The following is a 230,686-nucleotide window of genomic DNA, read 5'->3' on the forward strand; positions in this document are numbered from 1 at the left end:
CGGGTTGTTGTCGCGGATGGCGGCGATCATCAGCCCCTTGGCGTCGTAGGCGTTGGAGGGAGCCACCACCTTCATGCCCGGCAGGTGGGCGAAGGTGGCGTGCAGGCACTGGGAATGCTGGCCGGCGTCGCTGTAGCCGCCGCCGGTGGAGGCCATCAGCACCATGGGTACCGGGATCTTGCCGCCGGAGAAGTAGGTGTTCTTGGCCATCAGGTTGTAAATGGCGTCCATGCAGACCCCGAAGAAGTCGACGAACATCAGCTCGACGATGGGCCGCATGCCGTCGGAGGCCGCCCCCACGGCGGCGCCGATAAAGGCGGTTTCCGAAATGGGGGTGTCGCGCACCCGCTCCGGGCCGAATTCGTCGTAGAGGCCGCGGGTGTTGCCGAACACCCCGCCGAGCGGGCCGATGTCCTCGCCCATCACGAACACGGTGGGATCGGCGCGCATCTCCTGGGCGATGGCCTCGGCCATGGCCCGGGCGATGGTCAGTTTGCGTTCTTTGGTCTGGGTACTCATCAGGCTTTCCTCAATGTTGAATGTTTCAAACGAATACCTTTTCCAGGGCGGTTTCCGGCGCCGGGTAGGCACTGTCCCGGGCGAAGCGGATGGCGGCGTCCACCCGCTCGCGGGCGGCCTGCACCAGGTGCTGGTCTTCCGCCTCGGTCAGGGCACCTTCGCCGAGCAGCAGGGTGCGGAAGGCGGGAATGGGATCCCGGGCCTGCAGCGCTTCCTTCTCGCCCTCGGGCCGGTAACCCTCGGCATCGCCCATGAAATGGCCGGCCAGGCGGTAGGTTTCGATTTCGATAAGGCTGGGCCCCTCACCCCGGCGGGCCCGGTCGATGGCCTCGCCCGCCGCCGCGAAGATGGCGACGGGGTCGTTGCCGGGCACGAAGGTCCCGGGCATGCCGTAGGCGGCGGCGCGGCCGTCGTTACGGTCCACCGCGGTGGACTGGCGCTTGGCCACCGAGATGCCCCAGGCGTTGTCCTCGATCACGAACACCACCGGCAGCTGCCATACCGCCGCCAGATTCAGGGTTTCGTGGAAGGCGCCCTGGTTGGCCGCGCCTTCGCCGAGAAAGGCCACCGCCACCCCGGGTTTGCCCTGCAGCTTGCGCGACAGGGCCGCGCCCACCGCCGGGCCCATGCCCTGGGCGATGATGCCGGAGCAGGAAAAGTTCACCCGGCCGTCGAACAGGTGCATATGGCCGCCGCGGCCGCCGCTCAGCCCCGTTTCCTTGCCGAAGATCTCCGCCGCCATCTCGTTCAGGTTCACCCCCTTGGCGATGGCGATATGGTGGGGCCGGTGGGTGGCGGTGACGATGTCGCTGGCCGCCAGGTGGGCGCACACCCCCACGGCGCAGGGCTCCTGGCCGTTGGACAAGTGCATTTCGCCGGGGATGGGCCCCTTGGCCATGTTGAAGGCGGGGCTCTTGCCTTCCATGTAGATTTTCTCGATCGCTTCCTCGAAGAAGCGACTGACCAGCATCTGTTGATACATCCAGTGCAATTGAGTGCGTTCGGGTTTCATGTTCCCTCCTTGCGGTTGAGTCCTCGCCTGCGGCATCGCCTCGCAGAAGACGGGGCGATCGCATGGCCTGCCCATTAGTTATCGCAAAGGATGTGCCAAAAGTGATAAAACAGTGTTAACGGCTTGTTTTAGGGCGTGGCGTCGCCGGGCCGACCGGCGCCGGCGGCGCAAGGTGTAGCAGGGATGCAACAGCTGTCGCAGGAAGCGGTTACAGCTGTTGCAACATGGTCAATACTGAAGAAACCACTGGAAGGAGATGGGCTATGTCGTTGCAGGATGACACCATTGCCCGCCTGCTGGGCCGGCGTCTCGGCCCGGGCAACGGGATCGCGGATCCGCAGATTATCGGCTCCTGGCGCCGCTGCCTGGAGCAGTACCGGCTCGATCCGGAAGGTGCCCATCCACGCCCCCGGCTGAGCGCCGGCGAGCTGAACCAGTTGCGCGAACCCTTCGACGCCCTGCTCGGCGAGCCGGGTCCGGCCCTGACCCAGCTGCGCCGCGCCGCGCTCGAAGCGGGTTACCATCTGCTGCTGACCGACGCCCAGGGCGTGGTGGTGGCCAGCTATCAGGCGGCGGATTCCAGCCCCGAGCTGGCGCGCAAGGGCATGGCCCCGGGCTCGGTGTGGACCGAGGCCCTGGTGGGTACCAATGGTCTCGGCACCTGCCTGGCCACCGGCCAGCCCATCACCGTCTACGCGGGGGAGCACTTCGATGCAGGCCTCTATCCCTTCAGTTGCTCCACCGCCCCCCTGTTCGCCGGCGACGGCAGCCTGCTGGGGGCCATCGACATCTCCACCTACGCCCAGGGCAGCAAGGCCCGCCAGCAACTGGCCCTGGGGCTGGTGCAGCAGACCGCCGACGAGCTGGAGGCTCAGCTGTTTCGCCGGCACCACGCCGACCGCCTGCTGGTGGCGGTCAGCAACCAGCCGCTGGTGGCCGCCACCGGCCCGGCTCCCGCCCTGCTGGCGCTCGACGAGCTGGGCAAGGTGCGTGGCCTGACCACTTGCCTGCTGCGGCTGCTGTCCTTCGGCCAGCGCCAGTCGCTGCTCGGCCAGTCGGTGGACGACATGCTGGGCGTGGCGTTTGAACGCTTGCTCGCCGCCAGCCGGCTCCAGCCCTGCCGCCTGGGGCTGCTCAACTGGTTCGCCTGGCCGGAGACCGGTGCCCCGGCTCCCGGCGCCCGGGCCCGCCAGCCCCTGGTGGCCGACGGGCCGCTGGAGCGGGCGGCGGGCGAGGATCCCGGCCTGCTGCGCCAGGCCACCATCTGCCGGCGCATGGTGGATCGGGGTATCAGCATACTGGTGCAGGGCGAAACCGGCACCGGCAAGGAGGTCTGGGCCCGTGCCCTGCACGACACCAGTGCCCGCCGCCACCAGCCCTTTATCACCCTCAACTGTGCCGCCATTCCCGAAAGCCTGATAGAAAGCGAGTTGTTCGGCTACGGCGCCGGCAGCTTTACCGGGGCGCTCAAGGGCGGCAAGGTGGGCAAGATCGCCGCCAGCTCCGGCGGAACCCTGTTCCTGGACGAGATCGGCGACATGCCGCTGGCGCTGCAGTCGCGCCTGCTGCGGGTGCTGGCGGAGCAGGAAGTCACCCCCATCGGCCAGATCGAACCGGTCCGGGTCGAGCTCAACGTGATCTGCGCCACCCACCGGGAGCTGAGCGAGTTGGTGGAGAGCGGGCAGTTCCGCGAGGATCTCTACTACCGGATCAGCGCGCTCAAGGTGCTGCTGCCGCCCCTGCGCCAACGCCAGGACAAGGCGGGGCTGATCGACCGGCTGCTGCAGTCGCTGGCGCCCGCGCACCATCCGGGCTTGAGCCCGGCGGCGCTGTCCCGGCTGGCCGAGTACCCCTGGCCCGGCAATATCCGCCAGTTGAAAAGCGTGCTGCAATACGGCTTGGCGATGGCCGACGAAGCGCCGATCCTGCCCGAGCATCTGCCCGATGAACTCCATCATGGCATCGACCAGCCGGCGGACGTCAGCACGCCGGTGCCTTCCCGGCTGGCGGCGCAGCAGCAGTGGCAGGAGCGGGAGTTGCTGCAGCAGGTGCTGGAGCAGCATCGGTGGATCATTACCCAGGCCGCCCGGGCCCTGGGCATCAGCCGGGCGACCCTGCACCGCAAGATCAACAAACACCGGCTGCTGTCGCCGAACAAGGGCGGCGCCTGAGCCGGCCCGGTGGTGGGCGAGACTCAGGCAGATAGGCTAGTGTTGTAAGACCCCTTGCATGGAGACTTCATGATGAAGACAGCAGCGATTTCCCTGTTGCTGGCCGTCGGCTTCCCGGCCCAGGCGGCCCTGGTCACCGAGGAGCTGGATTACCAGGTCGACGGCCAGTCCTACAAAGGCTATCTCGCCTTCGACGACAGCATCGAACAGCCGGTGCCCGGCGTACTGGTGGTGCACGAATGGTGGGGCCACAACGACTATGTACGCCGCCGGGCCGAGATGCTGGCCGAGCTGGGTTACGTGGCCCTGGCGCTGGACATGTACGGCGACGGCAAGCAGGCGGCCCATCCCACCCAGGCCGGCGAATTCGCCCAGGCGTCCATGGCCTCCCTGCCCCAGGCGGAACGCCGCTTCAACGCTGCCCGGGATCTGCTGGCGGGCCATGAGCGGGTGGATGGCGGCAGGATCGCCGCCATCGGCTACTGCTACGGTGGCGGCGTGGTGTTGCACATGGCCAGGAGCGACGCGGCGCTGGCGGCGGTGGCCAGCTTCCACGGCACCCTGACCCCGCGCGCCAATCCGCTGCCGGCCGGCAGTCCCGTTCGTATCGCGGTGTTTAACGGCGCCGCCGATCCCATGGTGCCGTCCGAGCAGGTCGAGGCCTTCCGCCAGGAAATGGACACCGCCGGGGCCGACTACCTGCTGGTGGACTATCCCGGTGCCCTGCACGCCTTTACCAATCCGGATGCGGATCGCCTCGCCGCCGAGTTCAACATGCCCATCGGTTACGATCAGACGGCCGACCAGGACTCCTGGCAGCAACTGCAGACCTTTTTAAGCGACAGCTTCAAATGACAAGGAGCGGCTTCAGGCCGAGACTCAGCGGCTGACTTCGAAACGGAACTTCAGTTGCCGCGGAATGCCGTTGTGCTCGATATCCAGCACCCAGGCCCAAAGCATGCTGGCCTCGGTACAGGCTCCGACCAGGGCCTGGCCCTGCCAGCGTCCGGGCTCCTGCTCGCTCACCAGCGCCGGCAGGGTGCCCATATACATGCTCTCGCCTTCCAGCACGCTGCGCACCACCTTCACCTGCGAGTCGGAAAAGTCGACGGCCAGCTCAAAGGGCTGTTCCGGTGCCAGGGCATCCGTCTTCATCCGGGCCCTGGCGTGCAACCCGTCCTGCAGCAGCGCACATTCATTGTGAGATATATCACAAAAATCAACATTTTCTTTCTCTAATGCAGTGTTATCGTTGTCGTCGACGCAGGTACGCAGCCAAAAAGCCCCCGATAAAATTCCCAGCACCAACAAGATTTGCACCAGCTTGGGGCCGGTCAGACGGTCTCTCATACCAATTTACATCCTGAATTGCATACAATCTGCTGCCCGAGTTGATCTCGATCAAGGCAACCCCTCATGCCTTGTGGCGGGCTTAAGTGGTAATCATATTACTGTTTATACTGTTATTTTTGCAGCCACTCATTTATCATCTGCGCGGTATCTTCAGCGCCTGTCCGATTGCCTTTGTTAACAAACAGTTAACGAAGGCCTTCGAACGTCTGAAAATGCTGGTAAAACCGGTTGTCTTTAATCCTTCCGACGTGAGCACCCTGGGTGAGCACAAACCTGAATAACAGCAGTGGAAGCGGAACTATAACGATGAGTCAAACTAATAATCAACCAAACTACAACTACACAGTAGTTCGCCAGATGACGGTCATGACCGTCATCTGGGGCGTTGTAGGTATGTCGTTGGGCGTGCTTATCGCAGCACAACTTATCTGGCCTGCCCTCAACTTTGAAACTCCCTGGCTGACCTACAGCCGGTTACGTCCGTTGCACACCAATGCGGTTATTTTCGCCTTTGGTGTCAGCGCCCTGATGGCCACCTCTTTCTACGTGGTACAGCGCACCTGTCAGACCCGTCTGTTCGGCGGCTCGCTGGCATCCTTCGTGTTCTGGGGCTGGCAAGCCATCATCGTTTCGGCGGTGATCACCCTGCCGCTCGGCTACACCACCAGTAAGGAATACGCCGAGCTGGAGTGGCCGATCGACATCGCCATCGCCGTGGTGTGGGTCTCCTACGCCATCGTGTTCTTCGGCACCCTGGCCAAGAGAACCACCTCCCACATCTACGTGGCCAACTGGTTCTACGGCGGCTTCATCCTGACCGTGGCGGTGCTGCACATCGTCAACAGCATGGCCATTCCGCTGAACGGCATGAAGTCCTACTCCATGTACTCGGGCGCGGCGGATGCCATGATCCAGTGGTGGTATGGCCATAACGCCGTGGGCTTCCTGCTCACCGCCGGTTTCCTCGGCATGATGTACTACTTCGTACCCAAGCAGGCTGGCAGGCCGGTGTACTCCTACCGCCTGTCCATCGTGCACTTCTGGGCGCTGATCACCCTCTATATCTGGGCCGGTCCGCACCACCTGCACTATACCGCCCTGCCCGACTGGGCCCAGTCCCTCGGCATGGTGATGTCGCTGATCCTGTTCGTACCCTCCTGGGGCGGCATGATCAACGGCATCATGACCCTGTCCGGCGCCTGGCACAAGCTGCGCTATGACCCGGTGCTGCGCTTCCTGATCGTGTCCCTGTCGTTCTACGGCATGTCCACCTTCGAAGGTCCGATGATGGCGATCAAGACCGTCAACGCCCTGTCCCACTACACCGACTGGACCGTGGGCCACGTACACTCCGGTGCCCTGGGCTGGGTAGCCATGGTATCCATCGGCTCCGTCTACCACCTGATCCCCAACCTGTTCGGCCAGGATCGCATGTACAGCGTGCGCCTGATCAACGTGCACTTCTGGCTGGCGACCATCGGCACCGTGCTGTATATCGTGGCCATGTGGATCAGCGGCGTGATGCAGGGGCTGATGTGGCGGGCGGTGAACGAAGACGGCACCCTGACCTACAGCTTCGTGGAAAGCCTGCAAGCCTCCTATCCGTTCTACTTCGTCCGCTTTATCGGTGGCTGTTTCTTCGTGACCGGCATGTTGCTGATGCTGTACAACACCTACCGCACCATCAAGGCGCCGAAAGGCTCCCTGCAAGCCATTCCCCAACCGGCATAAGGAGACTCGTGAATGAAAAGCCGTCATGAACTGGTCGAAAAGAACGTAACCTGGTTGGCGTTGTTGACCGTGGTCGCCATCAGCTTCGGTGGTCTGGTGGAGATCGTGCCGCTGTTCTTCCAGCAGCAGACCAACGAGCCGGTGGAGGGCCTGCGCCCCTACACCGCGCTGGAAATGGAAGGCCGTGATATCTACATCCGTGAAGGGTGCCACGTCTGTCACAGCCAGATGATCCGTCCGTTCCGGGCCGAAACCGAACGCTATGGGCACTACTCGGTGGCCGGCGAAAGCGTATGGGAGCATCCCTTCCTGTGGGGCTCCAAGCGTACCGGTCCGGATCTGGCCCGGGTAGGCGGTCGCTACTCTGACGAGTGGCACCGGGTGCACCTGCTCGACCCGCGCGCCGTGGTGCCCGAGTCGAACATGCCGGCCTTCCCCTGGCTGGAAACCAACACCCTGGACGGCCAGGATTCAGCCAACAAGCTGCGCCTGTTCCGGGATCGTTTCGGCGTGCCTTATACCGATGCCGACATCGACGGTGCCGAAGCGGCTGTGAAGGGAAAAACCGAAATGGATGCCGTTATCGCCTATCTGCAGTCCCTGGGCCATGCCCTTAAATAACCGGAGTCGATGATGGATATCAGTACCTTGGAAGCCCTGAAGCCCATGTTGATAAGCTTTCAGACCCTGGCCTTGCTGGTGTTGTTTGTAGGCATCGTATGGTGGGCCTACAGCAAGCGCAGAAAGGGAAAATTCGATGATGCCGCCAACTCCATCTTCGATGAAGAGGAGAAGGCCCGCCATCGCCGGGGTACTGAGCAGGATCGCGCAGGAGCTAATAAAAAATGAGTACTTTTCTAAGTGTTTTTGTAACTGTGATTAGCCTGGGAACCATTTTCGGCTGTCTGGCACTGCTGATCTGGTGTACCAAGGATAAAATGGGCGTCGAAGAAGGCGCTCCCACCGGTCATACCTTCGACGGTATCTCGGAAATAAACAACCCTCTGCCCAAGTGGTGGAGCTACCTGTTTGTTTTCATGATCGTGTTTTCCCTGTTCTACCTGGCGCTGTACCCGGGCCTGGGCAACTTCAAAGGCCTGCTCGGCTGGCAGAGTTCTAACCAGGACATCCGTTCATTGGAAGAGTCCCGCGCCGCGGCGACCGAAGCCCGTGAACAGGGTAAGCTGGTGCAGTACGATCGGGAGATGGTCAAGGCCGACGAGGTGTTCGGTGCCCGGTTTCGTGAGCTGGCCTATGAGGCCGACGGCGAAACCTACCGTGCCATTGCCGACATCGCCCAGGATGAAAGCGCCACCAAGGTGGGCCAGCGTCTGTTCCTGCAGAACTGTGCCCAGTGCCACGGCTCCGATGCCCGCGGTGCCCGCGGCTTCCCCAACCTGGCCGATGCGGACTGGCTGTATGGCGGTAACCCCGAGCAGATCAAGACCACCATCATGCACGGCCGCAAGGGTGCCATGCCCGCCTGGGGCGACGGCCTGGGCGAGGACGGCGTGAAGGAAGTAACCTCCTATGTGCTGAGCCTGTCCGGTCGCCGGGTCGATGAAGTGGAGGCCCAGAAAGGACAGGCCCGCTTCGCGGTTTGTGCCGCCTGTCATGGCATGGACGGCACCGGCAATGTGGCCATGGGTGCGCCCAACCTGACCGACGGCATCTGGCTGTACGGCGGCTCCCGCGCGGCGGTGGAAGACTCCATCCGTCACGGCCGTGCCGGTGTCATGCCCGCCTGGGACAATATCCTGGGCGAGGACAAGGTACACCTGCTGGCGGCTTACGTTTACAGCCTGAACAACAACTGACGGGCCCGCCGGGCTTGAAGGAAAAAGCCCCGTTCGCCGGGGCTTTTTGTTATATTAATGCCGCCTTTTTCGCAGTAGGAATCATCTATGCAACGTCCCTGGTATCAGCAATTCTGGCCCTGGTTTTTAATCGTCCTGCCCCTGTGTGTCGTCGTTGCCAGCCTGTATACCTTTTATCTCGCCAGTTCCGGCGCCGACACCATGGTGGTCGACGATTACTACAAGAAAGGCCGGGCCATCAACCAGGATCTCAGTGAGCTTGAGAAGGCGGCCCAGTTGGGCCTGGTGGCCGAGCTGCGCTACCGGAACGGACAGTTTTCCCTGGTGATGCAGGGCGAACACAACAACGGCGAGGCCGTGCGCATGCGCTTCACCCACCCCACCCTGGCCGAGCAGGATCTGGAGCTGCTGCTCACCAGCGATGCCAACGGCATCTATCGCGATCGTCCCGAGCGGGAATTAATGAACGGTCAGTGGAACTTCCAGCTGGAAGCCTTTGACGGCCGCTGGCGCATGCAAAGACGCATTTCCCTGCCCATTCAGGATCGGCTGCTTATCCGTGCCGGAGGCTGACATGGGCGGATGTTTTCACTGCGGCGAGCCGGTGCCGGCCGGTACCGATTTCCGCTTCGAGTTCGACGGTGAACAGAAGGCGTGCTGCTGCCCGGGTTGTCAGGCGGTGGCCAGCACCATCATTGACTGCGGCCTCGGCGGTTATTACCAGCATCGCAGTGCACCGGCCCCCAGGGCCGATACGGTACCCGACGAGCTGAAGCAGTTGCAGCATTACGATCTGGCGGAGATACAGCAGGACTTCGTCAGTGAAAAAGACCGTCTGAAGGAAGTACAGCTGTCCATCGCCGGCCTCTCCTGCGCCGCCTGCGCCTGGTTGATCGAGCGGCATCTGTCCCAGGTCGCAGGCGTGGCACTGATTCAGGTGAACACCACGACCGAACGGGCCCGGCTACGCTGGGACGATGACCTGGCTCCCTTGAGCCGCCTGCTGGCCGCCTTTGCGGAGATCGGCTACCAGGCCCGTCCCTTCCTGCCCCATCAGCAGGAGCAGGCCTATAACCAGGAAGTCAAATCCTACCTGTTGCGCCTGGGCGTGGCCGGCATCGCCAGCATGCAGGTGATGATGGTCGGCTTCGCCCTCTACGAGGATCTCTTTCCCGACATCGATGCCGAACTGCTGGTATATTTCCGCTGGATAAGCCTGTGGCTGTCGGTGCCGGTCATGTTCTACTCCGCCCTGCCCTTCTACCGCAATGCCTGGCGCGGCATCCGGAACCGGGCGCTGAACATGGATCTGCCGGTATCGCTGGCGATGATCTTCGCCTTCCTCGCCTCGGTTTACGCCACCGTCACCAACACCGGCGAGGTCTATTACGAGTGCGTGTCCATGTTCGCCTTCCTGCTGCTCACCGGCCGCTTCCTGGAGATGCGGGCCAGGCGCAAGGCCTCGGAGAGCACCGCCAACCTGACCCTGCTGATCCCCATGCTGGCCCGGGTGGAAACCCCTGACGGCGAGCAGGAGCAGGCGGCCAAGACCCTGGTCGCGGACCAGGTGGTGCTGGTAGCCCCGGGCAGCGTGATTCCTGCCGATGCGGTCATCCTGGACGGCACCACCAGCGTCGACGAGTCCATGCTCACCGGCGAGCACCTGCCGGTAACCAGGGGCTCCGGCGAGCCGGTGTTCGCCGGCACCACCAATGTGGAAGCGCCGCTGCGGATCAGGGTGCTGCGGCCCCTCTCCGACGCCCGGGTCACCGAGATCCTGCGCGCCCAGGACGACGCCCTGGCCGAGAAACCCCGGGTGGCGGTGCTGGCGGATCGGCTGTCCCGCTATTTTGTGGCGCTGCTGCTGCTGGCCACCCTGGGCACCTACCTGGTGTGGCTGCAGCTCGACCCGGACAAGGCCTTCTGGGTTATGCTGTCGGTATTGGTGGCCACCTGTCCCTGTGCCCTGTCGCTGGCCACTCCCACGGCGCTGACCGTGGCCACCTCCCGGCTGACCCGCGCCGGTGTGCTGGTGCGTCGCGGCCATGTGCTCGATACCCTGCCCAAGGCCACCCGCATCGTGTTCGACAAGACCGGCACCCTGACCCGGGGCCGGGTCGCCCTGCAGCGGGTGGAAATACTGGCGGCGCTGGAGCAGGACCAGGTGCTGGCCATCGCCGCCGCCCTGGAGGCCCAGTCGGAACATCCCATCGCCCGGGCCTTCCTGCCGTACCGCAACGGGCTGCGGGTCGAACGGCGGCACAATCGGATCGGCCAGGGGGTCGAGGGCATTATCGACGACCGCCGCTGGCGGCTGGGCAGCGCCCGCTGGCTGAACCCCGGTGCGACAGACACCGAGCTGTGCGTGTACCTGGCCGATGAACAGGGCGTCGTGGCCCGCTTGGTGCTGGCCGACCCCCTGCGCGACGATGCCGCCACCCTGATTCACCAGTGCCGCGACAGCGGCCTTCAGACCACCATCCTCACCGGCGACGGCTCGGGCCAGGCGGACGCGGTGGCCCGGGCGCTGGCGGTGGACGAACTGATCAAGGGCGCCGGGCCGGACGACAAGCTGGCCTACCTGAAAACGCGGGCCGGGGCCGGCGATATCTGCCTGATGGTGGGCGACGGCATCAACGACGCGCCGGTGCTGTCCGGGGCCCATGCGTCCTTTGCCATGGCCGGCGGCACCGACATCGCCAAGAACAGCGCCGATGCCATACTGCTGGCCGACGATCTGCGGCGCATCCCGGTGGCCCGACGCATCGCCGCCAACTGCCGGCGGGTGATCAAGCAGAACTTTACCTGGGCACTGGGCTACAACCTGGTGATACTGCCGCTGGCGGCCACGGGACAGGTGTCGCCCTGGTTCGCCATGCTCGGCATGTCGGCCAGCTCGCTGGTCGTGATGTCCAACTCCCTGAGGTTATCCCGGTTATGAACGATAACGAAATCTGGTACCTGATCATCCCCATCGCCCTGATCTTCGTGACCATCGCCATCGCCCTGTTTTTCTGGTCGGTGAAAAGTGACCAGTTCGAGGATCTGGATCGGCAGGGCAACAATATCCTGTTCGACGACGACAAGGAATCCCACCGCCAGGCGCAGCACCAGAAGCTGGATGATCATGACCGGCCAGCTTGACGCCTGGGCGGCGTTACTGATCGGCCTGCTCGGCGCCGGCCACTGCATCGCCATGTGCGGCGGGGTGGCCGCCGCCTTTTCCATGGCCATCCCCCATGAGCAGCGCGGCCTGCAGTGGCTCTACCTGCTGAGCTACAACGGCGGCCGCATTATCAGCTACGCCCTGGCCGGCGCCTTGGTCGGTGGTGTGTTCGCCAGCCTGGCGGATCTCAGCCTGGGCAAACAGGGGCTGGGCCTGCTGCGCATCCTGGCCGGGGTGATGATGATACTGTTGGGGCTCTACCTGGCGCGCTGGTGGTTCGGACTGCTGCGCCTGGAGCGCCTCGGCAACCGTCTCTGGCGCCATATCAAACCCCTGGCCGGTCGCTTCGTGCCTTTTCGCCACCCGCTGGCCGCCCTGCCCTTCGGCATGGTGTGGGGCTGGCTGCCCTGCGGCCTGGTGTATTCGGCACTGACCTGGAGCGCGGTGTCCGGCGGCGCGGTGCAGGGGGCCCTGGTGATGGCGTTGTTCGGGCTCGGCACCCTGCCCACCCTGCTCGCGCTGGGCGGCCTGGCCGGCCCGCTGCGTCATTGGCTCAACCATGCAGGCTTTCGTCGACTCTCCGGCATCCTATTGATTTGTTACGGTTTGTTTACACTGCGCCAATGGTTCGCGCTGCTTTACTGAACTATTAAGTATATGGCTTTGGTGCTATGATTGGGCAGTGATATCAATAAAGTGCCGAGCCCATGGGAAATCAGTCGAAAAGCCTAAAACCTGCCACCGGCAGCCGTGCCATCCACTGCCAGGACTGCAGTATCAGCCAGTTGTGTATCCCTCTCGGCCTCAATTCCGATGAGCTGGATGAGCTGGACAACATTATTGAACGCAAGAAACCCATCCAGAAGGGCCAGGAACTGTTCAAGGCCGGCGAAGAGCTGAGGTCGCTCTATGCCATCCGGGCCGGCACCGTCAAATCCTACACCATCACCGAACAGGGCGACGAACAGATCACCGCCTTCCATCTGGCCGGCGATCTGGTGGGCTTCGACGCCATCAACAGCGGGCAGCATCCGTCTTTTGCCCAGGCGCTGGAAACCGCCATGGTCTGTGAAATCCCCTATGAAGTGCTGGACGAACTGTCGGGCAAGATGCCCCGGCTGCGGCAGCAAATCATGCGGCTGATGAGCAACGAGATCAACGGCGATCAGCAGATGATACTGCTGTTGTCCAAGAAAACCGCGGAAGAACGCCTGGCCGCCTTCCTCCATGGCTTGTCCAGCCGCTATTCCCAGCGCGGTTTTTCCGCCCGCGAGTTTCGCCTGACCATGACCCGGGGCGATATCGGCAACTACCTCGGCCTCACCGTCGAAACCGTCAGCCGCCTGCTCGGCCGGTTCCAGAAGAGCAACCTGATCGAAGTGGACGGCAAGTATATCCGAATCCTGAACTTGCCGGAGCTGGCTCGTCTGGCCGGGGTGCCGGCCGGCGCCTGAGTATCTCAGTTTCATTGAAGGGGTGTGTATGATCAAATACCAACGTATTCTGGTGGTGGTCGACCCGGTCGCCGAAGCGCAACCCGCCCTGCACCGGGCCGTGTCGGTGGCGGCGCTGGAAGAAAATGCCGCCATCACCCTGTTTCTGCCCATCTACGACTTTTCCTATGAAATGACCTCCATGCTCTCCAGCGAAGAGCGGGACGAAATGCGAGAAGGGGTTATACAGGGGCGCGCCGAATGGCTGCAGAGCCTGCTGACGCCCTACCAGGACAGCAATATCCGGTTCGACGTCAAGGCGGTGTGGCACAGCCGTCCGTTCGAGGCCATTATTCAGCAGGTGCAGGAGGGCAATCACGACTTGGTGGTGAAGAGCACCCACAAGCACGCCCTGATCCAGTCCTTTATCTTCACCCCCACCGACTGGCACCTGCTGCGCAAGTGCCCGTGCCCGGTGCTGCTGGTCAAGGAGCGGGACTGGCCGACGGGCGGCCATGTGCTGGCGGCAGTCAACTGCTGCAGTGACGATACCGCCCAGGAAGCCCTGAACAACAAGATCATCACCGAAAGTGCCGAGGTGGCTCGGTTGCTGTCTTCCAAGCTGCACCTGGTCAATGCCTATCCGATCACCCCGGTGAACATGGCGCTGGAGCTGCCCGACTTCGATCCCCACGCCTACAACGCGGCGGTGAAGAAGCACCACGAGCGGGCCCTTTACGAATACGCGGTGCGCTTCGAGCTGGAGTCGAAAGAGCTGCACCTGCAGGAAGGGCTGGCGGAAGAAGTCATCCCCCGCTGTGCCGATGAAATCGGTGCCAGCCTGGTGATCCTCGGCTCGATCGGGCGCACCGGTTTTTCCGCCGCCCTGCTGGGCAACACCGCCGAGCACGTGATCGACAAGCTCGACTGCGATGTGCTGGTGCTGCGCCCCGACGCAACGTAAGCGCCGTTAAGCCGGCACTCTTGACTGAGCCACGTTTTTGAAGCCGGCTCTACACTCCAAGGGCTGCAGACGTTCGAGTTTCTCCAGTGTATCCGCCAGGCCGACGGCGCCACTCCGTTTACCTTCGCGGGCATCAGCGTGTACTCGACAGCCGTGCAATTTCCTCCTCTGTTACCGTTTTACAGCTGGATTTAGGCCTTTCGCCACGTAGCCAGGATGTCCATTTTCGGCGTGGATTGAGGATGAAATGCATCTGACGACTCATGCCATTTTCAATCACCACATCGCTGCTGCTGTCGTCCTCCTTATCGGTCACGCGCAGCTTTTCGCTGGTCACCTGCTCTCCTTGCTTCAGCGTCGCAGAAATCCGATCACTGTAGATACGCAATGTCAAAGGCCCGGTTTCATGAATGCGGATCCCCCCCTCTTCAACGTTGCCCGCCACTATGTGCAGCGGCTTCACCATACAGAGCTCTCCCGCATCGTTGCGGCTGATGTAGACTCCTTCTCCGGCGATACCGTGCAGATAGAGCAAACGGCCTTCCGCAATGGTCGGAATCACCACCACCCCCTCGACATCGACGGACAAGAGGTTGGATAACGCCTCTTGCGCTATGGCCAAAGAGCTGTGCAGAGAAAGCAGGATCCCTGAAATGACACCGGCTGATTTCATCGTCTTTCCTCCTGTTATAAAGCCATGCCATATACGTTGGTTCGTGGATCACCTTGTTGCGCCAACATCAGCAGCAATGCGATGATGCCGATCACCGGGACAAAAAACATCGCCGCCCACCAGCCAGCGTCCGGTATCGTGCAGACGGCGCACCGTCACGGCTATAAGCGGGACAAAACTGGCGATGCTGTAGGCAATCTCCACCCAGGCCGGAGCGCCACTGCCAATCTCCAGCGCCACCAACGCCACGCTGATAAGCAGGTTAACCAGAAAGAACATCCAGAACGCCCGGCGTGATGCCCGGCCTGAAAAGACCAGGCTCAGTTGCCAGGCCTGCCAATACCACTTCATTAGTTATCTCCTCGCTGAAACTTCACGCTTCACGCCACGAACTTGGGAGGCGGACACGTTGACGATGGCGCAACCGCAGCGTTCCGGCGTCCTTGAGCCGGTTTCAGGACCTCCTAAAACAGGTTTCAGGACATTGAACACTTCTCGGAATACATTGAAATGGTTAGGCTTGATACAGCCCGGTTAAGGAACTTTGCCGATAAAATGGAAACGTCATGATCGCTATTCCCCTGCCTTTTGTTGTCTCACTGCTGCTGTTTTTACTGGCGATCATGTTGTGGATGAAACCGTCCCAGGAAGGAAAGTCGCCCAGTCTGTTCGCCGCACTGTGCGCCTTGACAACCGCCATCGTCGGACTTCGATGGACACTGGATATGGCGATATTCCGCATGTTGCAGCCGGTCTGTGCCGCCCTGGTACCCTTGGCGGCGTGGTACTGCTTCAGCCGGGCCCATCAACCGGGGCGACTGTCGCCACTGCACTGGTCGGGCCCGATCGTCGTGGCGGCCGGTTCGCTGGGTTATCCCTACTGGCATGCCCCTCTGGATCTGATACTGACGATGCTCTACGTCGGTTACGGTATTGCGCTGCTTCGCTCGTCAGGCACCATGGCATCGGAAGTGCGTTTGTCGGATGTAGAATGGGTGAAATATGCCGAGTGGGTAGCGGGCGGTATGTTGCTGTTCTCGGCCGGTATCGATGGCGCACTGACACTGGATTTTGCCCGCTATGACGGTGCTCATGCCATGTATATTCTCGCTGTCGGTTACACCTTGCTGTTACCGACCCTGGCCCTGGTGGTGGTGATGGTCAGCCAGAGTACTCAACCGAGCGGAGCGGCTGAAAGCGCACCATCCGAGCCTGAGCCACCCACACAAGCCGTACTCAGCGCTGGCGAAGCCAACGCGATCATCGCTAAACTGGATACGCTGCTGCGTGAAAAGCAGGCGTTTCTCGACCCGGATTTAACCCTGGGTCGCCTGTCACGAAAACTGACCATTCCGGCACGGCAGATTTCAATGGCCGTGAATCAAGTTCACGGCCGTAATCTTTCCAAGGTGCTCAACGAATACCGGATTGAACATGCCAAAGAACGCCTGCTGACCAGTGATGAAAGCATTACTCAGGTGTATCTCAATTCCGGCTTCCAGACGAAGTCCAATTTTAACCGCGAGTTCAGCCGGGTAACCGGACAGACGCCGAGCGCCTTTCGTCGTCAGGCTCCGGTATCTGAGCCTTGAGCAGGTCATAGACCCGCCACTGGCACCTTGCCCTCGGGGCGCCAGTCACTATAATAGCCCCAGTTTTTTTGGCCGGGGTTATCATGTCAGTTCAAACTGCCAAGCAAGTGTACAACTTCAACAAGCTGCAGAAGCGGCTGCGTCGCCACGTGGGCGAAGCCATCGCCGACTTCAACATGATTGAAGAGGGCGACAAAGTCATGGTCTGCCTGTCCGGTGGCAAGGACAGCTACGCCCTGCTCGACATACTGCGCAACCTGCAGGCCCATGCCCCCATCCGCTTCGACATCGTCGCGGTCAACCTGGATCAGAAACAGCCCGGCTTTCCCGCGCATGTACTACCGGCCTACCTGGACGAGCTGGGGGTGGACTACAAGATCGTCGAGGAAGACACCTATTCCATCGTCAAGGACAAGATCCCCGAAGGCAAGACCACCTGTTCCCTGTGCTCCCGCCTGCGCCGGGGCATCCTGTACCGCACAGCCACCGAACTGGGGGCGACCAAAATCGCCCTCGGCCACCACCGGGACGACATCCTGGAGACCCTGCTGCTCAACATGTTCTACGGCGGCACCCTGAAGTCGATGCCGCCCAAGCTGGTGAGCGACGACGGCAAGCATGTGGTGATCCGCCCCCTGGCCTACTGCAAGGAAAAGGATCTGGTGCGCTACGCCGAGGCCAGGGCCTTCCCCATTATTCCCTGCAACCTGTGCGGCTCCCAGGAGAACCTGCAACGCCAAGCGATCAAGACCATGCTGCAGGACTGGGACAAACGCTTTCCCGGCCGCATCGAGAGCATGTTCCGCTCGCTGCAGAACCTGGTGCCCTCGCACCTGCTGGATCACCGGCTGTTCGACTTCAAGGGCGTCGACCGGGATTCCGGGGTGATCGACGGTGGCGACATCGCCTTCGACAAACCCGAGGTGGCGCCGCGTTTTAGCGTGGAAGACGACGACGAGCCCGTCGCCGAGCCGGGAGAACGGCTGCAGATCATCGAACTGAAATGAAAAAGGCGCCGACGGCGCCTTTTTTTACAACCAGGGGGTGATCCTGACCGCCGGCAGCCGCAAACGCTGCTCGCGTGCCAGGGCCACCTCATCCAGCTCCAGCCGGTCGGCTCCATCCAGGGTGGCTCCCGGCTCCGCCGGATAGAGGTGCAGCCCTTTCAGCTCGGGCACGAAGTATTTTCCGGGCCAGCCGGCCATTTTCTGCAGCAGGGTATGCATTTCTTCCCGCACCTGGCGCAGCTGCGCCATGGGAATGTCCCCGCCCGCCAGGTCGGCCTGGATCTGGATGGATATATCGCACTGCTCGGGGCGGTCGAGCTCGAGTTGCACCACCGCCTTGTCCAGATCCAGCTGCTTGTCGAACGGCAGGGTGAACTGGCCATGGGGCAGTACCACCACGGTTCCCCGGCGCTCGCCGGCCACCCACACCCCGCCACCCTCGATGCGGCACAGGCCGTCGCCGTCGGTCCGGCTCAGGTAAAAGCCGAGCTCGGCTTCCTGCACCTCGGCCTTGGCCACCGTTTCCATGTGTTTGTAAAAGCCGCTGTAGCCCAGGGTCAGGGGGGCGGCCCGCAAAGGTGCTGCGGCCAGGGCCAGCGCCGCCAGTATCGGTAAATACGTCATGCTTCGAAATGATCTCCGGGCCGGGAAGAAGGACCGCCATGGCCGGCATCGTCGTCATGGGACCGAGCCTGGTCGGGGGCACCTTCGATGCCGCAGGCCTCCCGGTAGATGATACCCTTCACCACGATGTACAGCGGCGCCACCCAGATAAGGCCGATGCCGAAGCTCATCACCGCCGCCATGAAGAACAGCACCAGCAGCATGTGGATCAGCACCATCGCCAGCCACTGGCGGGCAAAGAGCCGCAACGAGGTCAGTATCGCCTGCAGCGGCGACAGCCTCTTTTCCAGGATCAGCGGAAAGGTGAACATCAGCGCCACGCTCAGGATCAGGGTCGGCAGCATTGCCAGCATGGGCGGCAGCCCCAGGCTCTGGCCCAGGGGCAGGAACAGGCTGGTAATGAGCCCCATGATCATGCTGGCCAGGGCCAACGGCAGCAGGTAACGGAAATAATCGAAGATCTGGTTGGGCCGGATCGGCCGGTCGGCGGCCCGGTGAATACCCATCATGTCCAGGCCGCCGCTCATCGGCGCCATGATCATGGAAATCAGCAACCCCAGCAGGCTGGAGCTCCACATGTTTTCGTCTCCTTTGCCGGTGACCATCACCAGCAGCTGGTTCAACAGCAACCAGCAGCCGACCACCCCGATGGCGGCCAGCAGTATCGGCATCTTGGCGCCATAGATGCGTTGCCAGGCTTCCTGGAATACCGCTTTCGGCGCCAGTGCAAACCCCTGCTCCAGCGAACGCTGCAGCCGGGTAAATCGTGGTTCATTCATAGTGCATTCTCTTTCCTAGGGTGGCGCCATTATAGCGGATGACGGCGCTCGGGACAGCATGCTAAGCCATTATAAAATTTGGGGATTTCTGCCGGCATAGAAACAGTAAATCAACATGTTCCGACGACAAAAATTCACTTTGATTTACCGGGGGCGAAGTCTAGAATGCGCGCTCATTTTATTGGCAGAACGCGGCGCGTTTTCATCGAGGTGAATAAGGGCAAATGGCCGAACACAACACACCCATCGTCTCCCTGACCGGCATCAGCAAACAATTCGACGGCAAAACTATCATAGAAAACCTGGATTTATCCATTTATGACGGCGAATTCCTCACCATCCTGGGCCCGTCCGGTTGTGGCAAGACCACGGTACTGCGCCTGATCGCCGGGCTGGAAGTGGTCGATGCGGGACGGATCATGCTGGCGGGTGAAGACGTCAGCCAGGTGCCAGCCGAGCAGCGTCATGTCAACACCGTGTTCCAGAGCTATGCCCTCTTTCCCCATATGTCCATTTTCGACAACGTGGCCTTCGGCCTGCGCATGCAGAAGGTACCGGCGGCACAGATCCGTCCCCGGGTAATGGAAGCGCTGAAGATGGTGCAGCTCGAACAGATGGCCAACCGCTATCCCCACCAGCTGTCCGGCGGCCAGCAACAGCGTATCGCCATCGCCCGGGCCGTGGTCAACCGGCCCAAGGTGCTGTTGCTCGACGAATCCCTGAGCGCCCTCGACTACAAGCTGCGCAAGCAGATGCAAACCGAGCTCAAACAGCTGCAACGCCGGCTCGGCATTACCTTCGTGTTCGTCACCCACGATCAGGAAGAGGCCCTGTCCATGTCCGATCGCATCGTGGTGATGCAGGGCGGCAAGGTGGTGCAGAACGGTGCCCCCAAGGAGATCTACGAGTCTCCTGCCAACCTGTTCGTGGCCAAGTTCATCGGTGAAATCAACATCATGGACGGCGAACTGCTGGCCCCCGCCGACGCGACCGGCGCCTGGCACGCCCGGGTGGAAGGGCGCCACTGCCTGGTGCACAGCCAGTACCCCTTTAACGCCGGCGACAAGGTGTGCGTGCTGCTGCGCCCCGAAGATCTGCGCATGAAGACACGCGGTGCCGAGGCGCCCTCCGAAGGGGTGCCCGGGCGCATTATCGATCGCCACTACAAGGGCGCCACCCTGGACTCCCTGGTGGCGCTGGCCTCCGGCCAGCAGGTGCTGATCTCCGAATTTTTCGACGAGGACGACCCCGACTTCGACTATTCCATCGGCCAGCAGGTGGACATCCACTGGGTCGACCGCTGGGAGGTGGTCCTGCCCTATGAACAGCACTAAGGGGGTTCACGCCAATCTGTTCCGCAACCTGGCGGTCAGCCTGATCGTGGGGTGGCTGCTGCTGTTCGTGTTCATGCCCAACCTGATGATCATCGGCACCAGCTTCCTGACCCGGGATCACGCCAGCCTGGTGAGCCTGGTGTTCAGCCTGGACAACTACGGCCGGCTGTTCGATCCCCTGTATTTCCAGGTACTGTGGCACTCGGTGTTGATGGCCGGCACCGCCACCCTGCTGTGTCTGCTGGTAGGCTACCCCTTCGCCTTTATCATCGCACAGCTGCCGGCGCGCTGGCGGCCCTTCCTGCTGTTTCTGGTGATAGTGCCGTTCTGGACCAATTCACTGATCCGCACCTATGCGCTCAAGGTGGTGCTGGGCACCAAGGGGCTGCTCAACCATGCCCTGCTCGGACTCGGCCTGATCGACCAGCCGCTGCGCATCATGTTCACCGAAGTGGCGGTGATCATCGGCCTGGTCTACCTGCTGCTGCCCTTTATGGTGCTGCCCCTGTACGCCGCCATCGACAAGCTGGACGGCCGGTTGCTGGAGGCGGCCCGGGATCTGGGCGCCGACGCCCTGGCGCGCTTCGTGCGGGTGATAGTGCCGCTCACCATGCCCGGCATCGTGGCCGGCTGCCTGCTGGTATTCCTGCCGGCCATGGGCATGTTCTATATCTCGGATCTGCTGGGCGGCGCCAAGAACCTGCTGATAGGCAACATCATCAAGACCCAGTTCCTCAACATCCGCGACTGGCCCTTCGGCTCGGCCACCAGCGTGACCCTGACGGTGCTGATGGCGGCCCTGATCTTCGTCTACTACCGGGCAAGCAAGCTGCTGAACAAGAAGGTATCCATCGATGACTAACTGGTTCAAGGGCGGCTTTTTGCTGCTGGTGTTCGCCTATCTGTACATCCCCATCGGGGTGCTGATCGCCAACTCCTTCAACCGCTCCCGCTTCGGCATCCGCTGGGACGGCTTCACCTTCGACTGGTATGTCCGTCTGGTCAACAACGCCGGCCTGATGGAGGCAGCCCGCCACTCGGTGACCGTCGCCCTGGTGTCGGCCACCTTCGCCGCCCTGATCGGCACCCTGGCGGCGGTGGCCCTGTACCGCTACCGCTTCCGCGGCAAGGGCTTCGTCGGCGGTATGCTGTTCGTGGTGATGATGTCACCGGACATCGTCATGGCCATCTCGCTGCTGGCCCTGTTCGTGGTGTTGGGCATTTCGCTCGGCTTCTGGTCGCTGTTGTTCGCCCACATCACCTTCTGTCTTCCCTTTGTGGTGATCACCGTCTATTCACGCCTCAAGGGGTTCGACCTGCGCATGCTGGAAGCCGCCAAGGATCTGGGTGCCAGTGAGTTAGTGACCTTCAGGAAGATTATTTTCCCGCTGGCCAGGCCCGCCATCGCCGCCGGTTGGCTGCTGAGCTTCACCTTGTCCCTGGACGATGTGATCGTCAGCTCCTTCGTGACCGGACCGGCCTACGAGATCCTGCCGCTGAAAATCTATTCCATGGTCAAGGTGGGCGTGTCCCCCGAGGTCAACGCCCTGGCCACCATCATGCTGGCGGTATCGCTGGTGCTGGTGGTGACGTCTCAACTTTTGTTAAGGGATAAACGCTGATATGCAATCCTGGTTCCGTCCTCTGGCCATCGCGGTGGCCGCCAGCCTGCCCCTGGTGGCGCAGGCCAATGATCGTCTGTCCGTCTACGCCTGGGCCGAATACCTGCCCGACAGCGTACTGACCGACTTCACCAAGGAAACCGGGGTCCGGGTGGATTACGCCACCTTCGACTCCAACGAGGCGCTCTATGCCAAGCTGAAGCTGCTGCAGACCAGCGGTGCCAGCGAAAGCTACGATCTGATCTTTCCTTCCAGTTACATGCTGAGCAAGATGGCCCGGGAAGGGATGCTCACCCCCCTCGACAAGAGCAAGCTTCCTCACCTGGAGCAACTGGAGCCGAGCCTGCTGGACCGGGAATTCGATCCGGGCAACCGCTTCAGCGTGCCCTACGCCTTCGGCAGCACCGCCATCGCCGTCAATCGGGACGAGCTGGCCGACGCCGAGATCACGTCCTGGCAGGATCTGTGGAGCGGCCAGTGGCAGGGCCAGCTGATGCTGACCGACGACATCCGCGAAAACTTCCAGATGGCGCTGCTGACCCTGGGCCATTCCGCCAACAGCCGCGAGCCGGCCGAGATCAAGGCCGCCTACGACAAGCTGGTGACATTGCAGGACAACGTGCTGTTGTACAACTCCGACAACCCGCGCATGCCCTACGTGGCCGGTGAGGTGTCGCTCGGCCTTATCTGGAGCGACCAGGCCTACAAGACCCAGCAGGACGGCATGCCACTGGAATACGTGTACCCGGAAGAAGGCGCCATCTTCTGGGTGGACAGCGCCGCCATCCCCGCCAACGCCAAGTCGGTGGACGCCGCGCACCAGTTCATCGATTTCCTGATGCGCCCGGAGATCGCCGCCCGGATCATCCAGGAACTGGGCATCGCCGTGCCCAACCAGGGTGCCAAGGCCCTGCTGCCCGCCGAGGTGGCCGACAACCAGGTGCTGTTCCCCTCCGGCGACATCGTGGCCAAGGGCCACTTCCAGGACGATCTGGGTGACGAGGTGCTCGCGGTCTACGAAGAGCACTGGGTACGACTGCGCTCCAACTGAGGACCGTCCCCTCCCCCATAACGATCAAAGCCCGCATGATGCGGGCTTTCAAGTGGATGACAACGTCGTCTGTTTTACCGGTATGAGTCGGCCAAAGGGCCAACTCCGCCGACACACTGCAAGCACATCCTTGTGACGCTCGGCACATGCCATCCCTGGCATGTGCCGGTCGGCGGAGCCGTTCCCTTTACCCGCCTGTTTTGGCATGGGTGTTGCCTGAAGTGCTGTCGGCAGTCTGAAATCCCGCATGATGCGGGATTTTTATTATTTTTTCCGGCCCGCCAGCAGCTCCTCCACATAGGCGGTCACCATCCGGGTGGCCGGGCCATAGCGGTGTTCGTCGAAGTGATTGTTGACCTGGCTCGGCTCCAGGTTGATTTCGATGGTATGGGCATTGTGCATCGCCGCTTCGTGTACGAAACCGGCGGCGGGGTAGACGTTGCCGGAAGTACCGATGGCGATGAACAGGCTGGCTTCGCTCAGAGCCTGATAGATGCGATCGAGCAGCAACGGCATCTCTCCAAACCACACCACATGCGGCCTGAGCGGCTCGGGAAACTGGCAGCAATGGCACAGATCCGTGTGGTGCAGCGGCCCTGTCCAGGTCACCGTCTGGTTGGAATGGGGGCAACGGGCCTTGAGCAGCTCGCCGTGCATGTGCAGCACGTTGCGGCTGCCGGCCCGCTCGTGCAGATCGTCGATATTCTGGGTAACCAGGGTTACTTCATCCGGCCACTCCGCCTCCAGCCGGGCCAAGGCGTGGTGGGCGGCGTTGGGTTCCACCGTCTGCAACAGCGCCCGGCGGGCATTGTAGAAACCGTGCACCAGCTCGGGATCCCGTTGATAACCTTCGGGAGTGGCCACATCCTCGATACGGTGCTCTTCCCACAGGCCATCGCTGGCCCGAAAGGTTTTGATACCGGATTCGGCTGAGACACCGGCACCGGTCAGGATAACAATATTGCCTTTGCGCACCTGTTGCACGCCTCTGCTGCTCTGTCTTGCTACTTAGGCTAACAGCATCCCGGACGCTGGCCAATGCTGCCTTGGTCTAAAAGCAAAAAGCCAGGCACTGTACCTGGCTTTGTCGCTTACTGCGGATCGTCGAACGATGCGGCGTTTTCCACCCTGGCCTTCAATTTCTGGCCGGGACGAAAGGTCACCACCCGCCTGGCCGAAATGGGAATATCCTCCCCGGTCTTGGGGTTGCGCCCGGGGCGCTCCCCCTTGTTACGCAATTCAAAATTGCCGAAACCGGAAATCTTGACCTGTTCACCCTGCTCCAGCGCGGTGCGAATTTCTTCGAAAAATGCCTCAACCATCTCCTTGGCATCACGTTTACTCATGCCAAGCTCAGTGAACAAATGTTCTGCTATGTCGGCCTTGGTTAACGCCATACGCTCAGTCCCTCAAGGAAGCATTAAACTCTACGGAAAGCGCGGACACGATACGGGCCACCGTGTCGGCAATTTCCTTCTCTTCCAAAGTCCGTTGGGTATCCTGCAACACCAAGCTGAGCGCCAGGCTCTTCTTGCCGTCGGCAATACCTTGTCCTTGGTATACATCGAACAAGTTTATGCCAACCAATTGATCTCCGCCAACTTTCCTAACTAAATCAAGGATATCGCCGGCAGCGACCGACAGCTCGACCACCAGTGCCAGATCGCGGCGGTTGGCCGGGAAGCGGGATATATCGCCCGCGTCTGGTACCGCCCGCTCGGTCAGGGCGGTCAGTTCGACTTCGAACACATAGGCCTGGGACTTGAGCCCCAGCTTGCGCAGCAGGCTGGGGTGCACGGCGCCGAGCAGACCGACCGGCTTGCCGTGACGCGAGAGAGTCGCGGATTGACCCGGGTGCAGGGCCACGACATCGGTACGGGAAAACGAGAAACTCAGCTCGTCCGCGGTCAGGGCCAGCAGGCTTTCCACATCGCCCTTGAGATCGAAGAAGTCCACGCCTCTGTCGGCCATGTCCCAGTGCTCGTCCACCACCGGGCCGAGCAGCAGGCCGGCCAGTACCGGCGTCTGGCGCACACCGTTCTCGGCGGCTTCATCGGGGATGAAGGTCAGCCCCTGCTCGAACAGGCGCAACCGCGACTGCTGGCGATTCTGGTTGTAAACGGCCGCCTGGATCAGGCCCGGCCACAGCGACACCCGCATGGCGGACATGTCGGCGGCGATGGGGTTGGGCAACACCAGCGGCTCGGCCTGGGGGAACAGCAAGCGCTGTTGCTCCGGGTCCACGAAGCTGTAGGTGATGGCCTCCTGATAGCCGAGATCCACCAAGGCGTCCTTCAGCCGGTTCAGCGGTAGCCTGCCCTCGCGGTGCGAGGACATGGTCAGGCCGGCCACTGGCGCCAGATCGGGAATCCGGTTGTAGCCGTAGATACGGGCCACCTCTTCCACCAGATCTTCCTCGATGCCGATGTCGAAGCGATAGCTCGGCACCACTACCTGCCAGCCTTCGCTGGTCGGGGTGACGTCCAGCCCCAGGCGGATCAGCATGTCGGTCACTTGGGCGGCGGGAATATCGATACCGATCAAGCGGTTGAGTTTTTCGTGGCGCAGGGTGACGGTGGCCGCCCCGGGCAGGTCCACCTCGGATACCGCCTCCACCACCGGGCCGGCTTCACCGCCGCAGATCTCCAGCAACAGGGCGGTGGCCCGCTCCATCACCTTGCGTTGCAGCCGGTAGTCCACGCCCCGCTCGAAGCGGTGGGAGGAGTCGGTATGCAGGCCGTAGCTGCGGGCCCGGCCGGTGATCGCCAGCGGGCTGAAGAAGGCGCATTCCAGCAGCACGTCGCGGGTATGCTCGTTCACCCCGGTGGCCTCGCCACCGAAGATGCCGGCCATGGCCACGGCCTTGGCGTTGTCGGCGATCACCAACGTATCGCCGTTCAGGCTGACTTCGTTGCCGTCGAGCAGGGTCAGCTTCTCGCCCTGATCCGCCTGGCGAACCACGATGCCGCCGTCGAGACGGGCCAGATCGAAGGCATGCATCGGCTGGCCCCATTCCAGCAACACGAAGTTGGTGATGTCTACCACCGGATCGATGCTGCGGATACCGCTGCGGCGCAGCTTTTCCTGCATCCAGGCCGGGGTCTCGGCGCCGACGTCGATGTTCTTCACCACCCGGCCCAGGTAACGCGGGCAAGCGGCGGTCGCCTCCAGCCGGATCTCGACCCGGTCATCGATGCTGGCGGGTACCGCCGGGATCTCGGGCCAGTTCACGTCCTGCCGGTTGAGCACGCCCACTTCCCGGGCCAGCCCCGCCATGCTCAGGCAGTCGGCGCGGTTGGGGGTCAAATCCACCTCGATGGTGACGTCATCAAGTTTGAGGTAGTCGCGCACCTCGGTGCCGATGGGGGCATCGGCGGGCAGCTCGATAATGCCATCCGAGTCCACATCGATACCCAGCTCGCCGTAGGAGCAGAGCATGCCGTGGGAAGGTTGGCCACGCAGCTTGGCTTTCTTGATGGTGAAATCGCCGGGCAACACGGCACCGACTACCGCCACCGCCACCTTCAGGCCCAGGCGGCAGTTGGGCGCGCCACAGACGATGTCGAGCAGCTCGTCACCGCCCACATTGACCTTGGTCACCCTCAGCTTGTCCGCATCCGGGTGCTGGCCGCACTCGACCACTTCGCCCACCAGCACCTGGTCGAAGGTGCCCGCCACCGGCTCGATGCCGTCGACCTCCAGGCCGGCCATGGTGATCTGCTCGGCAAGAGCCTCGGCGTCCAGGCCGGTATCGACCCACTCATCCAGCCATGATTTTGAAAATTTCATTATTGCTCCTGCCGCTTACCGGAATTGCTTGAGAAAACGCAGATCATTTTCGAAGAAGGCGCGCAAATCGTTGACGCCGTAACGCAGCATGGTCAGACGCTCGACCCCCATGCCGAAGGCGAAGCCGCTGTAACGCTCGGGATCAATGCCCACGGAGCGCAACACGTTGGGGTGCACCATGCCGCAGCCCAGTACTTCCAGCCATTTGCCGTTTTTGCCCATCACGTCCACTTCGGCGCTGGGCTCGGTAAAGGGGAAATAGGAGGGACGGAAGCGGATTTGCAAATCTTCCTCGAAGAAATTGTTGAGGAAATCGTGCAGCACGCCCTTCAGTTGGGTGAAGCTGACATTCTCGTCGACCAGCAGTCCTTCCACCTGGTGGAACATGGGGGTGTGGGTCTGATCGTAGTCGTTGCGGTAGACCCGACCCGGGGCGATAACGCGCAGCGGTGGCTGCTGCTGCTCCATCGTACGGATCTGCACGCCCGAGGTGTGGGTGCGCAGCATCAGTTCCGGATTGAAGTAGAAAGTATCGTGATCAGTGCGGGCCGGATGGTGCGCCGGAATGTTCAAGGCATCGAAGTTGTGGAAATCGTCCTCGATTTCGGGGCCTTCCGCCACCTGGAAGCCGAGCTCACCAAAGAAGGATTCGATGCGCTTGATGGTGCGGCTCACCGGATGCAGGCCACCGGCCGACTGACGGCGTCCGGGCAGGGTGATGTCCAGGGTCTCTGACGCCAGCTTCTGGTTCAGCTCTGCCAGTTGCAAGGCCTCGCGCTTGCTGTTGAGGGCATCGCTCACCGCCTGCTTGGCGTGATTGATGGCCTGGCCCGCGGCCGGGCGCTCTTCGGCGGACAACTTGCCCAGCGCCTTGGATTGCTCGGTAAAAATCCCCTTTTTGCCCAGATAGTGAACCCGGATTTCATCCAGTTCGACGGCGTTGGCGGCAGCCTGGATCTCCGCCTGTGCTTTGACGATCACGTCTTCCAGCTGATCCATGTATTCCTCGTTACTTGCCCGCGATAAACCGGACACTGAATAATTTGAAAGGCCTTGATAATAAAGGAAATGCCCCTTCCCTGCTACCATTGAGCCGGTCCGGGGCCAACAAAAAAGGAGGCCGGAGCCTCCTTCTTTATTTATTCGTCCGAGCGACTTAAACCAGGGCTTCTTTGGCTTTGGCAACCAAAGCGGCGAAGGTGGTCTTGTCGTGTACGGCGATGTCAGCCAGGATCTTGCGATCGATTTCAACGGAGGCTTTTTTCAGGCCATCGATGAAGCGGCTGTAGGACAGACCGTTCTGACGAGCCGCCGCGTTGATACGGGCGATCCACAGTTGACGGAACTGACGTTTTTTCTGACGGCGGTCACGGTAAGCATATTGACCGGCTTTGGTTACTGCCTGGACCGCGACGCGATAGACGCGTGAACGGGCACCGTAATAACCTTTGGCCTGCTTCAGTACTTTCTTGTGACGAGCGCGGGCAGTAACACCACGTTTAACTCTTGGCATTGTTCACTCTCCTCTTAAGCAGTCGGCAGCATGGATTTGATCTGGGCGACGTCAGACGCGGCCACCAGACACTTACCGCGCAGATGGCGCTTGCGCTTGGTGCTTTTCTTGGTGAGGATGTGACGCAGGTGGGACTGCTTGCGCTTGAAGCCACCGGAGCCGGTTTTCTTGAAGCGCTTGGCAGCGCCTTTGTTCGATTTCATTTTCGGCATAAAAACTCCGCATTGTTAATGACAACAAACAGCAAGGCGAGCCGGGCAACTCGGTTGCCCGACTACTTGCAAGGGCCTTACTGTTTTTTCTTCGGGGCAAGCACCATGACGGCCTGACGACCTTCCAGCTTGGGGAAGGCCTCGACCACGGCCAATTCGTCCAGATCCGCCTTGATACGGTTGAGCAAATCGAAACCGAGTTCCTGGTGCGCCATTTCACGACCGCGGAACCGCAGCGTGACCTTGGCTTTGTTACCCTCTTCCAAAAAGCGAACCAGGTTGCGTAGTTTTACCTGATAGTCGCCTTCATCGGTACCGGGCCGGAATTTGATTTCCTTGACCTGGATTTGTTTCTGCTTTTTCTTTTGTTCCTTGGTAGCCTTGCTCTTCTCGTAGAGGAACTTGCCGTAATCCATGATACGGCAAACGGGCGGCTCGGCATTGGGACTGATTTCCACCAGGTCTACACCTGCGCCGGCGGCGGCTTCGAGTGCCTCATTGATGGACACAATGCCTAATGCTTCGCCTTCCAGGCCGACCAGACGGACTTCTTTCAGTCGGATTTCTTCATTCAGTCGATTGCGGGGAGCCGGTTTGCCCCCTTTTTTAGCGCCTTTTATAACCTATCCTCCACTGTTTTCTTACCGCGAGTAAGGATCTCCTGCTGTATCAGCCGGGTCAGCTCTTCTACGTCGAAGGTGCCGAGATCCTGTCCTTTCCGGGTACGAACCGCTACTTGGCCGGCTTCGACTTCTTTATCGCCGCAAACCAGCATGAAAGGTACCCGCTTCAGAGTATGCTCGCGGATTTTAAAGCCAATCTTCTCATTTCTCAAGTCCGCTTTGGCCCGAATGCCAACATTATTCAAACTGTTAGCCAATTTCAGGGCGTAGTCGGCCTGATTGTCGGTAATGTTGAGCACCACCACCTGGGTGGGAGCCAGCCAGGCGGGGAACAGGCCGGCATATTCCTCGATAAGGATGCCGATAAACCGCTCGATGGAGCCCAGGATGGCGCGGTGGATCATCACCGGCACATGGCGCTCGTTGTCTTCGCCCACATAGCTGGCACCCAGGCGACCGGGCAGCGCGAAGTCGAGCTGGACGGTACCGCATTGCCAAGCCCGGTTCAGGCAGTCATGCAGGGTGAACTCGATCTTGGGACCGTAGAAAGCCCCTTCACCCGGCTGTAGTTCGAAGGCGATGTCATTGGCCTTGAGCGCCTCTTCCAGGGCCAGCTCCGCCTTGTCCCAGATCTCGTCGCTGCCGATGCGTTTTTCCGGCCGGGTCGACAGCTTGACCGCGATGTTGGTAAAGCCGAAGGTACCATAAGTGTCGTACACCATGCGGATACAGGCGGAGACTTCTTGCTGGATTTGCTCTTCGGTACAGAAGATATGGGCATCATCCTGGGTAAAGCCGCGCACCCGCATCAGGCCGTGCAGGGCACCACTCGGCTCGTTGCGGTGGCAACAGCCGAATTCCGCCATGCGCAACGGCAGATCCCGGTAGGACTTGAGGCCCTGGTTGAAGATTTGCACGTGCCCCGGGCAGTTCATCGGCTTGATGGCATATTCCCGGTTTTCGGAGCTGGTGGTGAACATGTTTTCGGCATATTTGTCCCAGTGCCCCGATTTTTCCCACAGCACCCTGTCCATCATAAAGGGGCCCTTGACCTCTTCGTACTGGTATTCGCGCAGTTTGTCACGCACGAAGTGCTCCAGTTCGCGGAAGATGGTCCAGCCATCGTGGTGCCAGAACACCATGCCCGGCGCTTCTTCCTGCATATGATAGAGGTCGAGCTGTTTGCCGATTTTGCGGTGATCACGCTTGGCGGCCTCTTCCAGCTGGGTCAGGTAACCCTTGAGCGCCTTCTTGTCAGCCCAGGCAGTACCGTAGATGCGCTGCAGCATCTTGTTCCTGGAATCGCCGCGCCAGTAGGCACCGGACACTTTCTGCAGCTTGAAGTGCTGGCAGAAACGCATGTTGGGCACGTGCGGCCCCCGGCACATGTCGATGTACTCTTCGTGATGATAGAGGCCGGGCTTGTCGTGCTGACTGACATTCTGATCCAGGATTTCGATCTTGTAGGGCTCGTGCCGCCGGGCGAAGGTGTCCCGCGCGTCCTGCCAGCTGACCTTCTTCTTGATCACCGGATACTCGGTCTTGGCCAGCTCCAGCATACGCGCTTCCAGCCTGGCGATGTCTTCTTCGGTCAGGGTGTGGTCGAGATCCACATCGTAATAGAAGCCGTTGTCGATCACCGGGCCGATGGCCATCTTGGTCTGGGGCCACAGTTGCTTGATGGCGTGACCCAGCAGGTGGGCACAGGAATGGCGGATGATCTCCAGCCCCTCCTGATCCTTGGCGGTGATGATGGCCAGCTCGGCATCCTGATTGATCGGCTCGCAGGCGTCCACCAGCTCGCCATCGACGCGCCCGGCGATACAGGCCTTGGCCAGACCGGCACCGATATCCTGCGCCACGTCCAGTACGGAAACGGCCTGTTCAAAATGGCGTTGGCTGCCATCGGGAAGAGTAATTGTCGGCATGAAGTGTCCTTAACAGTGGTGCACCCTACCAAAGTGCACATGTAGTGTATGAAAATGAAAAATTCACGACGGCTTCAACCATCTGGCTTTACCTTGCCAGTCTGGCACGCCTTACGGTGCTACCCGGCGGCACAGGTTGAAGGCGCCAGACTCTAGCAGAAATCGCGCTTTCCCGCCATGGCCGCGGGCCGATTATGACCCCTGGCCTTCGGCCCGGTGTTTCAGCTGGATAAAGCGACTGTGGGGAATGTAGAGCAGGTCGGCGGTCTGGCGAATCACCGCCTCTTCCAACGGGTCCAGTTGGTCGTCGGTAAAGGCGATCAGCCACAGCGCATGGAGGATGTTTTCGCGCTGTCCCATCGGCAGGGCCTTCAGGCGGGAGGTAAACTCATAGAGCGAAACCGACTCCTGCTGCTGGGCCCTCCCCTGTTCCAGCCAGTCGTGTACCACGTCCTGGGACTGACCAAACAGCCGGGCCAGCAGTTGCTCCATACGCTGCTGTTCTGCTCGGCTTGCCGCGCCATCCGCCAGCATGACTTCGGTAAGCAGGGCCGCCACGGCAATTTCTTCAGACAGCTCGATGGTTTCCGGTGGTTTGGCTCCATCAAGCCATTTTTTCAGTCGATCGATCATACCCGCTCCAATTTTGCTCGTTGGGCAACTTTGTCCGCGTAGACATGGCCTATACTGTTGACAAACCAAGCGTCAGCGGAGGCGTTATGTGGCAGATTATCGCCAGTCAGATCTCGGAAGCAACCGGTACCGATTTCAGTATCTTCGACAAAAAGCCGCTGGCCGGCGGCGATATCAACCAGGCATTCCGAATTACCGATGGCTATAAGAGCTACTTTGTTAAGTTAAATGACCGTGCCAAGCTGGATATGTTCCGCTGTGAATGGAACAGCCTGGAACACCTCTACCGTACCCAGACCCTGCAGATCCCCCAGCCGATCTGTTGCGGCACCACCCCCACCATCAGCTTCCTGGTACTGGAATACCTTGAGTTCGGCCCGGCGGATGAGCAGGACTGGCATATGCTCGGCCGCCAGCTGGCCCATCTGCACCTGAGCCACAACCAGCCGGTGTACGGCTGGGATGAGGATAATTTTCTCGGGACCTGCGTGCAACCCAATGCCTGGCACAAGAAGTGGTCGACCTTCTTCGCCGAACAACGCATCGGTTGGCAGCTGAAACTGCTGGAGGAGAAGGGCATCCGCTTCGGCGATATCGAGGAGATCATCGGCGCCATCAAGATGCGCCTGGCCAATCACCATCCGAGGGCAGCCTTGCTGCACGGGGACCTCTGGCGCGGCAACCTCGCCTTCTGTGACCATGCCGGCGTGCTGTTCGATCCCGCCAGCTATTTTGGCGATCGGGAGACGGATATCGCCATGAGCGAGTTGTTTGGCCAGTTTCCACAAGTATTCTATCGGGGCTACGAAGCGGTCTGGCCACTAGAAGAAGGCTATACCGAGCGGCGGGAAATCTATAATCTGTATCACTTGCTGAATCATGTTAATCACTTCGGTGAACCTTATGTTGAGCAGGCCAAGGACTGCCTGTACCACGTTATCGCCCATTAGGAGACATTATGCCCTCACCCGTGGTGTTTATTACCGGCGCGGCCAAGCGCATCGGCGCAGAACTCAGCCGCTTTCTTCATCGCAAAGGCTATCGCCTAATACTGCATTACCACCAGAGTGAACAGGCCGCCACGGTGCTGGCCAACGAGCTGAACGCCGAGCGGCCCGACAGCGTGCGCCTGCTTTGCCAGGATTTGACCCGGCTCGATGAACTGCCGGAGCTGGCTGATAAGGTGCTGTGCTGTTTCGGTCGTCTCGACGGCCTGATCAACAATGCTTCCAGCTTTTACGCCACACCGTTTGGCGAAGGCACCCCGGCCCAGTGGCAGGACCTGATGGCCGCCAACGCCGCCGCGCCCTACTTCCTGATCCAGTCACTGGCTCCGGCACTGAAGGCCAACAAGGGGGCCATCGTCAACTTGGTGGATATTCATGCGGAAAAAGGACTGCGCCATCACCTGATCTACAGCATGGCCAAGAATGCCCTCGCTACCCTGACCAGGGGGCTGGCGGAAGAGCTGGCACCGGAAGTCCGTATCAACGGCGTTGCCCCGGGTGCCATACTATGGCCGGCCCATGCACTGAGTGGAGAGCAGAAACAGGCGGTATTGGACTCCATTCCCATGGGACGACTGGGGCAGCCTCGGGAAATAGCCGAAACCGCCGCCTTCCTGCTCGACGGCCCCGGCTACCTGACCGGCCAGATCATCGCCCTCGATGGCGGGCGCTCGAGCCGGGGATTATGCGAGGCCTGACGGCCTCCTCTTAGTAAGGATCTGCCGATGCGTGACTATTTTGAGCAAAATATCGTGTGCCCCCATTGCGGTCACCATACCCGTATCGTGGTAGATGCCTCGGAAGGGGAGCAGGACTACTATGAAGACTGCATGGCCTGCTGTAACTCTATCCATCTCACAGTGCGACGTAACGAACTAACCGATGCGGTTGAAGTTGGCGTCGATGCCGATGACGAGCAGTATTTTTAAAATCAACCATTGTATGTTGGCATAATATCAGCGATTCGCCATCACCCGTTCCACCGTATCAACGATGGCCTGGGTTTGCGGGTCGATTTCGATATTGACCCTCAATCCCGGCGCCATCTCTCCCAGGTTGGTGCGAGCCAGGGTTTCCGGGATCAGATGAACCGCAAAACGATCCGGGCGAACCTCACCGATGGTCAGGCTGATGCCGTCGATGCCAATATAGCCCTTGCTGAACACATACTTGGCAAGATTGGTCGGCAACGCGAACCACAGCGTGGTGTTGGTGCCCGTTTCCAGCCGCTCGAGCAAGGCGCTTTGTGCCATGATATGGCCGGACATGGCGTGGCCGCCGATTTCGTCGCCAAAACGGGCCGCCCGTTCGAGGTTGACCTTGTCTCCGGGCAGCAACAGTCCCAAGTTGGTCACCCGCAGGGTTTCCACCATCAGATCGAAGCTGACCCTGTCTCCCTCGATACGGGTCACGGTCAGGCAGCAGCCATTGTGGGCTACCGAGGCGCCCAACGCCAATCCCGGTAACAGCGCCGACGGCATGCGGATGATGTGGGTGCGAAAGTCGGTTTTATCGGTGATCTCGAGCAGAGTCCCCTGGCCTTGTACAATTCCGGTGAACATCATTCTTATCCATGTTAAAAAGTCAGTTTAAGATACTGGGGAAATGCCATGAAGCGGATTATATTCCCAACATCTGCCGCATATTCGTGTGCCCTCCACCCGTTACCGGACGCCAGCTCCGGGATGCCGGCAACATGACTCCATATCCCAAGCGAGAATAACATGGCCCTGAAGCCTTACTTTGCCGAAACATTTCATTTATTGAGGTTGTGCGGCCCCATACTGGTGGCTCAGATCGCCCAAACCACCATGAGTTTTGTCGATACCGTCATGGCCGGCCAGGTCAGCGCCACCGATATGGCCGCGGTGGCGGTGGCCACCAGTTTCTGGCTGCCCATTATCCTGCTGGTGCAGGGGGTGGTGATGGCACTGACGCCTATCATATCGCAACTCAACGGGGCTCGTCGCCATGGCGAGGTCGCCGGTGCCGTACACCAGGGTTTCTGGCTGACCCTGCTGGTGACCCTGCCGGCCATGCTCGCCCTCTATTATTCGCCTCTGGCCCTGCACTGGATGGGGGTGGAGCCGGTGCTGGCCGAGAAAACCACCGGTTATCTGCACGGCATCCTTTGGGGTATGCCGGCCTATGCCTTTTACCAGGTGCTGCGCAACTTCAGCGAGGGACTGTCCCATACCCTGCCTACCATGGTGATCGGCTTTATCGGCCTGGGGGTCAACGTGCCGGCCAACTATGCCCTGATCCACGGCAAGCTCGGGTTACCGGCGCTCGGCGGCGTGGGGTGTGGTTATGCTTCTGCCCTGGTGTTCTGGGCCATGCTGCTGGCCATGATCGTCTATACCCGGCGCTCTCCCCTGCTGCACCGGTTCCGCCTGTTCGCCCGGCTTGCCGCACCCGACTGGCGCCAGATCGGCCGCATTTTCCGCCTGGGTTTTCCCATCGCCATGGCCATCTTCTGCGAAGTCACCCTTTTCACCGTGGTGGCGCTGTTACTGGCGCCGCTGGGATCCGAGGTGGTGGCGGGGCACCAGATCGCCATCAACTTCTCCAGCATGATCTTCATGCTGCCCCTGAGCCTGGGCATGGCGCTGACCATCCGGGTCGGCCATCGGCTGGGGGAAGGGCAACCGAAGCAAGCGAAGGAGGCCAGCATCGCCGGCATCGCCTTCGGCTGTATCCTGGCGGTGTTCACCGCCCTGGCCACCCTGCTCGGACGGGAATGGATAGGCGCCATTTATACCGACAACGCCGCCGTGCTGGAGCTCGCCGCCAGCCTGCTGTTGCTGGCGGCGCTGTATCAGATTTCCGACTCGGCCCAGGTCATCGCCGCCGCCGCGCTGCGCGGGTACAAGGATACCCAGATCATCTTCTATATCACCGTGGTGGCCTACTGGCTGTGCGGCCTGCCGATCGGCATCCTCCTCGGGCTGACCGACTGGCTGGTCCCGGCCATGGGCCCTCACGGTTTTTGGATAGGTTTTCTGGTAGGCTTGTCCATAGCGGCATTGATGTTGATATGGCGGTTACGCATTATTTATGAACGGGTGGAAAATCGCAGTCGGGCTGATCTCCCTCTGGTTGACGGCCTGTAGTCCACAGAGCGAGTTGGAACATCAGTTCCAGACCTACCTGGCCCGGGTGGCCAATGTACTGGAGGTGGCGCCTCCTACCCTCAGCAGCGCGCCCCCCCTACCCCCGCTGCCACCACAACGGGAGCTGCAACGGCAACACGACCGGGTTACCGCCGGCCTGCTCGATACCCTGAAGCTGGGCGAGTGCCGTTTGCTGGGGCTGGTCGGTGAACACAACAGCCCGGTCGGTAAAAGCCAGAGCGCCGCAGCCCTGTTGCTTTATCACCTGCAATTTCAACAGGGCGTGCAGCAGTGCCTTGCCACCACCCAGGATCCGGCCCTGCTCGACTGGCTCGAACAGATCCGGCGCCAGAAGGCCCGCCAGCTCCCGGGCCATCACTGGAACATGATGATCGCCGAGCCGGAAATCCGCTCGGCCCTGATGCCCCGGGCCCGTCCCCTCGGGCTGGATCAGCAACCGGGATACCATGAAACCCTGGCTGCCTTCGAGCTGTTTTACCGGCTGCAGCGCCTGGCGCAGGGTCGTCCGGAAGCCTCGCCGCTGCAGCCCAGGGAGTTGAACCAGGCCCTGAGCGGGCTCTATAACAATGATTACCTCGGCCGGCTGTTTTATTCCCTGCACGCCGCCGGCCATTACCTCAGCCAGAGTATCGGCTTCCTGCAACGACTCGAGCAGTTCGACTGCCACCCCAGACACAGGAGCAGTGCCGAGCGCCTGCGCAATGCCATGCAGCACTACTATATCGAGGCGATCCAGTCCTACTTCAGCCAGCTCGATCGCCAGTTCATCCGGCTGGCTCCCCTGCTGCAGCACACCCTGACACCCGGTTTCATCCAGCACCCTCCCCTCGCCGATTACCAGGCCCATTTTGCCCAGGGACTCGACAGCCGGGTTTATGCCCGCTATCGCTCGCTCACCCTCGAGCACGCCCGTTTGTGGCAGCAATTCCTGGCCCGGTGCGATATTTCGCCGACTTGAACAATACTTCTCCAGGTGTTTGCCCGGCAAGAAAAAACGCTTGCCCCTGCCCAAGGCCTTGGCTAGTATACGCAGCGCCTGACAGCAGCATGCGTTCTTAGCTCAGTTGGTTAGAGCACCACCTTGACATGGTGGGGGTCGGTGGTTCGAATCCACTAGAACGCACCAGATTTTGCGTCCTTAGCTCAGTTGGTTAGAGCACTACCTTGACATGGTAGGGGTCGGTGGTTCGAGTCCACTAGGACGCACCAGTTAGCGGTGATGGCAACACCTCAACATGCCAGATTTTGCGTCCTTAGCTCAGTTGGTTAGAGCACTACCTTGACATGGTAGGGGTCGGTGGTTCGAGTCCACTAGGACGCACCAAATCAGAAAAAGCGTACCCTCTGTGGTGCGCTTTTTTTTTGTTGGTGTCCCTGTGCGGCCGTTCTTCCTCCTCCCAATGGCTCATGCCCCGGCAGCGGATACACCATCGTCATGTCGAGCCATATCAAACTGAACATTGATGCATCGTGATTTTTAAACCTTAACACTTTAGCCACACTGTCTTCGCCACCGGCACTCTCCGATCACCCGGAATGAGTGCCTTACGACTGACGGAGAGAATGATGAATCATCAGAATTTGGCCGCGCACTGGATGCCTTTCACCCCGAACAAGGGCTTCAAGGCCCAGCCCCGCATGCTGACCGGCGCCAAAGGCATGTACTGGACCACCGACGACCGACGCCAGGTCCTGGACATGACCGCCGGCCTGTGGTGCTGTAACGCCGGCCATGGTCATCCTCATATTGCCGAAGCGATAGCGAAGCAGGCCCGCACCCTGGATTATGCTCCCTGTTTCGGCTTCGGCCACCCCCTGTCGTTCGAGCTGTCGGAACGACTGGCGGCACTGGCCCCGGGCAACCTGAACAAGGTGTTCTATACCAACTCAGGCTCGGAGTCCGTCGAAACGGCCCTGAAGATGGCCCTGGCATACCATCACGCCCGTGGGCAGGCCGGCAGGCAGCTGTTTATCGGCCGGGAACGCGGCTACCACGGGGTCAACTTCGGGGGCATCGCCGTCGGGGGGATTACCAACAACTACAAGGCATTCGGGCAGTGGCTGCCCACCGATCACCTGTCCCATACCCAGGATCTCGCGCACAACGCCTTCTCCTGCGGCCTGCCGTTACACTGCGGGGTGGAAAAGGCCAACGAGCTGGAGCGGCTGATCAAACTGCACGATGCCAGCCGGATTGCGGCGGTGATCATCGAACCCATCAGCGGGGCCGGCGGCGTGTTGCCACCACCGGTCGGCTATCTCAAGCGCATCCGGGAAATCTGTGACCAACACGATATCCTGCTGATCTTCGACGAAGTCATCTGCGGCTTTGGCCGTACCGGCAATGTCTTCGCCAGCCAGACCTTCGAGGTGCTCCCGGACATCATGACCACCGCCAAGGGCCTGACCAATGGTACCGCGCCGATGGGCGCCGTGTTTGCCGGCGATCATGTTTACGATGCGGTGGTAAACGAGGGCGGCGCGGGTGTCGAATTTTTCCATGGCTACACCTACTCGGCCCATCCGCTGGCCTGCGCCGCCGCCATGGCCACCCTGGATGTGTATGAACAGGGGGGACTGTTCCGCCGGGGTGAGGCGGGGTGCGACATCGCCGCCTATTTCGAACAGGGTCTGCACAGCCTGAAAGGGCTGCCCGGGGTGATCGACATTCGCAACTACTCGCTGATTGCCGCCGTCGAGTTCGAGCCCATCGCCGGCAAGCCGGGGGCCACCGGCGCCCAGATCCAGGGCAGTGCCTGGGATCAAGGCATGATGTTGCGTTCGCTGGGGGACGCTATCGCCATGTCGCCTCCCCTTATCATCGAAAAACACCATGTTGACCAAACGGTTGGCATACTTGAAAAGAGCATCAGGCAGCTGTTTGGCTAAAAAAAGGGTTCATCGCACTTTACCGGGGAACGCCGCCTTGATTTTCAGGAAGAAGTACTCGGTATCCTTGAACCCATAGGCCATGCGCTTGATGACTTTGATACGATTGTTCACGCCTTCCAGTTGACTGGTATGCATCGGGAAGCGTGAACTGGCCAGGATGCCCCGAAGGTAACGTTTGAGGTTTCTGGCAAAGCGTTGTAACGGGGCCAGACCGCTTTCACGGGCGAGACGCTGCCAGGCTCGCCAGCGTTTCCATCCCTCCCGGATACTGGGGGCATATCAGATGTCCTTCAGCGCATCTTTCAGTACATAAACGGTTGCCAGCGGCTGATTGGCATCAAGCAGTTCCTGCAGCCTGACCGCCTGCTCCTCTTTCAGATTGGCTTTATTACGCAGCAGTAACCAACGGCTCTGTTTGACTACCTTTCTGGCTGGCTTGTCGTGTTTCAATGCATTAGCCTGGTCGACCCGGATACGGTCGATAACGTCGCGCCCGAAGCGGGCAACCACATGGAACAGGTCATACACCACCTCGGCCTGCGGGCAGTGTTGCTTCACTTCGAGGTCGAAGGCCGTATTCATGTCCATGGCCACCGCCTCTATCTTCTTGCAGTGCTCACCCAGCAAGCTCAAAGAAGGGCCGGATCGACAGGCGACGATTAGAGACTTTTAGCAGTACTGTCGACAGTGCAACGCGAACTCATCCATGACCAGACGGCGCACATCACCTGGCTCAAAGGCACCGAACTGCTGCTGGAGACGCTGCTTATCAATCGTTTTAATCGTATGCCAGTGTAAGCCGGTCAGTCGGCTGACATGACTGATGGGCATCAGTGCCAGCAGGGCTTCGACCCAGGCCTGGAGCCGGTGAGTCATGCGAGAAGAGGTTGGCAGCCAGTCAATGGCTTCCGTCACGCAGCCACATCGCAAGCAATCGGCCCGTCGAACAGGAAGGCGCAGCAAAATACGCTTGTCCAATAGGTCACGATCACGAACCTGACGTATCCGACGATCGTGTATCAGGGGGGCATCTTGATGGCAGCGGCCGCATCGGGGTAGCAGATTGGGCTTGGGTGTCAGCTCGATAGTGAGCGTATCAGGAGTGGACTCGAGGCAGGAGATAACGTCATAGCCTCGCCAAAAAGAGTAAAAATCAATAATATCCATGGTGACAGCAGAGTGGCGGTGCGGGTTTGTTTGGCGACGACCAATGTACCGTTTCTCTGTCTGTCAATCTTCACTTCCCCACGACTCCGCGAAGAACCAAAAAAAGGGGCTACTAAGTAGCCCCTTTTTTTGTATGTTGGCATAAAATATTCAGGCAACCAGAGCATCAAGCGATGTGCGTGCTTTCCTGATCCCCGACTGCTGCGCCTCTTCCCCCATGTTCAGGGCCTCGGCATAGACGAACTCTACCTCGGTGATGCCGATAAAACCCAGCACGGTACGCAGGTAAGGGGTGATCAAATCGGTCGGGCTGTCTTTGTGCATGCCCCCGCGGGTGGTCACCACCACCGCTTTCTTGCCTTTTACCAGGCCTTCCGGCCCTTGCTCGGTATAGCGGAAGGTGACCCCGGCACGACACACCAGATCGATCCAAACCTTGAGTTGCACCGGAATATGAAAATTGTACATGGGGGCGGCGATCACCAGGGTGTCCGCCGCCTGCAGCTCGGCGACCAGTTGGTTGGACAGCGCCAGCATCGCCTGCTGCTGCGCATCCAGGTTGTCACCGCCACGCAGTGCGGTGGCTCCGGCCCCATCCAGCATCGGCAACGGTTCGGCGGCCAGATCACGGATCTGTACCTGACCGGTATCGACCTGTTCAATCATGTAATCAATCAGTTTTGCTGATTGCGAGTATTCACCCAAAATACTGGATTTCAGTACGAGTGTTGTTGCCATCGGTTTACTCCCATTTCTCAAAATTTAGCGCAGCACTTACATGTTGATGTCACAAAAGGCCGCTACCTTCAGCCTGTGAACTCACTCTAAGCCAAGGCAAATACAAGAGAAATCGGAAATTAAAGCATAATTTAGTCAAAAAATTTGAATGATGGATTGTACGAAATCTTACGTTTACGTAAATGAAATATCAGGGTTGTGGTTTTGTTACCAAAAAGAAAACCCTCGCAAGCGAGGGTCAAACAAACGGAAACGTGCTTAAACAGAGCTACGCATCATACCTAACAAGTTGCTTGATCAGGCTGGAGCAATTGGCTAGACCTTGATGCCCCTCCAATCTAACTGCGGCCATATGTGAAGTCAACGTAAAAAAATCACAAATCGTTTAACTGAACAGCAAACCATCACCATGTTTACGTTGACGTTAAGGATGGAAGCCATCGCTAGGTGTTCACCCTCCCCATCCCGGCACCAAGCTGAAGATTGTCGTTTGATACCGATGACGGATTCATCCCGAACAGAGACTCAAACGAGAAATAAGATAAATGCGAGCCTCCCCACAAAATCTTTGTCTTTTCCGAACCTTACACAAGCACAATGACAAAATCAGGACTAGTCTTATCGGTAAAGGACTGAAAGTTGTGTGCGCAAGGCTCTGTCTAACATGGTGTACGAGCCTGGATTTGATAGGGGACTGAACTATGGGAATTTTCGAGCATTACCAAACGCGCTATGAAAAGGCCAAGGAAGAAGAGTACAGCCTGCAGGAATTCCTAGACATGTGCCGGGAAGACAAAGCCTGCTACGCTTCTGCTTCAGAGCGTCTGCTGATGGCCATCGGCGAGCCGGAAATGATTGATACGGCTCAGGTACCCAGATACAGCCGGCTGTTTTCCAACCGGGTCATCGCCCGCTATCCGGCGTTTGCTGAATTTTACGGCATGGAAGAAAGCATCGAGCAGATAGTGTCCTATCTCAAGCATGCCGCCCAGGGCCTGGAAGAGAAGAAACAAATCCTTTATCTGCTCGGCCCCGTGGGTGGCGGTAAGTCGTCCCTGGCCGAGTGCCTCAAGTCACTGATGCAGAAGGTACCCATTTACCGGCTCAAGGGTTCACCGGTCAATGATCATCCTTTCTGCCTGTTTGAGATGGAAGAGGATGGTCCCATACTGGAGCAGGAATACGGTATTCCCCGTCGTTACCTGAGGCCCATCATGTCGCCCTGGGCGGTCAAACGTCTGCACGATTACGGTGGCGACATCACCCGTTTCCGGGTCGAAAAGGTCTTTCCCTCCGTTCTCGATCAAATTGCTATCGCCAAGACCGAACCCGGCGATGACAACAATCAGGACATCTCTTCCCTGGTCGGCAAGGTGGATATCCGCAAGCTCGAACACTATGCCCAGGACGATGCCGACGCCTATTCCTACTCCGGCGCCCTGTGCAAGGCTAATCAGGGCATGATGGAGTTCGTGGAAATGTTCAAGGCGCCCATCAAGGTGCTGCACCCCCTGCTCACCGCCACCCAGGAAGGCAACTACAACGGCACCGAAGGCCTGTCCGCCCTGCCCTTTGAAGGCATTATCCTGGCTCACTCCAACGAATCGGAATGGCAGCACTTCAAGCACAACAAGAACAACGAAGCCTTCCTCGATCGGGTCTATATCGTCAAGGTACCTTACTGCCTGCGGGTAAATGAGGAAGTGGAAATCTACAAGAAGCTGCTGACCAACAGTGAATTGTCCCAGGCCAAATGCGCCCCGGGCACCTTGGAAACCCTGGGCCAGTTCACCGTGCTTTCACGGCTGAAAGAGCCGGAAAACTCCAGTATCTATTCCAAGATGCGGGTCTACGACGGCGAAAGCCTGAAAGATACGGATCCCAAGGCCAAGTCCTACCAGGAATACCGGGATTACGCGGGAGTCGATGAAGGCATGAACGGTCTTTCCACCCGTTTCGCGTTCAAGATCCTGTCCCGGGTGTTCAACTTCGATCATGCCGAAGTCGCGGCCAATCCGGTACACCTATTCTACGTACTGGAGCAGCAGATCGAACGGGAGCAGTTCCCGCAGGATGTCCACGACCGCTACCTGGAATTCATCAAAGGTTACCTTATCCCCAAATACGTGGAATTCATCGGCAAGGAAATTCAGACCGCCTACCTGGAGTCCTACTCCGAATACGGTCAAAACATCTTCGACCGCTACGTCACCTATGCCGATTTCTGGATTCAGGATCAGGAATACCGGGATCCGGAAACCGGTCAGCTGTTTGACCGCTCGGCGCTGAACGCCGAACTGGAAAAAATCGAAAAACCGGCCGGGATCAGCAACCCGAAGGATTTCCGCAACGAAATCGTCAATTTCGTGCTGCGCGCCCGGGCCAACAATGCCGGTAAAAACCCCAACTGGACCAGCTACGAGAAGCTGCGCACCGTCATCGAGAAGAAAATGTTCTCGAATACCGAAGAGCTGTTGCCGGTTATCTCGTTCAACGCCAAGACCAGTGCCGACGAGCAGAAGAAACACGACGACTTTGTCGCCCGTATGATGGAAAAAGGCTACACCCGCAAACAGGTCCGGCTGCTGTCCGAGTGGTACCTGAGGGTGCGTAAGTCAACCTGATCCAGGAAGCTGGGGGAAGTTTATGGCGCATTTTATCGACAGAAGACTAAATGGCCGCAACAAAAGCGCTGTCAACCGACAGCGCTTCATCCGCCGCTATAAACAACAGCTCAAGAAAGCGGTGTCTGACGCGGTTCTCAAACGCAGTATTCAGGATATCGACAAGGGCGAGAGTGTTTCCATTCCCACCCGTGATATCTCCGAACCCTTCTTCCATCAGGGCAAGGGAGGAAAACGGGAGCAGGTACACCCGGGCAACGATCAGTTTATTACCGGGGATCGGGTCGAGCGCCCGCTCGGTGGCGGGGGCAAGGGCGGGGGTCAGGGAGAGGCCAGCAATCAGGGGGACGGCCAGGACGACTTTGTATTCGAAATCTCCAAGGACGAATACCTGGATCTGCTGTTCGACGGCCTGGAGCTGCCCAACCTCGAGAAAAACAAGCTCAATAAAATCAGTGAGATGAAGACCTTCCGTGCCGGTTATACCTCGGATGGCGTGCCCGCCAACATCAATGTGGTCCGCTCCCTGCGCCAGTCCCTGGCCCGGAGGATGGCGCTGCAGGCTGGCAAGAAGAAAACCGTTCTGGAGCTGGAGCAGGAACTGGCCGAGCTCGGCAAACGGCCGGCCGAGAATTACGCACGGATCCAGGACATAGAAGCGGAGCTCGTCGAGCTCAGGCGCCGTATTCAGGCAGTACCCTTTATCGACACCTTCGATCTGCGCTTCAACAACTTCGTCAAGCGTCCGATCCCCTCTACCCAGGCGGTGATGTTCTGCCTGATGGACGTCTCGGGTTCCATGGACCAGGCCACCAAGGACATGGCCAAGCGGTTTTACCTGCTGCTTTATCTGTTTCTCACCCGTACTTATAAAAACGTGGAGGTGGTGTTTATTCGCCACCATACCCAGGCCAAGGAGGTCGACGAACAGGAGTTCTTCTACTCCCAGGAAACCGGGGGCACCATCGTTTCCAGTGCCCTGCAGATGATGAAGGAGGTCATGCTGGAGCGTTATCCGGCGGATCAGTGGAACATCTATGCCGCCCAGGCCTCCGACGGCGACAACTGGGCCGATGATTCCCCCCTGTGCCGGCAGCTGCTGCACAACGACATCATGCCCCTGGTCCGTTATTACGCCTATATCGAGATCACCAACCGGGCCCATCAGACCCTGTGGCACGAATACGAAACCATAGCGCGCAGCTTTCCCAATTTCGCCATGGAGCATATTCGGTCGGTAGAGGATATTTACCCGGTGTTCAGGGAACTCTTCAAGAAACAAGCGGCGTGAGGTGACCATGGCAGAAGCAATAGCAAGAACCCGGCAGCTCAGCGACGGTCCCGACTGGACCTTCGCGCTGCTCGAAGACTATCACCGGGAAATCGCCCGCATTGCCGCCGGTTACGGCCTGAGCACCTATCCCAACCAGATAGAGATCATTACCGGCGAGCAGATGATGGATGCCTATTCCAGCATCGGCATGCCCATCGGCTACCACCACTGGTCCTATGGCAAGAAGTTCATCCAGACCGAACAGAACTACAAACGTGGCCAGATGGGGCTGGCCTATGAAATCGTGATCAACTCCGATCCCTGCATCGCCTACCTGATGGAAGAAAATACCATGCCGATGCAGGCGCTGGTGATCGCCCATGCCTGCTACGGCCACAATTCGTTTTTCAAGAACAACTACCTGTTCAAGACCTGGACCGATGCCGAGTCCATCATCGATTACCTGCTGTTTGCCAAGAACTACATCAACGAGTGTGAAGAGAAATATGGAGTTGCCGAGGTGGAGGCGATCCTCGACAGCTGCCATGCCCTGATGAACTATGGCGTGGATCGCTATAAGCGGCCGCAGAAGCTGTCACTCGCGGAAGAGCGGCGGCGGCAGAAGGCCCGGGAAGCCTATCTGCAAACCCAGGTCAACGAGCTGTGGCGAACCCTGCCCCGCATGGATGATGCCAAGCAGGTCAAGAAACAGCGCTATCCCAGGGAGCCGGAAGAAAACATCCTGTACTTTATCGAGAAGCACGCCCCGCTACTCGAGCCCTGGCAGCGGGAAATCGTGCGCATCGTGCGCAAGATCAGCCAGTACTTCTATCCGCAAAAGCAAACCCAGGTCATGAACGAAGGCTGGGCCACCTTCTGGCATTACACCATTACCCAGCACATGTACGACGAGGGCCTGGTCAGCGACCGCTTCATGATGGAAGTGCTGCACAGCCACACCAATGTGATCTTCCAGCCTTCCTATAACAGCCCCTATTATTCCGGCATCAATCCCTATGCCCTGGGATTCGCCATGTTCCAGGATCTGCGCCGCATCTGCGAGCATCCCACGGCGGAAGACCGGGCCTGGTTCCCGGATATTGCCGGCTCGGACTGGGTCAAGACCCTGCATTTCGCCATGGAGAATTTCAAGGACGAGAGCTTTGTCAGCCAGTTTCTGTCGCCCAAGGTGATGCGCGATTTCCACCTGTTTGCGGTGGCCGATGACGATACCCGCAACTACCTGGAAATTTCCGCCATCCATGACGAGCTGGGCTATCGCCAACTGCGCCAGACGCTGTCAAACCAGTACAACCTGTCCAACCTGGAGCCCAACATTCAGGTCTATAACGTGGAGGTCAAGGGCGACCGCTCCCTCACCCTACGGCATGTTCCGCACAACCGTATTCCGCTGGCAGACTCCCGCCATGAGGTGCTCAAGCATGTCCACCGGCTGTGGGGGTTCGATGTGGTGTTGGAGCAGGAGGAGGCCGACGGCAACGCCACCATAGTGGCGCGTTGCCCGGAGAAATCCCCTTCATCCATATAAGCAAAAACGCCTCCGAACGGAGGCGTTTGTTTTTTATCAGTTCTGTACCAAGCTGTCCGGCATCTGCTCGCGCATGTCGTGCCACAGCCTGCCGGAGGCCTTGCCGTACTCGCGCACGACTTCCGCCACCTCGCTGACCCTGCCTTCGGCGGCCAGACCGGCAAGCGCACGGTAATAGTCCCCCGCCAGCACCCGGGCACAGGGGCGGGAGAAATAGTAGCGGCCTACCCGGCAGTACAGCCCTTTGAAACCGTTCAGGATCAGGGCATAAATGGGATTGCCGGAGGCGAAGGCAAACTGGTGGTGCAGTTCATAATCAAAGGCGGCAAAGGCATGGGCGTCATCGGGCAACTGCTCCAGCTCAGCCACGGCGGCCATCACCTTCCCGGGCGAATTCTTCACCGCGCCCCGAATGAAGATGCTGCTGATATGGGTTCTCGCCGACAGCAGCTGCTCGATAAGCTCGGGAACCTTCTCTTCGTCCAGCCGGGCCAGGGTCTCCAGGATATTCAGCCCCGATGTTTCCCAGAAATTGTTGACCCGGGTCGGCTTGCCGTGCTGTATGGTCAGCCAGCCGTCGCGAGCCAGACGCTGCAGAACCTCACGCAGGGTGGTGCGGGTAACCCCTATCAATTCCGACAATTCCCGCTCGGCCGGCAGAATGGATCCCGGAGGGAACCGGCTGTTCCAAATAGATTCTATGATATATTCTTCTGCGAAACTGGCGGGGCTTTGTGCCTTTATGACCATGCAACCACTCTGTTAAATATGTTAAGGCAGGTGAAACTGAAGACGATCATAACAGAGCAGACCAGTTTCTCACAAGCGCAACCACGGCCCGATGCCATAAGCCATCCACACCCAATACGATGAGGACTTCATGCTGTACGCCTTCTCCCGCTCCCGTTTTGCCTGGGCCTTGCTGACCCTGGGAACGACCCTGCTGTTACTGATCGCCTTGTTTTTTCAATATGCGCTCGGCTATCAGCCCTGCGTGATGTGCGTATACCAGCGCGCGGCGCTGGTCGTGGTGATCGCCGCCGGCCTGCTGGGCTGGCTGGCGCCGCGCAGTCCGGTGCTGGCCTCGAGCGCCATGCTGATCTGGTTGGCCGCGTCGGCCGACGGTTTTCTGCTGGCCTGGGAGCATGTGGGCTACCAACTCAACCCCTCCCCTTTCAATCAGTGCTCCAGCTTTGCCGAATTTCCGGCCTGGCTGCCACTGGACAGCTGGCTACCGGCGCTGTTCTTTCCCACCGGCGACTGCGCCGACGTTGACTGGTCGTTGCTGGGCTGGAGCATGCCCCAGTGGCTGATGGGTATTTTTGCCGTGCTGGCCGCCCTCGCCGCCTTCTTTATGCTGGTTCGCCTGCTCGGCTGGAAACGCGCCCGGGCCTAACTGGCCCAGGTAATGATGTGGTCTTCCCAGTCGCCGGCCTTGGACTCCGGCACCACCTTGCCCCGGACCGACTGCCCGGCCTTGTGCATGGCGCTCTTGGAGCCGGTGCGCAGCGGGTGCCAGGAAGGCAGCGACTTGCCCTCGGCCAACAGCCGGTAGGCACAACTGGAGGGCAACCAGTAATAATCCGCCAGTTTATCCCGGGTGATCTTCAGGCAGTCCGGTACCCGGGCGAAACGGTTGGCGTAGTCGCTGCAGGCACAGCTGTGGGTATTGAGCAGTTCACAGGCCACGTTGGTATGGACCAGCTCGTCGGTCTCTTCGTCGATCAGCTTGTTCAGGCAACACTTGCCGCAGCCGTCACACAGCGCTTCCCACTCCCGATCGGTCATTTCATCCAGGGACTTGGTATACCAGAAATCAGCCTGCATGAGCCTCACCCGCCACCCTGGCCGAAAAGTGGAACTGGCCGTCCAGCTGCATATCGAGTTCGTCGCCGGCACCGAGCTCGGCCACGCCCTTGGGGGTACCGGTCAGCACCACGTCTCCCGGATTCAGGGTAAAACAGCGACTCATCTCCGCCAGCAGCTCGCCGATGCTCCACATCATCATGGCGGTATTGCCGGCCTGCCGTTGCTGGCCGTTGACCGACAAGGCGAAATCCAGCCGCTGCAGATCGTTCACCACTTCTGGCAGAGCGAAGGGCGTGACCGGGCAGCTGCCATCGAAGGCCTTGGCCCGCTCCCAGGGCTGCCCCTTGGCCTTGAGCTGCTCCTGCACTTCCCGCAGGGTCAGATCCAGCGCCAGCCCTACCCCCACCACCGCATCCAGGGCATGGCCGGGCTCGGCATGACACAGACGGCGTCCGATCAGCAAGGCCACCTCCAGCTCATGATGCACCGCCCCCAGCCCCTTGGGCAGCAGCAGGGGTGCATCCAGCCCGACCAGGCTGGCTGCCGGTTTGATAAACAACAGGGGTTGCTCCGGAACCGGGTTGTTCAGCTCCTGGGCATGCTCTTTATAGCTGCGGCCCACGCAAACGACCTTGCCCACGGCATAGGGCAAGGGGTGGCCCTGCAGATCCAGATGTTGGTACATTACGGCACTCCTGTTAGCGCTCGCCGAGGTGACGATATTAGTTTAGTCGGTGGTTTTGGAATGGGACGCCAGGTGGGCTTTCAATAAATTATCCGGCGGAGGCGGCAATTGCAGATAATACCCCTGGGTGAGCAATGCCTCTCTGACCTTGTCGATATCAGAGAGAGCCAACCGGGTCTTGGTGGCCAGATTGGCCATCATCACCAGTTGTGGCGTCCCGAAGGTAGCCATCAGGGGCTTGGGTACGCGCGAGAAGTCGTCGCGCCGCTCGACAAAAAGATACGTCTCTGCCTTTTTCGGGCTTTTATACACTACACACAACATGGAAATTGCTATAATCCATTGGGTTTATTGCCAGTGAGGATGGCAAACTATAACATCAGCACGACCAATAACAAAAAGGATTGGATCCTCGGGGGAAAGCCGCTTATGGCGGAGCGTGGCATCGAATTAAAAGGCAGTAGTTTTACCTTGTCGGTCGTTCACATTACCGACACCGACGTTGCGCGGGTAAAACAGCAACTGGCGGAAAAAATTGCGCAGGCACCGGAGTTCTTCCGCGCCGCACCTTTGGTAATCAATATCGAAAAACTGGCGGCGGCACCGGACTTTATCGCGCTGGCCGGCGCACTCAGAGAGCTGGAGCTGGTGCCGGTCGGCGTCTGTGGTATCAAGGACGATCACACCCGCTCCGCCGTACGGGCCGCCGGCTTTGCGGTCATGACCGCAGGCAAGGTTCCTGCCCAGGAGCCGCCCGCCTCCCTGCTCAACCAACCCGGAACCAAGGTCCATATGGGTCCTGTTCGTTCCGGCCAGCAAATCTATGCGCCCAGCGGCTCTCTGGTGATACTGGGCCCGGTCAGCAACGGCGCCGAAGTCCTCGCCGACGACAGCATTCACGTCTACGGCCAGCTCAGGGGCCGGGCCGTGGCCGGTGTCAAGGGCAACGAATCCGCTCGCATTTATTGTCAACAGCTTATGGCTGAACTGGTTTCCGTCGCCGGCCACTACCAGCTCAGCGATGGCCTGGAGGGCTCGAACTGGGAGCAGGCCGTCAGTATTTCCCTGGCGGGCGAACAGTTGAAATTCGACCGGCTCTAATTTTACGACTTTAGGAACACACTATGGCACGAATCATCGTCGTCACATCAGGCAAGGGAGGCGTGGGCAAAACCACCTCCAGCGCCGCCATCAGCACCGGTCTGGCCAAACTCGGCCACAAAACCGTGGTACTCGATTTCGATATCGGCTTGCGCAACCTGGATCTCATCATGGGTTGCGAACGCCGGGTGGTCTACGATTTTGTCAACGTCATCAACGGCGACGCCAATCTCAACCAGGCGTTGATCCGTGACAAACGGGTAGATCAGCTTTACATCCTCCCCGCCTCCCAGACCCGGGACAAAGACGCCCTCACCCGGGATGGGGTGGAAAAGGTACTCAACGACCTGGCCGCCATGGATTTTGAATACATCATCTGTGATTCCCCGGCCGGCATCGAAACCGGCGCCCTGATGGCGCTGTACTTCGCCGACGAAGCCATCGTCACCACCAACCCCGAAGTCTCTTCGGTACGCGACTCGGATCGTATCCTCGGCATCCTCTCCTCCAAATCGCGCCGTGCCGAGCAGGGCCTGGAGCCGATCAAGGAGCACCTGCTGCTTACCCGCTATTCTCCCGAGCGCGTCAGCCGCGGCGACATGCTGAGCGTGCAGGACGTGCAGGAGATCCTGGCCATCCCGCTGCTGGGTGTCATCCCAGAATCCCAGGCGGTGCTGAAAGCCTCCAACTCGGGCGAGCCGGTTATCCTGGATGAAGAGTCCGACGCCGGCCAGGCCTACGCCGACGCCGTATCCCGCCTGCTGGGCGAAGAGCGCTCCTTCCGTTTCCTTGAGGAAGAAAAGAAGGGATTTTTCAGCCGACTTTTTGGGAGTTAAACCATGTCTCTACTGGACTATTTTCGTTCAAAGAAGAACACCAACAGCGCCAAACTTGCGAAAGAGCGCCTGCAGATCATTGTTGCTCACGAACGTAGCCAGCGGGATACCCCGGATTATTTACCGCAAATGCAACAAGATATTCTGGAAGTGATCCGTAAGTACGTCGACATCGATCTCGAACAGATCTCGGTACAGCTGGATCAGAAAGGTGACAACCTGTCGGTGCTGGAGCTGAACATCATGCTGCCCGAGCACGACGACAAGGACAAGGACAAGGCCAAACCCTCGGTCTGACAACAGGGGCGCACTACGCCCCTTTTTTTACAGCCGGTCTTTCAGCAACTCGCCACGCCAGCCCTGCAGCAGTGCCGGGGTGAGCTGCTCGCTTTCCTCCAGCCGCCACTTCCAGCTCAGGTACTGGTGGATCAGCCGCTTGGAGGCAATCAGCTCCGCCGGCAGCCCGGCATCCGCCCCCGCCTGCTCGACTATCGTCCTGATGCGCTTGAGCTCGGCCTTGTAGCCGGGATAGTCCACCAGCCGCCTGACCGGCTCGGGCCAGCTGTCCGGACTGGCCAGCGCCTCCTGCACCAGCGCCAGCAGGGTGTCGCCGTGGCGCTTGATCTCCATCGGCTCAAGCCCCAGGCGGTTCAGGTCACTCAGGCTGCGCGGAGCGCCATTGGCCACCTCGAACAGGTGCGCTTCCTTGACCACGAAGTTCAACGCCAGATCGCGCCGCCTGGCCTCGGCCAGCCGCCACTGGCACAACCGCTGCAGGATGCCCAGGGCCTGGGGCTTGAGCAGCCAGGCGTTCTTGACATCCAGGTAGGCCAGCTCCGGCTCGGTGCTGATGCCGCGCCGTTTCACCGCCCACTCGCACTCCTGCTCGAACCAGCCGGTGAGGCCGCGCAGCTCCAGCCGCTGCCACAGCTGCTGGTACAGGGGATAGAGGTAGATGACGTCATCGGCCGCGTAGCGCAACTGATCGGCGGACAGGGGCCGCGCCAGCCAGTCGGTGCGGGCATGGGCCTTGTCCAGGCTGACCCCGAGGATCTGCTCCACCAGGGCGGCAAACCCGAGCTGGGTGCCCAACCCGAGGAAAGAAGCCGCCAGTTGGGTGTCGTGTACCCGGGCCGGCTGGGCACCGCTCTGGTGCTGGAACAGCTCCAGATCTTCACCACCCGCATGCAGCAGGCAGAGCCGGGCGGGATCGTGCAGCAGCCGCCACAGCGGAGATAAATCGGTCACCGCCAGCGGATCGATAAGGGCAGTCTGGTGGCCGTCGTGCAATTGATAGAGGCCGGGCTTGGCGTAAAAGGTACGGGTGCGGACGAATTCGGTGTCCACCGCCAGGATGGTGGCGGGGGTCTGGCAAAACGCGGCCAGCATCTGGCTATCGGTGATCTGTATATAAGTCATGGGTGCTCTGGGTTCTGGCAAAAAGCCCCGGCTTTCCGGGGCTTGGCGATTCAGGCGGCCTTGTCTCTCAATTCCCGCCGCAAAATTTTGCCAACGTTGGTCTTGGGCAGCTCGTCCCGAAATTCTATCACCTTAGGCACCTTATAGGCAGTGAGATGTTGCCGGCAGTGCCGGATCAGGCCGAGCTCGTCCAGCTCAGCCCCCGGTTTCTTCACCACCACCAGCTTGACGGCCTCCCCGGATTCCCGGTGCGCCACCCCCACGGCCGCCGCTTCCAGCACGCCCTTGTGCAGCATGGCCACCGCTTCGATTTCGTTGGGGAATACGTTAAAACCCGAGACCAGGATCATGTCTTTCTTGCGGTCCACTATCCGGAGGAAGCCCTGCTCGTCCATGGTGGCGATATCGCCGGTTCGCAGCCAGCCGTCGTGGAAGCTGTCGTCATCCGGCCCCCGCTGGCCCCAGTAGCCGCTCATCACCTGGGGTCCGCGCACCTCCATCTCTCCGGGGGTGTGGGTCAGAGTGATCACCGCCCCCTGCTCATCCACCAGCCGGACCTCGGTGGAGCACACCGGCAGCCCGATGGCGCCGTTATAGCCTTCCATGTCGTAGGGGCACACCGTCACCAGCGGCGAGCATTCGGTCAGGCCGTAGCCCTCCAGCAGCTTGCTGCCGGTGATCGCCTGCCATTGCTCGGCCACCGCCCGCTGCACCGACATGCCGCCGCCGATGGTCAGCTTCAGACTCTTGAAATCGCCGCCCTGGAAGTCGGCATTGTTAACCAGCGCGTTGAACAGGGTATTCACCCCGGTCAGACAGGTAAAATCGAAGCCCTTGAGCGCCTTGACGAAACCGGGAATGTCCCGCGGGTTGGTGATCAGCAGGTTCTCGGCGCCCAGGCGCAGAAACAGCAGACCGTTCACCGTGAGCGCGAACACATGGTAAAGCGGCAAGGCGGTCACCACCTTCTCCCCGCCCCTGGCCAGCACCGGGCCGTACACCCCCAGGCACTGCTCCACGTTGGCCAGCATGTTGCGATGGCTGAGCATGGCGCCCTTGGACACACCGGTGGTGCCGCCGGTGTACTGCAAAAAGGCCAGGTTGTCGCCGCCGAGTTCCGGCCGACGGTAGGCCATGCCCTTCCCTTTGGCCATGGCTTCCTGGTAGCTGACACAGGAAGGCAGATTGTGGTTGGGCACCATCTTCTTGATATGTCTGACCACGAGATTGAGCAGGGTTCCTTTCAGCCATCCCAGGTGATCCCCCATCCGGGTCAGGATCACGTGTTTCACCCCGGTCTGGCGAATCGCCTTGTCCAGGGTATGGGCAAAATTTTCCACGATAACGATGGTCTCGGCACCGGAGTCCCTGAGCTGGTGCTCCAGCTCCCGGGCGGTATAGAGCGGATTGACGTTGACCACCACCAGGCCGGCGCGCAGCGCTCCGAACAGGCAGACCGGATATTGCAGCAGGTTGGGCATCATCAGCGCGATCCGCTCCCCCTGCCGCAACTTGAGCCCCTGCTGCAGATAGGCGGCGAAATCCCGCGACAGCCGATCCAGCTCCCGGTAGCTGATGGTCTTGCCGAAATTGGTGTAGGCCGGCCGGTCGGCAAAATCGGCCACGCTCTGCTCGAACATCGCCATCAGGGAGGGAAACCGATCGGCATCGATTTCGGCGGGCACATCGGCCGGGTAACGGTGAAGCCAGGGCCGGGCTGGCATCGGCGCCGGCTGCTGGCCGGACTGAAGGTGTTCCATATGGGCGTCTCCTGCAACAAGACTGGTATACATTCAATCATCGAATTGAAGTATTTACTCTAAAAAACAAGTTACCTGTACCGCCCATGAATAGCAACAAGGTATTAACAATATTGTGATGAAGTCGTCGTCAGCGCCGCCGGTAGTGCCAGTTCCGGATCCGGCGCAAGCTGTTGCGCTTACGCCGGCGCCGATAGTGAAGCACTCTGTGGTAGGGCCGTTGGGGATAAAGCAGCTCCGGTGATTCGGGCTCCGTCTGCACCAACGGTTCGGGGGATGTGGCCACCGATGCTCCTATTGCCGACCCGGGAGTTTCTGCCAGGTCACCTTGTCACGTAAATAGACCGGCCGCGCCTCGGCCGCCGTCACCGTCCTGCCCGCCGCCAGCTCCCGCAAGGCGGCGGGCAACATGTCGCGGGCCTCGGGAAAGGGCACCGGCCGGCATAACTGCTCGACCCGGTCGGCTAATTCAGGATAGGTGACAAAGCCGCTGCCGGCACCCTGCTGCCAGCGGTCGTCGCCGGGCTGCGCCAGGAAATCGGCCGGCGGCGTCACCTGCTCTTCGCCGGTCGCCAGCATGACGCCGTCTTCCAGGGCGAAACCGCCCACGTAGATTTCCCCCATGCGGGCGTCGATGGCCGCCAGCACCCGCGTGCAGCCGGTCACCCGGTGGGCGCCCTGGGCCAGGGCCTGCAGGTTGGAGATGCCCAGCAGCGGCACCCCGGCGCCGAAGGCCAGGCCCTGGGCGATGCCCAAGGTGATGCGTACCCCGGTAAAGGAGCCCGGCCCCCGGCCGAAGGCCAGGCCGTCCAACTGGTCGAGGCCGAGGCCGCCCTCGGCCAGCAGCTCGCTCACCATCGGCAGGATCAGGTCGGTATGGCCCCGGGGGGCGACCTGGTAGCGGCAGAGCACCTCGCCGTTCTGCCAGAGCGCGGCCGAGCAGGCTTCGGTGGCGGTGTCGATGGCCAATAGTCGGGTCATGGGTCTTGTCACTCCAAGGTTGATAGAAATTCGGCCACCCTGGCCAGGCTGCGCGTGCGGGGCATGGCCGGCAGGCTGGCGATAAAGTCGGCACCGTAGGCCCGGTTGACCAGACGACCGTCGGTGATCACCAGCACCCCCCGGTCCTGCACGTCGCGGATGAGGCGCCCCACCCCCTGCTTGAGGGTGATGATGGCTTTGGGCAACTGCACCCGGGCGAAACCGTCCTCGCCCCGGCGGCGGCAATCCTCCAGCCGGGCGCTGAGCAGGGGATCGTCCGGGGCGCTGAACGGCAGCTTGTCGATCACCACGCACTGCAGGGCGTTGCCACGCACGTCGATGCCTTCCCAGAAGCTGCTGGTGGCCACCAGCACCGCCCGGCCGTCGTCACTGAACTGTTCGAGCAGGCGCACCTTGTTGTCTTCTCCCTGCACCAGCACGGTCCGGTCGAGCCGGGCCCTGAGCACCTCGGCCACCTCGTTCATCACCTGGTAGCTGGTGCAGAGGAAGAAGCTGCCACCGGGCACCCTGCCCAGGGTGTCGACCAGGGTATTGGCCAGGATCCGCCCGCGGCCGGGGCCATTGGTTTCCGGCAGATAACGGGGCACGCACAAACGGGACTGGCGAGAGTAATCAAAAGGGCTGTCCAATTGCAAGGTGCGGCATCGGGCGAGGCCGAGATCGGCGCAAAAGTGGGCAAAACTGTCCCCCACCGCCAGGGTGGCGGAGGTGAAAATCCAGCTGACCTCGTCCTTGGCCAGCTCGGCGGCGAAGCGTTCCGCCACCGACAACGGGGTCTTGTGCAGGGTAATGTGCAGGCGACCGGTGTCGTACCAGTAGGAATAGCCGGTTTCCTCCACCCGGGTCACCGACTCCAGCTGGGTGCGCAGGCCGATCAGCCGCTCGAAGCACTGGCTGAGCTGCTCCCCTCGCCCCAGGCAGAGTTTGAGCACCTCGTAGGTAAACTCGAGGCTTTCCTGCAGCCGGGTCAGTGCCTGGGCCACGTCAGGCCGGGCCAGCATGAGCCTGAGCTGGCCCCGGCTGCTGTCCAGCCCGAACGCCAGGCGCAGATCCTGGGTGCAGCGCTCCAGCTGATCCGCCGCCTTGCCCAGCTGCGCCATGTCCTTGGCCTCCACCTTGTAGGCCAGGCGCAGATCCCGGGCCAGCTCCATAAACTGGCGGCTGGACTGGCTCTGGCCGAAATACTGGCCGGCGATCTCCGGCAACTGGTGGGCCTCGTCCAGGATATAGGCCTCGGCGTCGGGGATCAGCTGGCCGAAGCCGGTGTCGCGCACCGCCATGTCGGCGAAAAACAGATGGTGATTGACCACCACCACCTGGGCTTCCATCGCTTTGGCGCGGGCCTTCACCAGGTAGCAGTCCTGATAATGGCCGCAATCGCGCCCCAGGCAGTTGTCGTTGGTGCTGGTGACCAGCGGCAGCACTTCGCTGCGCTCGGGCAGGCCGGGAATATCGCCGATATCGCCGCCGCGGGTCAGGGGCACGAAGCGCCTGACCTTCTGCAGATCCGCCAGCCCCTCGGGCGAGAGCGGCGGCACCGCGTCGTTGAGCAGGCCCAGGCGTTCCAGGCAAACGTAGTTGGCACGCCCCTTGAGCAGGGCCACCGGATGGTGGTAGTCCATGGCCTCGACCAGGGTCGGCAAATCCCGGTGGAACAGCTGCTCCTGCAGGTTGCGCGAGCCGGTGCTGAGCACCACCTTCTTGCCGGTTTTCAGCACCGGTGCCAGATAGGCAAAGGTCTTGCCGGTGCCGGTGCCGGCTTCCACCACCAGCGGGGTCCTGTCGTCGAGCGCCTGCTCCACCGCCGCCGCCATGGCCACCTGGGCCGCGCGCGGGGTGAAGCCGTCGATGGCCCGGGCCAGGGGGCCCTGCTCGGCAAAAAGCGTTGAACTGTTCTGATCTTCCACTGGCGAGGGGTGTCCGCTGATAAAAAACCAATGATATCAAAATAGCGCAACGACGGGCAGGTGCCGCCGCCCTGCCCCGACGCGGTCGGGAACAGCTGGCCATGGTATGCTCGGTCAGGCCCCGTGCCAGAGTACCGCGAAATAATGGCAACCGGTGCCGGCCATCACGAAAAGATGCCAGATCAGGTGGCCATAGCGCCAGCGGGCGTCGAGGGTAAAGAACACCACGCCGGCGGTGTAGGCCATGCCGCCGGCCACCAGCAGCGCCAGCCCGGCAGCCGGCATGCGTTCATAGAGCGGCAGGGTGGCGGCCACGATCAGCCAGCCCATGATCAGGTACAGGCCGGTGGAGATCAGTGGGCTGGTCATGCGCCGCCCCAGCTTCAGGATGATCCCGAACAGCGCCAGCCCCCAGATAATGACCAACAGGCTCCAGCCCCAGGGGCCGTCCAGTATGCCCAGGGCGAAGGGCGAATAGGTACCGGCGATCAGCACGAAAATGGCGGCGTGCTCAAACATCCGCAGCATGCGCTTGGCCCTGCCCGGCGGCAGGGCATGATAGAGGGTCGAGGCCAGATAAAGCAGTATCATGGACATGGCGAACAGGGCGACGCCAATCGTGAACCCGATGTCACCGTGGCGAGCGGCCCGCTCCAGCAGCACCGGTGTGCCGGCCAGGGCCGCCACCAGCCCGATACCGTGGCTGATGCTGTTGGCCATCTCCTCTCCCCAGGATTGCTCCCGCCGGGGCGTCACCACACCGTTATTCAACACACCTCCGTACCGCGCCCGGGTATCAGCCGGCGTCAATGCCATCGCCGGCCAGCGGGCGCCCCCATCTCAACAGGATAACACCCGCCAGGGCGGCGACCACCGATGCCAGGAAAATGCCCAGCTTGGCGCTGTCGAGCAGACTGCCGCTGAGCGCCAGGTTGGCGATGAACAACGCCATGGTAAAGCCAATGCCGGCCAGCAGGGCCCCCCCCGTCAGCAGCCGCCAGCTCAGTTCCGGGGGGCGCAGCGCCAACCCCGAACGCACGGCCAACCAGCTGAACAACAGGATTCCCGTTGGCTTGCCGCCGACGAAGCCGGCCACAATCGCCAGGGTGACGCTGTCGCTCAGGGCCGTCAGCGAGAAGCTGACGCCGGCGTTGGCGAGGGCGAACAGCGGCATGATCACAAACCCCACCCAGGGGTGGAGCGCCATCCCCAGCCGTTCGACCGGTGACAGGCTTTCCCGCACGGCCACCTCCGCCAGTTGCAGGGTGTGTCTGTCCTTGGTGTCACCGCTGCCGTGGTCGCCGGCCGGGTGGGCTACCACCCGGTTCAATATCGCATACAACCGTTCGTCTCCGACCCAGCGCCGGGCCGGGGTCAACAGGCCGAGGACTACCCCGGTGATGGTCGGGTGGATACCGGATGCATCCACGGCCAGCCAGATACCGCCGCCGACCAGGAAATAGCCCGACAGATGGCGCACCCCTCCCAGCGCCATGACGCGCACCAGGACCAACCCCAGTCCCCCCAGGGCCAGCATGGTCCCGTCGAGGCCCTGGCTGTAGCCGATGGCGACCACCAGGATGGCACCGATGTCATCCACTATCGCCAGTGCCAACATAAAGATGCGCAGGCTCTGGGGTATACGCGGCCCCAGCAGCGCCAGGCAACCAATCACGAAGGCGGTGTCGGTTGCCATGACGATACCCCAGCCCGACTGCCCCGGTTGCCCCGCCTGCAACGCGAGATAGAACACGGCCGGCACCAGCATGCCACCGACGGCGCCGGCAATCGACAGGGCGGCCATGCGCGGGCTGCGCAGCTCTCCCAGCACCAGCTCCCGCTTGAGCTCCAGCGCGACCGTGAAAAAAAACAGGGTCATCAGCGCATCGTTGATCCAATCGCGCAACGAGCGGGAAAACTCCAGCGAGCCGACACCGAGGCCGACTCGGGTTTCCCAGAGATCCAGAAACCACGGTGCCCAGGGGGAGTTCGACAACACCAGCGCCACCAGGGTGGCGAGCAACAGCGCACCGCCCCCGGCCGCTTCGATCCGCAGGAAGCGGGCAAAAGGCTGCCGCCAGCGATCGAAAACGGCGGCCGGCAGTCGCGTGCTCTCTTCGCCGGCCGGGCGCTTCCTGTTCACGGGCAATTTCATGATATTTATCCTGAATGAACGACGTTCGTCCCGGCCCTGCCACAACCAATGCCTGGCGTGGGCTGAACCCCAGCCGACTGCCACCAGCTTACGCCGCCCGGGCCGTCTGTTCTGTACGACAGCACACGCAAGCCGGCCATCGCCGCCGGGAGCCTTATCGACAGGCCTCAATTTACCCCGTCGGCGGGCGAAACTGCACTATCATCTATTTGAACGAATGATCAGTAGGCTGTCGATCTCATGGAGGCTGAGATGTCCAACCTGCCCACCCCCGCACAGAATCACCTGCTGGCCGCCTTGCCGCCCGAGGTGAAGCAGCGCCTGTTTCCCTTGCTCGAACTGGTGTCGCTGCCATTGGGAAAGGTGTTGTATGAATCCGGAGGTCAGTTGCGTTACGTCTATTTTCCCATCGATGCCATCGTTTCGCTGCTCTATGTGATGCAGGACGGCGCCTCGGCGGAGATCTCGGTGGTCGGCAACGAGGGGATCATCGGTATCGCCGTGTTCATGGGGGGCGAAAGCACCCCCAGCCGGGCGATAGTGCAAAGCGCCGGCCACGCCTACCGGCTGCCCAGCGCGCGACTCAAGGAAGAGTTCAATCGCGATGCGACCATGCGGTTGCTGATGCTGCGCTACACCCAGGCGCTGATCACCCAGATGGCCCAGACGGCGGTGTGCAATCGCCATCATTCGGTCGACCAGCAACTGTGCCGCTGGCTGCTGCTGTCCCTGGACCGGTTGCCGGACAACCGCCTGACCATGACCCAGGAGCTGATAGCCAACATGCTCGGGGTACGCCGGGAAGGGGTCACCCTCGCCGCCGGCAAGCTGCAGCAGCTTGGCGTCATCCAGTACCAGCGAGGTCACATCACGGTGCTGGATCGCGCCAAGCTGGAACGGCTCAGTTGCGAATGCTACGCCGTGGTCAAGAAGGAAACCGACCGGCTGCTGGCCATGTCGCCGGGCAGCGCATAAAAAAACCGTCGTGCCCCCGAACCGGATCACACGACGGTACCCTCACTCCCCTACCAGGGGGTTAAAAACAAGGGGTTAAAAAGTAAGCTCCCTGGCCTCGATGCTCTTGACCCCACGTATATTCTGGGCGTGCTCGATGGCCAGCGCCCGTTCCACGCCACTGCGGACCTTGCCACTGAGATTGACGATGCCATCTTCCGTGGTGACCGAAATATCGGAGCCACTCACATTGCTGGAGTACATGTAGGTCGCCTTCACCTTCATGGTGATCCAGTTATCGCTCATCCCACTGTTATCGCTTTTTCCCGCTTCCTCTGGCTTGCTTTCCGGCTCGTTTTTGGTGATGTCCGGGTCCACTCGCAGTTGATTGTCTACGCCCATCACGCCGCGTGTACTCGCGGCCTGCCGGCCGGCAAATTCCCTGGCTTCATCACTGCCGGCGGTTCCCTTCAGCGTGACCCTGCCTCTTTCGGTTGTCACTTCCGTCGCCAGACCATCGGCATGCTTGCTCCACAACAGCTTCGACTTAACCGCCGCGGTAATGGAGACATCATCCACCAGTTCGCCATAGCCGCGGGCGCCCATCGGTACCGGCGGCACATAATCCGCCTTCACCTTAATATTGTTATTGACGGCAGTGATCCCCTCTGCCCCCAGGGCAATTTCCTCTGCCAGCTCTTTATTGACCGACTCGTCCACCATACCGGTGAGCGTGGCCTCGCCGTCTTGCACCGCCACCTGCAGATCGTTGGCCCGTAAGTAGGGGCTCAGGGTGTAGGTAGTCCAAATCTGGGTTTCCAGCCTGATATCCGTCATTTCATCGGGCCTCGATTGTGCGTTGAGCGATGCGCTGAAGGCGGCGAGCAGCACCACGCCCAGCGTCATCATTAATTTCAACTGTTGGTACTGTATATGGATGCTATACATGGCTTTTCTCCGGGAAGAACCGAAACGGGAGCCTACAGAGCCGGTCACACCGCCGTAGCGCCATGACCGGGGTTAGCGGCAACGATAAGCAGTCATCGGGCGTTGTCATCCGGTCCGTCCATGGACCGGTACCGCCCTAAGACCTCGAGCCCCTTTCATCGGCCTCTATTTCTTGGCTTCGGGACGATGCGGTTGCTGGGGCTCTTGTTGCTGGCCCTGCGCTTTACGGGGCTCTTGTTGTTCTTCGCCCAGCTTGCGCTGTTGCTGGGGATCCTGCGGAGCCGTTTTTTTACCGGGCTGTTCGGGTTGGTTCGGTTTACGTGGTGACTTGTCCATAATAACCTCGGGATGTTCGCCATCCGCGGTATTGCGAGCTGGCTACAGGCTAACAATGGCAGGGAATCGGTGTGACGTCGGTACGCTGGCGCACCTAGCAGGAAATGATGCTCGATCATAGAGTGAATGGCTGTCCCTTGGTGACAAGATGTTGTTGACTGTTGACAAGGTGTAGAACATTGGCCAAAGGGCACGACTCCGCTACACGACCGAGAAATGCCAGGGGACGTGTTTGCAGCGTGTAGAAATGAGGCGGCCATAAAGATAAATGGTCGGCGGGACGAAGGCAGAGAGCATGCCCCCTCAAGGTCTCGGCTCAGGGGGCGTAGTTAAATGTTCTCCCCCCTCAGCCGACACGTATGCCGCTCAGAGCACCCAGGACGCCAAACGCCTGCAATAGCCAGATGACCACGGCAATAACGACAACGACATTCAGGATATTCTTGATCTTGCGGTCCATGGGGATGTAGGTATTGACCAGCCAGAGCAGGACACCGACCACGATCAGGACGATAACCAGGTTAATAAGTGGCATGGGGATTCTCCTGTGAGACTATTCCGGCGCAGCCTGTTGGTTGACACGGGACGGACAGGGCCGCCTCCGCCCCGGCCAGTCTACCGATTGATACGGGAAATCTTGGTGCCTTCTATGCTGAGTCCCGCCATCAGCCCCTGCTGGCTGAAAATAAACGCATAGGCATCATGTTGCAGCGACGAGGTCGACAGGTTCTTGGCGATCCCTTCGTCCACCACCACCACGGTAGGGCCGACGCCCAGCTCCCAGCCCTGGGTGTCTTCAACATAACGCACGGCCTCATCGGTCATCAGAAACACCGCATAGCCATAGGACTGGGCGCCAATCTGCAGCCCCCAGGATCCCGAGACCGAGTTGTAGTAATCAACAGTGGTCGCGCCTTTTATCAGCACGCCCTCACCATAGCTGCCGCCGAACACCAGCCCCGCCTTCACCATGTTCGGGAATACCAGTACCCCCTTGGCCGTGCGCGAAAGACTCTCGGCGATGGGCTCGGTTCGATACAGGGTCTGCAGCGCCTGACGGGAATCCCGGTCCAAGTCCTCGGCCGTGGCCGCGACGGCCAGACCGTTCGTCCCCGGCAGGACGAAGAAAGCCGCCGCCAGGATGAGCGCGAACACATTGCGTTGTAAGCTGTACATATCACTGCTCCTTCAAGTCAGGTATTTCCAAACGGGAAACAACTTATCTGTTATTGATACACCGCACCGGCGAGCCATTCCGTGCGTTACCATACATAAGTATCGTCATTAAGGAGTGACTCCCCCCTGCTCGACCAAGGCAGCCAGCTCACGCAGCAGGGCCAGCTCCTGGGGCGGTATCGGTACCGCTTCGGCTCTGGCCAATACCTGGCGGGAATGATGTATCGCGGCCTCACGCAGGCTGGCATCCCCCATGGACGCCAGGGTTGCCAGGGCTTTTTGCAGTCGCCCCACAACTTCAATGGTCCCCGCTCCGTCACGAGCCATGGCGGTAAACGCGTCATCCATCATGGCCCGCAAGGACAGCTCGGGCACCGCCACCCGGTCATATTCGACGCCATGGAGGCCATCCACCTCCGCAGGATCAACCCAGAGGGCGAACAAGCGCACCAGGCTACCGATAATGCCAATAGCCGTGCCCGGATCATTCACCGCTGGGGACAATGCCCGACCGGCAATCTCGGCCAGCACAATCAAACCGAACCGGGGATCCTCGTCAAACTCTCGATGAATACCGATCAGAAAAGCCCGCGCTATCGGGCCCTCATCGATATCGGCAACCTCGCCCGTGTCGGTGGTCACATAAGCCAGAGGCCGCCCCGGCGCGGCAAAAGTGCCGGGCAAAGCGGCCACCCGAATGCGCAGCTGGACTGTTTCGGCACAGGCCTGCAGGGCAGCGATGTCAATGCGCTGGACATAGCCTATCCATTCGCTGTAGATGGCCCGTCCCTCCGGATCGCTTTCCACCACAGACGCACCGCGCAGGGTCGGATGGGCCTGCCGGCGCCGCAGAGCCGCCGCCGTTACCGCCTCCACCTTCTCGATGGTATTGCCGAGTCGACCCAGGCGGGCGATGCGGTCAACCCAACTGACAAAGGTCACGATGACCATGGCCAGGATCAACACCGTGATGGCGAAGAGTGTGAAACGCCCGGCCCGGTCGTAATAGCCGTTCTGCAAGGCGATCAGCGCGACCACACTGAAGATAAAGGCACCGATAAAAGTCGACAGTGCATTCTGGGAAACATCATCAGATATGACCAGGGAAAAACAGCGCGGGGTGGCGGTGTTACTGGCCGAAGCATAGGCGGCAACCATGGACGCGACGGCAAAGGTGGCTATCACCAGCATGCTGGCGGAAATAATGGCCAATAGAGTCTCGATCGAGACTTGAGAAAGCTCCGGTACCCGCCGGCCCAAGTCGTACTCATCCACCGTTTTCACCAGAAACACGATACTCACCGACAACAGACTCATCACCAAGGGCCTGACCCAGAGCCGCTCTCCGATGCGATGCAGCAAAAATCTTAAACGATCACCCATCAGCTCATTCCCTGACCACTCGGGGCCTCAGTATTAGGACATCACCCGAGCCAGGTCGGAAGGGTAGCCGGGGCCCACTAACCAGCATGAGCCTCCGTGTCTACGGTGGTATGAACTATCCCGGTCAGATCCGGCCCAGCAACAGCAATACCACCACAATAACCAGCACAACCCCCAGCACCCCGCTCGGAGCGAAGCCCCAGCTACGGCTGTAAGGCCAGCTTGGAATGGCGCCAATCAGCAGCAAGATCAGCAGGATTAACAGAATGGTACCCATGATATCCGATGCCTCCCGGCAGGTGACCAACAAGAATATCGGCAGGTGCCGATACCCGCTTGCGGGCGCATAAACGATTGCCAGCCGCGCCGCCCAGGCGCTGCTGGACAGTGGAGCGACCTGTATGGTACTCGGTCGTCATCATCACCCGACTCCCACTCTACCCCCACGGGCAACCCCGTCTGTACGTTAGCGCACGCAGGCCCGACCAGACCTGGTCATCGGCTATGTACGCCAACGTACAGACACCCCCCGCCCGGATGGATAGCCTGTACTCGGCGTCGCCCATGACGATGCTATCCGTGCGATATCACCGTGACGACCACGGGCCGCGCACCAGGAACTTAAACCGGCCGCGCCGCCACAGGAGGCTGACATGAACCGGAACGACATCCCCCCCCACCGCACGGGGGTAACACACGACGCAGACGCCAAGGCTCAGGGCGCCGAAGACCCGGGCCGCAGGAGAGTATTGCGTGGCGCCCTGGCCGTGGGCTGCACCCTGCTGATCCCCGTTACCCTGGTGGGGTGTGATCCCAAAATGAAGGTTCTGTCTGGGGACGACAGCCCCGCCACGCCTCAGGCGACCAAGGTCTCGCAGGCCAGTGTGCAGTACCAGACTAATCCCAACGGGGGGGAGCAATGCGGCCAGTGCCAGCACTTTATCGCCGAGTCGAACAACTGCCAGATGGTGGCGGGTAACATCAGCAATACCGGTTGGTGTAGCCTGTGGGCCGCGGCTTGAACCGGCATAGCTATACACCCTGCCTGGCCGGCCATGGTGCCGGCGGGCTCATCCATGTACACAGGAGTGGCATATGAACTGGGATATCGCGGAAGGCAACTGGAAACAGTTCAAGGGCAAGGTCAAGACGCAATGGGGCAAACTGACCGACGATCAACTCGACATCATTGCCGGCAAACGCCAGGAGCTGGCGGGCAAGATCCAGGAAACCTACGGCATCAGCAGGGATGAGGCCGAACAACAGATCAAGGACTTCGAAGAACACAATAAAGACTGAGCACCACCGTCCCGGGTAGCCCCGGGACAACCAGCCCCGCCACTTTTCGAACAGCTATCTACCGTCACCCGGTGCATCCGACAAGGTGAACACAATTCAATATTCAACGCTGCCCCCATTTATCAACACCGAGCAAAATCACTATAAATAACAAAAATATGGAATATATATCCAAAACCTTGCCACTACGTCCCTGTCGCGCCATCGGCCCACCGCCTTCCTCCGCCAAGTTTCTCCCGATCCGGGGTTGGCAAAGGCGGTCCGGCTTGCTAAGGTGAGCCCAGACCGTTTAGAGAGACACAGGTTACACCTTTATATGAACACCCTGCCGAACGCCAAGCACCATCATCATCCCGACTAGTCTTTCAGGATATTTATTCTGGAAGACCTTGTGCTTGGCGGCTTCCAGCAGGACAGAAATACCAAACCCTCGGAAGCTACCCTTCCGGGGGTTTTTCGTTTTACGACTTTTACGTTTACCAACAAGGAACACAGCATCATGACTTTGGATCAAAACCGCCTTCGTATCGCCATCCAGAAATCCGGTCGCCTGAGCAGCGACTGCCAGCTGATGCTGAAAGGCTGCGGCGTCAAGCTCAACCTGCGCGAGCAGCGGCTGATCGCCCATGCGGAAAACATGCCCATCGATCTGCTGCGGGTGCGGGACGACGACATCCCCGGCCTGGTGATGGACGGCGTGGTCGATCTGGGCATCGTCGGCGAAAACGTGCTGGAAGAGGCGGTGATGGAGCGCCAGGCCACCGGCGAGGCCGCCGAATACTCGGTGCTCAAGCGCCTCGACTTCGGCGGCTGCCGGCTGTCGCTGGCGGTGTCCGAAGAGTTCGACTACCAGGGCCCCAAGAGCCTGGAAGGCAAGCGTATCGCCACCTCCTACCCCTGGCTGCTGAAGCGCTACATGGACGGCCAGGGCGTCAAGTTCAAGAGCGTGATGCTGAACGGCTCGGTCGAGGTGGCGCCCCGCGCCAGCCTGGCCGACGCCATCTGCGACCTGGTCTCCACCGGTGCCACCCTGGAGGCCAACGGCCTGGAGGAAACCGATGTCATCTTCCGCTCCAAGGCGGTGCTGATCCAGAGCGCCAGCACCCTGGCCACCACCAAGCAGAAGATCATCGACAAGCTGCTGCCCCGTATCCAGGGCCTGCAACAGGCGCGCGAGAGCAAATACATCATGCTGCACGCCCCCAAGGCCCGGCTGGAAGAGGTCATCGACCTGCTGCCCGGCGCCGAGCGCCCCACCATCATGTCGCTGGCCGGTGAAAGCAACCAGGTGGCCATCCACATGGTGAGCAGCGAAGACATGTTCTGGGAAACCATGGAAGGCCTCAAGGCCCTGGGCGCCTCCTCCATCCTGGTGCTGCCCATCGAGAAGATGATGGAGTAAGCCATGAAGACCCTCGACTGGAATCAACTGAGCGACGCGGAGCAGGCCCTGGCCCTGCGCCGCCCCGCCCTGGCCCAGGGCGGGCGAGACGCCCAGGTGGCGGACATCATCAACAAGGTGCGCGCCGGTGGCGATGCCACCCTGCTGCAACTGACCCGGGACCTGGACAAGGCCGAGCGCCGCTCGCTGCGGCTCTCCGAGCAGGAGATCGACGCCGCCGCCGGCCGGGTGAGCGAGGAGCTGAAAGCCGCCATCGAACTGGCCATCGGCAATATCAGCGCCTTCCACCGGGCCCAGGTGCCGGCCCCCATCAGCCTGGACACCCAACCGGGGGTGCGCTGCGAGCTGCACTTCCAGCCCATCGAAAAGGTCGGCCTCTACGTGCCCGGCGGCAGCGCGCCTTTGGTGTCCACCGTGATGATGCTGGCGATACCGGCCCGCCTGGCCGGTTGCGAGCGGGTGGTGCTGTGCTCGCCGCCGCCGGTCAACGACGCCATCGTCTATACCGCCAAGCGCTGCGGCGTGGACGCCATCTATACCCTGGGCGGCGCCCAGGCGGTGGCGGCCATGGCCTACGGCTCGGAAACCGTGACCAAGGTGGACAAGATCTTCGGCCCGGGCAACACCTGGGTGACCGAGGCCAAGCGCCAGGTGGCCGCCGACGTGGAGGGGGCGGCCATCGACATGCCCGCCGGCCCCTCGGAAGTGCTGGTGATCGCCGACGAGTCCGCCGACGCCGCCTTTATCGCCTCGGATCTGCTGTCCCAGGCCGAGCACGGTCCGGATTCCCAGGTGGTGCTGGTCACCCCCAGCCAGGATCTGGCCGCCCGGGTGTACCAGGCACTGGCCGAACAGCTGGCGCAGCTGTCGCGCCGGGACATCGCCGCCCAGGCCATCGACAACAGCCTGACCCTGCTGTGCCGGGATCTGGAGCAGGCCGCCGCCATCTCCAACGCCTATGCCCCCGAGCACCTCATCGTGCAAACCGAGGATCCGCGCGCCCTGCTGCCCAAACTCAAAAACGCCGGCTCCATCTTCCTCGGCGCCTGGACCCCGGAGTCGGTGGGCGATTACGCCAGCGGCACCAACCACACCCTGCCCACCTACGGCTATGCCCGCACCTATTCGAGCCTGGGCCTGGCCGACTACCAGCGCCGCTACACGGTGCAGGAGCTGAGCCCGGCGGGACTGCAAGCCATAGGCCCGGCGGTCGAGCTGCTCGCCGCCACCGAAACCCTGGATGCCCACAAGAACGCGGTCAGCCTGCGGCTGGCCAAACTGGAGAAGCAACAATGAGCCTCACCCAACTGGCCCGCGCCCAGGTTCAGGCGCTCACCCCCTACCAGTCCGCCCGCCGCATCGGCGGCCAGGGTCATATCTGGCTGAACGCCAACGAAGCGGCCGACAGCGGCAGCTTCAGCCTGGACTGCTCGCGCCTGAACCGCTACCCCGAGTGCCAGCCGCCGGCGGTGATCAACGGCTACGCCGCCTACGCCGGCGTGGCCCCCGAACAGGTGCTGGTCAGCCGCGGCGGCGACGAGGGCATCGAGCTGCTGATCCGCACCTTCTGCGAGCCGGGCCGGGACAGCATTATCATCTGCACCCCCACCTACGGCATGTACGCCATCAGCGCCGAGACCAACGGCGTCGGCATCATCGACGTGCCGCTCAAGGCGAGCCGCCAGCCCGACTTCGACGGCATCATCGATCGCCTGGGCGAAGCCAAGCTGGTGTTCCTGTGCTCGCCCAACAACCCGACCGGCGATCTGGTGGAACAAAGCAGCCTTATCCGCCTGCTCGAGGCCGCCCGCGGTCGTGCCCTGGTGGTGGTGGACGAGGCCTACATCGAGTTCTGCCCCGAGCACAGCCAGGCCGGCCTGCTGGCCGACTACCCGGAGCTGGTGCTTATCCGCACCCTGTCCAAGGCCTTTGGCCTGGCCGGCATCCGCTGCGGCTTCACCCTGGCCAACCCGGAGGTGGTGCAACTGCTGCTGAAAGTCATCGCCCCCTACCCCATCCCCGAGCCGGTGGCCCAGATTGCCGCCCAGGCCCTGAGCGAGGACGGGCTGGCGCGGATGCGCGCGCGGGTGGCGGAGATCAACCGGCTCAAGGCGGAATTGGCCGGGCAGCTGGCCGGCCACGCCCAGGTCAAGGACGTGTTCGCCCCCAACGGCAACTACCTGCTGGTGCGCTTCACCCCCGGCAGCGCCGTCTTTGACCGCATGAGCAGGGCGGGTATCATACTGCGTGATTTTTCCGGCAAGCCCGGACTTGCCGACTGTATTCGCATCACCATCGGCCAGCAGGCCGAAATGGACGCGGTACTGGCCGTACTGCAACAGGAGCAATAAGTGACTAAGGAACGTATTTTATTCATCGACCGCGACGGCACCATGGTGGAAGAGCCGCCGGTCGACAAGCAACTGGACCGGCTCGACAAACTGGCCTTCCTGCCCGGCATGATCCCCGCCCTGCTCAAGCTGCAGGACGCGGGCTACCGGCTGGTGATGGTCACCAATCAGGACGGACTGGGTACCGACAGCTTCCCGCAAGCCGACTTCGACGCCCCCCACAACCTGATGATGCAGATCCTGACCTCCCAGGGCGTCAAATTCGATGACATCCTGATCTGCCCCCACTTCCAGCACGACGACTGCGCCTGCCGCAAGCCGCGCCTGGGGCTGGTCAAGGACTACCTGCAAGCCGGCCGCATCGACTTCACCGACTCCTGGGTGATCGGCGATCGCCAGACCGACATGCAGCTGGCCGAGAACATGGGCCTGCCCGGCCTGCACTACGGCCATAACGGCCTGGGTTGGCCCGAGATAGTGGCGCGCCTGCTGAGCCGCGGCCGCACCGCCGAGGTGACCCGCACCACCAAGGAAACCGACATCCGCATCAAGCTGGATCTGGACCAGAGCGGTGGCAACAAGATCCACACCGGGCTCGGCTTCTTCGACCACATGCTGGATCAGATCGCCACCCACGCCGGTTTCCAGCTGGAAGTGGCGGTCGAGGGCGACCTGCACATCGACGATCACCACACGGTGGAAGACACCGCCCTGGCCCTGGGCGAGGCGCTGCGCCGCGCGCTCGGCAACAAGCGCGGCATCGGCCGCTTCGGCTTCGTGCTGCCGATGGACGAGTGCGAGGCCGCCATCACCCTGGATCTGTCCGGCCGTCCCTACCTGGTGTTCGAGGCCGAATTCCACCGGGACAGCGTGGGCGACATGGCGGTGGAGATGGTGCCCCATTTCTTCCGCTCCCTGAGCGACAGCCTGGCCGCCAACATCCACCTGCGGGTGACCGGCCACAACACCCACCACATGGTGGAGAGCCTGTTCAAGGGCTTCGGCCGGGCCCTGCGCCAGGCCATCCGGGTGGAAGGCGATGATCTGCCGTCGAGCAAGGGGGTATTGTGAAGGTTGTTATCATAGATACCGGCTGCGCCAACCTGTCCTCCGTGCGCTACGCCATCGAACGGCTGGGCTACCAGGTGCAGGTGAGCAAGGATCCGCAGGTGGTGCTGGCCGCCGACAAGCTGTTCCTGCCCGGCGTGGGCACCGCCCGCGAGGCGATGAAAAACCTGAAAGAGCGCAACCTGATCGAACTTGTCAACCGGCTGCAGCAGCCGGTGCTGGGCATCTGCCTGGGCATGCAGATGCTGGTCAACCGTTCCGAAGAGGGCGAGGTGGACTGCCTCGGCAAGATCAACGCCGACTGCACCAGGATGGTGGGCGGCGACGGCATCCGCCTGCCGCACATGGGCTGGAATCAAATCACTCCCATGCCCGGCCACCCGCTGTTCAGGGACATTCCCGACGGCAGTTTCTTCTACTTCGTGCACTCCTACGCGGTACCGGTGGGCGAATACACCCTGGCCTCCTGCCAGTATGGCCAGGCGTTCAGCGCCGCCATCGGCCAGGAGAACTTCTTCGGCGTGCAATTCCACCCGGAGCGCTCCGGTGCAGCCGGCGCCCAGTTGCTGAAAAACTTCCTGGAGCTGTAAACCCATGATTATCCCTGCAATAGACCTGATCGGTGGCAAGGTGGTGCGCCTGTACCAGGGCGACTACCAGCAGAAGACCGAATACACCGCCTCGCCCCAGGAGCGCTTCGACCTCTATGTGGCCGAAGGCGCCAGCCAGCTGCACCTGGTGGATCTGGACGGCGCCAAGGACAGCGCCCGCCGCCAGCTGGACGTGATCCGCGCCCTGATTGAAAACACCGCCGTGCCGGTGCAGATCGGCGGCGGCATCCGCACCGAGCAGGACGTGAAGGACCTGCTCGACATCGGCGCCCAGCGGGTGGTGATCGGCTCCACCGCGGTGAAAAATCCCGAAATGGTGGCCGGCTGGATCAAGCAGTACGGCCCCGAGCGCATCGTGCTGGCGCTGGACATCAACATCACCCCCGAGGGTGAGAAGAAGATCGCCATCGCCGGCTGGCAGCAGGACAGCGGCATCACCATCGAGGCGCTGCTCGAGCACTACCTGCCCGCGGGCCTGTGCCATGTGCTGTGCACCGACATCTCCAGGGACGGCACCCTGTCCGGCTCCAACGTGGCCCTGTACCGGGAGCTGGCCGCCCGCTACCCCACCATCCTCTGGCAGGCTTCCGGCGGCATCGGCAACATCGATGATATCGAGGCGCTCAAGGGCACCGGCGTGGCCGGGGTGATCCTGGGCCGCTCCCTGCTCGAAGGCAAGTTCACCGTCAAGGAGGCCATTTCATGCTGGCAAGACGCATAATCCCCTGCCTGGACGTCAAGGACGGCCAGGTGGTCAAGGGCGTGAAGTTCCGCAACCACGAAATCATCGGCGACATCGTGCCGCTGGCCGAGCGCTACGCCGCCGAGGGCGCCGACGAGCTGGTGTTCTACGACATCACCGCCTCCAGCCAGGAGCGGGTGGTGGACAAGAGCTGGGTCAGCCGGGTGGCGGAGGTGATCGACATCCCCTTCTGCGTGGCCGGTGGCATCAAGTCCATCGAGGACGCGGCCCGCATCCTGGAATTCGGCGCCGACAAGATCTCCATCAACTCCCCGGCCCTGGCCAATCCGGCACTCATCACCGAACTGGCCGATACCTTCGGCGTGCAGTGCATAGTAGTAGGCATCGACTCCTACTATGACGAGGCCACCGGCCAGTATCAGGTGCACCAGTTCACCGGCGACGAGAGCCGCACCCAGGTGACCAAATGGAGCACCTTCGACTGGGTGGAAGAGGTGCAGCGGCGCGGCGCGGGCGAAATCGTGCTCAACGTGATGAACCAGGACGGGGTGCGCCAGGGTTACGACATCGAGCAACTGCTGCGGGTGCGCGCCCTGTGCCAGGTGCCGCTCATCGCCTCCGGCGGCGCCGGCGAGATGGTGCACTTTCGCGACGCCTTCCTCGAGGCGGACGTGGACGGGGCCCTGGCGGCGTCGGTGTTCCACAAGGGCATCATCGATATCGGTGAGCTCAAGCAGTATCTGAGAAAGGAAGGAGTGGTGATCCGTGATTGATGCCAAGCAACTGGATTGGGACAAGGTCGACGGCATGATGCCGGCCATCGTGCAGGACAGCCGCAGCGGCCGGGTGCTGATGCTCGGCTACATGAACCGGGAAGCGCTGGAAAAAACCCTGGCCACCAAGGAAGTCACCTTTTTCAGCCGTACCAAGAACCGGCTGTGGACCAAGGGCGAAACCTCCGGCCACGTGCTGCAGCTGCGCGACCTCAGCACCGACTGCGATCAGGATACCCTGCTGGCGCTGGTGGAGCCCATCGGCCCCACCTGCCACCTGGGCAACGTGTCCTGCTTCAACGACCAGCAGTTGCCGAGCTTGAGCTTCCTCGCCGAGCTGGAGCAGGTGCTGGCCAGCCGCAAGGGCGCGGATCCGGCCACCAGCTACACCGCCAGCCTCTACGCCAAGGGCACCAAGCGCATCGCCCAGAAGGTGGGCGAGGAAGGGGTGGAAACCGCCCTCGCCGCCACGGTGCACGACCACGAGGAGCTGGTCAGCGAATCCGCCGATCTGCTCTATCACCTCACCGTGCTGCTGCAGCAGGAAGGCCTGCAACTGAGTGATGTGGTGGACAAGCTGAAAGCCCGGCACAAGTAAACACCCCCTGCCGGCCTGCCGCCGGCGGTCGAAACCGGGACGGCCACGGCGCCGCCCCGGTTTTGCTTCTTCCCCTCCTTTTAAAAACCCGATCCAGCTCACAAAAATTGTGCTTTCCGGCCGCATTGTGGCATTATTTCGCCAATCGGTGTCGAGAGCGGTCATTCCCGACCCGTTCCCGTTTTTTCGCGGTCCTTCACTACATTTTCACAACATTAAAGCTAACAAAGAACAACAGATGAACAGAGCCTTACTCGCACTGGCCTTCGGTGGTTTCGGTCTGGGACTGACCGAATTCGTGATGATGGGCATACTGCCCGAGGTGGCCAACAACCTGGGGCTGTCCATCGCCCGGGCCGGCCACTTTATCTCCGCCTATGCCTTGGGCGTGGGGGTGGGTGCGCCCCTGCTGATCCTCTCCCTGCGCCGACGGCCGCCCAGGCAGATCCTGCTGGGGCTGATGACCCTCTTTACCCTGGCCAACCTGCTCACCGCCTTCGCCGACGGCTACGCCGCCATGGTACTGAGCCGTTTCATCGCCGGTCTGCCCCACGGCGCCTTTTTCGGGGTCGGCGCCGTGGTGGCCTCCCGCCTGGCCGAGCCGGGCAAGGGCGCCCAGGCGGTGGCCATGATACTGGGCGGGCTGGCAGCCGCCAACCTGATCGGGGTGCCGCTCGGCACCTGGCTCAGCCAGCTGTTGTCCTGGCACTATACCTTTATGCTGGTCGGCGGCTGGGGGCTGTTCACCCTGGCCATGACGAGCCTCTGGCTGCCCCGGCTGGCCGCTCAGCCGGACAGCGGCCTGCGCGCCCAGCTCGCCTTTCTGCAAAGCCCCATTCCCTGGTTGCTGCTGCTGGTGACCATTCTCGGCAACAGCGGCCTGTTCGCCTGGTTCAGCTATGTATCGCCGCTGCTGGTGGAGTTTTCCGGTTTCAGCAGCCACAGCCTGAGCGGGCTCATGGTGATCGCGGGGCTCGGCATGTGCGTGGGCAACCTGCTGAGCGGACGGCTGGCGGATCAGTTCGGCCCCGAGCGCACCGCCACCCTGCTGCTGGTGGGCCTGACCCTGTCGCTGCTGCTGGTGTTCGCCCTATCCCAGTACAAGCCACTGGCGGTGCTGCTGGCCTTCACCACCCCGGCCCTGGCCTTTGCCCTCTCCACCCCCATGCAGGTGCTGCTGATCAAGCACGCGCCCAACGGCCAGATGCTGGGCGCGGCCGCCAGCCAGGTGGCCTTCAACCTGGGCAACGCCATGGGCGCCTACGTGGGCGGCATGCCGGTGGCCCACGGCCTGGCCTTCGTCTACCCGTCGCTGATCGGCGCCGGCTTCGCCATCGGCGGCTTCCTGGTGATGAGCTATTGCAACCGCAGGGTGCGCCACTGGCCGGCGGCCGCCTGCTAGACCGCCATAGTAGTCGGTCAGGCCTTTGCAGGTGTGCGCCTTGCTGGCGGAGCGCAGGCGACCCGCCTGCCTTCACGCTTGGCGCGAACCCTCGGACCGGCATAGCACACTACAGGTTAAAAAGGCGCGAGGCAGAACAGGCATCGCGGCTTGGCTTTCACCCACCTCGGTGCCCCCTCATGCGGGCGGGCCGCCCGCGCCCCAAGAAACATCATGCGGTCAACGTTTAAACTGTTCGGTGCGCTAGAGCCTGTTTGCGATCAGGTGTACTCGGCCAAAGCGTACCACTTCGCCACCAACCACATTATGTTCAATAAAAAATGCGAATCCCCATGCCGGCTGGCGGGGACCTTGTTGTCTGTTTCCTGCCGCTTGCTTGCAGAGTGTCGGCGGGCCTGCTAGATTCAAAAGCATCTTCAGTATGTTGGCATAAGCTATGTTTACCCTCGCCGCGCGACTGCGCCATACCTTTTCCGAGCTCGACGCCGCCATGACGGCGCTGGCCGGGATCATCCACGAGGCGGCGCCCGGCACGCCGCTCACGGCCTGCTGCTTTCCCCTGCCCAACGTGGCCACCGGCCAGGAGCACGAGCCGGTCACCCGCATCCCGGTGGCCCGGCTCGACGGCGGGGCCGCCGTGGCCGCCAGCCTCGACGGCTATCGCCAGTGGTATATTCGCCCGGAGTGCTCGGCCAAGGCCAGCTTTCGCCTGCCCGGCTACCTGCTGCTGCCCGCCGCCGCCCGGCCGCTGCTGCAGCCGCAGGTAGAGCAGATCAACCGGCTCAAGCAGCAGTTTCGTGCTCAGGTGCAGGAGGCCGAGGGCCGCGACAAAAAGTTCGCCCTGGTGCACGACACCCTGCCCGGCCTCATCACCCTGCAGGTCTACCGCCAACTGGTGCTGCTGCCCCGGGCGGCCTCGCGCCTGGGCTTTACCTGGGCCAACAAGCAGATCATCCAGAAGGTGGATAAAGACAGGCTGGTGCAGCAGCTCACCGAATCCCGGCTGTCTCCCCCGCCGCTCACCGACGCCCAGACCTGGCTGCAGTGCGTGGACCGGGAAATCTACGACGTGAAACGGCTGCCGCCGGGGGTGGAGCTGCGCCTGCGCCGGCCGGTCAAGACCCACCCCATGGTCAATGTACGCTGGTGCGAGGAGATCAAGCCCCGCCAGCAACAGGTCAAGGCGCATCTGCCGTTGCTGCTGTGCCAGGACAAGCCGCCGGCGCTGACCCCGCTCGGCGACTATCCCCCGGCCAAAAGCCGCAAGCGCCGGGAGGCCAGCATCAAGGACGAGCCGCTGATCCCGCGGCTGCATATCTATCCCTACCGGCCCTGAGCGCCGATGTGTTTTGCATGATAATGATTATCATGATTAAATTGGTTACACTTGTTACCTTTGGAATCGCCTCATGGGCCTGCCCCTTTCCCTGCTCCTGCTGCTGGCCAGTCTCGCCGGCCTGACCCCCCTCGCCATCGACATGTACCTGCCGAGCCTGCCCACCATAGCGCGGGATCTGGGGGTACCGGTGGCCCAGGCCCAGCTCACCATCAGCGTGTTCCTGGCCGGCTTCGCCCTCGGCCAGCTGTTCTACGGACCACTGGCGGACGCGGTGGGCCGCAAGCCGGTGATGCTCGGCGGCCTGGCGCTGTTCACCCTGGCCAGCATCGGCTGCGCCTTCGCCAACAGCATAGAAACGCTGATGGCCTTTCGCCTGCTGCAGGCCATCGGCGGGGCGGCGGGCTCGGTGGTGCTCAACGCCCTGCTGCGCGACCTGTTCGAGCGCGACATGTTCGCCCGGGTGATGTCCATGGTGATCCTGGTAATGACCCTGGCTCCCCTGCTCGCCCCCATCATCGGCGGCTACCTGCTGCTGATCGGCCACTGGCACAGCATCTTTATCCTGCTGGCGGTCATCGGTGCCCTGGTCGCCATCACCCTGGCCATCAAGATCCCGGAAACCCTCAAGCCCGAGCGGCGCCAGCCGTTCCGCCTGCTGCCGGTACTGCACAACTACGGCAAGGTGCTGCGCCACCGGGCAGCGCTGGGCTACATCCTGTGCGGGGCGCTCACCACCGCCTCCATGTTCGCCTTTATCTCCGGCTCGCCGCTGGTTTATATCGAACTGTTCGGGGTGCCCGCCGAGCATTACGGCCTGCTGTTCGGCATGAACATCCTGCTGATGATGGTGCTCACCTTCGGCAACAGCCGGCTGGTGAAACGCCTCGGCAGCAACCGGCTGCTCAAGGTGGGGCTGGTCAACGCCAGCCTCGGCGCCCTGCTGCTGTTCGCCGCCGCCGCCACCGGCCTGGGGGGCCTCTGGGGCATAGTGCTGCCGGTGATGGTGGTGATCTCCCAGATAAGCCTTATCGGCGCCAACGCCATGGCCGGCCTGCTCGGCCACTTTCCGGAAACCGCCGGCACCGCCTCGGCCCTGGCCGGCACCACCCGTTTCGGGCTGGGCGCCCTGGCCGCCTTTGCCGTGAACACCAGCCACGAACTCTCGGCCCTGCCCATGGCCACGGTCATGGCCGGCTGCACCGCGCTGGCCCTGCTCAGCTACTGGCTGCTGGTGCGCCCGGCGCTGGCCGACGCGGCCCAAATTCAGCCGTGAAAGCCGTTTTTTAATGGCGGCGCAAATGTTATAACTAGGAGCTGTCGCAGCCTGCGACCCGGACAACATCCATCATCACAAGGAATTAACACTACTATGTTTGAGAAGGTCACCGCCGCACCGGCCGACCCCATCCTGGGCCTGACCGATGCCTTCCGCAAGGATCCCCGTACCGACAAGATCAACCTGGGCGTGGGTATCTACAAAGACGAAGCCGGCCAGACCCCGGTGCTGCGCTGCGTGAAAAAAGCCGAAGCCCGCCTGGTGCAAGAGCAGACCACCAAGAACTATCTCAGCATAGAAGGCACCGAGGCCTACGGCCGCGTGGTGCAGAAACTGCTGTTCGGTGCCGACTCCGCCGTGACCGGCGCCGGTCGCGCCCGCACCGCCCAGGCGCCGGGTGGCACCGGTGCCCTGCGCATCGCCGGTGAATTCATCGCCCGCCAGCTCGACAGCAACACCGTGTGGATCTCCAACCCCACCTGGGCCAACCACCGCGCCGTGTTCACCGCCGCCGGCCTGGAGGTGAAGGAATACGGCTACTACAACGCCGACACCAAGGATCTGGACTTTGACGCCATGCTGGCGGACCTGGCCCAGGCCAGGGCCGGCGACGTGGTGCTGCTGCACGGCTGCTGCCACAACCCCACCGGCATCGACCCCACCGCCGAACAGTGGCGGCAACTGGCCAAACTGTCCGCCGAGAAAGGCTGGCTGCCGCTGTTCGACTTCGCCTACCAGGGCTTTGCCAGGGGCATCGAGGAAGACGCCTACGGCCTGCGGGTATTCGCCGAGCACAACAAGGAGCTGCTGATCGCCAGCTCCTTCTCCAAGAACTTCGGCCTGTACAACGAGCGCGTGGGTGCCTTCACCCTGGTGGCGACCGACGCCGCCGTGGCCGACACCGCCTTCAGCCAGGTGAAAACCATCATCCGCGCCAACTACTCCAACCCGCCCTCCCACGGTGCCGCCGTGGTCGCCCTGGTGGCCGACGATGCCGCGCTGTACCAGGACTGGCTGAACGAGCTGGCCGAGATGCGTGACCGCATCCAGGAAATGCGCACCCTGCTGGTGGAAAAACTCTCCGGCCGCGGCGTGGATCAGGACTTCAGCTTTATCGCCCGCCAGAACGGCATGTTCTCCTTCTCCGGCCTGAACAAGGATCAGGTGGAGCGGCTGAAGAACGAGTTCGGCATCTACATCGTCGGCTCCGGCCGCATCAGCGTGGCCGGCATCACCAAGTCGAACATCGACGCCCTCTGCGACGCCATCGCCGCCGTGATCTGAGCCTCCCGGCACTAGCCTGCCCGGTATAAAAAAACGCCCCGCTTTCGTCGGGGCGTTTTGTTTATTGGCAAAAGCCAGCGCTCGCCGGCCCATGACAAATAAATAGCCCAGCCCAAGGCCGATGCAAGGCGATACCGGCCAAGGGCAAGCAATAAAGACGGGAGCCGCCCGCTCACACCCGGATCCGGTAGCTCAGATCGCGCACCTCGTCCCGGTCATGCCCCGGAAGCCCCAGCAATGGGCCGGTTGCTCCTTCACCACGATTTCGATGTCCACCGACGCGATGCCGAGCCCGGCCTCGATATCCCGGAACAGGGCCTTGATCAGCCGCTTGATGGTGTCCGGCTGCCGGCCGGCCATCATGTTGATTTCAATCACCGTGTAAGCCGGGCTCCGGCCGCCCGGGTAATGGAAGTCGTCCGCGGCCATGGGCATGAAACGGTGGGCCCGCTTGTCTTCCGGCAGCCCCAGCACCGACATCATGCTGCCGTGAATAATATCGGACAGCCGGGCCTTGATGGGGTCGAGTTGCTCTTTTATTCCGTAGATCACTATCATCCCGAACTCCTTGTTTGTTGTTAGTCGTTGTGTTCTGGTTGCGGCGTCATATGGCCCCGGCCCAGGGCCGAGCCGCGCAGCCAGTAGCCCAGCTCGAAAAAGGGCACGGACTTGTCGCGGATCATCAGGCCGATGGCGCCCAGCAGCCGCTCGTCGCGCTTGTCGACGATAAAAAAGCGCAGCTCGCTCCGGAAGCCCTCGAAATTGGCGATGGCCTCCCGCATGTTCTCCCGGCAGTCTTCCTCCGTGAGGGCGTATTTCACCCAAGGCAGGAATTGTGCCAGCGCCCGCTCGCTTTCCTGTATCGCCTCGCTGACCCGGGGCACCAGCTCAAGGGCCGGCGGCAACAGTCTGATATGGTTATTTTCCATGATGATCATTGGTTTGATGAGGGGACGACGGCCTTTATCCCGTCTCGCGGAGCAAAAGCCGCCCTGTTGACGGGCCTGGTTCTTAATTCAGTTGTGCCATCTCGGGGTAAAACCGGGTGCGCCTCCTTTGCCCGCCCGAAACCGGGAACCACCGCCAGGTATACCCAAACACAATCCTGAGCTTGCCAGCCAAAACCTCGGGCTACTTCCAGGGGCCTGGTCAAAACCCCGGCAAAAGCCTGTTTTTTTCTGGGAGCACGATAACGTTTCTAATTCCAGCTCAGCATGCCATCGCTGATGGTACAGTCGGTTGCCGCGTTCGAGGCATCGACCAGGAAGATTTGCTGTGTTTCAGACACCGGGTAGGTTAAATACTCCGAACACTGTGCGCTTTGCCCGGTGCCGACCACCACCCTGGTCCCGGCTTTCAGGTTGCAGCTGGCCAGCTTGTCCAACGGAGACCACTGGTAGCAGATCTCGTAATCGGCCCGGTACTGCGCGACCGGGCCGCTGGGTTTATTGAAAGCCCACCATTGCCCGTATTGGCTGTTGGGGTTGGTACTGTTCCAGGCGCGGAATATTTTCACTTGCGTATCGGCCTTGCTCCGGTAAACCTGCCCCTGGCAAAGCTTGCCCTGCTCGGGCTCGCCCAATGCCTGCCGGAGCAACGCGGGATCGTCGATGGGTTCAAATTGGTCGGCCATCGCCGCCGGCAGTGCCGCGTTGCCAACACAGGCGGCGGGAGTGTAAGTCGTTTCTTGCGGGGAGTAATTGGCACAGCCTGCCAGTACCACCAGGGCGAGGTATGATCCTGTTCTTGTCATCTTTTATCCCTTTTTGTTTATGGTTATTCGACAGTAATTTGGCAGCCTTCACTAAACGTAAGCTTTACCCTGCATATATAAAACACCAAAGCCAGAAACTAAAACGCGATCACCAGCTATCCTGCAATACAGGACACCACCACGTCTGGAAGCCTGGTACGCAACCAAATTGGATCTGGACAACCGCTCGGCCCAATACGGAGCAAGACCCGAATGTATTGAGCCGGTGACAGGATCCTCGTCTCCTCCATTGGCTGGCCAAAAGTAACGAGAAATAAAATCGTATCCACTGGCCTGCGATGTCACGACGACATCGAATGGCGCCAACGACTTAAGGGGTTCAGATCGATAGTCAATGGTTCTGACTTCTTCTTCCGATGACATGATGGCAAAGTAGGCTTGCCGGTTCTTCAATACTTGCACCGGCTTATAAGACAACCCTTCGAACAATGCTTGCGGAATGTCAGCAACAGGCTCAGGACATTGATTAGGGAAACTCATTTCGATTCTTCCATCGCCGAGCCGATTCACTAACAATAATCCGACGTTCAACGTCAAGAATTCGATCTCATCATGACTCCCAAAATGATTGAATATCACATATGAAGATGCCAGGGTTGCATGACCGCAAAAACCGATTTCCGTGATGGGAGAAAACCAACGGATCTCATATCGATTCGGGGCTAACGCCTTGATGAAAGCCGTTTCCGAAAGGTTGTTTTCTGCCGCAATCTTCTGCATCAATTCCGGCGCCAGCCAATCCGCTAACGGGACAACAGCCGCAGCATTACCTTTAAACTGTTGTTCTGTAAAGGCATCAACAATAAAAATATCCAGCTCCAACGGGTAAACTCCTTTTGTCTTTTAATGAAAAATCAGCCGCTTGTTGCGTGTACCGCCTTGTCCGCCTCCGTTATTTCATACTGGTTAAAAACCCGGACACCATGCCGGTGCAGCAATGCCGCCGTAACCCCCATGCCGGCAATCTTTTTACCCGAGAAGCTCCCGTCATAGATGGATGAAGTTCCACACGAAGGGCTGAATTCGGCCAGCACGGCAACGTTGATGTTGAACCTGTTGCATAAGTCCAAAGCAACACAGGCACCGGCCAAAAATGCAGGAGTTACCTTTTCGCCACCTTTTTCAACAACATCGGCTTCGCCGCTTAATACATCATCGCCATTGCCTTCAAGAATTTCTGCCGGCGCCCTGGGAATGCTCATCCCCGCCTCGACTTCGGGGCAGACAGAAATGACCCGTCCCTCAGACAGCCAGCGTTCGACAATCCGATCCGTCACGGCAAGGCTTCCCCCATCATATCGGACCCTTTTCCCCAGGAGGCAGGCACTCATCAATATTTTTCTCATCTTACTGGCCTCCAGTGAGTTGCCAACACCCTGAACCTAATCAATAACCGGGAAGACAACGCTGCTGGCATTTCCCCTTCCCCTCTTCATCCATAGCGGCCGTTTTATCGCCGAGGCGGGCGAGCAGAACGCTCGCCCGGAAGACGCTAACCTCAGCCGCGGCGTGCCGCCTCAATGGCGGCGATATCGATCTTCGTCATCTGCATCATCGCGTCGAAGGTACGCTTGGCGACAGCGGGATCGGGATCGGTGATCGCCTCCGTCAGGGCGATCGGGGTTATCTGCCAGGACAATCCCCATTTGTCCTTGCACCAGCCGCACGCGCTCTCCTGGCCGCCGTTGCCGACAATCGCGTTCCAGTAGCGATCCGTTTCGGCCTGGTCGGCGGTCGCCACCTGAAACGAGAACGCTTCGTTGTGCTGAAATGCAGGTCCACCGTTGAGCCCGAGGCATGGAATGCCCATCAGGGTAAACTCGACGGTCAGCACGTCCCCTTGCTTCCCGGACGGAAAGTCTCCCGGTGCGCGGAGCACCGCGCCGACGGACGAATCGGGAAAGGTCTGGGCATAAAACCGGGCCGCGTCTTCGGCGTTGCCATCGTACCAAAGGCAAATCGTGTTCTTCGCTTGCTTGACCATGTCACTTCTCCCTCGTGATAAGCCTGAGGCTGCAGAAAACCAATACGCTCACAGTCTTGGCCGATGTTCGCGACCGGTCAAGCCAGCGCATCGCCGGAATCTCGGGCAACGCCCGTGTGAAGCTGCTCCCACCCGCAACAAGCAGACACTGGGTGAGCGGGTAACCCGGGCGTATAACGCCACCAACACGTGCAACGTTGGAATGGAGGCAAAGCTGCAATGGAAAAGCCGCCGCCGTGTCTGCATTATTATATTTTTATTGCCTCACTAAAGCAGACTTCACTATGTTAAAACCAATAACCCCTAATATTGCGCCCGTGACCTTGTCGACATAATATGCCACCTTAGTGAACTGACTTCTTACCTTGCGCTTTGAAAGAAAAAATATAATTGCAACATCCCAGAAAAAAACAACAGCCGTCATCCAAACAGCCAACGTCAGCTTGAAAACAAACCCAACTTCATTTGTGAGCACGACAGTAAACAGGCTCAGGTAAAATAACAAATTTTTAGGGTTTAATATGCCCGACATAAAACCAACAAAAAATTCTTTATAAAATGCTGTTTTATTAGACATTGAGGCATAAGGATCGTCGACCTCAAGGCTGTCGTATGCACTTTTGCGTGCCCTAAAAGCCTGAACAGCAAGATACATTAGAAAAAGTCCGCCGATCACTTTCAGTGCTATCATCACTGGAACGGAAGCCGCCAAAATCGCTCCCATACCAACCAGACACAAACCAATATATACAGCGTTGGCCGAAGCTATACCTAGTGCGATGCCCACAGCATTTTTACCATTGTTCTTGATGGCACTTTTTACGACCAGGACAAAGTCTGGCCCCGGGCTTAGCAGTGCAAGAAAATGTGCTAATGCCACCGTTACAAAAATACCTAATAAACCAAGATCCATATATCCTCCTTTTATCTCACCTGAGTTCACCAAACCACTTAAAAATATAACGCCCGCTTCAGGGGTTGACAACGTATACAACCTCCCTCAAACTAACCAACCATAATTCGAAATGCCACTAAAATAAAAAATGGCACCCGTTGGCAATCCCTATTGAGCCGTTTATTATGTACATTCCTGCCAATTGTACTCCATTTGATAAGCCACTGATTTAGCAAGATGTTGACTATGTAGTTGTGACACCAAATATAAACTCATGTCTATACCTGCGGATATACCACCAGAAGTCGTGTATTTTCCGGAAGTAACCCAACGCTGGTTATCAACTACAGCTAACTCAGGAAAACGTCGCTTCAAATCCGGAATATCTTCCCAATGGGTCGTAACTGGCAAACCTTTCAGTAATCCAGCATTAGCCAATAAAAAGGCACCTGTGCAAACTGATGCCACATGACTGGTGTTTTTGTCCACCGAGATTATCCAATCAAGCACATTTAGTTTATTCATTTCCTCAGTGTGCACACCGCCAACAACAACTAATAAGTCAACATTGGGGTGATTCAGAAATGAATAATGTGGTAACACGCTGAAACCACCACGAGCCTTCACTGGCTCCAAGACTTCAGCAACTAAAAACACATTCCAGCTATCTGCGCCCAACCGCTTTGCTGTACTAAAAACTTCAAAAGGCCCTGAGAAATCAAGAACCTCTGCTTCATCATAAATATAGATACCAATATTCATAGCGCCTCCATAGGCCTAACGTTTGGTTAAGGGGCGGGTGTCCCTCTTGAAGCGTTGGTGTATGTCTGCTTTACCCTTTGTGTGTAATATTCAAAAGCCACAACCTTATCATAACCTTCAGATTCATATAGTGATTTCGCTTTATCGTTAGTTACTTCTGTCGTTAACTTAACGGCTAACGCGTTCGTTTCTTTTGCAAAAGATTTCACTTTTGGAGCAATGCTCTCGCAACTCCTTGTATCCGGCAAGAGCCGCGGCCGGGATGGGCGCGACCGGGGCATAAGGCACGCTACCGCCCGGATCTTGCGGGCGACCTTGCCCCTCTCCTTCCCTGTGGTCCTAGGTTATTTTGCCGCTCCCGGGATGGAATTCAAATGAAACTTTAGCATGAGCGGCATTTTGGTTTGCGCAATGGGAGATGGGTGGGGTTTGTGCTGGATGCCCGCCTTCGCGGGCAGGACGGTAAACAGCCGCCGGTGCGGGCGCTGGTGATGGCAGGTCCACTGAGGGGTATTAGTCGGCTGAAGCCGAACCTACGGAGGCCGAGGCGCCGCTGGTGGTTATTGGTCGACTGAAGTCGACCCTACGGAAGGCGGGCGTGGTTTGCATTGGATGCCCGTTTTCGGGGGGGGGTGGCGAGGGATCCTTGGCAGGGCGGCTGCCCCGCCAAGGAATCCGGATCAGAAATTGATGCCCATGCCCAGCACATAGGCCCAGGCGCCGTTGTCGAAGTTGTCGCTGGCGCTGTCGCCGCTGTCGAACAGGAACTGGTATTCGGCCCTGGCCTGCACGAAGGTGGAAGGCAGCATATAGTATTTAAGGCCGACTTCCAGGCCGGCCGTGCCGGTGTCCTTCACGCCGTCGCCGTAGATGCCGCCCAAGGTGGCGCCCACAAAGGGACGCGCCGCCCCCCGGCCGAAGTGGTAATCCACAAAGCCGCGGGTACTGCCGTTCCAAAAATCACCCGACAGATCCTCGCCTGCAACGTCGGCGTAGCTGATGCTCTGGCGAATGCCCGCCAGCATTCTATCCGACAGGTACCAGCCGTAATCAACCGATACGCCAAAACTGCTGTTGTCGAAGTCCTTGTTGCTGGAGCCGGTTCCCGAAAGGGAAAACTCCCTGTCGCCCGCGCTGGGGCCCACTGTGCCCGGTCCTCCCATCTGCGACTGGGCCATGGCATAAGCGGGCAGCAGGGTTGAACCAATGAGAATGGCTAGCGGAACTTTCTTGAAGATGTTCATGATAATTCCTCGGATTAATCATCACGTTTGATTAAGCACTTTGATGTTTCCGCATTCCCGCATGGTCAACTTCCTGTTCTACATGGACAATAAGCCCAAAACGGCCACTCTTTGCCGTCACTCCTTGTTGCTTGTAGGCCGCGGTTAGCAGGGTTGTCAGCCACCGTTAAGTATATGAAGGGGTGAAAAAGGCGTGAGCGGATCATGACACTCTCGTGACAGCTATTGTCAGGCGGCCGGCAACGGCCCAGGCAGCGGCGGTGCCGGCGCCCCGGTGACGAAGAGGGAGAACAACGCCCGCGGGGGCGGGCGCTTGGGGTTTATTGGTCGACTGAAGTCGACCCTACGGCTCGCCTCATGCGCACCCTGGGCGTTTTGGCTCAGGCGGCGGCGAAGCCGCGCAGGCCCACCACGTGCACATGCTCCTGCTTGCCGTGCACCTTGCGGATCAGCTTGTAGGTGGTGCCTTTTTCCGGGCTGATGTTCTCGGGCGCGGCAATCAGCAGCTGCATGTCCTGGCGTTCGCACAGTTCGAACAGGGTGGCGATGGAGCGGGCGTCCAGGCGCGCGGCTTCGTCCAGGAACAGCAGGCGGCAGGGCAGCACTTCGCGGGCGCGCAGGTGGCGGGATTCTTCCTCCCAGCTCTGCAGCACCATCAACAGAATGGCCTGGCCGGTGCCGATGGCCTCGCCGGTGGACAGCGCCCCGCTCTCGGCCCGCAGCCAGCCGTCGGCGCCGCGCTGCACTTCGATGTCCAGATCCAGGTAGTTGCGGTAGTCCAGCAGCGCCTGGCCCAGCACCTGCGGGCTGCGATCGCCCTGCTCCAGCTGCGGGTTGAGCCGCTGGAACAGCTTGCCCATGGCCTCGGAGAAGCTGAGCTCCTTGCTGTTGAACAGGTCCTGGTGGCGCCCCTCCGGGTCGCTCAGGGCCTCCAGCAGGCGCTGGTAGGTGTCGCGGATGTTCACGTTGAGCCGCACCCCGGCCACCAGGCCGAAGCTGATGTTCTGCAGCCCTTGGTTGAGCAGGCGGATGCGGTTCTGCTCCCGGCGGATGATGGTGGTGATCTTGGCCGCCACCTCGTGGGAGGAGAGCGACAGCTGGCCTTCGCGCAGGCTCAGCTCGTCGGCCAGCCGGCCCAGCTCCACTTCCATCTCTTCCAGCGCCTCCACCGGATCGTCGGCGCGGATGATGTCGTGGCGGATGCGCGCCTTGAGGTAGCTGAACACCAGTATGTAGAACTGCACCTTCTGCAGGGTGTTGCGGTTGCCCTCGCTAAGGCGCAGGGCGTCGCGCAGCTCCTCGTCGTGGTTCACCGCCATGCGCAGGGCGCCCAGCGCCTTGTCGGAGATGGATCTCAGCTCCTCGGCGTCCAGGTAGGCCAGCTCCGGCCGGCTCAGGCTGCGCTCCACCCCGTGCTCCCGGGCCAGCCGCTCCACTTTCGCCCAGTTGGCCTTGTGGGCCACCAGCGCCTTGCGGGCGGCAAAGTAGCCCTGGCCGTCCTTGCCCAGGCGCTGGCTCAAGGATTCTATCTCGCGCTTGGTCACCTGCCGCTGGGCCTCGGTCTGGCTGCGCCGGTTGCGGGTCTGCACCAGGTCGTTTTCCAGTTCGCGCTTGGCCTCCCGGGCCTTGTCCTCCATGTCGGCGGAAAGCACGATGCCCAGTGCCGCCAGCTCTTCGCGGAACTCGTTCAGGGTCTGGCTTCGGGCGTCGCGGCCGGTCACCAGCGCGGTGCGCGCCTGCAGGGCGTCGCTCACCCGCCCGGCCAGCTGCTCGGCGCGCAGGCCGGCCTTGCGCCGGGCCTCCTCCGCCTGCACCAGCTTGGCCTTGAGGCTGTCGTTCATGGCCGAGCTCTGGTTCAGCAGCTGTTCGGCGTCCGCGTAGGCGAAGTGCGGCAACCGCGCCACCAGTTGGTTGAGGGCATAGGTGCGGGCGCGGGCCTCAGTGAGTTCCGCTTCCGCCTGCTCCACCCGGGCCCTGAGGGCGTCGTAACCGGCGGGATCCTGGCGCAGCACCTGCACCTGCTCGGCCAGCCGGCCCAGGCGCTGGCCGTGGGCGGCCATAAAGTCGCGCGCCGTCTTGAGCCGGTCGGCCTCGGCGCGGGCGGCGATCAGGCGCTCCTCCAGCCCCTCGGCGTCCAGCCAGGCGGCCAGCGGCAGCAGCTTGTGCAGCAGCCCCTGCTGCTCGCGCAGCACGGCCAGCTTCTGCTGCCACTGGGCCTGCTGCTCCGCCAGCCGGGCCTGCTCCTGCTCCAGCTCCTGCTGCTGCCCGGCCAGCTCGGCCAGGGCGGCTTCCGGGCTGGGGCCAAAGGCCAGCTGCAGGCCCTCGTTCACGAACTCACTCAGCTGGTGGTAGAGCCGGCTGTGCTTTTGCTGGGCGAAGGCGGACTCGGCGTAGCGGGCGCTCACCGCCTCCAGCTCGGCACTCAGGGATTTGATGCGTGACTCGCGGGCGGCGCGGCCGAACAGCGGCTCGGCGGGAAAGCGGGAATAGCGCAGCTGGCGCTCGCCATTCTGCACCCAGATGGCGCCGTCCAGCTCGGTGGCCTGCAGCAAATCTTCGTCGAAGGCGTCCGGATTGCCCTGGATCAGGTACACATCGGTTGGGCATTCTTCCAGCGCCTGCAGCTGCGCCAGCGCCGCCTGCGGGTCGGCCACCACAATGGCGTGGCGGGCCGGGCCGTACAGGGCCTCGTAATAGGGGGCGTCGTCCACGTTGATGTCGTCGTACACGTCCGCCAGCAGGGTGCCGCCCAACTGCTCGCACAGGGCGAGCAGCCGCGGATCCGCATCAATGCCGCTGCCGAGGCGGCGGATCTGCTGCTCCAGCTGCTGCTTGGCGGCGAGCGACTGCTGCTTGCTCTGCTCGGCCTGGTGCTCGTCGCGCAGGGCCTGCTGCATGGCGGCGGTGACTTCGGCGCTGTCGGTTAACGGCTGGTCACTCAGCTCGCGCAGCCGTTCCAGTTTGGCCTGGGCCTTGTGCCAGGCGGGCGCCTCGGTACGCAGCCGGGCCACCTGGGGGGCGATCTGCGCCAATTGCGATTGCAGCTGACGCTTGTCCTCGGCGCCGTCGGCCAGTTGTTCTTCCACCTCGGCCTTTTGTTCCTCCAGCTCCGCCAGTTGCAGCTCCAGCTCGGCCTCCTCGTGCACGGCGCGGCCGTGACGGGCCAGCTCCGCCTGCAGCGCCTGCACCTTCTGCCGGCGCTCGGCGGCCTGCTCGGCATCCTGCAGGGCGCGGCGAATGCCCTCTTCCCGTCCCAGCAGGCCCTGGTAGTCGCGGCCCTGCTCGATAAGCTGATTGGCACGGCCAAAGGCGGCGGCCCGCTCCACCGGGCCGGCCACGGCCTCGAGCAGCCCCAGGGCCTGGTCGTACTGGGCCCTGGCGGCTTCGGCCAGGGAAAGCTGCTGGCGCTGCTCCAGCACCACGGCGGTCAGTTCCTGCTCGCGGCCCTGGTGGCGCTGCTCTTCTTCCCTGGCCTGCTCCGGGCTCAGTTCGGGCAGGCCGCAGCGCACCTTGGCCTCCCCCAGCGCCTGCTGGGCCTGGCGATACTGGATGGCGCGGGTCTGCTGGGTATCCAGCGCCTGCTGGTAGTCGGCCAGCTGGCTCTTGAGGCTGTCCACCTCTTCCTCGGCGCAGGCCTTGGCGGCGGCGGCCTCTTCATGCTCGTCCCGCAGCTCGGCCAGCATTTCCTCCTGGATGGCGAGCTTTTCTTCCAGCTCGTCCAGCTCCTGTTGGTAGGACTCGATCTTCTCGTTGAGCTTGACCCCGCTCAGCACCCGGGCCAGGTGCTCGGAGGCGATGTCCAGCTCCTCGGTGAGCATCCGCTCCCGGGCGGAGAGGTTGTCCAGCTCGTCGGCGAGATAAATCAGCCGGGCCTTTTCCTCGGCCAGGATGCGCCGCTCCTCGGCCAAGGCCTTGCGCGCGGCCAGAGCCTGCCCGGACAGCCGCTTTTTCTCGGCGCTGTTACGCACATAGTCGGCGGCCACGTAGTGGGTGGTTTCGGTGATCAGCTGGCGGAACAGGTCCCGCTGGCGCTGGGTTTCGCGGATAGCCTCCAGGGTGCGGCGGTTCTCGAAGATGGCCGCCTCCATGTCGTTGAAGGCCTTGCGGATGCCGGCGTTTTCCGGCAGCAGGTAATCCTTGAGGCTGCGGCTGATGGTGCTGGAAATGCCGCCGTACAGGGACGCCTCGATCAGCCGGTAAAACTTCACCCGGTCGCGCTGATCCTTCAGCTTGCGCGGGGTCACGCCGATGTCGAACAAAAAGTTGTGATACTCGCTCACCGTATTGAAGCGGGCAAAACGCAGGCCCGCCTCCACCGCGGCGGCCTTCAGCTCGTTCAGCGAGCGCACCTGGCCGCGGCCGTCGTCGAGGCGGTTCAGCAGCAGCTCGGTGGGGGACCTGCCCTCGCTCACACCGTCGGACAAGCCCTGCACCGCAAAGGGCACCATGTTGACCTTGTTGTCCCGGTTGGCCACCTGCTCCAGGTGCACGCCAAACCAGACCCGCTCGGCCTGGGAGGTGTCCACCTCAATCAGCGAATAGCAGTGGCCCCGCTGCAGCTTGCCATACAGGCCCTTGTCGCGGCTGCCGGACTGGCTGCCCGCCTCGGTGGTGTTGCGAAAGTGCAGCAGGCTGAGATCGGGAATGAGCGCGGCGATAAAGGCCGCCATGGTGGTGGACTTGCCGGCGCCGTTGCCGCCCGAAAGCGTGGTGACCAGGGCGTCCAGCTCGAAGGTACGGGCAAAAAAGCCGTTCCAGTTGACCATGGTCAGGGAGTGAAACTTGCCTCTGTTAACGCTGCTCACTGGTCGTTCTCCTGCTCTTCTTCGTTGTCGGTGCCGGCCACGGCCTCGCCGTCTTTTATCATGCGCAATTGCAGCGCGCGCGGATCTTCATCGCTGCGCACGTCGGCGGCAAAGCGGAACACCGCCTCGGTAATGCGGAACTTGTCCTGGCTGCCCACGGCGCTGACCATGCCCAGGCGCTTGAGCCTTCTGATGGCGCTTTTCAGCTTGTCGGCCAGCTTGCGCTTGTCGAGATCGGAGCCGCCGGCGCGCTGGTTCACCATGCGCAGCAGCGCCTGCTCGTTGGACAGGGTCAGGATTTCTTCCTGCAGATCGGCCAGCGAAAACACCCCTTCGTTGATCAGCCGGTCCGGGCTCAGGTAGAGGTAGCACAGCACCTTGCCCACCAGCATCTCCAGTTCGGAGAGGATGGAGGTGCCCAGCTCGCTGGTGGAGCGGGGCCGCAGGTAATAAAAGCCCTCGGGCGCGCGCACCAGCTCCACCTGGTAGCGCTGGTAAAAGGCCTCCAGCTCGGTGAAGTATTCCTGCAGCAGCGAGTGCTGCTCCAGCTCGTCGGCGGTCACGTGGCGGCCGGCGCGCAGCTGGTTGTCCAGCGCCGGAAACAGCGGGTTGGCAATGGCCTGGGCCAGGCGGGGGTCCAGGGCGAGTTCAGTATTGGTCGATAACATGTGCTTGTACCTTGGCCCCGTGGGCATTGATGGTCTGCCAGTCCGGCATGGCCGCGCCCTGGCGTTCGGCGTCGGCATGGCCCAGCTTGACCGCTTCGTCGATCAGCAGGCGGGCGAGATCAAAATGTTGGTAATGGGGGAAATCGTTGAGGTAGTCCCTGAGCACCTGGGCCATGTCCAGCGGCCGGCCGGTAAGGGGAAAGTCCTGCAAATGGCCGCGGATGCGCTCCGACAGCTCGGCGGCCAGGTCCACCATCTCCTGGTATTCCAGCTCCTCGGGCAGCTCGCCGGTCACTTCCTCGGCGTAGGCGGCCATGGTCTCGTCGCGCAGCTCCAGCAAAGGCTGCGCCTGGGCCAGGCGCAGCCGCCAGTTGTGGTTGTCGAAATGGCGGATGGACTCGCGCAGCCGCTGGCTGAAGGCGCGGTTCTTGTCCATGTCGATGGCGGTGCGGATAAAGCGGTGCACGTGGCGGTCGTAGCGGGACCACAGCTCGATGCACTGGCTGCCCCAGTGGATGATGGCGTCCAGCCGCGCCTGCAGCTGCTGGCACAGGGGCGCCACCGTAATGCCGCGCACGCTTTGCTGCAGCCGCTCCTCGATATTGAGCAGGCTCTGCTGCAGGCCGTGTCCGGCCTTGTCCAGGGTGTCCTGCAGTTCACGCAGGGTGTGGCCGGTTTCCCGCAGCAGCTGTTCGCAGGCGGAAATGGCCTCGTGCCAGTTTTTGTTGAGCAGGGCGGCGATATTGGCCTTGACCGCGCTCTGCTGCTCGTCCATGGCGCGCTGAGTGTCGTCGATGCGCGCCAGCTGCTCGGCCACCGAGTACTTGAGCCGGCCTTCCACCTCCTGGGCCCAGCGCTGCTCATCCGGCTCGGCGGCGATGGCCTCGGCCACCTTGTCCAGATCGTGGGCGATCTGCGCCAGCAGCAGCGAGAGCTTGATCTGGCTCACTTCCCGCTGGGCGGCGAAGAATTCGACGATGGCCAACCCCAGGCGGGTCAGGCGGTAGAGGCTTTCACCCTCCCCCGGCTCGCCCTGGAAGCGGCTCAGCAGGCGCTGGCGCACCAGATCGTTGATGGCGTTGTTGGCACGGCTGGCCAGGGTGTCGTCGGCCTGGGCGAAGCCCTTGCTGACGTAGCCGAAGGCGTGGTGCAGTTCGGCCTCGCTCAGCTGCGGCTGCTCGCCGCCCCGGCCGACGACATGCACCGCCAGCAGGAAGGCCAGCCGCTCGGGGGGCAGGTTGAGCCCCAAATTTTCCTCTTTGACCCAGCCGATCCAGTCCGGCAGGGTGCGGGACATTTCCGTCATCGTTCTGCTCTCTTCACCGTTGGCGCCACCTGGCCCTTGCCGGCCCGGCGGCTTTTATACTGTTCCCGTTAGTGTCGCGCCTGCTCGTGGCTCCGTGCTTAACCGTCACCCCTGCGTTTTCTCGTCACCCCGCGAAGGCGGGGGTCCATTCAACCGGGGGCCGGCCCGGCGCCTTTACGCGCCAGCACATGGATATAGCGGCCCAGGTGCACGAAGGGCTCCCGGCGGGCGTGGGCCAGCTCCATCGCTATCACTTCCTCCGGGCGTTCGGCTTTCACCTGGCGATCCACCATGTAGTCGTGGAGCACCCGCACGCCACTGCGCCCGGTTATAGCAAAGCCCAGCTCCGCCAGCCACCGGTAAACCTGCTCCGGCCGGCAGGGCCAGCCCGGCGTCAGTTTCTGGCGTCGTTTCTTGACCAGGTCGGCGTGAATGTAATCGAAGTTGCCCATCACCAGGCTGTGGAACAAGAGGCCGTCACGGTTGTAGAACATCAGCGACAGGTGGCCGTCGTCCGCCAGCAGCTCGTGCAGGGTGGCGAGCAGCCCGGCCTGATCCTCCACCCATTCCAGCACCGCATGGCACAGGATAAGATCGAACCGGCCCAGATCCTCCGCCGACAACGACTGGATGGGGCCCTGAATAAAGTCGAAACGATCATTCAGCCCCTTTTCTTCCACCTGGGCCCGGGCCAGGGCCAGCATTTCGCCGGACAGGTCGCACAGCACCACCCGGTGGCCGAGCGCCGCCAGCGGTTGCGACAGGGGGCCGAACCCGCCGCCCGCGTCCAGGATGCGCAAGGGGCGCGGCGGCAGCGTCTGCAGCAGCTCGTCCAGATCCCGGCCCAGCACCGCCAGCCGGATGCGGCCCTTGGTGGTGCCGTAGATATTGCGGGAAAAGGTATGGCTCTTGCCATCGAAGCTGGTATTTGGCTGCACCTGGGTGTTTCTTCGTAACTCGGGGAAGGCTATTCTGGCACAACCCTCACGGTTAACAAACGCGTGCGTGCATGGAGACGATGTTTTTGGCGAAAAAGTGGCTGGGCAGCCTGTTATTGCCGCTGCCCCTGCTGCTGTTTCTGGGCTTTTTGGGGTTGTTTCTGCTGCTGTTGCGGCAAAAGCGCAGCGGGATCGTCTTGCTGTTGCTCTCGCTGTCAACATTGCTGCTGCTCGCCACCCGGCCGGTGGCCAACGCCCTGATCGCGCCGCTGGAATCTCGCTATCCCCCCCATCTCATCGGCGCCGAGCCGGTGCAGGACATCCTGGTGCTGGGGGCCGCCCAGGTGGCGGACCCGCGCCTGCCGCTGCTGAGCCAGCTCGGCCAGGCCGGGATTTACCGCATCGCCGAGGGGGTGCGCCTGGCCCACGCCTACCCGCAAGCCCGGCTGATCCTCGGCGGCTACGCCGGCGGCGAAGGCCGTTCCAGCGCCGAGCTGTACGGCGAGGTGGCGGTGGCGCTCGGCATCGCGCCCGGCCGCCTGCTACTGCTGTCCGAGCCGAAAGACACGGCGGAAGAGGCCCGGGCCATGGCGCCGCTGATAGCGGGCCGCCGGGCACTGCTGATCACCTCCGCCGGCCATATGCCCCGGGCCATGACGCTGTTTGCCGCCGCCGGCGCCGCGCCCCTCGCCGCCCCGGTCGATCACCAGGCCAAGGAGAGCAACGCCGCCCTGCCGCTTTATACTTATCTGCCCCAGGCGCGCTATCTGTGGCGCAGCGAACTGGCCTGGCACGAGTACCTGGGCCTGGGCTGGCACTGGCTCAATGGCCGCCTTCTTGACCGGGCGCAACAATTAAGATGAAAAATTACATCAAATTGTGCCCTGGTTCCTAGTTTCACCGGATCTATGTCCCTATAATGATCACATTTAACTGAAAGGAAACAACTCATGAGACAAACACTGGTAATGGGCAACTGGAAACTCAACGGCAGCAAGACCATGGTCGAGGAGCTGATAGGCGCCCTCAAGGCGCCGGCCGCCGACACCGCCGGCGTGGCCGTGGCCGTGTGCCCGCCCGTGCTGTTCCTGGGCCAGGCCCAGGCGCTGCTGGCCGACAGCGCCATCGCCCTCGGCGCCCAGGACGCGGACGTGCACACCCAGGGTGCCTTTACCGGCGAAAACTCCCCGGCCATGTACGGTGAGTTCGGCGTGCAGTATGTGCTGGCGGGCCACAGCGAACGCCGCACCCTGCACGAGGAAAGCGACGCCGTGGTGGCCGCCAAGTTCGCCGCCATCCAGCAGGCCGGCCTGGTGCCGGTGCTGTGCATCGGCGAAACCCTGGAGCAGTTCGAGGCCAACGAAACCCAGGCCGTGGTGGAGCGCCAGCTGCAGGCGGTGATCGACCACAGCGGCATCCAGGCCCTGGCCAGCGCCGTGATCGCCTACGAGCCGGTATGGGCCATCGGCACCGGCAAAACCGCCACCCCCGAGATCGCCCAGAGCGTGCATGCCGCCATCCGCGCCTTCCTGGCCAAGCAGGACGCCAACGTGGCCGCCGGCGTGCAGATCCTCTACGGCGGTTCGGTCAAGGGCGCCAGCGCCGCCGGCCTGTTCGCGATGGAAGACATCGACGGCGCCCTGGTGGGCGGTGCCGCCCTGCAGGCGGACGAATTTGCTGCCATTATCAAGGCAGGCGCCTAATAATCACGGGCATATTGGTAATTTTACTACATATGCCCGCTGTTCCGGGTTTCAACCACGATTTTGAATTGAGGCCAAGATGATTAAACGAATTGGGGTACTGACCAGCGGCGGCGACGCCCCGGGTATGAATGCCGCCATCCGCGCCGTGGTGCGGGCCGGCCTGCACCACAACCTGGAAGTATTCGGTATCTACAGCGGCTACCTGGGCCTGCACCAGGACAACATCCAGCCGCTCGAGCGGCACAGCGTGTCCGACGTGATCACCCGTGGCGGCACCTTCCTCGGCTCGGCCCGCTTTCCCGAGTTCAAGGAAGAGAAGGTGCGCGAGGAAGCGGTCGAAAACCTGAAGAAGCACGGCATCGACGCCCTGGTGGTGATCGGCGGTGACGGCTCCTACATGGGCGCCATGCGCCTGACCGAGATGGGCTTTCCCTGCATCGGCATTCCCGGCACCATCGACAACGACATCGCCGGCACCGAGTTCACCATCGGCTTCGACACCGCGCTGAACGTGGCGGTGGAGGCCATCGACCGGCTGCGCGACACCTGCAGCTCCCACAACCGGATTTCGGTGGTGGAGATCATGGGCCGCCACTGCGGCGACCTCACCTCCTCCGCCGCCGTGGCCGGTGGCGCCGAGTACGTCATCGTGCCGGAGATCGCCTTCGACAAGCACGAGCTGATCAAGCAGATCCACGAAGGGGTGGCCAAGGGCAAGAAACACGCCATCGTCGCCATCTGCGAGAACGTGTGCGACGTGAACGCCCTGGCCAGGGAAATCCAGGAGGCTACCGGCCGGGATACCCGCGCCACCATCCTCGGCCATATCCAGCGCGGCGGCACCCCCACCGCCCAGGACAGGATCATGGCCAGTCGCATGGGCGCGCGGGCGGTGGAGCTGCTGCTGGAAGGTTACGGCGGTCGCTGCGTGGGCCTGCAGAACAACCAGATAGTGCACCACGACATCATCGACTGCATCAAGCACCTCAAGCGTCCCTTCAACGAAGAGATGTACCAGTTGTCCAACACCCTGTTCTGAGGGTGTCCAAGGCAGGCGGCCCCGCCTGCCTTTATCCTGACGACGAGTCCCCCGCCGGTTTTTCCGCCCGATATTTCGCCGGCACGCCTGCAATTGATTACCCATCACCCCCGCGAAATATCCGTCATCTCGAAGGCGGAGATCCATGACCGTTTCACCGGACTCCCGCCTTCGCGAGAGCGACGAAAAAGGGAGCGGGGGTGACCATAAAGTCATGCGACGGTTTGTCAGTAGTCCGAGGCAGGCCTTGCTTTACTTCTTCGATTTTTAACTGTCATCCTGAATGCACCTTTATTGTTCCCGATCAAAGCGCCCTCGCCCTCCCGGGGTTATGCTCGATACCGTCATCAACCAAGAGGAGAATACCATGAGCGGATGTTGCGGCGCCTGCGGCGGCCAGGACAAAGAGCAGGAGAAGAAACAGGCCGAGCAGGAACAGGTGCAGGCCCGGGAGCGGCAGGCGGACTAACCCGGATCAGGAGTCGAGCTGCGGCGGGGCATCCAGCCCGGCCACCGCCGGCGCCGGCCCGCACTGGTCGCACACCCGGTTGCGGCCGGTGCGCTTGGCTTCATAGAGGGCGTCGTCCGCCTTCTTCAGCAACAGATCCACGTCTTCCCCCTCATTTTCCCAGGCGGATACCCCCATCGATACCGTCAGCGGGATCGGCTGCCCCGAGGCAAGCCGTGGCGGCGTGGCGACGATGGCCTCGCACAGGTGCCAGGCCGCCGTGCGCGCCTCCCTCATGCCGGTTTCCGGCAGCAGGATCAGAAACTCCTCCCCGCCGATCCGGGCGATCACATCCAGGCTGCGCAGCTGCTGTCGGCACAGCTGGGCCAGGTGCACCAGCACCTGGTCGCCGACACCGTGGCCATGGCGGTCGTTGATCTGCTTGAAGTAGTCGATGTCCATCATGATCAGCGCAAACGGCGACTGGTAGCGCCGGGCCCGGGTCAGCTCTTGCTGCAACCGCATCATCATGTGGCGGCGGTTGTACAGCCGGGTCAGGAAGTCGGTATGCACCTGGCGCTCCAGCTCCCGGTTGAGCCGGCGCACCGTCTGCTCGCTGGCGGCACGCCGTACGTTCTGCCCCAGCAACAGCGTCAGCAGGCCCAGCAGCAGCAGCAGGGCCACACCCCCCGCCACCACCGAGCTGCGGTGATCCTGCCACAGACTGGCTGGCCGGTTGACAATGCGGCTGCCGGCGGGCAATGCCGCGCGCTCCAGCCGCCAGCGGCGCAGCTGCTGCCAGTTGTACTGGCGCTCGATGGGCAACAGCCCCTGCGCCATACCGGACAGAAACGGCAGCTCGCCGCGCAGCAACCGGCTGGCCAGCAGGCCGGTACGGCTGCCGATCTCTCCGGTGCGCAGCACGGAGCCGCCCAGCACCCCGGGCTGCATGTAGGTCTCCAGGGTCACGAACAGCGGCCGCCGGGCCCGGGCCGCCACCAGGCCGGCCACCTCGGCGGGAACGAAGGCGCGCCCGGTGGCGTCGGTGAAATAGGGGGAATACAGCAGGGCGGCGTCGTCCGGCAGGGTCGCCACCCGCTCCATCATCTGTTCGAAGTCGAGGTGATGGGTGAACTCCAGCTCCACCTGCGGCGCCAGGGCGGAAAACTGCCGCTGCGCCGCCAGGATATAGGAGGCGAATTCGCCGTCGGCGCCGCTGATCACCAGCACCCGGCGCAATTCCGGAAAGAGCCCGACCATGTCCTGCAGGGTGCCGGCCACATCCAGCCGCCAGGGCACCGCGATGGAAGGATGGCGCCCCCGGGCCAGGCCGTCCGGATGGTGCGGGGCTATGGTGGCGAGCAGCGGGGTGCCGGCGGGGAAGATGCCGTGCTGCTGGACAAAATCGTAGGCAGGCTGGGTGATGGTGATGATGAGGCCGATGGGGTGCCCCGCGAACTTTTGCCGCAGCAGCTGCACCAGCGCCGCCCGGTACTGTTCGCTGTTGCCGCGCAGCAGATCCAGGTGCTCCACGTGGATCTGCTCCATCGGCAGCCCGTTGCGCACCAGCGCCTCGACCACGCCGGCAGTGACACTCTCGGGGATCGGCAGGCCGTACTGGTGGCTGTTGAGGATCAGCACCCGGGGATCGTCTTGTCCGTCGGCGGCCACCGCCTCGAGGGGGCCGCCCAGCCAGCAGCCGAACAACAGCAGCAGTGCCCGATATACAACGGTGACCTGAACCATGGTGCCATACCCAGCAATCGTCATCCCTGACTGTCTCTCAATGCTAGCCCAGTGCCGCCGGACCCGCTAAGGAATGAGTTCCATGCCGCCCCGTGGGGCCAGTTCGCTTCCGCCTATGATGCCAAACGGAGACTATCCCTTTTCCCCGCCGCCCCCTTCCGCCATAATGCGGGTCAGTCCCCCGTTTTCAGGCCATCCGTTGTTTATGCAGACTGTCACCCTGGATCCGAGTATCCTGATTCTGGCCGCCCTGGCCTGCTTTACCGGCGCCTACGTTCAAACCGCCATCGGCTTCGGCATGGCGGTGATCGCCGCCCCGCTGATGTTCTACCTGGATCCGGCGCTGGTGCCGGGCCCGCTGGCCTTCGTGATCCTGGCCATGTGCACCATCAACGGCTGGCGCTTTCGCCAGGGGCTGGAGCTCAAACTGCTGGCGCCGGCGCTGCTGGCACGCATTCCCGGCAGCGTGGTGGGGGTAATACTGCTGGGGCTGATGTCGCAGCAACTGCTGGCCATCCTGATCGCCCTGGTGATCATGCTGGGGGTACTGGTGCGGCTGGTGGACATCGCCCTGCCGATGACCCGTACCAACCTGGCCATCGGCGGTTTCCTGTCCGGGGTCATGGGCACCAGCACCACCATCGGCGGGCCGCCCATGGTGCTGGTGATGCACGGCGCCGACATGCACCGCATCCGCGCCAACCTGGCAGGATTCTTCGTGGTATCGAGCCTGATGTCGATGATCGCGCTGGTGGGCGGCGGCTATTTCGGCCAGGCCCAGTTGCTGCAGGCCGCCCCCCTGGTGCCGGCGGCCCTGCTCGGCAACTGGCTGGCGGTGCGCACCCTGCACCGGGTGTCGAAGCCGGTGATGCACTACGGTTCGCTCTCGCTCTGCACCCTGGCGGTTATCGGCATGTTAATCAATACCTTGTCCTAAAGCCCTTGCATTTGTGGCATTGTTAAACGCGGCATAAAGTCCGATAATACCGGCCGCCATTTACCATTGCCGAGTGATCATGTCTGAATATCTCCTGCTGTTTGTCGGCACCGTGCTGGTCAATAATTTTGTGCTGGTCAAGTTTCTCGGCCTTTGTCCCTTTATGGGCGTCTCCGGCAAGCTGGAAACCGCTGTCGGCATGGGGCTGGCCACCACCTTCGTGCTGACCCTGGCGGCGGCCTGCTCCTACCTGGTCAACCAGTATATTTTGCTGCCCCTCGACCTGCTCTACCTGCGCACCCTTTCCTTTATCCTGGTGATCGCCGTCGTGGTACAATTCACCGAGATGGTGGTGCACAAGACCAGCCCCACCCTGTACCGGCTGCTGGGGATCTTCCTGCCGCTGATCACCACCAACTGCGCGGTACTGGGGGTGGCCCTGCTCAATATCAATGAGCAGCACAACTTCATGCAGAGCCTGGTGTACGGCTTCGGCGCCGCCCTGGGCTTCTCGCTGGTGCTGGTGTTGTTCGCCGCCATGCGCGAACGGCTGGCCGGTGCCGACATCCCGGCCCCGTTCCGGGGGGCGGCCCTGGCGATGATCACCGCCGGGCTGATGTCGCTGGCCTTTATGGGGTTTACCGGACTGGTAAAGTTTTAACATGACGCATATTTTAATCGCCATCGCGGTACTGGCCCTGCTGGCGCTGATTTTCGGCCTGGTACTGGGCTTTGCCGCCATCAAGTTCAGGGTCGAATCCGATCCCATAGTGGATCAGCTCGACGCCCTGCTGCCCCAGACCCAGTGCGGCCAGTGCGGCTACCCGGGTTGCCGGCCCTATGCGGACGCCGTGGCCAACGGCGACGACATCAACAAGTGCGTGCCCGGCGGCGACGCCACCATGCGCAAGATCGCCGATCTGATGGGGGTCGAGCCCCAGCCCATGGGCGAGGCCGCGGCCGCCGAGCCGGAAAAGCGGGTCGCCTTCATCCACGAGGACATGTGTATCGGCTGCACCAAGTGCATCCAGGCCTGTCCGGTGGATGCCATCGTCGGCGCCACCAAGGCGCTGCACACGGTGATCCGGGACGAATGCACCGGTTGCGATCTGTGCGTGGATCCCTGCCCCACCGACTGCATCGAAATGATCCCGGTTCCGGTCACCCCCGACAACTGGAAGTGGCAGCTAACCCCCATCGCCATCAAGCAGGTAGAGTAAGATGTCGCTGTTGCACGATCTGAACGCAGGGAAACTGCACACCTTTCACGGCGGTATTCATCCGCCCGAGCGCAAGGCGCCGGCCAATGTCTCCCAAATCAGCGACGCCGGCCTGCCCGACGAGCTGGTGCTGCCGGTTCGCCAGCATATCGGCCAGCCGGCCCGGTTGCGGGTCCGGGTGGGCGAGCGGGTTCTGAAGGGCGCGCCGCTGACCGAGCCGCTCAACCCCATGATGATACCGGTGCACGCCCCCACCTCCGGCGAGATCGTCGCCATCGAGGATCGGCCCCTGTGCCATCCATCCGGCCTGGACGGCCTGTGCGTCGTGCTCCGCCCCGACGGCGAAGACCGGTGGCGGCCGCGCTTTCCCATTGCCGATTACCACGCGCTGGCGGCCGACGTGCTGCTGGAGCGCATCCACGAGGCGGGCATTACCGGCCTGGGCGGCGCGGGCTTTCCAGCCCACGTGAAGCTGATGCCGCGCAGGAAGGCGATAGACACCCTGATCATCAACGGCGTGGAATGCGAGCCCTATATCAGCGCCGACGACCGGCTGATGCGCGAGCACCCGCAAGAGGTGCTGCAGGGCGTGGCCATATTGCGCCATATCGTCCGGCCCGGGCTCACGGTGCTGGCGGTGGAAGACAACAAGCCCGAGGCCCTGGCCGCCCTGCGCGCGGCCAACGACGACGAGCAATTGCTGATCGTGGCGGTGCCCACCAAGTACCCTTCCGGCGGTGAAAAGCAGCTGATCGAGATCATCACCGGCAAGCAGGTGCCCCACAACGGCCTGCCCGCCGACATCGGCGTGGTGGTGCAGAACGTGGGCACCGCCTTCGCCGTGAAGCGCGCGGTGGTGGACGACGAGCCCCTGACTCGCCGGGTGGTCACCCTGGCCGGCGAGAACTTCGGCGAGCCCGGCAACGCCTGGGTGCACATCGGTACCCCGGTGCGGTACCTGCTCAAGCGCTATGGCCTGACCCCGGCGCCGGCGCAGCGCATCATCATGGGCGGCCCCATGATGGGCTTTACCCTGCATACCGCCGCCGCGCCCATCATCAAGGGCAGCAACTGCCTGCTGGCCCCGAGCGACACCGAACTGCCGCCGCCGGGCGAGGAACTGGCCTGTATCCGTTGCAGCCAGTGCGCCGACGCCTGCCCGGCCAGCCTGCTGCCCCAGCAGTTGTACTGGTACGCCCGGGGCAAGGAGCACGACAAGCTGAACAGTCACAACCTGTTCGACTGCATCGAATGTGGCGCCTGTGCCTATGTCTGCCCCAGCCAGATCCCGCTGGTGCAGTATTACCGGGTGGCCAAGGCCGACATTCGCCAGGCCCAGCGGGAGGCGGAGCTGGCCGAACACGCCAAGACCCGGTTCGAGGCCCGCCAGGCCCGGCTGGAGCGGGAGAAGGCCGAACGCCAGGCACGCCACGAGAAGGCCGCCGCCGAACGCAAGGCGCGCATGGCCGAGCAGGTCGCCGCCGGGGGCGAGGATCCGGTGGCCGCCGCCCTGGCCCGGGTCAAGGCCCGCCAGCAGCAACAGGACCCGCAGGATATGGCCGCCGCCCGCGCCGCCCGCAAGGAAGAAGCCCGCCGCAACCGGGAGCAGAAGCAGCCGCCATCCGCGCCGCCGGCCGAGAGCGACAAATCCGCCGCCGTGGCCGCCGCCATCGCCCGCGCCAAGGCACGCCAGGCCGAACAGCAAGCCGAAGCCGGCCCGGCGACGGACCAGTCCGACGACGACAAAAAGGCCGCCGTGGCCGCCGCCATCGCCCGCGCCAAGGCGCGCAAGGCCGAACAGCAAGCCGAAGCCAGCCCGGTGGCGGACCAGTCCGACGACGACAAAAAGGCCGCCGTGGCCGCCGCCATCGCCCGCGCCAAGGCGCGCAAGGCCGAGCAGCAAGCCGCAGCCGCCCCGGTGGCGGAAAAGTCCGACGACGACAAAAAGGCCGCCGTGGCCGCCGCCATCGCCCGCGCCAAGGCACGCAAGGCCGCGCAGCAGGCCGAAGCCGGCCCGGCCGGAGCAGACGTCGCCCCCCCTGCGGCTGAAGCGCAGGATGCCGACGCCGCCAAAAAGGCGGCGATCAAGGCCGCCGTGGCCCGGGCCAAGGCCCGCCAGGCCGAGCGTGCCGCCCCCTCATCATCAGATCGGGAAGACGAGTCCTAATGAGTTTTCTTATCAGCAGCTCACCCCATGACCATAGCCGCCTGGATACCGCCACCCTGATGCGGCGGGTCTGCTACTGCCTGTTGCCGGGCATCGCCATGCAGTGGTGGTTCTTCGGCTGGGGCACCCTGATCCAGATTGCGCTGGCGGTGGTCACCGCCTACGGCGCCGAAGCCCTGGTGCTGCGCCTGCGCCGGCGCCGGCTGACCACACTGCGGGACAACTCCGCCCTGCTCACCGCCCTGCTGATCGGCATCGCCCTGCCGCCGCTGGCGCCCTGGTGGCTGGTGGTGATCGGCACCGCCTTCGCCATCATCGTCGCCAAGCAGCTCTACGGCGGCCTGGGCCAGAACCTGTTCAACCCGGCCATGGTAGCCTATGTGCTGCTGCTGGTGTCCTTTCCGCTGCCCATGACCAGCTGGCTGCCGCCGCTTGAGCTGCAGCCCTATCCGCTGACCCTGGCCGACAGCCTGTCCGCCGTCTTCACCGGCTTCACCCTGGACGGCTTCAGCCCGCACCAGCTGCGCGAACTGGCCGACGGCACCACCATGGCCACCCCGCTGGATACCCTGAAGACCGGCCTGACCCAGGGCCTGACCAGCGGCGAGATCCTGTCCAGCCCGGTGTTCGGCGGCCTGGCCGGCGTGGGTTGGCAGTGGGTCAACCTGGCCTACCTGGCCGGCGGCCTGGGCCTGCTCCGGCTGCGCCTCATCAGCTGGCCGATACCGGTGGCCATGCTCGCCGGCCTCTTCCTGTTCAGCCTGGTCGGCTTCCTGATCTCCCCCGACGGCACCGCCGGCCCCCTGATGCACCTGTTCTCCGGCGCCACCATGCTGGGTGCCTTCTTTATCGCCACCGATCCGGTATCGGCCGCCACTACCTTCCGGGGCCGGCTGATCTACGGCCTGCTGATCGGCTTGCTGGTGTACCTGATCCGCACCTTCGGCGGCTTCCCGGATGCCATCGCCTTCGCGGTGCTGCTGGCCAACATGACGGTGCCCATGATAGACAGCCTGACCAAACCCCAAACCTACGGAGCCTCCCGCTGATGCTGGACATGATGCGCAAGAACGGGCTCACGCTGGCCGTATTCGCACTGGCCTGTACCGCCCTGGTGGCCTTCACCCACAGCCTGACCCGCCAGACCATAGTGGAGCAGGAGCAGGCCCAGCTGCTGCTGGTGCTGAACGAGCTGCTGCCCCCGGAAAGCCACGACGAGCCGCTGTTCGACCACTGCGTGCTGCTCGGCAACGAGCAGTACCTGGGCAGCCCGGATCCCCTGCCGGTGTTTACCGCGGTGAAAAACGGCGAGGTGCAGGGCCATGCCATCGAGGCCATCGCCCCCGACGGCTACAGCGGCGCCATCAAGCTGGTGGTGGGGGTGCGGGCCGACGGCAGCCTGTCCGGAGTACGGGTGCTCAACCATAACGAAACCCCGGGCCTGGGCGACAAGATAGAGCTGAAAAAATCCCCCTGGGTACGGGGTTTCGACGGCAAGTCGCTGCTGGGCGAGGAAGATCCCCGCTGGGCAGTGCGCAACGACGGCGGCCAGTTCGATGCCTTTACCGGCGCCACCATCACCCCCAGGGCCGTGGTCAAGGCGGTGCGCAACGTGCTGCTGCTGGTCGACCAGCAGCCGCAACTGCTGACCCGTTCCCCCCGCTGTGGAGACACCTTATGACCGGACAACACAAGGACATCATCCGCCAGGGCCTGTGGGCCAACAACCCGGCGCTGGTCCAGATCCTCGGGCTCTGCCCGGTGCTGGCGGTGACCAGCACCCTGACCAACGCCATGGGGCTGGGGCTGGCCACCATGCTGGTGCTGATTGGCTCCAACCTGAGCGTGTCCCTGGTGCGCCAGTGGGTGCCGAACGAGGTACGTATTCCCATCTATGTGATGATCATCGCCAGCCTGGTCACTTGTGTGCAGCTGTTGATGAACGCCTATACCTACGGGCTGTACCAGTCGCTGGGCATCTTCATCCCGCTGATAGTGACCAACTGCGTGATCATCGGCCGGGCCGAGGCCTTCGCCTCCAAGAACAGCGCCCCGCTGGCCGCCCTCGACGGCCTGATGATGGGCCTGGGCTTTACCGCCGTGCTGCTGGTGCTGGGCGGGTTGCGCGAGCTGCTCGGCCAGGGCACCCTGTTCGACGGCGCCGAGCTGCTGTTGGGCGACTGGGCGGCAGGGCTGCGTATCGACGTGCTGCACCTGGACAACGGCTTCCTGCTGGCGATACTGCCCCCCGGCGCCTTTATCGGCCTGGGGCTGCTGATCGCCGCCAAGAACTGGCTGGATGCGCGGCTGGCAGCCCGCCGGGCCCCGGTACCCAAGGCCGAAGTCACCAGAGCAAGGGTTACCTCGTTATGAACATGGAGAAACGCCGCCAGATCCTGGAGCGGCTGCGGGCGGAAAACCCGCATCCCACTACCGAGCTGAACTACAGCAGTCCCTTCGAACTGCTGATCGCCGTGCTGCTCTCGGCCCAGGCCACCGACGTCAGCGTCAACAAGGCCACCAGGGGGCTGTTCGCCGCCGCCAATACCCCGGCCGCCATGCTGGCCCTGGGGGTGGACGGGGTCAGGGAGCACATCAAGACCATCGGCCTGTTCAATGCCAAGGCCGAAAACGTGATCAAGACCTGCGCCATCCTGCAGCAGCGCCACGGCGGCGAGGTGCCGGAAAACCGGGAAGCGCTCGAAGCCCTGCCCGGGGTGGGCCGCAAGACCGCCAACGTGGTGCTCAACACCGCCTTCGGCTGGCCGACCATCGCGGTGGACACTCATATCTTCCGCCTGGCCAACCGCACCCGCTTCGCCCCGGGCAAGAACGTAGAGGAAGTCGAGCAGAAGCTGCTGAAATGGGTGCCGGCCGAATTCAAGCTCGACGTGCACCACTGGTTTATCCTGCACGGCCGTTACGTATGCGTGGCGCGCAAGCCCCGCTGCGGCGCCTGCGTGATCGAAGACTTGTGCGAATTCAAGGACAAGCAATACCCGGATTCCTGATCCGGGCCCATCTGCGCGGCCGATAACGGACTAGACTTGGGGTCAACCGTCTTGGGTCGAGGAATACCCGGTGCTCACGCTCAGGCTGTTTGCCGCTGCCTTTCTGCATGCCCTGAATAACCTGCTGCCCATTATCCTGGTGGTGCTGCTGTTCCAGCTGCTGCTCGGCCAGTGGCCGGAGAACGCCGCCACCATGGCGCTGGGCCTGCTGGTGGTGGCCGTCGGCGTCGCCCTCTTCCTGCAGGGGCTGGAGCTCAGTATCTTTCCGGTCGGCAAGAGCCTGGCCAATCAGTTCGCCCGCAAGGGCTCCATGCCGGTGCTGCTCGGTTTCGGCTTCGCCATGGGGTTTTCGGCGGTGATCGCCGAGCCGGCGCTGATCGCCGTGGCCGATCAGGCGCAGCTGATCAGCGGGGGCCGTATCCGGGCCCTGACCCTGCGGCTGATCGTGGCCCTGTCGGTGGGCCTGGTGATGGCTCTGGGGGTGTTTCGCATCATTCTCGGCCAGGGCCTGCACTGGTACATGATCGGCGGCTACAGCCTGGTGGTGCTGATCACCTTCTTCGCTCCGCCCGAAATCGTCGGCCTGGCCTACGACTCCGGCGGGGTCACCACCAACATCGTCACGGTGCCGCTGATCGCCGCCATGGGCATCGGCCTGGCCGCCTCCATCCGGGGGCGCAATCCGCTGACGGACGGCTTCGGACTGGTGGCGCTGGCAGTGATGGTACCGATGATCAGCGTGCAGCTGTACGGCATCGTCACCTACAGCCTGTCGCCGCCCCTTCCCGCCCCACTGGTGCCCGGCGACGCCGGCAGCACCGTGGCGCCGGCCTGGCTGCAGGTGCTGAGCCTGCTGCGCGACGTGCTGCCCATCCTGGTGGTGGTGCTGTTTTTCCAGCACCTGGTACTCAGACGCGCCCTGTCCAACCCCAGCCGGGTGTTCTTCGGCTTTGTCATGGTGCTGGTGGGACTATACGCCTTCATCATCGGGCTCAAACTCGGCCTTTTTCCCATCGGCGCCAGCATGGCCGAGCAGCTGATCGCCCAGGACAAGAGCCGCTACCTGTACCTGTTCGCCTTTGCCATCGGTTTCGCCACCACCCTGGCGGAGCCGGCGCTGATGGCCGTGGGCCAGCAGGCCGAGCAGGCGGCGCCCGGCGAGCTCAACGCCCGGGTCATCCGGGTGGTGGTGGCGCTGGGGGTGGCCCTGGGCATTACCCTGGGGGTGCACCGCATCATCAGCGGCGGCTCTATCCACCACTTCATCATCGGCAGCTACCTGCTGGTATTGCTGCTGATCGGGTTCTGCCCGCGCCATATCCTGGCGCTGGCCTTCGATCTGGGCGGCGTGACCACCTCGGAGGTGACGGTGCCGCTGATCACCGCTTTGGGGATCGGCCTGGCCGGTCATATCGACGGCCGCAACGTACTGATCGACGGTTTTGGCCTGATCGCCTTCGCCTCCATTTATCCCATTGTTACCGTTATGATTTACGCCATCATCGTCAGCGTTGCGATGCGTTATCGGAGAACCACACCATGAAATTTTCACTGCTTATCGCCATCGTGCCGGAAGAGCTGGAGCAACGCTGTATCGACGCGGCCAAGGAGGCCGGCGCCGGCGGCGTGACCATCATGGGCGGCCGGGGTATCGGCAGCAGCAGCAAGAAGACCTTCTTCGGCCTGACCTACGAGGGGACCCAGAGTATCCTGTTGATGGTGCTTGAGAAAAACCTGTCCCTCCATGTGTTGAAAGCGATTCAGACCGAGCTTATAGTCCCCCCTTCGGAGAAAGATCAGGGCCAGTCGAAAGGGGTGGTGCTGACGCTGCCCCTGGAGCACCTCGGCGGCATCGAAGCGGCCCAGCTGGAGCAGTTTGAGCGCTATATTAAAGATGAGTTTTAAGGAGCGAGCCGATGCTGGTCAAAGACATCATGGTAAAGGACGTGGTTACGGTGTCGCCCTTCGCCAAGGTCCGGGAGGCCCTGAGCCTGATGAAGCGCCACAAGGTCAAGTGCCTGGTGGTCGAGAAGGCCAACGAGCACGACGCCTATGGCCTTATCACCTACTCCACCGTGATCAAGACCATAGTGGCGGAGAGCGGTGATATCGATCTCATCAGCGTGTACGACATCTGCGCCAAGCCGGCCATCGCCGTGGGCCAGGATCTGGCCATCAAGCACGTGGCGGGCCTGATGACCAATTACGGATTCAACCGCATACTGGTGCTCGACAACAACAGCCTGGTGGGCCTTATCACCATCACCGATATCATCGACACCATACTGGACATGGTGGAATAATTATAACGGACTGATTTTCAATCTTTATTTCAACACTGGGAGTCTTAATATGCGTATTCTGCACACCATGCTGCGGGTCGGCGATCTGGACAAGTCCGTCGCCTTCTACACCAGGGTCATGGGCATGAAATTGCTGCGGACCAGCGAAAATACCGAATACCAGTACACCCTGGCCTTTGTCGGTTACGGCGAGGAAAAGGACGAAGCCGTGCTCGAGCTGACCTACAACTGGGGTACCGACCGCTACGATCTGGGCAGCGCCTACGGCCATATCGCCATCGAAGCCGATGATATATACGGCATGTGCGAGCAGATCCGCGCCGCCGGCGGCAAGGTCACCCGCGAGCCGGGCCCGGTCAAGGGCGGCACCACCGTGATCGCCTTTGTCGAGGATCCCGACGGCTACAAGATAGAGCTGATCGCCAGGAAGGACGCCGGCAAGGGGCTGGGGGAATAAAGCCGGAAGCCGGAAGCCAGAAGCCAGAAGCCAGAAGCCAGGCAGGCTCTCACTTCTAGCTTCCAGCTACCGACAAGGCAGCTCTATCCCTTCGAACAGCTTGTCGATATCTTCCGGCGCCTTCAGCGCTATCGCCTTGTCCACCCGCTCCCGGGTGAGGTGCGGGGCAAAACGTTCCATGAAGTCGTACATGTAGCTGCGCAGGAAGGTGCCCTTGCGAAAACCTATCGTGGTGGTGCTGGCAGCGAACAGGTGGCTGGCGTCGATGGCCACCAGATCCGCGTCCTGCACCGGATCCACCGCCATGGTCGCCACCACGCCGATGCCGATGCCCAACCGCACATAGGTCTTGATCACGTCCGCATCGGTGGCGGTAAACACCACCTTGGGCTCGAAGCCGGCCCGGTTGAAGGCGATGTCGAGCTCGGAGCGGCCGGTAAACCCGAACACATAGGTCACCAGTGAGTAGCGGGCGATGTCGGCGATGGTGGGCCTGGTGACCGCCGCGAGCGGATGGGACTTGGGCACCAGGATGCAACGGTTCCAGTGATAGCAGGGCAGCATGATCAGATCCTGATACAGGTGCAGCGCCTCGGTGGCGATGGCGAAATCCGAGGCGCCCTTGGCCACCGACTCGCTGATCTGTACCGGCGTGCCCTGATGCATGTGCAGCGACACCTTGGGGTAGCGGGCGATAAAGCCCTTGATCACGTCGGGCAAGGCATAGCGGGCCTGAGTGTGGGTGGTGGAAATGTTCAGCGAGCCCTGATCCGGATGGGTATGCTGGCTGGCCACCGCCTTGATGCTTTCCACCTTGCCGAGGATCTCGCTGGCGATACGGATGATGTCCTGCCCTGCCGGTGTGACCTGGGTGAGATGCTTGCCGCTGCGCTCAAACACCTGGATCCCCAACTCGTCCTCCAGCATGCGGACCTGCTTGCTGATCCCCGGCTGCGAGGTATACAGGCTTTCGGCGGTGGCGGAGACATTAAGGTTGTGATTGGCAACTTCGACGATGTAGCGCAACTGCTGCAGTTTCATGACATCTCGGGGTTAAGGTGACTTAGCTAAATACTATCAGACCTTTTAGAAAGATCCTCAGGGCCCGGCCGGCGTAATGACATAATTCACTGCTAAAAGTCTGAAAAGTCGCCTGTTCCTGAACAGTATCCGCGCGGGAAGTTAGCCAAAGCCCCCCGACTGGGTTAACATTTCGTTTCGTGCACTTATTTGATAACCAATGCGAGCCGCTGACTGATGACGCTGACCCTGGTACTTATCGCGATAGGCGCCCTGCTGTTTCTGGTCATTATTTACAATATTATCCAGCAATACAGGCAAAAGCAGGAAGCCGAGAAGCGTGCCCTGCTGCTCAAGCAGAAGAACATCATCAGTGAAACCGATGAACTGCTGCTCAATGCCAGCCAGTTGCCCTACAGCAAGGCGCTGATGCTGATCCTGCACAACCGCATCCATGCCTGCCTGCAGATCATGCAGCAGAACGATCCCCGCAACAGCCAGGTCGAAACCCGCATCGGCAACATCCGCGAGCAGCTGACCCAACTGAAGGATCACTATCAGATGGAATCCGAGGGGCTCAAGCCGCCCGAGTCGGACCAGCACGCCATCCACCTGCTGCAGGTGGTCAAGCGCCTGCGCGCCGTGCTGCGGGCCGAGCACAACAAGCGCAAGGTGGGCACCCAGACCTTTATCCACGAAGACCGGCGGCTCGAACTTATTCAGCTCAAGATCAACCTCTCCAACCTGATCAAGCGGGCGCGCATGGCGTTCGAAAACCGGGAAAACGCCCTGGCCCGGCAGATGCTCGAGAAGGGCCTGAAAGTGCTGGAACCCCTGCCCGACAAGGACGAACAGCTCAAGCGCATCGAGGAAACCCTGCAGGCACGGCTGGACGAACTCACCAACAAGCAGAGCAAGGTGCAGCAGGAACAGCAGGAGCGGGAAGAGCAGCAGGAAAGCTCCGAGCTCGACATGCTGTTCCAGCCCAAGCGCAAGTGGTGACCGCCGTGCCTTCGATAACGTCCCTGCTCGGTGATACCGGGCGCTTCTTCGACGCCCTGGCCGACGGCATGGCCCGGTACGGCCTGCCCTTGGACCTGGGCCCCATGGATCACATCTGCTACCGGGCCGCCGACAAGCGCGAATACCTGGATCTGCGCGAGTGTCTGCATGCCCACGGCGACAACCTGATGGAAGGCATGATAGGTGGCAGGCCCATCATGACCTTCCGCCTCGGCGCGCCGCTGACCAGCCCGTTCGGGCCTATCGACTGCCTGGAGCTGGCCGCTCCCAAACCCGGAAAACGGCATCATCCGGGCCTGGAGCACGGGGAGATAGTGGTGCCCGACCTGCACCGGTTGCAGTCGGCCCACCCCCGGGTGCCCTTCGACGACCGGGCCCTGGCGCAGAGCCCGCCGGAGCTGAGCCTGTCGCTGCCCCCCTACCAGATAAAATTCCACCCGCGCAGCCTGGCGGACACCATCGCGGAGGAAATCGCCCTCGGCCTGGTGCTACCGGTGCCGGCGGTGTATTTCAGGACGCCATAGCCAGACACCGCCGTTCGGCGCGGCGCAAGCGCAGGCTGAGGCCGGCGGTAACCAGCAGGACCAGTATCATGCCCACCGCAATGCCCGGCAGCCCGGCCCGCTCCCAGTAGGGATACAAATAGAGACCGCCCAGGCTCGCCCCCAGGTAGTAAAACACCAGGTACAGCGACGAGGCCAGCGCCCGGTGCCGGCGCACGCTGCGCCCCACCCAGCTGCTGGCGCAGGCATGGGCCAGGAAGAAGGCGAAGCTGTCGATCAGCAGCGCCAGCAGGATCACCGGCAGCCGCTCGCTGAACAGCCCCAGGCTGCCCACCGCCATAATACCGATGGCCCCCAGCAGGGTGTTGCAGACGCCGAACCGGTTGATCAGCAGCCCGCTGATGCCGGAGGCGAAGGTGCCGGTAAGATAGGTCAGGAACAGCAGGCCGATGGCGGCGGGTGCCAGGGCAGTCGGCGGCGCGGACAGGTAAAACGCCACATAGGTGTACTGGTTGAGAAACACCATGAAATTGAGCCCGCCAACCAGATAGACGGGCCAGAGCAGCGGATTGCGCAGATGCGCCAGTAAGGCGCTGGCCCCCTCTCCCCGGCGGGCCGGCACAAAATGCCGTGAACGGGGCAACAGCCTGAGCAGCGGCAGCCACAGCAGCAGGCTGATGCCGCCCAGCACCAGGAAGCTGGCCTGCCAGCCCTGGGCCCATTCGGCTATCAGCCCGCCAAACACCCGTCCGGCGATGCCACCGACCGAATTGGCGGCGATATAGATGCCGATGCTGGTCACCAGCGCCTTGGGCGTGAACTCCTCGCCCATGTAGGCCACGGCGGTCGCTGGCAGGCCGGCCAGGAAGAACCCCTGGATGCCCCGCAGCATCACCAGGGTGCCGAAGCCCGGCACCCACGCCATCAGCAGGCCGAGCAGGATGGCGGCCAGCAGGCAGCCCAGCATCACCGGCTTGCGCCCCGTCATGTCCGCCACCCGCGCCCAGAACAACAGGCCGATGGCCAGCCCCAGGGTCGACACCGACAGCACCCAGCCGGCGCTGAGCGCCGACAGCCCGAAGTCGCTCGCCAGCAGCGGCAGCAGCGGCTGGGTCAGGTAGAGGTTGATAAACACCAGCATGGAACCCAGCCCCAGGGCCAGGGTCGCGCGCCACCAGGGCGGGGTTTTCAGGTCAATCATGGTCGTCTCCCGGATCACTGGCTTGACCTTACGCCCCGGATGATCATAAATGAAATATATTAAAATTATGGAATTAATAATAAAACGTTATGCTTGATACCAAATGGCTGCGCCAGTTCTACGCGGTGGCCCAGGCCGGCGGCATTACCCGCGCCGCCGAACAACTGCACCTGGCCCAGCCCGCCGTGACCATGACCATCAAGAAGCTGGAGCAGCAGCTGGGCGTGATGCTGTTCGAGCGCCACCAGGGCCGCATGCGGCTCACCACCGAGGGTGAACGGCTGTACCAGCATGCCGAGCGCATCCTCGGTGCCCTGCGGCTGGCGGAGCAGGACATGGCGGCGCTGCACGATCTCAACGCCGGCGAGGTCTGCATCGGCATCCCCAGCATGCTCGGCTCCTTCTATTTTCCGCCGCTGCTGATGGCGTTCAAGCACCGCTACCCGGGGTTGTCGATCCGGGTGGAGGAAGCGGGTACCCAGGACGTGCTGGAGCGCCTGTGCCGGGGGCAGCTGGGGCTCGGCATCGTGCTGACCTCCTCGCTGCCGCCGGCGCTGACCGGCCTGCCGCTGCTGCGGGAGGAAATGGTCGCCGTGGTGCACGCGGATCATCCGGCCCGGCACCGGCCCCACATCGAGATCCGGGACTTCCTCGCCCAGGAGCTGGCGGTGTTCCGCCACGGCTTCTTCCACCGGGAATACATCGACGAGGTGGCCCGCCAGGCCGGCGTCACCCCCAGGATCGGCTTCGAGAGCAACCTGATCCCCCTGCTCAAGGCGGTGGTCCGCCACGGCTTTGCCATCACCACCTTTCTGCGCATGGTGATCGCGGACGACCCGGATCTCTTCCCCGTGTCCTTCGCCGAGCCATTCTTTCTCGACCTCTGCCTGGCCTGGCCCCGGGATCGGCGCCTGTCCCGCGCCGAGCAGGCGTTCATCCACTTTCTCGACGCGCAGCACGACAAGGCTTTACAGCCACCGGGAAAAGATGTTATAACATAACAAATAAATTCAATGGAGCCTCGTATGACACTTAAACTGCTCGCCCTGACCACCGCCATGCTGCCCGTGCTGACCAGCGCCCAGACCCAGCTGGGCATGCACGAACACGGCTTCGGCATGCTCAACCTGGTGCTGGAGCAGAACGAGCTGCTGCTCGAGCTGACCGCCCCGGCCGCCGATATCGTCGGCTTCGAGCACCGGGCCGGTACCGAGGCGGAACAGGCACAGCGAGAGGCGGCGCTGGAGCAACTCCGCCAGGCCAACGCCTTGTTCACCCTGACCCCGGCGGCGGCCTGCCGGCTGGAAAAGGTTGATCTGGCCGGGGACGGGCACGACCATCACGACGACCACAACCATCATGATGACCATGATCACCGGCATGACGACGAGCCCCAAGGCCATGAGCATGAGCATGAGCACGATGACCATGATCACAGCGATATCCTGGTACACTACTTCTACCACTGCGACCGGCCGGACGCGCTGAGCCGCATCGAGGTGGCCCTGTTCGAACGGTTCCCGAGCTTTCACCGCATCGAGGTGCAGGGTATCCTGCCTTCCGGCCAACTGGCGGACACCCTGACGCCGGAACAACCCCAAATCGACTGGTAAGCCATGACCGCACTTATCGCCATAGAGGATCTGCGTTTCGCCTGGCCGGGCCAGCCCGAGCTGCTGCATATCGAGCGGCTGACCCTGGCCCCGGGCGAGCGGGTATTTATCAAGGGACCGAGCGGCAGCGGCAAGAGCACCCTGCTCGGCCTGCTGGCCGGCATCCACCGGGCCCGGGGCGGGCTGGTGGTACTGGGCCAGGATCTGTCGCGACTCTCCAACCGGGCCCGGGATCGCTTCCGGGCCGATCACCTGGGCTATATCTTCCAGCAGTTCAACCTGCTGCCCTTCCTGTCCGTGCTGGAAAACGTCACCTCGGCGCTGATCTTCTCACCCCGCAAGCGGGCCCGGCTGCCGGCCCTGGCCCACCAGGAGGCCGAGCGCCTGCTGGCCGAACTGCAGCTGCCCACCAGCCTCTGGCACCAGCCAGTCCATCGGCTGAGCATCGGCCAGCAGCAACGGGTGGCGGCGGCCCGGGCGCTGATCGGCCGCCCCGAGCTGGTGATCGCCGATGAACCCACCTCGGCGCTGGACACCGACAACAGGGCCGCCTTTATCGAACTGCTGTTCGGCGAATGCGCCCAGCAAGGCAGCACCCTGGTGTTTGTGAGCCACGATCCCGGACTGGAGTCGTTGTTTTCCCGGGTGGTATCCCTGCCCGAACTGAATAAGGTACCGCCATGTTAATGCTGGCGTTAAAAAGCCTGTGGGCACGCCGGCTCACGGCGGGACTGACCCTGGCGGCCATCGCCATCAGCGTGCTGCTGCTGGTGGGGGTGGAAAAGGTGCGCGTTGAGCTGAAGGACGGCTTCGCCCGTACCATTTCCGGCACCGATCTGATCGTGGGCGCCCGCTCGGGCCAGATCAACCTGCTGCTCTATTCGGTGTTCCGCCTCGGCAACCCCACCAACAACATCAGTTGGGAGTCCTACCAGCGCATCAGGGAGCAGAGCGGGGTGGCCTGGACCATTCCCCTCTCCCTCGGCGACTCCCACCAGGGGTTCCGGGTGCTGGGCACCAGCGAAGAGTATTTCACCCATTACGCCTACGGCCGGCAGCAGCCGCTCGCGCTGGCCGAGGGCCGTCCCTTCGCGGACACCTTCGAGGCGGTAATCGGCGCCGAGGTGGCCCGCCGGCTGGGCTACCGGCTGGACGACAAGCTGGTGATCGCCCACGGCGCCGGCAATACCTCCTTCAGCCTGCATGAAGACCTGCCCTTTACCCTGGTGGGCATACTGGCACCCACCGGCACCCCGGTGGACAGGACGGTGCACGTGCGGCTGGACGGGCTGGAGGCCATTCACCTGGGCTGGCAGAGCGGGCGCCAGACCCGGACGCTGTCGGCCGAGGACACGCGGACGGCGGATCTCACCCCCGCGGCCATCACCGCCTTCCTGGTGGGGCTGGAGAACAAGGTGATGACCTTCCAGCTGCAACGGGCCATCAACAACTACCGGGCCGAGCCGCTGTCGGCCATCCTGCCCGGTACCGCCCTGCATGAGCTGTGGAGCATGATGGGGATGGCGGAAAAGGCCATCGCCTTTATCGCCCTGTTCGTGGTGGTGGCCGGCCTGCTCGGCATGCTGACCACCCTGCTGGCGGGGCTGTCGGCACGGCGGCGCGAGCTGGCCATACTGCGCTCGCTCGGTGCCGGACCGCGTCACCTGTTTGCGCTGCTGGCGCTGGAAGCCGCCATTCTGACCGGCCTGGGTATGTTACTCGGGCTGCTGGTGTTGTATCTTTCCCTGACCCTGGCCGCTCCCCTGGTCCAGGCCCAATATGGCCTGCTGCTGTATCCAGGCCTGCCCACGCCGGCGGAATGGCGCCTGCTGGGACTGGTCTGGCTGGCGGGGGTGATCATCGGCCTGTTGCCCGCAGCCCAGGCCTATCGCTATTCGGTGAACGACGGAATGAGTATCAAACAGTGAACACAGCACGCATCTGCCTGGCCGCACTGGCCCTGATCATGTCCCCCGCCTGGGCCGACGAATTCACCCTGCTGGAGTGGGACGAACTGATCCCGCTGGAAGAGCGGCTCAACCCGCCCCCCTTCCCCGAGGTGGATCACGAGGACGAATTCGCCATTCCCTCCCAGCCGGTGGGCAAGGTGGTGGATTCGCTCAACGGCAAGAAGGTCCGTCTGCCGGGCTTCGTGGTGCCGCTGGAAGGCGACAGCAAGGAGATCACCACCTTCTTCCTGGTGCCCTACTTCGGCGCCTGCATCCATGTACCGCCGCCGCCCACCAACCAGATAGTGTACGTGGACTATCCCAAGGGCGCCCGGGTCGACGATCTGTGGGACGCGGTCTGGGTCACCGGCACCCTGCGTACCGTCAGCGCCAGTCACGAAGTGGCCAACGCCTCCTACTCCCTCGAAGGGGTCAGCGTCGAGCCCTACGATCTCTGAGCCCTGAAACGGCAACGGCATCCCATTGGGATGCCGTTGCCTGATAATACTTTCGCCGGGTGGTTCTCTTTATCCCGGCGGTTTAACCCTCGTCATCTCCGCGCAGGCGGAGATCCAGGATCGTCTGCAACGCCCTCTCAGCCGGCGAAGGCCTTGCGCCCCATCAGCGAGTGGCTGAGGGTATTGCCGTCCACCAGCTCCAGTTCGCCGCCGATGGGCACCCCGTGGGCGATACGGCTGACCCTGACCCCGTGGCTGCGGGCGATATCGGCGATAAAATAGGCGGTTGCTTCTCCTTCCACCGTGGGATTGGTGGCCAGGATCAACTCTTCGAACTGCTCTGCCGCCAGCCAGTCGGCCAGGCTGTCCAGCCCCAGTTCTTCCGGGCCGACTCCGTCGAGCGGCGACAGATGCCCCATCAGCACGAAATAGCGGCCCTGATACTGGCCGGTCTGCTCGATCGCCACCACATCGGCCGGGCTTTCCACGATGCACAGCTGACCGCCCATGGCCCGCTTGGGATTGGCGCAGATCGGACAGGTGTCCTCTTCGGTAAAGGTGCGGCACTGGCGGCAGTGGCCGATGCGATCCAGTGCCTGCTCCAGTACATGGGCCAGCTTGCGGCCGCCGGCGCGTTGGCGCTCCAGCAGGGCAAAGGCCATGCGCTGGGCCGACTTGGGGCCGACGCCAGGCAGGACTTGCAGGCTTTTAATCAATTCATCCAACAGGGGACTAAAACGCATGGCAGGACTCTTGGAAAAGGAGCTGGAAGCTGGAAGCTGGAAGCTGGAAGCTGGAAGCTGGAAGCTGGAAGCTGGAACATAAACGGCCTTGAGCAGGCGTCAATCTTAATTCTTCCAGCTTCCAGCCTGCGGCTTCAAGCTTCAGAACGGCATCTTGAAGCCTGGCGGTAATTGCATGCCGCCGGTCAGTTCGCCCATGCGGGATTTGTTCTGCTCTTCCACCCGGCGTACCGCATCGTTGACGGCGGCGGCCAGCAGATCCTCGAGCAGCTCCTTGTCGTCTTGCAGCAGGCTGTCGTCGAGTTCAACCCGGCGTACCGAATGGCTGCCGGTCATGGTCACCTTGACCAGGCCGGCGCCGGCCTCGCCCACCACTTCCATCTGGGCCAGCTCTTCCTGCAGCTTCTGCATTTTTTCCTGCATCTGCTGAGCCTGTTTCATGATATTGCCAAGTCCACCTTTACCAAACATAGGGTTGTCACTCTTGTTAATGGATTAATAATGACGGCGCGATTCAGTCCGCCATGGGTTCGATACTGTCCGTGTCCAGCACGGCGGCGAAACGCGAGATAAAAAATTGTACCGCATCATCGGCCTCGATTTCATCCCTGGCGCGCGCCTTCGCCGCCTGATACAGCAATTGCTCTATCTCAAAGGGCGTCTGCCCTTCGCCCTCACCGATGGCTACCTGCAAGTTTAGCGTGTCCGGATGGTGCTGGCGCAACACCGCTTCCAGCTCCTGCCGGGTCTTGTCGGTCAGCAGGTGACGGTGCTCGGGCCGCAGCCGGAGCTGCCAGTCATCGCCGTTGTGGCTCAGGGTGCTGTGCATGGCCAGTTGCCGGAGCAGGCCTCCCAGGGGCAACACCGCTACCAGCCGGGTCCAGTCGTCTTCCGCCTGGGGCAGCAGGCTGGCCGCCCTGAGCGGTGCCGGCCCCGGGGACGACACCTTGCGAGCCGGGGTCGGCGGCGGTGGCGCTGCTGCGGGAGCCGGCGCGGAGGCCGGCCGGCGCGGCGCCGATGGCGATGGCGATGGCGATGGCGATGGCGATGGCGATGGCGATGGCGATGGAATTATCCGCGGAGCCTCGTCCTGCTGCCAAGGGGCCTCGTCGTTGTCCCAGGGCAGATCGTCGTAGGCATCCAGCGGCGGCAACTCATCGGCAGCCGGCCGGGCCGCCGCCGGGACCCTGACCGGTGCCAGCTCGGCACTCACCACCCCGGCTGCCGGCCTGCTGCTGGCGGAAACGGTGCCGGCCGGGGCCGCCGTTTTCTCCGGCTCCTGGCTGCGCAGCCGGTTGCGCGTCTGTAACAAGCGCCGGATGCGCGCCACCTCGGCGGCCGCGTCATCGACCATCGGCCCCGTCGCCGGCTCGGGCGCCATCGTATCCGGCTGTGGCTGTGGCTGTGGCTGTGGCTGTGGCTGTGGCTGTGGCTGTGGCTGTGGCTGTGGCTGTGGCTGTGGCTGTGGCTGTGGCTGTGGCTGTGGCTGTGCAGCAGTTTCCACCGGGGGCGCGTCGTCGGCAACCGTGGTGCCATGCCCGAGCCGTGCGGCCTCGGTCAGGATCTCGGCCTGCTCCTGCTGCAGTTTCGCCGCCATGTCGTCGTCCTCGTCCACGCCCCCGGGAGCGGACGAGACGGCTGGCGGCTCAGGCTTTTTTACCGGGGCATTCCCGGGCAGGATCGACACCGCCTGGGGGCGGAAAGCCAGGCTGCGCAACAAGGTCATTTCCAGTGCGGAACGGCCATCGGGCGCAAAGGGCAGGTCCTTTCGGCCCTGCACACAAATCTGGTAATAGAGCTGGATCTGCTCGGGCGAGACCAACGGCGCCAGCCGGTTCAGCTCCGCCGCATGGGGCAGCCCCTGGGCCGGGATCACCTGGGCCAGGGCCAGCTGATGCCAGAAGCCGATCAGCTCCCTGTGCACCTGATCGTAGTCCGGCCCCATGGCGGCCAGCTCGGCTACCCGGGCCAGCAGCGCTTCGCCATCACCGGCGAGCACCGCCTCCACCAGCCCCAGCAGCTGCTGCCGGTTCAGGTTACCGAGCATCGTCTCCACCTGCGCCAGGTGCACCTCGCCATTGCCGAAGGCCAGGGCCTGATCGGTCAGGCTCAGGGCATCGCGCAGGCTGCCGTCGGCGGCCCGGGCCAGGGCCGCCGTGGCCTGCTCCTCGAACGGCAGCTGTTCCTGCCGCAGGATATGCCGCAACTGGCCATCGATCTGCCCCGGTTCCAGGCTTTTCAGATGGAACTGCAGGCAACGGGACAAAATGGTGATCGGCAGCTTTTGCGGATCCGTGGTGGCCAGCAAAAATTTCACATGGGGCGGCGGCTCTTCCAGGGTTTTCAGCAGCGCGTTGAAGCTGTGGCGGGACAGCATGTGCACTTCGTCGATCAGGTAAACCTTGAAGCGACCGCGGGCGGGCTGGTATTGCACATTGTCGAGCAGCTCTCGGGTGTCTTCCACCTTGGTGCGGCTGGCGGCGTCGATTTCCAGCAGATCGACGAAGCGCCCCTGCTCTATCTCCAGGCAACTGGTGCACTGCCCGCACGGCTCGGCGGTAACACCGGTATCACAGTTGAGCGCCTTGGCCAGCAGGCGGGCGATGGAAGTCTTGCCCACGCCCCGGGTACCGCTGAACAGGTAAGCATGGTGCAGCCGCCCCTGGGCCAGGGCGTTGACCAGGGCGGTCAGCACATGCTGCTGCCCGACCACGTCGGCAAAGCGCCGGGGTCGCCATTTCCTGGCGAGAACCTGATAGCTCATAAGGGATTAATGCCCGTCGAACTCGACCAGACTGGTCACCTTGACCCCCAGCTTGTTCAGTCGCTGCATGCCGCCCAGGGCCGGCAGGCCGATGACGAAGGCTGCGTCCTGCACTTCGCCGCCGCAGCGGCGCACCAGTTTGACCGCCGCTTCCACCGTGCCGCCGGTGGCCAGCAGATCATCCACGATCAACACCTTCTCGCCCGGGGCGATGGCGTCCACGTGGATCTGCAGCTTGTCCTGGCCGTATTCCAGATCGTAGCCGACCTCGATGACCTCGCGCGGCAGCTTGCCGGGCTTGCGCGCCGGCACAAAACCCACCCCCAGCGCCGCCGCCACCGGGGCCCCGAAGATAAAGCCCCGGGCCTCGGTGCCCAGTACCTTGGTGATGCCGGAGTGGCGATACAGTTCCACCAGGGCCTCGATGGTCAGGCGAAACGCCTCGGCGTTTTCCACCAGGCTGGTGATATCACGGAACACGATGCCCGGCTTGGGATAATCGGCAATGGAGACGATACTGTCGGCAATCAGCTTAAGGGTTTCTTGTTTCATAGTGGATAAGGCAGCCTCGTTGGGCCCGGCTCGGTGCCGGGCAGGCAGGGATATGGGACTGCGGCTAGCTTAGGGCCTAGTTTGTTTCATTGCAACCGCGGGCCGGTCGGGGACCAGGGGTAAGCGCAAAAACCAGACCAACAATGCCAAAAATGTGAACACCAGTGCGATTTTAACCCACCACAGCGGCACCATGTAGATGGAAAACGCGAAGCTGGCCGCCATCATCCACAGCGCCCGGCGCCGCACATGCGGGCGCAGGCCGCGGTGCTGTTGCCAGTCGCGGATCATGCCGCCGAACCAGGGGTGGCTGAGCAACCAACGGTGGACCCGGGGGGAAGACTTGCCGAAAAAAAACGCCGACAGCAACACGAAAGGCGTGGTGGGCAACACCGGCAAGAAGGCCCCGAGCAACCCCAGCCCCAGCGACACGCCGCCAAGCAGGGCAAACAATATGCGCATCCGGCCCTCCTTTGTTAACAGCCCGAGCATAGCAGGAAGCGCCGCCAGCGGGAAGCCGCTTCCCGCCCGTCCGCTTAGGCTTTACAATCCCGCTTTTGCATCATGTAGAACCCTTATGCGCCTGATACTGGCCCCGATGGAAGGGGTACTGGACCACCTGATGCGGGATCTGCTGACCCGCCTCAATCCGTTCGACCTCTGCCTGACCGAGTTTATCCGGGTGGTGGACATGCGCCTGCCGCCGCGGGTGTTCTACCGGCTGTGCCCGGAGCTGCGCCAGGGGTGCAGAACCCCCGCCGGCACCCCGGTGCGCATCCAGCTGCTGGGCCAGGATCCGGACTGGCTGGCGGAAAATGCCGCCCAGGCCTGTGCCCTGGGTGCCGGCGGCATCGATCTCAACTTCGGCTGCCCGGCCAAGACCGTCAACAAGCACAAGGGCGGCGCGGCCCTGCTCGACAACAGCGAACTGCTGTATCGGATCGCCCGGGCGGTCCGGGCCGCCGTGCCCGCCGCCCTGCCGGTCAGTGCCAAGATCCGGCTGGGCGTGGACGAGCGCGACAGCTACCTGACCAACAGCCTGGCCCTGGCCGAGGGTGGCATCAGCGAGCTGGCGGTGCATGCGCGCAGCAAGCGCGACGGCTACCGCCCCCCCGCCCACTGGCCGCTGGTGGCGGAGATCCGGCAGGCGCTGCAGATCCCGGTGGTGGTCAACGGGGAAATATGGAATGCCGACCAGGCCGCGGCGGCCAGGGCGCAGAGCCGGTGCCAGGACATCATGCTGGGCCGCGGCGCCCTGGCCTTGCCCAACCTGGCCGCCACCATCAAGTCCGGGGTCGCGCCCATGAGCTGGCCGGCGGTGGTGCAACTGTTGCTGGACTATTCCGGACTGGAGATCGGCGGTGACAAGGGGGTCTATTACCCCAATCGCATCAAGCAGTGGCTGAGCTATCTCAAGCTGTACTATCCGCAGGCGCAGGCGTTGTTCGGCCAAATTCGTACCCTGAAGCAGACCCGCGATATCAGACAGACTCTCGCGCTCCTTTGATTTGCGTCATACCGACCCGGGCGGGCCCTCCCTATACTGGCTGCCGGTATCACGGTTTTGGATCAAGGTATGAGCAGCACCATTTCAGAATCCCAGCTGGAGGCCAGGCTGCTGGCAGAGGCCCGGGCGCGGCGCCAGGCCTTCTGGCACAGCCTGCTGGCCCTCGATGCACGGCTGGCGGCCGAACTGCACCGGCTACCGCCGGACGAATGGGCCGATGTCGCCGCGCTGGCCGCCTACCCCCAGTTGCACACTCATCTCAAGGCACTCAGGCAGGTCGATGCCGCCCTGTGCCAGTGGCAGCTGGGGTTGTACGGCCTGTGCAGCGATTGCGAAGCCGAGCTGACCCCGGAGCAGTTATGGCAAGATCCCTGCCGCCAGCGCTGCGCCCCGTGCGAAGAAAAATACCGGAAGGCCCAGCACGGCGCCTGGGAGCTGTAACGGAACGGGGATTAGGGATTAGGGATTAGGGATTAGGGATTAGGGATTAGGGATTAGGGATTAGAAAAAAGGATATAAAAAAGCCGGCTGACGCCGGCTTTTTTGAACTTCGGTATTCAGCTAAAAGCAGAATTAGAAGTTGTACTGGATACCAACGCCGTAACGGTCGTTCGCATTAACGGTTTCGTCGATGTAGTACTCACCGTACAGCTTGGTCTTGGCGTTCAGGGCATACTTGGCAGCCAGGATATAGTCTTCAACCAGTACACGCGGGCCCACGATATCGCTGTCGGCTTTCTTGAAGTTGAAGCCCAGGCCCAGGGTCCAGGCGTCGACGGTGTAGGTACCAACGGCTTCCCACTGGTCGGCATCGAGAGTGGTGGTCTGGTCAGACTGACCGTAGGTCACACCGAAGTAGAAACCATCGATGGCGTAGTTTACGCCCAGGCCCCACTTGTCCAGGTCGCCACCATTGAAGTTGATTTGCTCGTAAGCGGCAGCCAGACCCAGATCACCCGGGCCGGCAGCCAGAGCATAGCCGGCAGACAGGCTGTACTGGTTCTCAGGAGTACCAACGGCATCGCTCAGACGGTTTTCGTCGGCGAAGGCATAGGCAGCGCGCAGATCGAAGCCCTGGTCGGCGTAGCTTACGCGCACCTGGTCGTCGATACGGAAGCCGTGATCGTAGGCAGCGGCGCCGCCCAGTTCAAAGATATCGGTGAAGTCGGACAGCTGAACGTAGGGGTTCTCGCTCTTGCCGAAGGTCAGGTCGGTGGTGTCCATGAAACGGAAACCGGCCCAGGCGTAACGGGAGTTAATGTCCTGGGTGTTGGCGTCGTTAGCGGTTTCGGCAGTGACCTGCCATTCCAGCTTACCGATCAGGTCCACGTCCTGGTTCAGGTTGTACTTGACGTTCACGCCCAGACGAGCGGAGCCGTCGCCGCCGATGTCTTCGTTGTCGGCGCCGTTCAGTTCGCCGATGTCGTACTGGATACGGCCGTATACGTCTACCTGGGTGCCGTCTTCAGCGGAATATACGGTAGCGGCATTTGCAGAAGTTGCAAACAGCGCAGGGATGGTCAGTGCAAGAATTGTCTTTTTCATAATTTTAGATGCCTACTGTAATTAAACACTAAGTCCTTGTTATTCCCTGTGTTAGCAACGATTGACGTTACTATGAACGGCAGCCTATCACCGGTTTTTTGGGCTTGCAACAAAATCCCGGGAACTTTTTGTGACAATAGTGCTCTCACGGCACGTAAATGTGAGTTTCGCCTCCTTTCCCACAGTCCTTGCTTGCGTCTGGCATAAAATCGACTAGCGGTTATACTTGGCGCCGGATTTTATACCAGAACATGCCCATGCCCAGCACCGACTACCGCACCCTGGTGCGCGCCAACTACCGCCGACTAAGCCTTGGAATTCAAGGCTTTAAACCTCGCCGGGAGCAGAATTACCTGGTCGCGGAAATGGGCAGGGTGCTGCTGGGCCAGTACGACCGGGCCAGGCGCATCCTGGTGGCCGAAGCCGGTACCGGTATCGGCAAATCCCTCGCCTATCTGCAGGCCGGCATCCCCTGGGCCCGGCTCAATCAAAAAAAAGTGATTATTTCCACCGCCACCCTGGCATTGCAGGAACAACTGGTCGGCAAGGACCTGCCGCTGTTTCACCCCCATTGCCAGCCGGGCTTTCGCTTCGCCCTCGCCAAGGGCCGGGCCCGCTACTGCTGTGCGCGGCGGCTGGAGGCGCTGGCCCGGGGCGAGCAGCAACTGGGCATGTTCGAGCCGGCCGAGGCGCTGAGCCCGGCGCAGCAACAGCAACTGGCGGCGTTGTGGCAGGCCTGGGCCAAGCGGCGCTGGGCCGGAGACCGGGACAGCTGGCCCCAGCCCGTCGACGATGCGCTCTGGCAACAGCTGCAGGCCGAGCGCCACAGCTGCCAGCCCCAGCTCGGCCACGCGCATTGTCCCTTTCACCTGGCCCGGGCCGAGCTCGAGCAGGTCGACGTCATCGTGGTGAACCATGCGCTGCTGCTGGCGGATTTGAAGATGGGCGGCGGCATCGTGCTGCCCGAGCCGGAACAGTGCCTCTATATACTGGACGAAGCCCATCATATCGCCGCCGTGGCCCGAGACCAGGGCTCGGCGCGGCTGCCCCTGCGCCAGAGCCGCCGAGCCTTCGAACAGTTCAACAAGTCGCTGGGGGCCATCGCCGAACAGCTCGGGCAGGATGAACAGAAAGGTCTCAACCGGGTACAGCAGGGGTTGCAGCAGTTGATCCCATCACTCAACCAGCTCTATCAGGCACTGCACGGCGCCCTGCAGCGGGGTGAGCTGAAGGCGGACGAACAGGGCTGCCTGCGCTTTGTCGCCGGCGAACTGCCGGCCTTCATGGACGCGGCCCTGACCGCGCTCAAGGATGACAACCAGCAACTGAGCCGGGGCCTGGAACGCACCCAGGCACAACTCGGCGAGCAACTGAAGCGCTCTCCCGCCAAGGCGGCCGCCATCGAAAGTAGCCTCGCCGCCCTCAGCCAGCAGCAGCTGCGTTGCGAGCAGGTACGCGACCTGTGCGAGCTGCTGCTGCGCCCCGTCGCGGCCAGGCATACCCCACCGGCCCGCTGGCTGGAGCAGACGCCGCAGGACATCAGCCTCTGTGCCACGCCACTGGCGGTAGGCCACCTGCTGGAGCAATGGTGCTGGTCGCGGGCGGCGGCGGTGATGCTGGTGTCCGCCACCCTGACCGCGCTCAACGATTTCGGCTATTTCCGCCGGGCCGTCGGCCTGCGCGCGGATGACGGCAGCCACTACCTCCGGCTGAACTCGCCGTTCGACTACCAGGGCGCCCGCCTGATCGTGCCCGAGCTGGCCTGTGAACCCACCTCGCCGGCATTCGACCAGTTGCTGACGGAGCAGATCCCCCTGTGGTTGAAGGATCAGGGCGGCAGCCTGGTGCTGTTTTCCTCCTACCGGCAGATGAACACGGTGGCCGAGGCATTGCGGGCCCGGGGGCTTAGCCTGCTGGTGCAGGGCGAAGCCAGCCGCCAGGCCTTGCTACAGCTGCATAAACTGAAATGCGACGGCAACCAGCCCAGCGTGCTGTTCGGCACCGGCAGCTTTGCCGAAGGGCTGGACCTGCCCGGCCATTACCTGACCAACCTGATCATCACCAAGCTGCCCTTCGCCGTGCCCACCTCGCCGGTGGAAGAAGCCATGGCCGAGTGGGTCAGCCTCTGCGGCGGCAATCCCTTTATGCAACTGGCCATGCCCGAGGCATCGCGCAAACTGATCCAGGCCTGCGGCCGCTTGCTGCGCACCGAGACCGACGGCGGACGCATCGTGCTGCTCGACAAACGGCTGATCAGCCGGCGCTATGGCGCCGCCCTGCTCGATGCCCTCCCCCCTTTCTCCCGGGAGCTAGGATGACGCTCGATATCTCGGTATACCTGCTGCTGGCCGCCACCGGGTTGTTCGCCGGCTTTCTCGACGCGGTCGCCGGCGGTGGCGGCCTGATCACCATTCCCGCCCTGCTCAGTGCCGGCCTGCCGCCGCACCTGGCGCTGGGCACCAACAAGGTGGCGGCCAGCCTGAGTTCGCTCACCTCGGCCATGACCTTCTACCGGCAACGGCTGTTTACCCCCGCCTTCTGGTGGCGCGCCTGCCTGGCCGCCGCCCTGGGCGCCGTCACCGGCACCCTGCTGATCAACCTGGTCAGCGCCGGCTGGCTGGAAAAGGCCCTGCCGCTGCTGATCTTTATGGTGGCCATCTATACCATAGTGAATCGCCGGCGCGAACCCCAGGGCAACCAGCTGCCGGCCGCCGGCAAGCCTCTGTTTCGTCGCCAGTGGGGCCAGGGCATGGTGCTGGGTGCCTACGACGGTGCCTTCGGCCCGGGCACCGGGGCCTTTCTCATCGTCTCCTCCATGGCCCTGTACCGGCTGAATATCCTGCTGGCGTCGGGGCTGGCCAAATCCATGAACTTTATCAGCAACCTGGTGTCCCTGCTGACCTTCGTGGCGCTGGGGCAGGTGGACTGGGCACTGGGACTCACTTTAAGCCTTGGCATCATGGCGGGATCCTTTATCGGCGCCCGCTCCGCCATCCGTTTCGGGGGGAATTTTATCCGCCCGATTTTCGTGCTGATGGTGTTGGCCATGTCCATCAAACTGGCCTGGCAGGCCTGGTTTTGACCGTTGCGCTCGGGGCCATTACTTGCCACAATCCTGCGGTTAACTTAAGTTCAGGTTCAATTACTTAGCAGCCCGTTCCGGGATAAATAATGGCTCAGGAGCCCCAGATGAAAATGCGTTTAACCTTTGCTGCCCTGGCAGTGGCCGGCTTGTCTTTCGGCGCCAGCGCCGCCACCTTCGACGCCCCCCTGCCCTACCACATCCTGCTGGTTGACGGCAAAAAAACCGATCACAGCATCATGCGCGCCGTGCATTCCGTCGAGGTCGCCGGCGGCAAGCACCAGTTCGCCGTCACCTATATCAAGGACTTCTCCACCCGCAGCGACATCCGGGTGATGAACGGCGATCCGGTGATCATCGAGGCCGATGTGCCGGCCGATGCCCAGCTGACCCTGAGCTACAAGGAGCCGCTGAACTACCAGGGCGCCCGCCAGTTCCTGCAGCAGCAGGAAGCCGAACTCACCCTGGTGGACAAACGCACCGGCCAGCCCCTGGATGCCGAGATTTACACCATACTCCGTCCCGCCGGCATGGACACCGCCCGGGGTATCCAGGATTATCTGGAAGAGAATGGCAAGGCGTTCGGAGGCCGCACCGAAGCCGCCGTGGCCGCCGCCCAGGAAAAATTTGGCGACGCGGCGGTCGACGCCGATGCGCTGGAGATGCTGAAGCACTGGTGGGGAGCCGCCGACAAGGACACCCGCCGGGCCTTCCAGATCTGGATGATCCAGCAACAGTAACCGGCAGGCTTTGTGTAAAAAAGGCACCCTCGGGTGCCTTTTTTGCCAGGTTAAAAGCTGGATCCAGGCTGTTGCAGGAACTGCTCTTCCTCTTCCGTGGACTCCCGCCCCAGGATGGCGTTGCGATGGGGATAACGCCCGAAACGGGCGATGATGTCCCGGTGGCGCACCTCGTACTCCAGGTTATCGCGCAGGCCGTTCTTCTCGAACAGCGCCAGGGCCACGTCGTGCACCTTCAGCGATTCGCTGTGCATGAAAGGCATGTAGAGAAACAGCCGCTGCTGCTGGGTCAGGCCGCGCTCGGCGCCCTGGCTTATCGCTTCCTGGGCCAGCACCAGGGCCATGCCGTCGGCGGCGAAGGCCTGGGGCCGGTCCCGGTAAATATTGCGGGAAAACTGATCGAGCACGATGATCTCGGCCAGCCGCCCCTGTACCCGGCTGCGCCACTCGAACAACTCGCCCCGGCAGGCCTGGTGGTGCAGCTTGCCGAAACGGCGACGGATATCCAAATCCAGGGACGCGCTCTTCTGCCACCATTGGGCCGGCGCCAGCTCTTCAAACCAGAAATGCAGTACGGACTGATACATGAAATTCCCCTATACGATGGCTTCGTGGCCACAGTATAGGGGATGGGCAGGCAATGACGGGGTCAGAACACCAGATGGGCGATGAGGGCGATCACCGGCAGGGTGACCAGGGTGCGCAGCAGGAAGATCACGAACAGCTCGACGATGTTCACCGGGATCTTGCTGCCCAGCAGCAGGGCACCCACTTCAGACATGTAAATCAGCTGGGTCACCGACAGGGCGGCAATCACGAAACGGGTCATGTCGCTCTCGATGGAGGTGGCGAGAATGGCCGGGATAAACATGTCGGCAAAACCCACCACTATGGTCTCGGAGGCGGCGGCGGCGTCGGGGATCTGCAACAGCTCCAGCAACGGCACGAACGGCAGGCCCAGCCAGGTGAACAGCGGCGTGGTCTCGGCAACGACCAGCGCCAGGGTACCGAAGGCCATCACCACCGGCAACACGCCGAACAGCATGTCCAGCGCGTTGTGGACGCCGGTGCGGGCGACCTGGCCCAGTCCCTGCACCTTGCCGGCCCGGGCCAGCGCCAACGCATAGCCATGCCCCAGGCGGGAATAGCCGGCGGGGGTGCTTTCATCATTGGCCGGCCGGGGCTCGCCATTGATGAAAGTGTCTTTTTTCCAGCACAGGGGCGGCAGCCGCGGTACGACGATGGCCGCCACTATGCCGGCCACGCACACCGCCAGGTAAAACTGCACGAACATGTGCTCCAGCTTCACCTGGGCCAGTACCACCAGGCTGAAAGTGATGGACACCGCGGAAAAGGTGGTACCGATCACCGCCGCTTCCCGCTGGGTATAATGATGGCCTTCGTACTGCTTGCTGGTCAGCAGGATGCCGACGCTGCCGTCGCCCAGCCAGGAGGCCATGCAGTCCACCGCCGAACGACCGGGCAGGCGGAACACCGGGCGCATCAGGCCGGTGAGCAGGGTGCCCACGAACTCCAGCAGCCCGAAGTCCAGCAGCAGCGGCAGCAGCAGGCCGGCAAAGATAAACACCGCGAACAGCACCGGCAGCAGATCGTTCAGTACCAGGCCGCCGGTATCACCGCTGTAGAGCATCTCGGGGCCGGACTGGGTGAACACCATCAGCACGAAGGTCGCGCCCAGCAAGCGGCTCAGCAGCCATACCGGACGGACGTTGAACAGGGTATTGAGAAACCGGCTGTTGGTGATGAAAGCCGGTCTGAGCAGGCTGGCCAGCAACGAAATCGCGGCCGACAGGGTGATCAGCACGGTGACAATGGTGGTCAGCCAGCCGGCCAACAGCGCCTGCAGTCCCTTGGCCAGTACCGCTATCATGATGGTGAGATCGCCGTTGTAGCTGACCGGGGTCATAAACAGCAGGATCCCCGCCAATGAGGGCAGCAAAAACATCAGCAGGTTCCTTCTGCTTGCCGCAGCCTGCCCCGTCAAGGTCTTTTCCATGGTTACTCCTTCCTTATCAGGCACCACACCCAACTCGGCTAAAAAAGGGTATAAACTGCACTTTCATGCAGCCCGGCAAACCGACCCAGAATAAAAACAACCATTCAGTGAATAAATTGTCGATAACGAGAAAGTTTGCTGAATACTTATTTTATAGCCAAATATATTTAATCAAAAGAATTAATCAAAACATAAACCCATAAACAAACATGTTGTTAGATATTTGTTCTGATTTGTTAATATCAGGCGAGGAGTATAAGGATTTTGTATCCTCATGCCAACAGATCCGGCGCACAAAATAGAAAAGGCTGCCAATGCAGCCTCATTCAGAGCCAGTCTTGACCCTGTTCACGTCTTGCGGCGCAGGGCGAAACAGAGCTCATCGAAAAACGCGCGCTCGCCGCTGGCCACCAGGGGATGGCTGTCGCCCTCTTCCAGCCGACCCAGCAGCTCGATGTCGAAATCGTCACCAAACAGGCGGTACACCTCGGCTTCGTTCACGGCAAAAGGCGGGGCCTCATGCTGCACCGGGGCATAATCCAGTGTGACCAGCAGCATGGCGGCCCCGGGACGCAACAACCGGGCCAGCAGCCCGGCGTAGGAGCGGCGCCAGGCTTCGGGCAAGGCGATCAGCGCGGCCCTGTCGTAGGCGGCATCGAAACATCGCGCCAGGCTCTCGGCCTGGAAGAAATCGCCCTGATACAGACTGATCCCCCGGGCCTGCCAGCACTGGAAGTGATGCAACGACTGCTGCAGGGGAGCCACCCCGGCTTCGCGAAAAAAGTCGTGTACCGCCAGCGGCGACAGCTCGAAACCGGCCACCGGGTGCCCCCGCTCCGCCAGCCAGTGCATGTCCAGGCTTTTGCCGCAGAGGGGGACCAGCACCTCGCTCTGCGCAGCAACGCCCAGTTGCTGCCAGCAGCGGCGCAGATGGTCATTCACCTGTTGTTGATGAAAACCGATACGGGATGACTGCCAGCGGTCATGCCAGAATTGTGCGTCCATATGATGCTTCCTGTTACTCGGGAAGGAACACTATCGCAGGACGGTGCGGCCGGCATCAAGTATTGGGCTTGAACTGGTTGCTGCTGGCATCGTAGTGGTAGCCTATCTGGGACATGCGCGCGTTCAGGCGCCCCCCGTCCAGATCATAGAGTGCCAGCAGCGACGCCAGGCTGTCGCATTCCAGCCGCAATTTCTCGTTGATGATACTGAGCGCCATATGGCTGTCCATGTGTTCGAGCTGCACTGCATCCATTGCGGTTCTCCCCTCTTGCTTTTCGCTCAGTATAGCCCGCCGGATCCGCCCCGCCCCACACCAACAACTGTAAATTTAAACAGTGTTTTTCTTGACCTGCGACAACCATGAATAATACTGTATATATAGACAGTGTATGAACAACAAGGATTGCACATGGCTACCATCTTGTTATCTCGCAAACGGGCTTTCCATTCTTTGTCCCGCCAGTGGGCTTCCGCTCCCTGCATCGAGGGCGCCGGTGCGGCTGGCAACGTGGGACTTGAGCTTATAGAGGGCTGGAATTCAGCGGCACAGGGCCGGTTGCTGGCGGTGCTGGCCGAGATCAGCCGGCACCGGCGGGGATGGATACTGGTGGTCAATGCGCCGGCGCCACTGTCCCGGCAGGCCTGGGCGGCGGCGGGTATCGATCCGGCTCACGTCATCAGCACCGGTGGCAAGGTACCAAACCCGCTGGGGTTGCTACAGCGGGCACGGGAGCAACCCGGCATCGCCGCTGTGCTTTGCTGGCAGTGGCAGGACGGGTTGACGGCCGAGCGGCAGGCACAGCTGGCACAGCCGGCCAGACACGGCCACCAGCGGCTGTTTCTGGTGACCAGCGGTGCTGGTGCTGCCGCGAGCTTGCCAGCCCTGCACTGACAGCGGGGCCGGTCAATGGAGCTCAGGCGAGCTCGCGGCAGACCAGGTCCATCAGCAGCTGGATATGGCCGGGGCTGTCATTCAGGGCTGCAATGTAGTGGTAGGACTCGCCACCCGCCGCCAGAAACAGCGACCGGTTCTGCTCGGCGATCTCTTCCAGCGTTTCCAGGCAGTCGGCGGAAAACGCCGGGCAGATCACGTCCAGCCGCTTGATGCCTTCTCCCGGCAGCGCCTGCATGGTGCCGTCGGTATAGGGCTGCAGCCAGGGTTCGCGACCAAAGCGGGACTGAAAGGTGGTGCGCCATTGGTGCCGCTCCAGTCCCAGCTGGGCCGCCACCAGCTCGGAAGTGCGGTGACACTGCAGCCCATAGGGGTCTCCCTCGTCCTGATAGCGTTGGGGAATACCGTGGTAGGACAGCAACAGCAGCTCGCCCCGCCCATGCAGCTCCCAGTGGGCACGCACCGAATCGGCCAGGGCCTGGATGTAGCCACTGTGATCGTGATAGTCGTGAATAAAGCGGAACGCCGGCACCAGGCGCTCTTTCTTCATCAGCCTGGCCCAGCTGTCAAACACCGAGGCGGTGGTACTGACCGAATACTGCGGATACAGCGGCAGAATAATGACTCTGCCCACCCCCGCCGCTTTCAGCTCTTCCCAGGCGGTGGCCATGGAGGGCTCGCCGTAACTCATGCCCAGCGCCACCGGCATCCTGATGCCGGCCCTGTCCAGGGCCTCGCTCAAGGCAGCCTGCTGGCGACGGCTGATCACCATCAGCGGCGAGCCTTCCGGCCACCAGACGGACTGATACAGCCTGGCGACCTTGGGGGAGCGGAACGGTAAAATCACCCCGTGCAACAGCGGGCACCACAACATCCTAGGAACATCCACCACGCGGTGATCGTGCAAAAACTGACTGAGAAAGCTCTTTACCGCCTTGGCGGTGGGGGCGGTGGGGGTACCCAGGTTAACCAGTAAAACGCCTGTTTTCACTTGTTACCATATCCTGAATAAAACGGCCGGGTGCAGAACGCCCCGGCCGAGAGACGGGTTGTGTTAGGACAGAATGTCGGTCAGTTCACGGCTAACCTGTTCGACCGACTGGGTGCCATCTACCTTGTAGTGACGGGTCTGGCCAGCATCGGCTGCTTGCTTGTAGTAGTCGATCAGCGGTGCGGTTTGCTCGTGGTACACCGCCAGGCGCTTGCGCACCGTGCTTTCTTCATCGTCGGCGCGGATCACCAGCTCTTCGCCGGTGACATCGTCCTTGCCTTCCACCTTGGGCGGGTTGTACACCAGGTGGTAGACTCGGCCCGAGCCCGGATGCACCCGGCGGCCACTCATGCGCTTGACGATTTCTTCGTCCGGCACGGCGAATTCCAGTACGTAGTCGACGGGAACACCGGCTTCCTTCATGGCGTCGGCCTGAGGAATGGTGCGTGGGAAACCGTCGAGCAGGAAGCCCTTGGCACAGTCGTCTTGGCTGATGCGTTCTTTAACCAGACCGATGATGATATCGTCGGAGACCAGCTGTCCTTGATCCATGACTTCCTTGGCTTTCAGCCCCAGCGGGGTACCGGCCTTGATAGCGGCTCGCAGCATGTCACCGGTGGAGATTTGCGGAATGCCAAACTTCTCCATGATGAATTGAGCCTGCGTTCCCTTACCCGCGCCCGGAGCACCCAGCAAAACGATGCGCATAACAGCGTCCTCTTCTGATTAGTTATTACATAATTTGGGGCATGATTGTGTCATGACACCAGCATGGGGACAAGGGAGAGGAAGGCCCGGTTAGACCTATTGATGATATTGACGACACCGGTGGGCCGGCCGGGCCGGTTTCGAGCGGCCGAGCCGGGCGCTACACTGACAACAGGGCATGCATCATCTGGGCGTCCAGCGGGAGGGCCGTATGTCCATACAACTGCGTACCTTTGGCCGCAACCGACGGGGCCGCGATTTCGCCATCGGCGATCTGCACGGTTGCTATCAACAGCTGGCCGAACGACTGGCCGAAGTGCAATTCGACCCCGGTTGCGACCGCCTGTTCAGCGTCGGCGATCTGATCGATCGGGGCCCGGACTCGCTCCGGTGCCTGCAACTGGTGTTTGAACCCTGGTTTTTCGCGGTACAGGGCAACCATGAGCAGATGATGCTCGCCGCCTTCAATCACGCCAGCCCGGGTGCCCTGCCGCTGTGGTGCATCAATGGCGGCCACTGGATCCTCGAGCAGGATTGGATGCAGGTGGAAAGCTTCGCCCGGGCGGCGCTAGAACATATGTCCCGTGCCATGGAAATCGAGCTGGCGGCGGACGTTCGCCTGGGACTGGTCCATGCCGAGGTGCCCGCCGGCGACTGGCACTGTCTGCACCGCCCGCTGTCCGAACACCAGCTCGCCCAGCTGTGGTGGGCCCGGGAGCGGCTGGCCCGCCGCGATACCAGCCCGGTCGCCCATATCGATCTGGTGCTGGTGGGACACAGCATCGTTGCCACCCCGACCCGGCTCGGCAATACCCTGTTTATCGACACCGGCGCCTTCACCCCCCAGGGCCGGCTGACCCTGTTGCCCATTTCCCCGACGTTGCCATAGCTTCCCCCGCTGGCGCCATGGATCCCTCTTCACTGGCTCTAACCCCAGATTGCTTCATGGTTTGTGATTGCCACTGTTAGCAATAAATAAATTTATGGCTAACAAGACAGAGGCAACGGCTCCGGCCGCCATCAACCCCGTGCAAACGGATCTGACGAGGGAAAGCAATGGACAAACTGCTCTGCAAAGCCACCCGGGTAGCCCTGGCCCTGACGCCTTTCATGCTGTTCGGCGCCACGGCCGCGCCCCCTGAAAGCACGGCCGATACGCTCTACCACAATGCCCGGGTGATCACCGTCAATGACCAATTCGATATCACCGACACCGTGGCCATCAAGGACGGGCGCATCATGGCGGTCGGCCGCTATGATCAGCTGCGGGAACTGGCCGGTGATGACACCCGGCAGATCGACCTGCAGGGCAAGTCCCTGCTGCCCGGCTTCTATGACGGCCATATTCACGTGGGGACCGGCCCCCGCCCCTTCGGCGCCACCTTCAATGTTCCCACCCCGGATCAGTTAACGGAAATACTGGCCCAGGAGGCCGCCCAGGTGCCGGCCGGCGACTGGCTGGTCGGGATGATGAACCGCCCCCATTGCCATATGCAGATGCCCAACCGCCGGGAGCTGGACGCCATCGTGCCCGACCACCCGGTGATGCTGGCCTGCGGCGTACTCAAGCTCACCCTCAACTCCAGGGCCATCGAGCTGGCCGGCTTGAACAAGGACACACCGGACCCCGAGGACGGCTTGATCGTGCGGGACGAACAGGGCGAGCCGCAGGGCGTGCTGACCATGGGCGCACGACGCTACGCCACCCGGGTCATCCCCAAGCCGGCGCTGAGTGACGACAGCGCCCGGGAAAACCTGCGCGCCCAGTTGGCAAAATTCCTGCCCATGGGGGTCACCAGCGTGAATATTGCCGGCGTGCGCCCGAGCGAGTTGCGCCTGATCCAGGATGTCTACCAGCGCTGGGGCGACGAGCTGCCCCGTGCCACCCTGCAGATTTTCCTGTTTCCGGGTTACGACGAGGTCGACACCAGCCTCGCCGAGCTGGAAGGACTCGGTTTTCGTACCGGTATCGGCGATGACCGGCTGAAACTCGGCGCCATCAAGATGAGCATGGACGGCGCCATCGCCGTACCGGACTTCAGGACCCTCAAACCCTATGACGGCCAGGTGCGCTTCGATGAACGCGGCCCCTGGGAAAACCGGAAGGGCGATTTCGACGGCGTGACGGTGATCCCCAAGGACAGCCTGTACCGGGTGGCCAGCCGGGCCCATGAGCTGGGCTGGCAGCTCGGTATCCACACCATAGGGGATGCCGCCGTGGTCGAGGCGGTCGAGGTGCTGGAGCGGGTGCTGCGGGAGCGGCCCCGGGAGGATCACCGCCACCATCTGCATCACCTGACCATCAGGCCGCCGGAGGAGACCCTCGCCAAGATCGCCGAGCTGGATCTGATCGTCGATACCCAGCCCAACTATACCTACTACAACAACGCCTTTATGCTGGCGGCGGTGAGCGGCAACCGGCTGGAGCGGCAAAATCCACAACGCTCCCTGCTGGAGCGCGGCATCCGCATCGCCTACGGCTCGGACGGCCTGCCGCATGGCCCCCTGCTCGGGATCTGGGCGGCGGTGAACCGTCTCGGCCATGACGGCAAGGTGTATGGTGCCGAAGAGGCGATTTCCGTGGAAGAGGCGATCCGGGCCTACACCCGGGGACCGGCCTACCTGACCTTCGACGAGCAGGAGCGTGGCAGCATCGAGGTGGGCAAGGTGGCGGATCTGGTGGTGCTGGCGGAAGATCCCCTGAGCGTCGATCCGCTGCGACTGCGGGATCTGGCGGTGGAAAGGACCATTATCGCCGGCCGTGAGCTGTTCCAGGGCTCGCATGTCGAACCCTACCATCAACGGCCGCTGGCGCCCTGAACCAACGACGCCCTGCCGAGGCAGGGCGTTTCAGACGGCTGACAAACTGTCGGATATTCCTGTGCGCGCCCCGTGCACTCCCGCGAAGGCGGGAGTCCAGTACAAACTGTCATGGATCTCCGCGCAGGCGGAGATGACGATGGTTGAACAGCGATGACAAAGGGAAATATCTGGCGACAAGCAGGTGCTGGGTTTTGTCACCCGGCTGAAACCGCCCCGGTGCGCCGGGGCGGTTTTCTGCTTAGTCCAGCAGCAGGCGGTTGACCCGGGCCACGAAGGCGGCGGGATCCTTCAGGCCGCCCTGCTCGGCCAATTGCGCCTGCTCCAGCAGCAGGTGCGACCATTCGGTAAACTGGTCGCCTTCGGCCAGGCTTTCCAGCTTTTTCACCAGTACGTGGTCGGGGTTGAGCTCCAGGATATACTTCTGCTCCGGCACCGGCTGGCCGGCGGCGCGCATCAGTTTGATCATTTGGGTGCTCATGTCGTGCTCACCGGCCACCACGCAGGACGGGGTGCTGGTCAGGCGGTGGGTCAGGCGCACTTCCTTCACCTCCTCACCCAGGGCGGTCTTCACCCGCTCCAGCAAGGGCGCCAGGGCTTCCTTGGCTTCTTCCTGGGCCTTTTTAGTTTCTTCATCGTCCAGCTCGCCCAGATCCAGCTCGCCCTTGGTCACCGACACGAACTGCTTCTCTTTATAGTCGCTGAGGTGGTTCATCAGCCACTCGTCCACCCGCTCCCACATCAGCAGTACTTCGATGCCCTTCTTGCGGAAGATTTCCAGGTGCGGGCTGTGACTGGCGGCGGCGTAGCTGTCGGCGGTGATGTAATAGATCTTGTCCTGGCCTTCCTTCATGCGCTCGATGTAGTCGTCGAGCGACACGCTCTGGGCGTCGGAGTCGCTATGGGTGCTGGCAAAGCGCAGCAAGCCGGCGATTTGCTCGCGGTTGCCGTAATCCTCGGCCGGACCTTCCTTCAGCACGTTGCCGAATTCCTTCCAGAAGCCCTGGTATTTTTCCGGCTCGTTTTTCGCCATCTGCTCCAGCAGGGACAGTACCCGCTTGCTGCAGGCCTTGCGCAGCTGGGCGGTGACCTTGTTGTCCTGCAGGATCTCGCGGGACACGTTGAGCGGCAGATCGTTGGAGTCGAGCACCCCCTTCACGAACCGCAGGTAGGTGGGCATAAACTGTTCGGCGTCATCCATGATGAACACCCGCTGCACATACAGCTTGAGGCCGTGGCTCTGATCCCGGTTCCACATGTCCCAGGGCGCCTTGGCGGGCACGTATAGCAGGCTGGTGTATTCCTGGTTGCCTTCCACCTTGTTGTGGCTCCAGGCCAGGGCGTCCTGCCAGTCGTGGGAGATGTGCTTGTAGAACTCCTGATATTCCTCGTCGCTCACCTCGCCCTTGGCGCGGGTCCACAGGGCGGTGGCCTTGTTCACCTGCTCCCATTCGCCCTCGGTGGCGAGAACTTTTTCGCCGTCTTCTTCGCGCTCGGGCTCGCCGTCTTTCCACATTTCCACCGCGATGCTGATATGGTCAGAGTATTTGCCGATGATGCTGCGCAGGCGCCAGTCGTCGAGGAACTCCTGCTCGGCGTCGCGCAGGTGCAGGATGACGTCGGTACCACGGCCGGGTTTGTCGATATCGGCCACGGTGAAGCTGCCGTCGCCGTCGGACTCCCAGCGCACACCGCGGTCGGCCGGCTGGCCGGCGGCCCGGCTCAGCACCGTCACCTTGTCGGCCACGATAAAGGCGGAATAGAAACCCACCCCGAACTGGCCAATCAGCTGGGAATCCTTGGCCTGGTCGCCGGACAGCTGGCTGAAAAACGCCTTGGTGCCGGACTTGGCGATGGTGCCCAGGTGCTCGATCACCTCGTCCCGGCTCATGCCGATGCCGTTGTCGGAAATGGTCAGGGTCTTGTTGTCTTTATCCAGGATCAGACGAACCCGCAGGTTGCCGTCATTTTCATAGAGTTCGCTGTCAGACAGGGCCCTGAAGCGCAGCTTGTCGGCGGCGTCGGCGGCGTTGGACACCAGTTCGCGCAAAAATACCTCTTTATTGGAATAGAGGCTGTGCGCCATCAGGTTGAGCAGTTGTTTGACTTCGGTTTGAAAACCATGAGTTTCGGTATGCACGGCTTCTGACATGATGAGTTCCTTGCTTGGGTTAACCTACAGCCAGAGAGATGGGGTTGGATGCGGGGATTTCAAGAGCGAGGGGAAACAAAGCCGGAAGCCGGCGAAAAAAAGGGGTCGGAGTCATTTATTTGCAATGTGCAAAAATGACTCCGACCCCTTTTTACAGGGCTGCGTCAGTAGTAGCTGCGGCCTTCTTCCACCAGTCGGCGCAGGGCGTCACAGGGGGCGAAACGCTCGCCGTATTTGCGGGCGTACTCTTCCATTTTGGCGACCAGGGTGCCGATGCCCTGCTGGTGCATGTAATGGAAGGGGCCGCCGGCAAAGGGCGGGAAACCGATGCCAAAGATGGCGCCGATATCCCCGTCCCGGGCCGAGGCTATCACCCCTTCGTCCAGGGTCAGCGCCGCCTCGTTCAGCATCAGCAGCACGCAGCGTTCGGCCATCTCCCCGGCCGGCAGTCGGCCCTGGGGCTTGACGCCGAGAAGCTTGTATACGCTCTCGTCCGCCGGCTTGCCCTTCTTGTCGAACAGGTAGAAGCCGCGGCCGTTTTTCTTGCCGTAACGCTTGTCATCCAGCAACTTGCCGAAGGCCTCGGGGGCCTTGAAGCGGCTGCCCAATTCCCGCTCCAGTATGGGAGAGATCTTGGACGCCACGTCGATGCCCACCTCATCCAGCAGGGTGATGGGCCCCACCGGGAAGCCGTAGTCCACCAGGGCGCGATCGATGGCCTCGACAGGCTCCCCTTCCAGCAGCAGCCGCGCCGCCTCGTTAAGGTAGGGAGCGAGGATGCGGTTAACGTAAAAACCGGCCTTGTCCCGCACCACTATGGGGGTCTTGCCCTGGGCCCGGGCCAGCTTGATGGCGGTGGCCACCGTCTCGGCGCTGGTGCCCGCATGGGGGATGATCTCCGCCAGCGGCATCTTGTCCACCGGGCTGAAGTAGTGCAGGCCCACCACCCGCTCCGGCCGTGTCGCCCCTTCTGCTATCTGGTGGATGGGCAGGGAGGAGGTGTTGGAGGCGAACACGACGTGGGCCGGGCACTGGACTTCCACCTCCGCCACCATCTTGCGCTTGACCTCCAGATCCTCGAACACCGCTTCCACCACCATGTCGACCCGGTTGAAACCGCTGTAATCCAGGCTGCCGGTCATGCGCGCCAGTTGTCGCTGCATCTCGGTGGCGCGCAGCTGCTGCTTCTTGACTCTGGGCGCGAGCAGTTGGTGACCGGTGGCCATGGCCTGGTTGATGCCGTTATGAGAAATGTCCTTGATGCGCACCGGCAACCCCGCCCGGGTGGCGGTGACGAAGGCGATGCCACCGCCCATCAGGCCGCCGCCCAGCACCCCGATGCGCGTGAGCGCCATGGGCTCGGCGCCCTGGAAGGTCTTTTCCTTTTTCATCTCGGTGGTGGCGAAAAACAGGTGGCGCAGGGCCGCCGATTCCGGCGTCATCACCAGCTCGCCGAAGGCCCTGGCTTCGGCGGCCAGGCCCTTGCTCATGCCCTCGTCCAGCCCGGTGCGCACCACCTCCAACAACTTTTCCGGCGCCGGGTAGTTGCCCCGGGTCTTGTGGCGCAGGGTGCTCAACGCCTTGTCGAACACCAGCTTGCGGCCGAAGGGATTGGCCTCGAGCGCCAGGGCCTTGAGATCCTGCTTGCGCTTGTGCTTCGGCTTGCCCTTGCGGGCCAGGGCGATCGCCGTTTCCAACAGGATGCTCCTCGGCACCATATCGTCCACCAGGCCGGCTTTCAGCGCCTGCTTGGGCCGCAGCTGCTTGCCGGTGAGCATCATGTCCAGCGCCTTGGTCAGCCCCACCAGCCGGGGCAGGCGCTGGGTGCCGCCGGAGCCGGGCAGCAGGCCGAGCTGCACTTCCGGCAGCCCCAGGCGGGTGATGTCGTCGTCGCTGCACACCCGGCCATGGCAGGCCAGGGCCAGTTCCAGGCCGCCGCCCAGGCAGGGCCCGTGAATGGCGGCAATCAAGGGTATCTTGAGCGCGTCGAGTGCATTGAAGATCTCCTGCCCGGACCGGGCCAGGGCTTCCGCTTCCTCGGCGCTCTGGCAGGCGGCCAGCATATGGACGTCGGCGCCGGCCACGAAGGAGTCGGGCTTGCCCGAGCAGAGCACCAGCCCCTTGAGGCTGGTATCGGCCTGGATGTCGTCCAGCAGGGCGCGGATCTCGGTGGCGAAGCTCGCCCGCAGGGTGTTCATGCGCTCGCCCGGCACATCCATGGTGATGATGCCGATGCCGTCGTCCTTGCGCAGGGTGAAAGTCGTTTGGGTCATGGTGTCGCTCATTGTGCTGCCTCCAGTACCATGGCCGCGCCCAGGCCGCCGGCGGCGCAGGCGGTGGTCAGGGCCAGGCCGCCGCCTCGGCGGTTAAGCTCTCTCAGGGTTTGGGTGATCATGCGCGCGCCGGTGGCGGCGAAGGGATGGCCATAGGCCAGGGAACCGCCCAGCACATTGAATCTGGCCATGTCTACTGCTCCTATGGCCTGGCCGCGGCCCAGTTCGCGCTCGGCGAAGGTCTTGCTCTCGAACATCTTGAGGTTGGCCAGGGTCTGGGCGGCGAAGGCCTCGTGCATATCGACAAGATCCATGTCCGCCAGGGTACAGCCGGCCCGCTCCAGCGCCAGCGGCGTGGCGTAACTCGGCCCCAGCAGCATGTCCTGCCGAACGTCGATGGCGGCGTAGGCGTAGCTGCGCAGGTAACCGAGCGGCTTCAGCCCCAGCTCCCGGGCCCGGCTTTCGGTCATCATCAGCACGCAGGCGGCACCGTCGGTAAGCGGGGTGCTGTTGGCGGCGGTCACTGTGCCGTGGCGCCTGTCGAAGGCGGGCCTGAGTTTGGCGTAGTCGGCCAGGCTGGATTCGGTGCGGATGTTGTTGTCCTGCACGAAAGGAGACTTGAACGGCGGTACATAGGCGGCCATCACCTCGTCGGCAAGCAGTCCTTGTTGCCAGGCCCGAGTGGCCAGTTGGTGCGAGCGGTGGGCCAGTTCGTCTTGGGCCAGGCGGTCGATGCCGTGGCTCTTGGCCATCTGTTCGGCGGTCTGGCCCATGGACAAGCCGGTGGAATATTCCGCCACCGCCGGCGGCACCGGCGCCAGATCCTTGAGCCTGAGCCGGCGCAGGATGGCGAATTTGGTGCCCAGGGTTTTCGCCTTGCTCAGATCGAGCAGGGCATCGGCCAGCCGGGTGGATACTCCTATCGGCAGCACCGAGGAAGAATCGGCACCACCGGCGATGCCCACCTGGATGTGGCCGGCCATCATCGCCTCGGCGATGTTGGACACCGCCTGGAAGCTGGTGGCGCAGGCGCGGGTCACGCTGTAGGCGTCGGTGCCCACCGGCAACTCGGTGCCGAGCACGATCTCCCGGGCGATATTGGGCGCCTTGGGCATCTGCACCACCTGGCCGAACACCAGTTGCTGCACCTCATTGGCGTCCATGGCGGTGCGCGCCAGCAGCTCGGCCACCACCATCTTGCCCAGGTCCAGGGCGGGAATGCCGCGATAGGCGGTGGACTGGCGGGCGAAGGGAGTTCTCAGCCCGGAGACGATGGCGATGCGATCGCCGGTTCTGGTGGTTAAGGGGTTAGTCAGCGTCATGTCTGCTCCTTGTTGGCAAGAGGTCTGACCTCGCGGCCATATTAACAACGCCCCTACAAATTTTAAACAGGTGATTGAATTTTTTGGTTGGTGCCATACAAGTCTGTTTGAGCCCTGTTCAGCCGGCATATTACGGTCGCACGGGGCCGGAAGAGTGAGTAGACTGAAATAAGCCACCCCACACCGACGGTGAACGATGATTTCTGTACTCAAGCGAAAGAAGCCAAAGTCAGATGCGGTCTCTAAAGACATGATGATAAAACAAAAGCGTTATGAGGCTTTGGTATATGCCCTGCACGGCGATCTGTTTCGTTACGCCTACTGGCTATGCCATGATCGACAAGTGGCCGAAGACTTGGTGCAAGAAACCTTTTTGCGCGCCTGGAAGGCGCTCGACAGTCTGAAAGACGAAAAAGCCGCCAAGGCCTGGCTCATCACCATACTGCGGCGGGAAAATGCCCGCCGGTTCGAACGCAAGCAGTTCGATCTGGTGGACCTGGACAGCACCCCGGTTGCCGACAAGCAGAGTCCGGGGCTGGAGCAGGACATGGAAAACGAATGGCTGCGCCGGCATATTGCCGAATTGGCCGTTGAATATCGGGAACCACTATTGCTGCAGGTAATCGGCGGTTTTAGTGGTGAAGAAATAGCCGAGATACTGGACTTGAACAAGAATACCGTGATGACGCGCCTCTTTCGCGCTCGCAACCAGCTGAAAGAGGCTCTGGAACTGGACAAAACTACACGAGGTCGGTGCAATGGATGAGCTGGAATTTCGCCGTCGGGCCTATGCCGATCCCAACGACAGACACCCGGAATTTCTCTCTGCTGCCACCGCCACTGCCGCCAACCGGCAGTTTATGGACGAGATGAAAGACTTCAACCGCAAACTCGAGCGGGCACTGGACGAACCGGTGCCCGCCGCCCTCCCCGACAAGCTGATGCTGTCGCACCTGCTGCGCCAGCCGGATCATAAAGAGGGTCTGGGCTGGAAACACGTCGCCATGGCCGCCTCGGTGGCCTTTGCGCTGGGTTTTTCCACCCGTTTTATGCATTTGTCTGCCGAGTCCGGCAGCCAGCCGCCGTCGGTGGCCAGGGTAGCCATCGAGCATGTACAGATGGAAATGCCCTTTACCCACTATGTCGACGAGGAAGTGACCCTGACCGCCGTCAACGCCAAGCTGAAACCCTACGGCGCCCAGCTCAGGGACATGGCCTCGGTGGGCAAGGTGTACTACGCCAACCACTGCATGTTTGGCGGCGGCCCGGCGGCGCACCTGGTGATCCAGGGCGAGCGCGATCGGGTGCATGTGTTTGTGGTACCGATGGACAGGGCCCTGCGGATCGAGCAGGAATTTGCCGATGCCAACCTACACGGCGAAGTGATCCCCATGACCTATAACCGCCTGGTGGTGGTCAGCGACAAGCAGGAAGATATCAAGCTGATGGCCGACAAGGTCAAGGCGTCGCTCGAACGAGCGATTTAACCCTGAGGCGGCCCTGGTGGCCGCCTCGGCTTGATGACAAAGTCCACCGTCAGTTTTTCGCCAGATATTTCTCTGATGACTCTTCGGTTTAATACCTGCCATCTCCGCGAAGGCGGAGGCCCATGTTTGCACCGGATCCACCTTCGCGGAAATGACCACAGCGTAATACGAAGGCTTGTCAGCAGCCTGAGGCGGCCCTAATGGCCGCCTTCGTCCTTGTCATAGGGATAGTGGATATGGCCGAAACGGATCACCAGGATGGCCAGCGCCAGCACCAGGGCGGAGCCGGCCACGGTGATCAGCCGCCAGTTATCCATCCCTTTCATGTCCAGAATCAGGTAACGGGCCAGGGCGACGATGGCGATATAGAGCGGTATGCGGATGGGCAGCTTGCCTGAACGCAGGTAAATCGCCACCATGGCCAGCACTTCGAGGTAGATGAACATCAGCAGCAGATCGGCCAGGGTCACTATTCTGGCCTGCCACATGGTGTTGACCTCGATGCCCACCGCCACCACGGTCGCCAGCGCGACGATAATCAGACCCAGATGCTGCAGCTTATCCAGTACCCTGCTGCCCAGCATGCGTTTGTCACTCATAGTCACCTCATTGGTTTTTTATTGTTGCCATCCCAAACAACGCAAAATTTATGCCAGCTGCACTATTTCTCGACGTGAACGACCGGCGGCGGCCATTACGTCGTCGCCGTGAAAATAACGCCGGATACATCCTTGTTACCGGACGGCCGGACACCTATAATACCCCCTGCCTAACGGACAGAGCTTATAAAAAATTAAAATTTTATGAAATTTTTGAATAAAGCGATTACGCCACCCTAGCCTTAACGTCCTGCTTCAGCCGCATTCCGCGGTGCCTGTTCTCGCCCCTGCGCGAGTGTTTTGCCTTATCCATGTAAAAATTGAACTCCGTACTGTTGCGCCTGCCCTCTGCGCCGGTTGGCTACGGACTGCGTTTACCCACAACCCTGGAACCAACAAGAATGATCCCGAACATCAAGCAAACCTGGTTTTCGAACATGCGAGGCGACGTGCTCGCCGGCATCGTCGTCGCCCTCGCCCTGATCCCGGAAGCCGTGGCCTTCTCCATTATCGCCGGGGTCGACCCCAAGGTCGGTCTCTACGCCTCCTTCTGTATCGCCGTGATCATCGCCTTTGTCGGCGGCCGACCGGGCATGATCTCCGCCGCCACCGGCGCCATGGCGCTGCTGATGGTCACCCTGGTGCGCGACCACGGCCTGGAATACCTGCTGGCCGCCACCCTGCTGTGCGGCGTGCTGCAAATCATCGCCGGCTACCTGCGCCTGGGCGAGCTGATGCGCTTCGTGTCCCGCTCCGTGGTCACCGGCTTCGTCAACGCCCTGGCCATCCTGATCTTCATGGCCCAGCTGCCGGAGCTGACCGACGTCACCTGGCACGTCTACGCCATGACCGCCGCCGGCCTCGGCATCATCTACCTGTTGCCGCTGGTGCCGGTGGTGGGCAAGCTGCTGCCTTCCCCCTTGGTGTGCATCATCAGCCTGACCATAGTGGCCATCGCCTTCGGCATCGATGTGCGCACCGTGGGCGACATGGGCGAGCTGCCCGACACCCTGCCGGTGTTCCTGTGGCCGGCGGTACCGCTCAACCTCGAGACCCTGGCCATCATCTTCCCCTACTCCCTGTCCCTGGCGGTGGTCGGTCTGCTGGAGTCGATGATGACCGCCACCATCGTGGACGACCTCACCGACACCAAGAGCGACAAGAACCGCGAGTGCAAGGGCCAGGGTATCGCCAACATCGGCGCCGGCCTGCTCGGCGGCATGGCCGGTTGCGCCATGATCGGCCAATCGATCATCAACGTGAAGTCCGGCGGCCGCGGTCGGCTGTCCACCCTGGTGGCCGGTGTGGTGCTGCTGATCCTGGTGGTATTCCTCGGCCCCTGGGTGTCGCAGATCCCCATGGCCGCCCTGGTGGCGGTGATGATCATGGTGTCGATCGGTACCTTCAGTTGGGGTTCCATCCGGGATCTGAAAACCCATCCCAAGAGCACCAGCCTGGTGATGATCGCCACCGTGGTAGTGGTAGTCTACAGCCACAACCTGGCCTACGGCGTGCTGGTCGGCGTGCTGCTCAGCGCCCTGTTTTTCGCCAACAAGGTCGGTCAGATCCTCTATGTGGGCTCCGACAAGCTCGACGACAACAGTCGCGAATACAAGGTGGTGGGCCAGGTGTTCTTCAGCTCCGCCGAGCAGTTTATCGCCGCTTTCGACTTCAAGGAGGTGATAGGCCATGTGCGTATCGATCTCAGCCGTGCTCATTTCTGGGACATCACCGCCATCAGCGCGCTCGACAAGGTGGTGATCAAGTTCCGCCGGGAAGGCGCCGAAGTGGAAATGATTGGCCTGAATGAGGCCAGCGCCACACTTGTGGACCGTTTTGCTGTTCATAACGATCCCAAAGCGGTAGAAAAGCTGATGGGCCACTAACAGAGGAATGACTATGACCACCAACGTATTGGCATGTATCGACGGCTCCAGCCACGCCACCGCCGTGTGCGACTGGGCCAGTTGGGCCAGCCTGCGTCTCGACGCTCCGCTGAGCTTTATTCATGTGCTGGATAAAGCACCGCAGCCGGGCCTGGCCGACCTGAGCGGTACCATCGGCCTGGGTACCCAGGAGCACCTGCTGGAAGAACTGGCCGAGCTCGATGAGAAGCGGGGGAAACTGGCCAAGGAACAGGGCAGGATCATGCTCGAGGCCGCCAAGCGCCGCGCCATCGACGACGGGGTGAGTGAACCCGCCACCCTGCAGCGCCACGGCGAACTGGTGGAGACCCTGGTGGAATTCGAGCCCCAGACCCGGCTGCTGGTGCTGGGCCGCCATGGGGAAGATTCCGCGTCGGCCTACGCCCACCTCGGCGGCCATGTGGAGCAGGTGATCCGTGCCCTGCATCGCCCCATTCTGGTGACCCAGGGCGAATTCAGTGCCCCACAAAAGATCATGCTGGCCTTCGACGGCAGCGCCACCACCCGCAAGGGCGTGGAAATGCTGGCCAAGAGCCCGCTGTTCAACGGCCTCGAGCTGCACGTGGTGCTGGTGGCCGCCGACACCGACGACAACCGGGAACAGATCAACTGGGCCAGTACCACCCTGGCCCAGTCCGGGATCAAGGCGCACGCCGCCATCGTCGCCGGCGAGGCCGACAAGGCCCTGCCCCGGTATCAGCAGGACAACGGCATCGACATGATGGTGATGGGTGCCTACGGCCATTCCCGCATTCGCCAGCTGCTGGTGGGCAGCACCACCACCGCCATGATCCGCTCGGCCCGGGTGCCGCTGCTGGTACTGCGCTGAGTCATACCAAATGGCCGGGCGACCAAGGGTCGCCCGGCACTACTTCCCTGCTCCCTTCTCCGTCACCCCGCAAAATCGTTAATTAAAAGTTAAAAAAAGCAACCAAAACAATATGATAAAAACGTGACCTAACCTACAAAAAATAAAAAAACTGTTCTTTAATAAAAGACAGAACACCAAATAAAGCCGGCCCGTTGCAGCTGGGAGTTTGACGCAACCATAAACCGGCTCCGCTTGAACCACGCGAAGAGGCAGTTTCTATGGGTAGCGCTGAATACACGACGGAACGAACCCCTTATATCTACCATCACTCCAGCCTGCACCGGCTGCTGCTGGACCTGCTCGCCAGCGCCGGTATCGAAGTCAACGGCAGCCATCCCTGGGACATCCAGCTGCATGCATCCGGCGTGCCGGAGCGCATTTTTGCCGAAGGCAGCCTGGGCCTGGGAGAAAGCTATGTGGCAGGCGCCTGGGACGCGGAGCGGCCCGATGAGCTGATCTGCCGGCTGCTGCAGGCCCGGCTGCACGAGAAGGTACGGCCCTCCCGGCTGATTTTCCATGCCCTCAAGGCACGCTGGCTCAATCGTCAGACCAGCAAACGCGCCTGGCAGGTGGGCGAAGTGCACTACGATCTGGGCAACGACTTTTATGCCGCCATGCTCGACCCGCGCATGACCTACACCTGCGGCTACTGGCACAACGCCACCACCCTGGAGCAGGCCCAGGAGGCCAAGCTGGATCTGGTGTGCCGCAAGCTGGGGCTGAAGCCCGGCATGCGGGTGCTGGATATCGGCTGCGGCTGGGGCAGCTTCATGAGCTACGCCGCAGAACACTACGGGGTGGAATGTGTGGGGGTGACCATTTCCCGGGAGCAGGCGGAATGGGCCAGACAACGCTACCCCGGGTTGCCGCTGGAATTCCGCCTGCAGGATTACCGGGATCTGAACGAACCCTTCGATCGTATCGTCAGCATTGGCATGTTCGAACATGTGGGGCACAAGAACTACCGCACCTATATGGAAGTGGCCCACCGTTGCCTGAAGGAACAGGGGCTGTTTCTGCTGCATACCATCGGCAAGAACCTGCGCCGGCCGCACACGGATCCCTGGATAGACAAATATATCTTCCCCAACGGCGAGTTGCCGTCCATCGGCCAGATCGGCGACGCGGTCGACAACCTGTTCGTGGTGGAAGATCTGCATAACTTCGGTGCCGACTACGACCAGACCCTGATGGCCTGGCATGCCAACTTCGAGCAGGCCTGGCCAGGTTTCAGGGATGAACTGGGTGAGCGTTTCTACCGCATGTGGCGCTATTACCTGCTGGCCTGCGCCGGCGCCTTCCGCGCCCGGGAGATCCAGCTATGGCAATGGGTGCTGGCCAAGGGCGGGGTGGACCAGGGTTATCGGCGGGTGAGCTGACCATGCAGGGTCCATTTCAATGGGCCTTTCCACCGACGGCGCCGTCGTTTGGTCGAATAAATTCGACCCTACAGAACCGCTCCACCACGGCGCCGTACCCGGTCGAATAAATTCGACCCTACCATTCCGGGATCGTAGGCCGATTTACACCACGCCCTGCTCGCGCAGGTAATCCTCGTAGCTACCGCTGAAGTTGCGGATGCCGTTCTCGCTCAGCTCCAGGATGCGGGTGGCCAGCGAGGAAACGAATTCCCGGTCGTGAGACACGAAGATCAGGGTGCCCTGGTACAGCTCCAGCGCCATGTTCAGCGACTCGATAGACTCCATATCCAGGTGGTTGGTGGGTTCATCCATCACCAGGATATTGGGCTTTTGCAGCATCAGCTTGCCGAACAGCATGCGGCCCTGCTCGCCCCCGGACAGGACGCCCACCTTTTTCTTGATGTCGTCCTGGCTGAACAACAGCCGTCCGAGCACGCCGCGAATGGTCTGCTCGTCGTCCCCTTCCTGTTGCCACTGGCTCATCCAGTCGAATACCGTGATATCCATGTCGAAATCGGCGGCATGATCCTGGGCGTAATAGCCGATGGTGGCATTTTCCGACCACTTGTAATGGCCACTGGCGGGGGACAGTTCACCAACCAAGGTCTTGACCAGGGTCGACTTGCCGATGCCGTTGGTACCCAGAATGGCGATGCGCTCCCCCACTTCCACCAGCATGTCCAGGTTCTTGAACAGCCGCGTTTCGCCATAGCCCTGGGCCAGTTGCTCCACTTCCAGCACGTTGCGGTACAGCTTTTTGTCCTGCTCGAAGCGGATGAAGGGGTTCTGCCGGCTGGAGGCCTTCACCTCTTCCAGCTTTATTTTCTCGATCTGCTTGGCGCGGGAAGTGGCCTGACGGGCCTTGGAGGCGTTGGCGCTGAAACGGGCGACGAACGACTGCAGATCGGCAATCTGGGCCTTTTTCTTGGCGTTGTCGGACAGCAGCCGCTCGCGCGCCTGGGTGGACGCCAGCATGTAGTCGTCGTAGTTGCCCGGGTAGACCCGCAGCTCGCCGTAGTCCAGATCCGCCATATGGGTACAGACGCTGTTGAGAAAGTGGCGGTCGTGGGAAATGATGATCATGGTGCTGTTGCGCTCGTTCAGCGCCCCTTCCAGCCAGCGGATGGTATCGATGTCCAGGTTGTTGGTCGGTTCGTCGAGCAGCAGCACGTCCGGATTGGAAAACAGCGCCTGGGCCAGCAGCACCCGCAGTTTCCAGCCTGGCGCCACTTCGCTCATCGGGCCAAAGTGCTGCTCGACCGGAATGCCCACCCCCAGCAACAGCTCGCCGGCACGCGACTCGGCGGTGTAACCGTCGTACTCCGCTACCTTGCCCTCCAGTTCCGCCGCCCTCATGTAGTCGTCGTCGCTGGCTTCCAGGTTGGCGTAAATGGCATCGCGCTCGGCAATGGCGGCCCACAGCTCACTGTGCCCCATCATCACCACGTCCAGCACGCGCGCTTCTTCGTAGGCGAACTGATCCTGACGCAGTTTACCGAGGCGCTCGTTGACATCCAGACTGACATTGCCGGCGCTCGGCTCCAGATCCCCCCCCAGGATTTTCATAAAGGTGGATTTGCCGCAGCCGTTGGCGCCGATCAGGCCATAGCGGTTGCCGTCACCGAATTTGACGGAAATATTTTCGAACAGCGGCTTGGCACCGAACTGCATGGTAATGTTGTTGGTAGATATCAAGGAACAGACTCACTATTGACGGTACAAATGAAGGCGGCAGGGCCGCAGGCGCACAGCATACCCATGCCGGTGGCAAAGTTCAAAGTTCACGCACCGGCGGCGGGCATAAAGTCGTGGAACGGCGGTCTCAGTGGTTGGCCAGCACCGGCACCGACAGCAGCGCCGGCGAGGTGCTGAGGATCACGCACCAGAACGGTTGCTGCGGGCCCCAGTAATCGGCGGTTTCCTCCATGATATCCAGCAGGGTCAGCCAGCTCGGGTGCTCCCGGCAGGCAAAGGGCTCCACCTGTTGCAGGCACAGCACCATGCCCCGGCCACCGGGCCGCCCCAGCTCGGTGAGCGCATCGCTCAGCGCATCCCAGTTGTGCCCGAACCAGTCCGGCAGCCCCAGGGCAGCGGCCAGCTGCGTCAGGCACGCGGCCTTGGAGTCCACCTCGCCGAAATCCACCGGATAAAAGTCGAGCCTGAGCCGGGTGGCGGCCAGCTCCAGCGCCAGCTGGGCATCCGGCGCCAGGCAACAGAGACGGGCCGGTCCCGTTTTCAGCAACAGTGTCAGTTCAGTGTCGGTCATGGTTCACCCTGAGCTCGGTAAAACTGTGATAGTGGTCTTCGGTATAATAGTAGACTTCGGGCGGGTTGCCGCCGGTCACCACCCGCCGGGGTCCCCGGTGGCTCAACCCGGGAGTGTCTACCGTGTATTCCCGGTAATAGCCCCGGGAGCGGGGCGGCAACAATCCTTCCCGGTTGTGGAAAACGGTGCCGTCCTGACGGTAGGGAAAGGGTCCGCCCCGTTCGATCAGGGCCAGGGTCTGTGCCAGTTGCGGGTTGCTATGGGACCCGCCGCCGTCCGACCACAGGCCCTGGAGCAGCAGCGCCAGCCCGAGCAGCAGGGCGCCGCCCAGCAGGCGGAGGTTGAAGCTCCGCCGTCGCCCCCGCCTAGTCATGCAGCACCTCGGGGTTGGCGATGTTCACCGGCCGGCCCCCGGCGAAGGCCAGGATGTTGTCGAAGGCGGCGCCGAAGTACAGCTCGTAGCCCCCCTGCTCCACGTACCCCAGATGCGGCGAGCACAGCACCTTGGGCAGGGCCAGCAACCGGCGCAGCTGCTCGCCGTCCGGCTCCTGCTCGTAGACGTCCACCGCCGCAAAGCCGGGCCGGCCCCGCTCGAGCGCGGCCACCAGGGCACCGGGCTCGATCAGCTCGGCCCGGCTGGTGTTCACCAGCAGCGCATCCGTTTTCATCAGCGCCAGATCGGCGGCGGTCACCCGATGGCGGGTCGCGTCGTTCAGCCGCAGGTGCAGGCTCAGCACATCGCTGCCCGCGAAAAACGCGGCCTGGTCGGGGGCGGCCAGCAGCCCGTCCTCGCTCGCCTGCTGCCGCGAGGCCTCGCTGCCCCACACCTGTACCCGCATGTCGAACGCCTGGCCGAAGCGGGCGATGCGCCGGCCTATCTTACCGTAGCCCCAGATGCCCAGGGTCCGGCCCGATAACGCCCGGCCCAGGCCCAGGCCGCCATTCTGCTGCCAATGGCCCGCCTTGAGCGCATCGCAGTAAGGCAGCAGCTGCCGGCTGGCCGCCATGATCAACGCCCAGGTCAGCTCCGCCGGCGCCACCGGCGAGCCCACCCCTTCGGCCAGGGCCACCCCGGCGCGGGTACAGTCCGCAAGGCGGAGATGGCTGCTTATCTTGCCGGTCTGGCTGATCAGCCTGAGCCGGGGCAAGGCGGCCAGCAATGAGGGGGTTATCTCGGTTCGCTCGCGGATCAGCACCAGGGCATCGAAGGGTTGCAACCGCTCGGCCAGCGCTTTGGGGTCCTGGCAGTTGTCGGTGAAGACGGTGACCTCGTGTCCGGCCAGGCGGGCAAAACAGTCCAGCTTGCGGACCTGATCCTGATAATCGTCCAGTATGGCTATTTTCATGACGTGTCCTTGTTATTGGGCATCAGCCGCGTTTTTTTATATCATGGGCCCCGTTTTGATCTCACCTCATGGAGCACAATGGTGAACTCTGATTATATTACGGCCGATCTGCTCGGCGAAGTGGAAGCCATCGCCCGGGAAGCCGGCGCCGCCATCATGACCATCTACGGCCGCGAATTCTCGGTGGAAGAAAAGGCCGACAAATCTCCCCTGACCGAGGCCGATGCCGCCGCCCACCGCCTGATCGCCGACCGCCTGGGCGCCCTCAGCCTGGCGTTGCCTGTCCTGTCGGAAGAAGACACCGAGCAGTTCGCCGGGCCGGACGGCGCCGGACGCTACTGGCTGGTGGATCCGCTCGACGGCACCAAGGAATTCATCAAGCGCAATGGCGAGTTCACCGTCAATATCGCCTTGATCGAACAGGGTAAAGCGGTACTGGGCGTGGTCTATGCCCCGGCCCTCGACGTAACCTACAGCGCGGCCGCCGGCCTCGGCGCCTTCAAGGTCGACACCCAGGGCAACCGCGCACCCATCCGCGTCGCCGAGCACCGGCCGGGCACCCCCTGGCGCGTGGTCGGCAGCCGTTCCCACGCCGGCGAGGAGATGCCGCGACTGCTGGCCAAGCTGGGCGACCATGAACTGGTGCCCATGGGCAGCTCGCTGAAACTGTGCCTGGTAGCGGAAGGCGCCGCCGATGCCTACCCCCGCCTGGGACCCACCTCGCTGTGGGACACCGCCGCCGCCCATTGCGTGGCGGAGCAGGCCGGTGGCGCCGTAGTGCAACTGGACGGCCAACCGCTCAGCTACGCCAACCCCGGCGCCGTGCTCAACCCCTACTTCCTGGTCCTGGGCAAGAGCGAGCTGGACTGGCCTTCATTGTTTGCCTGAGCCCGCATTACCGCCGAATGCCGACCGCCGTGACACTCTGCGTCACGGCGTTTTTGTTTCAGCGGGCCACCAGCACATCGCAGGGCGGGGTGCTCAGAAAGCTCATGGCCACACTGCCGATCAGCAGGCGGCTGATGCCCTGGCGCCCGTGGGTGCCCAGCACCAGCAGTTGCGGCCGATACTTGTCCACCGCCTGGTTCAGGCATGCCTGGATGTCGCCGGCCATCAGCTCGGTGGTAATGCGGCTCTGGTCGTCCTGGGCCAGAAAATGCGCCATCTCGTCTTTCACCTCCCGCTCGATACGCGCTTTCTGGTGATCCATCAGGGTATCGATATCAACCTGGCTGTAGCGCACAAATCCCATGAACGGCGGATCGAAGACGTGCACCAGCCGGATCGGCGCCGTGGGTACCAGCGCCAGGGCGGCCTGCAAGGCGTGATGGGAACTGCGGGAGAAGTCCGTGGCCGCCACCAGTTGCCGGTAGGGCCCGGCGGACTCGCCACTCACCATCAGCAGGGGCAGAGCGCAATGGCGCAGCAAACGCTCCGCCGTGGTGCCCATGAAGAAGTCCTGTACCGGATCCTGATGGTGCCGGCCGACGATGACAAGATCCGCCCCTATCTCTCCGGCTTTCTTGATCACCGCCTTGTCGGGCTTGCCGAGCATTACATGGCAGGTGCTGGTCGGCTTGAGCCCCCCGGGCAGGCCGTCGAACAGCTTGTTCAAGGCCATGTCGGCCGCCTGCTTGAGCCGGTGGCGCACCGAAATCTCCACCAGTGGCTCATAGAGGGTAAGGGCATCATTGATTACATGTACCAGGTGCAGGCTGGCCTTGAGCCGAACGGCAAGCTCGGCCGCCCGTTTGACCACGAATACGGAGTCCGGCTCCAGATCGACAGCGACAAGCAGCGTTTTCATCTCGGGTTTCCTTGTGGCGGTTCGGCGCGGCAGCGCCCTTGGCATACCAAGAGCATTCCCGCTTTCGGCTGTAAAATCAAATGAAAGACACCGCCTTCGGCGCGCTTTCCCGGCGTTGCCGGCTTTTGATTCTCCTCGCCTGCCCTTTGGTTTACACTAGCGGCCTTTCAGGCTCAACTTTTCAGGAAATACCGTGTTAACAGCAGAAATCGCCATGCGCTGGCTCACTACCGGCCACATTGACCACTACATCTGTGAACATTGCCATGGCATTCACCTGTCCGACGTCCAGGGCCTGGACGGGGTGCTGGAAAGCCGGCTGTTTGTTGAGCATGAAGACGCCATCGTCACCACCGAAGTCGAAATCCGCCCCACCGCCCTGCTGCCGCTGGTGGCCGATCTGACCCGGCTGAACATGAACTACCCCAGCCTCAAGGTGTTTGTCGATATCGTGGACGACAACCTGCCCCGGCTGATCGTGGCCAATTACCTGCATACCCAGGCCGGCATCGAGCAGCATCAGTTCCTGTGGATCATGCAGCAGACCATGATGGCGACCCAGCAACTGGTGCAGGAAATCGGCGAACTCGGCTTTCTCGCCCTCGACGAACCGCAGAAACAGCCGTCGGCTGTGCATTAACTCCGCAAACTGCACAGAGATAAGCCAGTCGCACCCGGCCTGGCTAAAAAGCCTTGAACATCACCGGCCGAGCCGTTAAATTACGCCCCGTTCCCAGGCGGGGACGGCCGGTGAAGCAGACACCGTTGATAAAAAACGCGAAAATTTGGTGAGGTGTCCGAGTGGCTGCCAAGAGGCGAAGCCGGGGCAAATAAGCACGCAGCGTGCTGCGCCAGCCCGAGGACAGTAATCCGAAGACGAAAGACCGGTGAAGCGGACACCGTTGATAAAAAACGCAAAAAAATTTGGTGAGGTGTCCGAGTGGCTGAAGGAGCACGCCTGGAAAGTGTGTATACGGCAACGTATCGAGGGTTCGAATCCCTCCCTCACCGCCAAACAGCAAGCAAAAAGCCCGCAGCAATGCGGGCTTTTTGCTTTTGCTCCATGGCCACTCCGCGCAGGCAAAAGTCCGGTGCAAAGGGTCCATGGCTCTCCGCCCGCGCGGAGGCGAGAAACGGGTCAGCCCCTTGAGCTACCGGTCCGCTCGAGGGGCGGTTCCGTACGCCGCCAGCAGTGCCCTCAAGGCATTGCCATCGGCACAGGTTTCGGCCCCCAGGATCAGCTCCCTCCCCAGTCTCAGGGCGTTCTGCTGGCAGTCCAGCCGGAGCCCTGCATCGTCAATGCCGTCCAGATCCGTCACATGGGCGATGCCGATGGTGCGCCGGATAAGCTCGGTACCGGCGTAGCCCAGGCTGTCCCGCCAAACCTGTACCAGAAACTCCTCCACATAACTCGGCTCGGCCAGCGCCGGATCCGCGCAGCCCGTCGCCAGGGCGGTGAATTCGTCGTGGAACACCCGCCACAGGGTCAACACCTCCTCCAGCCGCCGCCACTGTTCTGCCCGCCCCTTCTCCCCCGGGTTCAGGCCAGGCTGACCACAGAGGTTGAGCAACAGGTTGCCGATGGCCGAGCCCAGATCGAATCCCATGGGACCATAGAATCCGAATTCGGCATCAAACACCTTGAGTTCGTCTTCGGTTATAAATACCGAGCCGGTGTGCAGGTCGCCGTGCAGCAGCGCCTGGGCATCACAGAGAAAACGGTGTTTGAGCGCCGCCACCCGACGTTTGAGGGCGCCGTCCCGCCACAGCTGCCCGGCCAGGGGGCGAAGACCGGGCGCGATATTATTGCGTTGATGATCCCGGTAGGGATCGTCGAAAAACACCGCCTCGGTAGTGGCGCACAGCTCGGGGTTGCTGAAACGGGCGACTTCGGCCCGTTTGGCGGTGGAAGCCAGACCGAAATCGGAGCCGTGATACAGCACCCGGGCCAGGTAATGCCCCAGCCGGGCCGCCGCGCCGGCAGGGGCATTCCCTTCGAGCAGGGCCTGGCGCCAGAGCCGCCACGCCGACAGATCCTCCAGCAGCAATACCGACAGCCCGGCGTCCTGGTGCAGCAACGCCACCGTATGTTCCGGGCAGCACCGGCCATGCTGCAGCAACACCCCGGCTTCAATCCTGGCCCGCTCCCGGGTCAGGGGCCAGGACTCGCCCACACAGCGGATATAGGGCAGCGCCTGCTTGACGATGACACTGCGCCCACTCTCTTCATCCACCACCCGGAACACCTGGTTGAGGTTGCCATCGCCGACTTCCTCCGCCGACAGCTCGGTACCCAGGCCGGGGCCATGCCGGCGGGCGTAATCGATGGCATCACTGGGGCTGAAAATATGATATCGGCTCATGGGTAAGACCTCGGTAGCTCGGGGGTTAGGCAGTAAATAACTGATCCTAATGGTGCTACATCGACCGGGCACCGCACACAGACACGCCGTAAACCCATCCCTGGGGGCTCCGCCGCGCCGATGTCGCGGAAACAGCTCTTGGCGCCGCGCTGCGACTTGCCACTGGCAACTCGGTCGCGGCGCCAAGAAGCTGTGCTAGGCGCTTCGCGCCCCCTGGCGCAGAGGGTCTGCTTAGCAGTACCCGCCCGCTGTCTTGATTGATCTACTATTCGGAACAGCCATTTACACGGGCGGCAATGCCCATATCTCATTACAGTCGGCGGGAAGCCGCTTTCATTACAAACGATAGTTGATGAATTTTTTCGGTTCACTGTAAGAATGGCCCCGGCAAAGCGACTCACCAACAGCAGAGTCGACAACGCTGGCCGCTCAAGCCGTTGAAGACTAGAGTCTTTCCGTATCAACAGTAGCCGACATAAAGAGGCCGCATGCCCCAACGACACGAGCTGACTCGGGATGGACACCATGACGCCCGTCCCGAGTTGTTATCCGGGGAGCTCCGCCGGCAGATGCTCAGGTTTGCCACGCTGCAGCTCAAGGATCCCCATCTGGCGGAAGACGCGGTACAGGAGGCCCTGCTCGGCGCCTTCAAGTATGCCGACTCCTTTACCGGCAAGGCCGCCTACAAGAGCTGGGTATTCGCCATACTGCGCAACAAGATTGCCGACATCATTCGCAAAAACCGGCGGCTGATCACGGCCTCCAGCCTGAGCAGCGATGAGGAGCAGGATCTGGAAGCGCAGTTGTTCAATCAGCATGGCAGGTGGCTCCGGGAAGAACACCCCGTCCGCTGGAGCTCCCCCGAAGCCAGCTACGAGGACGAGCAGTTCTGGGCGATTTTCGAGTTTTGCCTGGATCACCTGCCCGCCAATCAGGGACGGGTGTTTATGATGCGGGAGTTTATCAATCTGGACAGCAATGAAATCTGCCAGGAGCTCGAGCTTACGGTCAGCAATCTCAATGTGCTGCTGTACCGGGCCCGCCTGCGCCTGCGCGAATGCCTGGAAAACAAATGGCAACGACAAGGAGACTGCTCATGCTGAATTGTCGACAAGCCACCCAACTGATGTCGGAGAGCCAGGAGCGCGCCCTGACCACCGGCGAAAAACTGGCGTTGAAACTGCATACCCTGATGTGCAGGGGCTGCCGCAACTTCGAACGGCAGTTGCCGGTGATCCGCCGGATAGCCAGACGCTACGCCGACCGTCCCGACAACGGCAACCTGCAGAAGGAGGATCCCGAGGAATAGGGCCTGTCGCTCACTCAGCCTGAAAGATCTTTGCCGCTGGCAGGGTTTAAACTTTAAACAGGGCGGCCGCGAACACAAGGTTGCGCCGCCGACGGCCCCCGCATTGAATGGGAGATCCCATGAGAGACACACTGCCACTGCTGGATCTGACCGACTTTCCGGCCATCCGCCGCCACCGGCTCGATACCCTGCAGGTGAACCTGGGCTACAAGTGCAACATGAAGTGCGTGCACTGCCATGTGGCCGCGGGCCCCCACCGCACCGAGATGATGGACGAGGACAACCTGGCGCTGATCCCCGAGGTGTTGCGGGCCCGCCAGCTGTCGACCCTGGATCTCACCGGCGGTGCCCCCGAGCTGCATCCGGGCTTCCGGGCGCTGGTGGCCGCCGCCCGCGCCCTGGGAGTGAAGGTGATCGACCGCTGCAACCTCACCATACTGTTCGAGCCGGGGCAGGACGACCTGGCCGAGTTCCTCGCCGGACAGGGGGTGGAGGTGGTGGCCTCCCTGCCCTGTTATTCCATGGAGAATGTCGACAGGCAGCGGGGCAAGGGCACCTTCGACAAGAGCGTGCTCGCCCTGCAGCGGCTCAACCGGCTGGGCTACGGCCAGCCCGGTTCGGGACTGGAACTGAACCTTGTCTACAATCCCCAGGGCCCCAGCCTGCCGCCGCCCCAGGCGGCGCTGGAGGCCGACTACCGGCGCGAGCTGTGGGCGCACTTCGGCATCCGCTTCAACCGGCTGTTCGCGCTGGCCAACATGCCAGTCAAGCGCTTCGGCGACTACCTGCTCTGCAAGCGCCAGTTCCACGACTACCTGCGTCTGCTGAAGGACAACTTCTCCGCCGCCAACCTGCCGGGGCTGATGTGCCGCAACCTGGTCAGTGTGGACTGGCAGGGCCATCTGTACGACTGCGACTTCAACCAGCAACTGGGGCTGCGCCTGCCCGGGGAAGGCCGCCCGCACCTGCGCGATCTGTTGCACCGGGAGCTCGAAGGCCAGCCCATCCGGGTGGCCGAGCACTGCTACGGCTGTACCGCCGGCCAGGGCAGCAGCTGCGGCGGTGCCCTGCACAAGGAGCCAGCATGACCCTCTCCATCATCATGCCGGTGTTGAACGAGGCCGGGATCCTGCCCCGGACCCTGGCCGCGCTGCCGCTGCGGGACTGCCGGACCGAGGTGATCCTGGTGGACGGCGGCAGTTCGGACGATTCCGTCGCCCTGGCCCGCCGGGCCGGGGTCAGGGTGGTCACCAGCGCCCCCGGACGCGCCCGGCAGATGAATGCCGGCGCCGCCGAGGCCGGGGGCGACCTGCTGCTGTTCCTGCATGCGGACACCCGGCTTCCCCCCCTGGCCCGGCAGGCAGTAGCGCAGGCCCTGACTTGCCGGCACTGGGGCCGTTTCGATATTGCCATTTCCGGCTGCCACCCCCTGCTCGGGCTGGTGGCCCGACTCGTCAACCTGCGCTCACGGCTGACCGGCATCGCCACCGGTGATCAGGCCATCTTCGTGCGCCGGAGCACCTTTGAAGCCATCGGCGGTTTTCCCGAGCAGCCGCTGATGGAGGACATCGAGCTCAGCAAGCGGCTCAAGCGGCTGGGGCCGCCGGCCAGCCTCGGGCTGAAAGCGAGCACCTCGGGCCGGCGCTGGGAAAGCCGGGGGGTATTTCGCACCATCTGGCTGATGTGGCGGTTGCGCTTCGCCTACTGGCGGGGCGCCGATCCGGCCTTGCTGGCGAGGGCCTACCGATGAGCACCCGCATCATCGTGTTCGCCAAGGCGCCGCTGGCCGGCCAGGCCAAGACCCGGCTGATCCCGGCATTGGGGCCCGAGGGCGCGGCGCGCCTGGCCCGGCGCATGCTGATGTCGACCCTGACCCATTGCCGGGCCGCCGAGCTGGGCCCGGTGGAGCTGTGCGCCAGCCCCGCGCCGGGGCAACCGCCCTGGGCCGGCACAGCCCTGCCCGCCCATATCGAACTCAGCGCTCAGGGCGAGGGCGACCTGGGTGCGCGCATGGCCCGGGCGGCCCGGCGTGGCCTGCAACAGGATGAACAGATCCTGCTGATCGGCACCGACTGCACGCACCTCAACCCCGCCCTGTTGCGCCAGGCCGCCCACCGCCTCGGTCGGTGCGAGGTGATGCTCCACCCCACCTGCGATGGCGGCTACGCCCTGCTCGGCCTGCGTCGTTTCTCCCCCCGGTTGTTCGAAGACATCCCCTGGAGCACCGACAAGGTTGCCGCGCTCACCCGCCAACGCATCCGCGAACTCGGCTGGTGCTTTTACCAGGGCGAGTGCCTGCGCGACATCGACGAACCCGACGATCTGTTCTGGCTGCCCTCCCAGTGGGTGGGCGCCGCTATGTTCGCACACTGACATCCCGGACGAGGCTGACCGTTGGACATTCCGCTCACTCATGAACCCCTGCTCCGGCTGGCCGCCTTTGCCGGCATACTGCTGGTGATGATGCTGTGGGAGCTGATCACCCCGCGCCGCCAGCGGCGTTATCCGCGCCGGCGCCGCTGGCCGGCCAACCTGCTGCTGGTGGCCATCAATACCCTGCTGCTGCGGTGGCTGTTTCCGCTCGCCGCCGTGGGAGCCGCCCTGGTGGCGGAGCAGCACGGCTGGGGGCTGCTGTGGCTGTGGCCGCTGCCGCTCTGGCTCAGCCTGCCGCTCTCCCTGTTGGTGCTGGACTTCATCATCTACCTGCAGCACCGGCTGTTCCACGCCCTGCCCTGGCTGTGGCGGCTGCATCGCATGCATCACAGCGATCCGGACATCGACGTCACCACCGGATTGCGCTTCCACCCGCTGGAGATACTGCTGTCGATGGGGATCAAGCTGGGCACCGTCATCCTGCTGGGCGCGCCGCCGCTGGCGGTGCTGTTGTTCGAAGTGCTGCTCAACGCCACCTCCATGTTCAACCACGGCAATGTCCGGCTGCCGCCCCGGCTCGATGCCGGGTTGCGCCTGCTGCTGGTCACCCCGGACATGCACCGGGTGCACCATTCGGTGATCCCGCGTGAAACCAACAGCAACTTCGGCTTCAACCTGCCCTGGTGGGATCGCCTGCTGGGTACCTATAAGGCCCAGCCCGAGGCGGGACACCGGCGCATGACCATCGGGCTGAACGACTTCCAGGATCCGGCCGAACTGCGGCTGACCCGCCTGCTGACCCAGCCCTGGCGCCGGGAGCCCAAATGAAAAAGCTCATCCTGTTGCTGGTGTTACTGACGATCGTCTTGCTCTTCTTCGCCCTGGGCGGCCACGAGTGGCTGACCCTGGAGGCGCTCAGGCGGCACCAGGCGGAATTCGCCGCCCTGCGCACCCGGTCGCCCTGGCTCACCGCCGCCGGTTTCTTCCTGCTCTATGTGCTGGTGGCGGCCCTGTCCCTGCCCGGCGCCGCCGTCATGACCCTGGCCGCCGGCGCCCTGTTCGGCCTCTGGCAGGGGCTGGTGCTGGTGTCCTTCGCCTCCAGCCTGGGCGCCACCCTGGCCTTGCTGGTGGCCCGCTTCCTGCTGCGCGACCAGGTGCAGCACCGTTTCGGCAGCCGGCTCAAGGCGGTCAACGCCGGTATTCAGCGGGACGGCGCCTTCTACCTGTTCACCCTGCGGCTGGTGCCGGTGTTCCCCTTTTTCCTGATCAACCTGCTGATGGGGCTGACTCCCTTTCCCGCCCGCCGCTTCTACTGGGTGAGCCAGCTCGGCATGCTGCCCGGCACCCTGGTGTATGTAAACGCCGGTACCCAACTCGCCGCCCTCGACTCCCTCGGCGGCATCCTCTCCCCCGCCCTGTGGCTCTCCTTCGCCCTGCTCGGCATCTTTCCGCTGCTGGCCCGCCACCTGGTCCGCCTGATGCAGCGCCGCCGGGTCTATAAGGGCTGGCACAAACCCCACCGCTTCGATCGCAACCTCATCGTGATCGGCGCCGGCGCCGCCGGCCTGGTCAGCGCCTATATCGCCGCCGCCGTCAAGGCCAGGGTCACCCTGATCGAGGCGGGCCAAATGGGCGGCGACTGCCTCAATACCGGCTGTGTGCCGAGCAAGGCGCTGATCCGCAGCGCCAGGCTGGCCCACCAGATGCGCCACGCCGACCGCTACGGCCTCCACGCCACCCAACCCGCGTTCAGTTTCCGGCGGGTGATGCAACGGGTGCAGGAGGTAATCCAGAAGGTGGAGCCCCACGACAGCGTGGAGCGATATACCGCCCTGGGGGTGGAGGTGCTGCAGGGCCACGGCCGCCTGCTCGATCCCTGGACGGTGGAGGTGAACCTCAACGACGGCGGCTGCCGCCGGCTGACCGCCCGCGCCGTTATCATCGCCGCCGGCGCCGAGCCCCTGGTGCCCGAGCTGCCGGGGCTGGAAACGGTGGACTATCTCACCAGCGACACCCTGTGGCAGGCCCTGGCACAGCGGGACAGCCCGCCCCGCCGGCTGCTGGTGCTGGGCGGCGGCCCCGTCGGCTGCGAGCTGGCCCAGGCCCTGGCCCGGCTGGGATCGGAGGTGACCCTGGTGCAGCGCAACCCCCGGCTGATGCCGAAGGAAGACGAGGAGGTGAGCGAGCTGCTCAAGGCGGCGCTCACCCAGGACGGCATCGCCGTGCTGACCGGCCATCAGCCGCTGCGGCTGGAGCAGGATGACAACGGCAAGCGGCTGATCGTCCGCCATCACGACCGGGAAGTGGCGCTGGCCTTCGACGATCTGCTGGTCGCCCTGGGCCGCCGCCCCCGGTTGACCGGCTACGGCCTGGAGCAACTGGGCATCGACACCGACAAACGCCTCGAGACCAACGACTACCTGGAAACCCTCTACCCCCACATCTACGCCGCCGGCGACGTGGCCGGCGGTTACCAGTTCACCCACATCGCCGCCCACATGGCCTGGTATGCCAGCGTCAACGCCCTGTTCGGCCAGTTCAGGCGGTTTCGGGTGGACTACTCGGTGATCCCCTGGTGCACCTTCGTGGATCCGGAGGTGGCCCGGGTCGGCCTGTCCGAGGCCGAGGCCAGGGACAGGGGCATCGCCTGTGAGGTGACCCGCTTCGGGCTGGACGATCTGGACAGGGCCATCACCGACGGCGCCGATCACGGCTTTATCAAGGTGCTGACGGTGCCGGGCAAGGACAGGATACTGGGGGTGACCATAGTGGGCGAGCACGCCGGCGAGCTGCTGGCGGAATATGTGCTGGCCATGCGCCACGGGCTCGGGCTCAACAAGCTGCTGGCCACCATCCACATCTACCCCACCCTGAGCGAAGCCAACAAGTACGCCGCCGGCGAGTGGAAGAAGGCCCATGCCCCGCAGCGGCTGCTGGCCTGGCTGGCCCGCTACCACCGCTGGCGGCTGGGCAAGAAGCAACCGCGGGGCCCGCTGTAGGGTCCGTTTCAACGGACCACTCACCATCGGTGCCGTGGTTTGGTCGACCGACGTCGACCCTACAAGTTGGCGCGTTGCGCCGGTCTGCCGTAGGGTCCACTTCAGTGGACCTGTCCGATAACGGCGTTGGGGTTCGGTCGAATAAATTCGACCCTACAAGTTGGCGCGTTGCGCCGGTCTGCCGTAGGGTCCACTTCAGTGGACCTGTCCGATAACGGCGTTGGGGTTCGGTCGAATAAATTCGACCCTACAAGTTGGCGCGTTGCACCGGGTCTGCCGTAGGGTCCACTTCAGTGGACCTGTCCGATAACGGCGTCGGGGTTCGGTCGAATAAATTCGATCCTACAATGACCACCCCGACCACGGCGTTGGAGTTCGGTCGACCGACGTCGACCCTACAACCGAACCTCCAGCATCGTCGAAAACCCCACCGTAGGTTCCACTTCAGTGGACCACCCATCCCCCGGCGCCACACCCGGCGGCCGCGTGACCCTCAGATCACGAAACGGGTGACCAGGGTGTTCAGCTCACCGGCCAGGCGGGCCAGCTCCTGGCTGGAGGAGCTGGTCTGGTTGGCGCCGGCCGAGGTCTGCACCGACAGATCGCGGATATTGACCAGGTTGCCGTCCACTTCCCGGGCCACCTGGGCCTGCTCTTCCGCCGCGCCGGCGATGGCGATGTTGCGGTCGTTGATCTGGGAAATGGAGGTGGCGATCTGCACCAGGGCCTCGCCGGCTTCCCGGGCGATCTGCAGGGTTTCGCCGGTACGGGTGTTGCTGCTCTGCATGGCGCTCACCGCCCCCCGGGAGCCCTGCTGTACCGCCTGGATCATCTGCTCGATCTCCTTGGTCGACTCCTGGGTCCGGTGGGCCAGGGCGCGGACCTCGTCGGCCACCACCGCAAAGCCGCGCCCGGACTCGCCGGCCCGGGCCGCCTCGATGGCGGCGTTGAGCGCCAGCAGGTTGGTCTGATCGGCGATGGCGCGGATCACATCCAGCACCGAGGTGATGTCGTTGACCTTCACCGCCAGGGTTTCGATCTCCTGCATGGTTTCGCCGATCTCGCCGGCCAGCCCCTCGATGGAGGTGACCGTCTGGCCGACCCGCTCCCGGCCGAACTGGGCGCGTTCATCCGCCAGCTCCGACTCCTGGGAGGTGGTGGCCGCATTGCGCGCCACCTCTTCCACCGCCGTGGTCATTTCGGTCACGGCGGTCGCCGCCTGCTCCAGCTCCTGGCTTTGCTGATGCAGGCCGCGGGTGGCGTCTTCGGTCACCGAACTCAGCTCTTCGGAGGTGGACGCCAATTGGGTGGAAGAGCCGGCGATCAGTTTAACGGTGTCCTGCAGGCTGTGCTGCATCGCCTGCAGGGCCTGCAGCAGCCGGGCCGGCTCGTCCTTGCCGCTCACCCTGACCGGCCGGGTCAGATCGCCCCTGGCGATGGTTTCCGCTACCGCCACCGCCTCGTCGATGGGCTGCACTATGCTGCGGGTCAGCAGCCAGGCCAGGGCCGCCATCCCCGCCAGGGCCACCACCAGGATGGCGATGACCATGTTGAGGGAAAACGCATAGACCGTATCGGTCGCATCGTTGGCGTCGACGATCCGTTGCTGTTGCACCTCGGTCAGCGAGCGCAGGGTGCCGGCCATGCCGTCCGCCAGCGGGACGAGTTCGTCGCGGGACACCACCGAGGCCCGCCAGGTGTCGCCGGCGGCGGCCAGATCCACCACCTGGCGCTGTATCTCCCAGTACCTGGCCTCGTCGGCCAAAAAGGTCTCGAACAGCGCCCTCGCCTCATCGGCGCGGATCAACTGGTCGTAGGCGGTCTTGATATCGTCGATATGCTGCCGGGCGTTGGCCAGCCGGCTGCGAGAGGCCTGCTGCTCGTCCCGGTTGACCGCATGGATCAGCGCCAGGGTGTGCAGGCGAACGCGCAAAAACTCCTTGTTGAGGTTTTCCACCGCGTTCAGGCTGGGCACCCGGTGATCGGCGATCAGGGTGATCTGGGTATCCAGGTTTTTCAGCTGCACCATGCTCAGTATGCCCAGCACCAGCATCAGCAGGCCGATCACCCCGAAAGCCAGGGCCGATCTGAGCCCGATATTAATATGACGAAACATTGCCCACCTCGGAAAATCAATAGCATCGGATGAGGATATCGGCGGCTTGCGTCAAAACATGAAATGTTTCGCCTTCAAAAATGACCCGGCGATAACACCCCGGCCCGGTGCCGCCGGCCTGGATTCCCGCCTTCGCGGGAAGAACGAAGGAGGACGCGGGAAAGACGAGAGGCACGAGCCCTAGAACACCATATAGTTTAAAAATCAAGCTGTCAGGCGTGTGCGCCTTGCTGGTAGAGCGCGGGCGGGCCGTCCGACGTCAGTCCGTCAGCCGGGTGATGCAGGCCTTGCCCCGGGCCTTGGCACAGTACATGGCGTTATCGGCGCGGGTCAGCAGGGTGTCGGCGGAGTTGCCGTCTTCCGGGTACAGGGCCAGGCCGATGGACGCCGATACCTGCAACACTCCCTCACCCCAGGCGACGGGCTCGCACACCAGGGCCTGCACCTGCTCCGCCACCTGCCGCGCGGCGGCTTCATCGGTAACGGTTTCCAGCAGCACCACAAACTCGTCGCCGCCGATGCGGGCGCCGGTATCGGTGGCGCGCAGCCGGGCCTGGAGCCGCTGGCCGATGGTCGACAACAGCGCGTCCCCGGCATCGTGGCCATGGCTGTCGTTGACCTGCTTGAAACCGTCCAGATCGAAAAACAGCAGGGCAAAGCGATGCCGCTCACGCCGGGCCCGGTTGATGTTGCGCAACAGCTGCTCGCTCAGCAGGCTGCGGTTGGCCAGCCCGGTCAGGGGGTCGTACAACGCCAGGTAACGGATGCGCTCCTGCTGCTGATGGCGTTCCAGGATCAGCGCGGTCAGGTGGGCGATGCGCTGTATCACCATCTGCTCATGGGCCGAGGGATGGCGGTGCTGGCCCGGGAAGATGGCAAACAGGCTCTGGGGCATGTGCTGCGCGGTCTGGATCGGCATCAGCCAGCAGGCGGCCATCCGGTAATCCCGGGCCAGGGCCAGCCAGGGCTGCCAGCGTGTGCCGTCGCCCTCGGCGGAAAAGATCTGCAGCTGGCCGTTCTGCAGCCCCGGCATCACCAGGCGGGCGATCGGCTCGGTCTGCAAGGCCTCGAGCCGCCGGCAGAAGGCCTCCGGCAGACCCGGCGCATTCATCACCGCCAGGCGTTCCTCGGCGGTCAGCTGCAACACCGCCACCCGGGCCTGCTCCAGCTGGCGTTCCAGCGCCAGGCAGATATGGTCCAGGGTCTGGGCCGGCGATTCACCGGCGGTGGCCATTTCCAGGATCTCCCGCTCCAGGCGCAGCAGGGCGTCGGCCCGCTCCCGCTCGGTAATGTCCTGCCCGGTATAGATCAGATAACGCGGCGGCTGCCCGGCCTCGCCGACGGATTTCACCGTCCAGCGCAGGTGCATCACCTCGCCCGCCGCATTGTGCATGCGGCAGGTAAAGGGCCTGGGCTCGTGATGCTGCCAGGGGCTGTCGATCTGGCTGTTGAAGGTGTCGATGCTGAACAGCACCTTCAGCGGCTGCGCCACCACCTCCGCCTGCCCGAGCCCGGTCAGTTGCTCGCAGCTGCGGTTGATGCTGACGATACGGCCGAACCGGTCCGTCACTACCACCAGGGCACTGATGGTCTTCAGCACCGTGTCGATAAACTGTTTTTCTTCCGACAACACCTGATGCAGCTTGCGCACCGCCTGCTCCTTGTCGCGCAGGTGACGCTCGCGCCGCACCGCATTGGTGGTGTCGTGCAGCTGCACCAGGGTCAGGCCATCGCTGTCCGCCAGCGGCCGCAGCAGCATGGAATGAAAGAGCGGGCTGCCGACGCCCGAGGCCGACAGCCGCCGCAGCGGCAACAGTTGCGGGTGCAGCTGGTGGGACAGCAGGCGCGACAACCGGTGCCGGCAGGCATCGCCGATGGCGTCCTGCAGCACCGCCGGCAGGTCGTCGGGAAACAGCTCGTCGAGCCGCCGCCCCTCGGCGGCGACGCCCTCGATGCCGCTGTGCATCTCGAGCCAGCGGTTCCAGAACCGCACCCGCTGCTCATCGTCGAGCACCATGATGCCGCACTCGATATGATGCAGGGTATCGGTGCCGTCCATCCGGGTCGTCATTCCAGCTCGGTGAGATAGCGGCGCAGGGCGGCGAGGAAGGTATCCGCCGAATGCAGATCGATGAGAAAGGCCAGATAGCCCTGCAGGGCATTTTCCCGCAGGCTGAAATCGATCTGCACCAGCATGATCATGGCACCCTCGTCCCCGTCGCCGGACAGGGACAGCCGGTTGAGCAGGTGCGGGGTATCCACGTTGAAGGCCTCGGGCAGATCGGTCTGGATCTGCTGGTTCAGGATATTGGCCAGGGTGGCCAGGCAGTTGTTGAGCAGTATGTTGCCGAGCTCGGCCAGGGTCTCCTGCTCCAGCTCGGAAATTTCATCGGCGGACATATCCACGCCGAGCATGGCCCGCACCAGCTCCAGGCTGCGCTCTTCGGGAAACAGCAGCGCGGCCCGGCCGCTCATGAAGCCCCTGAAGCCCTGCATCACTCCGGCCAGCAGGCCGGGCATCGATTCGGAAAAGGTCGCCCTGGCTTCGGCAGGATACATGAAGCGCAGCTGCGGTACCGACAGCAGCACTTCATCCTGCACCAGTTGCGAGAGAGCATTGGCCGCACGTCCGACCCCGATGTTCATCAGTTCCACGATCACGTCGTGTTCATCGGGGGTCAGTGTCATGCGTCTGCTCCGAGAAAACGGGCCAGGCCATCCAGGCTGGCGGGTTTGGGCAAAAAGGTCATGTCCAGTTCCTGCGCCCGCTTCATCAGGGCATCCTGGATATTGGCGGTCACCAGCGCCAGCGTCATCTGCGGGTGACTCTGGCGGAATTCGGCGGCCAGCTCGATGCCATCGCGACCGGGCATGTTGAAGTCGATGAGTGCCGCGTCCGCCCGCTGCCCCTGCATCAGCGCTACCGCCTCATCCGCCGAGGCCGCCTGCAGTATGTTCAGTTCCAGCGGCAGGCTTTGCAGTTGCCGCACCAGGGTCAGCCGGGCCACCCGGCTGTCGTCGACCAGCAGCAGGGTCATCGCTTTTGCTTGTGTCATTATCACTTCCGCACTGTTCTAAAATTGCAATTCAGCCACGCATTATAGAGAAAAAACCTGCATTTAAAATGGATATAAATGAATCTTTCCATGAAAAAAAGAGCCCGGTCACACCGCTTCCTCGCCTGAGCAAACCGGTTCATCGAGCAGGTAGACCTGCCGTTTTCCCGCCTGCTTGGCCCGGTACATGGCCTCGTCGGCCCGCTGGATCAGCCCGGTGCCGTCCCGCTCGCCGTCGCGAGACAGGATCAGGCCGATGCTCAGGCTCACCGGGCAGAACACCCCTTCCCGGTTAATCGGCTGGCACAATACCTCCAGCAGTTTCTGCGCCACCCTCTGCGCCGTGCCGGCCGAGGTATCCGGCAACACCACCACGAACTCGTCTCCCCCCAGCCGGGCGATGATATCGGTTTTGCGCAGGGTCTCGCTCATCCGCTCGGCCAGGCAGGTGAGCACCTTGTCGCCGGCATGGTGGCCATGGGTGTCGTTGACCTGCTTGAAATCATCCAGATCGATAAACAGCAGGGCCACCCGCTGCCGGTGCCCGGCGGCGTGTGCCAGCGCCCGGGCCAGCTGTTCGCCGAGCAGGGTCCGGTTGGCCAGCCCGGTGAGGGCATCGTATTCGGCCCGCTCCCGCAGCGCCTCGAGCTGATCCTGGCGTTCCATGGCAAAGCCCGCCACCCGGGCCAGTCCGTCCAGGAAGCTGCTTTCCGAGGTGCCGGGCCGGCCGGCACGGGCCGGCATCACCCACAGGTCGCCCAGCCATTGGCAGCCTTCGCTCAGCAGCGGAAAGCGCCAGGCCGCCGACGCCGGCGACAGGGCCTCGAACGGGGTGTGGCCGGGGGCGTAGAACACCGGCCGGGTCGCGGCCCTGGCCGGGGCCGCCAGCCCGGCCAGGGTATCGTGGGACAGGTACGCTACATCCAGGCGGTCGTGGTTGAGGTGGCTGATCAATACCCGGGCCCCGGGCCGGTGATAGAGAATGGCGTTACCGATGGAAGAAAGCACATCGGTCAGGGAGTTTTCCAGGGCCACTTCCCGCAGGGTGCGGGCCTGGGTGTCGCGCAGGGTTTCCTCCAGCCGCTGCTGGGTCTTGTCGGTTACCACACAGAACAGGTAGGGCTGGTCGTCGAGCCACAGCCGCTCGACGTTGACCCCGGCCACGCGCAAGGCGCCGTCCCGGGCCAGCAGCGGCCAGTCGCCCGTGACCCTGACGCCCCGGGCCAGGCAGCTGCGGATCATGGTGCCCACCCTGGCCCTGGCGGCGGGCAGGGTCAGCGCCAGCGGATCCGACCCCTTGAGATCTTCGACCCGCTGCTCCAGGATGCTGGACACCTTTTCATTGAGATCGGCGATGAGGCCCTCGCCATCGAGCAGCGCGAAGCCGATGCCCGACGCCCGCTTGATCGCCTCCAGCAGCTGCGACTGGCGAGTGCGGGCGCGCTCCGACTCGCGCAGGCGGCGGATGCTCAGGCGGCTGCGCAGCCGTTCGCACACCAGTTCGGCCAGGGTGGACAGCTGCAGCAGCTGCAACTCGCCCAGCCCCCCGGGCCGGGGAGCCGGATCAGCCACGCACAGGGCCCCCACCGCGCTGATCCCGGGCTGGATCCGCAGCGGCACCCCGGCATAGAAGCGAATACGCTGTTCCCTCACCAGGGGATTATGTGCAAAACGCGGATCCCGGCTCGCATCGGCCACCACCATGGGCTGCGTCAGCAGCACCGCATGGCCGCAAAAACTGATGTCACGCGGGGTTTCCGCCAACTCGAAACCGTGCCGGGACTTGAACCACTGGCGGTGGTCATCCACCAGGGTCACCAGGGCGATACGGCAGCCGGTGATCTCCGCCGCCAGCCGGGTCAGGGCGTCGAATCCCTCTTCCGGTCCGGTGTCGAGAATGGCCAGCTCGCCGAGCAGCTGCAGTCTCCTGATTTCATCATCGGGGATCCGGGGAAGCTGCAAGGTGGTTACTCCAGTAGTGAAACCAGTCGGGAAAATCCCATTACCGGCAGATTGTTCCTGTTCGAGTCCTTTTGGTGGGGCCATCTTCCACCATGCTGTGCCGTTCGGTGTAGACCCGACATCGGACGAGCGGCGTTATTTTCATCATTTGTTAACAGCCGTCAATAGCCGCTGCCGGTTTTCCGATAAAAAGCTCGACAATGCCGGCAGGGTCATGGGGCGGGCCAGCAGGAACCCCTGGTAATAGTCACAGCCATAGCCGTTCAGCAGTTCGAACTGATGCCGGGTCTCGACCCCTTCCGCCACCACTTCCAGCGCCAGCTGGTGCGCCATCACCATGATGCCGCGGGTAATGGCGGCGTCGTGGGAGCCCTCGGCCAGATCCTGGATAAAACTGCGGTCTATCTTGACCTTGTCGACCGGCAGATGCTTGAGGTAACTGAGGCTGGAAAAACCGGTGCCGAAATCGTCGATGGCCACCCGGATGCCGAGACGGCGGATCTGCCGCAGCAACTCGATGGCAAACTGGGTGTCGTTCATCAGTATGCCCTCGGTGAGTTCCAGCTCCAGGGCCGTCCCCGGCAGGCCGGTGCGCGCCAGGGTAGCCTCGAGGGTGTGCAGGAAGTTGGAGCGGTAGAACTGCAGCGGCGACAGGTTGACCGCTACCCGGCAGTCACCTTGCCGGTTGAGCCGCAGCGCATCGCGGCAGGCCTGCTCGAGCACCCACTCGCTGATAGCGATAATCTGGCCGGTTTCCTCAGCCAGGGGAATGAACTCGGCCGGTGAAATCAGCCCCTTGTGCGGATGGGGCCAGCGCAGCAGCGCCTCCACGCTTACCACCTTCCCCTGCCGGTCGAACAGGGGCTGGTAGTACAACTCGAGCTGGTGGTGATCGATGGCATCCTGCAGCTCGTTGCGCAACAGCACCCGCCGCTGCATCAGGATATTGAGCGCATCGTTGTACCACTGGTAATGATTGCGCCCCTGCCGCTTGGCCTCATACATCGCCATGTCGGCCTGCTGCACCAGTCGGGTGAGCACCGGCTCCTCCCGGTCGCCGAGCGCCAGGCCGATACTGGCGGTAAGGAACAGCTCGTTCTGATCGACAAGATATGGCTGCGCCAGCGCCGCCAACAGCCGTTCCGCCATGGCCGGCGCCATGGCCATCGCCTCGCTACCGTGCAGCACCATGACAAATTCGTCACCGCCGAAGCGGGCCGCCATGAACTCCCCCCGGGCCAGTTCGCCCAGGCGCCGGGCCGCTTCCACCAGCAGCCGATCCCCCACCTCGTGACCCAGGCTATCGTTGATCGGCTTGAAACCGTCCAAATCGATGAACAGCACCACCGTCTGTCCGCCTGCCTGCCCCAGCTCCCGCAGCCGCTGATCCAGCAGATGGCGGTTGGGCAGGCCGGTCAGGGCATCGTGGCTGGCGTTATAGGCCAGCCGCCGCTCATCCTCCCGCTGGCGGGTGATGTCCTTGCCGATGCCATAGACACCGATGATCCGGCCATTGACCACGATGGGCAGGTTGGTCAGGTCGAGCACCCGTTTACGGCCCTTGGTATTGTGGGCGGTCAGTTGATAGCGGCGCGCCTCGCCGGTTACCACCTCACGAAACAACGCATCGGTACCGGGCAGATCATCCGGCTCCACCAGCCGGGCATAAGGCTGCCCCAGCACCTCCTCCGGCGTCAGCTCCAACTGCTGGCAGAAGGCATGGTTGATACTGGTGAAATACCCGTCGAGATCGAGCGCAAACACCATGTCGGGGTTATGGTCGAACAGCGACCGATAACGCTGCTCGCTTTCCACCAACTGCGCCTTGTCGTGATCCCGCTCGAGCGCCAGCGCCATCAGCCCCACCGCATTGTCGATCAAGGGCCGGGCGGATTCATCCGCCGCGAAGGCCGTCCGGTGGCACAGCAGCAGGCCGCCCAGCACCCGGCCATCGGCCGCCCGCACCGGATAGGCCCGGCCGCCGCCGAAGCCGGCCTGCTGCAGCGACGCCGGGCAGTCCGGCCCGAGCGCTACTTCCCGCCCCCGGAGCAAGGGGCCGCTCAGTTGTGCAACCAGTTGCCGCAGCGGCTCGGCGGGCAGCGGGGCATCGCCGACCATCCACAGGCAGTCGTCCCGGGCCAGCAGCACCACATTGCGGCTATGGGGCAGTTGCTCCCCGAGCAACCGGCTGATCACCGCCAGTATGTGCGTCAGTGGCTGCTGGCGGATAATCATCTCTTCAATCTGGTGCTGATTTTCCAGATGGCGCTTGGCCTGCTCCAGGTCCCGGCTCTTTATCAGCCCCAGCCGCATCAGCTCGATGCTCATGGCCGCGAGAAAGCTCAGGAAAAAGCCGCTCAGGGCCATCAGCAGCCGCAGCAGGGCCGCGCGGCCCAGGGAGTGCATGTCGCCCAGGTAGCTGATCAGCTCTGTTTCGGGGCCATACGGCAGCAGGGACACCCGCCGGTTCATGAACAAGCTGTGGCCATGGTCTTCGGCCCGGTCGGCCAGCTCGAACAGTTCGACGTCGCCGACGTTCACATGCAGCACAAAGGGGAGTAACTCCATGTGAATCTCATTCTGCATCATCCTGGCCAGGTCCACCCTGGCCAGGAGCTGCATGCCCGCATGGCGGGTCTGGATGATGGGCAGGGCAATGACGGCCTGCGCCTTGTTGGCCACCGGATAGAGGCCGCCCAGCACCACCATCCGCGGCTGTAATGCCGGGCGGGCCAGCCAGGCCGAGAGGGCGGGATGATCCAGCTGCAGCGGGCTTTCTCCGTTGTGGCGCAACTGACGCCAGACGGGCCGGCGGCCGGGCTGCACCAGGGCGATTTCATCGATGCTGGGCACGTCGCGCAGGTAACTCTGGGCATCGCGCAGGTGCGGATACGGCCGGTCGCTCTCGACCGACAGCGCGATGCGCTCGGCCAACCGCTGCAACAGCAGGACATGGGTATTGATCACGTCAGTCATGGCGTTTTCGGCGTTGTCGACCATGGTATCGCTGGCCCGGCGGATATCGAGGTGATGCTGAAAGCTCATCAGGTACCACAACAGGCAGGTGATGCCGATACCGAACATCCCCACCGCCTGCGCCGGCCGGCTGAGCCGGTAAGGCCGCTGCACACCGCCGGCCAGTATCAACGCCAGCCCGAACACCAGCATAAAGAGGCTGGCGATACAGGCAGAGGCCGGATGCGGTCCCATCACCTCGCTCATATCCAGCAACCACTGCCCGAGCAAGACCGCCACCCCGGCCAGGACACCGAGCAGGCCGACGGCCCGCCACAGCAGGCGGCAACGGCGATGCTCCGGGCCGCCGAGCAGGCACAGGCCGATCAGCAACAAGGCCCAGACCACCGGCAGGTAGGGAACGCCGAGACCCGCCCCCGGGGTTGTCGTGCTCCCGTGCCGCCACAAGCTGTACAGGCCCAACAGCAACAGCGCCAGGGCAAACAGCCGGCGGCCATGCCGGTGCTCGCGGATGGCACAGCCCAGCCCCAAACCGGCCAACATGACGCCGAGCGCCCCGCCGGGCGTGATCACCATGCTCAGTGCATCGTCGGCGGAAAGAAGGAAACTGGCCACTACCCCCAGGGCCCCCATCAGGGTGCAAGCCATGATGGTCAGCAACAGATAGGTATACTGGGCAATCCGTTTGGCGTCTGTCGGCATGAGGACTCCGGATGGCGATGATAACAGCAAGGGTCGGGGACAAGGCGAGGCGACAGGATACATGCCTCTTTCGGAATATCTTCCACCTTTGGCACACAAGACTCAATAGAAGATGATGCCAAGGCAGCCCGCCCCGGCCGATTCGACTTTATTCTTCGCGCTCAACTGTCGTAGTATCGGGCCCCTGATATTCATTGTTTCAAGGCCAGGCTTCATTGACCGACCAGCGCATCCAAGACGGCCCCCCCGTCCATCCCGCCCCGCACCGGCGCCGGGCGGTATCGCGCCGCCGGTTGCGGGCCTGCCACGAGTGCGATCTGCTGGTGGCGCTGCCGCCGCTGCACCCCGGTGAAAAAGCCGAATGCCCGCGCTGCGGCAATACCCTGACCCGGCGCCATGCCAACCCGGCGGAGCGCAGCCTGGCGCTGGCCATCGCTACCCTGATCACCCTGGGCCTGTCGGTGACCTTTCCCTTTATCAGTTTCGAGATAAGCGGCATCGGCAACCGCATCGAGCTGACCGAAACCGCCTCCACCCTGATCGGCCTGCACCAGCCGCTGGTGGCCCTGTGCGTGTTGCTGACGGTAATCGTGCTGCCGGCGGTTTACCTGTGCTGCGTGGCCTGGCTGTGCCTGGGGGTGCTGCTGCGCCGGCCCCTGCCGCGCAGCCGGCAGATTGCCCGCACCCTGCGCCACGTGACCCCCTGGATGATGGCGGACGTGTTCGTCATCGGCACCCTGGTCAGCCTGATCAAGGTGATGGGCATGGCCCACATCGAGCTGGGGCTGTCGTTCTGGACCTTCTGCGCCTACGCCCTGCTGCTGCTGTTTACCACCCAGTCGGTGGATACCGACTGGCTGTGGTTCTCCCTCGAGCGGGAGCCGATGGCGCCGGAAGGGGTCAGAACCGGCCGCACGGCGGCCTCCCAGGGGCTGGTGGGGTGCCATACCTGCGGCCTGGTCAACCCGCTGCCGACCGGCGCCGGGGAGCGCTGCCGGCGCTGCCACGAGCCGTTGCACGCCGCGTCCGGCTTCAGCAGCCAGGCCACCCTGGCCCTGCTCGCCGCCGCGCTGCTGATGTATATCCCGGCCAACTTCTACCCCATCATGATCACCACCTCGCTCGGCAGCAGCGTGCCCTCCACCATCATGGAAGGGGTGCTGCTGTTCATCCACCACGGTGACTGGCCCATCGCCTTCATCATTTTCACCGCCAGCGTGGTGGTGCCGGTCAGCAAGATGCTGGCCCTGCTGTGGCTGTGCCACGTGGTCGGGCACGACCGCCAGGCGCTCAGCCGCAACGCCCGGATCCGGCTGTACCGGATCACCGAATTCGTGGGCCGCTGGTCGATGGTGGACGTGTTCGTGGTCGCCATCCTGGTCGCCCTGATCCGCAACGGCTCGCTGCTGTCGATCGAGCCCGGTGCCGGCGCCCTGGCGTTTGCCGCCGTGGTGGTGCTGACCATGCTGGCGGCCATGCTGTTCGATCCGCGCAGCATCTGGGCCGGCGCCGAACCCGACTTTGACCCTGACGCGCGGCCGCAAACCGGCCGCGATACCGATGCCAAGGAATCCGACTATGCCTGACACCCAGCGCGCCACGCGCCGGACACAACGCTCCCTTTCCCCCATCTGGATAGTGCCCCTGGTGGCCGTGCTGATCGGCGCCTGGATGATTTACGACAACCTCAGCCGGCTGGGCCCCTCCATCACCCTGATCATGGACAACGCGGAAGGCATCGAGGCCGGCAAGACGCTGATCAAGACCCGCAACGTGGAAGTGGGCCGGGTGGAGATGGTGAACCTGTCGGACGATCTCGGCCATGCCCTGATCACCGCGCGGATGAGCCCCGAGGCCGAGCGCATGCTCAACGACGAAACCCGCTTCTGGGTGGTCAAGCCGCGCATCGGGCGGGAAGGCGTAAGCGGCCTCGGCACCGTGCTCTCCGGCGCCTATATCCAGCTGCTGCCGGGCAGCGGAGAGACCCGGCAAGACGAGTTCACCGTGCTCGAGCAGCCGCCGGTCGCCCCGCCCGACGCCCCCGGGCTCAGGGTCAACCTGGTCAGCCAGGTCGGCAACGCCATCACCACCGGCGATCCCGTCACCTACCAGGGCTACACCGTGGGCCGGGTGGAAGACAGCCGCTTCGATCCGGAAAAACGGGAAATGCGCCACCTGCTCTACATCCAGGCGCCCTACGACGTGCTGGTGACCAGCACCACCCGCTTCTGGACCGCCTCCGGGGTCGACATCCGCCTCGACTCCCAGGGCTTTCGGGTCAATGTGGGCTCGCTGGAATCGCTGGTGGGCGGCGGCGTCACCTTCGGCGTGCCCGAAAACGCCGCCATGGGCCACCCGGCCAAGGCGGGGTCGACCTTCCTGCTGTTTGCCGACGAAGACAGCGCCAACGAGGGCAGTTACGACGACTACCTGGAGTTCGTGCTGCTGGTGGATGACACCATCCGCGGCCTGGCCCCGGGCGCCCCGGTGGAATACCGGGGCGTGCGCGTGGGCACCGTGATCAGCGCGCCCTGGAACTTCAGCGCGCCCCAGCCCGACTCGCTCAGCCGCTTCGCCATTCCGGTGCTGATCCGCATCGAGCCCCAGCGCTTCGACGACAGCCTGGAAGAGATCGACACCCAAGAGTGGTACCAGCGCCTGGATCGGATGTTCAACAACGGCCTGCGCGCCTCGCTCAAGGCCGGCAACCTGCTGACCGGGGCACTGTTCGTGGATCTCAACTTCCATCAGGACGTGGTGCCCTTCCAGCGCATGAACTTCGTCGAGCGGCCGGTGTTCCCCACCACCTCCGGCAGCTTCGCCCAAATCGAGCAGAAGGTGTCCAACCTGCTGGACAAGTTCAACAACCTGGAAGTCGAGCCGATCCTGAGCACCCTCAACGAGACCCTGGCCACCACCCGGCAGAGCATGGAGAAGGTGAACAGCATCGCCGCCTCGGTGGATGCGCTGCTGGCCGATCCCGCCACCGGCCGGATGCCGGAAAACGTCAACGGCACCCTGCGCCAGTTGCGCGACACCCTGCAGGGCTTCGCCCCCGACTCCCAGGGCTATAACGAGCTGACCCAGACCCTGGCCCGGCTGGAACAACTGATGCGCGATCTGCAGCCGGTGATCCGCACCCTGAATGATCAGCCCAACGCGCTGATCTTCGACAAGAAACTGTCCGAAGACCCACAACCGAGGGCCCCGCATTGATGAACAAGACTCTCCGCACCGCGCGGCGCCTCGGCGCCGTTTCCCTGACGTTGCTGGCCGCGCTGGGGCTGGCCGGCTGTGCCGCCGACGGCCCCGCCGGCAGCCCCGGTTACCTGCTGCCGGCCACGGCCGCCGGCCAGCAATACCCGCACCAATTGGCGGTAACGGTGGCCGCGCCCCGGCTGGCCGGCCACCTGGACGGCGAAGGCATCGTGATGCAGCTGAGCGATATCGAGGTGTACCAGGCGCGCCAGCACCTGTGGGCCGAGGAACTGGGTGGCCAGTTGCAGCAGTTGCTGATCCGGCGGCTGAGTTCGGCCCTGCCCGAATCCCAGGTCGTCGGCCGGGGCCAGCCGCTGCTGGCCGGGCGCGAAGTGCGGGAAATCCGGGTCCGGCTCGGCCGCTTCCAGGGCCGGTACGACGGGGTGGCCCTGGCCGAGGGTCAGTGGCAGCTGCTGGCCGGCGACGGCACCCTGCTGGCCCAGGCCGATTTCAGCGCCGAGCAGCCCCTGGCCGACGACGGCTACCCCGCCCTGGTGCGCGCCCTGGCCGCCGCCTGGGAGCAGGTGGCGGATCAGCTGGCGGCCCGACTGGCTCAAAATGCCTCCTAGAATGCAGCACAAACGGCACAATTGAGCGCCTTGGCGGCGTGCTGCCGGAGCGCTCCCGTCCCCTTGTTCCGTTGAGAGCCGGGAACAACAGGAAACAAGGGGAGAACGCATGAATTGTACACAAAGGGCAGGCACCGGATCGGCGTTGAAAAAACCATCACTATTAACAAAAAACCGCCTTCTTTAGAGTAAAAAACCTTCTTTTCTCAACAGCATTCTGTCCCGTCATGTTCTTCCGCCAACCGTCATCCCAGTGAAACATTCCTTTCATAATCTGATGCGACGGATAAACACGCAAACTCCCTTTCCAGTGTCGAATTCGGCGTTTTCTGATGTTATTATCCACCGGTTTTAGATAACGGCGCCTTGCAATTTGCAACCGCGTTTTACATGGAGCGAGTGAAACCAGCAGATTAGGGGCTGTAACCTAAGGGCGGTAGCGTACCTGATTACTTTAGAGAATCCGAATTTTCATAGTTTGAGCCGGTCCCCTTTCACTCCCTTCAAAAACGCTTATATTGCAATATTACAGCCGCACCATTCCAACGAAGAGCGCACCACGCATGCACGTTAAACTCAAACGTACTTTCACCTTATCACTGCTTGTTTTAGGCATGGCCACGGCCACCGGCTGCGCAACCCAACGAGGTAGCATCGACCAACCCGGTTACGGCGGCCACCAGACCGCCCTGTCTCCCCAACTCAACGACTACCTTTCTTCCGCCGCCACCGGCAGCGCCATTACCATGGCGCAGACCCCCTGGGGAGATAACGTACTGGTGCTGGCCAACCAGCCCTATTATGCCGCCAGCGGCCGCACCTGCCGGGAGCTGGAAGTGACCCTGTCCTCCGGCACCACACAGCATCATATTGCCTGCCAGACCGGTGACACCAGCTGGGCCAGCGTGCGCCCGGTAACCCGCCTGCTCAACCGCTAATCGCGTACATTTTTGGGTAACACATTCATGACCAACCGTCTCAACATCCTGGTGAAGCAGTCCTGCCTGCTCGCCCTGCTGGCCATTTCCGCAACCAGCGCCCAGGCCCAGCTGATTGGCGCCGATGCCGGCGAACTGCCCGCCGAGCAGCAAAGCCGTTTTAACGCCCCCTCCGCAGCCGACCAGGCCGCCACCAATACCAACACCAGCTGGCAAACCGGTCGCTACGGTCCCCTGCAACCGCAGCCGTTTGCCATGCCGGCCGATGCCTTCCCCAGCTTTGGTTCGCATTTGTTTTCCGGCGGCTTTCGCGGCGTGCGCGCCGACGGCCTGAACCCCGACTACGTGATCGCCCCCGGCGACCAGGTGACCCTGCGGGTATGGGGCGCGGTTGAAATCGACCGGGTGCTGCCGGTGGATGCCCAGGGCAACATCTTTATTCCCGCCGTGGGCCCGATCAAGGTGCAGGGCCTCAAACACAGCCAGCTCGACAGCACGGTGCGCAGCGCGGTCAGCTCGGTGTATTCCAGCAACGTCCAGGTTTACACCAACCTGCAAGGGGTGCAGCCGGTGTCCGTGTTCGTGACCGGTTATGTACAAAACCCCGGCCGCTTCGCCGGCACCCCCAACGACTCGCTGCTGTATTTCCTGGATCAGGCCGGCGGTATCGACGATGCCGTGGGCAGCTACCGCAAGGTACGGGTGATGCGCAACGGCGCCACTATCGCCAGCGCCGACCTGTACGACTTTCTGATCGACGGCACCCTGCCCCGCCCGCAGTTCCGCGACGGCGACACCATCGTAGTGGAAGAACGCGGCCCCACCGTTACGGTGGAAGGCGACGTGGCCCGCCCCTATCGCTACGAGCTGATGCCGAACGCCATGACCGGCCAGGCCCTGCTGGAGCTGGCCCGGCTCAAGTCGAACGTGACCCACGTGCTGCTGCGCGGCGCCCGCACCAGCGGCCCCGTGTCCAGCTATATCGACGTGGCCGACTTCAGCCTGCAAAGTCTGCAAAGCGGTGACCAGGTGCTGTTCAGCTCCGATCTGCGCGACGACACCATAGTGGTGCAGCTGGAAGGCAGCTATTACGGCCCTTCCCGCTTTGCCCTGCCGCGTGACGCCCAGCTGCACGAACTGCTGGACGCCGTGGCTGTGCCCGAAGAGATGACCGACGTCAACAGCATTTCGCTCAAGCGGGTGAGCGTGGCCGAGCGCCAGAAGCAGGCGCTGGAAGACAGCCTGGCCCGGCTGGAAACCACCTACCTGGGCGCCTCTTCCGCCACCACCGAGGAGGCGGAAATCCGGGTGCGCGAGGCCGAACTGATCAGCAGCTTTATCGAACGCGCCTCCCAGGTGGAGCCCAACGGCCGCCTGGTGCTGGCCCACAACGGCCGCATCAGCAACATTCGCCTGCAGGACGGCGACGTGATCACCATTCCGGAAAAATCCGACTCCCTGCTGGTGAGCGGCGAAGTGCTGGTGCCCCAGTCCGTGGTGTTCACCCCGGGCCGCAAGGCCATCGACTACATCGAAGGCGCCGGCGGCTTCACCCAGCATGCGGATGATGAACGCATCCTGGTGGTGCGCCAGAACGGCGAAGTACGCGAGGCGGCCGACGTGACCCTGCGCGCCGGCGACGAGATCCTGGTGCTGCCGGCCGTGCCCACCAAGAACCTGCAGCTGGCCACCAGTATTTCGCAAATACTTTACCAGCTGGCCGTGGCCGCCAAAGTGGCGATAGACCTGTAATGACCATGCAGGCACGTACCCCCTGGCAGGTAACCCGCAGTGTGTGGTACGCCATGTTTATGCGGGAAGCCGTGTCCCGCACCATGGCGGACCGCATGGGCTGGTTCTGGATGATCTTCGAACCGGCCGCTATGGTGGGAGTCATGGTGTTTATCCGCAGCTTTATCCGCGGCTCCAACCAGTTGATCGTCAATGCCGATTTCATCCCCTGGATGATAGTGGGCATGATGGGCTTTTTTCTGGTGCGCGAAGGCATGACCCGCGGCCTGGGTGCGATAAACGCCACCCAGGCGCTGTTTGCCTACCGCCAGGTGCAACCGGTGGACGGCGTGCTGGTACGCAACTTTGTGGAAGGCATGCTGCGCACCTTTATTTTCCTGCTGTTTATTGCCGGCGGCCTGCTGCTGGGGCTGGATATCTTTCCCGACAACGGCCTGAGGGCATTGTTTTTCTGGTTCAGCCTCTGGTGCCTGGGGCTGGGGCTGGGGCTGGTGACCTCCGTGCTCGGCACCCTGATACCGGAGATAGGCAAAGTTGTGCAGGTGATTAGCTTGCCGCTGCTGATCATCTCCGGGGTTGTGCTGCCGCTGAACCACCTGCCCCATTACCTACTGGAGTATTTAATGCTCAACCCCATAGTGCACGGGCTGGAACTGCTGCGGCAGGGATTTTTTGAGCATTACCACGTGGTGCATGGCACCAGCATCAGTTATTTATGGCTGTTTATTCTGGCCGTGAATGCCCTGGGGCTGCTGCTGCATATTCGTTATCGCGACCAGCTGAAAGTCCAATGATAGAAATCAAGCATTTGTACAAGCGCTACCATAACCGCGACGGCCGCGACAACCCCTGGGTGCTGCAGGACATCAACCTGATTATCCCCACCGGGGTAAGCGTGGGCCTGGTGGGGCGCAACGGCGCCGGCAAAAGTACCCTGCTACGGCTGATTGCCGGCATGGACAAGGCCGACAAGGGGGAGATTATTCGCCACGCCCGGGTATCCTGGCCCATTGGCCTGGCGGGGGGCTTTCAGGGCTCGATGACCGGCCGGCAAAACGTGAAGTTTGTGGCCCGGGTGCATGGCGGCGGGCTGAATGTAGCTAAAATCATCGACTTTGTGGAAGAGTTTGCCGAGCTGGGCGACGCCTTTGACTGGCCGATTAAAAACTACTCTTCCGGCATGCGCTCCCGGCTGAATTTCGGCCTGTCGCTGGCCTTTGATTTTGACGTATACCTGTCGGATGAAGCCACCGCCGTGGGCGACCGCGCCTTTAAAAACAAGGCCAGCAAGGCATTCAAGGACAAGGTTGGCCAATCCAGCCTGATTATGGTGTCGCATGCCGAAGGCATTTTAAAAGACCTGTGCCAGGCCGGGATTTACCTTAAGGATGGCCAGGCCAACTGGTTTGACGATATTAACGACGCCATTGCCGCCTATCATGAAGAAACCGGTGGCGATGCCAAACCCGCCGGCCAGAGACCCAACGCCAACCGCCCCGGCCAAGGCCCCAACGCCAACCGGCCCGGAGCTGGCCCCAACGCCAACCGGCCCGGCCAAGGCCCCAACGCCAACCGGCCCGGACAAGGCCCCCATGCCCGGCGCCCCGGACAGGGGCCCAACGCCAACCGGCCCGGACAAGGGCCCAACGCCAACCGGCCCGGAGCCGGCCCCAATGCCCGGCGCCCCGGCCAGGGCCCAAATGCCAACAGGCCCGCCGGCCCCAATGCCAGGCGCCCAGGCCAGGGCCCAAATGCCAACAGGCCCGGGCAAGGCCCCAACGCCAAGAGTACGGGCGAAAATCCGGCCGTTACCCCCAAAGCAGACTAACCGATGCCTTCCCTTTTTAGCGAAAATAACGAGTAACCACACCCTATGAGTCGTTTTCTTAAACAGCATCCCCACTGGGCAATGACTTTTGTTGCCATTATTGCCGTGAGTTTTTACTGGGCCATATGGGCGGAAGATCGCTATGTTTCCCGCGCCACCGTGGTGCTGGAAAGCCCGCAAATTGCGGCCACGGACATCAATTTTTCCAGCATGCTGACCGGCGGCGGTGGTAACGGCGATCTGCTGCTGCTGCGCGAACACCTGCTTTCCGTTGATATGCTTAAAAAAGTGCAGGCCGAACTGCCCTTTCGCCAGCATTACAGCGAAAACGGCGACTTTTTTGCCCGCCTGCACAACGCCGACGCCCCCATTGAAGATCTGCACGACTATTACGGCAAGCGCGTCAGCCTGGAGATGGACGACTACTCCGGGGTGCTGAACATAGAGGTTGAAGCCTTTACCCCGGACTTTGCCCATGCCGTGGCACAGCTGTTGCTGCAGGCCGGTGAAGCGCACATGAACGAAATGGGCCAGCGCCTGGCCGAAGAGCAGGTCAGCTTTCTGGAGCGGCAAATCACCCGCCTGGAGCAGCGCTTTGACGAAACCCGCACCGATCTGCTGGCCTACCAGAACGAACACGGGTTGATTTCGCCCATTCACACGGTAGAAAGCCTGAACCAGGTGGTGGCCACGCTGGAAGGCGACCTCGCCCGGCTGCAGGCGCAATACACCGCCAGCCGCAGCTTTCAGAGCATCCGCTCCGCCGAGCTGGTGCAGATCCAAAGCTCCATTAGCGCCCTGCAGCAGCAAATTGACAAAGAACGCAACAGGCTGGCCCAGGCCACCGGTGATTCATTGAACAAGATCTCATCTGAATACCAGACCCTCGAGCTCAAGGCCCAGTTTGCCGAGCAAACCTACTCCAGCGCCCTGGCCGCGCTGGAAAACACCCGCATCGAAGCAGCCCGCAAACTCAAACAAGTCAGCGTGCTGCAAAGCCCGCTGTTGCCGGAATATGCCACCAGGCCGGAGCGGCTTTATAACGCCAGTGTGTTCGCCATTATTGCGCTGTTTCTGGCCTTTATAACCAGCATGATCATTTTGATTGTCAAAGATCATCGCGATTAACCAAATACAGGATAAAAGCACCCATGATTGACATAAAAAATTGCGGTAACCCGCTGAACCGCAAAGGCATTATTCTGGCCGGTGGCTCCGGCACCCGGCTGTATCCGCTGACCAAGGCGGTAAGCAAGCAGCTGATGCCGGTATACGACAAACCCATGATCTACTACCCGCTCAGCACCCTGATGCTGGCCGGCATCAAGGATATTCTGATTATCTCCACCCCCACCGATCTGCCCCGCTTTAAAGATTTGCTGGGCGACGGCAGCGAATGGGGCATAAAGCTCAGCTACAAGGAGCAACCCAGCCCGGACGGCCTGGCGCAAGCCTTTGTTTTGGGTGAAGACTTTATCGGTGACGATCCGGTGTGCCTGATCCTGGGTGACAACCTGTTCTTTGGCCACAACCTCACCGATTCACTGAAAAACGCCACCCAACGCCAGTGCGGCGCCACCGTGTTCGGCTACCATGTGCACAACCCCAATGCCTACGGGGTGGTGGAATTCGATGCCGACGGCAAGGTGATTTCGCTGGAAGAAAAGCCGGCCAATCCCAAGTCCAACTACGCGGTGCCCGGCCTGTATTTCTACGACAACAACGTGGTCAGCATTGCCAAATCCATCAAGCCCTCCGCCCGGGGCGAGCTGGAAATTACCGACGTGAACAAGGTATACCTGCATGAAGGCATGCTGCAGGTGGAGCCCCTGGGCCGCGGCAGCGCCTGGCTGGACACCGGCACCCACGACGACCTGCTGGAAGCCGGGCACTTTATCGCCACCATAGAAAAACGCCAGGGCCTGAAGGTGTGCTGCCCGGAAGAAATTGCCTACCGGCTGGGTTACATCAATGCCACCCAACTGGCGGCACTTGCCGATCCCATGAGGAAGAACGGCTATGGCCAGTACCTGCTGAACCTGCTGAACGAGTCCGGCTTCAAGAAAGACTACACGGTGAAGAAATGAAGATTATTGATACCGCCATTCCCGAGGTAAAAATCATTGAGGCCACCGTGTTCGGCGATGAACGTGGCTTTTTTATGGAAACCTTTCGCCAAAGCCTGTTCGACGAGCTGACCGGCGGCAAACCCTTTGTGCAGGACAACCACTCCCGCTCGGTGCAGGGCATTCTGCGCGGCCTGCACTACCAGATTAAGCAGCCCCAGGGCAAGCTGGTGCGGGTGGTGAGCGGCGAAGTGTATGACGTGGCGGTGGACATGCGCAAAAACTCCCCCACCTTCGGCCGGCATGTGGGAGTGGTTCTTTCCGCCGAGAACAAACGCCAGTTCTGGGTGCCGGAAGGCTTTGCCCACGGCTTTTACGTGATGAGCGACAGCGCCGATTTCGTATACAAATGCACCAACTACTATGCCCCGGAATATGACCGCAGCCTGCGCTGGAACGATCCGGACGTAGCCATTACATGGCCGCTGGTAAACGGCGCCGAACCCGCCCTGTCCGCCAAGGATCAGCAAGGCGCCTGGTTCAAAGACGCCGACACCTTCTGAACATAACCGTCAGGCCCGCCCCCAAGCAGAGCATAGAGACCGCAACATGCATATCGTTGTAACAGGCAAAAACGGCCAGTTGGCCCATGAACTGGCCCAGTCGATTCCCGCCGGCGTAACGGCCACTTTCCTCTCCAGCCAGGAGCTGGACATCAGCAACCGGGAAGCGGTGCACACCCAACTGGCCCAACTGCAGCCGGACGCGGTTATCAACGCCGCCGCCTACACCGCCGTTGACAAAGCAGAGAACGACCGGGAACAGGCCTTTGCGGTAAATGCCGACGGCCCCAAACACCTGGCCGAAGCCTGCCGGGCGCTGGGCATACATTTGGTGCATGTGTCTACCGACTTTGTGTTCGACGGCAGCGCCAACACCCCCTATGCCCCCGATGCCGAAACCAGCCCGGTGAGCGTATATGGCCACAGCAAGCTGGCCGGCGAGCAGGCGGTTACCGCGCTGTTGCCCTCCGCCACCATTATCCGCACCGCCTGGGTATACAGCCGCCATGGCAACAACTTTGTAAAAACCATGCTGCGACTGATGGCGGACAAGCCGCAACTGGGGGTGGTAAGCGATCAAACCGGCGCCCCCACCTGGGCCGCCGGCCTGGCCAACGTCTGCTGGCTGGCCGCCCGGAAGCAACCGGCCGGTATTTATCACTGGAGCGACGCGGGCGTGGCCAGCTGGTACGACTTTGCGGTGGCCATCCAGGCCCTCGGCCGGGAACAGGGGCTGTTGCAAACGGCCATTCCGGTCAACCCCATTCGTACCATTGACTACCCCACCCCGGCCCGGCGCCCCGCCTACAGTGTGCTGGACAGCCGCTCCCTGTGCCAGACACTGGGAGTGAGCCAGGTTCATTGGCGCGAGCAACTGCGGAACATGCTGAACCAGCTCTGATTCGCCACCCCGGTTAAATAACAACAACCCTCGGAATAAAAACATGAAAGCCATTATTCCCGTCGCCGGGCTGGGCACCCGCATGTTGCCCGCGACCAAGGCCATTCCCAAAGAGATGCTGCCCATCGTCGATAAACCGCTGATCCAGTATGTGGTGAACGAGGCGGTGGCCGCCGGCATCAAGGAAATAGTGCTGGTCACCCACGCCAGCAAAAACTCCATTGAGAACCACTTTGATACCAGCTTCGAGCTGGAGGCCACCCTGGAAAAGCGGGTGAAGCGCCAGCTGCTGGCGGAAGTGCAAGCCATTTGCCCACCGGACGTGACCATTATGCATGTGCGCCAGGGCGTGGCCAAAGGCCTGGGCCACGCCATACTCTGTGCCCGCCCGCTGGTGGGCGACAGCCCGTGCGTGGTGATGCTGCCCGACGTATTGATTGACGACGCCGCGAGCGACCTGAGCAAAGACAACCTGGCCCAGATGCTGGCCCGCTTCAAGGAAAAGGGAAACAGCCAGATCATGGTGGAGCCGGTGGCCGCCGAGCAGGTGCACCTGTACGGTATTGCCGACTGCATGGGGCACGAGGTAGCCGTGGGTCAGAGCAAGCCCATGACCGGCGTGGTGGAAAAGCCCAGGCGGGAAGCCGCCCCCTCCAACCTCGCGGTGGTGGGCCGCTATGTACTGAGCCAGGCGATTTGGCCGCTGCTGGCCAGAACACCGCCCGGGGCCGGCGACGAAATTCAACTGACCGATGCCATTGCCGGGCTGATGCTGCAGGAGCAGGTAGAAGCTTACCGCATTGTGGGCAAAAGCCATGACTGCGGCAGCAAGCTGGGCTATATGCAGGCCAGTGTGGAATATGCCCTGCGCCACCCAGAGCTGGGCGCCGCCTTTGCGGAGTACATCACTACATTGAACGCTGATCCCGTTCCCCCCCTGCAACACACCGGCGGCTAATGCCGGCGGTGTTCAGGCCCGGCACCCCATGCCAGACCACCCGGCGGGCCCGAGGCCAGTTGAGGCATCAGTTGTTCATTATTCATCCCACTGCACGATGTTACGTGCCTGCGTAACAAGGATTTTTCATGTCCAGACAAAATGATATTGAGCTCGTCAAACAATCCGGGCTGTTCGACGAACAGTGGTACCTGCGGCAGTACCCCGACGTGGCAAAGCTTGAAATGTGCCCGGCCGGCCATTTTATCGACTACGGCTGGCGCCTGGGAAGAAACCCCTCTTCCCGTTTCAGCACCCGGCTTTACCTGGAGCATAACGACGATGTGGCCAAGGCCCGCGTCAACCCGCTGCTGCACTACCTGCGCCAGGGAAAAAAGGAAAAGCGCACCATCATGCCCGTGCCGGCAAACACCCCCTCCTCCCTGAGCGTGCCTTTGCCCGCCGCCATGCCGGGCCAGGACACCACCCCGGCCACCCCCAATGAAAAGGCACAGCTGGCCCAGACCCAGCAGTTGCTGGAACACTACTTTAACCGCTGCCAGCAGCTCGAATATCAGCTTCTGGATCGTTAACCAACCAACTCTCAGGATAAAGATGAAAGTTTTAACCGTTTTTGGCACCCGCCCCGAGGCCATCAAAATGGCTCCCCTGGCCCTGCAGCTGGCCGCAGACCCGCGTTTTGACGCCAAGGTGTGCGTTACCGCCCAACACCGGGAAATGCTGGACCAGGTGCTGGAGCTGTTTGAACTCAAGCCCGAGTTCGACCTTAACCTGATGAAGCCAGGGCAGGATTTGACCGACGTTACCGCCGGCATACTGCAGGGTATGAAGGGGGTATTCAGCGAATTCCGGCCCGATATTGTGCTGGTGCACGGCGACACCGCCACCACCTTTGCCACCACCCTGGCGGCTTATTACCAGCAAATTCCGGTAGGCCATGTAGAAGCAGGCCTACGCACCGGCAACATCTACTCCCCCTGGCCGGAAGAAGCCAACCGCAAGCTGACCGGTGCCATTGCCGCCAAGCACTTTGCTCCCACCCAAACCTCCCGGCAAAACCTGCTGCGCGAAGGGGTGGATGACACCGCCATTTTTGTAACCGGCAATACCGTGATAGATGCCCTGCTCGATGTGGTGAGAAAGCTGGATACCAACCAGCCCCTGGCCACTGAGCTGGCCACCCGCTTCGACTTTTTGGGTGCCAACAAGCGCATCGTCCTGGTTACCGGGCACCGCAGAGAAAGCTTCGGCGGCGGTTTTGAACGCATTTGCCAGGCCCTGGCCAACACCGCCAAGCAACACCCGGACGTGCAAATTGTTTACCCGGTGCACCTTAACCCCAATGTGCGCGAGCCGGTAAACCGTTTGCTTTCCGAGGTGAGCAATATTCACCTGATAGAGCCGCTGGACTACCTGCCCTTTGTATACCTGATGAACCGCGCCCATATCATCCTTACCGACTCGGGCGGCATTCAGGAAGAGGCGCCCTCGCTGGGCAAACCCGTGCTGGTGATGCGCGACACCACGGAACGCCCCGAAGCGGTGGAAGCCGGCACCGTAAAACTGGTGGGCACCCAGGTAGAGGCGATCACCCAGGCGCTGCATACCCTACTGACCGACAAAGCCGCCTACCAGAAGATGAGCTTTGCCCACAACCCCTACGGCGATGGCAAAGCCTGCCAGCGCATAATGGACGCGCTGCTCTAAAAACTAAACGCCAAGGGTCTGTTGTAGGGTCCGTTGTAGGGTCGACTTCAGTCGACCAAAACAACCACACAGGTCCACCGTAGGGTCAACTTCAGTGGACCAAAAAAAACACACAGGTCCACCGTAGGGTCAACTTCAGTGGACCAAAACAACTTTCATTAAAAATAAAAATTTCAGGATAACCACATGAGCTTTAACACCATCTCCGTTATCGGCCTGGGCTACATAGGCCTGCCCACTGCCGCCGTATTTGCCTCGCGCAAGAAAAAAGTGATTGGCGTGGATGTAAACCAGCACGCGGTAGACACCATCAACAAGGGTGAAATTCACATTGTGGAGCCAGAGCTGGACATCGTGGTGCATGCCGCGGTAACCGAAGGCTACCTGCACGCCACCACCCAACCCGAGCCGGCCGACGCCTATTTGATTGCCGTACCCACCCCCTTCTACCATGACGAAACCGGCAGCAGCCACAAGGCGGATCTGAGCTACATTGAAGCCGCCAGCAAGGCTATTGCCCCAGTGCTGCAGGCCGGCAACCTGGTGGTGCTGGAGTCTACCAGCCCCGTAGGTGCCACCGAGCAAATGGCCGCTTGGCTGGCCGAAGCCCGCCCCGATCTCACCTTTCCGCAGACCCATGGGGAAGACTCGGACATTCGCATTGCCCACTGCCCCGAGCGCGTACTGCCCGGCCATGTGATCCGCGAACTGGTGGAAAATGATCGGGTCATCGGCGGCATGACTCCCAAGTGCAGCCAGGCCGCCAAGGCCCTGTACAAGATTTTTGTAGAAGGCGAATGCGTAATCACCAATGCCCGCACCGCCGAAATGGCCAAGCTCACCGAAAACAGCTTTCGCGATGTAAACATTGCCTTTGCCAACGAGCTTTCTGTTATTTGCGACAAGCTCGACATTAACGTATGGGAGCTGATCGCCTTGGCCAACCGCCATCCGCGGGTAAACATTCTGCAACCCGGCGCCGGCGTGGGTGGCCACTGCATTGCGGTAGACCCCTGGTTTATAGTCGACAGCTGCCCGGAAGAGGCCAAGCTGATCCACACCGCCCGCCTGGTTAACGACGGCAAACCCCAATGGGTGCTGGAGCAAATCCGCAAACAGCTTGATGCCGTTCACTGCACCCACCCCGCCAAAACCCGCAGCGATATTACCGTGGCCTGCTTAGGGATAGCCTTTAAGCCGGACATAGACGACCTGCGCGAAAGCCCGGCCCTGGGCATTGCCCAACAGGTGGCAACGCTTGGCTGCAAGGTGCAAATTGTAGAGCCCAACATCGAGGCGCTGCCCGCCAAACTGCAGGCAGATAACGTAAGCCTGGCCCCGCTGCACCAGGCCCTGACGCAGGCCGACGTGGTATGCGTGCTGGTTAAACACAAACCCTTTATCGAACATGCCGACCAGGTACGCGAAAGCAAGCACCTGGTAGACGCCGTGGGCCTGCTGGGCTAACACAGCTGTCATTCCCGCGAAGGCGGGAATCCATGGAATAACGCAGGAATTCAAGCCAAAGGCAACCACGACAAACAACACCGTCACTCCCACACAGCCGGGAGTATTTATATAAACGCAGCCAACAACCAGTAAAAGCGACGGACATGGACCAACTTATAGAACACGCCATAAAACTTGCCAGTCAACCGGCAGCGCCCCTGCATTTGCCCATCAAAAATCGCATAGCCTATGTAGTAAGCCATGGCCAGAGCTATGCCAGCAACGGCTACGCCATTCGTACCCAGGGGGTAGCCAAGGCACTGAACGAGCACGGTTTTGACACCCTGTGTTTTGTTCGCCCCGGCCGTCCCTGGGAGCTGGGGGTTGAAAAAGGCAGTATCGAGCCCCATGTAGTGGTGGATGGTGTACGCTATATTCATGGCCGCTGGCCGCAAGACAAACAACCGTCGAATGAGCAGCAGCACTTTGAGCAAAGCGTGCAACATTTTGTTGAACTGTTCCGTATATATCGCCCCAAAGCGGTGTTGGCTGCATCCAACTATATTGTTGGCCTGCCGGCCTGGGTTGCAGCAACAAGACTTGGCCTGCCTTTTTACAATGAAGTACGCGGATTTTGGGAGCTTTCTCGCGATGCACGCGAGCCCGGCTATGCCAATACTCTTGCATTTATGGCGGAAGCCGAACGCGACACTTTTGTGGCCAAGCAGGCACTCAAGGTATTCACCCTCAACCAGCCCATGGTGGATGAGCTGGTGAAGCGAGGGGTGGATCTCCATAAAATCTCGATTGTGCCAAATGGTCTCAGCAAACATCCGCTAGTCAAGCCTGCCGATCCCATTCTAAAAGCAAAGCTGGGTATTAAGGATAACGAAAAGGTTATTGGTTATATAGGAAGTTTCAATACCTATGAAGGGCTGGATACTCTGCTTGAAGCCTGTGAACTGTTAGTGCATAAAGGTGAAAAACTCAAATTGCTGATTGTCGGTGATGAGCAACTGATGATAAAAGCACATGGCAATAAAAAAAGCCTCGCCGATAAACCTTGGTTAATTCAGGTTGGTCGTGTTCCCCATGATCAAGTGGTGGACTACTACGCACTGATCGATACGGCGGTGCTCCCCCGAAAAAAGCTGCCAGTGTGTGAACTGGTACCGCCCCTAAAGGCCGCAGAAGCGCTGGCCTATGGCAAGCCACTAATGGTATCGGATGTAGCATCCTTGGAGGAATATACAACCAAGCATAAATCAGTGACCTCATTTAAGGCTGGAAGCGTGGATAACTTGGCGAAAGCGATCCAACAACTGATGAGTTCCCCCTCACCCAAAGCCACGATGTCCGTGCTGATGCAGGATCATACTCAATCGATGAGCGATGCTCTACGTTGTAAAGGCAATATACCTGCTATTTCCACTCAAGGAAAAGAGCCCTTGCTAGAAACTAAGAAATCAACATCGGAAATCCGACATGAGAAATTCAATAATGGAGTAAACAGAAGCTCTCCAATACTTAAAATATTTTTGGACTCAAGCTCACTTCCCACAAAAGAATTAACCGCTTTAATTAAAATATATTCCAAAATAAGCAGCACAGTAAGTCGAATATCTTTAGTTATCTATGGGGATAGCTTTAACAATGAACTACTTAATGATAATGATACACTCGAAAGTATTTTATTTGAAACTGACAAGAAAGTAATCCATAATTCATCTTTCGATATACAGATTAAATCTCATAAGGCAATAGATATTGGTGCTAAATTTATTTTAGATGCCTCCAATTTTAAAGGGTTCTGTGAGTCAATATCGAAGCTATATGAAGAATCCTTAAAGTCCAAGCTACTATATTTCGTATATACGACAGATAACAATATAGAGGCAGGATACCATCGTCGTTCTTTGCATCTAAAAAAATCCTTTAGCAAGATTGGAGTAACTTTACCTCTAATCTCTTATCATTCAAGCAGCTTCAAACATAAAGAAAACATTTCTTTTATTCCTAAAGATGAAGTTTTGCTAAAGAGAGTAGTTGAGTGGCTAAACCCCAAAATTGTTATAGCTGCCTCTAATTACGAGAACGCCAAACCTATTCTTAATCTAAAAGATGCGGTGGATTTTGATTTCATTTACGAAATGCGAGGATTGTGGCATGAAACATATGCCGCAAAAATGCTTGAAATCAACAATAAATACAAAATAGAAAATGACAAAAATTATAATAAAGGAATGAATGGAGAGCTAGAGATTGTTAGAAAGGCAGATAAAGTTATATTTATCTGCAAAGAGATGAAGGACTATATCCAACATAGAATCCCTGAAAAAGAAATACACTGTGAGATCATAGGTAACGGTTATGAGATAACAGAATCTAACAGTCACGCTTTTGAAGTTAAAAAATATGAAAAAGAGAATTCAGAACCATTTGTAATAGGTTACTTTGGCTCTATCACCTACTATGAAGGAATAAATCTTCTTCTTGACGCAGTAAGCGAGCTGATAGCAGAAGGTTTAAACGTGAAAGTCCTTCTTATCGGAAAGAATTCAATTACACACAAGCATGTTTTGGATGTAGATAAATACAGTTTTGTTCAGTATGAAAAGTTTAAACAGGATATATCACCTTACTATAGTCAAATAAATCTTTTTGTTGTACCTAGGCTTCCATATGAAGTCTGCCATAGCGTTGAGCCCTTAAAACCGTTTGATTGCTTTGCAAAAAAAATACCATTATTGCTTTCTGATTGTAAAGCATTAAATCGCCTAGCCGGGGAAGGGGATAGATGCTTAACCTTTAAGGCTGGTGATAAAGTCAGTCTTAAAGAAAAAATTAAGAATATAATTAAGGAAGGCTACCCAGCAGAGAAGCTAGATATAGCATGGAATTGGGTAAATCAAAGCCTAAAATGGGTGGACATTGCAGAAAAGTACACAAATTTCATTCATAAAAAAAACAAAAAAATATATTATCTGTACGCTGATAAGTGGTGGATCTCTTATTCATGGAGTGGTGCCTCTATAAACGCAATCAATGAGATGGCTGTTTTATCAAAAGATAATGATGTTTATTACAATGATATATATGTGAATGATTTATTTCAAAATGGAATTTTCAATGAAAAACAATACTTGGAAAGATATAGTAAAGAAGCAAAGTTAAAAAAGCATTTAGAATCAGTACACTTACCAAAGGTTTTTGTTCCTTCTCGTGACTATGATGCTACATTTTATCGTTCTGGTAGCAATGAGAGATGTGTTGATTTTTTCCAAAAGGAACTTTTCCAACCAAAAATATTTAGCCATAATTTTGTTAAACCAATCTGGGAAAATAGTATAATTGGCTTCCAAACTGAAGCATCCCAAGAGTTTGCAATAAACGGGAGCTTGAGTGATTATGACGATGATGGCACCCTAGGCTATGCTGAGTGTGAATCCACACCTAAAAGAAGTTTTTTACGCTATCAAGTAAGTGCTAACAAAGCGTCAGAGCCGCGTCTGATCTTCAATACGGATAAACGTTCACGGCTAAAAAGAGAACTTAATAGTGATTTTATAATAGGCGTTATAGGAACAATTTACGACGGCACTTATCCCGATCTTTTGTTCGAGACCGTTGAGAAACTACGAGAGAATCATCCTTATCTGAATGCAAAAGTTGTAATATACTCTATTAATATACTAATAGAATTGCCAAAGAAGGACTGGATTGTTGTATCTAAATACGAAAAAGGAAATCAAGAAGATTCTTTGCTCCAGCTAGATGTTATCGTCAATACTTGGAAATCTTCTGCACAAATATATAGTGGTTCGAATAAAAACATTGACGCTATTAATCACGGGATCCCACTTATAGCAGCACGCACACCATCTTATGTTGAGCAACTAGGTGAGGGTTACCCTCTTTTTTATGATTTTGACCCTAGCAATGAAAATCAAGCAGAAACCACTAAAAACTCTCTAGAAGATCTATTGGTTAAATGTATTTCAGCTAGCTTTAGGAGCCAGGTCGCTAAATATTTAATTTGGAGACGAAGATTTCTGTCGATAGATTCCACTTCTTGGCTTTATAATAAACAACTATCGAGAATAGAAAAGAAAAAAATTCTATTAGTTTCCCAAAACTTCAATGTAGGAGGGGTTCAAAAATACTCCTCTCAGTTGATTAAATCTCTCGCTGATTTTTCTATTACAATTCTATCAGCAGAGAAAATTAGCAAAGCAAAAATCAAAGAGCTTCGCCAGCTTTCTGACAATATAAGAATCGAATACTTTAAGGATGGGAAAGCTTTTATTTATGAAAAATTTGATTTGGCATTTATAAATAGCTATCCAGTCGAGGAAGAAAATCTTTTATCTCTCCTTAAAACTCTGAAAAGAGATGGTACAAAAATATACCCTATCGTACATTCAGACATACATCCATTTACAGTAGAGATATCTAAGCATTTAATCTATATTCAGTGTCTCATCACAATTAACACAAGAATAATAGAAAAAATAAACGCTAATACTGAATTCGATTTTAGTAGTCGATACTATCATGTAACCCCCGTACTTGAACCTATTGACAGCAATTCTGAAAAATACAAACCAAAAGTTAAAAGATCCAAAAAAGTTGCTTTCTTTGGAAGAGTTGCACCGCTTAAGTGTGCTGATTTTCTAGCACGTTCTTTTGCTAGATATGTAAAAGAAACATCTAGTGAATATCAGCTTTTGATCTGTGGTCCAGTAGCACAAAAAGGCCTTGATATTATTGTCAACAAGGCTAATGAGTATGCTGGTAGAAAAGTAATTGATCTGCAAAATAAATCATTTAACGAAGGCGAGAGAGAAGTGTTATTCAAAGAAGTGGATGCCCTGATCTATACAACAGCAACAGAAGGCCTGCCATACACCTTCCTAGAAGCGAATGAATTAGGCACTCCAGTAATTTCCTCTAACGTTGGCGCAATTACACATTTAATTGATGACGGCGTAAATGGGCTACTGTTTAACTTCCAAGATCTATACCTAAGCAACCTTTACGAAGATAAACCTTACAATAAGTTATCTCAAGTAATGAAAGATAATGAAGAAGTCAACTATCAAGAGTTCAAAAAAGTGATGCTTAGGTTTGAAGGTAATGATGAGGAATTCTTTAAAATGAGCGCCAATGCTATATCACGTGTAGAAAAAGATTTCACCTTCGATGTCATGCGAAAAACACTCCGATCTATTATTTATTAAGCACGAGAAAACTCCATAGTATTTTTCTTTAACATTACTATTTCGCATCGAATTATTTATGATTCATAAAAAATTATAATGAGAAACTATGAATAAAACTTTGTTGGTTACAGGTGGCACTGGCTATATCGGTTCACACACTTGTCTTTGTCTTTTAGAATCAGGTTATTCGGTTGTAGTACTAGATAACTTATCTAACAGCTCTCTAGAATCGCTAAATAGAGTTGAGAAAATTTGTGGTCGATCGCTACATTTTATCAAAGGAGACATTCGAAACACTAAAATATTAAATGATATATTCAATAAGTTTGATATTGAGGCCGTACTTCATTTTGCTGGACTCAAGTCTGTAAGTGAAAGTATAAAAATGCCTCTTAACTACTATGAAAACAATTTAGGGGGAACTGTTAGCTTATGCCAAGCGATGAAGACAGCTGGGGTTTTTAAGCTGGTATTTAGCTCATCTGCCACTGTATATGGTGAGCCATCTCAAATGCCAATCAGTGAAGATTTCCCTACAGGCATACCAACAAACGCTTATGGACGTTCTAAACTTATGGTAGAACAAATGTTACATGACTTGTCTGCTTCAGATACTCGATGGTCAGTTGCGTTGTTACGCTACTTCAATCCAGTGGGTGCTCATGAAAGTGGTCTTATTGGTGAAGATCCACGGGGTATTCCAAATAACTTACTACCTTATATCAGTCAGGTAGCCGTTGGTAAATTGAAGGAATTGACTATATTTGGCGATAATTATTCAACCAAAGATGGCACGGGAATTCGTGATTATATCCATGTTGTTGATCTTGCGGAAGGTCACCTATCAGCACTTGATGCATTACAAAGCCGTAGTGGTGTGAATATTTGGAACTTAGGTACTGGAAAGGGATACTCCGTATTAGAAATAGTTCGAGCCTTTGAAGAAGCCTCTGGGATTTCTATTCCTTATACCATAGCACCACGTCGCCCTGGTGACATTGCTGAGTGCTGGGCCGATCCTACCAAGGCTGGAAAGGAGCTTAATTGGCATGCTGAACGTGATCTTAATACGATGATGAAGGACACATGGAGATGGCAGATTAAAAATCAAGATGGATACAAATAGATTCTTACGTGTTTTTTAAAACTTATGTAAACATTTTAATTTTAATGCGAGTTAAAAACAATGGATGCATTTAACAATTATGGATACCCTGTAAAAATAGTTGAAGAAATTCATCATTTAGAAAAAATCATCACATCTGGCTTATGGAAGTTTCATTTTAAATATAAAAGCATCGATTTTTTTTACTCTCACAAGTCATTCAACAGCAAAACCTTAGTTGTTTTTCACGCCGCAGTTAGCCCAAATCTTTCGCTGCCAGTATTTAGAGGTCATGACTGGGAAATAAAAGGCGCTAATATTTTATCCATTAGTGATTATGTATTAGAAAAATACAGAAAATTCAACAACTCCAACATAAGCTTCGATTCAACATTTTACCTTGACACAAAAAAACACAAGGTAAATGAAGTTTACTACGAAGTCATAGAATATTTTAAAAACCTTAATTCATCTTCACTTTCTACCTTTGGTACTAGTGCAGGGGGTCTCGCAGCGTTACGTTACGCAAGTTTATTTAATTGTGCTGCTTTAATAGGTAATGCGGAATTTTATTTATCCAATTGGTGGAATTTTAAAAACACATCACGCGTGATAGAGTCCCAAGGAGATGCGATTATTGATATTGACATCGAAAGCTGGTTGAACATTTACGGCCCACCTGCAACATTGACATTATCCACTAATGTTTTCGATGACATGACTTATCAAGAACATCACAAACCCATCATAGATTTATTTGAAAGAAAATACCCTGACAAAATAAATGTCATAAGACATTGTGAAAAACACACAGGAAAGTTTCACACCAGCCACTTTCCTTTAAATACACCTTATAAAAAAATCTTAGCATCTATAAATAGCAACCCTAGCTTAGTTGTCGCTTTCACAGATGACCTAGCATGGTGCCAAAACTCTTTTCAATTGAAAAAACAGAAGGTAATTTACCTCAATTATGAAAACTTAAGAAACAATGAACTTCTTAGCAATGAAGAATATACTCTAGACCAGTCTGCTTTATTCATCGGCATCTTTAAGAAGAACTCTAGCATAGAAGAGTACATTTCAAGAACCCCGTTCATAACTGACTGGGTGCTATTACTAAAGGACAAGGAAAGAAATAAAACCATAAAAAGCAAGCATGGTGTTTTTTCTGTATCCTTGCCAATACACAATGAAATATGGCAAAGCAATGATTTCAGAGTTGTTCTTTAGCATACGTATCCAGGGCAGAACAAAGATAGAAAAAAGCACAGAATAAAGCTTTAGAAAAATCAACCTTAAAGCGCCAGCAACCACGTTACACACTAACGCGAACATTATTTAAAAAATTAGCATTGTGAGATTACCTTGATGGAAATACTATGGATTCCACTAAGCAAACACCCTGCGTGAGGGTGTGACGGAACCCCCAGGGATGAGTTCACAGCGTATCCGCATGCGGGACCCTGTCGATGTAGCACTATTAGGATCAGTTATTTCTCCATTTTTCAACGACAGATGACTTCCATTAGCGGCTTCCAGCTTCTTGCAACACTCATCAATAAACAGTGTCCCTCTTCAACCAGGCAAGGGAAAGCAACAGTTCTCGAGCATCATCTATCCTCCCATCATGGCTGTAATTTTCACAAATGCTAGAGGAACTTGAGCTTAGTAAGCTAGTCTGAGGCATATTGCTACCAGAACATTTCTGAATACAAACCCGATACAGAGTGAACAATAGAATGACAAAAAACAGTGACACCGAGCTGGAGGCATTAGAAAAAAAGCTTATTCAAGCAGGTAAAGAGAATATCAATAATCTCACCCGAGATCTTATCACCGTCCAGAATCGTCTTTACGCTCAGCTAGAAAGCCTTTTCTGGCTGCAGCGCCGTTTAGCCATCAAGGGTCAGTTGCCCCCGCTTCGCGGCTGGGCCACCTCACCGGACGTGCTGTTGCGCCTGCATACTCACATTATGACTGCCAAGCCCAGAGTGGTAGTTGAATTTGGCAGCGGGGCCTCTACATTGGTCATTGCAGATGCGTTGCGCCAGAATGGTACCGGAAAACTGATGTCCGTTGAGCACAGTGATTTTTACGGCGCACAAACACTGACCACACTGAAGGCTGAGCAGCTACAGAACTGGGTGGATCTGCGCATAGGTGATTTAGAGTCATGGCGAGGCGAGCATCTGAATCCGATGGATGCCGAAAAGCCTTCACGCTGGTATCCCCAATCACTGCTGCAGGATATCAAAAACGTAGATCTACTGTGGGTAGATGGCCCCCCCGGCGCCACCTGCCTTTATAGCCGCTATCCCGCTTTGCCTGCTCTTGCTGACAAGCTCTCGCCACAGGCTGAAATATGGATGGACGATACCATCCGGCAGGAAGAACAAGATATTTGTGAGCGCTGGGCCAAAGATCACGGCTTTGAGCTGAAATACTATCCGCTGGAGAAGGGCTTGGGCTGCTTAACACGGCCAAGTGTCAGCATGCCTGCATCCATGTCAGTAGTTTCAGCCCCCCATGTTGATAGCAATCATCCCGAGCACACTCTGGGTCTGGATTTTGCCTTACAAGGGGAGCAAGACAAAGGGTAGAACCCTTTTACTGCTCCTTATCAAATCATTCCATATACCGAGCATATTATGACTAGAAAATACTTCGGCACCGACGGCGTTCGCGGCAAGGTCGGTCAATTCCCCATTACCCCCGATTTTGTGATGAAACTGGGCTGGGCCGCCGGCAAGGTACTGTCGCAAACCGGCACCCAAACCGTGCTGATCGGCAAAGACACCCGTATTTCCGGCTATATGCTGGAATCGGCGCTGGAAGCCGGCCTTTCCGCCGCCGGGCTGAATGCCGCCCTGCTCGGCCCCATGCCCACCCCGGCCATTGCCTACCTTACCCGCACCTTCCGGGCCGAGGCCGGCATAGTGATCAGTGCCTCGCACAACCCCTATTACGACAACGGCATCAAGTTTTTCTCCCACAACGGCACCAAGCTGCCGGACGAGGTAGAGCTGGCCATAGAGGCCATGCTGGAGCAGCCCATGGACTGCGTGGCCTCCAACAAGCTGGGCAAGGCCCGCCGCATTACCGACGCCGCCGGCCGTTATATCGAGTTTTGCAAAAGCACCTTTCCGTCCGAGCTAAGCCTGGAAGGGCTGCGCATTGTGCTGGACTGCGCCCACGGCGCCACCTACCACATTGCCCCGGCGGTATTCCAGGAACTGGGCGCCGAGGTTATCACCATCGGCGCCAGCCCGGATGGATTGAACATCAACGATCAGGTCGGCTCCACCGCCCCCACCGCCCTCATCACCGCCGTTAAGCAATACCGGGCCGACATGGGCATTGCTTTTGATGGCGATGGCGATCGCCTGGCCATGGTGGACCACACCGGCCAACTGCTGGATGGCGACGAGCTGCTGTTCATCCTGGCGCAACACGCCCAACGCCAGGGATCCCTGGGCGGTGGCGTGGTGGGCACGCTCATGACCAATATGGCGCTGGAACTGGCCCTGGCCGAGCAGAATATTCCCTTTGTGCGCGCCAAGGTAGGCGACCGCTATGTGATGGAGCAGCTGCAGCAGCACGGCTGGAAGCTGGGCGGTGAAAACTCCGGCCATATCATTAGCCTTGACCACAATTCCACCGGAGACGGCATTATCGCCGCCCTGCAGGTGCTGCGTGCCGCTGTGAGCCAGCGGGTTACCCTTAAGGAACTGCGCACCGGCCTTACCCTCTTCCCCCAGCAGCTGGTGAACGTGCGCTTTGCCGCCGGCAGCAACCCGCTGGAAAGCGACGCGGTCAAACAGCGCGTAACAGAGGCGGAAAGAAAACTGGCTGGCAACGGCCGGGTGCTGCTGCGCAAGTCCGGCACCGAGCCGCTGATCCGGGTGATGGTGGAAGGCGCCGAGGCGCAACAGGTGCGGCAACTGGCCGGCTATATTGCCGAGGCCATGTAACCGCCTTGCGGCTCATACTGTCGTGCCCTTTTTAATGCTATGGTAATTTTCACACTCACAGGCGGCGAGCCTTCTGTTGCCAATGGGCTCCAATGCTTTGTCAAAGCCACCAATCACGACAATCAAACAGTCAAGATCATAATCAAATGCAAAAAGACATCGAGCACATAGAAAACAGTCCCTGGTTCAATGCCAACTGGTACCTTGCACAGTACCCCGATGTAGCCGCCTCGGGCATGAGCCCGGCTCAGCACTATCTGCGTTTTGGCGAGCCCTGGGGGCGCAAGGCCGGGCCCGAGTTCGATGCCGGCTGGTACCGCAACCAATACACCGACGTTGCCGCTTCCGGCATGAGTCCGTTGCTGCATTTTATTCGCCACGGCGAAAAAGAAGGCCGTCAGCCGGGTCCGGTGCAAGCCATGGAGTGGGATGCCAAACTCTGGCGCAAAGAGGCGCCGGAATCCACCTGCCTCAAGGCGCTGCACAGCCTGCTCACCACGGGCAGCTGGCGCGAAGCCACCTTTGCCGCCTTTGCCCTGGGCCGCTGGTACGCCTCCTCGCAGCAGTGGACCAAGGCGGCGCAGGCACTGGCTTGCCGCCATCTGCACTCCCAGCGTTTGCCTGCACATAACGGCGCAGCCCTGCTGGAAGCCGATGCTCTCATCCGCACCAACGCCCTGGCCCAGGCCTGGCAACGACTGGAACAGCTGCAAAGCCAGGCCCCAACTTATTACGACTGCTCCCTGGCCCAGGCCAACCTTATCAGCGCCCAGGCACGACAGCTGACGAATCCACCCGATGCCCTGCAACAATTGTGGAATGCCCAGCGCTTGCGCCGGATCAACCACCCCTGGCAGCACAAGAGGTTGATGACCGTCTCCCTGATTAACGAGCAGCACCCCCTCAGCCTGGACAACCTGGCTCCGCCCATCATCGAGCCTTCCCGCCCCACGCTGACGGCTCCGCTGGTGTCGGTGATTATGCCGCTGTACAACGCCGCCGCCACATTGGCCACCGCCCTGCGGAGCCTGGTATCGCAAACCCTGGAGCAGGAGCAGCCGGGAGCATTGGAAGTGCTGGTGGTGGATGATGCCTCAACGGACGGCAGCCTCGATATCGCCCGGCAGTTTGCCGAGCGCCATGCCTGCATCAAGGTAATCACTCAACCCCACAATCAGGGGGCCTACACCGCCCGTAACCGGGCGCTGGACGAGGCGAGAGGCAGATTTATTACCGTGCACGATAGTGACGACTGGTCACATCCGCAAAAGCTGGCGCTGCAAATGCAGGCGCTACAAGGCAACCATGAATGGATGGCCAGTTTTTCCCACTGGGTGCGATGCTCTACAGACATGCTCTTCCACCGCTGGCGCATGGAAGAGGGCTGGATATTCCGTAATGCATCGTCGCTGATGTTCCGCCGCCAGGTATTTGAAGAGCTGGGATACTGGGACAAGGTCCGGGCCGACGCTGATACCGAATATTACCACCGCATCCTGGCCGCTTACGGTGACAAGGCCATCGGTGATGCCCTGCCGGGTGTCCCTTTATCGTTTGGCAGAAATTTGTCGACATCTCTTACTCAAACCAGCGCCACCCATATTAGTACCCAGTTTGTGGGAGCACGCAAAGACTATCAGGATGCCGCATCACAATGGCACGCGGCCGCAAACTCTATTACCGACTTGTATATGCCGGCCAATCCGGATGCCAGGCTCTTTACCGCACCGGATGAATTACTGCCCTGAGAAAATGAGATGGTGCTATTTTATTTCCACCATTCACAACAATAATAAAAGCACCATCTCATCCATCATGAAAGCTTCATGAAAATGATAATCGATAGCTGACACACAACATGTTAACAAGGAGCATCGATGGAAGTTTTATTTTCTGGAAAAGATCTCAGATTAAGTTATCTCGATAACAAAGCAGAGATAACCTTTGTAATATTTGACCCATGGTCACCGGACAAACACCCTAAAAACCCAGTAGAATTTAAAAATTACTTCGGAAAATCAGTAGCTTTCGATCTTGGATTTAACCAGTTCAACATTGACACCAGCAAAAATCATTGGTATCAATCCCATGAAATTCATGAGGTGATTGATATAATCTTAAAAAAAACACCTCATAATTCCAAGATAATTACTTATGGTGCAAGCATGGGAGGCTTTGCTGCGATAAATTTTTCCGAATCACTGAACGCACATAAATTTATAGCCATCTCGCCTCAATTTTCCATCGACCCGACTCAGATGCACCCTAGCGACAATCGTTATAGATTTGAGTTTAGTCAAATAGATTATAAATATGACTTTATAGCTAGCAACAAGTGCATTAGCCGTGAAGGTTATATCTTCTATGATGATAAGCACTTGGATAAATTTCACGCCGAGTCCATTTTGGCTAAAACAAAAGCAGAAGCGATAGAAGTAACCTATTCCGACCATCCCTCAGCACCGATGGTCAACAAAACATATGGTCTTAAAAGAATTCTGTTCGAAGTTGCAACCGACACTCTCAATGTAACTGACATTAGGCAGACAATAAAATCGAAAACAAAAGAATCCATTGAATATCTGGCTACGCATCACCACAACACGGAGTGTATTAGCGAGATAAAGCGAAGAGCAATAGATAACGACCTCAATATTCACGAAGTCATATACATATTAAACACCGCCATTAAAAGTGAAGCGGAGGAACTGACCAACATAGCTCTTTTTATCTCATCAACATGCCATCAAAACACACCAAAATCTGATGAAATAAAGAGGATGAGAGCTCGGATCCTGCACAAAAAAAACCTTCATGAAGCAGCTTTCATTGAGCTTATAGGGCTACAAAAACAAAACCATAGGATCATGAAGGAAATTTTAATTGAATGTGATGATTTGGATACACTTCAAAGGATATTAGATTTTAACGCAGTTCCTCATCAGCTTCTGACACACTCAGCCACATCAATAAAGGAAAGCAAGCCAATTCATTCTGAGTTAATCATGGATTTTGTAAAAAGCATTAATGAACGCGCCACACTATTTAGAGATCTAGCCCTCCAACATGAAGAAAAAAATATACGGAAAGCGTACCTACTGATGAAACAAGCCAATCAAATAAAACCGGATGGCCCCTTCATCAGAAACAAACTATCCATTTACATGAAAAAGCTAAACCTAAATAACTAACTGAGCAATGGTTACTGGTTATATCTGAAAGCATGAAAAGCAGTGCGAATAGCTATCAGTGCACATGCCAGGCTTTCAGCCTTGCCGGCAGAATTCAAATCACCCTTTTATTGGAATAGTTTCGTGAATAAAAAAAGAGCACCTAAAGCACCGGATCAGTTTACCCACCGCATTGCCGAGTTGGAAGCCGAGCTCAACAGCATGCAAGCTTCTCTGGAGCAACGTTTCCAAGAGCTTGCATCCCTGACCAGAACGCTGGAGGAAGAGCGCAAGCAAACCGAGCATAATCAAAGCGAGCTGGCCGCCGTCCGTCAGTCACTGCAACAAGCAGAGCAGGAACGGGATGCCGCCCGCAATGAGCAAAACATCAGCCAGGCAGCCTTGAGCTCGGCCCAGGCAGAGCTGTCCGCCGCACAAGTGGCCCTGGCCGAACTGAAAGCGGAACAAGAAACCCGCTATAACGAGCTGGCTATTCTGACCCAGATGCTGGAAGAAGAGCGCGAGCAGTCGGAACAAGCCCGTGCGTCGGCCAGTGCAAAGCCGCAAGCACAACCTGCACTAATAAAAGCAACCCAAACCGAGCCTACTGTTGAAAGCTCCCCCACAGCGCCTGCTGCCAAGCCGGAGCCGGAGCCGGAGCCGGAGCCGGAGCTCCAACAACCGGTACGATTGGAGCTGACCGAGGAAGAACGGCAAAAAATGAAGGAATTTGTCGCGCTGGTGGCAGAAAGCGGGTTGTTCAATGCCGAATGGTATCTCAAAACCTATACCGACGTGGCCGCCCATAAACCCTCCGCCGACAACCCCGCCGAACATTATGTGCTCTACGGTGGTTTCGAGGGGCGCAACCCGGGCCCCGGCTTTGACTCCAGTTTTTATCTGCGCACCAACAAGGATGTGCTGGATGGCAAAGTCAACCCGCTGGTGCACTATCTGCGCTTTGGCCAAGCGGAAAATCGCAAGGCTCGTCCGGATAACACCAAGGTAAAAAAATAGAGGCGATCGCGCCGCGAAGGTGGGAGTCCCAGCGTATCCGCACCGGGGCCGGTGCCCTCCGGCCCTGGATGCCCGCCTTCGCGGGCATGGCGCCATGGGCGATTACATAACCATCTGTTTTCGGCCCGCTCGAAAGCGGCCGTCAAGGGTGCTAACATGCAGTCCCGCTTTGCCCAGCCTTGGCGTCGGCGCAAAAAGGAAATGAGACAAAATAGCAACAACATCAGCAGATTGGGGGCTGTAACCCAAGGGCGGTAGCGTGCCTTTTCCCGGTTGTAAAGCATGCACCCTGCGGCTGCCAAGCGGCACTGTTCCGTTCAGCCAGCATTGAGTACCTATCGGCTTATGAGAGTAATAATTCCAGTTTCTTCCTGTTGAACGCCCGGCCGGCACCCCACGTGTTCGGCAACACACCATAAAAACAATCGCCAGCACAACAGCGGTGTTATAGCAATACTCCAAAACATTATCGCCAGCTACGATTCATTTTCAGATATTTCAGTTGAAGAGAACCAAACATGCAAAACATTCTGGTTACCGGCGGCGCCGGCTTTATTGGCGTCAACTTCGTACACTATTGGCTGAAAACGCATCCGGAGCAAAGGGTGGTGGTGCTGGATGCCCTCACCTACGCCGGTAACCGCAACAGTCTGGCCGAGGCCGAACGGCATCCCCACTGCACCTTTGTGCATGGCGACATCTGCAACACCGCGCTCGTGACCCAGTTGCTGAAAGAGCACCGCATCGACACCCTGGTGCACTTTGCCGCCGAAAGCCATGTAGACCGTTCCATCACCGGGCCCGATGCCTTTATTGAAACCAACATCATCGGCACCTACAGCCTGCTTAAGGCCGCCAAGCAGGTGTGGATCGACGAGCCCGGGGCTGAAGGCAAAGAACCCCTGCCCCACCGCTTCCACCACGTCAGCACCGACGAGGTTTACGGCACCCTGGGCCCGACCGACCCGGCCTTTACCGAAAATACCCAATACGCCCCCAACTCGCCCTATTCTGCCAGCAAGGCGGCGTCCGACCATCTGGTGCGTGCCTACCATCACACCTACGGCCTGCAGGTCACCACCAGCAACTGCTCCAACAACTACGGCCCCTTCCACTTCCCGGAAAAGCTGATCCCGCTCATCATCACCAATATCCTGCAGAACAAGGCATTGCCGGTGTATGGCGACGGCAAGCAGATCCGTGACTGGCTGTATGTGGAAGACCACGCCCGTGGCATCGAACTGGTGCTGCAAAAGGGCAAGGTTGGCGAAAATTACAACATCGGCGGCCATAACGAGTGGCAGAACATCGACATCGTCAAGCTGGTTTGCACGCTGATGAACCAGGCCTTCGCCGAAGATCCGGCCCTGGCCGGGCAGTTCGGCCAGGCCCGCGCCGCCATCGAGGGCCAGGCCGAGAGCCTGATCACTTATGTGCAAGATCGTGCCGGCCACGATCGCCGCTACGCTATCGATGCCACCAAAACCCGCAACGAGCTGGGTTATGAGCCGCAGGAAACCTTTGAAACCGGCATCAAGAAAACCGTTGACTGGTATCTGCACAACAAGGCCTGGTGGCAGCAGATCCTGGATGGCAGCTACCAGTAATCATTTCACCAGCGTGGCTTCAGCCGGCCGACAAGCTCGTGCTCCGATTCTGTAGTCATGCCCGCGAAGGCGGGCATTCAGAAAAGGCAGCACGGAGTGGCACATGCACCAAGCTTAAGCTGATGGCATGTGTCTTGTCCTGCGTATTTATCTACTAAATTAAAAAAGCTTCAAAGGACTCTGGGATGGAACAAGTAAAAGGCGGCATCGTTAACCAACAAAACATTATCACGCACCTAGATCATCTGGATGGCCACTGTGCCCTGGGCTGGGTATGCGACACGCAAAACCTGCCAAGCATTCTCACGGTGGAAGTTGTGGTCGATAAGGAAGTCAAGCTGACGATACCTGCAAACCACTTTCGCTCCGATCTCAAGGGACAGGGTCTGAGCGATGGCTTTAGCGGATTCAATATACTGTTTCCGGCGGAATGGGCCGACGAGCATGACCATGAGGTGAGCCTCAGAGTCAAGGAATTTCCGCAAGACATTACCCCGCAGCCCGTTACCCTCCGCTTTACCAAGCCCGAGTCCAACAAGCCTCTGCAGGGCTCCCTGGATTTTGTGAGTACAGACCTGAGCGTGGGCGGTTGGGCAAAATATGCGGATGAAGATGCCCCGGTTACCATTGAGCTCTATATCAACGATGAGCTGATCACACGCAAGCAAACCCACCAATACCGGCCGGACTTGCGTATAGCCGGCATTTCCGCCGAGCGGGTTGGCTTTAACCTGAGCATACCCTCCGAGGCCCTTAACCGGCTCACCAGCGAAGTGGATGTAAGGGTAAACGGCGCGTCCTTACCCGGCAGCCCCCAGCAACTAAACCTGGCCGGAAACGTCCGTTTAACCCTGGGTACCATTCGCCAGGGGGTAGTCCATGCGGAGGCAGAAGGCTGGCCCGGCGCTACCCTCGCCGCCGACATGTATGTAGATGGCCAAAAGGCCGGCAGCATGACCCTGGCCCGCCCCAAACAGGGGCAAAGCGCCCCGGCACAGCATGTGCTGCAAGGCAAATGGGCTCTCCCCGAATCACTGCAAAACGGCCAGCCTCATGTGTATGCCCTGGTGGTAACAGAGCAGGAAGTGGTGGTGCGCAGTGACGCCACCCTGCTCAGCTACCCGGCTTACCAGCTTAATATTGACTCGGCCGACTTTAACCAGGTGAGCGGCTGGGCCTTTCGCCACCAGCACCCGCTGCCGCTGAGGCTGGAGGCGCTGTATGAAGGCAGGGTGGTGGGCAAGGCAACGGCCGAGCTGGAGCGCCAAGATGTGCAAGAAGCTTACCACTTGCCCAAATCCATTCTCGGTTTCACCCTGGCGGTAAAGGAACGTATTACAGCCACCGCCGGCAGCCTGCTGCTGCGGGATGCAGACACCGGACTCATTGTGGCGGAAGTTAGCCTGGCCAACCAATATGAGTCATTGGTGGCCATGGCCAATCAGTGTGCCACCACCGATGCCGGCTTGGCCAGGAACCTGCTTACCGCCTATGCGCCATTGATACAAAGCGCCACTGCCGCCACCGAGTTTTCCTACAGGGTCGCCCCCAGAATGCGGAACGAGCCTGGGGTTGAGGTGGTTATTCCCGTTTACGGCGGCAATATCGAAACCGCCGAGTGCATCGCCAGCGTATTGGGTGCCAGAAACACTACCCCGGCGCGGATAACCATCGTCAACGATTGCTCCCCCGATCCGTTGATCGTCAAGCTGCTGGACGCCGTAGAACGCGAAGGGCACCCCCACCTCAGCATTATTCATCGCACCAAGAATGGCGGTTTCTCCGAATCCGTCAACATCGGTATTATCGCCGCCGGCGGTAAGGATGTGATCCTGCTCAATGCCGATACCGTGGTGCAAGATGGCTGGATTGATCGGATCATGAATGCTGCCGCCCAGGACCCGACTATCGGCACCATCACCCCCCTGTCCAACAATGGCGAAATTGTCAGCCTCCCCTATATTTGTAAATCACTGCCGGTAGACAGCCCCGAACTGGCCAAAAAAGTGGACGAGGTAGCCGCCCGCCTCAACCCGGGCAAACTGGTGGATCTGCCGGTGGCCATTGGCTTCTGCATGTATATCCGCCGTCAGTGCCTGAATGAGGTGGGACTGTTCGATGCCGCGACCTGGGGGCGCGGCTATGGGGAAGAAGTGGACCTGTGCCTCAAGGCCCTGTCTCGCGGCTGGCGCCATGTGGCTACTGCCGACACCTTTGTGGTGCACCGGGGCAATGTCTCCTTTGGCGATGAGAAACTGCAACGGATCATTGAAAGCGCTAAGAAAATCGCCGAGCGTTATCCTTTCTACGATCAGGTAATTCAGCGTTTTCTGGTGGCGGATCCCATCGCGCCCTTGCGCCGCAACATCAATATCGAGCTGATCAACCAGACACTGGGCAAGGAGCGTATTCTGCATATCGCCCATTCCTTTGGCGGCGGCACCGACCGTTATGTGCGTGATCTGGCGGCCATTCATGAGCAGGGTGGGGCAAACGCCCTGGTACTGCGGATGGATGCCAAGGGCAATGCCGAGCTCAACGTGAAAATGACCGACCCGGAGTGGCTGGGCTTCTTCGAAGCAGAGCATGCCGAGCAGTACAAGGCCCATGAAGAAGAAGCACTCAAGGCCGATATTAAGCGTTTGGGCATTACCAAACTTTATATCCATTCGCCATTTGGCTTCTCCTCTTCCATGCTTGAATGGCTGACCGGCCATTTCGAATATGAAATGACCATCCACGATTATGCCTGGATTTGCCCGCGCATTACCCTGAGCACTTCTTCCGGCAAATATTGTGGCGAGCCGGATGTAGCCCAGTGTGCCAGCTGCGTGAAAATTCACGGCAGCAACCCCGCGCTGCAGCATTTTGTGGATGAGCGCGACGGCGATATCGGCCGTTACAAGGCGTTTTTCTCCAATATCATCCAGGGTGCCGCCAAGGTGTATGCGGGTGCCGACGATGTAGTGGAACGCCTGCAACGCCATGGGATCAGTGCCAACTTTATCTCCCAGCCCCACCCCGAGGACGACACTCCCTCCAGCTACCAGCCGCCCAGGCAGGTGGAAGGGGCCATTCGGGTTGCCCTGTTCGGTGGCATCAGCGATATCAAGGGGTATTATCAGCTGCTGGAGTGCGCCAGGGTTGCCGAAGAACGCGGCCTGCCGCTGCAGTTCATTGTGTTCGGCTACACCATGAACGACGAAAAACTGAAAGAATACAAGAATATCGTTGTTACCGGTAAGTACGAAGAAGATGAGCTGGAATCCCTGGTCAAGGCCTATCAGCCGCATATCAGCTTCTTCCCGAACCAGTGGCCGGAAACCTTCTCCTATACCCTGAGCTATGCCTTCAAGTTCAAGCTGTGCCCGGTGGTAACGGATATCGGTGCCCCGGCGGAGCGGGTAAGGAAAGCAGGGTTTGGTGTTGTTGTCCCGAAAGAAGCAACAACCCTCGTTATGCTGGAAGCACTTATTAACTTAGTACGCTGAGTGTTCTTCTTTCGAGAGTATAAATAGTATTCTGTGTTAACAAGCAAAGTACTTATTAAAAAAATTTCCAAACTTGCTTCACACAGAATACAAATTATTCAACAATAACGCCGCCTTCAATGGTTACATAACAATGAAAATCATTATTCATATTGGAACACATAAAACTGGAAGCACTCTAATTCAGAAATTATGCGCCCAAAATCACGAAAGGTTGAAAGACCATGGAATACATTACCCAGTCGGCTTCTTCTCCCAAGCTGGCCAACACGAACTCGCGTGGGCAGTAAAGAACAATAACCACGAACTTGCCGATAAACTGATCAATGATATATTGCATACTTGCGGATCATCTCATACCATATTCCTTAGCTCCGAAGAGTTTGAGTTCATTAATGATTTCCGTTATTTAAGAGAAAAGCTACAAGATCATTCAGTAGAAGTTGTTGCCTTCCTGCGGCGACAGGATAAATATCTTGAATCTGAATACAACCAACATGTAAAGATGTTTGACGTGAAGTTTTCAGACGATATTTTTAAATTTTTCATGTATCATAATTTTGAACAAAGATTTAATTATCATCGTCTTTTACATCGGTGGAAAGAGAATATTCCTGGATCAGAAGTCAGAGCATTCTCCTATGATAAGGCAGCAAAGTCTGGAGTTTTGGTTCAAAGTTTTTTTAGGGATATACTGAAGGTTGATCACACTAAAATCATTGATGAAGCGGATCTTAATAAAAAATCCAATGTAAGTATCAATCCGCTAGGGTTAATCTATCTGGCTAGATTCAATAAAGAAAAAAATATTGACCCCCAGACATATCAACGATTTATTAAAAATATATCTGAGTATGATTTCCCTTCAGTCCCGGGTAAAAAGAATGCGTTTTTAAGCACAGATTTTTCCAGAAGAATAGTAAGCAGATATGCGATGTCAAACCGTCAAACAGTTATTAAATTTTGTGACATGGCGGGTTTGTTCGATGAACACTTTGATGACGCTAATGTAATCGATTACTACCATGACTTTCATGATGATCTATACAAGCATTTTCTGGATAAGACCTTCAATAAAACTGACTTTCCTGATCTAGGCCTTTCAAAATAACTCTTGTTCAGCGCTTGAGAACGCTTTAACTTTTCAAGTATGGGTATTATATGCTTATAACCACTGGTTTTATTTTATGAAAGTTATTCTTCATCTTGGAATGCCAAAGTGTGGCTCAAGTGCCTTACAAAGTTTTTTTAGCAGCAAACAACTAATTGATATCACAACACCCAAAATCGCTTATGCTGCCATGCATAAGGAAGGCAAACTTTTTTATGGCGGTGAATTATTAAAGTCAGCCAAGAAATCTGCACACGGTCATATATCGTCTCACAACTATCAACAGCTAAGCATTGCTCCTCATGCTGAAAAAGAAAGAGTAAAGGAGTCCTTTGTTGAGTTAACGAAGAAATATGAACTAGTAATCTTATCTAATGAGGGGTGGGGACCTAACCCTCAACATTTTGAGGATGATTTTCCTTTTTTTTTAGAAAAATGTCATGATGTTGAAGTTGAAGTTGAAGCGATTATATACCTGCGTCCTCAAATAGAGTGGCTTAACTCGGCATGGTGGCAGTGGGGAGCTTGGTCCGATCTTGGTCTTGAACAATGGTTGGAACGCAACAAGAAGAAGGCCTGCTGGTATGAACTGATCCAACAATGGTCTAAAAAAACCTGGATAAAAAAGCTTCATGTCAAGTTATTACCAGATGATATTTTAGAGGACTTTACTGGTATATTAGGCATAAACAATCCAGAAACAGGAAGAAGCAATCAAAGTTTACCAGGAAGTCTGCTCCGTTTTTTCCAAAAACACCGAGATCTCAGGCCAACTCAACACGCATCAGCAATCGAGTTTGTGCTTGCTAGACATCTGGACTTTGAGCCGCAAAAAACGCCTTGGGTATTGAACCTGGACACGGTTGATGATTTGTTAAGATACTATTCTGATTCAAACGAAAAGCTGAAAGAAATATTTATTGATGACGCAGAGCAATACAGAAAACTGGTAGCCGACACACGCTGGTGGGATTTGGATTATTATCGCACAAAAACAGTGTCGCTTGAAAATGACGTAGAGATTCCCACCCAAGACTTGGAAAGTATGCTACATTCAGCTTTTGAGGCCATTGTGAAACTGGATAATAAAATAAGGAAATTACAATCCAAGTAAAATTAAAGGATAATATTTCAGCCTTATGAATACCAAAAAACGAACGCTCTACATCCATATTGGTGCAAACAAAAACGGTTCAACTACATTACAAAAATTTTTAGCATCCAACCAAGATAGGCTACTTAACGATAATGTAGTATATCCCAAAGCTGGGTTATTCAATTCAGCTCACTATCATATAAGTGATGTACTGGGCTACGGTCCAAAACTGAATAGAAACGAAAGACTAGATATTATCTCCGAAGTGAAACAAGAGTTGGAAAGCACAGGAATAGATAATGCTGTTATCAGCTCTGAATATTTTATATTGTCCAGATCTCCTGAGAGTGTAAAAAAAGCATTCCAGGATTACAATATTAAAATCATTATCTACCTGCGGCGTCATGACTTGTGGCTTGAGTCATTGTATAATCAAGCGGTTAAAACAACACCCTGTCCATCATGGGATAAGGGTATAAAAAGTTTTATCTCCAACTTGGGAACAAGAAAAAAACAGCATCTTGATTATAAAGTACTTCTTGAACTCTGGAGTGACGTGTTTGGGAGGGAAAATATTATTGTACGTCCCTTTGAGAGAATGCAGTTCAAGAATGGCTCTCTTTATGACGACTTCCTCGACTGCATTAAAGTCTCGGATGCGACAAGCTATATCATACCTAAGTCAAGCATGAACACATCAGTACCTGTGAAACTGTTGGATCTCATCGACAGCATAAATAGAAAAGAAGATATCAACACTCATATAAAAAACATCACGATATCGAAAATATTATCTTCTTGTGAAATTATGGATGAAAAAAAGGTCTTCAACCTCAACCCTTCAGAAAGGTTAGAGCTGATCGAACAGCATCAAGAAAGTTACTGTTTTATAGCAAAGGAGTATTTATCCAGAGAGAATGGAGCTCTTTTTTACGAACCATTACCTTCTAAAGATGAGCCATGGGATCCACCTCCAGAAGCAAACCTAAATTTAACATTGGATATAATCACCAAGCTTTGTAGCAATCAACCATAATTATTTTAATGTAGAGCCATGAATACAACAAACACATCAAGCACAAATAACAGCATCACTCCGCTACTTATCGAACACATCAAAGCAATAAGCAAAGAGTTGGTCCAGGCCAGGAAAATAAAGCCTGAACTGATAGAGATAAAGAAAACCATTGAAGATAGTAACCTGTTCAATGAATCCTGGTATCTTCATCGTAACATTGACATTGTTCTTAACCCCGCTTCCTGCTCCGATCCGCTGTTACACTACATTGAATTTGGCGGCTTCGAGGCTCGTAATCCCAATCCTTATTTTGATTCATCCTGGTACCTCGAAAACAATAAAGATGTGCGTGAGAGCAAACTGAACCCCCTGGTTCACTTTGTACTCTTTGGTGCCAAGGAGCTGCGCAATCCGGGCCCGGAATTTGATACCCGCTGGTATGTGGAAAATCATCCTGACCTGGCAGATAGCAAGCTCAACCCGCTTGCTCATTATCTGCTTTTTGGTAAGCAGGAAGGCAGAAAGTGCAAGCCCTGATATCTTCAACATGAGATAAAGCTACCATGCATCACCCCACTTATCGTACCTGCCATGAGTTCGGGGGCCTGTTCCTGACCCCCATGCTCACCCGCTATGTACGAGCCCTGGCTGAACAACCGGGAACATTTACACCTGTTTGCCTGGCGCGCGAGGGCTGGTTGTTGCAACAGCTGCTGGAGCATCTGCAGCAGCAACAGCTGCTGGAACTGCCTTCCGCCCCGGTTTATGTCAAGGTTTCCCGCACCCTGCTGTTCAGGGCCCTGCTGGGCGAGCCCGAATTATGGCCTGTCGCCCTCAAAAACAGCTTTAACGGCAAGGTGAGCGAGCTGTTCAGCAGCCGTTTTGGGCTGCAGCGCCACGAATACGAGTCGGTACTCCCCTCCGAGCTGCTGGAGCAGGCCATCAACTTGCCGGAGGATATGGATCAGCTGGTTAGCCGCGTCTCCGAGTTCAACACCCCGCTTCAGGCACTGGTTGCGCCAACACGGGCCGGGGTGTGCGCCTATTTCCAACAGCAGGGGCTTGCCGATGCCGAAAAGTTGCTGCTGCTGGATGTGGGGTATTCTGGCACCATCCAGAAGTTGCTGACCCGGCTGTTGCAACGGGATACCCATGGCTTCTACTTTATTGCCACCAAGCCCGGTGCAGCCAAAGTGGACCAGCATACGGCCTTTATGCAGGGCACCTTCAAGGAAGGCGTTGCCCTGGGAGACGGCTACCACCTGCTGGACCGCTCCCTGTTCATCGAGTGCCTGCTCACCGCCCCCCATGGCCAGGTGGTGGACATCCGCCAGGAACACGATGGCCGGTTTCGCTTCTACTATGGCCGCAAAGCCGCCACCCAGCGCCACTTCCAGGATCTGCAAGCGGTACACCATGGTGCAGTAGAGGGTGTGGCCCATGCGTTGCGGCACGGGGTAGATTACTCCGTGGAGGAGATAGAACTGCTTTACAAAACCTTTTTAAGCTCCCGTAGTGCCCTGCCGCCCGGAGTGTGGCATTTATTCTCGGCCGATGACGATATTTCAGGCAACGGCATTGTCAATCCGTTGGACTTGTTCGCTATATAGCGATGGTCGATACTATCCATTTCATGGGCTCAGTTTATGCTTAAAAAAGCGATTAAATTTCTTAAACAAAAAAAACGAAAAAGAAAAGAGAACACGGCAAGTATTTTTCAACAGGCTGTCGACCTGGGGCTGTTCAACAGTGACTGGTATCAGTCCACCTACAGTGGCAGGTTCGATTCTGCCCGGGACGCCTTCGACGATTACCTGCATAAATCCCGTTTTGCTCCGGTCAATCCTTCTCCCGCCTTTGACGGTGAAATTTATCAGCGCCTGAACATGGACGTGTACACCAGTGTTCAAAGTCCGTTGAAGCACTATATTCTCAGTGGCCGCCATGAAGGTCGCTTTCATGTCGGTGCGGTAACCAAGTGGCACCCAAAAGAACCGGTGTCCACCAAGCGCAAGCTGACCGAGCAGGCCAGCCAGCAGAAGGTAGCCATTTGCCTGCATATCTTTTATGAGGATTTTATCGATCGTTTTGCCGATGCGCTGCGGCGCTTTCCCATGCCGGTTGATGTGTTCATTACCCTGGCGGACGGCAAGCTGGCCAGGAAAGCCACCTCTGTTTTCCAGAAGATAGGCCAGGTCAGGCAGGTTCAGGTACGCGCTGTTCCCAACAGGGGACGCAACTTCGGGCCCCTGCTGGTGGAATACGCACAAGAGCTGCGGGGCTATGATCTGTTTTGCCACCTGCACTCGAAGAAATCTCTCTATTCCGGCAAGGAGCAGTCTCAGTGGTCGGAGTATCTGACCGAGTACTTGCTGCGCGATCCCGCCGTCATCAACCGGGTGCTGAATGCCTTTGCCGATAATGAAGAGCTGGGAGTGTACTACCCCACCTCGTTCTGGATGATGCCCAACTGGGTAAACCACTGGACGGTAAACAAACCCCATACCGGGGAATGGCTGGAGCAGTTTGGCATGAGCCTGGATAGTGACTTTATCAACTATCCGGTCGGCGGCATGTTCTGGGCTCGTCCCAAGGCACTGAAAGAGTTGCTGGCTCGTGAGTATCAATACGAGGACTTCCCTGCCGAGCCCCTGCCGAATGATGGCTCCAGCCTGCACGCGCTCGAGCGGCTGGTGGGCTTGCTGGCGGAAAAGAACGGCTACAAGCAGTTTTACTATTATCCTCCCACCGGCCGCTTTACCACCGATAAAAGCTACTGCTACATCCAGTACCACAATTCGGCCCGCAATGCCTTTGACCAGATCAAGAACCACGAGCTCATCAGCTTTGATGTGTTCGACACCCTGGTGCGCCGGCGTTACTTCGCCCCCGATTACGCCAAGCTGAAGCTGGGAGCCCGGCTTGCCGCGGAAGGACTGGTGGATAATGCCCATGCCTTTGTCGGCCTGCGCAACGAAGCCGAGTTTGAGCTGCGTAAAGAACAGGCTTTTAAGGGTGACGTTCGTATCGACGCCATTTATCAGCGACTGGTGCAACGCCTCGGCCTGGATGAAACTCGTGCCGAACCCCTGATGCAGCAGGAGTTCGAACTCGATCTCGACATGATCGAGGGCAAGGACGAAATGGTGGATATCTTCAACGATCTCTATGCCCTGGGCCGAACCCTCTGGGTGGTATCCGATACCTATTACACCCGTGAGCAAATTGGCCTGATGCTGCGCAAAGCCGGCGTGACCGCCCCTTTCCGCCTGCTGGTGTCGAGCGAAGAGCAAAAGCGTAAAGACAACGGCACCATGTGGCACTTTGTGAAGAGTGAGCTGCAAAACATGGGTAGCCCCAGTTTCCTGCACATAGGCGACAATGTGGTTGCCGATGCCCAGTTACCTGGTGACCTGGGATTAGGGAATTTTCATATTTTAAACCCGCATGATAAGTGGCATGCATTTGGCCTTCCATCCGTACTTCGAGGTAAAGATTCCCTGAACGAGCAGGAAATTCTTAAGTGGGGGCCACTTATCTTCAATCTGGGTCGCAGTCCGTTTATTGGTGAGTAATTGTAATGAGAACTTTATTCCTTCACATCGGTCATGGAAAGACTGGTTCAAGCTATATACAAAGCAGTATTGCTCTGTCTGTAGGCGATTTATTGAAGAACAACATCGTATACCCGAGTATTAACCTGGATGATGCAAAAAAAGGATTTATAACATCGGGTAATGGTGGACTGCTGCTATCACCACAAATATTTAAAATATTAGAAAACAGTAAGGGAAGTGACATTCTCTTCAGTAGTGAGATGCTTTTTCATCACTTTATTGACAATCCCAACAACTACAATGTTGTCAATGAGTTTTGTGAAAAAGAAGGAATTTCACAAGTAAAAATACTGCTTTACATCAGAAACCCTGTGTCTCATGCTGCCTCTGATTTTCAACAGAGTGTAAAACGAGGTGGAAACGGTAATACTATCGAGCGTTTTTTTGAAGGATATAGAATGCCCGCGAATGTGCGGAAATTCATATCTGATAGAGAAAAAATAAAAAACTCCTCACTGACCATAGTTAACTACTCCAAAGAACGAAAAGCTCTGTTGACATCATTTTCTGGCTGGCTGGGTATCCCAGAAAGTACACTATCCACACCAGCAAAGAAAGTGGTAAACAGATCATTAACTTACTCTGAGTTGGAATTTCAGCGCCATCTGAACAAGAAGCTGGGTATTAGTGGTGATTTTATTGCGGATCCACTTTGCAATTTATTACCGGATGTAAAATCCGAGGTGGTATTGCCCAGCCTGGAATCACAGAAAAGCATGATTTCAAGGCTCTCTCAAGATATTGAGTTTGTTAACCTGCACGCAAAATCAAATGGATATGATATTGATATATCCATTGAAAACACCAAGCGGAAAACAGATCTCACATTCTCTCAAGCACAGGTAGAAGTTCTTTCCCAATCAATTGGAAACAAGATTTTAGGCTTGGAGCAGGCCCTCACCACACTGAAAAAATCGCTTGATAAAAAAGAACAGCTTACCACAAGTGAGAGTAAGGCTTTTTTCAACAGTTGCCATGCCAAATTAAGTGGTTCAGATAATACTGCCAATACCTATCGCGAACTGGCCCTGATGTTTGAAGAGCTGGGGAATATTCCAGTTGCATTACAAATGATGAAGGTCGCGAAATCATTCAGGCCCGATGGTCCATTAATAAATAATAAAATCAAGGTTTATGAAACCTTGTTAGCGCAGTAACCCTCCGAAATGGCTTAATAATATGGCATGATATTTTTAACATATATCATGCCGTACTTATAAAATATGGATATCTCAGATGATGGATGGTTTCGAGTTTAATGATGTTTATATAACCCCTTTCTCCGAGCTGTTGGACAACCCCCGCGGGCTATCCTTTCATCGTGGAGGTCCAATATGGCCAAGTTGGGAACAACAAATAGAAGTAAGGCACCGTCATCGGGATGCGCCAGTCGATGACAAACCACTCTTTGAGCCATCTGATAATATAGAAACAATCAATACACCATTACTCTGGTGTGGCCCGATAACTCAACATTACGGCCATCAAATAGCCGATTTTTTAACCAGGCTGCCTGCATACAAGGAAAAGGATGGACTTTATTGTTTTTCCCCACGTACTTCCTCTTCAATAAAAACCCTATCTGATACTCCTCGTTTTTTTCAGGATATGTTAAAGTGGTACAATATACCAGAAGATAGAGTTTTAATTGTCAGCAAACCCATTCTCGCCAAAAAGCTGTTTTGCCTGCCTCAACAAGAAAGATTAACTGCCGATGGCGGCATTCCTCCATCGCAGGAATATTTGGATATTCTTACAGAAAATACTATACGAAATGGCTTGGCAACAGAGAATAAAAATGGAACCTACTTTATATCCCGTGCGGCTATGTCTGCCAAACTGGCTGGTGAGGGTTATCTCGACTACTTTTTGGCAACCAAAGGCATCAAGGTTATTCGACCAGAAACTATTTCGTTACATGAACAATTACGAATATATTCTTCAGCCGAGCGCCTAATCTTCTCTGAAGGTTCGGCTTTACATACACTACAGCTTTTAGGCCGGGGGCTTTGGAAAACGAAAATACACATTATTAACCGTAGGCCTGGAACTAGGCTTGTTTCTAATATATTGAAGTCAAGATGTAACAACCTACAATATCATGATTTGGGTACATTAATCCATGGCCTCAATCTCGCTGGACGACCGGCTAAAGCAGTGGCCCTCACTGTTGCAGATAAGAAGGAGTTATTCACACTACTTCATCAACTGGAGATTGATACTAAAGGATGGTCTGACACTCTATGTAATTCCTTTATTAAAGATGATATTAAAGTATGGTTTGACAAGGAAAGAAGTTCAAAAAGAGCTAAAGTCCCTGGTTCATTGCCTATGATTTACAGAAAGCTCTCCTCTGTGGGAATAGATGTAAACGAGATTAAATGATATGCCTATTTTCAGTAAAGACAATAAAAACATTCTTTTTATACATGTTCCCAAAGCAGGTGGGAGTACAATAGAGTCCATATTTAAACGCTCAGAATTTGAAATGACCTATTTCGATGGTGGGAAGCATAGCAAACTTAATCCTCTGAGAAAGTGCTCTCCACAGCACATGTATGCTGAGCAACTCAATGCATTATTCGAAGTCAATAAATTTGATTATATTTTTATGCTAGTTCGCAATCCTATCGAGCGATTTAAGTCTGAGTTTGGCATGCGTCATCAACAAGCTGACAAAAACAATCGCTTGAACTTTGATTATGTGAACAGCTGGACAAAGAAAACTCTGGAAAATTATAATAGTAATCCATATTGTTACGATAACCATATTCGCCCACAAAGCCAATTTTATCTTCCCGGTACAAGAGTGTTTAAACTGGAAGACGGTATGGACAGTATCATAGAGCAGATCTCCAAAGATATTTCCATGCAATTAAATTATGATGGTTTTAAAATCATGGATAGAAAAAAGAAGAGTGGATTCTCGTCTAAAGATGTTCCTATTTCAGATTTTACACTGAATCACTTAGAGCATTTTTATGCTGAAGATTTTTTCAATTTTAATTATAAAAAATAGCTACATCAAAAAAACAAATTACTCAGACTAGTATTCCAGCACATCCTAATCTGACACTAGCTGTATATTCAGATGGCAAAGCTACTAATAACAGGGAAATAAAATGAGGCTGATTCTTCATCCCGGTCATGCTAAGTGTGGTTCAACAACAATTCAAAATTTCTTGCGTGATAATCGAGATTTCTTATTCAAAAACAAGTTTATAACGCTTGATAGCAACTTAAGAACTCAAGATGAACCTAACTTTATTGAAAAATCAGAGTCACCCCGAGGTTTTTTCAAAAGGATTCTTAATGGTAACTCTCTTCTAAACCTGGAAGAAAAGCTATCAAATATTAAGAACCGCTTTTCTGATCACACACTTATCATTTCAGCTGAAAACCTTACAAACCAAATCGCTGAAGGTGCGCCAGGCAGTAGCATTCACAAAACAATTTCAGAAATATTCACAGATGTAACTGTTATTTACTACATAAAGCCGCAAGATACATTTTTATTCTCTGGTTGGCAGCAATGGGGGTATAAGCAAGGTTTATCTCTCCAACAGTACATTCAGCGCTCCTTGAACCAAGGTGGCCCTAACTACCTCAGAGCTATCAATTTTTTTGAGAAAGTATATGGAAAAAACAACCTTAACATCTCCCCTCTTACGAGTAACGCTTTAATCAACAACGATTTAATTGATGATTTTTGTAGTAAAGCAAAACTCCCCATTCTTGATAAAAAGGTTAATCTGTCCCCTCAAAATGTAAGCCTCAATCCGATTATCTGTGATATTTTATCCAGACACCCCGAATTATTCAAAGATCAGCATGATGAAGAAATAAAAAATAAACTTGAAAGCCTTCATAGTAAACCCATTTTTTTACATAACAAACTGGATGGTTTACTTCCTCGTAAAAATCGAAAAGTCATATTAGATAGGTTTTTGGCTGATAACAAATACATACATGAAACGTATTTTCCACATCTAGACTTTGAGAATACCTTTTATGGCCACATTGAAAAGGTAAAGCCTTTAGGTGGAGAAATAGAACGGATTAAGGAAGAAAACCGTGTGTTGGTCGATTTGTTCATCTCTCTTATAAAGTAAATGTTTACATCATGATATTTAAAAGCATAAGAAAAAAACAGGTAGCTAACATTGTGCTTCATGTCGGTCCGCCAAAGAGTGGAACCTCTGCTATCCAATATTTTCTTCACAGTAACAATAAACTATTAGAAAAACACGGTTTTTTTTATCCCGAACATGATCTGGATAAAAATAATATCTCGGGCGGTCATACAGAACTTGGTCTGCCATTGACAGAAAACAATCTTGAGCAGGCAAAGATAACGTTAGAAAAGTTTCTGGCCACTGCTCGAGAAAAGAAACTGGATCTTTTATTATCTGCAGAATCATTTTATATTAATTCTGAGAAAATGAAGAAGCTACTTGTAGATTTCGATGGATCTGTCACCATCATTGCCTTCTTTCGAGATCCCTTGGAAACCATTTACTCCAGCTATAGTCAGATCATTAAACGACATTTTTACAAAGGTACCTTTGAGGAGCATTTTAAGAAAGTAACCGGAGGTGATGGTGGTTATTTTTCCGGAAAAATACTACAAAAATGGATCGAGCATTTTGGTGCTAATCAATGCAAAATTCACCCATATGACTTTAATACCTTTATTAATGATCGCATTGAGCTTTCTTTCCTCAGCTTGCTTAACATTGATAATAAGCACTTTCCTTCATTTTCACTTGGCGAAGAAAAAATAAACAAAAGCTACACAAGTTCCGCCTTAGAGTTAAAACGAATAATTAATGCTGCTTTGACCGAGAAAGATATTGTCCCCAATGCAAACATTGATCGCGCTCTACAATATTTCTCGGATAACAGTCAGGAAACCAGACTCGATTATCGAGAGATCTTAACAGAACAGCAGCGCACGTTGATACAGGATAAATTTTCATCTTCTAATAAGCTGATGCTCGCAACTCTTTATAAAACACCATCTGATGGCTATCTCAACTACAACAGCACTCATCATTCCATCCAATCTAAAAGCTCAATCATAGAATATTCTCTTTCTTCTGTATTCAGCCAAGCACTTGGAAGAGATGCTGCCATAGTGGAATTTTTATCTAAACGTGTTGGCACGCTACTGAAAAGGTCACCTAAGAACACATCTTTGCTTATGCTGGCAGAAATACTAAAAATCGGTTCCAATTATCAACCTTATTCTTTTTTCAGCCATGAGCAGCTAAAAAAAATCACTGCACCGGATGCATCACAATTTACTATTTATCTCAACTTGGCATTAGCACTCGAGAAAAAAAATCACATAGATGAAGCATTTCAAATGGCTGAGCGAGCTTTACAATTGCGCCCTAATGGCCAAGTTATAAAGACCCTGTATGCTCGACTAAGTCATAAAAAACCAACTCCCTTGTGATGTGAGCAAAACTCCCAGATGCTTAAACATGCCTTAACCAAGTTTTTTCAGTATTACATTAATTTTTTCCATCTTGTATTTCGCAATACATTCAAATACATTCAGTTTACCGAGCTGAGCCAACCTGACTTTTACGAAAGAATCTATCCTCTAAAAAAAGCATTTACGCCAACTGGTTGGTTTATCTGTGAAATCACAGCCAAAGGATCATTCCCCTGCACTACGGCCACAATTACGGCTCACGATAGAGCCTTGACTCTTCACAAAAAAATCAACTTGGAAAAATGTAAAACAGCTAAACGTATTATTTACCTTCCTTTTCAGCCAGACTATCTGACTCTGAACATTGACACTCAAATGGGTAAAATAGATACTCTTGATATTTCCTTCAAGAAGGTAACCCGGGCTTTTGCAGATAAAGCCATAAATAAAAAGTTATCGTATTTTCATCGGCGCTATCAGCTTCCTTCGTCTGAATCATTGAAACTGCATGAGCGCTACGCTGCATACAGCGACGGATTCGATATGTTATCGAATCAGGTATTGAGTTACCAACAATGGATAGAGCAGAAAGAAAATTTCTCTTTTTACCGACAGGCAGTGAGTGAATACTTGTTTCATCCCGTTATATCCATCATTCTTCCTGTCTACAACACTCCGGTCGAACTTTTGGCCGAAGCTATTCAGTCAGTCCAGCATCAAACCTATCCCAGCTGGCAACTCTGTATAGCCGATGATGCTTCGGATCATGAAGACACCCGACAATATTTGAAAGAGGTTGCGACCCGGGACAGCAGGATAAAGTTGATCTTCCGCGAGCACAACGGTCATATTTCCGCCGCCAGCAATTCCGCCCTGGCGTTGGCGGAGGGTGAGTTTATTGCATTTCTGGATCACGATGACCTGCTCTCGCCCCATGCGCTGACGGAAGTGGTGGCCGCCATCAATCACCACCCTACAGCCAAGCTGCTTTATTCGGATGAAGACAAGATCGATCTGGACGGAAACCGCCATCACCCGCATTTCAAGCCGGACTGGAATCCCGACCTGTTTTATTCATGCAACTATGTATCGCACTTTGCGGTGTATCGGCGCGATATCGCCAACCAGATAAAAGGGTTGCGGGAAGGATTTGAGGGCAGCCAGGATTACGACTTTACCCTGCGCTATATCCGGCATCTAAAGCCCTCCGATATCGTGCATATTCCAAAGGTGCTGTATCACTGGCGTGAATTACCCGGCTCGACCGCGGTGTCCCTGTCCGAAAAGGGTTATGCGCACCGGGCAGGGTTGCTGGCACTGCAGGATCATTTTTCCGGTAGCGGGGTGCGGGTTACAGACGGCCAGTCGGCTGGCAGCTATCGCCTGCTATGGCCCTTGCCGGCCAAGCCGCCGCTGGTGTCGTTGCTGATCCCCACCCGCGACACACTGCATCACCTGAAGAAGTGTGTCGACTCCATTATCGAGAAAACGAGCTACCCCCATTACGAAATTCTCATTCTGGATAACCAGTCGGTAGAGCCGGAAACCCTCGGCTATTTTGCTTCCCTTTCCGCTCATGAGAACATCCGTATCGTCAAATATGACGCGCCCTTCAATTATTCCTCCATCAATAACTACGGTGCGGCACTGGCCCGGGGTGAAGTGCTCGCCCTTGTCAATAACGACATAGAGGTCATCAGCCCGGACTGGCTGACGGAAATGGTCAGGCACGCCGTCCGCAAGGATGTTGGCTGTGTCGGCGCCAAACTGTATTACGGCAACGATACCATTCAGCATGCGGGTGTCATCTGCGGGCTGGGGGGGATCAACGGTGTAGCCGGCCATAGCCACAAATTTTATCCGCGGGAGCATCCCGGTTACTTCAACCGACTGTTGCTAACGCAGAATCTGTCTGCCGTGACCGCCGCCTGCCTGCTGGTCAAGAAGTCGATCTACACCCAGGTTAGTGGTCTGGACGAAGAACACCTGGCCGTGGCCTTCAATGATGTGGATTTTTGCCTGCGGGTGAAGGAAGCCGGTTACCGCAATATCTGGACTCCCTACGCCGAGTTGTATCACCACGAGTCGGTCAGCCGTGGCCACGAAGATACCCCCGAGAAGCTGGCCCGCTTCCAGGCCGAATGCGATTACATGCGCCAGCGCTGGGGAGAACGGCTGCGAAAAGATCCCGCCTACAGTCCAAACCTCACCCTGGATCGGGAGGACTTCAGCTATGGCTAGATCAAAAAAGCGCCACTCGGATCACCGAAACCCGCTTGAGGCATGACAAATTTGTCGTTTGTAGGGTAAGGTGCCTCTCGACCCATTCACGCCGCAGCATACTTCGCGGTATCGCATTCAATAGCCGAATGGGAACGCACCTTTTTACTCGACCACGGCGACAATTGAATGGCGGACACACCAGAGTGGCAGAAGCTACATGTTCTTTTTGTAAGCTGCTCCCGTCATAAGCAGGATTTTTATCGGGATGCATCGGCCCGATATCGTTGCTTTTTCCCCGCCGAATCACTCAACGCCGAGGGCGTATCGGCGTCGGTTGTCCATATCGAACAGTCAGTCACGCTGGATTTGGCCCCATTTGATGTCATCGTTGTCCACAGACCCACCCTGAACCTGGCTACCCGCCTGCTGCTGTGGCGCGCCGGCAGATTGAACATTCCCCTGGTCGCGGATGTGGATGATTTGCTCTTTCAGCCGGACGTGATCGATGATCTCCCCGCCGTCTGCAGTGGCGGTATGAGCAAGCGTGTGGCTAGAACGCGAGTGCTCGGTTATCAGGCGGCACTGGCACGCTTTCGGTTTATTACCTGCTCTACCCAGCCACTGCGGGATGAACTGCAGCACCTCTTCGCCGGCGCAGATATCCAGGTGATCAGCAATGCCGTGCCGCCGCGCTGGTTTGCTCCCTGGTCGCCCGGGCCCATGCCGGAACGGAAAATCATTCGATACCTGCCCGGATCCGGCAACCATGATCACGACTTTGCCATGATCAACCTGGCCCTGAGCAAACTGATGAGTGCCTTTCCCCAGGTGGAACTCGAAGTGTTCGGCCCGATCAGCCATCACTACGGCGCGCTTCCATCCCACCGGGTGCGCTTTCGGCGCGCCGTTCCTTATGAAGCGCTTCCCAAGATCATGCACGACAGCTGGGTCACGCTGGCCCCGCTGGTCGATAACCGGTTCAACCGTTGTAAGTCCGGGCTGAAGTTCTGGGAATCGGCCCTGCTGGGCGTCCCTGTCGTGGCTTCGCCCATTCCCGATATCCGCCGCTTCGATTGTTCAGGATTGCGCTTTGCAGCCGATCTCAATCAATGGTCTGAACAACTAGGTACATTACTGGATATCCGGCAATGGCGACAGGCACAACTATCCGCGCTGGCTACCGCCCAGGCACAATGTACCACCCGGAGCACTGCCCCTTTGTGGCATCATTTTTTGGCCAGGGTAGTTTATGGCTGATTACGCGACCATTGCCTTTGTGCCCTTCCACTGTTCCGGAGGCGATCGCCCCTGTGAACAGACCCGCTGGCAATTGGCCCAGTCGTTGTTTTGCGACTTGCTGGGCACCAACTGGCCCCAGCCCTTACTGTACCCTCGCATCCCTTCCCGCACCTGTGACTGGCAGGACTGGCGGCGCCTTACTCCCGAAGATGTCTTCGCCCTGAACGATGTGGCGTCTCTGGCCGATGCGCCCGATCACTGGCATGCGATCGCCTGGCTGCTCAATCACCCTCAAGCCGACCAAGAGCTGGCCTGGGCCTGGTGGCAACAGCATATGGTGGCGACCTGGCTCTCCTCCCCCACCGTACACGACTGGTGTGCACAACAGGATACGGTGTGCCTGCCAGCCCTTTCCGGGCAGATTTACCACTGTGTCACCATTCCCGGGCTGCTACAGTCCCGTGCCGCCGAGCGCCGTCGCCGTTTCCGCAAGCTGCATAAGCTGTTGCGGGATCCCAAGCGGTTCATGCGCGATTCCCGTCACCCGACCATAAAAAAGATCGGACAATACATTTCCCGAAACAAAAAATAAATCTCTTTATTTTCAGTACTTTAATTAAAAAACAACAATGTTAACAGCCATGTTGCAGGGCAGCATACTGCCGCAGTAAACAGGTTGGAATCTGCTCTCCCGTCAGACTGTTCCCGCCTGATACATTACGAGGTAAATATGAAGCCGATTGAAATTGCAGAAAAAATCATGCAGGAAAGCCCCGATGTATTGGGTACGGTACCTGCTAATCGGGCGGCCCGCATCATTCGTGCCGCTTTCGAGCAGCTTGTTATCGAACTGCAAAACACCGACGAAGGGAAGGTCACGGTGCCCAAGCTGGGTAATTTCATCGTCCGTCGGGTCGATACAGAAAAGAACGGTGAAAAGGTTCAGGTCAAACGCATCATATTCCGCCCTGTAGCGTTAAAAACCGAAGAATAAGGTTTTATGCAAAAGCCCGGTTCGCCGGGCTTTTGGTTTGCGGTAGGGTCCACTTCAGTGGACCACCCGAACCTTTTGGTTTGCGGTAGGGTCCACTTCAGTGGACCACCCGAACCTTTTGGTTTGCGGTAGGGTCCACTTCAGTGGACCACTCAACCCGGTCGACTGAAGTCGACCCTACCAGCTCCATCCGCAAGGGCCACTTCAATGGACCACTCAACCCGGTCGACTGAAGTCGACCCTACCAGCTCCATCCGCAAGGGCCACTGTTGGGTCCACTTCGGTGGACCACCCGAACCTTTTGTTTGCGGTAGGGTCCACTTCATCAGTGGACCACTCAACCCGGTCGACTGAAGTCGACCCTACCAGCTCCATCCGCAAGGGCCACTGTTGGGTCCACTTCGGTGGACCACTCAACCCGGTCGACTGAAGGGTCCACTTCAGTGGACCACTCAACCCGGTCGACTGAAGTCGACCCTACCAGCTCCATCCGCAAGGGCCACTGTTGGGTCCACTTCGGTGGACCACCCGAACCTTTTGTTTGCGGTAGGGTCCACTTCAGTGGACCACTCAACCCGGTCGACTGAAGTCGACCCTACCAGCTCCATCCGCAAGGGCCACTGTTGGGTCCACTTCGGTGGACCACTCAACCCGGTCGACTGAAGTCGACCCTACCAGCTCCATCCGCAAGGGCCACTGTTGGGTCCACTTCAGTGGACCACTCAACCCGGTCCACTGAAGTGGACCCTACCAGCTATTGCCGGGCTTTTGATGTCTGGAAATGTCTGCACCGTACTGAACGGTGCTTCTCATCCAATGCCGTTGTGCTACCTTGATGCCTCCACCGCCTCCGGTATTACATGGACTATCAACCATGACAACGCTCACCCTGCCCGCCAGTTCCGAGGCCATTCGTCTCTACCGCCTCGCTCAAAACAAGGTGACCCGGCAGCAAGGCGATGCCCGTTTCAAGGCCAACCAGCAATTATTGCGGGCTCGCCTCGCCCTGGTGCAAAGCTTCAGTGCCCAGTCGCTGGCCCGCCTGCTTGCGGCGCCTGCGCAACACGCCATCGACAAGGAGCATCTGCTGTGGTTCTGGTGTAACCACTTCAATGTATTCTGGCGCAAGGGCCTGGTCGGGGCGGCCCTGCCCGATTACGTCGAGTCGGCCATCCGGCCCCATATTCTCGGCAATTTCAAAGACCTGTTATTGGCTGCCCTGAGCCATCCCGCCATGCTGGTGTACCTGGACAACCAGCGCAACGTGACCGGCAAAATCAATGAAAACCTGGCGCGCGAGCTGCTGGAGCTGCATACCCTGGGGGTGAACGGCGGTTACAGCCAGCAAGACGTACAGCAGGTGGCGGAAGTGCTCACGGGGGTGGGGCTACGCCCGATGAAGGCCTTCAGATTGCCCCCCAGGCTGCAGCAGTTGGCAGTAATTCAGGGAGAGTTCATGTTCGATCCCCGCCGGCACAGCTTCACCACCAAAACCGTGCTGGGGCAGCGGATTTCCCCTTTGGGCTTTGACGAGATCGGGCAGCTTATCGATATTCTGGTGGCCCACCCGGCAACCGCCCGGCATATTGCCGGCAAGCTCGGTACCTTTTTGCTGGGAGACGCGCCCCCACAAGGGGCCATTACCAATGCCGCCGGTGTTTTTGCCAGCACCCATGGCGATCTGGCGCAAACCATTTCGGCGTTGCTGCCGTTCGCCCGGCAGGTAACACAACCCAGCTTCAAGGATCCACTCCGGTTTGTGCTCTCCGCCACCCGACTGCTGGCCAACGGCAATGAAATCGGCAATGTCAAACCCGTTGCCCGCTGGCTGCGTTTGCTGGGCCAGCCCCTGTTCGGCCATCAGACCCCCGATGGCTACAACCTGGTTGGTAGTGCCTGGCAAAGCGCCGGACAATTGACCCAGCGCATCGAGCTGGCCAGGGAAATGGTGCAGGTGGTGCCACGGCTGGTGAACCGGCCGGCCAACCCCAGGCAGTTGCTGGCGCGGCTTGGCCTGGAAAACACCGGGCCGCAAAGGCCCACAACCGGGTTGCCTGCGGGGCGAATCAACCTGAGTGAAAACACCCTTTCAACACTCATGTCTGCCCAGCCCCCTCCCGAACGCCTGGCCCTGCTGCTGGCCAGCCCCGAGTTCATGTTCTGGCTTCCTGGAGCACATCATGCGTAGGCGCGACTTTTTGAAACTGACGGCGGTCATGGCCGCCGGCTCGCTCAGTTGGCGGCTTTGGGCCGCGCCTACCGGGGGCAGCCAAACCCGGTGCCTGGTGGTTTTTCTGCGCGGTGCCTACGACAGCCTCAATGCACTGGTGCCCTACGCCGACGACTTTTATTATCAGTCCAGGCCCAATATTGCCCTGCCCCGCCCGGATAAAAAGGATCCCCAGGCCGTCATTGCGCTGGACGCGCGCTGGGGCATGGCCGCGTCCCTGCAGGATGACCTGCACCCGCTTTATGCCGCGAAGCAATTGGCCTTTGTGCCCTTTGCGGGCACCGGTTTCGTGTCGCGCAGCCACTTCCAGGCCCAGGACTGGGTTGAATTCGGCCAGCCCGCAACGGCGCGCCCAAATTCGGACAGCGGCTTTCTGAACCGTCTGCTGCGTGAGCTGGGCGCCGGCACGGCCCCCCGGCCGGAAGCCGTGAGTTTTACCCAGACCCTGCCACCCATTTTGACGGGCACCATGCCGGTGGCGAATTCGCCGATAAGCCTGCCCCGCAGCCGGCAATTGACGCCCCATTTCGAGCAACTGGTGTTGCAGATGTACACAGGGCATGCGCTGGAACAGCAGGTCAGCGACGGTTTGGGCCTGCGCAAAGCCATTGCCAGCGAACTGGTGGAGGAGATGCAGGCGGCGTCCCGCGATGCCACCGCACCGGGCGGCTTTGCCCTGGAGGCCGGGCGCATCGGGCGGCTGCTACGCGAGCGCCCCGAGCTGAGTGTCGGCTTTATTGACGTGGGTGGCTGGGATACGCATGCCGCCCAGGGCGGGGCCAGCGGCGCCCTCAGTACCCGCTTGCAGGCGCTGTCGGCGGGGCTTGCCGAACTGGAAACCTCGCTGGGCAATGGTTGGAACAACACCGTGGTCATGGTGCTGTCGGAATTCGGCCGCACCTTCCGCGAGAATGGCAGCCGGGGCACCGACCACGGCCACGGCACCGCCATGTGGGTGCTGGGTGGCAGCATCAGCGGAGGACGAATCGTGGGCGAGCAGGCCGACCTCGCGCCCGGCAAGCTGCATCAGGACCGCGATCTGCCGGTGCTCAACGAGTATCGTGCGGTGTTGGGTGGGCTGTTTCGCCATATGTACGGCCTGAACCCGGCCCAACTGGCACGAATTTTCCCGTCATCAACACCGGCTGATTTGGGGCTGCTGTAGTGAGAGCGGCTATAGTTTACCGGAGCTTTCAATTGAGGACTGATCATGGCCAATGCCACCGCCTTTAACACGGTAAACATGGAACAGGCATCGGTTTGGTATGGCGATGTGACCATCGCCACCACCAACCACATTCAGGTTGCCTACGGACCTTATGTACAAAACTATTACGGCAGTTTTTCCTATTCGAGCTTCGGCCTGGCCGGCGGAGCTGTCACTTCCAGCAATTATTACGAGTTTGGTCGCAAGATTTATGAGATTAGCGGCGGCAGCTTCAGCGCCCTCACCATCGAGTCCTATCTGAACCGGGGCGATATGAATGCCCTGCTCGGTTATGTGTTTTCAGGCAATGACAGCGTCAGCGGCTCCGGCGGCCACGATTACCTGAAAGGCTTTGGTGGCACCGACAGGCTCTTTGGCAATGGCGGCAACGATACCCTCGATGGCGGCACCGGCGCGGACACCCTGTATGGTGGTGTCGGTAACGATATCTACCTTGTCGATAATGTTGGCGAACGTGTTATCGAGTACGCCGGTCAAGGGGTGGATATTGTTCGTGCTTCCGTGAGTTTCTCCCTCCCGGCCCAGGTGGAACATCTCCAGCTCGGTGGCTACGCCGCATCGGGTACCGGCAATCCGCTCGATAACCGTATAACGGGTAATGCTTCCGTCAACCGGCTGTCCGGCATGGCCGGCAATGATTCGCTTTTTGGCCTGGGCGGAAACGATACCCTGCTGGGCGGTGCCGGCAACGACATCCTGCATGGGGGCACCGGCCACGATATGCTCAATGGCGGTGTCGGTGCCGATACCATGCGGGGCAACCAGGGTAATGATGTTTATGTCGTCAACAGCCACCAGGACAGGGTCATCGAGCTTGCCGGCCAGGGCAACGACACGGTAAGAGCCAGCGTCAGCCATGCGCTCACCGCGAATGTGGAAGCGCTGCTGCTCACCGGTAATAACGCGATCAACGGTCACGGCAATGCCATGGCCAATCAGATCACCGGCAATGCCGCCGGCAACCGGCTCGCCGGCCTGGGCGGTAGTGATTTGTTGAGAGGAATGGCGGGTGCCGACACGCTGCTTGGCGGCGGCGGCAACGATCGCCTCTTCGGCGGCGCGGGCAACGATCTGTTGAATGGCGGCCTCGGTACCGACGTGCTGGTGGGCGGCGACGGCGCCGATACCCTGCTGGGTGGGCCGGGCAGGGATCGGCTCACCGGCGGTGCCGGTGCGGACAGGTTCAGGTTTGTGGCCAGGAGCGAGGGGGTGGACACCATCACCGATTTCCACTCCGGGAGCGATGTGCTCCAGGTTGTCAGCCGCAACTTCGGCAACCTGGCGACAGGCCGGCTGGCTCCCGCCCGTTTCAGCCTGGCGGGCAGTCCCTTGTCGGGCGGCAATGCCGCCTTTATCTACAACCGCAGCACCGGGAACCTGTTTTTCGATCTTGATGGTGCCGGCACCGGTGCCGCCGTAAAAATGGCAGATCTGGGTGCGGGAACCCTGCTGAAAGCCGGTGACATTCAGGTTATTGCGTGAATCTCCCCGCTCCGGTGTGCAGGCCCTGCCGCCTTTGCACCGGAACAACCCAGGCCAGCTTATAATGAGTCCATTCCTTCACATGATTTTTTGTATTGAAAAAACAGACAAGAGCAGGAAATAAACGAGATAGAACAAGCAGTAATACAAGGTCTTTCCGTACGCTTTTTGATTTCACTTCTGCTGAAAACCTCATTGAACTTGTATTGTCAATCACGCCAGACACAAATGCGTCATTCCATGACGCCCATTGTCTATACTCCTTCCATCCACATTCCATTTGAGTAACTGTTCCGAGTTGCAGCCCGCAACCGGTTGGCTCAGGAGATCCTTCGTGCCAAAACGGGACGGCCAACCACAGGAAGGGAGCCTGTTCCTGGCGAGGTTCGGGCAGGGCGCCATATTCGGAGCAATGATAAAACCAGGGAAAACCAGGGAGCGGTGTCATGGCCACAATCTATTCCTCTGATATTACCGTCAGTGAAGATGCACAATTCGCCGACTTTCTGGTGTGGCTGGACGTTCCGGTCAACACGCCGGTCACGGTGTCATACCGAACCATCAATGTCACCGCCTCGTCTCCGAGTGATTATACGGCCCAGAGTGGAGTACTGACCTTCGCGCCGGGCGAAACCCGGCAGACGGTCCGTATCCCTATCGTCAACGATCTCGTGGCGGAGAGCACCGAAACCTTTGCCCTGCAACTCTCCGGCCCCAGTGCCGGCAACACACTGGCTCAGGGCATCTACCTGGCCACCATCGTCGATAACGAAGCGCCGGTCATCGATGCCAATGCCAATGCCGTGTTCGATCCTTCCGAAAGGGCCAATCTCTCCGTGGCCGACATCACGGTAGATGAAAAAGCGGGCACCGCTACCTTCAACCTGGTGCTGGACAAAGCCGCCTCGGCGCCCTTCTCGGTGGCTTATACCCTGGGCGGCGGCACCGCCACGGCCAACGCCGACTACAGCCCCGCCGGCAACGGCAACCTGGCTTTTGCCGCGGGCCAAACCGCCGGACAGATCACCGTGAACATTGCGGATGACGGCATCGCCGAGCCGGAAGAGTTCTTCAACCTGACCCTCAACTCTCTCGGCGGCGCCGGGGCCGGGCAGGTACAGATAGCGGATGGCCATGCCATGGCGCTGATCGGACGCAACGAGGGGCCGGCCATCACCAACCCGGTCATTTCCGTGCAGGATGCCGTGATCAGCGAGGACCGGGATCATGTGAGCTTTGTCGTCAAGCTCAGCGCCCCCGCCCAGAATCCGGTTTCGGTCACCGTCAGCACCTCCAACCTGACCGCGTCCAACCCCAGTGACTACCGGGCCATCAGCAACACCCTGGTGTTCGCCCCCGGCGACACCACCCGGCTGGTGCAGGTGCCGTTGGCAGGTGGCACATTGATAGAGCCTCTCGAAACCTTTCTGCTGCGCTTGTCCAGCCCCAGCGCCGGGGTATTTCTTGCCCAACCGTTCTATTTCGCCACCATCGTCGATAACGACGTCCGGGTGGCGGACATCAACAGCAACGGCGTGTTTGACGCCCAGGAGCGGGCCAACCTGTCGGTGCGGGATCTGGCCGTAGATGAAAAAGCCGGTACCGCCACCTTCAACCTGCTGCTGGACAAGGCCACCGACGCCCCCTTTACCGTGGCCTACAGCATCGGTGGCGGCACCGCCACCGCCGGCAGCGACTATGTGACCAACGGCCAGAGCAGCGTTACCTTCGCCCCCGGCCAAACGGCCCAGCAGATCACCCTGGCCATTGTCGACGATGCCCTGGCCGAGACCGCCGAGTTTTTCAACCTCAGGCTGGGTGCGCTCTCCGGCCCGGCGGCAAACCAGGTGCAGGTAACGGATGCCGTGGCCCGCGCCCATATCGGCCGGAGCGACGGCATTACCGTGACCAACCCGGTGATTTCCGCCCAGGAGCTGGTGATCAGCGAGCACCAGGGTTACGCCGATTTTGTGATACGACTGAACGCGCCGGTACAAAGCCCGGTGAGCGTGGTGGCCTCGACCGGCAGTTTCAACACATCTTCACTCGACTTGA

The 230,686-nt window shown here is 59.8% G+C and carries 212 protein-coding genes, 4 tRNA genes, 2 pseudogenes and 1 other annotated feature (2 of these 219 running past the window's edge); of the genes and pseudogenes, 138 read left to right on the forward strand and 80 right to left on the reverse strand.

Features of this window, described 5'->3' with window-relative positions; translation table 11 throughout:
* Both C7H85_RS03325 and C7H85_RS03330 read right to left on the reverse strand, forming a co-directional pair.
* Positions 1-519, reverse strand: the 5' portion of a protein-coding gene (locus tag C7H85_RS03325; protein WP_106728270.1) for an alpha-ketoacid dehydrogenase subunit beta. It extends 510 nt beyond the left edge of the window; the window shows 519 of its 1,029 coding nt (coding positions 1-519); its start codon is at positions 517-519; its stop codon lies off the left edge, out of view.
* Positions 520-544: 25 nt separating this feature from the next.
* Positions 545-1,531: a thiamine pyrophosphate-dependent dehydrogenase E1 component subunit alpha gene (locus tag C7H85_RS03330; protein WP_106728271.1), complete on the reverse strand. Its 987-nt coding sequence runs from the start codon at positions 1,529-1,531 to the stop codon at positions 545-547.
* A 263-nt stretch (positions 1,532-1,794) separates the two neighbouring features.
* Between C7H85_RS03330 and C7H85_RS03335 the strand changes: the two genes are divergently transcribed.
* On the forward strand, positions 1,795-3,702 hold the full coding sequence (locus tag C7H85_RS03335) for a sigma-54-dependent Fis family transcriptional regulator (RefSeq protein ID WP_106728272.1): 1,908 nt from the start codon (positions 1,795-1,797) through the stop codon (positions 3,700-3,702).
* Positions 3,703-3,771: 69 nt separating this feature from the next.
* Positions 3,772-4,557, forward strand: a complete 786-nt coding sequence (locus C7H85_RS03340) for a dienelactone hydrolase family protein (protein ID WP_106728273.1) — start codon at positions 3,772-3,774, stop codon at positions 4,555-4,557.
* Between the two features lie 24 nt (positions 4,558-4,581).
* Here the strand turns inward: C7H85_RS03340 and C7H85_RS20015 are convergent, their stop codons facing one another.
* Positions 4,582-4,857 carry a hypothetical protein gene (locus tag C7H85_RS20015; RefSeq protein WP_245879549.1) on the reverse strand — a complete coding sequence of 92 codons (276 nt, stop codon included), beginning with the start codon at positions 4,855-4,857 and terminating at the stop codon, positions 4,582-4,584.
* 504 nt (positions 4,858-5,361) lie between these two features.
* Between C7H85_RS20015 and ccoN the strand changes: the two genes are divergently transcribed.
* The 10 genes from ccoN (at position 5,362) to uspE (ending at position 14,166) form a co-directional block, all read left to right on the forward strand.
* Positions 5,362-6,786, forward strand: a complete 1,425-nt coding sequence (ccoN, locus tag C7H85_RS03350; RefSeq protein WP_106728275.1) for a cytochrome-c oxidase, cbb3-type subunit I — start codon at positions 5,362-5,364, stop codon at positions 6,784-6,786.
* Between the two features lie 12 nt (positions 6,787-6,798).
* The gene (gene ccoO / locus C7H85_RS03355; protein WP_106728276.1) at positions 6,799-7,407 is read left to right on the forward strand and encodes a cytochrome-c oxidase, cbb3-type subunit II; all 609 of its coding nucleotides are present in this window, start codon (positions 6,799-6,801) and stop codon (positions 7,405-7,407) included.
* A 12-nt stretch (positions 7,408-7,419) separates the two neighbouring features.
* Entirely contained in the window at positions 7,420-7,635 is a 216-nt protein-coding gene (locus tag C7H85_RS03360) for a cbb3-type cytochrome oxidase subunit 3 (protein ID WP_106728277.1), read from the forward strand.
* Positions 7,632-8,603, forward strand: a complete 972-nt coding sequence (ccoP, locus tag C7H85_RS03365) for a cytochrome-c oxidase, cbb3-type subunit III (RefSeq protein WP_106728278.1) — start codon at positions 7,632-7,634, stop codon at positions 8,601-8,603. Before C7H85_RS03360 ends, ccoP begins: the two co-directional genes overlap by 4 nt.
* A gap of 87 nt (positions 8,604-8,690) precedes the next feature.
* Positions 8,691-9,176, forward strand: a complete 486-nt coding sequence (locus C7H85_RS03370) for a FixH family protein (RefSeq protein ID WP_106728279.1) — start codon at positions 8,691-8,693, stop codon at positions 9,174-9,176.
* A gap of 1 nt (position 9,177) precedes the next feature.
* On the forward strand, positions 9,178-11,544 hold the full coding sequence (locus C7H85_RS03375) for a heavy metal translocating P-type ATPase (protein ID WP_106728280.1): 2,367 nt from the start codon (positions 9,178-9,180) through the stop codon (positions 11,542-11,544).
* Positions 11,541-11,747 (forward strand): cbb3-type cytochrome oxidase assembly protein CcoS, encoded by a 207-nt coding sequence (ccoS, locus tag C7H85_RS03380; RefSeq protein ID WP_106728281.1) that lies wholly within the window; start codon positions 11,541-11,543, stop codon positions 11,745-11,747. The genes C7H85_RS03375 and ccoS overlap by 4 nt, the downstream gene beginning before the upstream one ends.
* Positions 11,731-12,414, forward strand: coding sequence for a sulfite exporter TauE/SafE family protein (locus C7H85_RS03385; protein WP_106728621.1), 684 nt, complete (start codon positions 11,731-11,733; stop codon positions 12,412-12,414). The genes ccoS and C7H85_RS03385 overlap by 17 nt, the downstream gene beginning before the upstream one ends.
* A gap of 62 nt (positions 12,415-12,476) precedes the next feature.
* Positions 12,477-13,223: a fumarate/nitrate reduction transcriptional regulator Fnr gene (locus C7H85_RS03390; RefSeq protein WP_106728282.1), complete on the forward strand. Its 747-nt coding sequence runs from the start codon at positions 12,477-12,479 to the stop codon at positions 13,221-13,223.
* 28 nt (positions 13,224-13,251) lie between these two features.
* Entirely contained in the window at positions 13,252-14,166 is a 915-nt protein-coding gene (gene uspE / locus C7H85_RS03395) for a universal stress protein UspE (protein WP_106728283.1), read from the forward strand.
* A 133-nt stretch (positions 14,167-14,299) separates the two neighbouring features.
* Here the strand turns inward: uspE and C7H85_RS03400 are convergent, their stop codons facing one another.
* Together C7H85_RS03400 and C7H85_RS03405 are read right to left on the reverse strand one after the other, a co-directional pair.
* Entirely contained in the window at positions 14,300-14,839 is a 540-nt protein-coding gene (locus tag C7H85_RS03400; RefSeq protein ID WP_106728284.1) for a hypothetical protein, read from the reverse strand.
* Between the two features lie 14 nt (positions 14,840-14,853).
* Positions 14,854-15,190, reverse strand: a pseudogene (locus C7H85_RS03405) (DUF805 domain-containing protein).
* Between the two features lie 215 nt (positions 15,191-15,405).
* Between C7H85_RS03405 and C7H85_RS03410 the strand changes: the two are divergent.
* On the forward strand, positions 15,406-16,431 hold the full coding sequence (locus C7H85_RS03410; protein ID WP_106728285.1) for a helix-turn-helix domain-containing protein: 1,026 nt from the start codon (positions 15,406-15,408) through the stop codon (positions 16,429-16,431).
* Between the two features lie 80 nt (positions 16,432-16,511).
* Complete coding sequence (ttcA, locus tag C7H85_RS03415) at positions 16,512-17,438, forward strand: tRNA 2-thiocytidine(32) synthetase TtcA (RefSeq protein WP_425445058.1); 927 nt, start codon at positions 16,512-16,514, stop codon at positions 17,436-17,438.
* 24 nt (positions 17,439-17,462) lie between these two features.
* Here ttcA and C7H85_RS03420 read toward each other — a convergent pair whose 3' ends face one another.
* Together C7H85_RS03420 and C7H85_RS03425 are read right to left on the reverse strand one after the other, a co-directional pair.
* Positions 17,463-18,062 carry a DUF2987 domain-containing protein gene (locus C7H85_RS03420; protein ID WP_106728287.1) on the reverse strand — a complete coding sequence of 200 codons (600 nt, stop codon included), beginning with the start codon at positions 18,060-18,062 and terminating at the stop codon, positions 17,463-17,465.
* On the reverse strand, positions 18,059-18,841 hold the full coding sequence (locus C7H85_RS03425) for a DUF2189 domain-containing protein (protein WP_245879550.1): 783 nt from the start codon (positions 18,839-18,841) through the stop codon (positions 18,059-18,061). The genes C7H85_RS03420 and C7H85_RS03425 overlap by 4 nt, the downstream gene beginning before the upstream one ends.
* 224 nt (positions 18,842-19,065) lie before the next feature.
* Here C7H85_RS03425 and potA point away from each other — a divergent pair, with 224 nt between their 5' ends.
* The 4 genes from potA to C7H85_RS03445 are packed head-to-tail and all read left to right on the forward strand — an operon-like array spanning position 19,066 to position 22,848.
* Entirely contained in the window at positions 19,066-20,175 is a 1,110-nt protein-coding gene (potA, locus tag C7H85_RS03430; RefSeq protein ID WP_106728288.1) for a spermidine/putrescine ABC transporter ATP-binding protein PotA, read from the forward strand.
* Complete coding sequence (gene potB / locus C7H85_RS03435; RefSeq protein ID WP_106728289.1) at positions 20,162-21,037, forward strand: spermidine/putrescine ABC transporter permease PotB; 876 nt, start codon at positions 20,162-20,164, stop codon at positions 21,035-21,037. Before potA ends, potB begins: the two co-directional genes overlap by 14 nt.
* Positions 21,030-21,797, forward strand: a complete 768-nt coding sequence (gene potC, locus C7H85_RS03440) for a spermidine/putrescine ABC transporter permease PotC (RefSeq protein WP_106728290.1) — start codon at positions 21,030-21,032, stop codon at positions 21,795-21,797. Before potB ends, potC begins: the two co-directional genes overlap by 8 nt.
* Position 21,798: 1 nt before the next feature.
* Positions 21,799-22,848: an extracellular solute-binding protein gene (locus C7H85_RS03445; RefSeq protein ID WP_106728291.1), complete on the forward strand. Its 1,050-nt coding sequence runs from the start codon at positions 21,799-21,801 to the stop codon at positions 22,846-22,848.
* Positions 22,849-23,112: 264 nt separating this feature from the next.
* On the opposite strand, the gene cobB is transcribed toward C7H85_RS03445, so the two are convergent.
* The 9 genes from cobB to C7H85_RS03490 all read right to left on the reverse strand — a co-directional run bounded on the left by cobB (position 23,113) and on the right by C7H85_RS03490 (position 31,546).
* The gene (gene cobB, locus C7H85_RS03450) at positions 23,113-23,832 is read right to left on the reverse strand and encodes a Sir2 family NAD+-dependent deacetylase (protein WP_106728292.1); all 720 of its coding nucleotides are present in this window, start codon (positions 23,830-23,832) and stop codon (positions 23,113-23,115) included.
* Between the two features lie 107 nt (positions 23,833-23,939).
* Positions 23,940-24,245, reverse strand: coding sequence for an integration host factor subunit alpha (gene ihfA, locus C7H85_RS03455; RefSeq protein ID WP_106728293.1), 306 nt, complete (start codon positions 24,243-24,245; stop codon positions 23,940-23,942).
* Positions 24,246-24,249: 4 nt separating this feature from the next.
* Positions 24,250-26,637, reverse strand: coding sequence for a phenylalanine--tRNA ligase subunit beta (pheT, locus tag C7H85_RS03460; RefSeq protein ID WP_106728294.1), 2,388 nt, complete (start codon positions 26,635-26,637; stop codon positions 24,250-24,252).
* Between the two features lie 15 nt (positions 26,638-26,652).
* Entirely contained in the window at positions 26,653-27,636 is a 984-nt protein-coding gene (gene pheS / locus C7H85_RS03465) for a phenylalanine--tRNA ligase subunit alpha (RefSeq protein ID WP_106728295.1), read from the reverse strand.
* 157 nt (positions 27,637-27,793) lie between these two features.
* Positions 27,794-28,150, reverse strand: a complete 357-nt coding sequence (gene rplT / locus C7H85_RS03470) for a 50S ribosomal protein L20 (RefSeq protein ID WP_106728296.1) — start codon at positions 28,148-28,150, stop codon at positions 27,794-27,796.
* 14 nt (positions 28,151-28,164) lie between these two features.
* Entirely contained in the window at positions 28,165-28,362 is a 198-nt protein-coding gene (gene rpmI / locus C7H85_RS03475) for a 50S ribosomal protein L35 (protein ID WP_106728297.1), read from the reverse strand.
* 77 nt (positions 28,363-28,439) lie between these two features.
* Positions 28,440-28,982, reverse strand: coding sequence for a translation initiation factor IF-3 (gene infC, locus C7H85_RS03480; RefSeq protein WP_106728298.1), 543 nt, complete (start codon positions 28,980-28,982; stop codon positions 28,440-28,442).
* Positions 28,979-30,913 (reverse strand): threonine--tRNA ligase, encoded by a 1,935-nt coding sequence (gene thrS, locus C7H85_RS03485; RefSeq protein ID WP_106728299.1) that lies wholly within the window; start codon positions 30,911-30,913, stop codon positions 28,979-28,981. The genes infC and thrS overlap by 4 nt, the downstream gene beginning before the upstream one ends.
* Positions 30,914-31,105: 192 nt before the next feature.
* Complete coding sequence (locus tag C7H85_RS03490; RefSeq protein ID WP_106728300.1) at positions 31,106-31,546, reverse strand: tellurite resistance TerB family protein; 441 nt, start codon at positions 31,544-31,546, stop codon at positions 31,106-31,108.
* 86 nt (positions 31,547-31,632) lie between these two features.
* Between C7H85_RS03490 and C7H85_RS03495 the strand changes: the two genes are divergently transcribed.
* Genes C7H85_RS03495 through C7H85_RS03505 form a run of 3 tightly spaced genes read left to right on the forward strand, consistent with a single transcriptional unit; the run spans position 31,633 to position 33,482 of the window.
* Positions 31,633-32,496: a fructosamine kinase family protein gene (locus C7H85_RS03495; RefSeq protein WP_106728301.1), complete on the forward strand. Its 864-nt coding sequence runs from the start codon at positions 31,633-31,635 to the stop codon at positions 32,494-32,496.
* Positions 32,497-32,504: 8 nt separating this feature from the next.
* Positions 32,505-33,251, forward strand: coding sequence for a pteridine reductase (locus tag C7H85_RS03500; protein WP_106728302.1), 747 nt, complete (start codon positions 32,505-32,507; stop codon positions 33,249-33,251).
* 27 nt (positions 33,252-33,278) lie between these two features.
* Positions 33,279-33,482: a CPXCG motif-containing cysteine-rich protein gene (locus C7H85_RS03505; protein WP_106728303.1), complete on the forward strand. Its 204-nt coding sequence runs from the start codon at positions 33,279-33,281 to the stop codon at positions 33,480-33,482.
* Between the two features lie 27 nt (positions 33,483-33,509).
* Here C7H85_RS03505 and C7H85_RS03510 read toward each other — a convergent pair whose 3' ends face one another.
* Positions 33,510-34,115 carry a riboflavin synthase subunit alpha gene (locus C7H85_RS03510; RefSeq protein WP_106728304.1) on the reverse strand — a complete coding sequence of 202 codons (606 nt, stop codon included), beginning with the start codon at positions 34,113-34,115 and terminating at the stop codon, positions 33,510-33,512.
* 162 nt (positions 34,116-34,277) lie between these two features.
* On the opposite strand from C7H85_RS03510, the gene C7H85_RS03515 reads away from it, so the two are divergent.
* From C7H85_RS03515 to aptA, 6 genes are all read left to right on the forward strand, one after another.
* Positions 34,278-35,666: an MATE family efflux transporter gene (locus C7H85_RS03515; protein WP_106728305.1), complete on the forward strand. Its 1,389-nt coding sequence runs from the start codon at positions 34,278-34,280 to the stop codon at positions 35,664-35,666.
* 13 nt (positions 35,667-35,679) lie between these two features.
* Complete coding sequence (locus tag C7H85_RS03520) at positions 35,680-36,645, forward strand: DUF3080 family protein (RefSeq protein ID WP_245879551.1); 966 nt, start codon at positions 35,680-35,682, stop codon at positions 36,643-36,645.
* Positions 36,646-36,736: 91 nt separating this feature from the next.
* Positions 36,737-36,813, forward strand: a tRNA-Val gene (locus C7H85_RS03525).
* A 6-nt stretch (positions 36,814-36,819) separates the two neighbouring features.
* Positions 36,820-36,896: transfer RNA gene (locus C7H85_RS03530), tRNA-Val, on the forward strand.
* 38 nt (positions 36,897-36,934) lie between these two features.
* Positions 36,935-37,011: transfer RNA gene (locus C7H85_RS03535), tRNA-Val, on the forward strand.
* Between the two features lie 242 nt (positions 37,012-37,253).
* Positions 37,254-38,576: an omega-aminotransferase AptA gene (gene aptA / locus C7H85_RS03540; RefSeq protein ID WP_106728307.1), complete on the forward strand. Its 1,323-nt coding sequence runs from the start codon at positions 37,254-37,256 to the stop codon at positions 38,574-38,576.
* A 9-nt stretch (positions 38,577-38,585) separates the two neighbouring features.
* Here aptA and C7H85_RS03545 read toward each other — a convergent pair.
* Positions 38,586-39,746, reverse strand: a pseudogene (locus C7H85_RS03545) (ISL3 family transposase).
* A gap of 150 nt (positions 39,747-39,896) precedes the next feature.
* On the reverse strand, positions 39,897-40,484 hold the full coding sequence (locus C7H85_RS03550) for an FMN-dependent NADH-azoreductase (protein WP_106728308.1): 588 nt from the start codon (positions 40,482-40,484) through the stop codon (positions 39,897-39,899).
* Positions 40,485-41,185: 701 nt separating this feature from the next.
* Here C7H85_RS03550 and C7H85_RS03555 point away from each other — a divergent pair.
* The 3 genes from C7H85_RS03555 to C7H85_RS03565 are packed head-to-tail and all read left to right on the forward strand — an operon-like array spanning position 41,186 to position 45,930.
* Positions 41,186-43,108 carry a PrkA family serine protein kinase gene (locus C7H85_RS03555; protein ID WP_106728309.1) on the forward strand — a complete coding sequence of 641 codons (1,923 nt, stop codon included), beginning with the start codon at positions 41,186-41,188 and terminating at the stop codon, positions 43,106-43,108.
* Positions 43,109-43,130: 22 nt separating this feature from the next.
* Positions 43,131-44,399, forward strand: a complete 1,269-nt coding sequence (locus C7H85_RS03560) for a YeaH/YhbH family protein (RefSeq protein ID WP_106728310.1) — start codon at positions 43,131-43,133, stop codon at positions 44,397-44,399.
* A 7-nt stretch (positions 44,400-44,406) separates the two neighbouring features.
* Positions 44,407-45,930 carry a SpoVR family protein gene (locus C7H85_RS03565; RefSeq protein ID WP_106728622.1) on the forward strand — a complete coding sequence of 508 codons (1,524 nt, stop codon included), beginning with the start codon at positions 44,407-44,409 and terminating at the stop codon, positions 45,928-45,930.
* A 36-nt stretch (positions 45,931-45,966) separates the two neighbouring features.
* Here C7H85_RS03565 and fadR read toward each other — a convergent pair whose 3' ends face one another.
* A complete protein-coding gene (fadR, locus tag C7H85_RS03570) occupies positions 45,967-46,680 on the reverse strand; it encodes a fatty acid metabolism transcriptional regulator FadR (protein ID WP_106728311.1) in 714 nt (237 codons plus the stop codon).
* Between the two features lie 130 nt (positions 46,681-46,810).
* On the opposite strand from fadR, the gene dsbB reads away from it, so the two are divergent.
* Positions 46,811-47,326 (forward strand): disulfide bond formation protein DsbB, encoded by a 516-nt coding sequence (dsbB, locus tag C7H85_RS03575; RefSeq protein WP_210433548.1) that lies wholly within the window; start codon positions 46,811-46,813, stop codon positions 47,324-47,326.
* On the opposite strand, the gene C7H85_RS03580 is transcribed toward dsbB, so the two are convergent.
* The 3 genes from C7H85_RS03580 to C7H85_RS03590 are packed head-to-tail and all read right to left on the reverse strand — an operon-like array spanning position 47,323 to position 48,748.
* Complete coding sequence (locus tag C7H85_RS03580; protein ID WP_106728312.1) at positions 47,323-47,757, reverse strand: YcgN family cysteine cluster protein; 435 nt, start codon at positions 47,755-47,757, stop codon at positions 47,323-47,325. The two genes, dsbB and C7H85_RS03580, sit on opposite strands and share 4 nt — an antisense overlap.
* A complete protein-coding gene (locus C7H85_RS03585) occupies positions 47,747-48,424 on the reverse strand; it encodes a fumarylacetoacetate hydrolase family protein (protein WP_106728313.1) in 678 nt (225 codons plus the stop codon). The genes C7H85_RS03580 and C7H85_RS03585 overlap by 11 nt, the downstream gene beginning before the upstream one ends.
* A gap of 42 nt (positions 48,425-48,466) precedes the next feature.
* Positions 48,467-48,748, reverse strand: coding sequence for a YcgL domain-containing protein (locus tag C7H85_RS03590; protein WP_106728314.1), 282 nt, complete (start codon positions 48,746-48,748; stop codon positions 48,467-48,469).
* Between the two features lie 105 nt (positions 48,749-48,853).
* Here C7H85_RS03590 and minC point away from each other — a divergent pair, with 105 nt between their 5' ends.
* From minC to minE, 3 genes are read left to right on the forward strand one after another with little or no spacing between them, the layout of a single operon-like run.
* Positions 48,854-49,525, forward strand: a complete 672-nt coding sequence (gene minC / locus C7H85_RS03595; protein WP_106728315.1) for a septum site-determining protein MinC — start codon at positions 48,854-48,856, stop codon at positions 49,523-49,525.
* A gap of 23 nt (positions 49,526-49,548) precedes the next feature.
* Entirely contained in the window at positions 49,549-50,361 is an 813-nt protein-coding gene (gene minD / locus C7H85_RS03600) for a septum site-determining protein MinD (protein ID WP_106728316.1), read from the forward strand.
* 3 nt (positions 50,362-50,364) lie between these two features.
* The gene (minE, locus tag C7H85_RS03605; protein WP_106728317.1) at positions 50,365-50,658 is read left to right on the forward strand and encodes a cell division topological specificity factor MinE; all 294 of its coding nucleotides are present in this window, start codon (positions 50,365-50,367) and stop codon (positions 50,656-50,658) included.
* Between the two features lie 27 nt (positions 50,659-50,685).
* On the opposite strand, the gene rnd is transcribed toward minE, so the two are convergent.
* The 6 genes from rnd to nhaA all read right to left on the reverse strand — a co-directional run bounded on the left by rnd (position 50,686) and on the right by nhaA (position 58,604).
* Positions 50,686-51,780 carry a ribonuclease D gene (gene rnd, locus C7H85_RS03610; protein ID WP_106728318.1) on the reverse strand — a complete coding sequence of 365 codons (1,095 nt, stop codon included), beginning with the start codon at positions 51,778-51,780 and terminating at the stop codon, positions 50,686-50,688.
* A 50-nt stretch (positions 51,781-51,830) separates the two neighbouring features.
* A complete protein-coding gene (fadD, locus tag C7H85_RS03615) occupies positions 51,831-53,540 on the reverse strand; it encodes a long-chain-fatty-acid--CoA ligase FadD (protein WP_281257558.1) in 1,710 nt (569 codons plus the stop codon).
* A gap of 294 nt (positions 53,541-53,834) precedes the next feature.
* A complete protein-coding gene (gene tsaB / locus C7H85_RS03620) occupies positions 53,835-54,521 on the reverse strand; it encodes a tRNA (adenosine(37)-N6)-threonylcarbamoyltransferase complex dimerization subunit type 1 TsaB (RefSeq protein ID WP_106728319.1) in 687 nt (228 codons plus the stop codon).
* 8 nt (positions 54,522-54,529) lie between these two features.
* Positions 54,530-56,449, reverse strand: coding sequence for a DNA repair helicase YoaA (yoaA, locus tag C7H85_RS03625; protein WP_106728320.1), 1,920 nt, complete (start codon positions 56,447-56,449; stop codon positions 54,530-54,532).
* Between the two features lie 114 nt (positions 56,450-56,563).
* Positions 56,564-57,220 carry a PAQR family membrane homeostasis protein TrhA gene (gene trhA / locus C7H85_RS03630; protein WP_245879552.1) on the reverse strand — a complete coding sequence of 219 codons (657 nt, stop codon included), beginning with the start codon at positions 57,218-57,220 and terminating at the stop codon, positions 56,564-56,566.
* 25 nt (positions 57,221-57,245) lie between these two features.
* Positions 57,246-58,604: a Na+/H+ antiporter NhaA gene (gene nhaA, locus C7H85_RS03635; RefSeq protein WP_106728322.1), complete on the reverse strand. Its 1,359-nt coding sequence runs from the start codon at positions 58,602-58,604 to the stop codon at positions 57,246-57,248.
* 252 nt (positions 58,605-58,856) lie between these two features.
* Here nhaA and C7H85_RS03640 point away from each other — a divergent pair, with 252 nt between their 5' ends.
* Complete coding sequence (locus C7H85_RS03640) at positions 58,857-59,579, forward strand: Crp/Fnr family transcriptional regulator (RefSeq protein ID WP_106728323.1); 723 nt, start codon at positions 58,857-58,859, stop codon at positions 59,577-59,579.
* 75 nt (positions 59,580-59,654) lie between these two features.
* Here the strand turns inward: C7H85_RS03640 and C7H85_RS03645 are convergent, their stop codons facing one another.
* The 6 genes from C7H85_RS03645 to C7H85_RS03670 form a co-directional block, all read right to left on the reverse strand.
* Positions 59,655-60,506 (reverse strand): BON domain-containing protein, encoded by an 852-nt coding sequence (locus tag C7H85_RS03645; protein WP_106728324.1) that lies wholly within the window; start codon positions 60,504-60,506, stop codon positions 59,655-59,657.
* 165 nt (positions 60,507-60,671) lie between these two features.
* Positions 60,672-60,842: a hypothetical protein gene (locus tag C7H85_RS19700; protein ID WP_158260057.1), complete on the reverse strand. Its 171-nt coding sequence runs from the start codon at positions 60,840-60,842 to the stop codon at positions 60,672-60,674.
* Positions 60,843-61,188: 346 nt separating this feature from the next.
* Positions 61,189-61,377 (reverse strand): Thivi_2564 family membrane protein, encoded by a 189-nt coding sequence (locus tag C7H85_RS03655; RefSeq protein ID WP_106728326.1) that lies wholly within the window; start codon positions 61,375-61,377, stop codon positions 61,189-61,191.
* Positions 61,378-61,457: 80 nt separating this feature from the next.
* The gene (locus C7H85_RS03660; RefSeq protein WP_106728327.1) at positions 61,458-62,018 is read right to left on the reverse strand and encodes a lipid-binding SYLF domain-containing protein; all 561 of its coding nucleotides are present in this window, start codon (positions 62,016-62,018) and stop codon (positions 61,458-61,460) included.
* Between the two features lie 108 nt (positions 62,019-62,126).
* Entirely contained in the window at positions 62,127-63,401 is a 1,275-nt protein-coding gene (locus C7H85_RS03665; RefSeq protein WP_106728328.1) for a DUF2254 domain-containing protein, read from the reverse strand.
* A 124-nt stretch (positions 63,402-63,525) separates the two neighbouring features.
* Entirely contained in the window at positions 63,526-63,678 is a 153-nt protein-coding gene (locus C7H85_RS03670) for a DUF3309 family protein (RefSeq protein ID WP_106728329.1), read from the reverse strand.
* A 376-nt stretch (positions 63,679-64,054) separates the two neighbouring features.
* Between C7H85_RS03670 and C7H85_RS03675 the strand changes: the two genes are divergently transcribed.
* From C7H85_RS03675 to C7H85_RS03740, 14 genes are all read left to right on the forward strand, one after another.
* Entirely contained in the window at positions 64,055-64,423 is a 369-nt protein-coding gene (locus C7H85_RS03675) for a high-potential iron-sulfur protein (RefSeq protein ID WP_106728330.1), read from the forward strand.
* 73 nt (positions 64,424-64,496) lie between these two features.
* Entirely contained in the window at positions 64,497-64,700 is a 204-nt protein-coding gene (locus C7H85_RS03680; protein ID WP_106728331.1) for a CsbD family protein, read from the forward strand.
* 336 nt (positions 64,701-65,036) lie between these two features.
* Positions 65,037-65,161 (forward strand) — a sequence feature (His leader region).
* A 44-nt stretch (positions 65,162-65,205) separates the two neighbouring features.
* Positions 65,206-66,102 (forward strand): ATP phosphoribosyltransferase, encoded by an 897-nt coding sequence (gene hisG / locus C7H85_RS03685; protein WP_106728625.1) that lies wholly within the window; start codon positions 65,206-65,208, stop codon positions 66,100-66,102.
* A 3-nt stretch (positions 66,103-66,105) separates the two neighbouring features.
* On the forward strand, positions 66,106-67,398 hold the full coding sequence (hisD, locus tag C7H85_RS03690; protein ID WP_106728332.1) for a histidinol dehydrogenase: 1,293 nt from the start codon (positions 66,106-66,108) through the stop codon (positions 67,396-67,398).
* Positions 67,395-68,453, forward strand: coding sequence for a histidinol-phosphate transaminase (hisC, locus tag C7H85_RS03695; RefSeq protein WP_106728333.1), 1,059 nt, complete (start codon positions 67,395-67,397; stop codon positions 68,451-68,453). Before hisD ends, hisC begins: the two co-directional genes overlap by 4 nt.
* Positions 68,454-69,524 (forward strand): bifunctional histidinol-phosphatase/imidazoleglycerol-phosphate dehydratase HisB, encoded by a 1,071-nt coding sequence (gene hisB, locus C7H85_RS03700; RefSeq protein WP_106728334.1) that lies wholly within the window; start codon positions 68,454-68,456, stop codon positions 69,522-69,524.
* Positions 69,521-70,111, forward strand: coding sequence for an imidazole glycerol phosphate synthase subunit HisH (hisH, locus tag C7H85_RS03705; protein ID WP_210433550.1), 591 nt, complete (start codon positions 69,521-69,523; stop codon positions 70,109-70,111). The genes hisB and hisH overlap by 4 nt, the downstream gene beginning before the upstream one ends.
* A 4-nt stretch (positions 70,112-70,115) precedes the next feature.
* A complete protein-coding gene (gene hisA / locus C7H85_RS03710; protein WP_106728336.1) occupies positions 70,116-70,853 on the forward strand; it encodes a 1-(5-phosphoribosyl)-5-[(5-phosphoribosylamino)methylideneamino]imidazole-4-carboxamide isomerase in 738 nt (245 codons plus the stop codon).
* Complete coding sequence (gene hisF / locus C7H85_RS03715) at positions 70,835-71,608, forward strand: imidazole glycerol phosphate synthase subunit HisF (protein ID WP_106728337.1); 774 nt, start codon at positions 70,835-70,837, stop codon at positions 71,606-71,608. The genes hisA and hisF overlap by 19 nt, the downstream gene beginning before the upstream one ends.
* Positions 71,601-72,206 (forward strand): bifunctional phosphoribosyl-AMP cyclohydrolase/phosphoribosyl-ATP diphosphatase HisIE, encoded by a 606-nt coding sequence (gene hisIE / locus C7H85_RS03720; protein ID WP_106728338.1) that lies wholly within the window; start codon positions 71,601-71,603, stop codon positions 72,204-72,206. The genes hisF and hisIE overlap by 8 nt, the downstream gene beginning before the upstream one ends.
* Before the next feature lie 238 nt (positions 72,207-72,444).
* Positions 72,445-73,608, forward strand: a complete 1,164-nt coding sequence (locus C7H85_RS03725) for an MFS transporter (protein ID WP_106728339.1) — start codon at positions 72,445-72,447, stop codon at positions 73,606-73,608.
* 436 nt (positions 73,609-74,044) lie between these two features.
* Positions 74,045-74,944, forward strand: a complete 900-nt coding sequence (locus C7H85_RS03730) for a DNA replication terminus site-binding protein (RefSeq protein WP_106728340.1) — start codon at positions 74,045-74,047, stop codon at positions 74,942-74,944.
* Between the two features lie 73 nt (positions 74,945-75,017).
* The gene (locus C7H85_RS03735) at positions 75,018-76,220 is read left to right on the forward strand and encodes a Bcr/CflA family multidrug efflux MFS transporter (RefSeq protein ID WP_106728341.1); all 1,203 of its coding nucleotides are present in this window, start codon (positions 75,018-75,020) and stop codon (positions 76,218-76,220) included.
* 96 nt (positions 76,221-76,316) lie between these two features.
* Positions 76,317-77,507 carry an amino acid aminotransferase gene (locus tag C7H85_RS03740; protein WP_106728342.1) on the forward strand — a complete coding sequence of 397 codons (1,191 nt, stop codon included), beginning with the start codon at positions 76,317-76,319 and terminating at the stop codon, positions 77,505-77,507.
* A gap of 192 nt (positions 77,508-77,699) precedes the next feature.
* Here C7H85_RS03740 and C7H85_RS03745 read toward each other — a convergent pair whose 3' ends face one another.
* The 13 genes from C7H85_RS03745 to C7H85_RS03810 form a co-directional block, all read right to left on the reverse strand.
* Positions 77,700-78,065 carry a tautomerase family protein gene (locus C7H85_RS03745; protein ID WP_245879553.1) on the reverse strand — a complete coding sequence of 122 codons (366 nt, stop codon included), beginning with the start codon at positions 78,063-78,065 and terminating at the stop codon, positions 77,700-77,702.
* A gap of 20 nt (positions 78,066-78,085) precedes the next feature.
* Positions 78,086-78,436, reverse strand: a complete 351-nt coding sequence (locus tag C7H85_RS03750) for a GNAT family N-acetyltransferase (RefSeq protein WP_158260058.1) — start codon at positions 78,434-78,436, stop codon at positions 78,086-78,088.
* A gap of 269 nt (positions 78,437-78,705) precedes the next feature.
* Positions 78,706-79,260, reverse strand: a complete 555-nt coding sequence (locus tag C7H85_RS03755; protein ID WP_106728344.1) for a hypothetical protein — start codon at positions 79,258-79,260, stop codon at positions 78,706-78,708.
* A 51-nt stretch (positions 79,261-79,311) separates the two neighbouring features.
* Entirely contained in the window at positions 79,312-80,103 is a 792-nt protein-coding gene (locus C7H85_RS03760; RefSeq protein WP_106728345.1) for a PhzF family phenazine biosynthesis protein, read from the reverse strand.
* A gap of 32 nt (positions 80,104-80,135) precedes the next feature.
* Positions 80,136-80,627: a 2-thiouracil desulfurase family protein gene (locus tag C7H85_RS03765; RefSeq protein WP_245879554.1), complete on the reverse strand. Its 492-nt coding sequence runs from the start codon at positions 80,625-80,627 to the stop codon at positions 80,136-80,138.
* 152 nt (positions 80,628-80,779) lie between these two features.
* Entirely contained in the window at positions 80,780-81,265 is a 486-nt protein-coding gene (locus tag C7H85_RS03770; protein WP_106728346.1) for a VOC family protein, read from the reverse strand.
* A gap of 256 nt (positions 81,266-81,521) precedes the next feature.
* A complete protein-coding gene (locus C7H85_RS03775; protein WP_210433551.1) occupies positions 81,522-82,250 on the reverse strand; it encodes a LysE family translocator in 729 nt (242 codons plus the stop codon).
* A 93-nt stretch (positions 82,251-82,343) separates the two neighbouring features.
* Positions 82,344-82,922, reverse strand: coding sequence for a DJ-1/PfpI family protein (locus C7H85_RS03780; RefSeq protein WP_106728348.1), 579 nt, complete (start codon positions 82,920-82,922; stop codon positions 82,344-82,346).
* Between the two features lie 680 nt (positions 82,923-83,602).
* On the reverse strand, positions 83,603-84,166 hold the full coding sequence (locus C7H85_RS03790) for an outer membrane beta-barrel protein (RefSeq protein ID WP_106728349.1): 564 nt from the start codon (positions 84,164-84,166) through the stop codon (positions 83,603-83,605).
* A 380-nt stretch (positions 84,167-84,546) separates the two neighbouring features.
* On the reverse strand, positions 84,547-88,971 hold the full coding sequence (mukB, locus tag C7H85_RS03795) for a chromosome partition protein MukB (RefSeq protein WP_245879555.1): 4,425 nt from the start codon (positions 88,969-88,971) through the stop codon (positions 84,547-84,549).
* The gene (gene mukE, locus C7H85_RS03800) at positions 88,968-89,639 is read right to left on the reverse strand and encodes a chromosome partition protein MukE (RefSeq protein WP_106728350.1); all 672 of its coding nucleotides are present in this window, start codon (positions 89,637-89,639) and stop codon (positions 88,968-88,970) included. The genes mukB and mukE overlap by 4 nt, the downstream gene beginning before the upstream one ends.
* Complete coding sequence (mukF, locus tag C7H85_RS03805; protein ID WP_106728351.1) at positions 89,620-90,945, reverse strand: chromosome partition protein MukF; 1,326 nt, start codon at positions 90,943-90,945, stop codon at positions 89,620-89,622. The genes mukE and mukF overlap by 20 nt, the downstream gene beginning before the upstream one ends.
* Before the next feature lie 149 nt (positions 90,946-91,094).
* Positions 91,095-91,883 (reverse strand): methyltransferase domain-containing protein, encoded by a 789-nt coding sequence (locus C7H85_RS03810; protein ID WP_106728352.1) that lies wholly within the window; start codon positions 91,881-91,883, stop codon positions 91,095-91,097.
* Positions 91,884-91,963: 80 nt separating this feature from the next.
* Between C7H85_RS03810 and C7H85_RS03815 the strand changes: the two genes are divergently transcribed.
* From C7H85_RS03815 to pfkA, 3 genes are all read left to right on the forward strand, one after another.
* Positions 91,964-92,746, forward strand: coding sequence for an ElyC/SanA/YdcF family protein (locus C7H85_RS03815; RefSeq protein WP_245879556.1), 783 nt, complete (start codon positions 91,964-91,966; stop codon positions 92,744-92,746).
* A gap of 87 nt (positions 92,747-92,833) precedes the next feature.
* The gene (gene tpiA, locus C7H85_RS03820) at positions 92,834-93,586 is read left to right on the forward strand and encodes a triose-phosphate isomerase (protein WP_106728354.1); all 753 of its coding nucleotides are present in this window, start codon (positions 92,834-92,836) and stop codon (positions 93,584-93,586) included.
* Between the two features lie 79 nt (positions 93,587-93,665).
* Entirely contained in the window at positions 93,666-94,628 is a 963-nt protein-coding gene (gene pfkA, locus C7H85_RS03825; RefSeq protein WP_106728355.1) for a 6-phosphofructokinase, read from the forward strand.
* 475 nt (positions 94,629-95,103) lie between these two features.
* Here pfkA and C7H85_RS03830 read toward each other — a convergent pair whose 3' ends face one another.
* A complete protein-coding gene (locus C7H85_RS03830) occupies positions 95,104-96,822 on the reverse strand; it encodes a diguanylate cyclase (protein ID WP_106728356.1) in 1,719 nt (572 codons plus the stop codon).
* A 205-nt stretch (positions 96,823-97,027) separates the two neighbouring features.
* Between C7H85_RS03830 and C7H85_RS03835 the strand changes: the two genes are divergently transcribed.
* The 12 genes from C7H85_RS03835 to gloA all read left to right on the forward strand — a co-directional run bounded on the left by C7H85_RS03835 (position 97,028) and on the right by gloA (position 106,917).
* Positions 97,028-97,759, forward strand: a complete 732-nt coding sequence (locus tag C7H85_RS03835) for a sulfite exporter TauE/SafE family protein (RefSeq protein WP_106728628.1) — start codon at positions 97,028-97,030, stop codon at positions 97,757-97,759.
* Positions 97,760-97,838: 79 nt separating this feature from the next.
* Positions 97,839-98,420, forward strand: a complete 582-nt coding sequence (gene rsxA, locus C7H85_RS03840) for an electron transport complex subunit RsxA (protein ID WP_106728357.1) — start codon at positions 97,839-97,841, stop codon at positions 98,418-98,420.
* Between the two features lies 1 nt (position 98,421).
* Complete coding sequence (gene rsxB, locus C7H85_RS03845) at positions 98,422-98,979, forward strand: electron transport complex subunit RsxB (RefSeq protein ID WP_106728358.1); 558 nt, start codon at positions 98,422-98,424, stop codon at positions 98,977-98,979.
* A 1-nt stretch (position 98,980) separates the two neighbouring features.
* Positions 98,981-101,146, forward strand: a complete 2,166-nt coding sequence (rsxC, locus tag C7H85_RS03850) for an electron transport complex subunit RsxC (RefSeq protein WP_106728359.1) — start codon at positions 98,981-98,983, stop codon at positions 101,144-101,146.
* Positions 101,146-102,195 (forward strand): electron transport complex subunit RsxD, encoded by a 1,050-nt coding sequence (gene rsxD, locus C7H85_RS03855; protein WP_106728360.1) that lies wholly within the window; start codon positions 101,146-101,148, stop codon positions 102,193-102,195. The genes rsxC and rsxD overlap by 1 nt, the downstream gene beginning before the upstream one ends.
* On the forward strand, positions 102,195-102,827 hold the full coding sequence (gene rsxG, locus C7H85_RS03860) for an electron transport complex subunit RsxG (protein WP_106728361.1): 633 nt from the start codon (positions 102,195-102,197) through the stop codon (positions 102,825-102,827). The genes rsxD and rsxG overlap by 1 nt, the downstream gene beginning before the upstream one ends.
* Positions 102,824-103,519, forward strand: a complete 696-nt coding sequence (locus C7H85_RS03865; RefSeq protein ID WP_106728362.1) for an electron transport complex subunit E — start codon at positions 102,824-102,826, stop codon at positions 103,517-103,519. The genes rsxG and C7H85_RS03865 overlap by 4 nt, the downstream gene beginning before the upstream one ends.
* Complete coding sequence (gene nth / locus C7H85_RS03870; protein ID WP_106728363.1) at positions 103,516-104,157, forward strand: endonuclease III; 642 nt, start codon at positions 103,516-103,518, stop codon at positions 104,155-104,157. Before C7H85_RS03865 ends, nth begins: the two co-directional genes overlap by 4 nt.
* Before the next feature lie 70 nt (positions 104,158-104,227).
* Positions 104,228-105,700: a DUF1538 domain-containing protein gene (locus tag C7H85_RS03875; protein ID WP_106728364.1), complete on the forward strand. Its 1,473-nt coding sequence runs from the start codon at positions 104,228-104,230 to the stop codon at positions 105,698-105,700.
* Entirely contained in the window at positions 105,697-106,062 is a 366-nt protein-coding gene (locus tag C7H85_RS03880; RefSeq protein WP_106728365.1) for a transcriptional regulator, read from the forward strand. Before C7H85_RS03875 ends, C7H85_RS03880 begins: the two co-directional genes overlap by 4 nt.
* 11 nt (positions 106,063-106,073) lie before the next feature.
* On the forward strand, positions 106,074-106,460 hold the full coding sequence (locus C7H85_RS03885) for a CBS domain-containing protein (RefSeq protein WP_106728366.1): 387 nt from the start codon (positions 106,074-106,076) through the stop codon (positions 106,458-106,460).
* A 49-nt stretch (positions 106,461-106,509) separates the two neighbouring features.
* Positions 106,510-106,917, forward strand: coding sequence for a lactoylglutathione lyase (gloA, locus tag C7H85_RS03890; protein ID WP_106728367.1), 408 nt, complete (start codon positions 106,510-106,512; stop codon positions 106,915-106,917).
* Between the two features lie 66 nt (positions 106,918-106,983).
* Here gloA and cysB read toward each other — a convergent pair whose 3' ends face one another.
* Positions 106,984-107,958, reverse strand: a complete 975-nt coding sequence (cysB, locus tag C7H85_RS03895) for an HTH-type transcriptional regulator CysB (RefSeq protein WP_106728368.1) — start codon at positions 107,956-107,958, stop codon at positions 106,984-106,986.
* Positions 107,959-108,174: 216 nt separating this feature from the next.
* Here cysB and C7H85_RS03900 point away from each other — a divergent pair, with 216 nt between their 5' ends.
* Together C7H85_RS03900 and C7H85_RS03905 are read left to right on the forward strand one after the other, a co-directional pair.
* Positions 108,175-108,939, forward strand: coding sequence for a DNA repair ATPase (locus tag C7H85_RS03900; RefSeq protein ID WP_106728369.1), 765 nt, complete (start codon positions 108,175-108,177; stop codon positions 108,937-108,939).
* A gap of 5 nt (positions 108,940-108,944) precedes the next feature.
* Entirely contained in the window at positions 108,945-109,484 is a 540-nt protein-coding gene (locus C7H85_RS03905; protein WP_106728629.1) for a VOC family protein, read from the forward strand.
* Here C7H85_RS03905 and C7H85_RS03910 read toward each other — a convergent pair.
* Entirely contained in the window at positions 109,471-110,664 is a 1,194-nt protein-coding gene (locus tag C7H85_RS03910; protein ID WP_106728370.1) for an MFS transporter, read from the reverse strand. The two genes, C7H85_RS03905 and C7H85_RS03910, sit on opposite strands and share 14 nt — an antisense overlap.
* Before the next feature lie 89 nt (positions 110,665-110,753).
* On the opposite strand from C7H85_RS03910, the gene C7H85_RS03915 reads away from it, so the two are divergent.
* From C7H85_RS03915 to C7H85_RS03935, 5 genes are read left to right on the forward strand one after another with little or no spacing between them, the layout of a single operon-like run.
* Complete coding sequence (locus C7H85_RS03915; RefSeq protein WP_106728371.1) at positions 110,754-111,665, forward strand: LysR family transcriptional regulator; 912 nt, start codon at positions 110,754-110,756, stop codon at positions 111,663-111,665.
* Between the two features lie 24 nt (positions 111,666-111,689).
* A complete protein-coding gene (locus C7H85_RS03920; RefSeq protein ID WP_106728372.1) occupies positions 111,690-112,277 on the forward strand; it encodes a ZrgA family zinc uptake protein in 588 nt (195 codons plus the stop codon).
* A 3-nt stretch (positions 112,278-112,280) separates the two neighbouring features.
* Positions 112,281-112,964, forward strand: a complete 684-nt coding sequence (locus C7H85_RS03925; RefSeq protein ID WP_106728373.1) for an ABC transporter ATP-binding protein — start codon at positions 112,281-112,283, stop codon at positions 112,962-112,964.
* Positions 112,958-114,205, forward strand: coding sequence for an ABC transporter permease (locus C7H85_RS03930; protein WP_106728374.1), 1,248 nt, complete (start codon positions 112,958-112,960; stop codon positions 114,203-114,205). Before C7H85_RS03925 ends, C7H85_RS03930 begins: the two co-directional genes overlap by 7 nt.
* Positions 114,206-114,243: 38 nt before the next feature.
* A complete protein-coding gene (locus C7H85_RS03935) occupies positions 114,244-114,684 on the forward strand; it encodes a DUF3299 domain-containing protein (RefSeq protein ID WP_106728630.1) in 441 nt (146 codons plus the stop codon).
* Between the two features lie 137 nt (positions 114,685-114,821).
* Here C7H85_RS03935 and recR read toward each other — a convergent pair whose 3' ends face one another.
* From recR to C7H85_RS03960, 5 genes are all read right to left on the reverse strand, one after another.
* Positions 114,822-115,427, reverse strand: coding sequence for a recombination mediator RecR (recR, locus tag C7H85_RS03940; RefSeq protein ID WP_106728375.1), 606 nt, complete (start codon positions 115,425-115,427; stop codon positions 114,822-114,824).
* 141 nt (positions 115,428-115,568) lie between these two features.
* Positions 115,569-115,898, reverse strand: coding sequence for a YbaB/EbfC family nucleoid-associated protein (locus C7H85_RS03945; protein ID WP_106728376.1), 330 nt, complete (start codon positions 115,896-115,898; stop codon positions 115,569-115,571).
* Between the two features lie 43 nt (positions 115,899-115,941).
* Positions 115,942-118,191 carry a DNA polymerase III subunit gamma/tau gene (dnaX, locus tag C7H85_RS03950; protein WP_106728377.1) on the reverse strand — a complete coding sequence of 750 codons (2,250 nt, stop codon included), beginning with the start codon at positions 118,189-118,191 and terminating at the stop codon, positions 115,942-115,944.
* Positions 118,192-118,197: 6 nt separating this feature from the next.
* Positions 118,198-118,743 carry an adenine phosphoribosyltransferase gene (apt, locus tag C7H85_RS03955; protein WP_106728378.1) on the reverse strand — a complete coding sequence of 182 codons (546 nt, stop codon included), beginning with the start codon at positions 118,741-118,743 and terminating at the stop codon, positions 118,198-118,200.
* Positions 118,744-118,812: 69 nt separating this feature from the next.
* Entirely contained in the window at positions 118,813-119,205 is a 393-nt protein-coding gene (locus C7H85_RS03960; RefSeq protein WP_106728379.1) for a YbaN family protein, read from the reverse strand.
* Positions 119,206-119,320: 115 nt separating this feature from the next.
* Between C7H85_RS03960 and C7H85_RS03965 the strand changes: the two genes are divergently transcribed.
* Positions 119,321-120,250: a tRNA-dihydrouridine synthase gene (locus C7H85_RS03965; RefSeq protein WP_106728380.1), complete on the forward strand. Its 930-nt coding sequence runs from the start codon at positions 119,321-119,323 to the stop codon at positions 120,248-120,250.
* Between the two features lie 69 nt (positions 120,251-120,319).
* A complete protein-coding gene (locus tag C7H85_RS03970; protein WP_106728381.1) occupies positions 120,320-120,691 on the forward strand; it encodes a transcriptional regulator, TraR/DksA family protein in 372 nt (123 codons plus the stop codon).
* Positions 120,692-120,823: 132 nt separating this feature from the next.
* On the opposite strand, the gene C7H85_RS03975 is transcribed toward C7H85_RS03970, so the two are convergent.
* Entirely contained in the window at positions 120,824-121,795 is a 972-nt protein-coding gene (locus C7H85_RS03975; protein WP_106728382.1) for a porin, read from the reverse strand.
* Between the two features lie 257 nt (positions 121,796-122,052).
* Between C7H85_RS03975 and dinG the strand changes: the two genes are divergently transcribed.
* The 3 genes from dinG to C7H85_RS03990 all read left to right on the forward strand — a co-directional run bounded on the left by dinG (position 122,053) and on the right by C7H85_RS03990 (position 125,617).
* On the forward strand, positions 122,053-124,113 hold the full coding sequence (gene dinG / locus C7H85_RS03980) for an ATP-dependent DNA helicase DinG (RefSeq protein WP_106728383.1): 2,061 nt from the start codon (positions 122,053-122,055) through the stop codon (positions 124,111-124,113).
* Positions 124,110-124,877, forward strand: coding sequence for a sulfite exporter TauE/SafE family protein (locus tag C7H85_RS03985; RefSeq protein WP_106728384.1), 768 nt, complete (start codon positions 124,110-124,112; stop codon positions 124,875-124,877). Before dinG ends, C7H85_RS03985 begins: the two co-directional genes overlap by 4 nt.
* Positions 124,878-124,984: 107 nt before the next feature.
* On the forward strand, positions 124,985-125,617 hold the full coding sequence (locus tag C7H85_RS03990; RefSeq protein ID WP_106728385.1) for a YccT family protein: 633 nt from the start codon (positions 124,985-124,987) through the stop codon (positions 125,615-125,617).
* A gap of 50 nt (positions 125,618-125,667) precedes the next feature.
* Here C7H85_RS03990 and C7H85_RS03995 read toward each other — a convergent pair whose 3' ends face one another.
* The 4 genes from C7H85_RS03995 to C7H85_RS04010 all read right to left on the reverse strand — a co-directional run bounded on the left by C7H85_RS03995 (position 125,668) and on the right by C7H85_RS04010 (position 128,892).
* Positions 125,668-126,204 (reverse strand): DUF924 family protein, encoded by a 537-nt coding sequence (locus tag C7H85_RS03995; protein ID WP_106728386.1) that lies wholly within the window; start codon positions 126,202-126,204, stop codon positions 125,668-125,670.
* 62 nt (positions 126,205-126,266) lie between these two features.
* Positions 126,267-127,634 carry a YjiH family protein gene (locus tag C7H85_RS04000; protein ID WP_106728387.1) on the reverse strand — a complete coding sequence of 456 codons (1,368 nt, stop codon included), beginning with the start codon at positions 127,632-127,634 and terminating at the stop codon, positions 126,267-126,269.
* Positions 127,635-127,982: 348 nt separating this feature from the next.
* On the reverse strand, positions 127,983-128,639 hold the full coding sequence (locus C7H85_RS04005; protein ID WP_106728388.1) for a thiopurine S-methyltransferase: 657 nt from the start codon (positions 128,637-128,639) through the stop codon (positions 127,983-127,985).
* Between the two features lie 55 nt (positions 128,640-128,694).
* Positions 128,695-128,892, reverse strand: coding sequence for a DUF4250 domain-containing protein (locus C7H85_RS04010; protein ID WP_106728389.1), 198 nt, complete (start codon positions 128,890-128,892; stop codon positions 128,695-128,697).
* A gap of 156 nt (positions 128,893-129,048) precedes the next feature.
* Between C7H85_RS04010 and C7H85_RS04015 the strand changes: the two genes are divergently transcribed.
* The gene (locus C7H85_RS04015) at positions 129,049-129,531 is read left to right on the forward strand and encodes a hypothetical protein (protein WP_106728390.1); all 483 of its coding nucleotides are present in this window, start codon (positions 129,049-129,051) and stop codon (positions 129,529-129,531) included.
* A gap of 22 nt (positions 129,532-129,553) precedes the next feature.
* On the opposite strand, the gene hemH is transcribed toward C7H85_RS04015, so the two are convergent.
* Positions 129,554-130,522, reverse strand: coding sequence for a ferrochelatase (gene hemH, locus C7H85_RS04020; RefSeq protein WP_106728391.1), 969 nt, complete (start codon positions 130,520-130,522; stop codon positions 129,554-129,556).
* Between the two features lie 63 nt (positions 130,523-130,585).
* Entirely contained in the window at positions 130,586-131,230 is a 645-nt protein-coding gene (gene adk / locus C7H85_RS04025; protein ID WP_106728392.1) for an adenylate kinase, read from the reverse strand.
* Between the two features lie 211 nt (positions 131,231-131,441).
* Between adk and C7H85_RS04030 the strand changes: the two genes are divergently transcribed.
* Positions 131,442-132,119, forward strand: a complete 678-nt coding sequence (locus C7H85_RS04030; RefSeq protein ID WP_158260059.1) for a metallophosphoesterase — start codon at positions 131,442-131,444, stop codon at positions 132,117-132,119.
* A 167-nt stretch (positions 132,120-132,286) separates the two neighbouring features.
* Positions 132,287-134,050: an amidohydrolase gene (locus C7H85_RS04035; protein ID WP_106728394.1), complete on the forward strand. Its 1,764-nt coding sequence runs from the start codon at positions 132,287-132,289 to the stop codon at positions 134,048-134,050.
* Positions 134,051-134,291: 241 nt separating this feature from the next.
* Here the strand turns inward: C7H85_RS04035 and htpG are convergent, their stop codons facing one another.
* The 3 genes from htpG to fadI form a co-directional block, all read right to left on the reverse strand.
* Complete coding sequence (gene htpG / locus C7H85_RS04040; RefSeq protein WP_106728395.1) at positions 134,292-136,202, reverse strand: molecular chaperone HtpG; 1,911 nt, start codon at positions 136,200-136,202, stop codon at positions 134,292-134,294.
* Between the two features lie 164 nt (positions 136,203-136,366).
* The gene (gene fadJ, locus C7H85_RS04045) at positions 136,367-138,475 is read right to left on the reverse strand and encodes a fatty acid oxidation complex subunit alpha FadJ (RefSeq protein ID WP_106728631.1); all 2,109 of its coding nucleotides are present in this window, start codon (positions 138,473-138,475) and stop codon (positions 136,367-136,369) included.
* An 8-nt stretch (positions 138,476-138,483) separates the two neighbouring features.
* Positions 138,484-139,797 carry an acetyl-CoA C-acyltransferase FadI gene (gene fadI, locus C7H85_RS04050; protein WP_106728396.1) on the reverse strand — a complete coding sequence of 438 codons (1,314 nt, stop codon included), beginning with the start codon at positions 139,795-139,797 and terminating at the stop codon, positions 138,484-138,486.
* 250 nt (positions 139,798-140,047) lie between these two features.
* Here fadI and C7H85_RS04055 point away from each other — a divergent pair, with 250 nt between their 5' ends.
* Positions 140,048-140,563, forward strand: a complete 516-nt coding sequence (locus C7H85_RS04055) for a sigma-70 family RNA polymerase sigma factor (RefSeq protein WP_245879578.1) — start codon at positions 140,048-140,050, stop codon at positions 140,561-140,563.
* Positions 140,556-141,284: a DUF3379 family protein gene (locus C7H85_RS04060; protein ID WP_106728398.1), complete on the forward strand. Its 729-nt coding sequence runs from the start codon at positions 140,556-140,558 to the stop codon at positions 141,282-141,284. Before C7H85_RS04055 ends, C7H85_RS04060 begins: the two co-directional genes overlap by 8 nt.
* A gap of 197 nt (positions 141,285-141,481) precedes the next feature.
* Here the strand turns inward: C7H85_RS04060 and C7H85_RS04065 are convergent, their stop codons facing one another.
* The gene (locus C7H85_RS04065) at positions 141,482-141,883 is read right to left on the reverse strand and encodes a phosphate-starvation-inducible protein PsiE (protein ID WP_106728399.1); all 402 of its coding nucleotides are present in this window, start codon (positions 141,881-141,883) and stop codon (positions 141,482-141,484) included.
* A gap of 401 nt (positions 141,884-142,284) precedes the next feature.
* On the opposite strand from C7H85_RS04065, the gene C7H85_RS04070 reads away from it, so the two are divergent.
* The 3 genes from C7H85_RS04070 to cfa all read left to right on the forward strand — a co-directional run bounded on the left by C7H85_RS04070 (position 142,285) and on the right by cfa (position 146,058).
* Positions 142,285-143,769: a SulP family inorganic anion transporter gene (locus C7H85_RS04070; protein WP_106728400.1), complete on the forward strand. Its 1,485-nt coding sequence runs from the start codon at positions 142,285-142,287 to the stop codon at positions 143,767-143,769.
* A gap of 13 nt (positions 143,770-143,782) precedes the next feature.
* The gene (locus C7H85_RS04075) at positions 143,783-144,637 is read left to right on the forward strand and encodes a universal stress protein (RefSeq protein WP_106728401.1); all 855 of its coding nucleotides are present in this window, start codon (positions 143,783-143,785) and stop codon (positions 144,635-144,637) included.
* 260 nt (positions 144,638-144,897) lie between these two features.
* Positions 144,898-146,058 (forward strand): cyclopropane fatty acyl phospholipid synthase, encoded by a 1,161-nt coding sequence (cfa, locus tag C7H85_RS04080; protein ID WP_106728402.1) that lies wholly within the window; start codon positions 144,898-144,900, stop codon positions 146,056-146,058.
* A 144-nt stretch (positions 146,059-146,202) separates the two neighbouring features.
* Here the strand turns inward: cfa and C7H85_RS04085 are convergent, their stop codons facing one another.
* From C7H85_RS04085 to C7H85_RS04100, 4 genes are all read right to left on the reverse strand, one after another.
* Complete coding sequence (locus C7H85_RS04085) at positions 146,203-147,795, reverse strand: ABC-F family ATPase (RefSeq protein WP_106728403.1); 1,593 nt, start codon at positions 147,793-147,795, stop codon at positions 146,203-146,205.
* A 127-nt stretch (positions 147,796-147,922) separates the two neighbouring features.
* On the reverse strand, positions 147,923-148,366 hold the full coding sequence (locus C7H85_RS04090; protein ID WP_106728404.1) for a barstar family protein: 444 nt from the start codon (positions 148,364-148,366) through the stop codon (positions 147,923-147,925).
* Positions 148,353-148,739, reverse strand: a complete 387-nt coding sequence (locus tag C7H85_RS04095; protein WP_106728405.1) for a guanyl-specific ribonuclease — start codon at positions 148,737-148,739, stop codon at positions 148,353-148,355. The genes C7H85_RS04090 and C7H85_RS04095 overlap by 14 nt, the downstream gene beginning before the upstream one ends.
* A complete protein-coding gene (locus C7H85_RS04100; protein ID WP_106728406.1) occupies positions 148,732-149,712 on the reverse strand; it encodes a D-2-hydroxyacid dehydrogenase family protein in 981 nt (326 codons plus the stop codon). The genes C7H85_RS04095 and C7H85_RS04100 overlap by 8 nt, the downstream gene beginning before the upstream one ends.
* An 81-nt stretch (positions 149,713-149,793) precedes the next feature.
* On the opposite strand from C7H85_RS04100, the gene cysQ reads away from it, so the two are divergent.
* Positions 149,794-150,600 carry a 3'(2'),5'-bisphosphate nucleotidase CysQ gene (cysQ, locus tag C7H85_RS04105; protein ID WP_281257559.1) on the forward strand — a complete coding sequence of 269 codons (807 nt, stop codon included), beginning with the start codon at positions 149,794-149,796 and terminating at the stop codon, positions 150,598-150,600.
* A gap of 58 nt (positions 150,601-150,658) precedes the next feature.
* Here cysQ and C7H85_RS04110 read toward each other — a convergent pair whose 3' ends face one another.
* Entirely contained in the window at positions 150,659-151,519 is an 861-nt protein-coding gene (locus C7H85_RS04110; protein WP_106728408.1) for a universal stress protein, read from the reverse strand.
* Between the two features lie 214 nt (positions 151,520-151,733).
* On the opposite strand from C7H85_RS04110, the gene C7H85_RS04115 reads away from it, so the two are divergent.
* Entirely contained in the window at positions 151,734-152,159 is a 426-nt protein-coding gene (locus C7H85_RS04115) for a YbjN domain-containing protein (RefSeq protein WP_106728409.1), read from the forward strand.
* Positions 152,160-152,445: 286 nt separating this feature from the next.
* Positions 152,446-152,533, forward strand: a tRNA-Ser gene (locus C7H85_RS04120).
* Positions 152,534-152,670: 137 nt separating this feature from the next.
* Here C7H85_RS04120 and mtnK read toward each other — a convergent pair.
* Positions 152,671-153,882 carry an S-methyl-5-thioribose kinase gene (mtnK, locus tag C7H85_RS04125; RefSeq protein WP_106728410.1) on the reverse strand — a complete coding sequence of 404 codons (1,212 nt, stop codon included), beginning with the start codon at positions 153,880-153,882 and terminating at the stop codon, positions 152,671-152,673.
* 488 nt (positions 153,883-154,370) lie between these two features.
* On the opposite strand from mtnK, the gene C7H85_RS04130 reads away from it, so the two are divergent.
* The 7 genes from C7H85_RS04130 to C7H85_RS04160 all read left to right on the forward strand — a co-directional run bounded on the left by C7H85_RS04130 (position 154,371) and on the right by C7H85_RS04160 (position 160,563).
* Complete coding sequence (locus tag C7H85_RS04130; protein ID WP_106728411.1) at positions 154,371-154,985, forward strand: RNA polymerase factor sigma-70; 615 nt, start codon at positions 154,371-154,373, stop codon at positions 154,983-154,985.
* Positions 154,979-155,191, forward strand: a complete 213-nt coding sequence (locus C7H85_RS04135) for a zf-HC2 domain-containing protein (RefSeq protein WP_210433552.1) — start codon at positions 154,979-154,981, stop codon at positions 155,189-155,191. The genes C7H85_RS04130 and C7H85_RS04135 overlap by 7 nt, the downstream gene beginning before the upstream one ends.
* A 119-nt stretch (positions 155,192-155,310) precedes the next feature.
* Entirely contained in the window at positions 155,311-156,279 is a 969-nt protein-coding gene (arsS, locus tag C7H85_RS04140) for an arsenosugar biosynthesis radical SAM (seleno)protein ArsS (RefSeq protein WP_106728412.1), read from the forward strand.
* Positions 156,276-156,941, forward strand: coding sequence for a TIGR04283 family arsenosugar biosynthesis glycosyltransferase (locus tag C7H85_RS04145; protein ID WP_106728413.1), 666 nt, complete (start codon positions 156,276-156,278; stop codon positions 156,939-156,941). Before arsS ends, C7H85_RS04145 begins: the two co-directional genes overlap by 4 nt.
* Complete coding sequence (locus C7H85_RS04150; protein WP_106728414.1) at positions 156,938-157,564, forward strand: TIGR04282 family arsenosugar biosynthesis glycosyltransferase; 627 nt, start codon at positions 156,938-156,940, stop codon at positions 157,562-157,564. Before C7H85_RS04145 ends, C7H85_RS04150 begins: the two co-directional genes overlap by 4 nt.
* A 21-nt stretch (positions 157,565-157,585) precedes the next feature.
* Positions 157,586-158,392 (forward strand): sterol desaturase family protein, encoded by an 807-nt coding sequence (locus tag C7H85_RS04155; protein WP_106728415.1) that lies wholly within the window; start codon positions 157,586-157,588, stop codon positions 158,390-158,392.
* Positions 158,389-160,563 carry an FAD-dependent oxidoreductase gene (locus tag C7H85_RS04160; RefSeq protein WP_106728416.1) on the forward strand — a complete coding sequence of 725 codons (2,175 nt, stop codon included), beginning with the start codon at positions 158,389-158,391 and terminating at the stop codon, positions 160,561-160,563. Before C7H85_RS04155 ends, C7H85_RS04160 begins: the two co-directional genes overlap by 4 nt.
* 493 nt (positions 160,564-161,056) lie before the next feature.
* Here the strand turns inward: C7H85_RS04160 and C7H85_RS04165 are convergent, their stop codons facing one another.
* The 6 genes from C7H85_RS04165 to C7H85_RS04190 all read right to left on the reverse strand — a co-directional run bounded on the left by C7H85_RS04165 (position 161,057) and on the right by C7H85_RS04190 (position 171,375).
* A complete protein-coding gene (locus tag C7H85_RS04165; RefSeq protein ID WP_106728417.1) occupies positions 161,057-162,679 on the reverse strand; it encodes a methyl-accepting chemotaxis protein in 1,623 nt (540 codons plus the stop codon).
* 259 nt (positions 162,680-162,938) lie between these two features.
* The gene (locus C7H85_RS04170; RefSeq protein WP_106728418.1) at positions 162,939-164,750 is read right to left on the reverse strand and encodes a diguanylate cyclase domain-containing protein; all 1,812 of its coding nucleotides are present in this window, start codon (positions 164,748-164,750) and stop codon (positions 162,939-162,941) included.
* On the reverse strand, positions 164,747-165,367 hold the full coding sequence (locus tag C7H85_RS04175; RefSeq protein ID WP_106728419.1) for a chemotaxis protein CheC: 621 nt from the start codon (positions 165,365-165,367) through the stop codon (positions 164,747-164,749). The genes C7H85_RS04170 and C7H85_RS04175 overlap by 4 nt, the downstream gene beginning before the upstream one ends.
* Positions 165,364-165,735: a response regulator transcription factor gene (locus C7H85_RS04180; RefSeq protein ID WP_106728420.1), complete on the reverse strand. Its 372-nt coding sequence runs from the start codon at positions 165,733-165,735 to the stop codon at positions 165,364-165,366. Before C7H85_RS04180 ends, C7H85_RS04175 begins: the two co-directional genes overlap by 4 nt.
* A 108-nt stretch (positions 165,736-165,843) precedes the next feature.
* Positions 165,844-167,697: a sensor domain-containing diguanylate cyclase gene (locus C7H85_RS04185; protein WP_158260060.1), complete on the reverse strand. Its 1,854-nt coding sequence runs from the start codon at positions 167,695-167,697 to the stop codon at positions 165,844-165,846.
* A gap of 144 nt (positions 167,698-167,841) precedes the next feature.
* Entirely contained in the window at positions 167,842-171,375 is a 3,534-nt protein-coding gene (locus C7H85_RS04190) for a putative bifunctional diguanylate cyclase/phosphodiesterase (protein ID WP_146140408.1), read from the reverse strand.
* Positions 171,376-171,590: 215 nt separating this feature from the next.
* Here C7H85_RS04190 and C7H85_RS04195 point away from each other — a divergent pair, with 215 nt between their 5' ends.
* From C7H85_RS04195 to C7H85_RS20220, 43 genes are all read left to right on the forward strand, one after another.
* Entirely contained in the window at positions 171,591-172,961 is a 1,371-nt protein-coding gene (locus C7H85_RS04195; protein ID WP_146140409.1) for a PqiA/YebS family transporter subunit, read from the forward strand.
* On the forward strand, positions 172,954-174,591 hold the full coding sequence (gene pqiB / locus C7H85_RS04200; RefSeq protein ID WP_106728423.1) for an intermembrane transport protein PqiB: 1,638 nt from the start codon (positions 172,954-172,956) through the stop codon (positions 174,589-174,591). Before C7H85_RS04195 ends, pqiB begins: the two co-directional genes overlap by 8 nt.
* The gene (locus tag C7H85_RS04205; protein WP_106728424.1) at positions 174,591-175,202 is read left to right on the forward strand and encodes a PqiC family protein; all 612 of its coding nucleotides are present in this window, start codon (positions 174,591-174,593) and stop codon (positions 175,200-175,202) included. The genes pqiB and C7H85_RS04205 overlap by 1 nt, the downstream gene beginning before the upstream one ends.
* Before the next feature lie 614 nt (positions 175,203-175,816).
* Positions 175,817-176,140, forward strand: coding sequence for a DVU3141 family protein (locus tag C7H85_RS04210; protein WP_158260061.1), 324 nt, complete (start codon positions 175,817-175,819; stop codon positions 176,138-176,140).
* A 27-nt stretch (positions 176,141-176,167) separates the two neighbouring features.
* Complete coding sequence (locus C7H85_RS04215; protein ID WP_245879557.1) at positions 176,168-177,892, forward strand: polysaccharide biosynthesis/export family protein; 1,725 nt, start codon at positions 176,168-176,170, stop codon at positions 177,890-177,892.
* Positions 177,892-178,686: an ABC transporter permease gene (locus tag C7H85_RS04220; RefSeq protein WP_245879558.1), complete on the forward strand. Its 795-nt coding sequence runs from the start codon at positions 177,892-177,894 to the stop codon at positions 178,684-178,686. The genes C7H85_RS04215 and C7H85_RS04220 overlap by 1 nt, the downstream gene beginning before the upstream one ends.
* The gene (locus C7H85_RS20020; RefSeq protein ID WP_245879559.1) at positions 178,683-179,720 is read left to right on the forward strand and encodes an ABC transporter ATP-binding protein; all 1,038 of its coding nucleotides are present in this window, start codon (positions 178,683-178,685) and stop codon (positions 179,718-179,720) included. The genes C7H85_RS04220 and C7H85_RS20020 overlap by 4 nt, the downstream gene beginning before the upstream one ends.
* 45 nt (positions 179,721-179,765) lie before the next feature.
* On the forward strand, positions 179,766-180,848 hold the full coding sequence (locus C7H85_RS04230; RefSeq protein WP_106728426.1) for a KpsE/RkpR family capsule polysaccharide export protein: 1,083 nt from the start codon (positions 179,766-179,768) through the stop codon (positions 180,846-180,848).
* Between the two features lie 23 nt (positions 180,849-180,871).
* A complete protein-coding gene (gene rfbA / locus C7H85_RS04235) occupies positions 180,872-181,807 on the forward strand; it encodes a glucose-1-phosphate thymidylyltransferase RfbA (RefSeq protein ID WP_106728427.1) in 936 nt (311 codons plus the stop codon).
* Positions 181,804-182,349, forward strand: coding sequence for a dTDP-4-dehydrorhamnose 3,5-epimerase (gene rfbC / locus C7H85_RS04240; RefSeq protein ID WP_106728428.1), 546 nt, complete (start codon positions 181,804-181,806; stop codon positions 182,347-182,349). Before rfbA ends, rfbC begins: the two co-directional genes overlap by 4 nt.
* A gap of 46 nt (positions 182,350-182,395) precedes the next feature.
* Positions 182,396-183,250 carry a dTDP-4-dehydrorhamnose reductase gene (rfbD, locus tag C7H85_RS04245; protein ID WP_106728429.1) on the forward strand — a complete coding sequence of 285 codons (855 nt, stop codon included), beginning with the start codon at positions 182,396-182,398 and terminating at the stop codon, positions 183,248-183,250.
* A 43-nt stretch (positions 183,251-183,293) separates the two neighbouring features.
* Positions 183,294-184,208 carry a UTP--glucose-1-phosphate uridylyltransferase GalU gene (galU, locus tag C7H85_RS04250; protein WP_106728430.1) on the forward strand — a complete coding sequence of 305 codons (915 nt, stop codon included), beginning with the start codon at positions 183,294-183,296 and terminating at the stop codon, positions 184,206-184,208.
* Positions 184,209-184,336: 128 nt separating this feature from the next.
* A complete protein-coding gene (locus tag C7H85_RS04255; RefSeq protein ID WP_106728431.1) occupies positions 184,337-184,780 on the forward strand; it encodes a hypothetical protein in 444 nt (147 codons plus the stop codon).
* 22 nt (positions 184,781-184,802) lie between these two features.
* On the forward strand, positions 184,803-185,915 hold the full coding sequence (gene wecB, locus C7H85_RS04260; RefSeq protein ID WP_106728432.1) for a non-hydrolyzing UDP-N-acetylglucosamine 2-epimerase: 1,113 nt from the start codon (positions 184,803-184,805) through the stop codon (positions 185,913-185,915).
* 186 nt (positions 185,916-186,101) lie between these two features.
* The gene (gene wecC, locus C7H85_RS04265; RefSeq protein ID WP_106728433.1) at positions 186,102-187,382 is read left to right on the forward strand and encodes a UDP-N-acetyl-D-mannosamine dehydrogenase; all 1,281 of its coding nucleotides are present in this window, start codon (positions 186,102-186,104) and stop codon (positions 187,380-187,382) included.
* Between the two features lie 146 nt (positions 187,383-187,528).
* Positions 187,529-192,604 carry a glycosyltransferase gene (locus C7H85_RS04270; RefSeq protein ID WP_106728434.1) on the forward strand — a complete coding sequence of 1,692 codons (5,076 nt, stop codon included), beginning with the start codon at positions 187,529-187,531 and terminating at the stop codon, positions 192,602-192,604.
* An 88-nt stretch (positions 192,605-192,692) separates the two neighbouring features.
* Entirely contained in the window at positions 192,693-193,712 is a 1,020-nt protein-coding gene (gene galE / locus C7H85_RS04275) for a UDP-glucose 4-epimerase GalE (protein ID WP_210433553.1), read from the forward strand.
* 60 nt (positions 193,713-193,772) lie between these two features.
* Positions 193,773-194,924, forward strand: coding sequence for a hypothetical protein (locus C7H85_RS19465; RefSeq protein ID WP_146140410.1), 1,152 nt, complete (start codon positions 193,773-193,775; stop codon positions 194,922-194,924).
* Between the two features lie 509 nt (positions 194,925-195,433).
* Complete coding sequence (locus C7H85_RS04280) at positions 195,434-196,294, forward strand: class I SAM-dependent methyltransferase (RefSeq protein WP_106728435.1); 861 nt, start codon at positions 195,434-195,436, stop codon at positions 196,292-196,294.
* Between the two features lie 48 nt (positions 196,295-196,342).
* On the forward strand, positions 196,343-197,665 hold the full coding sequence (glmM, locus tag C7H85_RS04285; protein ID WP_106728436.1) for a phosphoglucosamine mutase: 1,323 nt from the start codon (positions 196,343-196,345) through the stop codon (positions 197,663-197,665).
* A gap of 146 nt (positions 197,666-197,811) precedes the next feature.
* Entirely contained in the window at positions 197,812-199,413 is a 1,602-nt protein-coding gene (locus C7H85_RS04290; RefSeq protein ID WP_210433554.1) for a glycosyltransferase family 2 protein, read from the forward strand.
* A 129-nt stretch (positions 199,414-199,542) separates the two neighbouring features.
* Positions 199,543-200,856, forward strand: coding sequence for a hypothetical protein (locus C7H85_RS04295; protein ID WP_146140411.1), 1,314 nt, complete (start codon positions 199,543-199,545; stop codon positions 200,854-200,856).
* Between the two features lie 123 nt (positions 200,857-200,979).
* Positions 200,980-201,852, forward strand: a complete 873-nt coding sequence (locus C7H85_RS04300) for a hypothetical protein (protein ID WP_146140412.1) — start codon at positions 200,980-200,982, stop codon at positions 201,850-201,852.
* A gap of 518 nt (positions 201,853-202,370) precedes the next feature.
* On the forward strand, positions 202,371-203,459 hold the full coding sequence (gene rfbB / locus C7H85_RS04305) for a dTDP-glucose 4,6-dehydratase (RefSeq protein WP_106728439.1): 1,089 nt from the start codon (positions 202,371-202,373) through the stop codon (positions 203,457-203,459).
* A 185-nt stretch (positions 203,460-203,644) separates the two neighbouring features.
* A complete protein-coding gene (locus C7H85_RS04310; protein WP_106728440.1) occupies positions 203,645-206,950 on the forward strand; it encodes a glycosyltransferase in 3,306 nt (1,101 codons plus the stop codon).
* Between the two features lie 133 nt (positions 206,951-207,083).
* On the forward strand, positions 207,084-208,061 hold the full coding sequence (locus C7H85_RS19470; RefSeq protein WP_146140413.1) for a hypothetical protein: 978 nt from the start codon (positions 207,084-207,086) through the stop codon (positions 208,059-208,061).
* A 76-nt stretch (positions 208,062-208,137) separates the two neighbouring features.
* Entirely contained in the window at positions 208,138-209,175 is a 1,038-nt protein-coding gene (locus tag C7H85_RS19475; protein WP_146140414.1) for a hypothetical protein, read from the forward strand.
* 25 nt (positions 209,176-209,200) lie between these two features.
* Positions 209,201-210,193 (forward strand): hypothetical protein, encoded by a 993-nt coding sequence (locus tag C7H85_RS19480; protein ID WP_146140415.1) that lies wholly within the window; start codon positions 209,201-209,203, stop codon positions 210,191-210,193.
* An 18-nt stretch (positions 210,194-210,211) separates the two neighbouring features.
* Positions 210,212-210,712, forward strand: coding sequence for a hypothetical protein (locus C7H85_RS19485; RefSeq protein ID WP_146140416.1), 501 nt, complete (start codon positions 210,212-210,214; stop codon positions 210,710-210,712).
* Between the two features lie 26 nt (positions 210,713-210,738).
* Positions 210,739-211,785, forward strand: coding sequence for an HAD family hydrolase (locus C7H85_RS04320; RefSeq protein WP_146140417.1), 1,047 nt, complete (start codon positions 210,739-210,741; stop codon positions 211,783-211,785).
* A 36-nt stretch (positions 211,786-211,821) separates the two neighbouring features.
* Positions 211,822-213,750 (forward strand): rhamnan synthesis F family protein, encoded by a 1,929-nt coding sequence (locus C7H85_RS04325; RefSeq protein WP_106728443.1) that lies wholly within the window; start codon positions 211,822-211,824, stop codon positions 213,748-213,750.
* A gap of 5 nt (positions 213,751-213,755) precedes the next feature.
* Positions 213,756-214,949 carry a hypothetical protein gene (locus C7H85_RS19490; RefSeq protein WP_146140418.1) on the forward strand — a complete coding sequence of 398 codons (1,194 nt, stop codon included), beginning with the start codon at positions 213,756-213,758 and terminating at the stop codon, positions 214,947-214,949.
* A 79-nt stretch (positions 214,950-215,028) separates the two neighbouring features.
* Positions 215,029-216,177: a glycosyltransferase 61 family protein gene (locus tag C7H85_RS04335; protein WP_106728445.1), complete on the forward strand. Its 1,149-nt coding sequence runs from the start codon at positions 215,029-215,031 to the stop codon at positions 216,175-216,177.
* Between the two features lies 1 nt (position 216,178).
* Positions 216,179-216,811, forward strand: coding sequence for a sulfotransferase family 2 domain-containing protein (locus tag C7H85_RS04340; RefSeq protein ID WP_106728446.1), 633 nt, complete (start codon positions 216,179-216,181; stop codon positions 216,809-216,811).
* 103 nt (positions 216,812-216,914) lie between these two features.
* Positions 216,915-217,904 carry a hypothetical protein gene (locus tag C7H85_RS19495; protein ID WP_146140419.1) on the forward strand — a complete coding sequence of 330 codons (990 nt, stop codon included), beginning with the start codon at positions 216,915-216,917 and terminating at the stop codon, positions 217,902-217,904.
* A gap of 11 nt (positions 217,905-217,915) precedes the next feature.
* Positions 217,916-219,253 (forward strand): tetratricopeptide repeat protein, encoded by a 1,338-nt coding sequence (locus C7H85_RS19500; protein ID WP_146140420.1) that lies wholly within the window; start codon positions 217,916-217,918, stop codon positions 219,251-219,253.
* An 18-nt stretch (positions 219,254-219,271) separates the two neighbouring features.
* Positions 219,272-221,476 carry a glycosyltransferase family 2 protein gene (locus tag C7H85_RS04345; protein ID WP_106728447.1) on the forward strand — a complete coding sequence of 735 codons (2,205 nt, stop codon included), beginning with the start codon at positions 219,272-219,274 and terminating at the stop codon, positions 221,474-221,476.
* A gap of 168 nt (positions 221,477-221,644) precedes the next feature.
* Entirely contained in the window at positions 221,645-222,715 is a 1,071-nt protein-coding gene (locus C7H85_RS04350) for a glycosyltransferase (RefSeq protein ID WP_106728448.1), read from the forward strand.
* Entirely contained in the window at positions 222,708-223,289 is a 582-nt protein-coding gene (locus C7H85_RS04355; protein ID WP_106728449.1) for a hypothetical protein, read from the forward strand. Before C7H85_RS04350 ends, C7H85_RS04355 begins: the two co-directional genes overlap by 8 nt.
* A 138-nt stretch (positions 223,290-223,427) precedes the next feature.
* Positions 223,428-223,691: a hypothetical protein gene (locus tag C7H85_RS04360; protein ID WP_106728450.1), complete on the forward strand. Its 264-nt coding sequence runs from the start codon at positions 223,428-223,430 to the stop codon at positions 223,689-223,691.
* An 874-nt stretch (positions 223,692-224,565) separates the two neighbouring features.
* Positions 224,566-225,879: a DUF1800 domain-containing protein gene (locus tag C7H85_RS04365; RefSeq protein WP_158260062.1), complete on the forward strand. Its 1,314-nt coding sequence runs from the start codon at positions 224,566-224,568 to the stop codon at positions 225,877-225,879.
* Positions 225,872-227,086 (forward strand): DUF1501 domain-containing protein, encoded by a 1,215-nt coding sequence (locus tag C7H85_RS04370; protein WP_106728452.1) that lies wholly within the window; start codon positions 225,872-225,874, stop codon positions 227,084-227,086. The genes C7H85_RS04365 and C7H85_RS04370 overlap by 8 nt, the downstream gene beginning before the upstream one ends.
* A gap of 45 nt (positions 227,087-227,131) precedes the next feature.
* Positions 227,132-228,631, forward strand: coding sequence for a calcium-binding protein (locus tag C7H85_RS20220; protein ID WP_106728453.1), 1,500 nt, complete (start codon positions 227,132-227,134; stop codon positions 228,629-228,631).
* Here C7H85_RS20220 and C7H85_RS19505 read toward each other — a convergent pair.
* Positions 228,621-229,085 carry a hypothetical protein gene (locus tag C7H85_RS19505; RefSeq protein ID WP_146140421.1) on the reverse strand — a complete coding sequence of 155 codons (465 nt, stop codon included), beginning with the start codon at positions 229,083-229,085 and terminating at the stop codon, positions 228,621-228,623. The two genes, C7H85_RS20220 and C7H85_RS19505, sit on opposite strands and share 11 nt — an antisense overlap.
* Here C7H85_RS19505 and C7H85_RS19510 point away from each other — a divergent pair.
* Positions 229,078-230,686, forward strand: the beginning of a protein-coding gene (locus C7H85_RS19510) for a Calx-beta domain-containing protein (protein WP_146140422.1). Its footprint extends 4,196 nt past the window's final position; only the first 1,609 of its 5,805 coding nucleotides appear in the window; it begins with the start codon at positions 229,078-229,080; the stop codon falls past the right edge of the window. The two genes, C7H85_RS19505 and C7H85_RS19510, sit on opposite strands and share 8 nt — an antisense overlap.

It is taken from the genome of Zobellella endophytica (assembly GCF_003012775.1).
Classification (GTDB): Bacteria; Pseudomonadota; Gammaproteobacteria; order Enterobacterales; family Aeromonadaceae; genus Oceanimonas; species Oceanimonas endophytica.

Bases quoted from the DNA above. Each gene is read 5' to 3' on its own strand.
- C7H85_RS03330 (WP_106728271.1), bottom strand. From the start codon at position 1,531: ATGAAACCCGAACGCACTCAATTGCACTGGATGTATCAACAGATGCTG.
- C7H85_RS03335 (WP_106728272.1), top strand. From the start codon at position 1,795: ATGTCGTTGCAGGATGACACCATTGCCCGCCTGCTGGGCCGGCGTCTC.
- C7H85_RS03340 (WP_106728273.1), top strand. From the start codon at position 3,772: ATGATGAAGACAGCAGCGATTTCCCTGTTGCTGGCCGTCGGCTTCCCG.
- C7H85_RS20015 (WP_245879549.1), bottom strand. From the start codon at position 4,857: ATGAAGACGGATGCCCTGGCACCGGAACAGCCCTTTGAGCTGGCCGTC.
- ccoN (WP_106728275.1), top strand. From the start codon at position 5,362: ATGAGTCAAACTAATAATCAACCAAACTACAACTACACAGTAGTTCGC.
- ccoO (WP_106728276.1), top strand. From the start codon at position 6,799: ATGAAAAGCCGTCATGAACTGGTCGAAAAGAACGTAACCTGGTTGGCG.
- C7H85_RS03360 (WP_106728277.1), top strand. From the start codon at position 7,420: ATGGATATCAGTACCTTGGAAGCCCTGAAGCCCATGTTGATAAGCTTT.
- ccoP (WP_106728278.1), top strand. From the start codon at position 7,632: ATGAGTACTTTTCTAAGTGTTTTTGTAACTGTGATTAGCCTGGGAACC.
- C7H85_RS03370 (WP_106728279.1), top strand. From the start codon at position 8,691: ATGCAACGTCCCTGGTATCAGCAATTCTGGCCCTGGTTTTTAATCGTC.
- C7H85_RS03375 (WP_106728280.1), top strand. From the start codon at position 9,178: ATGGGCGGATGTTTTCACTGCGGCGAGCCGGTGCCGGCCGGTACCGAT.
- ccoS (WP_106728281.1), top strand. From the start codon at position 11,541: ATGAACGATAACGAAATCTGGTACCTGATCATCCCCATCGCCCTGATC.
- C7H85_RS03385 (WP_106728621.1), top strand. From the start codon at position 11,731: ATGACCGGCCAGCTTGACGCCTGGGCGGCGTTACTGATCGGCCTGCTC.
- C7H85_RS03390 (WP_106728282.1), top strand. From the start codon at position 12,477: ATGGGAAATCAGTCGAAAAGCCTAAAACCTGCCACCGGCAGCCGTGCC.
- uspE (WP_106728283.1), top strand. From the start codon at position 13,252: ATGATCAAATACCAACGTATTCTGGTGGTGGTCGACCCGGTCGCCGAA.
- C7H85_RS03400 (WP_106728284.1), bottom strand. From the start codon at position 14,839: ATGAAATCAGCCGGTGTCATTTCAGGGATCCTGCTTTCTCTGCACAGC.
- C7H85_RS03410 (WP_106728285.1), top strand. From the start codon at position 15,406: ATGATCGCTATTCCCCTGCCTTTTGTTGTCTCACTGCTGCTGTTTTTA.
- C7H85_RS03420 (WP_106728287.1), bottom strand. From the start codon at position 18,062: ATGACGTATTTACCGATACTGGCGGCGCTGGCCCTGGCCGCAGCACCT.
- C7H85_RS03425 (WP_245879550.1), bottom strand. From the start codon at position 18,841: ATGAATGAACCACGATTTACCCGGCTGCAGCGTTCGCTGGAGCAGGGG.
- potA (WP_106728288.1), top strand. From the start codon at position 19,066: ATGGCCGAACACAACACACCCATCGTCTCCCTGACCGGCATCAGCAAA.
- potB (WP_106728289.1), top strand. From the start codon at position 20,162: ATGAACAGCACTAAGGGGGTTCACGCCAATCTGTTCCGCAACCTGGCG.
- potC (WP_106728290.1), top strand. From the start codon at position 21,030: ATGACTAACTGGTTCAAGGGCGGCTTTTTGCTGCTGGTGTTCGCCTAT.
- C7H85_RS03445 (WP_106728291.1), top strand. From the start codon at position 21,799: ATGCAATCCTGGTTCCGTCCTCTGGCCATCGCGGTGGCCGCCAGCCTG.
- ihfA (WP_106728293.1), bottom strand. From the start codon at position 24,245: ATGGCGTTAACCAAGGCCGACATAGCAGAACATTTGTTCACTGAGCTT.
- pheT (WP_106728294.1), bottom strand. From the start codon at position 26,637: ATGAAATTTTCAAAATCATGGCTGGATGAGTGGGTCGATACCGGCCTG.
- pheS (WP_106728295.1), bottom strand. From the start codon at position 27,636: ATGGATCAGCTGGAAGACGTGATCGTCAAAGCACAGGCGGAGATCCAG.
- rplT (WP_106728296.1), bottom strand. From the start codon at position 28,150: ATGCCAAGAGTTAAACGTGGTGTTACTGCCCGCGCTCGTCACAAGAAA.
- rpmI (WP_106728297.1), bottom strand. From the start codon at position 28,362: ATGCCGAAAATGAAATCGAACAAAGGCGCTGCCAAGCGCTTCAAGAAA.
- thrS (WP_106728299.1), bottom strand. From the start codon at position 30,913: ATGCCGACAATTACTCTTCCCGATGGCAGCCAACGCCATTTTGAACAG.
- C7H85_RS03490 (WP_106728300.1), bottom strand. From the start codon at position 31,546: ATGATCGATCGACTGAAAAAATGGCTTGATGGAGCCAAACCACCGGAA.
- C7H85_RS03495 (WP_106728301.1), top strand. From the start codon at position 31,633: ATGTGGCAGATTATCGCCAGTCAGATCTCGGAAGCAACCGGTACCGAT.
- C7H85_RS03500 (WP_106728302.1), top strand. From the start codon at position 32,505: ATGCCCTCACCCGTGGTGTTTATTACCGGCGCGGCCAAGCGCATCGGC.
- C7H85_RS03505 (WP_106728303.1), top strand. From the start codon at position 33,279: ATGCGTGACTATTTTGAGCAAAATATCGTGTGCCCCCATTGCGGTCAC.
- C7H85_RS03510 (WP_106728304.1), bottom strand. From the start codon at position 34,115: ATGTTCACCGGAATTGTACAAGGCCAGGGGACTCTGCTCGAGATCACC.
- C7H85_RS03515 (WP_106728305.1), top strand. From the start codon at position 34,278: ATGGCCCTGAAGCCTTACTTTGCCGAAACATTTCATTTATTGAGGTTG.
- aptA (WP_106728307.1), top strand. From the start codon at position 37,254: ATGAATCATCAGAATTTGGCCGCGCACTGGATGCCTTTCACCCCGAAC.
- C7H85_RS03550 (WP_106728308.1), bottom strand. From the start codon at position 40,484: ATGGCAACAACACTCGTACTGAAATCCAGTATTTTGGGTGAATACTCG.
- C7H85_RS03555 (WP_106728309.1), top strand. From the start codon at position 41,186: ATGGGAATTTTCGAGCATTACCAAACGCGCTATGAAAAGGCCAAGGAA.
- C7H85_RS03560 (WP_106728310.1), top strand. From the start codon at position 43,131: ATGGCGCATTTTATCGACAGAAGACTAAATGGCCGCAACAAAAGCGCT.
- C7H85_RS03565 (WP_106728622.1), top strand. From the start codon at position 44,407: ATGGCAGAAGCAATAGCAAGAACCCGGCAGCTCAGCGACGGTCCCGAC.
- fadR (WP_106728311.1), bottom strand. From the start codon at position 46,680: ATGGTCATAAAGGCACAAAGCCCCGCCAGTTTCGCAGAAGAATATATC.
- dsbB (WP_210433548.1), top strand. From the start codon at position 46,811: ATGCTGTACGCCTTCTCCCGCTCCCGTTTTGCCTGGGCCTTGCTGACC.
- C7H85_RS03580 (WP_106728312.1), bottom strand. From the start codon at position 47,757: ATGCAGGCTGATTTCTGGTATACCAAGTCCCTGGATGAAATGACCGAT.
- C7H85_RS03585 (WP_106728313.1), bottom strand. From the start codon at position 48,424: ATGTACCAACATCTGGATCTGCAGGGCCACCCCTTGCCCTATGCCGTG.
- C7H85_RS03590 (WP_106728314.1), bottom strand. From the start codon at position 48,748: ATGTTGTGTGTAGTGTATAAAAGCCCGAAAAAGGCAGAGACGTATCTT.
- minC (WP_106728315.1), top strand. From the start codon at position 48,854: ATGGCGGAGCGTGGCATCGAATTAAAAGGCAGTAGTTTTACCTTGTCG.
- minD (WP_106728316.1), top strand. From the start codon at position 49,549: ATGGCACGAATCATCGTCGTCACATCAGGCAAGGGAGGCGTGGGCAAA.
- minE (WP_106728317.1), top strand. From the start codon at position 50,365: ATGTCTCTACTGGACTATTTTCGTTCAAAGAAGAACACCAACAGCGCC.
- rnd (WP_106728318.1), bottom strand. From the start codon at position 51,780: ATGACTTATATACAGATCACCGATAGCCAGATGCTGGCCGCGTTTTGC.
- fadD (WP_281257558.1), bottom strand. From the start codon at position 53,540: ATGGAACACCTTCAGTCCGGCCAGCAGCCGGCGCCGATGCCAGCCCGG.
- tsaB (WP_106728319.1), bottom strand. From the start codon at position 54,521: ATGACCCGACTATTGGCCATCGACACCGCCACCGAAGCCTGCTCGGCC.
- nhaA (WP_106728322.1), bottom strand. From the start codon at position 58,604: ATGAAATTGCCCGTGAACAGGAAGCGCCCGGCCGGCGAAGAGAGCACG.
- C7H85_RS03640 (WP_106728323.1), top strand. From the start codon at position 58,857: ATGTCCAACCTGCCCACCCCCGCACAGAATCACCTGCTGGCCGCCTTG.
- C7H85_RS03645 (WP_106728324.1), bottom strand. From the start codon at position 60,506: ATGTATAGCATCCATATACAGTACCAACAGTTGAAATTAATGATGACG.
- C7H85_RS19700 (WP_158260057.1), bottom strand. From the start codon at position 60,842: ATGGACAAGTCACCACGTAAACCGAACCAACCCGAACAGCCCGGTAAA.
- C7H85_RS03655 (WP_106728326.1), bottom strand. From the start codon at position 61,377: ATGCCACTTATTAACCTGGTTATCGTCCTGATCGTGGTCGGTGTCCTG.
- C7H85_RS03660 (WP_106728327.1), bottom strand. From the start codon at position 62,018: ATGTACAGCTTACAACGCAATGTGTTCGCGCTCATCCTGGCGGCGGCT.
- C7H85_RS03665 (WP_106728328.1), bottom strand. From the start codon at position 63,401: ATGGGTGATCGTTTAAGATTTTTGCTGCATCGCATCGGAGAGCGGCTC.
- C7H85_RS03670 (WP_106728329.1), bottom strand. From the start codon at position 63,678: ATGGGTACCATTCTGTTAATCCTGCTGATCTTGCTGCTGATTGGCGCC.
- C7H85_RS03675 (WP_106728330.1), top strand. From the start codon at position 64,055: ATGAACCGGAACGACATCCCCCCCCACCGCACGGGGGTAACACACGAC.
- C7H85_RS03680 (WP_106728331.1), top strand. From the start codon at position 64,497: ATGAACTGGGATATCGCGGAAGGCAACTGGAAACAGTTCAAGGGCAAG.
- hisD (WP_106728332.1), top strand. From the start codon at position 66,106: ATGAAGACCCTCGACTGGAATCAACTGAGCGACGCGGAGCAGGCCCTG.
- hisC (WP_106728333.1), top strand. From the start codon at position 67,395: ATGAGCCTCACCCAACTGGCCCGCGCCCAGGTTCAGGCGCTCACCCCC.
- hisA (WP_106728336.1), top strand. From the start codon at position 70,116: ATGATTATCCCTGCAATAGACCTGATCGGTGGCAAGGTGGTGCGCCTG.
- hisF (WP_106728337.1), top strand. From the start codon at position 70,835: ATGCTGGCAAGACGCATAATCCCCTGCCTGGACGTCAAGGACGGCCAG.
- C7H85_RS03725 (WP_106728339.1), top strand. From the start codon at position 72,445: ATGAACAGAGCCTTACTCGCACTGGCCTTCGGTGGTTTCGGTCTGGGA.
- C7H85_RS03730 (WP_106728340.1), top strand. From the start codon at position 74,045: ATGTTTACCCTCGCCGCGCGACTGCGCCATACCTTTTCCGAGCTCGAC.
- C7H85_RS03735 (WP_106728341.1), top strand. From the start codon at position 75,018: ATGGGCCTGCCCCTTTCCCTGCTCCTGCTGCTGGCCAGTCTCGCCGGC.
- C7H85_RS03740 (WP_106728342.1), top strand. From the start codon at position 76,317: ATGTTTGAGAAGGTCACCGCCGCACCGGCCGACCCCATCCTGGGCCTG.
- C7H85_RS03745 (WP_245879553.1), bottom strand. From the start codon at position 78,065: ATGATAGTGATCTACGGAATAAAAGAGCAACTCGACCCCATCAAGGCC.
- C7H85_RS03750 (WP_158260058.1), bottom strand. From the start codon at position 78,436: ATGGAAAATAACCATATCAGACTGTTGCCGCCGGCCCTTGAGCTGGTG.
- C7H85_RS03755 (WP_106728344.1), bottom strand. From the start codon at position 79,260: ATGACAAGAACAGGATCATACCTCGCCCTGGTGGTACTGGCAGGCTGT.
- C7H85_RS03765 (WP_245879554.1), bottom strand. From the start codon at position 80,627: ATGAGAAAAATATTGATGAGTGCCTGCCTCCTGGGGAAAAGGGTCCGA.
- C7H85_RS03770 (WP_106728346.1), bottom strand. From the start codon at position 81,265: ATGGTCAAGCAAGCGAAGAACACGATTTGCCTTTGGTACGATGGCAAC.
- C7H85_RS03780 (WP_106728348.1), bottom strand. From the start codon at position 82,922: ATGAATATTGGTATCTATATTTATGATGAAGCAGAGGTTCTTGATTTC.
- C7H85_RS03790 (WP_106728349.1), bottom strand. From the start codon at position 84,166: ATGAACATCTTCAAGAAAGTTCCGCTAGCCATTCTCATTGGTTCAACC.
- mukE (WP_106728350.1), bottom strand. From the start codon at position 89,639: ATGTTATCGACCAATACTGAACTCGCCCTGGACCCCCGCCTGGCCCAG.
- mukF (WP_106728351.1), bottom strand. From the start codon at position 90,945: ATGACGGAAATGTCCCGCACCCTGCCGGACTGGATCGGCTGGGTCAAA.
- C7H85_RS03815 (WP_245879556.1), top strand. From the start codon at position 91,964: ATGTTTTTGGCGAAAAAGTGGCTGGGCAGCCTGTTATTGCCGCTGCCC.
- tpiA (WP_106728354.1), top strand. From the start codon at position 92,834: ATGAGACAAACACTGGTAATGGGCAACTGGAAACTCAACGGCAGCAAG.
- pfkA (WP_106728355.1), top strand. From the start codon at position 93,666: ATGATTAAACGAATTGGGGTACTGACCAGCGGCGGCGACGCCCCGGGT.
- C7H85_RS03830 (WP_106728356.1), bottom strand. From the start codon at position 96,822: ATGGTTCAGGTCACCGTTGTATATCGGGCACTGCTGCTGTTGTTCGGC.
- C7H85_RS03835 (WP_106728628.1), top strand. From the start codon at position 97,028: ATGCAGACTGTCACCCTGGATCCGAGTATCCTGATTCTGGCCGCCCTG.
- rsxA (WP_106728357.1), top strand. From the start codon at position 97,839: ATGTCTGAATATCTCCTGCTGTTTGTCGGCACCGTGCTGGTCAATAAT.
- rsxB (WP_106728358.1), top strand. From the start codon at position 98,422: ATGACGCATATTTTAATCGCCATCGCGGTACTGGCCCTGCTGGCGCTG.
- rsxC (WP_106728359.1), top strand. From the start codon at position 98,981: ATGTCGCTGTTGCACGATCTGAACGCAGGGAAACTGCACACCTTTCAC.
- rsxD (WP_106728360.1), top strand. From the start codon at position 101,146: ATGAGTTTTCTTATCAGCAGCTCACCCCATGACCATAGCCGCCTGGAT.
- rsxG (WP_106728361.1), top strand. From the start codon at position 102,195: ATGCTGGACATGATGCGCAAGAACGGGCTCACGCTGGCCGTATTCGCA.
- C7H85_RS03865 (WP_106728362.1), top strand. From the start codon at position 102,824: ATGACCGGACAACACAAGGACATCATCCGCCAGGGCCTGTGGGCCAAC.
- nth (WP_106728363.1), top strand. From the start codon at position 103,516: ATGAACATGGAGAAACGCCGCCAGATCCTGGAGCGGCTGCGGGCGGAA.
- C7H85_RS03880 (WP_106728365.1), top strand. From the start codon at position 105,697: ATGAAATTTTCACTGCTTATCGCCATCGTGCCGGAAGAGCTGGAGCAA.
- C7H85_RS03885 (WP_106728366.1), top strand. From the start codon at position 106,074: ATGCTGGTCAAAGACATCATGGTAAAGGACGTGGTTACGGTGTCGCCC.
- gloA (WP_106728367.1), top strand. From the start codon at position 106,510: ATGCGTATTCTGCACACCATGCTGCGGGTCGGCGATCTGGACAAGTCC.
- cysB (WP_106728368.1), bottom strand. From the start codon at position 107,958: ATGAAACTGCAGCAGTTGCGCTACATCGTCGAAGTTGCCAATCACAAC.
- C7H85_RS03900 (WP_106728369.1), top strand. From the start codon at position 108,175: ATGACGCTGACCCTGGTACTTATCGCGATAGGCGCCCTGCTGTTTCTG.
- C7H85_RS03910 (WP_106728370.1), bottom strand. From the start codon at position 110,664: ATGATTGACCTGAAAACCCCGCCCTGGTGGCGCGCGACCCTGGCCCTG.
- C7H85_RS03915 (WP_106728371.1), top strand. From the start codon at position 110,754: ATGCTTGATACCAAATGGCTGCGCCAGTTCTACGCGGTGGCCCAGGCC.
- C7H85_RS03920 (WP_106728372.1), top strand. From the start codon at position 111,690: ATGACACTTAAACTGCTCGCCCTGACCACCGCCATGCTGCCCGTGCTG.
- C7H85_RS03925 (WP_106728373.1), top strand. From the start codon at position 112,281: ATGACCGCACTTATCGCCATAGAGGATCTGCGTTTCGCCTGGCCGGGC.
- C7H85_RS03930 (WP_106728374.1), top strand. From the start codon at position 112,958: ATGTTAATGCTGGCGTTAAAAAGCCTGTGGGCACGCCGGCTCACGGCG.
- C7H85_RS03935 (WP_106728630.1), top strand. From the start codon at position 114,244: ATGTCCCCCGCCTGGGCCGACGAATTCACCCTGCTGGAGTGGGACGAA.
- recR (WP_106728375.1), bottom strand. From the start codon at position 115,427: ATGCGTTTTAGTCCCCTGTTGGATGAATTGATTAAAAGCCTGCAAGTC.
- C7H85_RS03945 (WP_106728376.1), bottom strand. From the start codon at position 115,898: ATGTTTGGTAAAGGTGGACTTGGCAATATCATGAAACAGGCTCAGCAG.
- dnaX (WP_106728377.1), bottom strand. From the start codon at position 118,191: ATGAGCTATCAGGTTCTCGCCAGGAAATGGCGACCCCGGCGCTTTGCC.
- apt (WP_106728378.1), bottom strand. From the start codon at position 118,743: ATGAAACAAGAAACCCTTAAGCTGATTGCCGACAGTATCGTCTCCATT.
- C7H85_RS03960 (WP_106728379.1), bottom strand. From the start codon at position 119,205: ATGCGCATATTGTTTGCCCTGCTTGGCGGCGTGTCGCTGGGGCTGGGG.
- C7H85_RS03965 (WP_106728380.1), top strand. From the start codon at position 119,321: ATGCGCCTGATACTGGCCCCGATGGAAGGGGTACTGGACCACCTGATG.
- C7H85_RS03970 (WP_106728381.1), top strand. From the start codon at position 120,320: ATGAGCAGCACCATTTCAGAATCCCAGCTGGAGGCCAGGCTGCTGGCA.
- C7H85_RS03975 (WP_106728382.1), bottom strand. From the start codon at position 121,795: ATGAAAAAGACAATTCTTGCACTGACCATCCCTGCGCTGTTTGCAACT.
- dinG (WP_106728383.1), top strand. From the start codon at position 122,053: ATGCCCAGCACCGACTACCGCACCCTGGTGCGCGCCAACTACCGCCGA.
- C7H85_RS03985 (WP_106728384.1), top strand. From the start codon at position 124,110: ATGACGCTCGATATCTCGGTATACCTGCTGCTGGCCGCCACCGGGTTG.
- C7H85_RS03990 (WP_106728385.1), top strand. From the start codon at position 124,985: ATGAAAATGCGTTTAACCTTTGCTGCCCTGGCAGTGGCCGGCTTGTCT.
- C7H85_RS03995 (WP_106728386.1), bottom strand. From the start codon at position 126,204: ATGTATCAGTCCGTACTGCATTTCTGGTTTGAAGAGCTGGCGCCGGCC.
- C7H85_RS04000 (WP_106728387.1), bottom strand. From the start codon at position 127,634: ATGGAAAAGACCTTGACGGGGCAGGCTGCGGCAAGCAGAAGGAACCTG.
- C7H85_RS04005 (WP_106728388.1), bottom strand. From the start codon at position 128,639: ATGGACGCACAATTCTGGCATGACCGCTGGCAGTCATCCCGTATCGGT.
- C7H85_RS04010 (WP_106728389.1), bottom strand. From the start codon at position 128,892: ATGGATGCAGTGCAGCTCGAACACATGGACAGCCATATGGCGCTCAGT.
- C7H85_RS04015 (WP_106728390.1), top strand. From the start codon at position 129,049: ATGGCTACCATCTTGTTATCTCGCAAACGGGCTTTCCATTCTTTGTCC.
- adk (WP_106728392.1), bottom strand. From the start codon at position 131,230: ATGCGCATCGTTTTGCTGGGTGCTCCGGGCGCGGGTAAGGGAACGCAG.
- C7H85_RS04030 (WP_158260059.1), top strand. From the start codon at position 131,442: ATGTCCATACAACTGCGTACCTTTGGCCGCAACCGACGGGGCCGCGAT.
- C7H85_RS04035 (WP_106728394.1), top strand. From the start codon at position 132,287: ATGGACAAACTGCTCTGCAAAGCCACCCGGGTAGCCCTGGCCCTGACG.
- htpG (WP_106728395.1), bottom strand. From the start codon at position 136,202: ATGTCAGAAGCCGTGCATACCGAAACTCATGGTTTTCAAACCGAAGTC.
- fadJ (WP_106728631.1), bottom strand. From the start codon at position 138,475: ATGACCCAAACGACTTTCACCCTGCGCAAGGACGACGGCATCGGCATC.
- fadI (WP_106728396.1), bottom strand. From the start codon at position 139,797: ATGACGCTGACTAACCCCTTAACCACCAGAACCGGCGATCGCATCGCC.
- C7H85_RS04055 (WP_245879578.1), top strand. From the start codon at position 140,048: ATGATGATAAAACAAAAGCGTTATGAGGCTTTGGTATATGCCCTGCAC.
- C7H85_RS04060 (WP_106728398.1), top strand. From the start codon at position 140,556: ATGGATGAGCTGGAATTTCGCCGTCGGGCCTATGCCGATCCCAACGAC.
- C7H85_RS04065 (WP_106728399.1), bottom strand. From the start codon at position 141,883: ATGAGTGACAAACGCATGCTGGGCAGCAGGGTACTGGATAAGCTGCAG.
- C7H85_RS04070 (WP_106728400.1), top strand. From the start codon at position 142,285: ATGATCCCGAACATCAAGCAAACCTGGTTTTCGAACATGCGAGGCGAC.
- C7H85_RS04075 (WP_106728401.1), top strand. From the start codon at position 143,783: ATGACCACCAACGTATTGGCATGTATCGACGGCTCCAGCCACGCCACC.
- cfa (WP_106728402.1), top strand. From the start codon at position 144,898: ATGGGTAGCGCTGAATACACGACGGAACGAACCCCTTATATCTACCAT.
- C7H85_RS04090 (WP_106728404.1), bottom strand. From the start codon at position 148,366: ATGACCGACACTGAACTGACACTGTTGCTGAAAACGGGACCGGCCCGT.
- C7H85_RS04095 (WP_106728405.1), bottom strand. From the start codon at position 148,739: ATGACTAGGCGGGGGCGACGGCGGAGCTTCAACCTCCGCCTGCTGGGC.
- C7H85_RS04100 (WP_106728406.1), bottom strand. From the start codon at position 149,712: ATGAAAATAGCCATACTGGACGATTATCAGGATCAGGTCCGCAAGCTG.
- C7H85_RS04110 (WP_106728408.1), bottom strand. From the start codon at position 151,519: ATGAAAACGCTGCTTGTCGCTGTCGATCTGGAGCCGGACTCCGTATTC.
- C7H85_RS04115 (WP_106728409.1), top strand. From the start codon at position 151,734: ATGCGCTGGCTCACTACCGGCCACATTGACCACTACATCTGTGAACAT.
- mtnK (WP_106728410.1), bottom strand. From the start codon at position 153,882: ATGAGCCGATATCATATTTTCAGCCCCAGTGATGCCATCGATTACGCC.
- C7H85_RS04130 (WP_106728411.1), top strand. From the start codon at position 154,371: ATGCCCCAACGACACGAGCTGACTCGGGATGGACACCATGACGCCCGT.
- C7H85_RS04135 (WP_210433552.1), top strand. From the start codon at position 154,979: ATGCTGAATTGTCGACAAGCCACCCAACTGATGTCGGAGAGCCAGGAG.
- arsS (WP_106728412.1), top strand. From the start codon at position 155,311: ATGAGAGACACACTGCCACTGCTGGATCTGACCGACTTTCCGGCCATC.
- C7H85_RS04145 (WP_106728413.1), top strand. From the start codon at position 156,276: ATGACCCTCTCCATCATCATGCCGGTGTTGAACGAGGCCGGGATCCTG.
- C7H85_RS04150 (WP_106728414.1), top strand. From the start codon at position 156,938: ATGAGCACCCGCATCATCGTGTTCGCCAAGGCGCCGCTGGCCGGCCAG.
- C7H85_RS04160 (WP_106728416.1), top strand. From the start codon at position 158,389: ATGAAAAAGCTCATCCTGTTGCTGGTGTTACTGACGATCGTCTTGCTC.
- C7H85_RS04165 (WP_106728417.1), bottom strand. From the start codon at position 162,679: ATGTTTCGTCATATTAATATCGGGCTCAGATCGGCCCTGGCTTTCGGG.
- C7H85_RS04170 (WP_106728418.1), bottom strand. From the start codon at position 164,750: ATGACGACCCGGATGGACGGCACCGATACCCTGCATCATATCGAGTGC.
- C7H85_RS04175 (WP_106728419.1), bottom strand. From the start codon at position 165,367: ATGACACTGACCCCCGATGAACACGACGTGATCGTGGAACTGATGAAC.
- C7H85_RS04180 (WP_106728420.1), bottom strand. From the start codon at position 165,735: ATGACACAAGCAAAAGCGATGACCCTGCTGCTGGTCGACGACAGCCGG.
- C7H85_RS04190 (WP_146140408.1), bottom strand. From the start codon at position 171,375: ATGCCGACAGACGCCAAACGGATTGCCCAGTATACCTATCTGTTGCTG.
- pqiB (WP_106728423.1), top strand. From the start codon at position 172,954: ATGCCTGACACCCAGCGCGCCACGCGCCGGACACAACGCTCCCTTTCC.
- C7H85_RS04205 (WP_106728424.1), top strand. From the start codon at position 174,591: ATGAACAAGACTCTCCGCACCGCGCGGCGCCTCGGCGCCGTTTCCCTG.
- C7H85_RS04210 (WP_158260061.1), top strand. From the start codon at position 175,817: ATGGCCACGGCCACCGGCTGCGCAACCCAACGAGGTAGCATCGACCAA.
- C7H85_RS04215 (WP_245879557.1), top strand. From the start codon at position 176,168: ATGACCAACCGTCTCAACATCCTGGTGAAGCAGTCCTGCCTGCTCGCC.
- C7H85_RS04220 (WP_245879558.1), top strand. From the start codon at position 177,892: ATGACCATGCAGGCACGTACCCCCTGGCAGGTAACCCGCAGTGTGTGG.
- C7H85_RS20020 (WP_245879559.1), top strand. From the start codon at position 178,683: ATGATAGAAATCAAGCATTTGTACAAGCGCTACCATAACCGCGACGGC.
- C7H85_RS04230 (WP_106728426.1), top strand. From the start codon at position 179,766: ATGAGTCGTTTTCTTAAACAGCATCCCCACTGGGCAATGACTTTTGTT.
- rfbA (WP_106728427.1), top strand. From the start codon at position 180,872: ATGATTGACATAAAAAATTGCGGTAACCCGCTGAACCGCAAAGGCATT.
- rfbC (WP_106728428.1), top strand. From the start codon at position 181,804: ATGAAGATTATTGATACCGCCATTCCCGAGGTAAAAATCATTGAGGCC.
- rfbD (WP_106728429.1), top strand. From the start codon at position 182,396: ATGCATATCGTTGTAACAGGCAAAAACGGCCAGTTGGCCCATGAACTG.
- galU (WP_106728430.1), top strand. From the start codon at position 183,294: ATGAAAGCCATTATTCCCGTCGCCGGGCTGGGCACCCGCATGTTGCCC.
- C7H85_RS04255 (WP_106728431.1), top strand. From the start codon at position 184,337: ATGTCCAGACAAAATGATATTGAGCTCGTCAAACAATCCGGGCTGTTC.
- wecB (WP_106728432.1), top strand. From the start codon at position 184,803: ATGAAAGTTTTAACCGTTTTTGGCACCCGCCCCGAGGCCATCAAAATG.
- wecC (WP_106728433.1), top strand. From the start codon at position 186,102: ATGAGCTTTAACACCATCTCCGTTATCGGCCTGGGCTACATAGGCCTG.
- C7H85_RS04270 (WP_106728434.1), top strand. From the start codon at position 187,529: ATGGACCAACTTATAGAACACGCCATAAAACTTGCCAGTCAACCGGCA.
- galE (WP_210433553.1), top strand. From the start codon at position 192,693: ATGAATAAAACTTTGTTGGTTACAGGTGGCACTGGCTATATCGGTTCA.
- C7H85_RS19465 (WP_146140410.1), top strand. From the start codon at position 193,773: ATGGATGCATTTAACAATTATGGATACCCTGTAAAAATAGTTGAAGAA.
- C7H85_RS04280 (WP_106728435.1), top strand. From the start codon at position 195,434: ATGACAAAAAACAGTGACACCGAGCTGGAGGCATTAGAAAAAAAGCTT.
- glmM (WP_106728436.1), top strand. From the start codon at position 196,343: ATGACTAGAAAATACTTCGGCACCGACGGCGTTCGCGGCAAGGTCGGT.
- C7H85_RS04290 (WP_210433554.1), top strand. From the start codon at position 197,812: ATGCAAAAAGACATCGAGCACATAGAAAACAGTCCCTGGTTCAATGCC.
- C7H85_RS04295 (WP_146140411.1), top strand. From the start codon at position 199,543: ATGGAAGTTTTATTTTCTGGAAAAGATCTCAGATTAAGTTATCTCGAT.
- rfbB (WP_106728439.1), top strand. From the start codon at position 202,371: ATGCAAAACATTCTGGTTACCGGCGGCGCCGGCTTTATTGGCGTCAAC.
- C7H85_RS04310 (WP_106728440.1), top strand. From the start codon at position 203,645: ATGGAACAAGTAAAAGGCGGCATCGTTAACCAACAAAACATTATCACG.
- C7H85_RS19470 (WP_146140413.1), top strand. From the start codon at position 207,084: ATGAAAATCATTATTCATATTGGAACACATAAAACTGGAAGCACTCTA.
- C7H85_RS19475 (WP_146140414.1), top strand. From the start codon at position 208,138: ATGAAAGTTATTCTTCATCTTGGAATGCCAAAGTGTGGCTCAAGTGCC.
- C7H85_RS19480 (WP_146140415.1), top strand. From the start codon at position 209,201: ATGAATACCAAAAAACGAACGCTCTACATCCATATTGGTGCAAACAAA.
- C7H85_RS19485 (WP_146140416.1), top strand. From the start codon at position 210,212: ATGAATACAACAAACACATCAAGCACAAATAACAGCATCACTCCGCTA.
- C7H85_RS04320 (WP_146140417.1), top strand. From the start codon at position 210,739: ATGCATCACCCCACTTATCGTACCTGCCATGAGTTCGGGGGCCTGTTC.
- C7H85_RS04325 (WP_106728443.1), top strand. From the start codon at position 211,822: ATGCTTAAAAAAGCGATTAAATTTCTTAAACAAAAAAAACGAAAAAGA.
- C7H85_RS19490 (WP_146140418.1), top strand. From the start codon at position 213,756: ATGAGAACTTTATTCCTTCACATCGGTCATGGAAAGACTGGTTCAAGC.
- C7H85_RS04335 (WP_106728445.1), top strand. From the start codon at position 215,029: ATGATGGATGGTTTCGAGTTTAATGATGTTTATATAACCCCTTTCTCC.
- C7H85_RS04340 (WP_106728446.1), top strand. From the start codon at position 216,179: ATGCCTATTTTCAGTAAAGACAATAAAAACATTCTTTTTATACATGTT.
- C7H85_RS19495 (WP_146140419.1), top strand. From the start codon at position 216,915: ATGAGGCTGATTCTTCATCCCGGTCATGCTAAGTGTGGTTCAACAACA.
- C7H85_RS19500 (WP_146140420.1), top strand. From the start codon at position 217,916: ATGATATTTAAAAGCATAAGAAAAAAACAGGTAGCTAACATTGTGCTT.
- C7H85_RS04345 (WP_106728447.1), top strand. From the start codon at position 219,272: ATGCTTAAACATGCCTTAACCAAGTTTTTTCAGTATTACATTAATTTT.
- C7H85_RS04350 (WP_106728448.1), top strand. From the start codon at position 221,645: ATGGCGGACACACCAGAGTGGCAGAAGCTACATGTTCTTTTTGTAAGC.
- C7H85_RS04355 (WP_106728449.1), top strand. From the start codon at position 222,708: ATGGCTGATTACGCGACCATTGCCTTTGTGCCCTTCCACTGTTCCGGA.
- C7H85_RS04360 (WP_106728450.1), top strand. From the start codon at position 223,428: ATGAAGCCGATTGAAATTGCAGAAAAAATCATGCAGGAAAGCCCCGAT.
- C7H85_RS04365 (WP_158260062.1), top strand. From the start codon at position 224,566: ATGACAACGCTCACCCTGCCCGCCAGTTCCGAGGCCATTCGTCTCTAC.
- C7H85_RS04370 (WP_106728452.1), top strand. From the start codon at position 225,872: ATGCGTAGGCGCGACTTTTTGAAACTGACGGCGGTCATGGCCGCCGGC.
- C7H85_RS20220 (WP_106728453.1), top strand. From the start codon at position 227,132: ATGGCCAATGCCACCGCCTTTAACACGGTAAACATGGAACAGGCATCG.